The organism is Lysinibacillus sp. FSL M8-0337, from assembly GCF_038593855.1.
In the GTDB taxonomy this organism is placed as follows: Bacteria; Bacillota; Bacilli; order Bacillales_A; family Planococcaceae; genus Lysinibacillus; species Lysinibacillus sphaericus_D.
The window spans coordinates 634,384-865,069 of record NZ_CP151996.1; the positions used below are offsets into that span (position 1 = coordinate 634,384).

The window sequence follows — 230,686 nt, forward strand, 5'->3', positions numbered from 1 at the left end:
CGTAGTCTTCTTCTGCTTTAAAGCGTTTTGCTAACATAGCTGCAATGCGATGTAATTCATCGTTTGCTGGCATTTTACCAGCAATAATTAAAGGCGTTTTCGCTTCGTCAATAAGTACACTATCGACTTCATCAATGATCGCGAAATGATAAGCGCGTTGTACTTTATCGGCTAAGCTATGTGCCATATTGTCACGTAAATAGTCGAAACCAAATTCAGTACCGACACCGTACGTAATATCCGCGTTATAAGCGTCTTTTTTGTCATTTGGTTCCATCATTGGTACATTTAAGCCGACTGTTAAACCGAGGAAACGATGGATTTGTCCAACAAGCTCATAGTCACGTTTCGCAAGATAATCGTTTACTGTAATGACATGAACACCTTTGCCTTCTAATGCCCGTACATAAGAGGGAAGTGAAGCAACAAGCGTTTTCCCTTCACCTGTAGGCATTTCAGCAATATTGCCTTCAGTTAATACGAGTCCACCGATTAGCTGTACATCAAAATGACGCATACCTAATACACGTTTTGAGGCTTCGCGTACAACTGCAAATGCGTCTGGAATGATGGATGTAATTGGTTCACCTTGATCTAAGCGATCCTTGAAAATAAAAGTCATTTCTCTTAACTCAGCATCTGACTTATTGACGTATTTTTCTTCAAGATTATTAATTTGTTCTACTATTTTATAGTAGCGTTTTAATTGACGAGCACTTGTTTGCTCATTGTTGCGTTTAAAAATTGAGAACATGAATTTACGCTCCTTTAAAGTTGTCTAAATGCTAGACACATCATTATTCTATCAAATTTTACGAATGATGACTACATTTGACATTAAGTAATAAAGGTAGAATAATAGAGAAAAATGGAAAATGTGAAATAGCGGAAAATGATTAGAAAAAGTATATTTCAGAGCATGTTCGTGCTATAATCAAATTGGATTCAAATGTAGATTATTTTTTTGAGGAGGAGAGACATGCTTTACGTGTCTTTAATAGCAGCATTCGTTGCTTCCATTTTGTTAACTCCACTAGTTAAACGTTTAGCGTTTAGAATAGGTGCCGTTGACGCGCCAAACTATCGAAAAGTACATGCACGTATCATGCCAAGGCTCGGTGGTCTGGCAATTTTCCTTGCGTTTTTAATAGGTGTGGCGGTCTTACAGCCACAAAGTCAATATAGTTTAGCGATTATTATCGGAGCTTGTATTATCGTAGCAACAGGTGTTATTGATGATATGCGTGAAATATCAGCGAAGGCAAAAATGCTTGGTCAAATAATTGCCGCACTAATCGTTATTTTTGTGGGTGGTATTCAAATTGACTTCATTAACTTGCCATTTGGTGGGCAATTAGATTTTGGTTTTCTAAGTATTCCATTCACTATATTGTGGATTGTTGGTATTACGAATGCAATAAACTTAATTGATGGCTTAGACGGATTAGCTGCAGGCGTTTCTTCAATTGCACTTATTACTTTATCTGGTATGGCCTTTATAATGGGCGATATGTTCGTATTAGCCTTTGCAGCAATTTTAGCAGCAGCGACAATTGGTTTCTTATTTTATAATTTCCATCCAGCTAAAATCTTCATGGGAGATACTGGGGCATTATTTTTAGGCTTTATGATTTCTGTATTGGCTTTATTAGGATATAAAAACTTTACAATCATTTCGTTAATTATCCCAATTATTATGCTAGGTGTACCGATTTCTGATACATTCTTTGCAATTGTTCGTCGTTTACGTATGAAGAAAAAATGGTCTGACCCTGATAAATCCCATTTACACCATCGATTATTGGATATGGGCTTTACACATCGACAAACGGTACTAATTATTTATGGCATTGCAATGATGTTTGGTTTAGCTGCCATTATCTTCTCAATGGCAAAGTTATGGGGAGCCATTTTACTAATTACGGTCATCTTAATTGCTATCGAAATTTTCGTCGAAGTCATTGGACTTGCTGGTAAAAACTATAAACCGCTATTAAATTTCATGCGGATATTCAATAAATAACAAAAGAAAAACTGTAGACAAACTCGAATTTGAGTTCGTCTACAGTTTTTTTTCAGTAAAATATGGTTTTCGCGGGTAAAGTATCGTGAATCGCGGGTAAAACACTAGATTTCGCGGGTAAAACCTCATGTATCGCGGGTAAAATACCAGATTTCGCGGGTAATGAACCTCATACACAAAAAAGCCTTTCCGCTACCAAACTTTGATAGTGGAAAGGCTTTTTATTTTTTATTGTGCTGATTCGTTTGTTGAACGGTCATCGCCAGCCGCGTTGTCTGTATCAGTATTACTATTTGTTAAAGCAGAAGACGATTTTTTTCTTGCAAGGTGGTTGTTAAGAATTTCAGATACATCATCAACTGATTGTTGGTCTAATTGATAATAATAAACACCTGTAGACATATCGTCGTTACCTTCTAATGTTAATGAATCAATACGTGGCTTACCTTTTGTTAAATAAGACAGGAATGATTTCATTTCACTAAATGTCATATTTGTCTTCATGTTATCGCCGATTGCTTTAATGACATCGTCGTATTTTGTAATAGAATCAACAGATGCTACTTTATTTGTAATAGCCGTTAAAATTTCTTGTTGGCGTATACCGCGTTGGATATCGCTATCTTGCTTACGTGTACGTGCGAGGGCAAGTGCTTGACTACCGTTTAAATGCTGTAAACCTGGCTTGAGGTTGATTGTATTACGATCAAATTCATCTTTTTCATGTAGAGCATATGGTACTTCTGCTTCGATACCACCTAAAGCATCCACGACATCAATAAACGCATTGAAGTTCATGCGGACATAGTAATCAATCGGAACATCAAAAAGTTGTTCAACCGTTTCAATTGTCGAAAGTGTACCACCTAACGCATGGGCATGAGTAATTTTATCTTTATAGCCTACTGAAGGGATATAAACGTAAGAATCACGAGGGATACTTAACATTTTAATAGTTTTCGTAGTGTTGTTTAAAGTTGCAAGAATCAGTGCATCTGAGCGTGAGTTTTCAGAACCTTGCCCACGATTTTCACTATCATCGACACCGACAAATAAAATCGACACATTATCATTAACCGGTTCTACTTTTTCTTCTCGTAAAGCAGAGACATCTCGACCTTCTAATACTTCATGTGCTGAGTTGGCTGCGTGTTCAGCTTGCTTTGTAATATAAACACCATAGGCCGTAACGCAAATTAGTAAACTAGCAACTAGAAGTAATGCTACTTTTATAATCAAAGAAGCTTTAGAAGACCTCTTCTTCTTTTTTACATTCGTTCTTTTCATATATGGTATATTCTCCTCTTGATTTTGGGAATAATTATGCAATTGAGCTAAAATTTATTCAAATTAGCACATGGGCGTAATTGATTAAGTGAGCTCAATATTAAAATTATACTATGGACCTTCAGGATTAGACAATTAAAACTATTTATTTCACAATAAATTCGATAAATTGCGCGTGCTCAAAAGTGATTGTTGCTTGCCCATTCGTAAGTTCTGTTACCCAATGACGAAACTGATCTTCTTCCTCTTTTAACACCGAAACAATGATTTCGACACCTTCCAAGTAGTTAATTTCTTCTAAAGAATATCCAGAGTTGCGAATCTCATTTTCCACTTTTCCAAGCCATGTGTAGTCAATTGCAATTTTCATAAGGTGATGAAGTTTTCGTTCGACAACTTGTGCAGCGAGTAATCCCTCTGTCGTTGCTTTACCGTAAGCACGAATAAGACCGCCGCCGCCTAATTTTATGCCACCGAAGTAGCGTGTGACGACAACGACCGTATCCTTTAAGCCTTGCTTTTTTAAGACTTCTAACATAGGGACGCCAGCAGTGCCACTAGGTTCCCCATCATCATTCGCTTTTTGAATATGATCATGTTCACCGATAATATAGGCAGAGCAATTATGTGTCGCATTATGATGCATTTTTTTGATGCGCTCTATAAAAGTCATTGCATCCTCTTCGGTTTCAGCGCGTTCTATATAAGTAAGAAAGCGAGATTTAGATATTATAATTTCGCTTTCTCCGTAGCCTTTTACAGTTAAATAGTTCTCTCTCATAAGTGTCATTCTCCTTTAAAATAGGGTTGTATGCTATAAATTTCATAAAGAAAAAGCATTAATTTTTAGCATTGTGATGCTATAATAGGTTTAGACTTAGATTCTATGAAATTGGTCTTTCAAAATACTATGTGATAATAAGGACATTAGACTGGGGAGTACACAATGTTTTCAAATGATACCTTCGATTTAAAGTCGCTTGATGACGTATTCAATCGAATGTTAGAAACAATCATGAGCTCTAAAGATGATATTTTCATTATAAGTGAACAAAGCCGAAGAAGCTTTGAAGATATGCAACAAGAGCTAGAAATTGTTCGAAAACAAATTTCAACTGTCATCGATGAAGGCGATGCTTTAGAAAAAAGCACGCAGCTTGCTAAGCAAAGACTTGTGTTAGTGAGTAAAGCTTTTGATAATTATACCGAAGAACAAGTTAGAGATGCATATGAAACGGCACATGATTTTCAATTGAAGCTCTCCGTCATTAAAACACAAGAAAAGCAACTTCGCGACAAAAGAGATGATTTAGAGCGACGTTTAAGAGGCTTACTCGATACAATTGAACGTGCTGATCATATTGTCAATCAAGTAAATGTTATTTTAAATTATTTAACGTCTGATTTGAAAAATGTTGGATTAGCGCTTGAACAAGCGAAAATGAAGCAAGATTTTGGTATTCGAATCATCGCTGCACAAGAAGAAGAGCGAAAACGTTTATCAAGAGAAATTCATGATGGACCTGCTCAAATGATGGCCAATGTCTTAATGCGTACGGACTTAATAGAAAGAACGTATCGAGAGAAGGGCATAGAATACGCTTTGGCTGAAATTGCTGATTTGAAGAAAACTGTGCGTAATGCACTGTCAGAGGTGCGACGAATTATTTATGATTTACGACCTATGGCGCTGGATGATTTGGGCATTGTGCCGACATTAAAGAAATATTTGTCGACTGTGACCGAATATAATCCAGGAGTAGAAATTCATTTCCAGTCAAGAAGCACAGAACAACGTATTCCTTCAAATTACGAAGTATCCATTTTTCGCTTAGTGCAAGAATGTGTAACAAATGCCATGAAGCATGGGAAATGTAAGGATATTTGGGTAAAACTTGAATGGTTGAACAATGCAGTGAATGTTGTCGTGAAAGATGATGGCGTGGGGTTCGATCAAAAAGTTGTGAAAGATCATTCCTTTGGTATTTTAGGAATGCGGGAACGAATTGAAATATTAAATGGTACAATCTCAATTGAAAGTGAGATAAATCGAGGCACTACGGTATTATTTAAAATTCCGTTAGAAGTAGAGTAAAGAAGAGTGTTGCAGAATTTTAGGGGGTAAAGACTAATGACGAAGATTATTATTGTAGACGATCACCAACTATTCCGAGAAGGAGTGAAACGTATCTTAGATTTTGAGGATACGTTTGATGTAATTGCAGAAGGTGACGATGGCACAGATGTAGTAAATTTATATGCGGAAAATCAACCAGATGTTGTTTTAATGGATATAAATATGCCGGGGAAAAATGGTGTAGAGGCAACAGCAGATTTAATTACAGAATTTCCAGATGCTAAAGTCATCATGTTATCCATTCACGATGATGAAACATACGTAACTCATGCACTAAAATCAGGCGCTCTTGGCTATATGCTAAAAGAGATGGATGCAGACGAAATCGTGGAAGCGATTAAAGTAGTGGCAAATGGCGGCTCTTACTTACATCCTAAAGTAACTAAAAATTTAGTAGCAGAATTCCGTCGCCTGTCTGAGCATGAAAACAAAGGCAACTTCCATCAAACAGAAATTCGCCGTCCATTCCATTTATTAACAAAACGTGAATGCGAAGTTTTACAATTACTAACAGATGGACAATCTAACCGTACTATTGGTGAGACACTGTTTATTTCAGAAAAAACGGTAAAAAACCACGTTTCAAGCATTTTACAAAAAATGAACGTAAACGACCGTACACAAGCTGTTGTAACAGCTATTAAAAATGGTTGGGTTGAAGTACGATAATTGCATAGTAGTAATGAAGGCTGTTTTTAAAAGCTACTTTAAAAGATAAAGTAGTTTTTAAGACAGTTTTTTTATTATGCAACATTTTTATTGGAAAGACGTCTTTTAATGAAATAAGCACCTAAAAGTTGAAAATGCGCAACAAAATTCCTACTTAAGCATTTATATGCTACAATATTGCGCGGGAGGTTTTATGATGTTAAAGAAAAGTATTCTAGCAGTTTTAACCTTATTAGTGTTAACTGCCTGTGGCAATAAAGATGAAGATTTAACGGCAAAAGAGCGTGAAAAGGTAATTGAAGACGGTACGGTAGGCTTTGAAATGATGGGTGAAGAGGTTAAAAAAGCTTCAAATGTGCCGGCTGATGAGGAAAAAGCAATTTTAGCGGCGTTTGATGAATATATTGCCGCATTTAATGATGAAGAAATTGATCGTTATATGGACACGATATCTAAGGATCCAAAAGGGTTTAATTATGATGAAGAGAAAGTATTCGCAGATGAAGTATTTGCTCAATTTGATACGAAACGTGATGTAACAAATGTGACCATTGCAAAGTATAATGAGGATGAAGCGCAAGTATTTGCCAATATGACAACGCACTCTCTTCAAGTGCAAACAAACGTCGAACATGAAAGCGCTGGACGCCAAGTAACGGTATTTGTCAAAGAAGATGGAAAGTGGAAGGTAACGAGCGTCTTTTATATTGGAGATGATACTAAATCTAGCACGGGCAATCAATAAGGGGAAATTTTTCCCTTTACTATACATAGAAGATGAATGTGAAATGAACGCTAGATTTGAGCCTTATGGCAAAGTAAAGTTGAAATCTAGTGTATGTTACGGACTGAACTTGTAGTGAAAAAGTCAATTCCTGACGTCATTACGAGATTTCGTAATTCAATTCACATTCATTTCTTTTTGAGGTAAACTTGGAACATAGGAGAGTGGAAATGAATGAGGACGGCAATCGTAACAGACAGTACTGCATACCTTACGCCAGAAGAACGCGCGCGCTTAAACATTCGTATGATTCCGTTAAGTGTAAACATTTCAGGTGAGTTATTCGCAGAGGAAGTAGATATTACTGCATCTGAGTTTTATGATAAAGTACGGGGTGCAAAAGAATTCCCCAAAACAACTCAACCACCCATTGGTGAGTTTGCCTCACTCTTTGAAGAGTTGGCAAATGATTATGACGAAGTAATTTCCATTCATTTATCGAGTGGTATAAGTGGTACATATCAAGGTGCGGTCCAAGCAGGAGAAATGGTGAAAGGTATTGATGTGTACCCATTTGACAGCGAGATTTCTTGCGCTGTTCAAGGATTTTATGTGCTACGCGCGGCTGAAATGGCTGCGGAAGGTTGTTCAGCACAAGAAATACTAGCAGCATTAGCGGACATGCAGCAGTATATTCGTGCTTACTTCATTGTAGATGACTTAGCACACTTACAACGGGGAGGGCGTTTGTCTTCAGCAGCTGCATTAATCGGGGGCTTATTACAAGTAAAGCCTGTCTTACATTTTGTGGACAAGGTCATTGTACCGTTTGAAAAAATACGTACACGTAAGAAAGCACTAAAGCGGGCAGAAGAGTTATTGGCTGAAGATGCAAACAAGTATGACAAGATGGATGCTGTAGTTATTCACGGTAATTGCCAAAAAGAAGCCGAGGAATGGTTGGCACAACTTGCTACGACTTACCCGAACGTAAACTTTAAATTAAGCTATTTTGGACCTGTTATTGGCACACACTTAGGTGAAGGTGCAATGGGTCTTGGCTGGACAAAAAAATAATAGGTAAAAGTCTCTACAACTTGTTGTAGGGGCTTTTTTATTTGCTTGATAGGCGCAGAGCGCAGAGGGAGAATCGCCACTAAATTATGAAGGGTCGCCATTAAAATCATGCGAATCGTCACTAAAATCGGTAGAAACGCCAGTAATTAAGCAGAACCACAAGTAAAACCAACATGATAAAGAGAAAGGAGCAAGATACATGAACTATAATGGATGGCTGTTGCCTCCCGCATTACGAGACTTTCATGAGGGACGAATTTGGTTAAAGGAGCATACACCGTTTGCTAAAGATGATATGGAGCAGGCTATTAATAGAAAATACTTTTTTATAATAGAAGGTATTCAAAAAACACCACGATTAAGATGTAATCGTTGCTATAATGACAATCCACATGAATTTACTGGGTATGATTGCTCGAAATGTCTACAACGGTGCGTTTATTGCAGGCATTGCCTGAAGATGGGCAGAGTGAGCAGTTGCACACCATTGCTTATATGGAAAGGACCGAAGGCATGTCGAATCAAGCAGCATCCCCTTCAATGGACAGGGCAATTGACAGCACAACAACAACGAGCAGCCGATGAACTACTAGAAAGTGTAATAGCAGGAAAATCCCATTTGTTGAATGCAGTATGTGGAGCTGGTAAGACAGAGTTGCTCTTTCAGTCTGTACATTATGCGTTAGAAAAAGGGTTACGAGTGTGCATTGCCGCACCGCGTACAGATGTAGTATTGGAGTTATTCCCGCGCTTTCAAAAAGCTTTTCCACAAACTATTGTCCATGCGTACTATAGTGGGGCGCCAAAGCAGCATGGTTATGCACAGCTAATTCTAGCAACGACTCATCAACTGTATCGTTTCGAACGGGCGTTTGATGTCATGATTGTTGATGAAGCGGATGCATTTCCTTATGCATATGATGCAACATTAGAAAGAGCAGTGCAAAAAGCTAAAACAATTGATGCACCAATATACTTTATTACAGCTACACCTTCTCAATCATTAATTAATCAATATAAAAACAGTTATTCTTTTATCCCAAATCGATACCATCACAAGCCATTGCCCGTGCCATATTTTTGTTCGCTATGGGGCTATGAAAAAAATATAAAGCGAGGGAAACTTCCTCGAAAACTCAAAGCATGGACTGAAGAACGACTTGCGAAAAATGAGCCATTTCTTATATTTTTCCCGACAGTAGAACTGCTAAATCTAGCTACACCACTGTTTCAGAGGATACATGCAAATATATTAGCAGTACATGCTAAAGATCCAGAGAGAAAACAAAAAGTACTACAGTTACGCGATGGAAAAATTCCTGGATTACTAACGACAACCATTTTAGAACGAGGTATTACGATAAAAAATGTACAAGTTGCTGTTGTTGGAGCAGAGTCAACAATCTTTACAGCGAGCGCACTTATTCAAATTGCGGGACGTGTAGGAAGGCATGCCTCTTATACGAATGGGGAAGTTGTTTTATTTCATCATGGAGTGACTTTGGCAATGGATGAAGCTCGACAGAAGATTTTAGCTAACAATAAAGAGGGTTCAAACAATGAATAAAATAGATAAGTTTTGTTTATTATGTGCACAGCCATTACACTTTGCACCTTCTTGGCAAACACTTTTATTAAGATGCTTTCCACCATGTATTTGTGAAAAGTGTAAAGCGCAATTTGCACGTTCTACTTCAGCAACGGCACTTTATCAATATAATGATGCAATGAAAGCATTTTTACATCAATATAAATTTCTACAAGATGTTGCACTTGCTAAAGTATTTCGACAGGAGTTACATGCACACTTTAAACAGGAAAAGGCGATAATTATACCCATTCCTATGCATCCTATGAAGCAAAAAGAACGTACCTTTTCCCATACGGAGGAGCTTCTAAAAGCAGCTAATATCTCCTTTACTCAACTTCTAGAAAAAGTAACAGTAGAAACACAAAGTTCAAAAAATAGAGAGCAGCGTATACAATCAGCGCCGCTTTTTCGTCTAATACCAGAAGCCCAAGTTAAGCGTAAAGATTACCTTCTTTTTGACGATATTAAAACTACAGGGACAACACTACGGCATGCCAAACAAGTTTTACTAGAAGCAGGGGCCCGAAATGTTCGAACCTTCACTTTAATTAATGGATGAAAATGCTAAAACATCATGTATAATAGATTACGAATTTAGGATTCGTACAATTAGATAGTGATCATGGCAAGAGGAGGAAGAAAAGATGGCTGAGGTTCGAAATTGCCCAAAGTGTAATGAATTTTTTAATTATACAGGGGTCAGAGAAGTATGTCATAAATGTGCACAATCTGAAGAGGAATTATATCAAATTGTTTATCGATTTTTACGCAAGCGTGAAAATCGCGCTGCGACAGTAGAACGAATTGTTGAAGCAACTGGTGCTGAAGAAGATTTATTATATAAATGGGTGCGCAAAGGTCGTTTACAGCCTGCAATGTTTCCAAACTTAGGCTATCCATGTGATAACTGCGGCCATTTAACGACAACGGGAAAATTATGTACAAAATGCCAAGATGAATTAAAGGCAGAACTTCGCACATTTGAGGCAGCGAAGGAGTTTCGTGAAAGTGTGGAACAACGTGATAAAGTAACTTATCATGCTGACCGCAAAAAATAATGTTGACATCACGTCAATTTTCGTGAAATGCGCAATAAAGATAAATTTTACACCTTACAAGATGGTTGATAAGCGAAAGTGTGTTAATTTTAAACAAAATTAGCACACTTTTTTATATTTGAAAACTTAACATTGTTGGAGACAATCCGAAATAATAGTAAGATAAGCTTTTAAGATAGGGGGATGAACATGAAAATCACATCTTATGGTGTTAATGCAGTAAATGCCTATAAAAATCAAGTACGCAATGTGAAATCTGATACAAATAAAGCGTCATTTGCTGACAAAATTGAAATTTCAAAAGCCGCTCAGAACATGCAAGGTGTTACTACTTACAGTGCAGAACGTGCAGAGCGTGTGCAACAGTTAAAGGCAGATATTGATTCTGGAGAATATAAGGTCAATGCGCGTAAAGTTGCTGAAGATATGCTGAAATACTATCGTTTCTAGGAAATAACAGAAAGGGTGTTTAGCAAAATGTCTGTAGAGACGATTTGTTCTACATTAACAAAGCTAGAAAGAATGCATAAAAGCTTGCTCGAACTAGCTTATAAAAAAACAGAAATCATAAAAACTGGCGATATGAAAGCACTTGACCAAATGCTCAAGGATGAGCAGGCGCATGTAGCGGCTATCGATAAGCTCGAGCAACAGCGTCAGATACAGGTAACACAATACCTAGGAGCAAAGGGAGTTGCGTCCACTGACAAAATGACTGTCGCTGATGTCATCGAAGCTGCTGAACAAGATGCTGAAAAAGACACACTATCAGCTGTTCGCAATCGACTCATGTCAATTATTAATGATTTACGCAAACAAAATGAACTCAATCAAAAATTAGTATTTCAATCATTGCAATTCGTCAATCTGACATTAGATGCGCTACGTCCGCGTCCTGAGCAAATGAATTATTCGGGGCGTGAAGTGCGCGGTACGAATACAATGGCAAAAAAATCGTACTTCGATTCTCAAGCATAATTTTATTAAAACGTTATTAAAGGGAGGAACAAGAATGCGCTCAACATTTATGGGCTTAGAAACAAGTAGAAGCGGTTTATTTACACAGCAATCAGCTCTCTATACAACAGGTCATAATATTTCGAATGCCAATACACTTGGCTACTCACGTCAACGAGTAAACATGCAAGCTACACCAGGGTTTCCAACAGCAGGTTTAAATACACCAAATTACCCTGGCCATATGGGAACAGGGGTAGAAACTGGTTCCATTCAACGCATTCGCGACGAGTTTATCGATCGACAATTCCGTCAAGAAACGAATAAATTAGGTTACTGGGAATCACGTTCAAATGCTATTTCTCAAATGGAAGATATTATGGATGAACCATCTAAATTTGGTTTGAACGCAGCATTGGAACAGTTTTGGAAAGGTCTACAAGATGTAAGTACAGCTCCAGAAAACGCGGCATCACGTAAAGTGGCAATTGAGCGTGCCAATCACTTAGCTCAATCCTTTAACTATATGGATACGCAACTAAAGACGATTCAAGGCAACATAGGTAACGAAATTAGTGTGTCGACAAATCGCATCAACTCATTACTAAAGCAAATTGCTTCCATTAATAAGCAAGTGCAAGAGGTTGAACCAAATGGTCATGTACCGAATGATTTATATGATGCACGCGATGTGTTAATCGATGAATTAAATAGTTACATCCCAGTTTCAGTTGAACGTGTTCCTTCAGGAGGGCTTGCTTCTAGTGTAGCTGAAGGTAGTGTGACGGTTATTTTTAAGCCATATGGCACAAATACAGAAATTAAATTAGTTAATGGTAAAGATGCTGCGAATATTGAAGTCAACAGTGGTACTACACAAATTGATGGTACAAATTTAGCGAATCTTTTTACAAACATTAAAGTAAACGGCACAGGTACAACAGATTCAGGAACGATTACATATGACCAGTTAGAGCCTGGCAAAGGTAAATTACTATCTGTAATTGATTCATACGGTTATGAAAGTGCAACAGGTCCTAAAGGCTATTATCCTGAAACGATGGCTAACATTGACAAATTGGCTTCGGAATTTGCCAATGTCTTTAATGCAATGCATAAGCAAGGATTCGATTTCACTGGTGCTCAAAGCACACTCGATTTCTTTGAACCGATTGATAATACAAAACCATTGTCAGCAGGCAATATTAAAGTAAATGATGCGCTTATTAAAGATTCATCGAAATTGGCAGCTTCTACAGGAGCAAATGAAGAAGGGAACGGCAAATGGGCACTTGAACTGTCGAATATCCAGTCAAAGGTTCAAGCGAATTTAGATGGCGCAACATTTAAGTCATTCTATCAAGGAATTATTGGGAAGCTAGGTGTTGATGGAGAAGAAGCAGCACGTTTAAACGGAACTTCTGAAACATTGCTTGTGACAATCGGTAATAATCGTGCTGCAATTACTTCCGTATCGCTGGATGAAGAAATGACCAATATGATTACATTCCAACAAGCGTATAACGCCAATGCTCGAATGATTACTGTCGTTGATGAAACATTAGACAAAATTATTAACGGCATGGGTCGTGTAGGAATCTAAACGAATCTAGTTTGACAAAAAGAAAGGAGCTTTTACAAACATGCGCGTAACACAATCTATGTTATCGAATAACATGCTTCTGAACTTAAATAATAACTATGGAAAACTGTCGAAGCTACAAAATCAAATAAACTCAGGCTCTAAAATTACAAGACCATCGGATGACCCTGTTGTAGCAGTAAAAGGTATGGGCTATCGACGTGATTTAGGACAAGTTGAACAATATTCGCGAAATATGAATGAAGTAAATAACTGGCTAGATACATCTGATGAGTCATTAAATCAAGTAGGCGAACAGATGAAGCGAGTACGAGAGCTTGTTATTCAAGCAGCGAACGATACAAATTCAGCTGATGAAAGAGCAAAAATTAAAGCTGAAATTGATCAAATTCGCAACCAAATTCAAGATATTGGTAACACTAAAGTGGGTGATCGTTATATCTTTAGCGGTACAAAGACAGGCCAACCACTATTTTTAAATGGGGCAATTAACACAGCGAACGTCAATACGGAAGATGTGAAAATTGAAGTATATGATGGCATTCAAATGACCGTAAATACTGCTGGCAAAGATTTATTTAAAAGTGTTGATGACATGATGGGAGAAATTTCTGGACTGTTAGATCCAAATAGAGTTCCACTCGCTACAGCGGATGAAATAAGTTCAACATTAGGTGGCTTGACTGGCACAAGTACAAATGATGATATTACAATGATGCATAGTAAAATTCTCGAAGCACAAGCCGATGTGGGGGCACGCCAAAATCGCGTAGAATTAATGGAAAATCGCTTATCAATTCGTGAAGTTAGCGTGACAAAGCAATTATCGAATAACGAAGATGTCGATTATGCAAAAGCTATTACACAAATGGTAACATCAGAATCAATTCATCAGGCATCATTGTCTGTTGGCTCTAAAATTATTCAGCAAACTTTAGTCGATTTTATTAGATAATATATTAGCATTAGTTTTTCGCTATAAAATCTAAGCGTTTGAACATTTTGTTCAGACGCTTTTCTTGAAAGGAGAGACATAGATGAAACTCCCACAAATCCAAATCCGTACAACTGACGCACAAATTGATCTTAATATTGCTAAGCCACAACAATATATTAAACAGCCAAGAGCTACCCAGCATATTGAACAGCCAGCTGCAACACTTGAGATTCATACAACACGCAGTGTATTGAAAATTGATTCGTCTCAAGCAAGACGTGACCTAGGACTAATTGGACCATTAGAATCAATTGCTAATTATGCACAAAAGGGCAAACAAGAAGCATTGAAGGGAATGGCACGTAGAGCAAGAGAAGGGCGACAAATGATGGAGAGTGCAGGTAAAGATCAAGGTAGAGCAACCATCCAAAATATCGCCAAACAAAATCATGGACCCCACCGTGTGCAATTTAATATAAAATTTGTACCTTCAATTGGCTCTGTTAAAATTAACTATACACCAGGCATAACCGACATCAATATCCAACGTAGAGAACCAATAATTGACGCACAAGTGAATAAACCAATCCATGAATACACACCAGGGAAAGTAACTGGTACAATGATACAAAGACCAGATGTTGACATTGATGTCATCATTTAAAGGAGTGCGTGGAAATAATGATAATTACTACAAAATTTTTAGGCGAAGTGGAAATTGATGAGCAAGACATACTCACTTTTAAACAAGGGTTGCTCGGATTAGAAGACTATAAGAAATTTATACTAATACCTATCTCAGAAGAACATCCATTAGTATTGTTGCAATCAGTTGAACATAAAGAAATAGGCTTTGTTGTTGCATATCCATTCGCTTTTAAAAAAGACTATAGCTTTGATTTAAGTGAAGAGGATATTGAACAACTACAAATTGAAAATGAACAAGACGTTCTAACTTATGCTGTTGTCACAATGAAGGAAACATTAAAGGATTCTACTATTAATTTACTTGCTCCATTAGTGATTAATTTAAAAGGAAAATGTGGTAAGCAAATAGTTCTGCAAGATAATAAATCTTATCCATTACGTTATCCACTGCAAGCATTGGAAGGAAGTGCTAAATAATGCTAGTACTTTCACGTAAAAAAGATGAATCCATTATGATTGGCGACCAAATTGAAATAAAGATTTTAGCAGTTGAAGGTGAACAAATAAAGTTAGGTATCGTTGCACCTAAAACAGTTAAGGTACATCGTTCTGAAGTTTTTGAAGCCATTCAAGCTCAAAACAAAGAAGCTCTAACTGCTTCATCTAGTTTTTTGGAACAACTAAAGAAAAAATAAAAAACCTTCTATTCTATAAGAAACCCAATCTTATAATTTATTACATAAAAAAATAAAAAAACTTTCGTAAAAACTATTAAACATTTCCAACTAGATACGATATATAGATTGTAAGGCGCGGGAAGTACATACATACTACCTAAACCGACAATATTCCACACGGATGTGGGATAACAAAAAACAAACATTCAAGGAGGAATTCCAAATGAGAATTCAACACAACATTTCAGCATTAAACACACACCGTAACTTAGCTTTCAACAACTCTCAATCAGCTAAAAACCTTGAGAAATTATCTTCAGGTTACAAAATCAACCGTGCTGGTGATGACGCTGCTGGTTTAGCAATCTCTGAAAAAATGCGCGCTCAAATCAAAGGTCTTGACATGGCTTCAAAAAACTCTCAAGACTCTATCTCTTTAATCCAAACTGCTGAGGGTGCTCTTAACGAAACACACGCAATTCTACAACGTATGCGTGAATTAGCAGTACAATCTCGTAACGATACAAACGAAAACACTGACCGTGCGTTCTTACAAGATGAAGTTAAACAATTAAAAGACGAAATCGATCGTATTGCTAACACTACAGAGTTCAACGAAAAGAAACTATTAAGCGGTAAATTCTCTGGTGGTACTAACTCTTTAACATTCCAAATTGGTGCTAACGAAGGCCAAACTATGAAATTACAAATTGGAAACATGCAAGTTAAATCTTTATCTACAAGCTTAACAAATGCATCAGTTTCTACTGGTTCTAAAGCAAGTTATGCAATCAACACAATTGATGACGCAATCAAAAAAGTTTCTACTCAACGTTCTGCATTAGGTGCTGTTCAAAACCGTTTAGAGCACACAATCAACAACTTAGGTGCTGCTTCTGAAAATTTAACAGCTGCTGAATCTCGTATTCGTGATACAGATATGGCTGCAGAAATGATGGCGTTCACTAAGAACAATATCTTAACTCAAGCTGCACAATCTATGTTAGCTCAAGCTAACCAACAACCACAAGGCGTTCTTCAATTATTACAATAATTGATACAGTAAACCCGTGTTTCTTTGAAACACGGGTTTTTTTATTTTGGCATTTACTTGAACTTGAGGAGGGGCTAGACATCAAAGTTAGACATTAGAATAAGACTATCACTAGTAAATAGTAACCATTAACGCAAGAGTATAGGAGAGTCGAAGTTAGCTTTTGAACATAAAGTAATGAGTATTTTTAATATTTTCTTGAGAAAATATAAGTGTGCAGAAAAATTAAATTTTTGAAGGCGAGAGTGTAGATAACATTGTTTTTCTTTAAAATTGATTTCTTTTGTCGATATAGTGTATAGAGGTGAAATCCATGATTTTAGAAGATTATAAAGTTGAAACGATTTCTACAAGCTCAGGCTTAGATACTTTAAAAGTTAATGGGTATTTATTACATAGCAAGTTTAATCCTTTAAAAGAAAGCGAAAAAATTATAGAAAAAAATTATAAACCAGGATATGTTCATGTGATTTTTGGCTATGGTTTAGGCTATATTGTGCAATCTTTTTTAGAAAAGATGGAAGGCGACGATAAATTAGTAATTATTGAACCGTTATTTGATGTGGAGCTTGAGCACGATAATGTAATTGTTCTATCAAATATCCAAAATATAGAGGACTTAAAGCAACCATTATATAGTGCGATTTCAATAGTTGATAAATTCCATATTATTTGTTCACCAAATTATGACAAAGTATTCCCTCAATTTTATAAAGACTTTTTAAAATTACTGAAAGATAATTTAACAGTAGCTAAAGTGAATGAAAATACAATTATGTATTATGGAGAGCAGTGGCAAAAAAATTATATTATGAATTTAGAATATGCAGTACAAGACAGCTCCATTTTAAAATTAAAAGATAAATATAGTTGTCCTGTTGTCGTTGCTTCTGGTGGACCATCGCTTTCAAAACAATTAGCTACATTAAAAACATATAGAAAAAATATAGTTTTGATAGCAGCAGGATCTACCATTAATTCTTTAGTCAGCGAGGGAATTGAACCAGATTATGTTATTTCCATTGACGGTGCAGCGATAAACTATGAGCATTATAAAAAAATAACATTTAAAAATACAAGTTTTGTTTATACAATGTCAAGTTTCCCAAAAATAAGAGAATGTTTTGATACCGAATGCTTTTTTGCTCTATCTCCAACAGACCGAACTTTGCAAGAACACTTAAGTAAAATAACTAACCAAGAGTCTATTATTTTGGCAGGAGGAGGCTCCTGTGCCCATTATGCCTTAACGCTAGCATTATATTTAACAAGTGGCCCCATCACCTTAATTGGTCAAGATTTAGCTTATACAAATAATAAAACTCATGCCGACAATAATGTAAGGGTGCAGGAAATTAATAGAGAAGAAATGCTCAATACGGGTGGAATTCTTGTAGATGGATATAATGGTGGCAAAGTATTAACAGATTATCCTTTCCTAGGTATGAAAGAAACTTTTGAACGCATTATCTCTGTGTCTGAGGATAAAGATAGAGTTTTTAATAGTACTGAAGGTGGAGCGAAAATTAAAGGTTTTAGTCAATTTTCATTTAAAGAATTTTGTGAAAAGTATTGTAATGAAGTAGTTGCTGTTTCAACATCAATAAAAAAAGAAAATAACGAAGATAAAATACTACTGCTAAAAAAGCAAATACAAGATGAGATAGAAGCATATAAAACGTTAAAAAAATTATTAGAAGCAAATGAAAAACTAATTCTAAAAAATACTTCGAAAATTGCTTTTTCTAAATCAATTTTGAAAAAATTAGATGAAAATGATAATGAATTTGAAGATTTGGCTAAAAAAACAGCCTTAACATTAAGTTTAGATCCTATAAAAATTTCTGTCCTTAAAAACTTTAAGCCGGAAGCTAATGAAAGTGCAGAAGATTCTTATAAGAGAGTCAAACTGCAAAGCCTAACTCTTTATAGAGAAATGAATAAAGCGGTAGATAATATTATTGACTATGCTAATATATTGTTAGAAAAAATAAACCAATAGTGAGGGAAATAAATGAGCAATTTAATTGAAGATATTATTATTAGTTACAATGAATATTTAGATAGAATTCCAAATGGCATAAACCAAATTATTGAAAATTTAAGAGATGATAATATTGGAGATGCACTATCTCTAATATTGGAATTTAGTGAAGGAATACAATGGTTAAGTCAAGTAAATGCTCATTTAATGGCAAATGGCTATGATTCAAATTTAGATGAAAATGTACTAAAGCGCACATATATAGAATTAAATGAAGGCTTAGAAATAAAAGACTTTTTATTAGTGGCAGATTTATTTGAATATGAAATAGGTCCATACTTTGAAAAATTAAATATTATTGAATATCGTAAGTAAGTACGGCGCTATTATAAATTATAAGTCTTGTAAATTAGACATAAATCTTTACAAAAACGAAATGAAAAAACATAAAAAGGTGTATGGAACATGAAAAGTAAAATCTTAGTGACCGGAGCGGATGGCTTCATAGGCTCGCATTTAACAGAAACATTAGTACGACAAGGTTATGATGTTCGTGCATTTGTTTATTATAATTCTTTTAATTCATGGGGCTGGTTAGATCAGTCTTCGGCCGAAATTAAATCATCATTGGATGTATTTTCAGGAGATATTCGTGATCCTTATGGTGTAAAAGAAGCGATGAAGGGGTGCACGCATGTCCTTAATTTAGCAGCTTTAATTGCAATTCCATATTCCTATCATTCTCCAGCAACTTATGTTGATACAAATGTGACAGGGACTTTAAATGTTGTACAAGCTGCGAAAGAATTAGGTGTAGAAAAGGTAGTTCACACTTCTACAAGTGAAGTATATGGAACAGCGTTGTATGTACCAATTGATGAAGAACATCCATTACAAGGACAATCACCCTATTCTGCTTCAAAAATAGGTGCTGATCAAATGGCTTTGTCATTTTATCGCTCATTTGACACACCTGTATCAATTATTCGTCCGTTTAATACATATGGACCACGCCAATCTGCTCGCGCCGTTATACCGACCATCATCAGTCAGCTAGCAAGTGGCAAAACAAATATTAAGCTTGGAGCTATAAGCCCTACACGCGATTTTAACTATGTAAAGGATACTGTTAACGGTTTTATATCTGTTATGAATGCTACTAGTTCAATTGGTGAAGTCATTAATATCGGATCAAATTATGAGGTTTCTATTGGTGAAACTGCACAAATGATTGCAGATATTATGGGTGTAGATTTAACGATTGAAACGGATGAACAACGTTTACGTCCTGAAAAAAGTGAAGTTGAACGTCTTTGGGCTGAGAACAAAAAGGCAAAGGAACTACTTGGATGGGAACCGCAATTTGGTGGCAAGGAAGGTTTCCGACGAGGTCTTGAAGAAACGATAGAATGGTTTACAAATCCTAAAAATTTATCTCAATATAAGGCAGATGTTTATAATATATGAATAATCAATGGTTGGAATTTGCAGATAATGTAAAGAGATTTTATGGAAAAGAATTTGTGCCTTTACATGAGCCTACATTCAATGATAAAGAAGTAGAATATGTGACAGATTGTGTCAAAACAGGCTGGGTATCCTCAGTTGGAGCCTATGTAAATCGGTTTGAGGAGGATTTAGCAAAATTTGTCGGTGTTAAACGTGCAGTTGCTGTTGTAAATGGTACAGCTGCGCTACATATTGCATTAAAGGTTGCAGGTGTAAAAGCGGAAGATGAAGTGTTAATGCCTTCACTTACATTTATTGCAACAGCTAATGCTGTGTCATATTTAGGTGCAGTTCCCCATTTTATAGATGTTTCCATTAATACATTAGGTGTTGATGCAGATAAATTAAAAATCTACTTAGAACAAATTGGAAAACTACAAAACAATCAGCTTTATAATAGAGAAACAGGAAGACGTATTTCAGCACTTGTACCGATGCATACATTTGGCCATGCAGCAGACATAGAGGGCTTACTTAAAGTATGTGAAATGTATAATTTGACGCTTGTGGAAGATGCAGCAGAGTCGTTAGGTTCATATTATAACGGAAAACACACAGGTAGCTTTGGAAAAGTTAGTGCATTGAGCTTTAACGGCAATAAAATAATGACAACTGGTGGTGGCGGTGCGATTGTGACAGATGACGATGCACTAGCTGATTATGCAAAACATTTAACAACGACTGCTAAAATACCCCATCGTTGGGCATATGAGCACGATGAAATCGGATTTAATTACCGTATGCCGAATATAAACGCAGCCTTAGGCTGTGCGCAATTAGAAAAAATGACCTTGTTTATCCAACAAAAACGTGAATTAACAAAGAACTATGAGCAATGGTTAGCAGGTATAGAGGGTGTCCAATTATTTAAAGAGCCTGCAAATACTAGAAGTAATTATTGGCTACAAACTATTCTACTTGATGAGCAGTTTAATCGTGATGAAGTGTTGGACTTTTTAAATGAGCAAGGTGTAATGAGTCGTCCTATTTGGAATCCAATGCATCACTTAGCAATTTATCAAAACTGTCCAAAATCAGATTTAAGTGTGACAGACCAGTTAAATAGAAGTGTTGTCAATATTCCTAGCACACCAATAAGTGAGGGATAATGATGAAACGTAAAATTTGTATTGTAACTGGTACTAGAGCGGAATATGGGTTACTATCAAATCTTGCCAAAAAACTTCAAGAAGATAAAGAATTTGATTTACAAATGGTTGTTACAGGTATGCATTTATCTCCAGAGTTTGGAAGCACTTATAAAGAAATAGAAAATGATGGATTTTTCATCAATGAAAAGATAGAAATTCTTTTATCCGCTGATTCTCCAACCAGCATTGTGAAATCAATGGGACTTGCTACAATTAGTTTTGCAGACGCATTTAATCGTTTACAACCAGATTTACTCATCATTTTAGGTGATCGATTTGAAATGTTAGCAGTAGCTCAAACAGCTCTTATAATGCAAATACCTATTGCTCATATACATGGGGGTGAATGTACATTTGGTGCTTATGATGATGCTATTCGTCACTCCATTACAAAAATGGCAACATGGCACTTTACAAGTACAGAATCCCATCGCAACCGTGTGATTCAATTAGGTGAATCTCCAGAACGTGTTTATAATGTTGGTGCTCTTGGTATAGAAAATATTGTAAATTCAACTCTACTGACACGTCAGGAACTATTTCAAACACTGCAACTAGATGAGCAACGACCTATGTTTTTAATAACCTATCATCCTGAAACGAATGGTCATAATAATGGGGTATACGAATTGTTAAAGACACTGGAAAATTACCCTGATATTAATTTAGTGTTTACGAAATCCAATGCTGATAATGGTGGAAGGTTTATTAATGAGGCAATTCAACAATTTACTTTAAAACACAGCAATGCGAAAATATTCGATTCACTCGGTCAGTTAAAGTATTTAAGTGCAGTGAAGAATGCTGATGTTGTCATTGGGAATTCTTCAAGTGGATTAATTGAAGTACCTTATTTAGAAACACCTACTGTTAATTGTGGAAGTCGTCAGGAAGGGCGTGAGCATCCCAATTCAGTATTTAATACAAATATGGATGCTGAAAATATACTTATTTCCATTGAAAAGGCAAGAACGTTTAGCGATAAGTATGAACATATATTTGGCGATGGAATAGTATCTGAAAAAATAATATCAGTATTACGTAGTTTACCTTCATTTTCTATTCAAAAGGGGTTTTATGATCTATGAAAAATAAAACATATATCATTGCTGAAGCAGGTGTCAATCATAATGGGTCATTAGAAATGGCAAAAGAGCTTGTGATGGTTGCAAAAAAAGCAGGGGCAGACGCGGTAAAATTTCAAACCTTTAAAGCTGAAAATCTAGTTACAAAGAAAGCACAGCAAGCAGCATATCAAGTTGAAAATTTAGGTGAGGCTTCTTCTCAATTTACTATGTTGAAAAAGCTGGAATTAACTTATGAGGAATTTATTGAATTGCAATCATTTTGTGAATTAGAGCAAATAGAATTTCTATCGACACCTTTTGACTTCGAAAGTGTCGATTTTTTGCTAGATAAAATTGCAATTGCAACGGCTAAAATTCCATCAGGAGAATTAACGAATGCTCCATTTATTCATTATATTGCAACAAAACAAAGGCCAATTATTTTATCTACCGGAATGGCAACTATCGAAGAAATACATGAGGCATTAGCTTTTATTTCTTATGGTTTGGCGAAATCTAATGAACCCGTTACGATAGAGCGTGTGAATCAGTTTTATGTTACAGAAGAGGCGAAAGCAGCATTGAAAAAATATGTAACGCTGTTACATTGCACAACACAATATCCAGCGCCTATGGATTCCATTAATTTAAAAGCAATGATTGAAATGGGAAGAATCTTTCAATTACCTATCGGCTTATCAGACCATTCAGAAGGAATCAATATTCCGCTTGTAGCAGTAGGGATGGGAGCAACCGTAATAGAGAAGCATTTTACATTAGATAAAACGTTAGAAGGACCTGATCATATAGCCTCTTTAAACCCTGATGAGCTAATGGCAATGATAAAAGGAATTAGAGAAGTAGAACAGGCATTAGGAGATGGCATAAAAAAACCAACATCTATAGAATTACAAAATCGTATTCCTGCACGAAAGAGCTTAGTTGCTAAAAAAAATATCCAAGCAGGTGAAGTATTCTCTATTAGCAACTTGACTGTTAAAAGACCTGGCGATGGTCTTCAACCTTCAAATTACTGGTCTCTCATTGGTAAAATGGCTTCAAAATCATATGAAGAGGATGAACTAATAGATGAATAAAGGGATTATTATGGTTGGGAATGGGGGACATGCCTCAGTATTAACGGAAATTTTACTTGAACAGAAGCAAACGATTATTGGATTTACTGCACCTACTCTAGAAGAGAATGCTTTTGATTTACCTTATTTAGGAACTGATAAGGTAATAGAAGATTATAATCCATCTGACATTGAACTAATACTCGCTATCGGGACAATTAAACCGTCCCCATTACGAGAAAAAATCTTCAATATTTTTACGCAAAAAACGTATCATTTTAAATCTGTCATCCATCCTTCAGCCATTATTGCTCCTTCCGTTCAATTAGGTCAAGGTGTTCAAATAATGGCTGGTACTATTATTCAAACGAATACAACAGTTGCCGATAATAGTATTATAAATACTGGTGCGCTGATTGATCATGATTGTCAAATAGGTTCCCATATACATATTGCGCCAGGCACAAAAATATCAGGCAGTGTCCATATAGAAAAAGGAACACACGTCGGAACAGGTGCAACAATTATCCAAGGCATTCATATAGGATCAAATTGTTTAATTGGTGCAGGGGCAGTTGTGGTTAGTAATTTTGCAAATGGCATAAAAGCAGTGGGTGTACCTGCAAAGGAAGTGTAACTATATGAAACAATGGCAAAAAACGCTAGTTAATCAAAATCATACTTTACTAGATACAATGAAAATTATTGATGATTCTTCTCTGCAATTTGCAGTAGTTGTAGATGAAGAACAACATTTGCTTGGAACTGTCACAGATGGAGATATACGCCGTGGTATTTTGCGAGGTGAAGGTCTGGATGTAACTATAACGTCCATTATGAACCCAAATCCAATAAGTGCAAGAAGCGGTCAAAAATATCACAAATATAAGCAATTAATGAAATCAAAAATGCTTAAGCAGTTACCTATTGTAGATGAGAATAATAGAATTATCAATATACTTTTTACGGACAATATTGAAACGACCTTAAATAAAAACACGGTTGTATTAATGCTTGGTGGATTAGGTACAAGGTTGCGACCATTAACGAACGATACACCAAAACCAATGCTTAGAGTTGGGAATAAGCCAATTTTAGAAACAATAATAGAAGGTTTCAAGCAATATGGATATACAAATTTTATTTTTTCTGTCAATTACAAAAAAGAGGTAATCCAGGACTATTTTCAAAATGGGGAAGCATTTGATGTAACGATTGAGTATATTGAAGAAGACAAAAAAATGGGGACTGCTGGAGCACTATCGTTACTAAAAAGTAGACCGACGAAACCATTTTTTGTGATGAATGGAGATTTGCTTACACAAATTAATTTCGATCAATTGATGCAATTCCATATGGAGCATGACTCTGTTGCCACGATGTGTGTAAGAGAGTTTGAATATCAAATTCCATACGGTGTAATTGAAACGGATGGTACAGATTTGGTAACAATAAGAGAAAAGCCAATTCATCGTAGTTTTGTAAATGCGGGAATTTATGTATTAAATCCTGATGTACTGGACTATATTCCACAGGATGAATTTTATGATATGCCATCTTTGTTTGAAAAATTAATAGAAGAAAATAGTAAAACATCTGTTTTTCCAATTAGAGAATATTGGCTAGATATTGGACAAATGGATGATTTCAATAAAGCAAATAATGAGTTTAAGGAGCTTTTAAATGAAGCCTAAAGTTTTAGCGATTATCCCTGCACGCGGAGGTTCAAAAGGTGTACCGCGAAAAAATATTAAAGTGTTAGCAGGAAAACCATTAATTGCATGGACAATTGAAGAAGCAAAAAAATCCAAATACATTACGCGAACGATACTATCATCAGATAATGAAGAAATCATTCAGATAGCAAAAGAATATGGGTGTGATGTGCCTTTTGTAAGACCAATAGAGCTAGCACAAGATGATACACCAGGTATTACTGCTGTTCTCCATGCACTAGAGCAATGTGAAGGATATGAGTATGTAGTATTATTGCAACCAACTTCACCGTTCCGTACTGTAGAAGATATAGACAATTGTATTGAATATACCATAAACCAACAAGCTAAGTTCTGCGTTTCAGTAACGGAGGCAGAGCAATCACCTTATTGGATGTATACAATAGAAAATGGCAAGATGAAGCCCATTATTGAACAGGATAAGTTAGCTACAAGAAGGCAGGATTTACCGAATGTATACGTTTTAAATGGAGCTATTTATGTAGCGAGAGTAGAAGACATAATAGAGAAAAAAACCTTTTTAACAGAGGAGACAACATCTTTTATTATGTCAAATGAAAATTCGTTGGACATTGACACTGTATTAGATTTTGAAATCAGTGAATATTTAATAGGGAAGTCCTAATTGAGGTGAGTAATTTGAAAAAAGTCCTCCTTTTAAAAGGTAGTTCTAATTATAATGTTCTAAGATATTGGATAGATTCACTTGCAAAAGGGTTTGAAAAAATAGGTGTAGAGACAATAATACTGGATACGATTTATTCTAGTAATGAACAAATTATTACAAGTTTGCAAATGGATGTTGATGCTGTTATTTCGTTTAATGGTATATTTACAGACCAGCAAGAAGTTTTGAATCAGGTAGTCAAAGCGCCTTATATCCTTTTACTTATCGACCACCCTATTGATCATCTAGGACGTATCCAAAATTTACGTGATATCGATATCCTAACTTTAATGGACCGGCATGACGTGAATAATTTAGAAACATTCGGACTAAATGTTAAAAATACGTATTTGCTTCCACATGCAGCTATTGAATTATCTATTGAACCGTGTGACAAGACAATTGATATTTTAGTCAGTGGTTCATATTCAGATATGTCTAATTATAAAGGTTATATTAATGGACAATCACCAGCAATACGAGCTATTTGTGAAGAAGTTATAGAAAATTGCTTAGCTGATACAAGTAGATACTATATAGAAGAGTTTAAAGAGGCTTTTAAAAAGCGTGATATTATGATTGAATTACGATTAAATGAAACACCTGAGTTTGTGAAGATGGTTCATGAAATTGGTCGTTATGTTTATTCAGTGAATCGTTTGAAAGTAATTATGGCTTTAGCCGATGCCGGTTTTAATGTGGAAATTTATGGTAATAACTGGTCTTCTTCTCCCGTGATGAAATACCCAAATGTCCGTCTTCATGAGTCGGTAAATTATTGGCAGACGCAGGAATTAATGAGAAAGTCTAAAATAGTGATGAATTTTCAAGCATTACTGCGTGATGGTACACATGAAAGAATCTTTGCCGGAATGGCGGCAAGATCTGTAGTAGTAACAAATGAAACGCCATACCTAAGAGAATTATTTTTAGCAGATGAAGAAATAATTTTTTATAACTTCAATCATCTCGAGGAAATGGTTGAATCCATTCAGGCCATTTTACAAGATGATGGGCGTAGAGAAAAAATTTCTCAAGCAGGATGGCAAGCAGTTAAAGGATCGCATACTTTTGAAGAGCGAGCAAAGATGATTGTTGATATTTTTAATGATGTTAAACTTTCTAATCATATTTAAAGCTAGCTTTTACTTGTATACGATATTTCCAAAGTGTTTTTACTAAACATACAGATGAAATACATAATGAAATTTAAAAAATCGAAAATCGCTTTCTTATAATTTCAATCTCACCCATATAAATAAACTTGATAAAGCAAATACGACTTTTCGTTTGAATTTAACGTAAGGTCGTTTTTTACGAATTAATGAAAATGTTACCAATCATTTTGTTATAAAAGTGAATCTTTCTAAAAAACATCCGATATTAAGTACAAGTTATCTAAAAAGCTTAGGAGGTTGGCATTTATGCGTATTATAGCGCAAGGACAATCAATCGAGGCTATAGCTACTTCAGACAGTACAAAGGTGAAAAGCTCAGAAATGGTAACAAAGCCTACTGTATCTAATAAAGTAGCTTCACAGCCAGTTGCAGAAAAATCAATTATTGCAAGCGACGAGCAAGATATACCAAAAGAAAAGCTGGAACAAGCGATAGATACCGTGAATGAATTTTTACATATCAGTCACAGTTCATCAAAGTTTGTGTTGCATGATGGATTAGATCGTTATTTTGTACAATTAGTAGATACTCAAACGGAAGAGGTCGTTAAGGAAATACCACCGAAAAAGTTATTAGATGCATTTTATGAAATGCAAAAGCTTTTAGGAATGATTGTAGATGAAAAAATATAGGGATTTTTAGGAGGAATATATAATGGTAAACCGAATTGGTGGATTAGCTTCAGGAATGGATATTGATTCATTAGTATCAAAATTAATGGCGGCAGAAAAAATTCCACTCACTAAATTACAACAAAAAAAGCAAACAACTGAATGGACACGAGATGCATATCGTAGCATTAATGCAAAGTTAAAAACATTTCATACTTATATAGGTGATAATTTATTAATAAAAGGCTTCAACAAAAAAACTGCAACGTCATCAAATTCTAACTATGTGTCTGCTACTGCCACTTCGCAAGCATCTGGTTCATTATCTATTGAAGGTGTATCGCAATTGGCTTCGGCTGCTCGTGGTGTTAGCGATAAACAAGTGAATGCTACAGGTAATACAACATTACAAGAACTAGGCATTACAGATGGCAAAATTGAGTTAAGGGCAATTCAAGCTAATGGGAAATTAGCAGAGCAAGCGACAACAATTGAATTTGACCCAAATACAACAACGGTTGCTAAGCTTGTTGAAAAAATTAATAGTAGTAATGCGGGTGTAAATGCTTTATTTGAAAACGGTAAACTTTCGATTTCTGCAAAAAATACTGGAGATAATAAACTTGGCACAGGAGCTGAAATTACAGTAGAAGCCGGTGCGGATGTTTTCGGTAAACTTGGTTTTAGTTCTCTAGTAGGTGCAACTTCAGGAGATTTGGCTAATAATGGTCAAAATGCTGTTTTACAAGTGAACGGTATTGCAACTGAAAAAAATTCTAATACATTTTCTATTGCGGGTTACTCTGTAACATTAAAAGAAACATTTAACGCATCTACTACTATTACTGAAAATTTAAAGGCAGCTAAAGAAGAACGCGATAATGCTCAAATTAGTAAAAATCAGTTACAGAATCTATTAGATACGGCTATCGCTAATTTTGATGCAGTAAAACAACCATATCTAGATAAATTTGATGAAGTATTTAAAAATAGCTTAAATGCTACTGAACAAGAAGCATTTAATCAAATCAATAACAGCGAATTTTTTAAATCACTTACTGCTGCTGAAATGACGCAATTACAAAATCTAACGATTGATCAAAATGCTGATGAGGCAACGATTAAAGCGGCAATCAATAGCAGCCCTGATTTTTCACCAGAATTGAAAACGAAACTTGGAAATCTAAGTAAAGATGATTTATTATTGGTGGAAACATTAGATGAGACACAGCTAGGTAAATTTCAAGATGCTGCTAATAAAGATTTATCTCTGAAGACTTATAATTCTTTAAATAAGGAATTTCTAAGTGGCTTGTCAGCTTCTGATATTACTACAATTAAAGGTTTTGATTTTTCTAGTAAAGAAACTTTAAATGCTTCAATAGAAAGTCTTCCAGATGGAACATTGAAAACAAATTTATCAAAGTTAAGTGATGCCCAAAAGCAATCTTTAAAAGATATAAGTGATGTAGACCTTCAGAAATATCAAGAAGTTGCAGTAGTGCAAATTCCTTATGACGAAAAATTAGCATTGAAAGTACAAGCGCAAAATAATTTTAATGCTGGCGATGAGCGCTTAAAACAAGCTGAAGCAAATTTAATTGCTGCTCAAGCTGCTGCAGATGCAGAAGCTAGTAAGCCTTCTACTGCACCAAATATACCTCCTGTAACAATGACATCATCTACAGATGTTGATGATATGATGACTAAGATTAAAGAGTTTGTTACGACTTATAACGGACTTGTTAAAGATATTAACGATCAAACAAAAGAGAAGAGATATCGTACGTATGCACCTTTAACAGAAGAGCAACGAAAAGAAATGTCAGAAAATGAAATTAAGCTTTGGGAAGAAAAAGCAAAAAGTGGCCTTTTACGTAGTGATTCAGTGTTGCGAGGTGGATTATCAGATATTCGTGGGTTGGTCTATGAAGCGAATCCTGCAGTATCGAATCCGAATTTTAATACGTTATATAAAATTGGCATTACTTCTTCAAAATCATACAATGACGGCGGTACGTTAGAAATTGACGAATTGAAATTACGTAAAGCAATTGAAGAAGATCCGGATGCAGTAACTGCGTTATTTACAAATAAAGGTGATGTAAAAGAAAAAGTAACAGTAAATGGGCAAGAGGTAACAGCTAATACACAAGGATTTTTACTGAAATTACGTGATTCCCTAAAGACTTTTTCTAATGATATTGAGAAAAAAGCCGGACTTGCTTCAAGCGTAGATAATTCTTATACAATCGGGAAAAATCTCGTTGATATGGAAAAACGAATTGATATTTGGAAGACGAAATTAGAAAGTATTGAGAGTCGCTATTGGAAACAATTTAGTGCAATGGAGAAAGCAATTAACAAAGCAAATTCACAATCCGGTATGTTCTCACAATTTAGTGGACAGTAGTAATAGTTTTAGTATAATTTAGTTAAAAGGTAATAAAAAGGAGTTGTCTTTGAATGGCAGCACAAACATCAGCCCATAATATTTATAAACAAAATAGTGTTACTACAGCATCGCCAGGCGAGCTAACATTAATGCTTTACAATGGTTGTTTAAAGTTCTTAGCGAAGGCTAAACAGGCTATTCAAGAAAAGAAAATTCAAGAAAAAAACACGAATTTATTAAAGGCGCAAGCTATTATAAGCGAATTTATAACAACCTTGAATATGAATGTCGAAATTTCAAAAAATATGCTAGCACTATATGAATATATGAATAGACGCTTGGTTGAAGCAAACATAAAAAATGATATTGCTATTATTGAAGAAGTTGAAGGTTTAGTTACTGAATTCCGAGATACGTGGAAGGAAGTTCTACGTATCAATCGTCAACAACAGTATGGAAATGGAAACCAAGTGTGATGATGGGGCCAGTTGAAAAATTACTTGCGACATCAGCCCAGCTTTATGAACATTTAACTGTTATACCAGATGGCGATGAACGTGATCAATACATTGAAAAAATTGATGAATTTCTAGAAAAACGTGGCCAACTTCTTGAGGAAGTGATGTCTTCTAATAGTGTGTCACTAGATGGACATCAGTTAACACCACATTTAATTAAATTGGATGCAGGTATTCAGGGGCGACTAAAAAAAGTAATGGATACAATTAAAACAGATATGAGAAACTTGCAACAGTCCAAAAAGTCTGAACAAGTCTATTTAAATCCATATAGTAATGTAAGTTCCATAGATGGTAGATACTATGATGGCAAGAAATAATCTAATCGCTTATTTTTGAATGACCCCTTAAGTTTTTTCCTGTATGCCTTTTTAAAATTGAATAATATAGGAATCATTTCATTTGTAATATTTAGTATGGGTTCGGAATTGTACCGAACTCATACTTTTTAATTTTGTTACAATTTGTTCGGATAATCTTTACCATTTACTTTTCAATAATAGTATTCAAATATTTTAAATTCAGCACTTTTTCCGATTAATGTATTTAAAAAATTATGTAATATTTAAATGGTATTTTATAAACAATGAAACAGAATCATTAAAAGATTGACGGCATGAAACGATATAGTCATAAATTATGCTATCAAACGGTAAAATATGTTACTAATTCCCTCTGGATGGAAATCGTGCATTCGTGTCATAATCAAGCTATCGAAATGTTTGAAAAGTATTGGAGTGGGGAAAATGAAATTTAAACGTCAAGAAGGCTTCCGTTTTAAGTTTGAAGAGCCTGTTAATATGACTTTTGCGATATATGAGAATGGCAAAGTGGACCATGCACAAACGGCTATGGCCGATTTATTAGATATTAGTCCGAGGGGATTAAAAATGTTTACTGAGGTCGATTTAGGTTTCCGTCCGTCTCCGCTTGATTTGCGTTTTGTTTTGGATACAAGAGAAATTCGCGTATACGGAGAGGTCATTTGGAGTCGTCCTTTTGGCAATGGGAAACAATATGGTGTGTTTTTCAATAATCAGGGTGCTGTTGAGGATTTGATTGTTGATGAGCTAAAAGCCCGCCGTAAAAAAGAGGCAGCAGAAGCCAAGATGAAAAAAATCAATTCTTAAAATTTCTTGTGAAAAAAAGAATTATTTTAGAGGAATTTCACACACTTGTGTAGAAATATAAAGTATAGCAGTTATAAAGGAGGAGTTTACATGTTAAACTTTAACATTCGCGGTGAAAATATTGAGGTAACTCCAGCTATTCGAGAGTATGTTGAAAATAAAATCGAAAAAGTTGAACGTTATTTTAACGAAGATGTTAACGCCAATGCTAACGTAAATTTAAAGGTTTACAATGACAAACAAACAAAAGTGGAAGTTACAATTCCAATGAAAAACTTAACACTTCGTGCAGAAGAACGTCATAATGATATGTATGCTGCAATCGATTTAATTGTTGATAAATTAGAACGACAAATTCGCAAACATAAAACTAAAGTAAACCGTAAATTCCGTGAGCGTGAAGGTGCAGGACTTTATTTTGCTACATCACAAGCTGTAGCTGATACAGTAACAGAGGATGACGAGTATTCTATTGTGCGTACAAAACAATTTGATTTAAAACCGATGGATCAAGAAGAAGCGGTGTTACAGATGAATATGTTAGGACATGATTTCTATATTTTCACTGATGCTGAATCAAATGGTACAAACATTGTTTACAAACGTAAAGATGGCAAGTACGGCTTAATCGAAACAACTTAAACATTAAAATAGTAAAAAGAACTCTCGCATTGGCGGGAGTTTTTTTATTAAGATAAAATTAATAAAACTAAGGATGTGTGATGTATGTATAGAGAAATATTAATACCTGAATATTTAACGAAGTTTTCATGTATAGGTGCTTCATGTGAAGATACTTGTTGCGCAGGTTGGAAAGTCGCTGTTGATAAAACAACCTTTCAAAAATATCGTAATATTAGTAAACCAGGGATTAAAGAAGAATTAAAAAAATACATAACTAGAGAGCGTTCAAATCCATCTGATTTTTCTTATGGGAAAATTAAAATGACTGAAAATAATGTATGTACCATGCTGACTGAAGATGGTTGGTGCAAAATACAGGCAGAACTTGGTGAAGAGTTTTTGTGTCATACATGTTCGGTATATCCAAGAATAGTAAAGGAAGTTGATAATCGTCTTGAGAAAAGTTTGACACCTTCATGTCCCGAGGCAGCACGTTTAATGTTACTTAATGAGACAGGCATTAATTTTATCATTGATGAGGAGCAAACCAAAAAAAATATACTAGTTGATGCGAAACTAGATTCCAAAGAAAAACCACATTTTTGGGAATTAAGAATGTTTACAATCGAAATGTTACAAAATCGTAAGCAATCTTTAGATGTGCGATTAATAGTTATTGGCATGTTTTTTCAAAAAATAAGCGAAATACCAATAAAGGATTGGGCAATACAATTAGAACCTATAATGACTCGATATAAAAATATTCTAAATGATGATGAGCAAATTCAATTATTACTAAATTTACCAGATAATCTATCGTTTCAAATGAATATGGCAAAAGAACTTTTGAGTTATCGTTTAATGGGCGGCATTTCGAGCCAACGTTATTTGGACTGTGTGAATGATATGATAAATTCCTTACAGCTAAATGATGGTACAGATATTAATGATTCTATTTTATTGTATAAAAGATTTTATGCCGAATATTATGCTCCATTCATGAGAGAGCACGAATATATACTTGAAAATTATGCTGTAAATTATGTATTTAAAAATTTATTCCCATTTGATCAGCCTAATTTATTTGAGAGTTTTGTTATGTTATCGGTAAATATTTCAATCATTAAGCTTCATTTAATTGGAATGGCAGGGCATCATAAAGGATTGACTACTGAGTTGGTCATTAAACTAATTCAATCCTATGCTAAAACGATTGAACATGATTTAGCTTATTTACAAAATGTTCGCGAAATGCTTAACGAGAGCGGTTATTCAACGATGGCTCATATGATTGTTTTATTAAAGAGTTAGTTAATATAAAGAAATATTTTTTTACCTCTTGTTGTAGCCTCACTATAGCGAGAGGTTTTTTATGGAATATGCAGTACAATTATTACAAATGGTGATTAATGTAAGTTAATGAATTAAACTTACTTTATCCCATTTCAGTTAGCGCTTTAAGGACACTGTTTGCATGAAACTGTTACACAATGGTAAAATGAAATTTGAGACTCGTATAGGAAGTGAAAAATATTCATGGCAAACCTATTAAATAAATTATTTGATTTCAATAAACGTGAGTTAAAAAAATTAGAAAAAATCGCTGACCAAGTTGAGGGATTCGCTTCTCAAATGGAACAGCTTTCAGATGACCAACTACAAGCGAAGACAGAAGAATTTAAAAAGCGTTATGCAGATGGCGAAAAATTAGATTCTATTCGTGCTGAAGCGTTTGCGGTGAGTCGTGAGGCGTCGAAACGTGTATTAGGCATGTATCCTTTCCGCGTGCAAATCATGGGTGCTGCTTCACTTGATGAAGGTAATATTTCAGAGATGAAAACCGGTGAAGGTAAAACGTTAACAGCGACGATGGCGGTTTATTTAAATGCTATTACTGGTAAAGGCGTGCATGTTGTGACAGTCAATGAATACTTGGCTAGTCGTGACGCTGCTGAGATGGGCCAACTGTATAATTTCTTAGGCCTTACTGTAGGTTTAAATTTAAACAGTTTGTCAAAAGAAGAGAAGCGCGCTGCATATGAAGCGGATATTACGTATAGTACAAACAATGAGTTAGGGTTTGACTATTTACGTGACAATATGGTGCTTTATAAAGAAGAACGTGTGCAACGTCCGTTACACTATGCTGTTATCGATGAGGTTGACTCGATTTTAATTGATGAAGCACGTACGCCATTAATTATCTCGGGTCAGGCTGGGAAATCAGCACAATTGTACAAACAGTCAAATGCATTTGTCCGCATGTTAAGTGCAGAGACAGATTACACATATGAAGAGTCGACAAAAGGTGTTACGTTAACGGATGCTGGTGTAGAAAAAGCCGAAAAAGCATTTGGTATCGACAATTTATTTGATTTAACACATGTACGATTAAATCATGCAATTAACCAATCATTAAAGGCACATGTGAGTATGCATAATGATGTTGACTATGTAGTCCAAGATGGCGAAATTGTCATTGTTGACGGCTTTACGGGACGTTTAATGAAAGGGCGTCGCTATTCGGATGGCCTTCACCAAGCAATTGAAGCTAAAGAGGGCGTTGAGATTCAAAATGAATCGATGACAATGGCTACAATTACATTCCAAAACTATTTCCGTATGTATCAGAAACTTGCGGGTATGACAGGTACAGCGAAAACAGAAGAAGAAGAGTTCCGCAATATTTACAATATGAGTGTTATTGCGATTCCAACGAATAAGCCTATCGCTCGTGATGACCGTCCAGATTTAATTTTTGCTTCGATGGAAGGAAAATATAAAGCGGTGGCGGCTGACATTGCTGAACGCCATAAGGCAGGACAACCTGTACTTGTCGGTACAGTTGCGATTGAAACGTCAGAAATTATTTCGCAATTGCTTAATAAACATAAAATTCCACATAACGTATTGAATGCGAAAAACCATGAGCGTGAAGCGGAAATCATCGCAAATGCTGGTTTAAAAGGTGCTGTTACGATCGCAACGAATATGGCTGGTCGTGGTACGGATATTAAACCTGGTGAAGGTGTATTAGAAATTGGTGGTTTAGCAGTTATCGGTACAGAGCGTCACGAATCACGTCGTATTGATAATCAGTTACGTGGTCGTTCTGGACGTCAAGGGAATCCAGGGGTTACGCAATTCTACTTGTCACTGGAAGATGATTTAATGCGTCGCTTTGGCTCTGACAATATGAAGTCGATGATGATGCGATTAGGAATGGATGATTCACAACCATTACAATCGAAAGTAGTATCAAGAGCTGTAGAATCAGCGCAGAAACGTGTTGAAGGGAATAACTTTGATGCACGTAAACGTTTATTACAATATGATGATGTTTTACGTCAGCAACGTGAGATTATTTACAAAGAACGTTATGATGTTTTAGAAACAGAAAATATGCGTGTACTTGTAGAGTCCATGATTCAGGAAACAATTGATAATGTTGTTGGCCTTTATACACAAGGAGAGCAGCAGAACGATTGGAACTTAAAAGCGATTGAGGATTATGTATCCGCAAATCTATTAGAAGAGGGTACATTAAAAGTAGCTGATTTCCAAGGTAAGTCTGCTGAAGACATTATTGCACTTATTTCTGACGCTGTGCATCAACGCTATGATGAAAAAGAAGCAGAGCTAACACCAGAGCGTATGCGTGAGTTTGAAAAAGTTATCTTATTGCGTTCGATTGATACGAAGTGGATTGACCATATTGACGCAATGGATCAATTACGACAAGGGATACACTTACGTGCTTATGGTCAAAATGATCCATTACGCGAATATCAACAAGAAGGCTTTGCTATGTTTGAGGATATGGTGGCTTCCATTCGTGAAGATGTAGCGAAATATGCGATGAAAGCTGAAATTCGCAGTAACTTAGAACGTGAAGAGGTTGCGAAAGGTCAGGCTGTGAACCCGAAAGAAGATGGTTCTCCAGCACCGAAAAAACAACCTGTACGTAATGCGGAAAATATTGGTCGAAATGATTTATGCCCATGTGGTAGTGGAAAGAAATTTAAAAACTGTCATGGTGCAGGTCAATAAATAATAGTAAAAGATCAATTCAACGGATAGTTGAGTTGATCTTTTTTATCTATTTCTAGAAAATATGGGGTTAAAAGTCAGAATTAATAGACAATAGACAACTGAGAGTATACAATAATTGTAACAATAGGTATTTAGTACAATGAAAGTGAATAGTATAGCAGATTATTGAATAATTTCATTAAGTCCACATGAACTTTCTTTTTTGACTAAAAGGGAGGTGAATTGATCTTCAGTAGACAAAATTCTCGAGGGTATGCTCGAGGAAGTACATAGAGTACAACGAGATACATGTACATTCCTTTTTAATTCAGATAATAAACATGATATTTAAGGAGGAGTAATCATTGCATTATAATTGTGGAGACATTATGAGTAGTGAAACTATGTTGTATATACCTGAGTATGATGCCTTTGGAAATTTATGTACACGTGTAATTGAAAGGGACTTTCAATATATATCTAAATTATCACCTACAAGGTTAATGGATTTTAATCTTCGTTATTTTGGGTCTAGCTTACGAGGGGCTTTTGATGGTTCTAAGATGATATTAGGTAAGCTGAATAAAAATCCTATTGTTGTTCATGAGCGTTTTAATATTTTATGGTTCCCTAGTAAGTCGCCCTTACATCCTGAATGTATTTGGTTTGCTGTGCATCATATTGATGACTATATCGCAGTTGATAAAAAGCAAACAAAGGTGGTCTTTATGAACGGCCAAGAAATTATTGTGGATGTTAGCCCAAAAGCCTTTGAATACCGTATTCAAAGGGCGTTCTTATTAAAATATAAGCTTGAGAAGCGTACAAAGCATTTACTTGTACAATTTGATCGAGTCAAAGTTTTTCAACGTATGGCAAAGTTGGAGGATGATTCAAAGCAAGATGAGAGCTAGAGATTAACCACGCATAATTACCCCAAGATAAATCACGGAAGTAAGTACCAAGAATGCATTCATTGCATCTTTATTTTCTTCATGCTTTTTCAAATGTAAACTAACTATTATCAATTGCAGACATTTACTAGTGAACTAGTTCACGAGCTAAATTTGAATACAAATGAATAATATTTGCTTATACGAAAGGGTGGAAATGGATGATTTATTATGAAACGACTTGTATTTGTTGTAAGAAACTGTTTAAGCTTTTAGAAGGAACAAGGAAATATCAACTTTATAAGGTAAATCGAAATAGACGTTTGACATGCGAGCATTGTGATCAAAAGATTCATACGGAAGCGCGTAAAAGCTTACTTGGAAAATTAAATTAGTGAAATTGAACAAAGAAAATAGTAGCACAAGCTAAGCTAGTTTGTACTACTATTTTTTTGTTCAAGCTTTGCCATTTTTTAAGCGCAACCTATGGAGATATTGAAAATAGTATGTTTTCCGCCTCAAAAACGCTATAATAAAAAGATACGGATTTTATTTATAATATCCATTAAAAATGTTCGGAGGATTTAACAATGATTGAATTAGCAGATGTACGTAATGTGTTAGACACTACAGCCACTAAATTGGCGGACTTTAGGGGGTCTCTTTGACTTAGAAAACAAGGAGGCACGTATTCAGGAATTAGATGAAATGATGTTAGAGCCTGGTTTCTGGGACGATCAACAAGGAGCACAAGTAGTCATTAATGAAGGGAATGGCTTGAAGGCCATTGTTAATGAATATAAAGAATTAGTAGATACACATGAAAACTTAGATATGACACTGGAGTTATTGCGTGAAGAGCCTGATGAGGAATTGCAAGAGGAGCTAGGCAATGAGCTAGCGGAATTCCAACAAAAAATGAATGATTTTGAGCTGCAACTACTATTAAGTGGCCCATACGATCATAACAATGCGATTTTAGAGCTGCATCCTGGTGCTGGTGGTACTGAGTCTCAAGACTGGGGTTCGATGTTGCTTCGTATGTATACGCGTTGGGCTGAAAAACGTGGCTTTAAAGTAGAAACAGTCGATTATCTTCCAGGTGATGAAGCTGGTATTAAATCTGTAACATTATCTATTAAAGGACATAATGCGTACGGTTACTTACAGGCAGAAAAAGGCGTACACCGTTTAGTACGTATTTCACCGTTTGATTCATCTGGTCGTCGTCATACATCATTCGTTTCATGCGATGTTATGCCAGAATTTGATGACAATATTGAAGTAGATATTCGTACCGAGGATTTAAAAATTGATACGTATCGTGCAACAGGTGCAGGTGGTCAGCATATTAATACAACCGATTCAGCGGTCCGTATTACGCATATTCCAACAGGTACTGTTGTTCAATGTCAAGCAGAGCGTTCACAAATTAAAAACCGTGAAAAAGCCATGACGATGTTGAAAGGTAAATTATACCAGTTAGAAATTGACAAGCAACAAGCACAACTTGATGAAATTCGTGGAGAGCAAAAGGAAATTGGCTGGGGTTCTCAAATTCGTTCATACGTGTTCCATCCATACTCAATGGTAAAAGATCATCGCACAAGTGAAGAAACAGGGAATGTAGGAGCAGTTATGGACGGAGACATAGATCCATTCATCAATGCCTATTTACGTTCTAAAATCGGATAATGAATGAAAACCTCAGAAGCAACAAGCTTCTGAGGTTTTTTAAGGTGTCAGGCACTCAAACAATTCTGAATTTTCTAGGTGTCAGGCACTCAAAATGGAGGGTGATAGGGGGCATCATGGCTAAGTTGCTTGCGCTCTTCCATATAATGTTTATAGAGCATAGATGCATTGACAAATTGTTTACTAATCGAGCCATATTTAATAGGGAGCTCGATTTTCATCTCATTTTTCAACGTAATGATACAACCATCATTGCTTGGTGAAATATTCGAAATGGCATGAAGTCCAATCCAAATATTATGTATAGAGTTTGGCGAGTAGGTCGGCAAAAAAATGCAAGGAAAGCCATAATCATAAGCAACAACAATTGGCAGTTTATGTTGATTACCAAAAAAACGTTTCGCAGAAAATTTTGCTGCTTCATACGTTGTGCCCATTGAAATGCATGACTTCCGTAAAACATGCAAAGGCTTGCGTGTCACAATTAGCTCATTATGCTTGTCGATGACCCTAGTGAAAATTTTAGATTCATGTTGAATCGGTTGTAATAAGTAAGTATTGAAAGACATTAAATAACCATTTACATAATTTTTGGACATATATGTAATGCCTCCTTTTGGGAATATTTATTTGTAGTGTAAATGACCAAGACGAATACTGAAAATATGGATAAAAAACGAAAATGTCTAGAAATTGATACTATTTCTTTAGAAATTTGCTTAAAAATACGCTATAATTCTAATAAATGATAGTTGATTTTAATTTGTTTAACGTTGCAATTTGGTCTGAATTTTCTTATAATTTAGAAAAGGATCGAGGTGGAGATCGTTGGATAAATATTATTCGTACACAGATTTTCTAAAAGCCGTTGGTCAGTCAAAAAAAGTTGATGAGGCAGAGAAATTATTGAACGAGATTTATTTAGATTTATTTTTAAATCATATCCAGCGTATGCATCGTGAAGAACAGCTAATGGTTCTGATAGATAGAACACTCGATGAACGTGATGAAAAGGCTTTTCATCTATACGCAGCTGAACTAGAGGCATTACACAAAATAGCCAGTGAACAATACTAGATAAGACCGCTTTCCGTTACGGGGAGCGGATTTTTTTGTATGTAATGAAATAGAAAGCACCTTATTGCATTCATAGGACAATAAGGATAATTTTCTTTGTCATTTGTAAAATTTATAGAATTGTATGATTAAAGAAAAGGTATATACCTAATGATGGATATAAGGAGTTAAAGTGTTTAGCTTCTAGAGAAATAAAAGATAGCGTTAGTTGTAGTGATGAGTAACGATAAAAAAATGAGTTGTAATAAAATGGAAAATGCGAAATTGAGAAAAATAACAAACATTCGTTCGTTAAATGTTCGATATTTTAGTGCTGCTATGCTAAAATATATGTACAAATTGGAAGGAAAGGACGGGAACATGCGTGCAAACATTTGATTTACAGGCGCCATATCAGCCTAACGGGGATCAGCCACAGGCGATTGCGGAATTAGTGGAGGGTGTACGTGAAGGGAAACGACATCAAACTTTGCTCGGCGCAACAGGAACGGGCAAAACATTTACAATTTCTAATGTTATCCAGCAAGTAAAAAAACCAACGCTGATTATGGCCCACAATAAAACACTAGCAGGTCAATTATATAGTGAGTTCAAAGAGTTCTTCCCAAATAATGCGGTTGAATACTTTGTGAGTTATTATGATTACTTTCAGCCTGAAGCGTATGTTCCACAAACAGATACGTATATCGAAAAAGATTCAAGCATTAATGATGAAATCGACAAGCTGCGTCACTCAGCGACATCAGCTCTGTTCGAACGTGATGATGTCATCATTATTGCTTCAGTGTCTTGTATATATGGTTTAGGTTCTCCTGAAGAATATCGCGAATTGGTTGTATCCATTCGAACAGGGATGGAGATTGAACGCAATCAGTTGCTTCGAAAACTAGTAGATGTGCAATATGAACGTAATGATATTAGTTTTACACGCGGAACGTTTCGTGTGCGAGGTGACGTTGTCGAAATTTTCCCAGCCTCTCGTGATGAACATTGCGTTCGTGTGGAATTTTTCGGAGATGAGATTGATCGCATTCGAGAAGTCGATGCGTTAACAGGAGAAATATTGGCAGATCGTGACCATGTAGCAATTTTCCCAGCCTCCCACTTCGTTACACGCGAAGAAAAAATGCTGAAAGCGATTGACAATATTGAACAAGAATTAGAACAACGTCTTGCGTTATTGCGAGCAGAAGATAAGCTATTGGAAGCGCAGCGTTTAGAGCAACGCACGCGCTATGATTTAGAAATGATGCGTGAAATGGGCTTTTGTTCAGGTATTGAAAACTACTCACGTCATTTAACATTACGTGAAGCTGGTGCCACACCATACACATTACTTGATTACTTCCCAGAAGACTTTCTGCTAATTGTTGATGAGAGTCACGTGACATTACCACAGGTACGGGGTATGTATAACGGGGACCAAGCCCGAAAAGGGGTACTAGTGGAGCATGGCTTCCGTTTGCCATCTGCACTAGACAATCGTCCTTTGCGTTTTGAGGAGTTTGAGAGACATATACATCAAGCCATTTATGTATCAGCAACGCCTGGTCCATATGAACTTGAACATACACCGGAAATGGTGGAACAAATTATTCGTCCGACAGGATTACTTGATCCATTAATTGACGTGCGTCCGATTGAAGGGCAAATCGATGATTTAATTGACGAAATTCATGACCGTATTGCGTGCAATGAACGTGTCCTCGTTACAACGTTGACGAAAAAAATGTCGGAAGATTTATCTGCTTATTTGAAGGAAATGGGCTTAAAAGTGGAATACTTACATTCAGAGATTAAGACATTAGAGCGTATTGAAATTATTCGCGAGCTTCGTAAAGGTACATATGATGTACTAATCGGCATTAATTTATTGCGTGAAGGTTTAGATATTCCTGAAGTATCACTTGTAGCGATATTAGATGCTGATAAGGAAGGGTTTTTACGTTCGGAACGTTCGCTTATTCAAACAATTGGTCGTGCGGCACGTAATGCCAATGGACATGTCATTATGTACGCAGATAACATGACAGATTCAATGAGCAAAGCAATTGAGGAAACGAAACGTCGTCGTTCAATTCAAATGGCGTACAATGAGGAACATGGCATTACACCGAAAACGATTGTCAAAAAGATTCCGGATGTTATTCGTGCGACACAAGTGGCAGAGGAAGAGGAATCTTATGTAACAAAGGCAACGAAAGGCAAGAAGTTGACGAAGGCAGAGAAAGAGAAATTGCTGGCATCTCTTGAAGTAGAGATGAAGGAAGCGGCTAAAGCGCTTGATTTCGAACGAGCAGCTGAACTACGAGATACAATATTTGAATTGAAAGCAGAAGGGTGATTGGCTTGTGAAAAATACAGAAATCGTCGTGCAAGGCGCACGAGCACATAATTTAAAAAATATAAATGTCACAATTCCACGTGATCAATTAGTCGTGTTAACAGGTTTATCGGGTTCTGGGAAGTCTTCATTAGCGTTTGATACGATATATGCCGAGGGGCAACGTCGTTATGTAGAATCGCTATCTGCCTATGCGCGCCAATTTCTCGGCCAAATGGATAAACCAGATGTAGATGCAATTGAGGGGCTATCGCCTGCCATTTCAATCGATCAGAAAACGACAAGTCGTAATCCGCGCTCAACAGTTGGCACCGTTACGGAAATCTATGATTATTTACGTTTACTATTCGCTCGTATTGGGAAGCCAATATGTCCAAATCATGGTATAGAAATTACATCACAAACGATTGAGCAAATGGTGGATCGTTTATTAGTTTATCCAGAACGTACGAAAATGCAATTACTGGCACCGATGATTTCAGGTCGTAAAGGAACACATGTCAAGTTACTAGAAGACTTGAAAAAGCAAGGCTTTGTACGCGTACGGATTGACGGTGAATTACGCGATTTAGACGATGCGATTGATCTTGATAAAAATAAAAAGCATTCGATAGAAGTTGTAGTCGATCGCGTTGTTGTTAAAGAGGGGATTGCAGCTCGTCTTAGTGATTCGTTAGAAACAGCCCTTCGATTAGCAGAAGGACGCGTTCTTGTTGATGTCATGGAACATGAAGAATTATTATTTAGCGAACATCATGCCTGCCCATTATGTGGATTTTCAATAGGGGAGCTAGAGCCTCGTATGTTTTCATTTAACAGTCCGTTTGGAGCATGTACAAGCTGTGACGGGTTAGGAACAACACAGGAGGTTGATTTAGAATTAATCGTGCCAGATTGGGAACGTTCATTATTAGAGCACGCCATTGCACCATGGGAGCCTACCAGCTCACAATATTATCCACAACTATTAAAGGCAGTATGTGATCATTACGCTATTCCGATGGACGTACCTGTCAAAGATTTACCGAAAGACAAGATGGATAAGATTTTATATGGTTCTGGTAAAGATAAAATTCGCTTCTATTATGAAAATGAATTTGGCAATGTACGAGATCAGATGATTGAATTTGAAGGTGTGGTGCGCAATGTAGAGCGCCGTTTTAAAGAAACAACTTCTGATTATGTACGAGAGCAAATGGAGAAATATATGGCACAGCAAGCTTGTCCATCTTGTAAAGGTTACCGATTAAAGCCTGAAACATTAGCTGTAAAAATTGGCGATCAACATATTGGACAAGTAACAGCGTATTCGATTCAGGAGGCAGATACGTTTTTCAAAGAGCTCGATTTATCTGAAAAGGATATGCAAATTGCGAGGCTCGTATTGCGTGAAATCGATGAACGACTTGGCTTCCTAGTAAATGTAGGGTTAGATTATTTAACATTAAATCGTGCAGCTGGAACACTTTCAGGTGGAGAAGCACAACGAATTCGTTTGGCAACACAAATTGGCTCTCGCTTAACAGGTGTACTCTATATTTTAGATGAACCATCCATTGGACTACATCAGCGAGACAATGACCGTCTTATTAGTACGCTACAAAATATGCGAGATATCGGCAATACACTGATTGTTGTCGAGCATGATGAAGACACAATGCTAGCGGCAGATTATCTGATTGATGTTGGTCCAGGCGCTGGTGTACACGGTGGGCAAATTGTAGCAGCAGGTACGCCACAGGAAGTCATGGATAATCCGCAGTCGTTAACTGGTCAATATTTGAGTGGCAAGAAGTTTATACCACTACCAGTAGAGCGTCGTAAACCAACTGGACGTAAATTATCTATAGTGGGGGCAAAGGAAAACAATCTACAGAACGTCAAAGTAGATGTGCCATTAGGTTTATTTGTAGCAGTAACAGGTGTATCTGGATCAGGTAAATCAACACTAATTAATGAAATTTTATATAAAACATTAGCCCAAAAGCTCAACCGTTCAAAGGTAAAGCCAGGCGCACATAAAGAAGTATCAGGGATCGATGAATTGGAAAAGGTTATCGATATTGACCAATCGCCAATAGGGAGAACCCCTCGCTCCAATCCTGCAACGTATACGGGTGTCTTTGACGATATTCGCGATGTGTTTGCCACAACAAATGAAGCAAAAGTACGTGGCTATAAAAAAGGACGTTTTAGCTTTAACGTTAAAGGTGGCCGTTGTGAAGCATGTCGGGGTGACGGGATTATTAAAATTGAAATGCATTTCCTACCAGATGTTTATGTGCCATGTGAGGTATGCCATGGGAAACGATACAACCGTGAAACACTTGAAGTAAAATATAAAGATAAAAGTATTGCCGATATTTTAGATATGACAATTGAAAATGCCGTCGTGTTTTTCGAAAATATCCCTAAAATTCAACGAAAATTACAAACGATTGTTGATGTTGGCTTAGGGTATATGAAATTAGGTCAACCTGCGACAACACTATCTGGTGGTGAGGCGCAACGTGTCAAATTGGCATCTGAATTACATCGTCGCTCAACAGGTAAGTCATTTTACATTTTAGATGAGCCGACGACGGGCTTACATGCAGACGATATTGCACGTTTACTAATTGTTTTACAACGACTTGTAGAAAATGGGGATTCGGTGCTCGTTATTGAGCATAATTTAGATGTTATTAAAACAGCGGATTACATTATTGATCTAGGGCCAGAAGGTGGCGACAAAGGAGGTACCATTGTTGCAACTGGTACACCTGAAGAAGTAATGGAAGTGGCTGGCTCTTATACCGGTAAATATTTAAAACCAATATTAATACGTGATCGTCAACGTATGGAAACAGCTTTAACAGAAGCAATAAAATAAATTTTTACAATCAGCAAAAAGAAAAAAATTATAAAAATCTGCTCTGTTTCCGAGGGTGAGATTTAAGACCTCGCACGCTATTAAGCATTTGGCACATCTAGCATAAGTCTTATTTTCACTCTGGAAATGTAGCAGATTTTTTAAATTACAGTATCAAAAAAACATCTAGATAGCAGGCATGAAAACTTTTTAACTGTATGACAGTGCATGCTTTTTCTTTTTTCAGTGAAACTTTTCACATATGGAGACGTATAAATAAATATAACAATCTGTGGGAGGCTATACCATTATGCAAAATGAACGTCAACGAATTTTAGAACTTGTGGAAAAAGGAACAATTTCAGCGCAAGAGGCGATTACATTATTAGAAGCATTAGAGCAACCTAACAAGTCCACTGAAAGCAGTATGAACGATGCGTCGAATACGGATCAGCAATCCTCAGCAGAAAAAGAACCTATCTTTAAAGAAGAACAAAAAAAGAAGAAAGAGGAAGATTTCACAAAGTATTTCCAAGATGAAATCCATGATTTTCGTAAAGATTTAACACAAATTGGTTCACTCTTTATGGATATGATGAATACTGCAGTTAAAAAAGTAAAAGAATTCGATGTCTCTTCACCATTTGGAGATAAATTTGAATTTACACATACCGAAGAACTTGCAGCAGCGCATATAGAAAATATTATGGTTGAGCTACCAAATGGTAATTTTTCATTAGAACCGTGTGAAGGTGATACTTTCCAAATTATTTGTAAGGTCAAAGCACCTCTAGTGAATGATAATGAGGAAGAAACACGTAATCATTTCTTGGAGCAATTTGTTGTGAAAAGTGAAGAAGACTCACTCCGAATTTTAAGTCAATTAAAGCTAGTACAAGTTAATGTACAAGTACTTGCACCAAAGGAAAAATTAGATAAATTATCTGTCCGTTTAATGAATGGTGGCGTAACTTTACAAAATATCGAGCTGGAGCAATTAAAACTGAAAACATTGAATGGTGCGATTAAAGGTTCAAAGCTTGTATTTACGAAGGCGGAAGTGGATTCATCGAATGGCTCCATCGAACTAACGGATGTTCGTGGTAAAGATTTAGAAGCTGAAACTTTGAATGGGCGCGTATATTTAGATGGTGCATTAGATGAAGTAGAAGCTAAATCTATAAATGGACATGTTGTAGTGACAACATGCTCTAGTAAGTCTTCAAAAATTAAAGCACATACAGTTGCAGGTGCTGTAGAAATATATGTACCACGTACAATGTCGTTAAGCGGTAAAATTGTAACGAATTTTGGTAAAGTAGATGTCGGTATTCAAGATGCATCGAAAATTGAGACACAAGATCAATTTTTATCTAAAGTAGTCCGTTTTGATAAAGAAGTGGAAGATGCCAACCGTCTATTTATTGAAGGTGAGTCGAAAACAGGAGCAGTTTTAGTGCGTTATACAACGACTGACGAACAAGAAGTGTAAAATAAGGAGCATTCAAGCAAGGAGACGAAACTGCTTGAATGCTTTTTTATATTCAGATGAAGGAATAAACAGGAATCGACTAGAAATTTCCATCGATTCCTGTTTTATTTTGTTGGTGTTTGATAGATTGATATAAAATATTCCAAAAAACATTAATTAATTAGGAGAATATTCCAACGAATGAAATAAAACTGTAATAAAAAATCATAGATTGAGTGCTATAATAGAAAAAGGAATACATCTTACATATATAAGAGGTTTAGGTGGTTTAAAAAATTATGATAGAAATGAAAAATGTGACAAAGAAGTACCCGAATGGTGTAGTTGCGACAAATGGCATTTCGGTTAATATAAAGCAAGGTGAGTTTGTCTATGTTGTTGGTCCAAGTGGTGCAGGTAAATCGACATTTATCAAGTTAATGTACCGTGAGGAAAAAGCAACTTCAGGTGAAATTACTGTTAATGGTATTGATTTAGGGAGTTTAAAAAATAAAAAGGTACCATTCTTGCGCCGTCAACTTGGTGTAGTTTTCCAAGATTTCAAATTATTACCAAGATTGAACGTCTATGAGAACGTAGCATTTGCTCTAGAGGTAATTGAAGAGGAGCCCGTAGAAATTCGTCGACGGGTTATGGAAGTGTTAGATCTTGTCGGCTTAAAACATAAGGCAAGAATGTTCCCAAATGAACTTTCTGGTGGTGAGCAGCAACGTGTCTCCATTGCACGTTCCATTGTCAATGTACCAAAAGTTGTGATTGCAGATGAACCAACAGGAAATCTAGATCCCGAGACATCTTGGGAGATTATGAATTTATTTGAAGAGATTAATGCACGGGGTACAACAATCGTAATGGCAACCCATAACCGTGAAATAGTGAACACTATTCGTCGACGGGTTATAGCGATTGAAGGCGGTATGATTGTCCGTGATGAGCACGGAGGTGACTACGGCTATGAAATTTAATACGGTAAAACGCCATTTTCGAGAAAGTGTTAAATCACTTGGACGTAATAGCTGGATGACAATTGCTTCTGTCAGCGCAGTTACAGTGACTTTAATATTAGTAGGTGTATTCTCACTAATTATGATGAACTTAAACAAAGTTGCATCTGATTTAGAGAACGACGTTGAAATAAAAGTGTTAATCGACGAAACGGCAGATGAAGCTGCTGAAAAAGCGTTACTAGCTAAGATTAAAAAATTGCCAGATGTTGCGGAAATGACATATTCCACAAAAGAGGATGAATTGACAAAGTTAGTAAAAGATTTTGGGGATGACTTTAAGCTTTTTGAGCAAAGCAACCCGTTACGAAATGTCATTTATGTAAAGGCGGCAGATCCACAACAAACAGCAAAAGTTGCAAAGACAATTAATAAGTATGAATATACATACGATGTTAAGTACGGCGAAGGTAAAGTAGAAAAACTTTTCAACTTCCTAAATATTAGTCGTAATGTGGGTCTTGTGCTGATTTTAGGGTTATTATTCACTGCGATTTTCTTAATCTCTAATACGATTCGTATTACGATTATTGCTCGTCGTGATGAAATAGAAATTATGAAACTAGTAGGGGCAACAAATTCATTCGTGCGTATTCCATTCCTTTTAGAAGGTATGTGGCTTGGAATTTTAGGCTCTATTATTCCGATTGCGGTTGTCGCAACACTTTACCACAATGTTTATAAAATTATTGCACCTCGTTTACAAGGTGAGCTCGTGCAACTATTAGATTTCTCACCACTTGTTTACCAAGTGAGCGCTCTGATACTTCTTATTGGTGTGTTAATTGGTATATGGGGAAGTTTCATGTCTGTACGTAAGTTTTTAAAAATTTAACTACCTTTGTTTCAATAGTCATTAGTTTTGTAGGGTCAAATCGGATATTAACGGTGCCAAAGATGTCACAGATTTCAAAAGCAGATTCTGCCGACGCGTAAACTTAGCTAAATTTGTACCACAAGTTACAGGCTTTTATGACGGCAAAGTTTATGGGAATTAAATAACGAAGGGGAGTCCATTAGATGAAAAGTATAGCGAAAAACTCTATAAAAGCATTTGCAGCAACAACTGCACTACTTCTTTTTATCCAAACTCCATCAGCGTATGCAAACAGTTTAACGGATTTAAAAGAAGAGAAAAAACAAGTAGAAACAAAGAAAAATCAATTGAATTCTTCTATTAGTGGTAAAGAAAACGCCATTAATGCAAATAAAGAAAAGCAACAAAAACTATTAGATCAAATTCAAGCGTTAAACGCTGAAATCGACAAAACAAATAGTGATATTAAAAATATACTGGCTGAAATAAATGCTACCAATGATGAGATAAAAGCATTGGAAGGAACTATCGAAGAACTTCTTCGCAAAATTGAAGAGCGTGATTTATTATTACAAGATCGTGCACGGGCAATTCAAGCTGGGGGCTCAGTTAGCTATTTAGATGTACTACTCGGTTCAAATAGTTTCGTAGACTTTATCGATCGCTTCTCTGCTGTCAATTCATTACTTGAAGCAGATCGTCAAATTATTCGCGATCAAAAACAAGATAAGCAAACTCTAGAAGAGCAAAAACAAGTTCTAGAAGGCAAACGCCAAAAGCTTGAAGAACAGAAAGCGAAGCTAGAAGGTTTAAAAGCATCATTAGATGGACAGAAAAAAGAGAAAAACACATTAGTTGATCAGCTAGAAAAAGAACAAGAGAAACTAAAGTCTGAAAAAGTATTACTTGAAAAAGAGTATTCAGAGGCACTGGAAATTAGTGCAGAATTACAGCAAAAAATCATTTCCGAGCAAAACCGTTTAGCAGAAATTGCTCGTCAACAAGAGGCAAAACGCAAAGCTGCTGCAGCAGCAGCTGCGGCGGCGGGGAACTCGGGGTCAAGCTCTGGTTCTACGGTGAATGCACCAGCATCAGAAGGTACTTGGATTAAACCGACAAATGGTCGTTTAACATCACCGTATGGCTGGCGTAACCTTGGAGCCGGTCCAGAATTCCATTATGGTGTTGACCTTGCCAACAAAACAGGTACACCGATTTGGGCAGCTGCTGACGGAGTTGTATCCTATGCAGCACCACTTAGCTCTTACGGAAATGTTGTCATTTTAACGCACTCTATCGATGGACAAATTTATACAACGGTTTATGCACATCTAAGTGCTTTTAACGTTAGTGTAGGGGACGTAGTAAACCAAGGACAGCAAATTGCAGCAATGGGTAGTACAGGTCGTTCTACTGGCCCGCACTTGCATTTTGAAATTCATATTGGCTCTTGGCAAGGACAAGCTGTTGGTAGTGTGAACCCATTAAAATATATTCCATTATAATAATGAATTAAGAGAGTCGTCTTATGTTTAAGGCGGCTCTCTTTTTTATTTGCGTCAACTTTGTCCGAAAAAAGTGGACGGAATTTCATCTGTTCATTGCAATAAAATACGATATGGGGTATTTTAAAATAAAGTACTAATTAAAATTTGCATTCTATATATCCATTAGTAGTTTTTTTGAACACAGTGTGAAATAACAGTTTTCGTAAAAGCATCTATGCTATTCTAAAAGAATCTATATTGATGGAGGATTTGTTTAGGTGATCAATACTGAGTGGTTTTCAATTCGTGCATTAACATTACCAGCAACAGCTATCGCTTTATTACTAGCATTTTTCATCGTATGGCTTATTTTGCGAATACAATTCCCGAAAATATGGTCAGGGGTATACGGGGATGCCATCTTTACTTTTATACTCGTTTGGAAGTTTAGTCTTATTATTACGGACTTTCAATCTGTCATTAATCAACCGCTAGCACTTCTTTACTTTAACGGCGGAACAGTTGGTGTGCTATTAGGGGTAGCTGCTATACTGTTACAATTTTGGCGGAAGCGTCAACAGCTACAATTTGATAATGAGGGTATCATGGCGAGTGGTTGGGCAATTATGTTAACGCAATCCATTTACCAATGGTTCGTGGTATTATTGAATGACAATCCACTTCAAAGCGAACTCATCACTTTAGTAGTGCTAAGCGTGCTAACGATTTTCATATTATGGAAAGTGCCAACAACTAAGACAGCGTTATACCTGTATACAGTTGGCTATAGTATCGTAGCCGCATTACAGCCACTTGGCTTTTGGCAACCGGCTGTTGGAGTAAGCTTCCTATTACTTCTATTAGGTATAGGAATTCAACGAATGGGAGGAAAAGAATGAAAAAAAATATTGGGTTACTTATTGTCGTGTTGCTAATAGCTGCGATGATTGGTACATATGTTAAACAGCAAATTGATAAAGAGCGCGAAATTGAATCTGCATCCCTTGGTAAAGAAGTAGAAGAACGCACAGTTGGGTTAAATAAGGGTGATATACCGCCAGATTTCACATTAACAAACTTAGATGGTGAAGAAGTGACGTTAAGTGAATTACGTGGAAAAAAAGTTGTACTCAATTTTTGGGCAACATGGTGTCCACCTTGTAAAGCTGAAATGCCGCATATGCAAAATTATTATGACCAATATGCTAAGGAAGATAATGTTGAAATATTAGCTGTCAACTTAACATCAGCTGAACGAGATGTCACAGCCGATGCTAAAATTGATACAGTCATGACATTTAGAGATGGCTTTGAACTGACATTTCCTATTTTATTGGATCCAGAAAATGCGGCTGGTTCAGAATATCAAGTCATAACGATTCCTACAACGTATTTTATTGATTCAACGGGTACGATTCAGCAAGCGATAGAGGGCCCGATGAATTTAGAGATGTTAAAAAACACTGTAAATGCATTAGATTAAGTATTTGCGTGCCAGACACCCAAACAATTCTGAATTTTGTCAGAAGATTATTCAAAATAGCTAAGTAAAATCCACGAAGAATTCTGCGGCTTCCGTTGTGACCGTAGAAATCTTCGTGTTTTTTTATTGTTTGGGTGCCAGACACCCAAACAATTAGTGCCAGACACCTAAACAATTCTGAAAACCAAAACATTATTTTGTATGTTTGAAAAATATAATTCATACAGTAAAGAGACAGAGGAGGGAAGGTTTGCGCAAAATTACGGCAGGAGTCGGCGTACTTGTCAGCAGTTTATTGATAGGTAGTGGATTTTATTTTGACTGGTTTGATGGAGATGGAGCAGAGAAAAAAGTGCAAGTGACGGAGGTTGATTCGATTAATGAAGCATTACAATTAATCGAAAAAAAATCTGTGTATAGTACTAAAAAAGACGAATTAGTAGAAGGGGCTCTGCGCGGTATGGCTGATGCCATTAAGGACCCGTATAGTACGTATTACACGAAGGAAGAGGCCGAGCAACATCGACAAATGCTAGCAGAAGAACGTGTTGGTATTGGTATTGAACTGACAGAAAATAAAGGGAAGTTCATTGTCGTATCACCTGTTCGTTCGTCTCCAGCAGAAAAGGCTGGGATGCGCTCTCTTGATGAAATTGTACAAGTTGATGGGGTAAAAGTAGATGGCAAAACAATGAGTGAATTAATGCATTTGATTCAAGGAGAAAAAGGAACAAAGCTTACAATTGTTGTCTATCGTCCTAGCGAGGATAAACATATTAAAATGACGATGGAACGTGCTGCAATTTCCAATAAAACAGTAACGAGTGAGGTAGTCAAGATTGAGGATACGCCAATAGGCTATATTCAAATCTCGTTATTTGGTGAGAAGACAGCAAATGAATGGGTGACAGAAACGAGTAAATTACTACGCAAAGATATAGAAGGGCTCGTTGTTGATGTTCGTGATAATCCTGGAGGCTATTTACATAGCGTCGCAGCGCTACTAAGTACACTATTGGAAAATGGCAAAGTATTTGCCTATATGCAAAATGCAGAAGGTGCCATGGAACCATTAAAAACTGAATCGAAAAGCTTTGATGAAAAATATTTAAGTACGATGAATAAGATTCCGATTGTTATTATTCAAAATGGCGGAAGTGCATCTGCTAGTGAAGTGCTGAGTGGTGCGTTAAAAGGCTGGAATCGCGCTTCCATTGTCGGTGTTAAAAGCTTTGGTAAAGGCACAGTACAGGAATCTTGGTCTTTAGCAAATGGGGGAGAACTGAAGCTATCAACAAATAAATGGCTGACGCCAAAACGTGAATGGATTCATGGGAAGGGAATTGAAGCTGGATTAGTGATTGAACAAAATGAATTATTTGCATTCCAATTGCATCCGCTAACAGGGCAATTCAAAGTAGGCGATATGAGCGAAGAAATTGCTTATACGCAAAAAGCCTTGCAAAAGCTAGGTTATCAGATTGACCGATTAGATGGTTATCTAGATGAGACTACACAAGAGGCAGTAAAACTTTATCGTGAGCAACAAAAATTAGCACAGCCTGACAATGATATGTACGTCGATTCTACCTTTTTCAATAGTTTAAATGGTACGTTAAAAGCTTATAAAGAAGATCGTCAAAATGACTTACAATTCCAAATGGCGACGAGCTTCCTGCTGCACAATATCGAACAATAGAAATACTCAATCTAATAAAAATGATGGGAAATACCAAGCTTTCTACCAGTTACTACTACGCAAGACAGTAGTCGTTTGATACAATGAATGCATAGTATTCATGATAGAAACGGCGGGTGTTCGTATGGTTAGTAATATATTAATAGAAATTGTAACAGCGATTGGCCGCTTTTTACTGAACCCAGTAGTTTATATTGCAATAGTAGTTGCTGTCTTTTTAGGGTATAGACGTGTAAAGCAAGAGCGTAAATTTTTTAACAGACGTATTATTTGGGGTTGGACCGAGCTGATAGGGCAATGGAAACGAGGATGGCCTTATGCCGTAGTTATTTCACTAATAAGTCTAGGTGTCGGGCTGACAGTACCCAAAGTATACTTATTGATTTTAACCGCTATATCTTTCCTTGGTCTCTTGTTGTTTTTCATTAATGTATTGTCACCCATTTACACAATGGCAATCGCAACGTTAGCATTATGGGCAATGTACCAGTACAACTGGTCGTTCTCCTGGTGGAAGATTTCGTTGGAAGGCATCGATTTATTAGAAGGGGCTATTGTGACAATTACGATTTTAACAGGTCTAAGTGTAATAGTGGAAGGGATGTTAATTCGTCGTACTGCTAAACAAGTAATAACGCCTAGAATTGAAAATACGAAGCGAGGAATGCAAGCTATCGTATATCGTACAAGGAATGTTTGGGTATTACCTATATTTTTTATCATACCAGGTAATAGTATTCCATCAGCAATTCCTTATTGGCCGCAATTTACACTGGGCGATAGTCACTTTGCACTCGTATTATTCCCAGTCGTTATCGGTTTTTCAAAATTGCTAAGGAAAGAATTGCCTGTTGTTCAGTTGCCGAAAATAGGACGCTCTGTCTTATTGTTAGGACAGCTGATTTTAATAGGTGGACTTGCATCATATTTTGAACCGTTAATTGGCTTTATAACGTTAGCGTTAGGGGTATTGATTCGGATTATTATTGCAGTTTATTATGCTTGGCAAGATAAGACCGAGTCATATGCGGTTGCACCAAGTACAAAGGGTGCGGTAATCGCTGCTGTGCTGCCTGATTCGCCAGCAGAAAAAATGGGCTTACTTGCAGGGGAATGTATTCGTAAAGTAAACGGACACTCAATTACGACTGAAGTTGAGTTATACGAAGCTTTACAATTAAATGCTGCACATTGTCGTTTAGAGGTGTTAGATCGTAATAATGAAATTCGCCTAACGCAGCATGTTATTTACAGCAATGACCATTATCGAATTGGTTTATTGTTGGCGGAGCCGAGAGAATTATGATCGATTTATATGGGAAAATGATGCTTGCATTATTTTTACCAGCATTACTCGTGTTATTGTTTACTCGTATTACGTATAACCGCTATGTAGCGTTAAGTTTGGCTATTGCGCTTATTGCCGCTTCAGTATATGCAGGTTATACTTCCCCACCTATTATTTTTGTTGTGGATGCTTTTTCGTTAACACTTGGCTTTTGGCTAGCGAGCAAAATGCACAAAAAATAAGGAGGGCTGTATTGCTGCCTTCACTATTAAAAAATCCGCCTCGATTTTGCGGGCACTGTGTAAGACGTAACTTTCCTAAAGTGGGTGGTTTCGTCTTACCTCTTGTGCTATTTTCGCAAGCGTCAAAGCGGATTTTTTATAGTGAAAAGGCAAACATTTTACATGAAGAATCTTACGGATGCCATGATAATAACACCTGCAACAACTGTAATCGATAAGCTTTTTGTGACAAGTGCAATGATAAGAGTAGGCACAAACGTAATAAAGACGGGCCAATCCAATGTCACGAAATTTTTGCTTTCAGTATCTAATAAATTTTCAATGACAAGGGCACTAAGAATACAAACAGGAATGAAGCTTAGCCATTTTAAAACAACATCGGGTAGCTTCACACTACGTACAAACATAAATGGAATAATGCGTGGTAACCAAGTTACTAGTGCGCAACCAATGATTAGCCACACCATCGAAGCTGTTGTCGTCATTTATCTGTCACCACCCCAATCGTTGCTACGATAACAGTGGCAAGAAGCACGGCTAAATGCGAAGGAACGACGTATGATAAGCCATACATCATAACAACCATATAGCCAATTAACATCAGGTAATGCATAATTTTATGTTTGCCAACGCTACTAAGTTGTAGCACAAGTAAAGCAATAAACATGGCAATTAGTGCAAAGTCTAAGCCCCACTTTTCAGGATTAGCCACCCATTGTCCTAGAAAGGCACCTGCAATACAAGATAAAATCCAAAATGCATACGCAGTTATATTTAGACCATCCATCCATCGACCATATAATTTACCGTTTTGCATTTGTTTCGTTACGGCCACCCCAAACGTTTCGTCCGTTAATAATGTACCGAATCCAACATTACGAAGCATAGAATAGCGCGTAAAATGTGGAGCTAATGTTAAACTCATTAATAAGTGACGTAGATTTACGACAAAAATGGTTACAATGATAGCAGAGGTAGGGCTGCTTGTTAACAAGAGTGCACAAAAAATAAACTGTGCAGACCCTGCATAAACGAGTATTGTCAATAAAGCAATTTCTACTAAAGATAGGCCAGACGCGGAACCTACAACCCCGAACGCCAGTCCTATACTAATATAACCGAGTAAAGTAGGTACACAATCTTTAACTCCTTGTATAAAGCTATCTTCTGAAGCGGTTGTTGGTTCATTATGAAGATCTGTTGTGCTTGTCATAAAAAGGTCATCCTTTCAAAAAAATTTCCATGTATACTTAAAATGAAATAGTTAGAACATTCACACATGTTTATTAAAGTATACATATGTCTGATAAAATAAACAACAGGAAATGGTGAGTCGTAATGGAACAAATGAGTCGAAATTTAGCTTTCCAATTAAAGAAAATACGGCAGCAACGCAGTGTAAGTTTAGATGATGTAGCGAAAGCAACGGGGGTTAGTAAGGCACAGCTTGCTCAAATTGAAAAAGGCGAAGCAAATCCTACTGTTTCAACGATTTGGAAAATAGCTGCTGGTTTACGCATCTCTTTTTCATCTCTTTTACAGCCGCCGATTGCCCATTTTATGAAATTTAGCAGTAAAAATGCACCACATGTCGATGAAGACGAGGGGCGTTATCGAGTCTATTCCATAATTCCTTATGATCCTGAACGAGGGTGGGAATTTTATAAAGTGGAAATGGAGCCAGGTGCAAGGAGTAGGAGTGAAGCCCATACAGAAGGGGTAGAAGAAACGGTAACAGTGATTCATGGACAAGCTGTTATTTCGGCTGGGGTTATGCATGAAACGATAACTGAAGGGGAAACATTGGTATTTTCCGGACATCAAGCACATGAATATCAAAATGTATCAGAAGAACTTACGGTTTTACATGTAATCTTGCAATATAAATAGAGGTGGCAATAGTGAATGAATGGTTTACTGTAGAAAATATGGAACATATTGCGGCACAATATCGAACTCTTGGACCAATAATGGGTATATTACTGCCCTTTTTAGAAGCGTTTTTACCTTTTTTACCATTGGTTGTGTTCGTCGTGGCGAATGCGAGTGCATTTGGATTATGGATAGGGTTTTTGTTATCGTGGTTAGGTTCAGTAGCTGGTTCATATGCTGTGTTTTTACTTGTCCGTCACTTTGGAAAACATCCGAAGCTCCGTTTTGTAACAAGCAGTAAAAAAGTACAGAAGTTTATTAAATGGGTGGATATGAATGGTATTAGCCCATTGTTTGTCTTACTGTGCTTTCCGTTTACGCCTTCTGTAATAGTGAATATAGTAGCGGGCTTATCACATATTCATAAAAAATACTATCTAACTGTTTTATTAGCCGGAAAATTCGTTATGATTTTTGGCATGAGTGTATTGGGCTATGATTTAAAATCGCTTATCACGAGTCCGGTACGACTAATTAGTGCGGGAGTAGCTATCGTTTTGCTATGGTGGATTGGCAAGCTAATGGAGAAGCGATTGAATGCTCGTGTAGAAAGAGATTTGAAGCGTGTGCGAAAAATGACGAAAAATGAATAATCTTCTAGGCTGAATGTGCACATGCGGTCCCTTGTATCATGTAAAATGGTAGAAGGGGCTTTTTACTTCATTTCTATAGACTTTTATAATAGTGATTACTAGTGAAACGCGTGTTGCGATTTTCTGAAGATAGAATAAAATTTTTAAATGAATAGGGGGAAGCGTGAATGACATTACGAATTGTATCAGGACGTGCAGGTACCGGAAAATCGGCTTATATTCATAGAGAAATAGTCGAACAATTAAATACCGATCCATTAGGTCACCCTATTTTTATCATTGTCCCTGACCAAATGTCTTATTCAACTGAATATGAACTGACAAATAGACATGGCTTGCACGGGCTTATACGTGCACAAGTGATGACGTTTAAACGCTTAGCTTGGCTTGTCCTACAAGAAACAGGTGGTATTGCTCGCCAAGAAGTAAATGGTTATGGTTACCGAATGCTTATTCGAAAATTACTAGAAGAGCAGAAGCGTGATTTCTCGTTGTTTCGACAAGCAGCTGGTAAGCGTGGCTTTACAGAGGAAATTGAAACGTTGTTACGCGAATTTAGCCGTTATAGTGTGAACAGTTCGGTTTTAGGTGATGTAACGGCTTCTTTAAAGGCGATTGATGCACCTCATACACTACAGGCGAAAATCAATGATTTATACATTGTTTTACAAGCATTAGAAGCTCGACTCGGCACAACTTATGTCGATAGTGAAGGCTATTATCCGATTTTAACCGAGCACTTAAAATTTTCTGAGACGATGCAACAGGCAACAATTTATATAGATGGCTTTACTGCCTTTACTGTAAGAGAGCTAGAGCTTGTAAAAGAATTACTAAAGGTGACGAAGCAAGTAACGGTTGTGCTACCGTATGATGATATGGAAGAATCCAAAGATGAGCAGGCATTATTCAATGAAGCGGCAACTACAAGTCAACGCTTGCATGATATAGCATATGACAATGGCATTGAAGTCGAAGCACCGTTGCATTTTATCAAAACCCATCGATTTCAGTCAAAAGACTTACAGCATGTAGAAGCAACATTTGCGGATATGGTGCCACAAACAGAAAAATCCACAGGTGATGTGAAAGTTTTTGAAGCCTCAAATCGCCGGGCTGAAATCCATGCCATTGCCCGGGAAATAACGAAGCTGACAAGGCAGGAGGGCTATCGTTATCAAGATATAGTGCTGCTTTATAGACAAGCAGATGTATACGATCCGCTAATTTCAACAATTTTTCAACAATACGACATCCCTATTTTTGTGAATACAAAAAAAACGATGCTTCACCATCCGTTAATTGAATTTAGTCGATCGGCATTGGAGGTTATTACTTCAAATTGGAAATATGAACCGCTTTTCAGAAGTGTGAAAACAGATTTATTTTTCCCATTACATGCTGAAAACAGTGTTTGGCGTGAACGTGCCGACCGTCTAGAAAATTACTGTTTAGCGCAAGGGATTTACGGAGAGCGTTGGTTTGACGAAGGTCGTTGGTTTTATAAAAAATATCGAGGGCTTGAATTCCATTCTCGTGTGCAAACAGATGAAGAACGTGCGATGCAGACAGAAATCGAGGCTATTCGCGATGAAATTCGCACACCATTAAAAGCGTTACAGGACAAGCTTATACTAGCGAAAACGGGTAGAGATGTGGCAACAGCGTTATTTGAGCTAGTAGAAGAAGTACAAGTATATGACAAGCTTCAAATCATGAAAGATCGTGAATTGGATAGAGGAGAGGCGTTAGCAGCTAGTGAGCATGATCAAGCGTGGAAAGAATGGATCGCCGTACTCGATCAGTTTGTTTATATGTTTGGCGAGCAAGAAATGTCGGTACAGGAAGCGGCAAAGATTTTAGATGAAGGTTTTGATACATTAGAATTCGCTCGTATTCCACCCACTTTAGATGAAGTGATGGTGGCAACGGTGGATTTAGCTCGCCTGTCGCACATAAAGGTTGCCTTTGTTCTAGGAATGAACGATGGTGTCTATCCTACACGTCTAGATTATGAAGGTCTATTGTCTGATGTAGAACGTGAATGGTTTACCCATATTGGCTATGAATTAGCACCGACTTCTAAAAATCGACTATTACAGGAAAACTTTTTACTGTATCGTGCAATAACTACGCCATCTGACAAGCTTTATATGACTTATCCAACGTCAGATGAAGAGGGAAAAGCTTTAATATCCTCGTTATATATAAAGAAAATTATAGGAAATGAAAAAACGGCAGGTCTTTTAAGTGGGGTAAACGTCGAGCGAGTTGTCATTGACCCGATAGAATTACTTGATGATAATGTATTGCCTTATATACGCCATCCTCGTACAGCGTTAGCTCATTTAATGCTGCAATTAAGGCAAGCGGAGCATAGTCGTGAACTTGCACCAGAGTGGGTTGCTTTACAAAAATATTATGAACAAGATCCATACTGGGCATTAATTTTACGTCGCCTGATGTATCCAATGACACATAAAAATGAGGCAGAACCGCTAGAAGGTTATATTACACAAGAATTATATGGTCGCAAGCTTACTTCAAGTGTGTCACGTATAGAAAAATACTTCCGTTGTCCGTTTTCTCATTTCACGACGTATGGGCTTCGTTTAGAGGAACGAGCAGAATACCGTTTAGAGACATTTGCGATGGGTGATTTGTTCCATGAAGCATTGAAATGGATTACTGAAGAGACGCACCGTTTACAACTGTCGTGGATTCGTTTGTCAAAACAGCAAATTCAACAGCTTGCACGACAGGCAGTAGAGCAAATTGTGCCCGTTTTCTCTCACCAAATTTTATTATCTAGTGCGCGTTATCGTTATATTCAACGCAAGTTGATTCGCATTGTCGAGCGCACGATGATGGCACTGACACAGCATGCCAATGTGTCACACTTTAAACCAATTGCTATTGAAGCATCGTTCGGGCCAGGGCAGCATGAACAGCTACCGCCATTGGAAATTGATTTGCAAGGTGGCAAAAAAATGTACATGCGAGGTCGTATTGACCGTGTGGATAGTGCATCAATTGATGATCGCTCGTATTTACGAATAGTCGACTATAAATCGTCTGCCCGTGACTTAGATTTAAATGAAGTGTATCATGGCCTATCATTGCAGGTGCTAACGTATCTAGATGTAGCGATGGAGAATGCATCCTTTTGGTTATCTGGCGATGCAGAGCCTGCAGGCGTGCTTTATGTCCACGTCCATAATCCGATGTTAAAACTGGATAAGGATTTGAGTGATAGTGAAGTTGAAGAAGATCGGTTAAAGCAATACAAAATGAAGGGACTTTTAACTGAAAATCCTGAGGCTATTTACTCGATGGATGAACAGCTTGAGGAATCGAGCGGGCATTCACAAATTATTCCGGTTTATATGAAAAAGGATGGTACCCCTTCTGAATCACAATCACGCATCGTGCCTGTTAATGATATGAAAAATCTCCAGCATTTTGTACGCCGTAAGCATCAAGAGGCTGGCAACGGCATTTTAGCAGGAGATACGGCTATAAGCCCTTATAAGCTAAAAGCAAAAACAGCGTGTGATTACTGTCAATTTGCAGCAGTATGCCAATTTGACCCATCTGATGGCAAACAAAGTTATCGTCAGCTACCGCAAGTAAAGCCAGTAGAAGTTGTCGAAAAAATTCGCAAGGAGATGAACTAACATGATGCAGCAAATACCTGTCAAGCCAACGAATGTCACTTGGACTGATGATCAGTGGAAAGCGATTTATGCAAGTGGGCAAGATACGCTTGTTTCAGCAGCTGCAGGCTCTGGTAAAACGGCGGTCCTGATTAATCGCATGATTGAAAAGGTTGTGGCAACAGAAAATCCAATAAATGTGGATGAACTTCTTGTCGTAACGTTTACGAATGCTTCCGCAGCTGAAATGCGTCATCGTATGGCAGAGGCGCTTGAAAAAGCAATTGCAGCAAATCCGACGTCGAGCCATTTACGACGTCAGTTAAGCCTAGTCAATAAAGCGCAAATCTCGACATTGCATTCCTTTTGTTTAGCGCTTGTTAAGCAGTATGCTTATTTGCTCGATATAGACCCAGGTTTTCGAATTGCTAATGAGGCAGAAATCGCCTTGCTCCGAGATGATATATTAGCTGAAGTGCTAGAATCTGCCTATGATACAGATGACGAAGCACGAATTCATGCAATCTATCAACTTGTCGATAGTTTTACATCAGATCGTGATGATCAAGCGATTGAAACATTAATAAGTAAGCTTTATGATACGTCGCGTGTACATGCTGAACCACAAAAATGGTTAACGAGCTTACCAGAAACCTATCAGCTAGCGGACGATGTGACAATAGATGATTTAGATTTATCTAAATATGTAAAGTTAACTGTAAAACATAGCCTTGAAGAAGCATTTGTTCTCATTTCTGAAATGCGTGAGATAACGCTTCAGCCAGATGGACCAGCTCCATATGCTGAAACCGCTGAAATTGATTTTGCAATGATTCAGGAAGGGATTCGCATCAGTCAAGAAGGCACATGGCAACAGCTATTTGATTATTTTTCAACAGTGAAGTGGTCGACATTAAAACGTGTATCAAAGGATGCTTTAGTCGATGTGGAGCTTCAAGAGCTAGCAAAGAAAAAGCGTGAAGCTGCTAAAAAAATAATGAATAAGTTGAAAGATACTTATTTTGTTCGTACACCTGCACGTTTGTTGGAAGAAATTACACTGATGGCGCCAACGATTGCAACATTAGTTGACTTGACGTCTATTTTTAGCCAGCAATTCCGTCTTGCGAAGTTAGAGCGAGGTATTATCGATTTCTCCGACTTAGAGCATTATGCCCTGCAAATTTTAACCGAAGAGGTAGAGGGAGAATTACAACCATCGCCTGTTGCGTTCGATTTAAAAAAACGTTTTAAAGAAGTGCTGGTGGATGAATACCAAGATACGAATATGCTACAAGAAACCATTTTACAATTAGTCAAGCTAGGCGATGAGCACGATGGCAACCTTTTTATGGTTGGTGACGTAAAACAAAGTATCTATCGCTTCCGTTTAGCAGAACCAAAACTGTTTATGCGAAAGTATGGGGAGTTTGTAGAAAATCCTGATACGACGGGGATGCGTATTGATTTGAATGCCAATTTCCGTAGTCGTAGTGAAGTTTTAAACGCAACCAATTTTGTGTTTGCACAAATTATGGATGAACGTGTCGGTGAAATACAGTATGATGACAATGCTTCATTGAAGCCAGCAGCTCCGTATGATGCGAAAGAGGTACCTGTTGAGCTCGTGATTTTACATCCGCCAGAGGAACAGGCAGAGGATGAAGAAATGGAAGAAAATACGAGTGAAGCATCGGAGCTGGAGGAGCTGAAGAAATCACAATATGAGGCACGTTTTATAATTGATCGCATTCGACAATTGATGGAAGAGGGGACAACGGTATACGATACGAAAACGGCAACAGAACGTCCTTTAAAATACAGTGATATTGTCATTTTAATGCGCTCTATGACGTGGTCTACAGATTTGGTAGAGGAATTTAAGTTAGCTGGCATTCCTCTTTATGCAGAGTCATCTAAAGGTTATTTCGATGCCTTAGAAGTAATGATTATGCTGAACACACTAAAAGTTGTCGATAACCCATATCAAGATATACCATTAGCTTCTGTATTACGTGCACCATTTGTTGGCTTAACAGAAAATGAGCTCGCTAAAATTCGTTTAGCAGATACTAAAACACCGTTTTATGATGCATTAAGGCAATTTATACGCAGTGAAGGACATGGTGTGCAATCCGAAACATTTGAGAAGCTTCAACGTTTTATGCTGGCATTTGAAAACTGGCGAGATTTAGCACGTCGTGGCTCTTTGTCGGATTTAATTTGGAAAATTTACTTGGATACTCATTATTATGAAATGGTTGGTGCCATGCCGAATGGTAAACAACGACAGGCAAATTTACGCATTTTACATGATCGAGCATTAATGTATGAAAAGACGGCGTTTCGAGGACTGTTCCGCTTTTTACGCTTTATAGATAGAATGCGAACGCGTGGCGATGATTTAGGAACAGCAAAGTCGATTGGTGAAAAAGACGATGTAGTAAGACTTGTTACAATTCACTCATCCAAAGGTTTAGAGTATCCCGTTGTTTTTGTTGCAGGAATGGGACGACCTTTTAACAAAATGGACTTCCACAATCCATATTTATTTGACCAAGATTATGGGCTTGCAGTTAAAGCAATTGACCCTGACAATCGGATTACCTATACTTCTTTACCATTTCTAGCGATGAAGGAGAAAAAGGAGCTGGAGATGAGAGCCGAAGAAATGCGGGTGTTGTACGTAGCAATGACGCGTGCAAAGGAACGACTTATTTTAATTGGCTCCGTAAAAAATTGGAGTAAAACACTTGATTCTTGGCAGGACGCGCAAAACTTGCCTGTGGATGCTCCTTTGCAAGATTATTTACGTGCACGTGCAAATAGTTATTTTGACTGGGTTGGGCCAGCTGTTGCGAGACATGCTGATTTTGCAGCTATTACAAGTTCTTCGTATAAAGCAAGACAAGATAGCTCGCATTGGTGGGTAAGAGCCATTTCAACACATCATTTTATGTATGAAACGCAAGCGTTAGATGAAGACGTGCAACAGATGCTCGCAACGCCAGAGGACGCAGCTCTGCTTGCAGAAATTACAGCTCGCTTCCAAGCCCAATATGCATACCAAAAATCGACACAGAAACGTTCGAAAACATCTGTTAGTGAAATTAAACGTCTAGAAAGCTTACAACGTCTAGAGGAGCCAGAATACTATTTTACCGCTCCTAAAAAGGACAAGGCTACAATTGCCCCAAGACCAACCTTTTTACAGGATAAGCAGCTGACAGGTGCGGAAATGGGGACAGCCATTCATACGGTCATGCAACATGTACCGCAATGTGGCTTTAGTACAGTGCAAGAAGTGGAGCAATTTGTCACTGAGTTAGTGGTAAAACAACTGCTAACCGAGGCAGAGAGCAAGATTGTTCCGTGTGAGAAAATTTACCGTTTCTTTACAACCGATATTGGCCAACGTTTTAAAAATGCAAAGCAAATTCGAAGAGAAATGCCATTTACGATAAGCCGCGTAGATGAGGATGGCGACGCTCAAATTGTGCAAGGGATTGTCGATTGCTTGTTTGAGGATGTCTACGGTAACTGGATATTACTCGATTATAAAACCGACCGCATTGGGCGGCAATTTGCAGAGGAACCGGCGTTATCGAAGGAACTTTTAGGTCGCTATGGGGTGCAACTACGTGTTTATAGCGAGGCACTTGAGTCGATTTTACACATACAAGTATATGAGAAAGTGTTGTACTTATTTGATATTGAGCAGGCGATTTATGCGTAGGGTCACTATCCTTTGCCTGTAAAATTAAGTATTCCTTTCAGCAACGTTAACAACAATAGGCAAACTTCTGCGTGGAAAGTAAGCTTGATCGAAGTTTACTGAAAGCGCAGAAGGATGCGCATTGTAGTTTAACGACTTAGAAAGAAGAGGAGGCTATTTTGTGAATTTGAAACCGACGATGTTGCAGGAACGAATCGCAACATTAGATATTTTACGTGGAATTAGCTTGCTAGGTATACTAGTCGTCAATATGTATGCCTTTTATTTGCCAATGCCACACATTGATTTAGCGTCATGGTTTACAACACCGTCAGATATTGTTTGGCAACAAAATTTAGATATTTATGTGCAAAGTAGTTTTTATCCTTTATTTTCCTTATTATTTGGTTATGGATTAGCGCTACAATGGCAAAAAGCTCAAAGTCGTGAACAAAACTTTTATGGAACAGGACTCCGAAGGTTAACTGTTTTATTTATGTTCGGTTTGCTGCATGCGCTCCTTATTTGGTGGGGAGATATTTTAATGATGTATGCCTTCTGTGGCGTTTTTCTGCTGTTGCTTTTACGTTTACATCCCATCTGGCTATTACTAACGGGTATTCTTATCAATGGATTTATGCATGTTTTTATGTTGCTTGTAGTAGGTTATATTAACTTTAATACGGAGATTGAAACGTACTTAGATATTACTGGGGTGGAAAAGGCAATTACAGCCTATGGCACAGGTAATTGGATGGATGCCTTTTTACAGCGTTTATCTGACTTATCTATTCAAGCGGGAATCGGGATGTGGATTGCGTCATTATTTACGATATTACCGTATATGCTAATAGGTGCAGCTGCCTCCAAAAGGCATTTAGTCGAACGTGCAAAAGAGCTGAAATGGCTGTGGCTAGCAATTACGATTGCTGGGCTAGCACTTGGTATTTTCTTAAAAAGTGTACCCATCCTATTTACACGTACGTATTTACTTGATTATATAAAGGTCTATATCGGTGGGCCGATTTTATCAGTTGGCTATATTGGCCTTGTTGTTTTACTTTGTCTGATGCCAATCATACCAAAAATACTTAGTCCTTTTGCAAAAATTGGACGCATGTCGTTAACGATGTACATACTGCAATCCATGATTGGGACATTTATATTTTATCAATTTGGATTAGGTTGGTATGGGAAAGTAAGTGTTGCTACAGGTGTATTAATTGCTATCGGTATTATTGTCGTGCAAATGATTTTAGCGGAAATTTGGCTTACAAAATGGAAGCAAGGTCCATTAGAAGCGATATGGCGTAAGTTAACATATAAGGCGAAAACCGAGTCAAGCTGAAATTTGTGCGTAACATGCTTAATTAATAGAGAATTAGCAACATTAAAAATTGTTATCGTAAAAGTAAGGTAATTTATATCATATTGTTGTATCATGTAGAAAAAAGAAGGAGCTCTTAAAATCATGAAAATTTTATCATTTAAATTAGGTGGACATGTAAGCTTTGGACCAAAAGTAAAAAAAGAAGAAGCGGTATGGGATGTACTCGCTATTCAAAACGAATTACAAGTTCTCCCTTCTTTTTCAAGTTCAATTGTTGATGGCATTGCATTAGGCTTCGATTTTGTTGAACAAATTCGTAAATTAGTAGAAGCAGCGGAAAAATCAGACCGTGCGAATAGCTTCAAACGTGAGTTTACAGTGATTGAGTGGTTATCACCAATTCCACGCACACCAAAAAATATTATGTGTATCGGCAAAAACTATGATGAGCATGCAAAAGAAATGGGTGCAGAAGCAGCACCAATCGATTTAATGGTATTTACAAAATCGCCAACTGCTATTGCGGCTGATGGTCAAACACTATCAATCCATGCAGATCTTTCTTCAAAAATGGATTATGAAGGGGAACTGGCAGTAGTTATTGGTAAACGTGGGAAAAACATTCCGAAAAACTTAGCCTTTGACTATGTATTTGGCTACACAATTGCGAATGATATTACAGCACGTGACCTTCAAGATAAACATAAACAATTTTTCTTAGGTAAAAGCCTAGAAGGCACGTGCCCATTAGGACCATACCTTGTAACAAAAGATGAAATTCCAAATCCGCAAGAGTTAACAGTTGTTACAAAAGTAAATGATGAAGTACGTCAAAATGGTACAACGAAAGATATGATGTTTACTGTCGAATCGCTCGTATCGATTTTATCGCAACATGTAACGTTAGAGCCAGGTGATGTGATTTTAACGGGTACACCAGCAGGCGTCGGTAAAGGCATGAATCCACCGCAATATTTAAAAGCGGGAGATACTGTGAAAGTATCCATCCAAGGTATAGGTACGTTAGTTAATCATTTTGAATAATATAGCTAGTCCGCGTGAGTGCAAACTCCGCGGATTTTTTAATTTGTTTCAGTGGAGCTCATCTCTTTTCTAAGGTGGACGAATAGCAAATAACTAACAGTAAGCTCCCTTAAATCAGGCGTTGGTAGCTGTCATAGATTTTTTTATTAAGCAAGTTCGAAAGTCTGGAATCCAAGACGTTTAGACGTAAATTCATTCAATTTTGTGAACACAACTTGTAATATTTGAAACCATTACCACTGCGTGATAGGATAGAGTTTGATAGAAAAAAAATGAGGTGGGACAAAAATGGATTTTTTAACTAACCAAACACATTTGCACATTACAACTTGGGTAGTTGGCATCGTAATCTTTTTAATTGCAGCACTTAGTGGTAAGCAGTCCAAAGGCTTACATATGTTATTACGTTTATTCTACATTTTAATTATTATTACTGGCGGGGCATTATTTATTGAAGCGATGAAATTCGGTCAAGGAATGCTTTATGGCTTTAAATTTTTAGGCGGTATTTTCGTTATTGGCATGATGGAAATGGTATTAGTTCGTCAAAAGAAAAACAAGCCAACAACAATGTTCTGGATTTTATTTGCAGTATTTTTACTGATTACAATGTTCTTAGGATTCAAGCTACCAATGGGATTCAATTTCCTTGCATAATGTTTAATAAAAGCTGTGAAGTTGTTGCTTCACGGCTCTTTTATTTTCTTGAAGTGCCAGACACCAGAACAATTCTGAAATTTCAGTATTTCTGGGTTAACTTAATTTGACACCTTTTTGTCGTAATTCATTTTGCATTTCGGTAAAATATTTTGAAATGATAGCAACGTTACTGTTTTATTTGGTAAAATGACGTTGGATTGGTTTGAAAGAGAGGGAATAGAAGTGAAATTTAAGAAGTGGATAAGCGCGACAGCTGCATCGCTTTTACTGGCAACTTCATTAATAGGCGCAACACCGGCACACGCGGATGAAGTACAAAAAAGAACGATTGCTGAAGAAAGCATTTTTGATTTACTCGTTGACCGTTTCTTTAATGGCTCAGGCACTAACGATTATGATACAAATACGCAAGACCCAACGAAATTTGCAGGTGGCGACTTCACCGGTCTACTAGATAAACTAAAATTTATTGGCGAAATGGGCTATACCATCGTATCCATTGGGACAATTTTTGACACAGAAGTATACGATGGTTCTATGCCAACGAGCTATAGTACAATCGAAGAACATTTTGGAACAGCAGAAGAATTCCAAAGTGTGGTGAAGGCCTATAAAGAAAAAAATATGTCAATGATGGTGGACTTTCCTTTAAATAATGTAAGTCCTAATCATGAGTGGGCAAAAGACGCAGCAAAGCAAAACTGGATTGCCTCAACAAATAATGGGCACATTCAATGGGATTTAACAAATAAAGATGTTCAAGCTGCTTTAATCGAATCAGCTACAGAATTTGTTTCTACATATGATGTGGGTGGCTTACGTTTAACGAATATTGCGGATGCTGACACAGCCTTTCTGAATGACATGATTGAGGCGTTAAAAAATACCAACAAATCATTATATGTGATTTCGAATGAAGAAAGTGATGCGAATTTTGATGCATCCTTCTCACCAGCTACAGCAGAGATTTACCGTAATATTTTCAAAAATGTAGATCAGGACTCTTCAAAGCTAATGGAGCCCTTTGCTGGTGAAAAACCAACGCAAATTATGATTGATTCATTACAAACACATCGCTTTACATTTGATTCTGCTTCTGAAAATATGTTCCCCCCAACACGATTGAAAATGGCGATGGGTGCGTTATTTATGCTGCCTGGTATTCCAGTTGTTCAGTATGGTTCCGAAATTGCTATGAATGGGGAAGACAAACCTGACACGCATCAATTATACAATTTCAAAACAGATGAAGAGTTAATTGACTATATTAAAAACGTACAGTCATTACGTAACCAATCAGCGACATTACGAAAAGGTGATTTCGAAGTTATTACAAATGACAATGGTTTACTTGTGTTTACGAGAAAATCCGATGAAGAGCAATGGATTATTATGGTGAACAATACAGGAAAAACACAACGTGTCGATTTAACACCAGATCAAATTGGTGAGGGTAAAATGCTAAACGGTATTTTACAAGAAGAAAAGGTGCGAATTAATGAAAAAAATGTTTATCCAGTAATACTAGACCGTGAAATCGTAGAAATTTATCAAGTGAAGGACGATGAGGGGCTAAATGTTCCTTACATGGTTGCGCTTGGTTTGGTCTATGTTGTATTTATTGGCTTCGTTATTATTATTATTAAACGAGGAAAAAAACGTCGTCAACAGCAAGACGCTGCAAGTAAAAATAGCTAATTGAAAAAGTGTTAGATTGACTGCAATCAATCTAACACTTTTTTTGCTGTGAACGTGATGGCAATTTGTCTAGGTTTCCTGGCGATTCGTAGACTTCTACCAGCTTCTCACTAAGCTTGATAACTTTTATTCGTAAAGAAAATTGCAATTGTACCAGGCCCAACATGGGAGCCGATAACAGAGCCAATCATTGTCATTTGGACTGCTTTTGGTGCAAATCTTTCTTGTATGGATGCTTTTACTTCGTTAGCAAAGGCCAAGTCATCACTATGGCTAATTCCGACAATTTTATCAGCAAAATTGCCACCACGTTCTTGCATTAAATCCAACATACGCGCAATGGCTTTTTTACGACCACGTGATTTTTCAATTGGTACGAGTTTACCGTCCTCTACGTTCAAAATAGGCTTTATGCTAAGGAGTCCGCCAAGGAAGGCACTCGCTTTCGAAACACGACCTCCTTTTGCAAGGTAATCTAAATCTTCCACTGTAAACAGATGCTCCATCTGTGAAGCGAGTAATTGTATTTTTGTTTCGATTTCATCAAGCGAAGTACCTGCTTTTCGAAGTTGCACGGCTTCATCAACGACTAAGCCATAGCCTAATGAGGCACATTTTGAATCGACTATTGCGAGCTTTAATGTTGGATATTGTTCAAGAACTTGGTTGCGAATCATTACAGCTGTACTATACGTACCTGATAATTCAGATGAAAAGGCGATGTAGATACCTTGTTCACCGCTTTTTGCTAGGTTTTCGAACTGTTGCAGAAAGAGCTCTGGTGAAACTTGCGATGTTTTTGGATGAGCCCCTTGGCGAATAGCATCATAAACTTCCTTCGAATCAATCGACAAGACATCATCATATTCATGGTTATTTACTTGTACACGTAGCGGAAGTAGAATGACATCATTCTCTTCATAGTATGACTTTGGTAAATCACATCCACTATCAGTAAAAATCTTCATCATCTTGACCTCCTAAAAAAACTGTATTTACTAGAAATGCTAGCATTGTCTATTGCGTCCTGATTTAAAATGATCGTATTCGCTTCGCTTTTTAAAATCTAGTAGCTTGCCAAAAGCTATAACTTTATTCACTAGACGTATAAGCATTCAAGTGTACAAATAAAAATCAAATTTTACAAGCATTAGAGATGAAAAGCTTTTACAGAATAAAGTTTTAATAACTGGAAATGATGCATTAACTATGATAATTTTAAGCGTTCAATAAGTATTTTAGCAATGCCATCTTCATTATTTGATGTTGTAATTTCGTTGGCAATGTTTTTTAAGCTAGGGATTCCATTGCCCATAGCGACTCCAATACCCGCATAATCAATCATTTCTAAATCATTGTCTTCATCGCCAAAAGCGATAATACGTTCACGTGGAATACCTAAATCTTTCGCTACATGTGAAATACCCACCGCTTTATTTAAACCTCGGCGAACAATTTCAATAATGTGAAGTGGAGCACCCCAACGACGATGTTCAATCACTTCTGCATGGACAGCTTGTAAATGGTCGCGAATAATCATAGAATTTACTTCGTTTGCTTGAATTAATAGACTCGTTGGATTGACTAATAGTTTTGTCGAAATATCACCCAACGTAATTTTGGGATTGCCCATGTTAAAAATATTTAAAATCCGATCATCCTCCGTGTGCACATAGATGTCATCTTTCACTTCAGCTATAATATTTTCATATTCATAGTGATTGACTGAATCAACTACCTCTCGTACAACACTTAAATCAATCGGTGTATGCATGGTTTGCCAAGCAGCATTTTTAGGATGGTGGACATAGGCTCCATTAAAATTAACAATCGGTGTTGTTAAACCAAGCTCATGATAGTAGATATCACTTGCGCGATATGGACGACCTGTGGCAATCATAACTTGATGCCCTTGTTCCTTAGCCTGCAATAATGTTTTTTTAGTTTTTGAAGAAATTTGTTGTTGGTCCGTTAATAACGTACCGTCTAAATCTAAAACGATTAAATGCTGTTTCATAGCTTGTTGCCCCTTTCCTTATGTTTGAATAGTATCGCTTTGTTATCCGTTCGTCAAAATTTTGTCACATTGAAAAAAGTTTGCTAACATAAAAAGGTCAGACAAAAGTTGGGAGTGACAAGAATGTTTGTAAAGACTGAAATATGGGGACAGATTCCTTTGTTACATATATATACAGACAAGATGAATGAAAAAACCCCGGTAGTAATTTTCTTACACGGCTTTATGAGTGCAAAAGAACATAACTTACATTATGCTTACCAGTTGGTAAATAAAGGGGTGCGTGTCCTATTACCAGATGCAAAATTCCATGGTGCGCGTAGTGAAGGATTAACAGAGACTCAGATGAATTTACATTTTTGGGACATTGTCTTAAATTCTATTCATGAAGTAGAGCAATTATATAAAGATTTAAAGAATAAGCAACTTGTAGCTGGCGATAAAATTGGTGTAGCTGGTACTTCAATGGGAGCCATCGTTACATCTGGCTGTTTAAAGCTTTATGATTGGATACAAACTGCGGCAATATGTATGGGTGGTCCAGCTTTTATCAAATTAGGAGCCTATCAATTACAGCAATTGGCTAAAAGTGGTGTAAAGTGGCCGATGTCAGAACAAGAAGTACAAAAAACAAACGCACTTCTCGCAACGTATGATATTAGTTTAACGCCGGAACAATTCGCTGGACGACCTGTGTTCTTTTGGCATGGTGAGCAAGATAAAACTGTACCATTTCAAGATACGTATGATTTTTATTGTACATTACGTGCATACTATGAAGAAAATCCGAGCAATTTAAAATTTATTGCAGATAAACACGCTGGTCATGCCGTGACACGTGATGGTATGCTAGCAGCAACGGAATGGCTTGCACAGCATTTGGCATAATAAGAAGCATCTGCTATGATTAAGTTAACACTATGTTGGAAGGAGAAATACAAATGGATCAAGATATGAAAGACAGCATGCTAAGTGCATTAGAAAATGTAATTGACCCTGAGCTTGGTATTGATATCGTCAACTTAGGTTTAGTATATGATGTAGAGTTAGATGACGAAGGTTTAGCGACCGTTACAATGACACTGACTTCTATGGGTTGCCCAATGGGACCAGTAATTGTTGATCAAGTGAATACAGCTTTAAGTGAACTACCAGAGGTGAAAAGTACAAATGTTAATATTGTATGGAATCCACCTTGGTCAAAAGATAAGATGTCTCGCTATGCAAAAATGGCGTTAGGCGTTCGTTAGGAAATTCGCTGCTTCTAGTGAATAAAAAATCCCTGCTTGCACATAACTGTAAGCGGGGATTTTTATTTAGCTTCTTTCATTATCTAACGGGTGGAATGACGGATATACACTGGTATTCAGAAGGGATTAAAAATGCTAATGTTAGTTCAAGCTCCTGGGTGAATATTCAAGGGATAAATCAAGACGCAATTAAAAGGCTAAATGATAAATCAATCAATACGACAAATTTGCAGAGGGCAATTTTCACAAGCAATTTCATCTTTTAAATATTGCAAATCTATAATCGTAATATAGCCTTTTTCAAAGGATAGAATATGATGCTTTTTTAAATCATTCAACATACGGTTAATCATTTCTCTACTTGTTGCACACAAATTCGCAATCTCAGAGTTTGTTAATGGAAAATCAATAAAAATTGACCCATCTTCCAATGGCTTACCGTACGTATTTGTCAGGCGAATAAGCGTTGAAAATAAAGCCCCTTTTTTACCATTTAACACTAAATCGCGTAGACGACTTTGATATTTTAAATTTTCTGTTTGCAACCACTTCATATACTCTACCATTAATTGCGGTTGCTCAACTAATAGGTGCTCTAATGATTTACGACTTAAAACATATAACGTGGAAGATTCTAAAACTTTTGCCGTCATCGAAAAATACGTGAGGTTACAAAATAATGAACCCTCGCCAATTATACTATCAGGACCGCAAATTCGAACGGTTAATTCTTTTCCACTCTCGGTTTCCTGACTAATCGAAATAGCGCCTGTTTTAATATAATATATTTCTTTAGCACGTTCTCCTTCTAAGAAAATTTTACTATCCTTATTCACTTTGATGAAAACGCCGTTATTTTGAAAAAGCGCCTTTATTTTTTCTTGTGTACTATCCTTTAGTACCATATATCAAACACATCTCTTTCTTTTTGTAATAAAAATTACCTGTATTACAAAAGGATGATGATAATCATTTCGATATATTAAAACAACGAAACATACCACTATTATAACGTAATTTCCCATTATCCAGTGTAAAATTTTTGAGCTTTTTTTTTGCTTGGCTTTGTCGAATGTTGTAAAATAAAGTTAGTCAAAGAAGGTCAAACTTTAAAAACAAAGTTAGGGTAAAGATATGAAAAGTGAAGAGGAGTGCTATTATGCAATTTCAACAAACAGATGATAAAAAACCATTAGAGCAATTTGGTCGTAACTTAGTCGAAGAAGTAAAAAACGGCAAAATGGATCCCGTCATTGGGCGTGATGAAGAAATTCGTAATGTTATTCGAATTTTAACGCGTAAAACGAAAAATAACCCTGTGTTAATTGGTGACCCTGGGGTTGGTAAAACAGCCATTGTAGAAGGCTTGGCACAACGTATTGTTAAAGGAGATGTGCCAGAAGGCTTAAAAGAGTGCGTGCTTTATGAGCTGGATATGAGTGCATTAATAGCAGGTGCAAGTTATCGTGGGCAATTTGAAGAACGATTAAAAGGTGTACTAAAAGAAGTGAAAGAATCTGAAGGGCGCATTATTTTATTTATTGATGAAATTCATACAATTGTTGGTGCTGGTAAAACTGATGGCGCAATGGATGCAGGAAATATGTTAAAGCCTATGCTTGCACGAGGTGAACTTCATTGCATAGGAGCGACTACATTAGACGAATATCGTATGTATATTGAAAAAGATCCTGCTTTAGAACGTCGCTTCCAACAAGTGCTTGTACGTGAACCATCTATTGAAGATACCGTTTCGATTTTACGTGGTTTAAAGGAACGTTTTGAACTACATCATGCAGTGCGCATTCATGACCGAGCAATTGTAGCAGCTGCAGAGCTTTCAAATCGCTATATTACTGAGCGTTTTTTACCGGATAAAGCGATTGATTTAATCGATGAGGCATGTGCAATGATTCGAACAGAAATTGATTCGATGCCACAAGAGCTAGATGCGGTCACTCGTCGTATTATGCAGTTAGAAATTGAAGAGCAAGCATTGCGTAAGGAAAAGGATGAAGCGAGTAAAAAACGTCTTGAGCAATTACAAGAAGAGTTAACAAAACTAAAAAGTTCGTCAGAAGGTATGCGTCAACAATGGGAAGCAGAGAAAAAAACACTGCAAGGTATCCAGAAAAAACGTGAGTCACTAGATAAGTACCGTCGTGATTTAGACGAAGCGGAAAGTAAATATGATTTAAATAAAGCAGCTGAATTACGACATGGGAAAATCCCTGCACTTGAAAAAGAAATTCAAGAGATGGAAAAGCAATTAGAAAACGGTAGTGACACACGTATTTTACGTGAAGAAGTAACATCCGAAGAGATTGCTTCTATTGTATCTCGTTGGACAGGTATCCCTGTTACAAAGCTAGTTGAAGGGGAACGTGAGAAATTATTGCGTTTAAAAGATACGTTACATGAACGAGTGGTGGGGCAAGATAATGCTGTTCAGCTTGTTACAGAAGCAGTTTGGCGTGCAAGAGCAGGCATTAAAGATCCACATCGCCCAATTGGTAGCTTCTTATTCCTAGGGCCAACGGGTGTTGGTAAAACAGAGCTAGCTAAAGCACTTGCGGCACAGCTATTTGATTCGGAGGAGCATTTTATTCGTATTGATATGAGTGAATATATGGAGAAACATAGTGTATCACGTCTCGTAGGTGCACCTCCAGGCTATATCGGCTATGAAGAAGGTGGTCAATTAACAGAAGCTGTTCGCCGTAATCCATATTCTGTCGTTTTACTCGATGAAATTGAAAAGGCTCATCCTGATGTGGCGAACATTTTATTGCAAATTCTAGATGATGGTCGCATTACGGATAGTCAAGGGCGAATGGTTAACTTTACAAATACCGTTGTTATTTTAACATCTAATATCGGCTCTAGCTATTTAATGGAGGCACAAAAAGATGATGCAGCAGTAGAAGATTTAGTGATGGCAGCATTACGTCAACACTTTAAACCAGAGTTATTAAACCGAATGGATGATATTATTCTGTTCCATGCGTTATCAGAAGAACATTTTACAGCGATTGCTTGGAAATATGTTGAGCAGCTTGTAAAACGTGTAGCCGAACAGGAAATTACGTTAGATGTCGCACAAGACGTCATAGATTGGGTTGTCGAGCAAGGTGCAGATCCACAGTTTGGGGCACGTCCATTAAAACGATTTGTGCAACGTTATATTGAAACAGCGGTTGCCAAGGAGCTATTACGTGGTGAAGTATTGCCAGGAGAAACTTTGCATATTAACATGCGTGATGGTCAGTGTGTAGTGGAAAAATAATAAATAGAAAAAAACCTGTCTCGCACTAGGCGAGACAGGTTTTTTATAAATTTGATTAATGATGGTCTGCAGCTTCTGGAGTTGGCTCGTTTGGAATGATTGCGCCAATAACGAAAATTAGTACAGAGAATACAACTGAAAGAATCGCACCAGTTTGGAAATCAAATGGTACTCCGATTACAGCACTTACTACGTAGTTTAACATGGAAACTAGTAAGAATGACCATATGAACGTTACGATATATTGCATTAATTTCACCTCAACCGAACTATTTTATTACATATACATTATCATATCATAACATAAGTCGAAAAAAAAAGAACCTTTTATCAAAAAGTGATGTATTGCGTCTTGTGATTTATGGCAATTTTGTCACAACAAAGTAGTAGATTGGAGCAAATCAAAGTGTTTGTGGCGATTTGCATGGTTTTAGTGGCGCAACGCAAAGTGTTCGTGGCGAATTTCACGTTTTTAGTGACACCAACGAAAACGTGAATTGAACCATCGAAAGCTATTTGAAGTACATCCATTTGCTATACTAATTTTAAATCACCTTGCACCATTCCTTAATTATGAGTTATAATTATGACCAGTTACTAATAATTGATAGTAAGAAAGCAGAGGGGTTGCTATATGAACGCAGGTATTATAGGTTTAGGCAGATACGTTCCTGAAAAGGTCGTGACGAATTTTGACTTAGAAAAAATTATGGATACGTCGGATGAATGGATTCGAACTCGTACCGGAATTGAAGAACGTCATTTTGCTGCAGATAATCAAGAAACTTCAGATTTAGCAGTAGCTGCTGCTAAAGATGCTATAGCCAAAGCAGGTATTACGCCTGAAGAAATAGGATTAATACTTGTAGCAACTGTAACGCAAGATCAAACATTTCCTAGTGTAGCATGTATGGTTCAAGAGCAAATTGGTGCGGTAAATGCAGCAGCAATGGACCAAGCAGCGGCTTGTGCAGGATTTATATATAGCCTAGTGACAGCAAAACAATTTGTAGAATCAAATGCTTATAAATATGTCTTAGTAGTAGGTGTTGAAAAGCTTTCAAAAGTCATTAATTGGGAAGATCGTAATACGGCCGTTTTATTTGGTGATGGTGCTAGTGCTGCCATTGTTGGCCCAGTATCAGAAGGTAGAGGGATTTTATCATTTGAGCTTGGGGCAGACGGCACAGGCGGCAAACATCTATATTTAACGAAACAGGATACAATTGCGATGAACGGTCGCGAAGTATTTAAGTTTGCCGTACGCCAAATGGGTGAATCAGCAGTAAATGTATTAGATAAAGCAGGTTTAACAAAAGAAGAAGTTGATTTTTTAATTCCGCATCAAGCGAATATTCGAATTATGGAATCGGCACGTGAACGTTTAGCATTACCAGCGGAAAAAATGTCAAAAACGATTCACAAATATGGCAATACATCGGCTGCTTCTATTGGTATTTCTTTAGTAGAAGAGCTTGAAGCAGGTAAGATAAAAGATGATGATCTATTAGTACTTGTCGGTTTTGGCGGTGGCTTAACATGGGGTGCCGTTGCATTAAGATGGGGAAAATAAAAACGATAATTGCTTGAGAGGAGTAAGACAATGAGTAAACGACGAGTAGTAATTACAGGAATTGGCGCAGTAACACCACTAGGTAATAGCATCGAAGAAACATGGGCAAACATTAAAGCTGGTAAATCAGGCGTTGGTGAATTAACACGCTTAAATAAAGACCTATTCGCTGCAAAAATCGCGGCTGAAGTAAAAGACTTTGATATTGAAAAGTATATTGAACGTAAAGAAGCTCGTAAAATGGATCGTTTCACGCACTATGCACTAGCTGCGTCAATTATGGCGATGGAAGATGCACAGCTTACAATCGATGAAGAGTTAGCGCCGCGTGCAGGTGTATGGATTGGCTCTGGTATCGGTGGTATGGAAACATATGAACAGCAATTTCTCACATTCCAAGAGCGTGGCGCACGTCGTGTTAGTCCATTCTTTATACCAATGATGATTCCAGATATGGCTTCAGGTCAAGTGTCTATCCACTTTGGTGCGAAAGGAATCAACTCTTGTTCAGTAACAGCTTGTGCATCAGGTACGAACTCAATCGGTGATGCATTTAAAGTAATTGAGCGTGGAGATGCAGATGTGATGATTTCTGGTGGAGCTGAATCACCAATCGTGACGATGGCAGTTGCAGGCTTCTGTGCAAATACAGCGTTATCTTTAAATACGGATCCTCAAACAGCTTCTCGACCATTTGATAAAAACCGTGATGGCTTTATTATTGGTGAAGGTGCCGGAATTGTTATTTTAGAAGAATATGAACATGCAAAAGCACGTGGCGCAAAAATTTATGCAGAAGTTCTTGGCTATGGTTCAACTGGCGATGCGCATCATATTACTGCACCAGCCCCAGAAGGTGAAGGTGCTGCACGTGCCATGACGCAAGCATTACAAGATGGTGGCGTAGACCCTTCACAAGTAGGCTACATTAATGCACACGGAACAAGTACACCATACAACGATTTATTTGAAACACAAGCTGTAAAAAAGGCATTTGGTGAACATGCTTATAAATTAGCAATGAGTTCTACTAAATCGATGACAGGTCACTTATTAGGTGCTGCTGGTGGTGTTGAAGCTATTTTTACAGCACTAGCATTGAAAGAGGGCATTTTACCTCCAACAATTAACTTAACAGAGCCAGACCCTGAGTGCGATTTAGATTATGTACCAAATGAAGCGCGTAAGGCGAACATTGAATATGCAATGAGTAATTCTCTTGGTTTTGGTGGTCATAACGCAAGTCTATTATTCAAAAAAATAGAGGAATAATGAAAAAACGTCAGCCTAATTTACAAGGCTGACGTCTTTTTTTAAAAGTTAGCGAATAGAAAAGAAAGTAAGAAGAAATAGAAAGGATGCCGTTTATTTGTTTCGTCTTTTTATATTTTTAATGAGCTATGGCTTAATGATACTTTCTATCGGCAATTTAATTTTATATTTGAACTATCGGACACTTGGTTATTCTTGGTCAGTAGTCTTAAAATTCATCATGCATACAACGGAATTTTATATCGCCATTGGAGCTTGCATTGTACTTTGTAGTGTTGTGCTCGATTTTGGTTTCGATAAAACAGCGAATCTTAAAGATAAGGCTTGAACGTCACAGGAATGGCGAAGGCTTCTGCTACTTTTTTGGCCAAGTCTTCACCTTGTACATCATGGCTTTTCGCTAAAGTATCCATACCATCAATAAATGAATCTGTTTCAAGGTCAATCCATTCGCCGAAGTTACACATCCATGTTGTCAGCTCCGATAATAGTGACTCATCTAAAGGAAGTTGCTCTAATTCTAAATTGGCTTGACAATGGCCACACCATAATGGATCTGCACCAAAATCACCTTCTAATAGAAGGATTTTGATTGGTTGATGACAATGTTCACAGAGCATATGTTAATTCCTCTCTTAGCGGTTTGTGCGGCCTAAGCCCATTGCTTGTTCCATGCGCTTTAAAGTTGCGCTTGCAATAGCGTTTGCTTTTTCTGCACCTTCATCCAAAATAATGTCCAGTTCAGATGACTCTACAAGGTTATAAAATCTTTCTTGAATTGGTGTTAGGTGGTCGATTACTGCTGAAGCGACACCTTGTTTGAAGCCTCCATACCCGATGCCTTCATACTTTTTCACCAAATCTTCAATTGCTACACCTGAAATAGCGGATTCAATCGTTAGTAAGTTTGAAACACCTGGTTTATTTTCAACATCAAATGCCACAATACCATCAGAGTCAGTGACAGCAGATTTGATTTTTTTCTCGATATCTTTCGCTGTATCTAAAAGTTTAATCGTAGCTTTTGTATTTGGATCAGATTTGCTCATTTTTTTTGTAGGTTCTTGTAATGATTTAATACGAGCTCCAGCTTTTGGTAACTGGATTTCAGGAATCGTTAACACTTCACCATAACGTTTGTTAAAGCGCTCTGCAAGGTCACGTGTTAGCTCAATATGCTGTTTTTGATCATCCCCTACAGGAACAATATTCGTGTTATATAATAAAATATCAGCCGCCATTAATGGTGGATAAGTTAAAAGAGCTGCTGAAACAGTCTCTTTACCATGTGATTTATCTTTAAACTGTGTCATACGTTCTAGTTCACCAATAGAAGCGACACATTGTAGCATCCATCCTGCTTGTGCATGAGCCGGTACTTCAGATTGAATGAATAGCGTTGACTTTTGAGGGTCAATTCCAGTCGCAATATAAGTAGCAGCTAAATTACGGATGTTTTGACGTAACTCTTTTGGATCTTGCGCAACAGTAATGGCATGTTGGTCAACGATACAGTAAATAGCATTCCCTTCATGCTGTAGTGCTGGGAATTGCTTGAATGCACCAAGATAATTGCCTAATGTTACAATACCTGTTGGCTGTACGCCTGAAAAAATAGTTGTCATAATAAGTTCCTCCTCGGGGTTCGAAAAAATAAAAAACATCATGCGTCCTCATTAGAATAAACTAATGAAGGGACGAATGATGTTCGAATCCGCGGTACCACCCTGCTTGCCTTAGAAGGCCACTTTGCTTCGTAACGTGAAGGGACGAGCTTTGCTAATGGGATCAAGTGAAGACTTGAACGTTCACAAAGCTAACTCGGAAGTCCATTCCAAATGCATACATGGTCTGTTTCCAGCAACCACAGACTCTCTATACATGTATATTGCAAATGTACTACTCTTCGTCAGCGTTTTTAACTACACTATTTAATGTGTAGAGAGTGTCTTTTTGAAGACAACAATCAAAATACTGTTGACCATCAAGACTGGCGCAAATGCGCTTCTCTTGTTGCACAAAATTATAGTATAAAGACTTAGTTAAATGCAAGCCTGTAAATTCAGTCTTATGACTGAATTTTTTTGTGTTGTAAAAAAAGGAAACCAATTTTATCTAAAATACGTCCTTAATTGTACACGTCTACATGACATTATTCTCGTTTGTGTTTTTTAATTGAGAACAACTAGTTTCGAGAAATTCATGTTTAAAATGACTTGTTACTGGGAATATTATTATTAGTTCATTGGACATGCAAAGAAAGTGAATACTTTATTGAATACATTAAGGTAGTATTAATAGACAGAATATTTTGTAACAAAGTCATATATCCTTTATTCTTTTTTTCCTTGGAACTATATTCAAATACAGCAGAGTGCTGTATAATGGAACTGTAGATTTACATTACATTAATTCTAATTTAAGAAATTGGTTTATAGATAACGAATACAAATAGAAAGGATGTGTCAGTATGATAGTTACTTTATTTACATCACCAAGTTGTACGTCTTGTCGTAAAGCAAAAGCATGGTTAGAGGAGCATGAAATTCCTTATACAGAACGTAATATTTTTTCTGAACCGTTAAGCATTAGTGAAATTAAAGAGATTTTACGAATGACGGAGGATGGAACAGACGAAATTATTTCTACCCGTTCTAAGATATTCCAAAAATTGAATGTAGATGTTGAAAGCTTACCTTTACAACGCTTATATGAATTAATTCAAGAATATCCTGGATTATTACGCCGACCAATAATTTTAGATGAGAAAAGACTTCAAGTAGGCTATAACGAAGATGAAATTCGACGATTTTTACCGCGTAAGGTTAGAGCTTATCAATTACAAGAAGCACAGCGTATGGTGAACTAAAACCCACTTAGACTGCATAGAATGATGTAGTAGGTGTTACAAATGCAAATGCATGTTGTGACATCTATTTTTTATGCTTTACTTATGTAAAAACCTGCATTCAAAACTAATATTTAATAGGTAAAAGTCATATATTTCCGTAAAAGTATGTTAAACTTGATTTAATACAAATAGTTTACTACAATTTCAATTATTCAAATATCTTCTTTGAAACGGTGTATATCCTTTTCATTTTATGAAAGAACAGCATACAATAGAATTAGAGACAACTGTGACCAAAAAATACGATTGCGGTTGCTCGATGATTTTCTGTAGTGTGGTCAAAGGTTGAAAAACAAAGGAGTATGAAGGTTAAAAACAATGAATCAAAGCATACTAATGAAATAATACTGTTTTTCGACAAATGACAGTGAAGGGAGATGAGGTCTAGTGGACATCGAACGTGTAAATGAAAATACACTCAAGCTCTTTATTACGTACAATGATATAGAGGATCGCGGCTATAGTCGTGAAGAAATTTGGTACAACCGAGCAAAGGGTGAACAACTTTTTTGGGATATGATTGATGAAGTGAACACTGAAGATTATTTTGATGTAGAAGGTCCGATTTGGATTCATATCAATGCGTCAGAAGTAGGCTTAGAAATCATTGTCACACGTGCACATATTTTAAAAGACGGTGAAACATTAGATGGTCATTCAAATTTTGATGAACAAAAAAGTATGTTTGCCCCATTTGACGAAGTTGGAGAGGATCTTCTTAGTCAATTAACTCAATTTGGTGACATGGATGAATCAGAGTTATTTATGGATACAGACATTTATGTTTATAAATTTAAAGATATTGATGAGTTAATCCCCGTTGCAAAACGGATGACAGATGACTTAGTGGATTCCTCATTATTCAAATATGAAGGTAGTTACTATCTTGTAGTAGACTTTGCGAATGCAGACGATGATTTAAATCGTCATGATAAAAACGCGATTATTAAAGAGTTTTTAAGCCCTTCTAATTTCACAATTCATCGCCTTGAAGAATATGGCGAAAAAATTATGGAATACGATTGCTTTGAAACTGTACGAAAATATTTTAGTTAACATCTTCATGCTTCTGACTCTCAGGAGCTTTCAGACTGTAGATATACTCAAAATTGAGTAGACTACAGTCTTTTTTTACGTTTTGAGATAAATGAGGGAAAGAAAAATCAATTTTCAAAGAAAAGCACATCATTAGTTGGCGTATAGAAAAACCTTTACTACAATGAGGCAAAAAGGAGAAGGATAACATGCTTATTGCCTATACAGACAAACAGCAGTTAATTATTTCCTATCAACATTCGAGACAAGCTTTACGACAATTTCGTCAGCAATTACAATTTTTTTGTCCACAATGTCAACAGCCTGTACAATTAAAAATTGGTAAGCAGATTATTCCGCACTTTGCACATATTACTAATGATTGTCATCATCAATTTGCGGAAGGGGAATCCAAGCTCCATTTACAAGGGAAAATTCAATTATTTGAATGGTTGCAGTCACTTGGGCATACAGTAGAGCTGGAGCCATTTTTAAGAAAGCTATCACAAAGGCCCGATTTACTACTGCAAGGTGAACATCATCGGATTGCCATTGAATATCAATGTAGTTCGATAACAAAAGAAAACTGGCAACGGCGTACAGAAGGATATGAAAAGCATAACATTCAAGCATTATGGCTTTTTCAAACACCACAGAAAAAATATACTACAAATGCTATTCAAAAAATTAGAATTTCCCCTATCCATCAAAATGCAATTACTTATTCATCCAACAATATGCCGTATTTAGTTACATATGATGCGAGAGCAGCAAAATTTAATTATTGGACGAATCTACTTTATGTTCACGGGCAAACTTTTATAGCGAAAGTACTCTCTATTCCACTCAACAATCAGCAATTCCCATTTTATGAGCCAAAGCCGATTACACATGAATCATTTACTATATACAAGGAGATGTATATAAAATGGGGTCAACAGTATGTAATGCAAAAATTATTCCGAAGTCGAAAGGGAGTTCAAGATCGTTTTCTACGTAGTTGCTATGAGCAAAATTTTCCTCTGAATGCACTGCCACATTACATTGGTATACCTGTTAAAAATTCACAGGCTATTCCGATGTTCTCAATTGAATGGCAAGTGATTTTATTAGATTTTTGCAGGAAACGACAGTTGCTACCGTATGAGTTAAGAAAAGAAGATATTCGACTGTTTCTAAAGCTTCTCAATGTAGAGCCAACAGAATTGGGCGTGCAAGCTGTTGAAAACTATGGAAACTTGTTAGGTCATAGATTTTCTGGAAAAGATTACGCTAGTGCGATATGGAAGCGAGTATATACCAATTTGTACAATCAACCATCTGTTTAAATCCCTTTATGGAAGTAAGGAGCTCATGTATCGCTATGGATAATCAAACTGGGATTTTGATGAGTTGAGCTACAGGGTATTATTTGCAATTGTCGCAATATATTGAGAAAATATGAGAGTACAGGAAAGTCATATATAAAGGGGGCTGGCTCATGGCTAGTAACAATAATCGAGTTTTAATGAGAAATGAAATACCGGTAGAGTTAACTTGGCGATTGGAAGATATTTTTGCAACGGATACACTATGGGAAGAGGAATTTAAGAAAGTCGCAGAACTTTCGAAAGAGGCATCTAGCTATGCGGGTACTTTAAAAAATGGTGCAGATGCCTTATTAGCTGTACTAACTTATTACGATAAAATTTATCAACGTACAATGAAACTCTATACGTATGCGCATATGCGATATGATCAAGATACAACGAATAGTTTTTATCAAGATATGAATAGTCGAATTCAAACGTTAGCGACAAATATTTCAGCAGCACTTTCATTTTTAACACCTGAAATTTTATCACTAAGCGAAGAAACAATTGAATCCTATTTAGCTGATAATCAGGATTTGCAATTATATAAGCAATCATTAAAAGAAATTTCAATGACCCGTCCACATGTTTTACCAGCAGAACAAGAAGCGTTACTTGCACAAATGGCAGAAGTGACAGGTACTGCTTCGAATACATTTAGTATGTTAAATAATGCGGACCTAGTTTTCCCTACAGTTAAAAATGAGGATGGGGAAGAAGTCCAACTGACACATGGTAATTACATTAAGTTTTTAGAAAGTAAAAATCGATCCGTACGTGAAGCAGCATTTAAAGCGATGTATGAAACGTATGGTCATTTTAAAAACACATTTGCTGCTACATTGACAGGTAATGTAAAAAAACACAATGTGAGTGCACGTGTGCGTCATTATGAATCGGCGCGTCATGCGGCATTGTCCAATAACTTTATCCCAGAAAGTGTCTACGATCAGTTAGTAGAGACTATTCACAAGCATCTACCAACTATGCAACGTTACATTGCATTACGTAAAAAGTTATTAGGTGTGGATGAGTTGCATATGTGGGATTTATTTACACCTCTTGTTCAAGAAGTAGATATGAAAGTTCCATATGAGGAAGCTAAAGATATTTTAGTGAAAGCGTTAGCTCCACTTGGTAAAGAATATCAAGAAATTGTCCAAAGTGGTTTCGATAATCGTTGGGTTGATGTTAAGGAAAATAAAGGTAAACGTAGCGGCGCGTATTCATCAGGTGCTTACGGTACGAATCCTTATATTTTAATGAACTGGCAAGACAATGTGGATAATTTATTTACATTGGCGCATGAGTTTGGGCATAGTGTCCACAGTTATTATACTCGTAATAACCAACCTTTCGTTTACGGAGATTATTCCATTTTCGTGGCAGAAGTGGCATCTACATGCAATGAGGAACTATTGAATGATTATCTGTTGAAAACAATAGAAGATCCGCAGCAAAAAATATATTTATTAAACCATTGGCTGGACGGTTTCCGTAGCACCGTGTTCCGTCAAACAATGTTTGCAGAATTTGAACATTTAATTCATCAGATGGATAAAAACGGAGAATCGTTAACAGCGGAACGTTTAACGGAAGTGTATTATAATTTGAATAAGCAATATTTCGGTGAGGATATGGTAGTTGATGAGGAAATTGGTTTGGAATGGGCTCGCATTCCACATTTCTATTACAATTACTACGTCTATCAATACGCTACTGGTAAATCCGCAGCTACGGCATTAAGTAAGCAAATATTAGAGGAGGGCGCCCCTGCTGTAGAACGTTATATTAATAACTTCTTGAAAGCTGGATGCTCTGATTTCCCGATTGAAGTGCTTAAGGCTGCAGGTGTTGATATGAATGTAGCAAAACCAATTGATGATGCTTGTAAAGTATTTGAACAACGCTTAAATGAATTGGAAAAATTATTGTTGAATAATTAATAGGTATGGCTGTAGTAACATTACTACAGCCATTTTCTATTTTATGCAGAAATTGGCTTTCAAGAAAAAAGTAAATAATAATGTTTTTCTTTGATTTACAAATGATTAAAAGTTTCCATCTTGAAAAAATACTGTACTGTAATCGCTTTCTATATGACAAATTTGTGAATCTAAAGCAGGATACATTGCTAAATTTATTATTCCATGATAAAGTGAATCTTGTGAAATAAATCACAAAACAAACATACACCCCTTTGTTTGAACGTGAACATTTCTCCCATCCCCTTTGTGAAAAAGAGGCGTCTCTATCTGTCGAGGATAGTGGCGCCTCTTTTATTATAGTTCTTTCCTGCTAATTCTATATATAATCCATGTCTTTTGTAGTTTTTTTCTTAGCGTCTTTTTTAACTAAGGTGGATAGATTGATATTCACTTAATGATAAGACGAAAGATGGAATCTTGTTGCCTTCATATAATGTTTTAGACGCACTGCCTTTGACCTACAATAGGCACTTCCTATAATCAAAGATTATGACGTTATGACATAAAAAAAAGAATAGGACTCAGTTATAGAATGGTTGAGTTCCTATCCTTTTGGAATAAAAGTATAATTGCATTATTTAATACGCCACAGTGTAGCGTGATCTGTTTGAATACGTTCAATCTTTTGTTGTAGCATACGTTTTTTTAATTCACGTTCTGCTGCTTGTTCTGTTAAGGAATAAATAAAGGCTATGTCATTTGTAGAAAGTGTATGGTACTTTAAAAATAATTCTTCAATAGTTGGTAACGGTTGGCGAATTAACTGTTCATTCATCATTTCTTGTAAAATATGTTCATAAACTCCATAGTCATAGCTACCGCTCACTTTAAGCCCTTCATCCTCAATGCACTCATTGAAAAATACAATACTAGGTACTTCATCAACTTCCATTTCTCTTTTTATATAAAGGTCGCATTGGAATGCACGTGCAGCTTCTTTTGAACCGAAATCGACTGTGAATTCATTCATATCTAACTGTACTTCCTCTGCAATTTTTAACAGCGTTGCATAGGAATTAACATCCTGATAATTCAGCAAAACATATTCTTGTAATTTTGACAAATAACGAGCGCCTGAACGTTTACCCTGTAATTCTGCCGCCTTTATGGCAATAGAGGGTAACACAGGGTGATTAATATCCAGTTCAATACCTGATTCGCAGCCTTTCATGCGCTTACTCAAACAATTAAGTGAAGAGAGCTCTGTGCTTAACACAAAGCGCCATGAGAAATAATGATTATACTCTAGTTGGAGTTTACGAATGATGGATTGCATACTAAAAGCTTCAGGACAAAGTGGATCTACGAAAATATACAATTCAATTGGCTTATTGGCAGTAGAAATCGTTGGTGTTGGTTCTTGCAACATTTGAATATTATTCACGTAATAATTCCCCCTCATCGTCATTAGGTGTATTAATCATGTGATGAGCTGTTAATACTAAACGTTGGTAGTAGGTTTCACGGAACTTCCCTTCCAAACCAACCTCATCCATCGCTTCGGCCATACATTCTAGCCAAGCTTGGGCACGATCAGGTGTGATTGGAAAATTCATATGACGCGCTCGCATCATTGGATGTCCATGCTCTTCTGTAAAAAGATTTGGACCCCCTAAATATTGTGTTTGAAATTGAATTTGTTTGCGGGCTGTCTCTGTCAAATCTTTAGGGAAGATTGGCATAAGATCAGGATGCTGTGCAACTCTTTTATAGAACGCATGTATGAGTTCAGAAAGTTTTTCAGCTCCAAGCTCCTCATAAGGAACAGTGTATTTTCGACTCATAAGTAAATGCTCCTTTTATTCTTTATAAGAAGTATATCGTAAAGTACAAATTAATATGTTCATGTACCATTTTATCTAATACTTTGTTGAATTGAAAAATGTGAATATCTTGTGACTACCTTCATTCTATCAACGTCCATTCGTTTACACAAACAAAGAGCACTTTGGAAATGTTTTCGATAAAAAGCACAAATTTCACCAACGAGGGTGAAATTTGCTGAAAAGGACTGTAATTACAGGCTTTATGCGATTTAAACAGTGTAATAATTCATCACTTTTTTGACATAATTCTGCGTTTCTTTAAATGGTGGAATGCCATTATATTTTGTTACGCGAGAAGCTCCAGCATTATAAGCGGCCAAAGCCAGTGTTGGATCATTATCAAATTTATCGAGCATTTGGCGTAAATATTTGGCTCCCGCCATAATATTTTGCTCGGGATCAAATGAATTCGTTACACCTAAATATTGGGCTGTCTTAGGCATTAATTGCATTAAGCCTTGTGCGCCTGCATGACTAACAGCGAATGTGTTAAAGTTGGACTCTTGCTTGATAACGGCAGCAATAAGCTTAGCTGGTACATTATAGGTAGCCGCAGCCTTATCAATAATAGCGGCATATTGGTTGGCTCCAGCAAGTGAATTTGCATAGGCAGTCGAGCCAATCACATCGTCTGATACATAGGAATCTAGCTTAGTGCTGGCTTGCATGTTTGATAATGTTGCTTGGAGAGAGGCGGGAATATACACAGAATTCGTTCCATTATAGAGCAATGATTGGAGCGAATTATTTGTATTTCCACCAGTCATACCTGTTAAGCTACTAAGCTGGTCCATAAAGTTGGCGGAGCCTGATGAACTCATGCCAAGGAGGCTAGATAATTTTGCGTTGTTCGTTGTTGTAGCATCACCTAACATTTCTTCAATCATATCAGAAAAGATAGAATTGCTGTTTGTGACAGAATTTGGTGAAGTATTTCCAGTAGAGCCTAATGTTTGTAGTGCTTGGATTTCAAGCATTGTTTTCAAAGATTGGATATCCAATGAGCTGGTCACCCTTTCGTATTGTAATAAGTATTATTGTTGTTTAGTTGATTGTAAAGCTTTCATAAAGCGTGCAATTTTTTTTTCAGCAATTTGTTTTTCAATATCGTATTGCTGTAGAAATTCGTCGAAGATTGCTTTTCCTTTTATTTCATCTTTTGATTCATATTCTACCTCATAATCGTCACACTGCAAATAGAAAGAATGATCAAATACAAGAAGTCCGTCTTTATAAGGAATTTCGACACGGTCCGTTGTAAGGGAACCAAACACGGCTAATTGCTCTAATGCAATGTTGTGTGACGCTAGTCTTTTGGCGACTTCTGGTGCATAAAAGCCTTGACCTGCAAGCATTTTTTCAGCTTGTGCAGCGGTCAATTCATCGGTTGTTTCTAAATGTGTATGATTTGAAGTTTTCTCTTTTAATGTACATTCATAATAATTGTTAATCATGCGGATACGTAACCCACTTTGCAAATTTCGAATAGCATTAGTAGGGGTGTCGAAATAATGATTTGTTTGACGATGAATAGCATTTTTTTGGATTTGGAATTCTTCTAGCAAATGCTCATATTGTTGTTTAGTTAAAATATTTTTAAACTCAATTTCAAGTTGTTGTGCCATAGATGCTCATCCTTTTTTATTAATTTACTTGCGTCAACGGAAGTCCGCTACTTCTAATAAGTGTGTGTTGCCAAACTATAATTTGATTGGGAGGGGCTTCTACCCCTACTGTTGTCATCGATATTTAACTGGAGCTTTTTTCAAGCAGAAATGAAAAAGCTCGGGACGCAATTAAGCGAATGTTGTAATCGGTTTTTAGCCGAAGTTTGCTTGTTGTTTTGCAATTACACACTGCAACTATTTACCCCATATGCTAAAATAAGAGGAAGAGAACGACGAAAAGGGGACCCACATTTGCGTAAAATATATACTATAGAATCATTTTATTTTGAAAATCAGCAACCTCATTTTAGTTTAAACGACAATCATAAAAATTTACAGCTAAAGCCTGCTGCCCAAGTAATTGCAGATTCAGATGATTTTGCATTTATCTATTTACTGGATGCAGGAGAGGACTATCATTACTTGCGTTTTCCACAAAACAGTTGGGACAATCTTGTACATATTTTACAAGCCAAACAAAACCCAATGTTAAAAGTAGATGGGGAAGTAATTGAACTGACAAACTTTTACGAGGAATTGGAAATGCTCGTGTATAATATTGAAGGAAATTACAATTACGGAGCAGAATTTGTTCAAGCAGTGGAACAACACTTCAAGGCAGTTCTCGCTGATTAAAAAAGACAAAACGAACAGTCGGTGTTGGTTTTGTCCGATACCGAATGTCGGGAGGTTTTAGCGATGGGACAATGGGAGATTTTTTTAAGTCCTTATAAACAAGCAGTAGATGAGTTAAAAATAAAATTAAAAGGTATGCGATCTCAGTTTGGCATTGTCAATGCAAATTCACCAATTGAATTTGTGACAGGACGAGTAAAGCCACTGGCAAGCATTTACGATAAAACGCTAGAAAAAGGACTAGCCTTTGAACCGTCGAAGCAACTTGGCGACGAGCTTGGTGATATTGCAGGTGTTCGTATTATGTGTCAATTTGTAGATGATATTTCGACGGTGACAGAGCTAATTCGACAACGTAAGGATATGCGCGTAGTGGAAGAGCGAGATTATATTACCCATAATAAGCCAAGCGGTTATCGTTCATATCATATGATTGTAGAATACCCCGTTGAGACCATACAAGGAAAAAAAGTAGTGCTAGCAGAGATTCAAATTCGTACATTAGCTATGAATTTTTGGGCATCAATAGAACATTCGCTAAATTATAAATATAAGGGCATGTTTCCCGAGGAAATAAAAAATCGTCTACAAAGTGCAGCAGAGGCAGCCTTCCGGTTAGATGAAGAAATGTCTTCGATTCGTAGTGAAATTCAAGAAGCACAAGCCTATTTTAGTGAATTTAAAGAGGCATCGAATCCTAGTTTACTATCAGAGAAGGAGCGTGACTCACAATGAAATTTTCTATTCAATCACGTAGAGATGCACAATCAAATGAATTAATGGAGCTTGCAAAAACATATTTGCAAGATTTTGGATTAACATACGATGAAGAGACACCTGAAATTGTCGTATCGATAGGTGGGGACGGCACGCTATTACATGCTTTCCATCGTTACTCACATTTGCTAGATCAAGTTGCATTTGTCGGTATTCATACAGGTCATTTAGGTTTTTATGCGGATTGGAAACCTTCAGAACTAGAGAAATTAGTGCTATCGATTGCCAAAAAAGATTTTAATGTTGTGGAGTATCCCTTATTAGAAGTAAAAGTGGAACATCATAATGCAGAATCGAATACTTATTTAGCACTAAATGAAGCGACCGTGAAATCGCCAGATGTTACCCTTGTGATGGATGTTGAGTTAAACGGAAATCAGTTTGAGCGTTTCCGTGGGGATGGCCTTTGTGTTTCGACACCATCAGGTAGCACAGCTTATAACAAAGCTTTAGGGGGAGCCATTATCCATCCTACATTAGCAGCACTTCAAATTACTGAAATTGCTTCTATAAATAATCGCGTCTTCCGAACAGTGGGCTCGCCACTAATTTTACCAGCTCACCATCACTGTATTTTACGCCCAGTGAACGATCAAAACTTCAATATGACAGTGGATCATCTACAAGTCACACAAGGAGATGTGAAATCCATTGCTTTCAATGTAGCAAATGAAAGGGTTCGCTTTGCACGCTTCAGACCGTTTCCATTTTGGGAACGTGTGCATGAGTCATTCGTTGCAAATGAGTAATCGCGATACACGTTTTACACTTCAATTTCAAGCTGAAAAGGATGGGCAATTGCTACGTGAGGCTTTAGCACAATGGCAAATATCGAAACGTGCTTTAACAGCTATTAAGTTTGATGGGGGCTTACTATCGGTCAATGGTATCGAGCAAAATGTACGTTACCCCCTTCACAAGGGAGATCAGGTAGAAATAAAATTCCCACCAGAAGAGAAAAGTGATGGACTCACAATTGAATATGGTGCGCTGTCGATTATTTACGAGGATGAGGCTTTGTTAGTGCTTGATAAACCAGCGCATCAAAGTACAATTCCATCCCGTGAGCATCCATCAAAAAGTGTGGCTAATTTTGTTTGTGGCTATTTTGAACAACAACGTTTAGCCTCCACCGTCCATGTTGTGACAAGGCTTGACCGTGATACATCAGGCTTGTTATGTATTGCCAAGCATGCACATATCCATCATTTAATGGGTTTAGCGCAACGCAGTGGTAATGTGTCGCGTGAATATGAAGCAATTGTACATGGACATTTAACAGAGGATAGGCAGTCTATCATTGCGCCCATTGGTCGAAAAGAATCTAGTATTATTGAACGTGAGGTACGGGAGGATGGCCAATTTGCGCATACGGATGTGACCGTCTTACAGCGTTTTACTGTTCAAGGTGAACCGATGACGCATATTCGCTTAAAATTGCATACAGGACGAACACATCAAATCCGCGTGCATATGGCTTATGTAGGTCACCCGCTTATAGGCGACGAATTATATGGGGGGAGCCGTAATTTGATAGATCGGCAAGCATTACATTGTGTATCGTTGTCTTTGCACCATCCATTAACAAATGAGAAGCAATCTTTCACAAGTATGTTAAAGGATGATATGCAACAAATATTAAAAAATTGAGGAGGTGTTCGCAAAAACGAGCATCTCTTTATCATTTTTACTATTAAATAGTATCTTAATAGCATGTTAACAGAAAAATAAGCAATTGTAGGGTATAGTAAAGAAGAAAGTTGTTTTTATCTAAAAAAAGAGTTTGCACAAACAGTGCATGCACACTATTATATAAAAGGTAGATTTGCGTCAATGAACGTAAAATAATTTCAACGCTCGGAAGGAGGGGACAAGCATGATAGAGGAAAGAAATGAAAAGGATGATGTGCAATTCGACGAGGCACATTTACGTGGTATGCTAGAAAACAATGAAATTAACGCATTCCGTGATGAGTTTTTAGAACTTCATCCATATGATCAGGCAACGTTTTATGAAAAGGTGGAGCCTGATATAAGGAAGATCATCTATTCGTACTTGTCTCCGACGGAAATGGCTGATATTTTTGAGGCAATCGAAATAGATGATGATGAATATAAAGCGTATTTAGCTGAGATGGATCCAGCATATGGTGCAGAAATGCTGTCCCATATGTATGCTGATGATGCTGCAGACGTTTTAAATGAGTTGGATACAAAGCAACGAGAAAGCTATTTAGGCATGATGGATGTAGAAACAGCTGAAGAGATTAATGAGCTTTTAAGTTATGATGAATATACAGCTGGTTCTATTATGACAACTGAATACGTAGCTATTCCTGAAAATTCGACGGTTCGTTCTGCCATGGCGATATTGCGTAAAGAGGCACCAAATGCCGAAACGATTTATTATATTTTTGTTGTGGATGAGGCACATCGACTAACAGGGGTTATTTCACTCCGCGATTTAATCATTGCTGATGAGGATACACTTATTCGCTCGATTATGAATGAACGAGTTGTAATGGTGCATGTGGGTGATGACCAAGAGGAAGTAGCACAAATTATGAAGGATTATAATTTCCTAGCAACACCTGTTATTGGTGATCAAGGTGAGCTTTTGGGGATTATTACTGTCGATGATATTATCGATGTTATTGATGAGGAAGCATCTGAAGACTACTCGAAATTAGCGGGTATTTCCGATATGGATAAATTTGATACTAATCCTTGGCAAGCAGCAAAAAAACGTTTGCCCTGGCTTGTTATTTTATTGTTTTTAGGTATGCTAACAGCGAATTTAATGGGGCAGTTTGAAGATACATTAGATAAAGTAGCGTTGCTTGCAGTCTTTATTCCGCTTATTTCAGGTACTTCAGGGAATAGTGGCACACAAGCACTTGCAGTTGCCATTCGTGGTATTGCGACAGGTGATGTCGAAGAACATAGCAAAATGAAGCTGTTACTTCGAGAAGCGGGTACTGGCATCTTAACGGGAATTGTTTGTGGCCTGATTGTTATTGGTATTGTATATATATGGAAAAGTGAATTGATTTTAGGGATGCTTGTTGGTGCAGCAATTTGTGGTTCGATTTTAGTGGCAACACTTGCTGGCTCATTTATCCCATTATTAATGCACCGTATGAAGATTGACCCAGCTGTTGCATCGGGTCCGTTTATTACAACATTAAATGATATTACGAGTATTTTAATTTATTTAGGACTAGCGACAATGTTTTTAAGTCAGATAGGCTAAGAACCAATTTCTTTTCTTTTGCATATTGTAGGGAAAAAAGGGAAGTGATAATTGTGGAGCGAGAGCCACGCCTATATATAAAGTCACCAACTTATTTCTTAAACATTTCTAAAATGCTACATGAATTGGATTTGGATGAAAGTACGTCTGTCTATGTAAAAGATCAAGATCATTACGACAGTGAGTCGAGTCTAGATGAAGCGGTACCTAAATTAGTAACAGAACAAGTAAATGAAGAAGTAAACGAAGAAGTGGACGAATATATTATAAAACAGCTACAGTTTTTAGAAAAACCGTTTCGTCAAAAAGCTTATCAACCATTATTAATCACTTTAAAGGATGGTAGAAGACTAAGTGGAACTGCTTCAGATATGCAAATGGATTCCTTGCTGTTGACGTCTAAGGAGTTTAATACACAAGAAATTATTTACTTCGAGGATATTGAACAAATATTATGGCGGGGAAGACAATTGCCAATATTATAAAAAAAGTGTACAGCAGAGGATGCTGTACACTTTTTTTTTATGTGTAGTGTGTCAAAGGAGAAAGACTTAATTACAAATCCCTAAGTCAACATCAGCGATACATTGAACAGCGCAGAAACAAGATAAATCCACAGTGATACAGCTATCAGTAGAGTTCCAATCATCTACTTTACAAATTTTCTTCATATTTACGCAACAGCCGTCACGACTTAATAAGTCTACAGTGCTTTCAGTAGAATCATAAGTACATAATGGTTCTAAAACGCGTAAAGTAGCACAGCATTCATCAAACATATCTTCGACACGGAAAAATACTGATGTACATTTACATGGATCTGCTGATGGTGAGCTAAAGAATGCTTTAAATGGAGTACCGTCTTTTGTAATTAGCATGAATACGCGTGTATCTGCCGCTGAGCGTGCAGGACTAACGATCCCGCCTAGTGGTTCTAAGAAACAGTTTGCTGTACATGGGGAACACTCATCTCGCACCGCTTGATTTTGAATATCTAAAATTGCACGCACCACGTCACAAACGCAGCCTGCTGAATGGATAGGTCCAATAGGATTTGTTGGTTTACCACAACCCATATTGTCACCTCCTTTCCTTCTAACTACTTCTACAATATGTGCTTTTGAAAAATGGACTCGGGCTTTCGTTTACTTATTCAAATGAATAGTTTTTTTATGTGTGGAGAAACTGTTAAGAAAAGGAGGGTAAATACTTGAGGTTATTAGGAATGATGTTGCCTCTGTTAGTCTGTATGACATTGCTGATTGGATGCACGGAAAAAGAAAAATTTATTGTTTATGGTTCTCCACAAAATGAAGCAGAGCTTGAATCGGTATTAAAAGAAGAAAAAGCGGTTGAAAAATCAACGGTTATTCAACATGACGATAAAATGCTTGTGGCTGTGCAAATTAAACCTTTGAAAAAATGGAATAAGACTAAATTAGAGAAGAAACTCCAAAAGAAGTTTGATGAAAAGTATCCTAACAAAGAAGTTTTCGTTTCAGCCGATTATAAAATATTTTATGAAGCCAATAAAATAAAAAAGGACCAACTTGAAGATAATAAACTAAGCAAAAAAATTACGGAGCTGCAGAAGCTGGCAAAGGAGGAAACATAATGGAAAAAGAGCAATATCAACAGCTAGAACAAAACATAACACCAACGCCCCCCTACTTAAAAAATGCTGTTAAAGCATTTGTGGTAGGTGGTCTCATTTGTACAATCGGGCAGGCGGTTTCTCTTTTTTATATCGTTTTCTTTAATTTCACAGAAGCAACGGCCGGAAACCCAACCGTTGCAACTATGGTATTTTTTGCAATGATTTTAACAGGCTTTGGTTTATACAAAAGAATTGGTCAATTTGCAGGAGCAGGTTCAGCAGTACCTGTTACAGGGTTTGGGAATGCGGTAATCTCTGCTGCAATTGAACATAGATCTGAAGGTTTAGTCCTCGGTGTTGGCGGTAACTTATTCAAATTAGCTGGATCTGTTGTGTTATTTGGTGTAGTATCTGCATTTTTTGTGGCACTTATTAAATATATCCTTGTGACGATAGGGGTGGTTTCATGGTAATCATCTTTCCATCAAAGCCATCATTGTTAGCAGGAGGCGTAGTAGCAGGACCGTTAGAGGATCGCAGTACTTTCAAACAATATTTTGATACGGTCTACGATGATGAGCGCTGGCAAATGGATACAAATGAACAAGGTCATCGAAAAATGGTTGAAGAAGCCTGTGAATTTGTTATGAAAAAAGGTGGTATTACAACTGGAGAAGTCGATTATTTATTAGGTGGCGATTTAGTGAACCAAATGACGCCTACCAATTTTGCTGCAAGGGAATTAGCTATTCCGTTTATCGGATTATTTTCCGCTTGTGCTACCTCTGTTTCAGCTGTGATTGTAGCTAGCCTTTTAACAGAGCTTGGTGCTGCTAATTATTCAATTGCTGGGGCATCAAGTCAGCACAATGCGATTGAACGTCAATTTCGCTATCCAATCAATTATGGTGCACAGAAACCACAAACGGCACAATGGACTGTCACAGCAGCAGGTTATGCACTGGTTGGTAAACATCGTGAAGATGCTCCTTCTATTGAAGCAGCTACAATTGGTAAGGTCATCGATTATGGCATGGATGATCCATTTCATATGGGCGCTGCCATGGCTCCTGCTGCCTTCCAAACGATTAAGTCTCATTTAGAGGAACGTAAACAAGAAATATATCATTATGATTTAATTTTAACGGGTGATTTAGGACAGCTTGGCTTAAAACTACTTAAAGGAATGCTTGTCGAGAGTGGTATAAAAAATGAGGAGTTAACACTTTTACGCGATGCTGGAGCGGAATTTTACGGTCAAGATGAATCCTTTCAATCGGGGGCTAGTGGAGCAGGCTGTTCAGCGGCTGTTTTTTTTAGTTATGTAATGCAAGAGCTCCGTGCAGGGACATATAAACGAGTGCTCCTTGTGGCGACAGGTGCATTGCTATCTCCACTTTCGTTCCAACAGAAAGAGACCATTCCATGTACGGCACATGCGATAGAAATTACAATGAAATGAGGCAACAGCATGGGTATGACTTTTTTATTTGCATTTATTGTAGGAGGCATTTTCTGCGTGATCGGTCAATTATTAATGGATGTTGGTAAATTAACGCCAGCACATACATTAAGTACGTTAGTCGTTGTTGGTGCAGTTCTAGATGGAATGGGCTTGTATGAGCCACTCATCCATTTTGCAGGTGCTGGAGCTACTGTACCTATTACATCATTTGGTAATTCCTTAACACATGGGGCAATGGCTGAAGCGGAAAAACATGGATTAGTAGGCGTATTGACCGGCATGTTTGAAGTCACAAGTTCAGGAATCAGTGCTGCAATTGTTTTTGGCTTTATTGGTGCATTAATTTTTAAACCAAAAGGGAATATTGACTAGACGAATACCCCTCTCTTGTCTGCAACTTTACATATTATAGGTTGTAGAAGGGAGGGGTGCTTTTATGGGATATCAAGGCTGGTGTGCACAACCTTATGGTAATAATGTTGCAGGTGCAAATAGCTGGAACTATTGCGGAGGCAATAACAATAATGGAATGGGCTCAACATTTGTCTTAATTGTTGTCCTATTTATTCTCCTAATTATTGTTGGCGCTACTTTCGTAAGTTAATTAGTCTAGCTATTAAAAAGTTCTAGAGAGTTTTAGATATATAGGCTTTAGCTTTTTTTTGTGAGTATATAAACAACTTACTGAATAAGGTTAGAGCCTCCAACAGTTGTTATTGATGTTTTGTGTACGATAGTTACCGTTTATGAATCATTCGCGACAATAACGTTGAGGTGGAATTGATAGGAGGGGGAACATGCATCGCTCGTTTTTTAATTCGATTGAACAAAAGACAGGCGTATCAATGGATGAAATCTTTGCATTAGCTAATGCAATTCAATATGCTGATTTCACCAATGAAAAACAAGTAAGAAAGATTGTACGTCGTGTAGGTAAGGTGTCTAATAGACAAATTACACAAGAGCTTGAAGATAAAATCGTAAACTCTATTATTCAAGATGGCGCTTCACTAGATTTCGAAAAGCTAGCTAGAATGATGAAATAATGATAAACGTTTGTCTATTTTGGTGTGAGAAAGAGCTCAAAATAGAGAACAGACAAAAGTATAAAAAAGAGGCTGGGACAAAACCCTCCTCTGAAAACTAATAAGCCGTTGAAATTTTACGACGAGTAAAATTTCAACGGCTTTGATTATTTTTACATAAAAATAAGAACCACTTCTGATAAGATAAAAGTACACCACATACCAAATCTCTGAAAGAAGGGTTCTTATGTTCAAAAATTATAACATGAATCAATTAGTTTTGCCTTTAGATTTAGAAATGAAATTACAAAAGAATGACATTGCCTTCCATGTCCATCATTTAGTCGAAAGTATCCCGCCCGAAGCGTTTGAACCATTTCTTCGAAATGAGGGCTGTCCTGCCTATCATCCACGCATGATGCTTAAAATTATCTTATGTGCCTACACGCAATCCGTCTTCTCAGGGCGCCGAATGGAGGCGCTTTTAAAAGATAGTCTTCGGATGATGTGGCTAGCACAAGGGTATGAACCAACCTATCGCACAATCAACCGATTCCGTGTCCACCCAGAAGTCAAAGAGTTGATTCGCCAATGCTTCGTTCAATTCCGCTGCCAGCTGGTACAGGAAGAATTAATTAATCAGGAAGCGATTTTTATTGATGGAACAAAAATTGAAGCGAATGCAAATAAATTTACATTCGTGTGGAAAAAGTTGATTGAGAAATATCATAACGGACTCATTGAAAAGTCCAACCAGCTATACAATGAGCTACTTGAAAAAGAAATCATACCCGAAATGGAACGGGAAAATGAACAGGAATTAGCATTGGAAGACCTTGACCAAATGGTCAAAAAAGTAGATGAAGTGATTTCTGAATACGATCGAAAAATTGAGGACTCATCGGATGTGGCAGAGCGAAAGGCTTTAAGAAAGGAACGAAAATTCCCAAAGCAAACGCACAAACAATTAATCGACTATATGGAACGCAAACTAAAATATCAAAGAGACTTCGAAATCTTTGACGGACGAAATAGTTACTCGAAAACAGACCCGGATGCGACATTTATGCGTTTGAAAGATGACTATATGAAAAATGGTCAATTGAAGGCAGGTTATAACGTACAAGTAGCAACAGAAGGTCAGTATGCGCTTGCCTACAGCATTTTTTCGAATCCAACGGATACACGTACATTAATCCCATTTTTGGATGAAATCGAACAACATTATTTGAAGTTACCAAAACATATCGTAGCAGATGCTGGATATGGAAGTGAACAAAATTATGATGATATCCTTGTGAACCGTAAGCGAGAAGCCCTAATCACATACAACATGTATGTAAAAGAACAGAGGAAACCGTATAAGCAAAACGAATTCAATACAGAGAACTGGGCTTATGATGAAGAAAATGATCGATATACTTGCCCAAACCAACAACAGCTTGAATTTAAATATCGTACCACGAAAACGGATAAGTATGAGTACACGCGTGAGTTTAAGGTATACGAATGTGAAGACTGTTCCGGCTGCCCCCTCCGTTCATTCTGTACAAAAGCAAAAGAAGGAACGAATCGAAAGTTAACAGTGAATGAGAAGTGGGAACAACAAAAAGAACATGTGAGAACAAAGCTTTCAGAAGAAAAAACGAGTACCATTTATCGTCAACGCAAAATTGACGTGGAACCCGTTTTTGGATTCTTGAAGGCTAATTTGCGTTTCACTCGATTTTCTGTACGAGGAAAATCGAAGGTTGATAACGAGATGGGTCTCGCATTAATGGCTGTGAATTTAAGAAAATTCACAGCCATTAGCTAAAAGCTATATGGAGACAACATAAAAAACAGAGAAATCCGAATTTGAATTTATTCAAATTCGGATTTCTCACTAATCGAAGCTAGTTATGTCCCAGCCTCGTTCATTTATATCTCTTTTTCCATTGCTCGATGAGGTATCCCGGCATCCATAAATTCAGGAGATGTTACCGTATAACCAAGCTTTTCGTAAAAAGGAACAGCGTAGCTTTGAGCATGGAGTTTTAATTTCTTTTGTTGAATGGAAATTGCGAATTTCTCCATTTCTTGCATAATTAAAACGCCAAGTTTTTTGCCCCGCTGACTTTGTAAAATACATACGCGTTCAATTTTTGCAGTATGATCTTCAATGCCACGTAGACGAGCAGCACCAACAGGTTCATTGCCTTCATACATAATAAAATGTGTTGCCGTTGCATCTAAAGCATCACATTCTAAATGAAGCGGAACACCTTGTTCCTCTACAAATACTTTTTTACGAACAGCAAATGCATCAGCATGTTCTTTCTCTGTTTCGACAATCTTAACGTTATACAAAAGTCATTCAGCTCCAGTCAATCGGAATGTTTCATATGTTGTCCATGACCCATCTTCCAATTGGTATAAAAGATGAATACGATCGATACTATCATGTTCATCAACCCCAGTCATGCGAAGTTGCCCAAAAATATCATCATGTTCTGAGTCCGTCATTTTTTGTGCAATCGTGATGTGTGGAACAAAAACATGTTTAGAGTCCCCAAAAGGAATTTGTTCTTCCAACACACGATGGAATGCTTGTAATTGTTCAGTTGGTTCGATGCGGAAATAAATCGCATTTGTTGTTGGGAAAAACGAACTAATGCGTGATGCATGAATATTTAAAGGCGCGTGTTTAGCAGCAATATCATCTAATTGCTTAACAATAGATTGAATATCGTCTTCTGTTGCATCAAAGCTGTCTTTTAACGTCATATGCGGTGTAATCTTCGCATAATGAGGATCGTAACGTTTACGATACGTGTTTGCTAAATCTTGCAATTTTTTTGATGGAAATGCCACAATTCCGTACTTCATAGTCCATTACCTCCCGAAAATAAACGATTTTTCTATCTAAGTATAACAGAAATTTCAAAATACGTAATTTGAATCGCCTAACATTAATTGAAATTTTCAATTAACGCACGTCTTAAATCAGGTTTCCAATATTTCCATGTATGATTGCCATCAAACTCTTCATAAAATGTAGAGAAGCCTTTACTTAACATTAGATTATGCAACTGTCGATTTGGCGTTAAAAAGTCTTTAACGGTTTTATCCATTGTCACAACTTTATCTTCATTTTTTCCAACGATATGATAAATAGAAATAGCTCCTGGATCTTTAAACTGTTCAACCGCTTTCAGTACATCTTCATCAACATAAGGTGATTGTAAAATAACCTTGCCAAAAATACTTGGATACTTTAATGCAGCCATTAAGGAAGCGGTTGCAGCCATAGAATCACCGATAACTGCACGGCTCATACCCATTTGGTACGTTGCATATTCAGCATCTAAATAGGGAACAAGTTCATGTGCTAAAAAGCGTAAGTATGCTTCATGTTGCTCACCACTTGGAATATATTTAGTACGGCGATCTTTAATATCTTTGTATGGCACAAATGCAATGATTAAATTCTCGATTTCATAGTCATCGATAAGTTCATCGGCTAGTTTTGTAATACCTCCAAGTTGGAAATAATCTTTACCATCCGAAGCGATGAGAATATTATATTTGTATAGTGGAGAATAATTAGCAGGGACATAAATATATAGCTGTAATTCCTCCTGCAATGCTTCACTATAGAACTTTAAATCTTGTACAGTTCCCTTATCCAATGATGACACTCCTTCATGTGTTTGTGACAAAATTGTACCATATTACGAAAGTAAAGGTATAATAGGTTGGGCTAGCGTTATGTTAGCAAAAAAACTGAAATGAGGGTTAGTTATGCATGATAAAAGTATTCGCGTACAGTCAGAAGAAGTGGCGAAAGCAGCCCAAGCTGCACTAATTCGCCGTGGCGTAGAGTTAGAAGACATTGCTGAGATTGTTTATGAAATGCAAAAATCCTACAATGTAGGCTTAACATTAGAGCATTGTATTCATTCGGTTGAACGTGTATTACGTAAACGAGAAGTCCAACATGCAGTATTAGTTGGAATAGAGTTGGATGAATTAGCTGAAAAAGGGCTATTATCGTCACCTCTACAACAAATTATCGAATCCGATGAAGGTTTATTCGGAGTAGATGAAACAATTGCATTGGGGTCTGTGTTTACATATGGAAGTATTGCTGTAACAACATTTGGACATTTAGATAAACAAAAAATCGGTATTATAAAAAAACTCGACACAGAGCCTGGACATCATGTTAATACATTTTTAGATGATTTAGTTGCTAGTATTGCAGCTTCGGCAGCATCACGTATTGCTCACCGCATGCGTGATTTAGAAGAAGAAGGCGAAACATTTGCTGATATTGAGCCAGAAGAGCTCGGTCCCAAGCCAAAACCACATAATGAAATTTAATAGCGTATTATCATAAATGCCTTCAATTGAGGGAATTAGAAAGTCGACAAACTCGTATTTTTCAAGTTTGTCGACTCTTTATTTTGTAACGGGCAATCTGAATTTTTTTGTACAAATAGGAAATATTTTAAGCATACTTAAAAATTTCAGAAGAAAACTAATCAAATCCATTGTGATATTAGTCGACTTTATTGATAATAGAATTAAATAAAGTATTGTATGAAATAAGAAGAGAGGTACTGAAAATGAGTGATAAAGATATTAAAACGTTAATCACTAGCGGAACAATTATTTTTGCCGTTGTATTGTATTTAATATTTAGATAAATTATCAGGTCTTCAGTTTATAATATAGCTGGAGATTTTTGATTTTGGCGATATGCGTAAGGAATTAAAAAGGTGATCATTATTATGTATCATTTTTTATTTTTGTCCGGACGATCCTAAATTAGTAATGGATATTGTTCTAGATTTAACTTTAAGGAAGTAGGATATGAATTTGAAAAAAATATTTTTAGCTTTATTCTTTTCAACATTGCTTATTAGTGGATGTACAGAAGAGGCTAGCACCGGCAATGGTAAGACTGAAGATATACAAGGGATTGTAGCTTCAACAAAGGAATCTGCTGAAAAGCATGATGTGAGTAAATTTGAAGAATATGAACTACAGGAAATAATTGACGGGGACACAATCAGAATAAAATATAATGGTAGTTCCGAAAAAATACGGTTTCTTCTTGTAGATACGCCTGAAACGAATCACAAAACATTAGGGGTGCAACCATTTGGGCCAGAAGCGAAAGAATTTACAAAACAGTTACTTGCTGGACAAGATACGGTTTATTTAGAATTCGACGTTTCCTATCGGGATAAATACAAAAGATTATTAGCTTATGTTTATACGAAAGATGGTATTAGTGTACAAGAGCAATTATTGAAAAATGGGTTAGCACGCGTGGCCTATATTTATGAGCCAAATACGAAACATGTAGATTGGTTTAAGTCCATTCAAAAAACTGCGCAACAATCTGCCATTGGTATTTGGTCAGTTGAAGACTACGTAACAAATCGTGGTTACGATAAAGAGGCTTATAATAATGCTGTGAAAGAAGAAAATCCAGAAAATCCATCTAAAGCAAGTAAAGATGAGTCGAATAATATTAGCAGTAAAGAGAATTGTACTATTAAAGGAAATGTTAATTCAAAAGGTAACAAAATTTATCATATGCCTGGACAACGTGATTATGACAATACTGTAGCAGAAGAAATGTTCTGTACGAAAGAAGATGCAGAAGCAGCGGGTTTTATTCCTGCTAGGCAATAATGTCATATGGAAAAGTTAAATTGACTTAGAGGGCGCCATCAGGAAAATACGGATTTACAACAATCAGTCATTTTCCTGATGAATCCCCTAGTATTAGCAATTTTGTGCGCTTCAAGAATCGAATGAGAAACCACTTTCTCCGAAAAATGCTTAGTCAAATATTTTCCTTCTAATAAAGATTTCCGCCAAACATAAATTGAGAATCCAACAAAGCCACACAGCAATGGTGTATGACGTAACGTAGGAAAGGTTTACACCATGATGAATCATTGTGACACTAATATAAATGGTCAAGTTCGCTAAAGAAAGGAAAAAACTTCGAACCATCCAATGCTTGTGGGGAATGATTTGTTTCTTTTTAATAGATACATACCCTTTAAGTGTTGTCCAAATCCATAAAGTGTTTAAAATGAGAAACCCAATTGTACTGAGCCAACCCCCTGTTGCAAAGAAAGACACATAGAATCCAGGAATATAGTTCAAAATAATTGATAAAACATAAATACGTCCATTCCACTGGTGAAAGTGCAATGATTTCGAGTGAACGCGTTGAATCAAACCTAATGGTCCTGTTATCAATGCTACTATAGCGAGAAGAATGTGAATACGAATCATCACAAACCATAATGATTGGTTCATGAGGTATTCCTCTTTATTGGAAAGAAACCGTTGAAATAACGGGTCAATGATAAAATTTTTTGAAAGCGTATGTAGAACCCACATTATAGTGATGATTATAATAACAATTTTTGTCCCCTTTTTTACTCGGTTCATTTTTTCCATCCTTTTTGAAGGTTACAGTAGGCATATATCGTATATGTAAAACCTTTTTATTTCGAGCAAGCGCTACCCTTCCGTATTAAATGAAGATTGAAAGAGTAGCATTTTTCCTTCTTATGACAATCATGTATTCCTAATCTTATGGACAATCTAATGCTTTATTCACTAATCTTTAAAAGGAGCATTCATCACCCAGTCTACAAATCCCATACGAAGCATAGAAGAACTCAAATTATTTGGCTGTTGCTGTGCATTTTTTAAATTGGCATCATATTTAATTAGTTCAATCATAGATTTTTTAAAACCTAATCGAGGATAAGCCTCAATTATAAAATTAAATGTTTCCTCTGGAATATCTTCTATACGTAAACCAACTACATCCATCCCTGCTCCCAAATGAACTAAGGCAATCTCAGGTTGTTTTTCTTCAGCAATTTCTGAGGTGTGAAGAATAATAGCTTCACGTACCACATCAATTTTATTTTGCGGTAAGCCATGAGAATGAAGGAAACTTTCTGCATAATCAGCACCCTCATATTCAAATGAATGTTTACAACAAACGTGATCTGTAAGACCCACATCATGTAAGACAGAAGCAAGATAAAATAACTCCTGATCATATTTAAATCTATATTTTTTCCCTAATGCATCACCAAAAGCATATGTCCGTAAACAATGATTATAAAGAAATGCTGGAGAAATCTCGTAAATTAATTGGGTAGCATCCTTTGCCACCTTACTATCTGGAATAATAATGTTGTGCATAATTTCCTCCTACGTATTGCTTATTTTTCAATAAATTTATACCACCATAGCCTAATAAAAATTTTACGTGCTAACCAAAGTGCTCATTTTCACACCCTATCCTTTTAGAAATGCTATTCTTATATCAAAAAAGACTGTTCGGTCTCTTTTAATATAACTTTCTATATGTTAATGTACAACTAATAGATGTTACAATTTTTCGACAATAATAAATGGAGGATATTATGCAAAAAGGCGAACATACACGGAGACACATTATTTTAAAATCGGCAGTATTGTTTAATCAAAAAGGCTATGCTGGCTGTTCAATGAATGACATTATGGAGGCTACAGGGCTAAAAAAGGGTGGTATTTACCGCCATTTTAAAAATAAAGATGAGATTGCATTAGAAGCATTTGAATACGCCATCGATACTGTGCATCAACATTTTTCAGAGGCGATACACAATGCTAATACAACATTAGAAAAAGTGGGTGCTTTTTTTAATGTATACGACGATGTAATTAATAATCCCCCAATACAAGGGGGCTGTCCTTTGCTGAATACTGCTGTAGACAGTGATGATACGAATCCATTATTAAGAGAAAAAGCACTTGGCGTTTTCAAGATATTTCTCCATATGATTGAAGGGATTATTGAAGAAGGGATTAAACAAGGAGAGCTAAAACCAGATATTGATACAAAGGCGGTAGCTTCTTTTATTGTTGCCACGCTCGAGGGAAGTATTATGGCTAGCAAACTCGAAAAAGACAATAAGCACATTACGTATAGTCAGCAACAATTGCTGCGTTATTTGTCAATGCTACAAATTTAGCTTGTTTTTTGAGAAACAGTACCCGAAAGTGCAAGGTAATTTAGAGACGTATAATAATGCTATGAAAGAAAAAAATCTGCCTAAAGCAACAATACAATAGCAGAAGAAATGTTCTGTTCTGCATAAGAGCGGAAGCAGCCCTGTCATATATCGGTTTAAAAATATAGTTCTACAAAGTACCTATTTTGACGTGAAAATTCAAAATAGGTATTTTTAAATTAATCTATATGTTGTGGTAGTGGCTGTTGGATCAATTTTATACATAAAATAATTATACTAATATAATTATAGAGATAGCGAAATTGAAACCAAAGAATTACGAATAGTTGTATAGTATATCCAATAATATGGATGAAATGTGATAGGAAAATTAAGTTCTAGATTTAAAAATAATTTAGGTTATACTATTTTTAACAAAGTAAATTGTTACTGGAGTGATAATAAATGGAAAACGTAAAATATCAACAGATGGTTTATAAAAATATGGATGAGAAATTTAAAAGCTGGAGTGAACTAAAGTATATTTCAGAGAAAGAAATCTATCATTTTTTGCATAGTTTAAAAGGGACGGCAGGTTCAATAGGGTTAGAAGAACTATCAATTACAGCTAGTGAAAAATTAGAACCTTTAACAGAAGCTAGCGAAAAAAAATGGAGTAAAGCTGAATGGACAAGTTATCTTTCTTCTTTAATTGAAGGCATTAGTTTCTATCAAACTAATATGACTGTTCAAACTGAAAGTAAACCGCTCCTTGCCTTCCCAGAGAATGCATTGAATCAAGAGTTTATTTTAGTTATTGATGACGATATTGTATTTATTAATTATCTTAAGAATGTATTAGAGAAAAAAGGTTATTCTGTTGTTATTGCTTATAACGGTAAACGTGGAATGGAGTTAATTTATGAATTAAAGCCAGCTATTGTCTTTTTAGATATCATGCTTCCGGATACAAATGGTTTTTCTATATTACAAAATATAAAAAAAATTAAAAAAGATCGTATGTTTGTAACTGTGATGAGCGCAAATGATTGTAAGGAAAATCGGGTGCGTGCTTATGATATGGGGGCATTAGATTTTATGCCTAAACCGATTGATGAAGAAATACTAGTATCCTATGTAACCAATCGTTTAGCTTATAAGAAGGAATTAGAGCATTCTATTATTATTGATGAATTAACACAAGTGTATAATCGTAAATTTTTAGAAAATCAGTTTGAAAAATTAATTCAACAATTTAATCGAAATCAAACTCCTTTTTCGGTTGCAATTTTAGATTTAGATTATTTTAAAAAAGTAAATGATACACATGGCCATCTAGTAGGCGATGAAGTTTTAAAAGGTTTTGCAGCATTAGTAATGAATTTAAAACGAGATACTGATATTTTCTGCCGTTATGGTGGTGAGGAGTTTGTAATGTTAATGCCTCAAACTTCTATACAAGATTCTTATGTATTAATAGAAAGACTCCGTAAATCGATGGAAAAAAAATATTTCACAGCAAACGGTGTTAAATTCAATGTAACCTTTTCAGCAGGATTGGTTGATGTTTCTGCAACTAACCTACATCCTAAAAAAATGTTAGAAGAGGCAGATCAAGCACTTTATAACGCGAAACAATCTGGAAGAAACCAGACAATGATATATGATAGTGTTGCAGAAGTTGTGAAAAAGAAAGTTAAAATAAAAATTATTATCATTGATGATGTTTTTATTATTCGTAATTTAATTGTAAATTATTTTAATAATTGGGGGCCAAACGAAAACTATGACATTGACGTTTTGGAGTTTAGTGATGGTGTTAGTTTCTTAAAATCTAATTGGTATAACTCAAATAGTAAATATATTATCTTGTTAGATGGTATGATGCCTAAAATGGATGGTATTGAAGTGCTAAAAACTATTAGAAAAAAATATTCATCCAATGACGTCATTGTGTCTATGTTAACAGGTAGAAAGGGTGAAGAGTACGTAGTAGATGCTCTAGAAAATGGGGCGGATGATTACATTGTCAAACCATTTAATATTACAGATGTATCGAATCGAATTCTCCGTTTAATCAATCGCTTATTTTAATAATAGATACTGAAAAGAGTGAGAGTATGAAAAGAATTTTAGTAGTCGATGATGAAGAAATTTTAAGAATGCTTATTTGTGATACATTGGAAGATACAGGGTATGATATGGACGAAGCAGAAGATGGTATAGAAGCTTTAAAAAAAATCAGTCAACAAACTTATGATTTAATAATATTAGATTACATGATGCCTAATTTATCAGGCATAGAAGTCATTGAAGAGCTACCTATGGAAGTTACACAAAAAACACCTATTCTTATGCTTACTGCCAAGGCACAAGAGTCAGACCGTCAAATAGCATTGGAGAAAGGTGCTAATTATTTTATGTCTAAGCCTTTTAGCCCGATTGAATTATTGGGTTTAGTTGAGGATATATTGAATGCATAAAAATTTTCCCTTATTAGAAAAGAATATTCGCAACCAATTCCTTAAGATGTTGATTAGTCTAACAATCATTTTTATCGTAATTGTGATTATTTTTATTCTATACATTAAGTCAACTAACCAGAGTCTAAAAGAAGAGAGAGAATCTGTTAGTGGAAAAGCGCAAATTGTGGATGGATTATCAGAAGCATTTAATGGAATTATTTTTAGAGCAAGAGGCTATTATGCTTTTCAAGATAAACATGAACTAGAGTTACTTCATGAAAATCTTGCTGAATTTGAAAAATATTTAAATCAGTTTGCTGAACTTCAACTTACTGATGAAGAAAAGGCATTATATAATGATTTAGTCGAATTTAATAAAAACTATAAATCTGTCATTCTCCCTCAAGCATTAAGTTATGTAGATGCTAATGATTATGAGGCATTAAGAAAACTATCAAGTAGCGGGACAAATGATCTGGTAAATAATTTTGTAAACTATACAAAAATGTACGAAAAAAAAACTGAAGTGGATTTAAATGAATTATTCTCACGAACTATTGAGAAAGCACAGCAGTTTACTTTAATATCCTTGCTGCTAGGCGCGCTTATTTTACTATTTGTGGCTATCATTATGCGCAGAGTGTTATTTAATGTGATTAAACCAATTGAACAATTAACAACAGCTACAAATGAAATAGCTTCTGGACGATTTATAGAACTTGGCGGTCTTGTTCAAAAAGAAGATGAACTAGGCATATTAGCAAACTCATTCTATAAAATGACACTTTCTATACAGGAAAAAGAGGAAGTTCTAACAACACAAAATGAGGAACTATTAGCACAGCAAGATGAATTACAAGGAAATCAAATTCAATTACAACAGTCATTAGATCATTTACAAAAATATAATCAACTGAATCATGTTTTAACGTTCACGTTGGATAAAAAACAACTATTAAAAAATCTACATGACTATTTGAACGATATTTATATGTTCGACACGAGTGTTCTCTATTTGTTAGAAGGAAATATATATGTGTCCAAAGGATTGACGGAACAAACAACGGAACAGCTTGTAGGAAATTTGAATAGGGATAAGCAAGTGCGGTTAGAAGAAGAAAAATTCTTTATTATTACACGCGAAATTGCCCCAAACAATCAGGATATTGCACAAGATTACTATCATTGCTATGACCTCTATTCATCTATTTTAAATTCAGATGGACACCTAGTAGCTATCTTAATGGCAACTCGAGAAGGAAACCATTTTACAAAGCAAGAGATAGATGAGTTGAATGGCTTAATGAACCGTGTATCAATTGCTTTTGAACGTATATTTATGTATGAAGAAGTCGAACGTTCCCGACAGCTTAATCAAAATATCATTGACACTGTAAACGAAGGAATTCAACTCGTCTCAATTACAGGAGATGTATTATTAATTAACAAAGCTTTATCACGAATAATTCGTTTTGAAAATATAATAAATAAGGATAATGTTTCACTAAATATTTGGTTGGAGCATTTTCAAAACCTATGTGATCAACCAGAAGAGTTGCTTACTTTTTTTAACGAGGCAATCATAGAAGATTTTTTAGATACGAGAACTTTCCGTTACTCCATTTCACAAAATACGCCTATATTTGTTGAAGTATATGCAACAAGTGTATATGAAGGCGGAGTAAAAATGGGAACTATGTTTGTTCATCGGGATATTACAAGAGAATATGAAATAGATCAAATGAAGTCTGAATTAGTAAGCACGGTTAGTCACGAATTACGTACGCCATTGTCTAGCGTTCTAGGATTTACAGAGCTTTTATTAACAAAAGAAGTAAAACCTGAGCGACAAAAGAGATACATCGAAACTATACATAAGGAAGCGGTTCGTTTAACTAACCTTATTAACGATTTCTTAGATTTACAGAGAATGGAATCAGGTAGACAACAATATAATATGCAACAATTATCAATAGACGAATTATCAATTGAAATTGTTAATCGTTTCCGTCATGAACAAAAACACCATGTCCATTTAATTGATAAAGCAAAACAAGTAAATGTAAATGGTGATCAAGAAAGACTAATTCAGGTGTTTATTAACCTCATTGGGAATGCTATTAAGTTTTCACCTTCTGGTGGAGATGTAATTATTACGCTAGAAAATAGAAATAATATGGTACAAGTTAGTATAGAAGATCAAGGAATCGGTATTCCTAAACATGAAATCTCAAAACTGTTCCAAAAATTTAAGCGCATTGATAATACCACAAGACGGAAAATTGGTGGTACTGGATTAGGATTATCTATTAGTAGAGAAATAATTAAGAAACATGGTGGGGATATTTGGATAGAATCCGAAGAAGGAAAAGGTACAACAGTTTCCTTTAATTTACCACTTATACAAAGGCAATTTGAATCTAATTTAGAAGATAATGAGTTTAATAATCAAACAGGATTAAATGTTTTGATTATAGAGGATGACTTAAGCCTTGCTTTACTTTTATCAGAAGAACTTAAAAGTAGAGGATTTACTGTTATTTATCACGATAATCCTAAAAGAGCTTATGAAGAAGCGCTTCAGACACCACTTGTTGGAATCATTATTGATTTAATGCTTGGAGATGAAAAAAACGGTTGGGACTTAATAAGACAATTAAGAGATACCGAAGAAACTTGTAATATACCAATCCTAATTTCATCTGCGCTAGATGAATCAAAAGAAGATGTGGCAAGATATAAAATAGATAAGTATTTAACTAAACCGTATCCTCCAGAAGAACTGTCTAAAGCACTTTTATCAATCTTATCTAAACCAAGTATAGATAAGGGGAAAATGTAACAAATCGTGGTACTGATAAAGAAGCGTATAATAATACTACGAAAGAAAAAATTCGCCGAAAGCATCAATACAGTAGCAAAAGAAATGTGCTATAGCCAGCTAATAATTCAATGAATGGATTTAGTATTTAACAGTAAACTCCCCCGTCAAAGTAGACATGAGTCTAACCTTTTACGGGGTAGTTTCATTTATAAAGACTGGACTGTAATATGGATGTTAAGAGATAATTCTTCCTTTACTAAAGGGGATACATAAAGGGGTACCATAAATAGGGTCGTTTGTCATTTGACAATCTAAATCGAATACATGTTTTACTAATGAAGTTGTCATAATTTCTTCAGGTTTACCTTCTTGAAAGACGCCCCGATCTCGAACGGTAATAATATGATCCGCATACCGGCAGGCTAAGTTAATATCATGTAGAACCATAATAATCGTTCGGTTTTGCTGATGATTTAATTCAAATAATAAATCTAAAACTTCTATTTGATGTGTAAGATCTAAATAAGTAGTTGGTTCATCTAAAAGAATAATATCTGTATCCTGTGCAAGTGTCATGGCAATCCAAGCACGCTGCCGTTGACCACCTGAAAGTTCATCAACCGGTTTATCTTGTAAATGTTCAATGCCTGTTGCATTTAAGGCGTTGGATACGACTTCCTCATCTTTTTCTGTCCATTGTTTTCGCCAGCTTTGATGAGGATAACGCCCTTGTTTGACAAGCTGTAAGACTGTTAACCCTTCAGGTGCTACAGGTGACTGCGGAAGAATCGAAAGTTTTTTGGCAACTTGTTTTGTGGATAATTTAAAAAGATCTTGTCCATCTAATAATACAGAGCCTTGCTTTGGTTTTAACAATCGAGCAATGGAGCGTAAAAGTGTAGATTTTCCGCAACCATTGGCGCCAATTAGTACGGTGATTTCATTCATAGGAATAGATAAAGTTAGATTTTCAATGATAGTAGCATCACCATAATTTAGTGTAAGTGATTTCGTTTCTAAAGTTTCCGTCATGCAGTTTGACTCCTTTATTTTTTAGTGTTTCTCAATAATAAATAGATAAAATAAGGAGCACCAATGGCAGCTGTAAAGACGCCCGCTGGCACTTCTAAAGGACTAAATACAGTTCGTCCAATAATATCTGCAACCATTACTAATAAAGCACCGATGAAAGCAGATGTTGGAATCAATACACCAAATGATGGACCTACAATACGTCTGGCAATATGGGGGGCTATTAAGCCAACAAAGCCTATAGCTCCTGCAAATGCGATAGCACTAGCTACCAGACTTGCGCTCAAGAGTAATAAAAAGAGACGTGTTTTTTGAATCGTTTGACCTAAGCTTGCTGCTGTATCATCACCCAGTTCTTGCACATTTAACTGTCGAGTAATAAAAACTGTAATAAATAGAAGTAAAATAATTAAAGGTACTATTATTTGTACTTGGTTCCAATCTGCGCTTTTGACACTTCCGGTAATCCACTTATTGGCTTCACTAGCTTGATAAATAGGGCCGATAATCATCAACATCGTCGTAATGGCCTGCATAAATGCCGAGACAGCAATCCCAATTAGTACAAGTCGGTTTGGTGTTACCCCATCTTTCCAAGCAAATATGTAAACAATTAATGCCACAACCGTTGCGCCGATAAACCCTGCTAGTGGTAGCCATTCAATACTAACTGTTAATGAATGATTTGAATCACTAAATAAGGCTAAAAAACCTACGACTGCAGCTCCACCACCAGCAGAAATACCGATAATATCAGGTGAAGCAAGTGGGTTTTTAATAATCCCTTGTAAAATAGCACCTGCCACTGCTAATGCTATACCTGCAAACGCCGCAATAAAAATTCTTGGTAGTCGGAAGTCAATTATAATTAACTGATCGAATTCAGAACCTTGACCTATTATGGCTTGTATTACCTTTAACGGATTGATAAAAGAATCCCCAAATGAAGCACTAAAGAAAAAAGTAAACAATGCTATAAGGCTAATAATGGTTAGTTTTTTAGAAGCACTTACATCTAGTAAAAAGGATATTTTATTTTGTAGTAAACGTACTGTTTTTAACTGTTTCATTTTTTTCCACCTTTTCGCGCAAGGTAAATAAAGAACGGTGTGCCAATCATCGCGGTCATTACCCCAACTGGCACTTCCTGAGGCATAATAATATAGCGTGCTGACACATCGGCTAACAGTAAAAGAATTCCGCCTAGTATAGCAGCCATCGGAATAAGCCAACGGTGATCTGTACCAACAAATTTGCGCGCAAAATGGGGTACTACAATACCAACAAATCCTATTGGACCAGCTATTGCAACTGAACTACCTGCTAATAAAATAACAATAATACCGACCGTTAATTTCATCAGTCCAAGTGGCAATCCAAGACCTCTCGCTATGTCATCCCCAAGAGCAAGAATATTCATTCTCGAAGAGATAAACAATGCGGCAAGCCATCCAATCACTAAATATGGTAGAACAGATAATAAAATTTCTAATTTTCTCCCTTGTACAGACCCAGCTAACCAAAACAATACTTGCTCTAGTTCTGCTTCATTTGTTGCGAGTAAACCTTGTGTAAAAGAAGCAAAAAGAGCACTGATTGCGGCACCAGCTAAAGTTATTTTTACTGGCGTTACAGCCTCTCGACCAGATGAACTAATGCCATAAACAGCTAGAGCAGCAAGTGTTGCACCTAAGAAGGCAATCCATGCGAACGATTGTAAACTTGAAGTGTGGAAGAAAATCATGGCAAATACGACTGCAAAACCAGCACCCGTATTAATTCCTAAAATTCCGGGCGATGCTAATGGATTTTTCGTTAATGTCTGCATAAGCACGCCTGTAATAGCTAAAGAAGCCCCTACACATGTAGCAATTAAAGCTCTAGGAATGCGAACATTTTGAATAATAATATGCTCGTTCGAATGATTAAAATTGGTAAAGGATTCAATAGTTGTTTGAATGGAAGTATCTACATAGCCATATACAATACTTATCCCCATACAAATGACTAAGAGTAGCGTTCCTATTATTAACGCCACAGATTTTGAAAAATTGTTATTGAAAATCATAAATTTATACTCTTTCTTTTCTGTAGAATGTACGTGCATTTTAGTAAAAACGTATTGACAGTAATAAATTCTTACCATATGATTGATTTCGTTCTGTTAAATAAAAATGATTATCATTATCATTAACAACAAACATTCTATCACATACAATGGGGGAAAAGAAGATGCAAAAAGCATTTTATAAGTTACTAGTTTTGCTAGCTGTAATGGCTATTTTTGTTCTTGCGGCTTGTGGCAATTCGAAAGACAATGAGAAAGAAGAAAGTGCAAAAGAAAGCAATTCATACAGTGTGGACCATGCAATGGGGACGACAGAGGTAAAAGATACACCAAAACGTATTGTTGTATTAACAAATGAAGGAACAGAAGCTTTATTAGCTTTAGGAATTAAACCAGTAGGGGCAGTTCAGTCTTGGTCGGGTGATCCATGGTATGACCATATTAAGGATCAAATGGAAGGTGTAGAAGTAGTTGGTGTCGAACATGAAATTAACATTGAAAAAATTGCTTCTTTAAAACCTGATTTAATTATTGGGAATAAATTAAGACAAGAAAAAGATTATGCGAAACTAAGCAAAATTGCTCCAACCATTTTTTCAGAAACATTACGTGGTGATTGGCAAGAGAACTTTAAATTATATGCAAAAGCAGTAAACCAAGAAGCAAAAGGTGAAGAAGTACTAACTGCTTACGAAGATAAATTACAAGCACTTAAAGAAAAATTAGGTGACCAAACGAATAAAGAAATTTCATTCGTACGTTTTATGGCAGATAAATCTCGCATTTATTATACGGATTCTTTTTCCGGCGTAATTTTCGATGCTTTAGGATTTAAACGAGTGCCAGCGCAAACAGACTTATTTAAAGATAATGCAAAATTAGGGAAATTGGCGATTGATGTAGGTAAGGAAGCAATTCCTCAAATGGATGGTGATGTTATTTTCTACTTTACTTATATGCCAACTGGTGATGATGCAGCATTAGCAACAGAACAAGAATGGACACAAGACCCACTATGGAAAAACTTAACGGCTGTCCAAAGCGGCAATGCTCACAAAGTGGATGATGTTATTTGGAATACAGCTGGAGGTATATTAGCTGCCAATATGATGTTGGATCAAGTGGAAGGCTTTTTTGTGAAATAATTAAACGAATGATTAAGAAGCGCGATACAAGCAATGATTGTATCGCGCTTTTGTTTTATTATCGCGGGTATCTTCGCTCAAATCGCGGGTAAAGTTGAATAAATCGCGGGTAAGCCATGTTATATCGCGGGTAAAGCTGTACCAATCGCGGATAAAACCCCAGCACTTCATTAATTAAATTGCATTTTCCGATAAACGCCCAATTGAACATAAAATTTTCCTTCTCATATGATGAGAAAATGGAGAATCGTTTAAAGGGGGGGAAATCATGCATTGGATCACCATTATTTTTATTGGTATAGCAGCCAATCTAGATAATTTGGGGATTGGTTTGGCTTATGGTGTTAAGCGAGTGAAGATTCCCATCTTATCGAATGCAGTAATTGCTGTTATGTCAATGACTGTCACTTTTGTGGCAGTAACGGCTGGTAGTACAGTAATAGAATATATTTCGCCACATACAGCCAATCTTTTAGGGAGCCTTCTGTTGTGTATAATTGGGATATTTACACTTTTCTCTAATCGTTTTTCCAAGCATAGCATTGCAAAAAATCCTGAAGTATTTGACGAAGATAAAAATCATATTATTTCAATGAGAGAGGCAATGACACTTGGATTTGTGTTATCGGCAAACTGTTTAGCAGGCGGAATTGCTATTGGCGCTAATGGTATATCCGCAATTTGGACGGTCATCTCGATAGGCACATTTTCTTTTATCACAGTAGGTATAGGAAGTCATTTTGGTGTCCTACTAAGTAAAACATTTATAGGAAAGTACTCTACAGCGATATCAGGATGGTTGTTAATTATCATTGGGGTTTTTGAAGTTTTTGCTAAATAATGAAAATGAAAGGATATTACTGTTTATTACAGTAGTATTCTTTTTTTAAAAGGAAATTTTGACATATTAAAGACGTTTTGTGATTGTTAGTTGACATACCTTGGTAGCAAAGATTATCCTTTGGTTAGATAGTGTAATTGAGAATTATTTTCGTTTACATTTTCATAATATTGATTTCATGGAAATATTGAGAATATTATTCACATCAATTATAATGATTAATGGAAAATGGATAAAAATTTTCCATAATAATTAGAGGAGGCGTGCAACACATGAAGAAAATAATGATGTTGGTCATGCTAGTTAGTATGGTGATTTTTAATTTAGCATTACCACATGCATCTGCTCAACTTGCTGATGGTACTTATTCTGTAAAATATCAGGTCAATAAACCAGATAGTAACTCTGCATCAATAGCAAACGATTATTTCGTAAAGCCTGCAACGGTGACAGTAAAAGGTGGCACAGCTACTGTACAACTTACATTGAAAAATAGTGCTTGGATTACGAAATTTCAACCACCAGGAGGAGCTTCGGTTGTTAGCGAAGATAAGGCAGCTGATACACGTGTTGTACAATTCACAGTGAAAGATTTATCAAAGCCAGTTGTAACATCTATGAAAATTGATATCGATGATATTAATTATCACCATGAATATAGCGTTTCCCTAGTATTTGATGCACCTGCAACAGGAAGTTCAGCAGCTACAGCAGCAACAAATGATACGAAAACGCCAACAACATCTGGAAGTCAAGTGCCTAATCCACAAACAAGCGATGCGACGCCCTATTTATTACTTGTTGCATTTGCAGGATCAGCATTTTTACTTTATAGAACAAAAAACAAAACAAAAATGGAGGGTCATTAATGACTAAAAAACGTCAATCTCGCGCAACAAAAATCGTACTTGCCTCATTATTAGCAGCATCACTTTCAGTACCATCATTTGCATCAGCAAAGGTAGCTGACACAACAACAATAGTTACTACAGATGTGAAAGTGGAAGAAAAAGCAGAAACAGCTGAAGGAACAGCTGTAAAGTTCCAAACATTTAAACCAGGTACAGATGAAGCTGGATACATGGATAAATACTTTACAGGTACAGGCTTACTTATCGAAAAAGATGGTACATACACAGTGAAACTAACAGTTCCAGCTCAATTTGCTACAACAATCACTGGTTTCCAAGTAAAACAAGGCGATAAATATGTTGATGCAACATTTGAAAAGCAACAAGATGGTTCAAGCATCGTGTCATTCCCAGTAGATCCAAAAGTAAAAACTGCAGCAAAAGTACACGTAGTTGTTCCAGCTCCAGCTAACATGGATAAATGGTATGAATTCGATTTCCAACCAGTAACAGCAGAAGAAGTAAAGCCAGTTGATGAAGTAAAAGAAGAGCAACCTGTAAAAGAAGAAACAACAACAGTTACAGATGAAAATGAAGACGTAAATGTTTATGAAGGTACTGTAACAGTTTATAAAAATGGCACTAAAGAAGAATCTATTATGAAAGACTATATTAGTCCAACTGTAGCAGTTGGTGATGCAGATGGCACATATGTAGTCGGCATGCATTTCCCTAAAGGTCAGTATGTTCAATCATTTAAAGTAGATGGTAAGGACGCTGTATTAGCAGAGGAAGATAAAGAAACAAATGAACGTATTTATACTTTCGAAGTAAAAGATTTAAAAGCACTTACAAACGCTGAAATTCATATTATCGTAGATGAGCCTAAAGCAGGCGTAAAATATGATTCTGTTCATACTGTACAATTTAGCTTTGATGTAGATTTAAGTAAACCAGTTACAGATACTGAAGAAACAACAATTGAAAATCCATTTAAAGATATCGATGATAACGAAAATAAAGAAGCAATCCTTAACTTACTAGCTTATGAGATTATCATGCCACAAGATAAATTCAATCCAAATAACAATTTAACACGTGCACAATTTGCATTAATGATTGCACGTACTTTAGAATTAGAAGCTACTGAAGTTGCTGGCTTCCAAGATATTAAAGGAATTGAAGCGGAACAAGCGATTAACGCGCTAGCTGAATATGGTATTGTTGAAGCTCGCGATAAATTCAATCCAAATGGCATTTTAACTCGTCAACAAGGTGCGCTAATGATTTACCGTGCTATCCAAGCAGTAACAGAAGGCGACTTAAATGTTGAAATTTCATTACCATATGCGGATCAAGCGACAATTGCAAATGATGAAGCGAAAGAAGCATTCTCATTACTTTACAAAGAAGGCATTATGACTGGATCTGTTGCGAAAGATGGTAAAACATACATCAATGCAAACAAACCATTAACACGTGGTCAAATGGCAAAAATTTTAAATAACTCTTTAGAATTCTTCTACGAATTTGAAGAATAATAAGGTTTAACAATAGCAACTTCCTTTCTCACATAAATGAGGAAGGAAGTTACTGTTGCTTTTAGAGAAATAGGGGGAATTTTCATGAAAACATGCAAAAGAAAAGTCATCGTATTACTAGCACTTAGTGCAATGTTTTTCTTATTTGCCCCTCATTTTAATTGGCTGTATGTGCAAGCTGAAGAAGATAGTTCACTAGGAAATGGAAGCTATCAAGTTGAACTAAGTTTTTCAACTCACGATGGAATAGAACAAAACCGATTTTTTAATGAAGAAGCTACACTGGACATGAATAATGGTCAATATACATTGTCTTTGACAATCAATCATCCATATACTTTACAAGATATACATATTGAACAACCTGAAAAATCGCTTTCTACTATTTTAACGTGGACTGAAAATTTAGTTCAGTTTGATGTGAAAGACTTAAAAGAACCAATTCGAATAAAGGGTTTAGTGGCTTCTGAATTAGAAAAGGAAAGTCGTCCGTTTGCACAATCGTTTCAGATAAGAGTGAAAGCGCCAAGTGAAGGGATTGAACAGAATACTGAAATCGCAGAAAGTGCGCCTGAAAATGAATGGTCAATGGACTACATATTGTATGTCGATGGAAAAAAAGAACCATCGATTATGAATACGTATGTCAATCCAGTGGCTAAAATAATAGAAAAAAACGGCAGCTATTATGCTCAGATGACGATTTTAAAATCATCGTGGGTAACGAGCTTAACCGTTGAACAACAAGGTGAGCAAGTAGCACCAACACTTGTCTCTATAAATGACAATGAGCGAATTGTCGAATTTGCAGTAGTTGATTTCCAACGCCCACTTCGGATGTGGGTACAAGTAGATATTCCAGAGATAGCATATCATCATCAATATTTTGTTGATTTACAATTTGATGAACAACAAGTGGCTCAAATTGTCGGGAAGCCTATAGAAGCAGTACCTCCTAAGCAAAACGTGATGGTGAAGTCTCCTGCTATTGCTACTGAAAAATTAGAGAAACCTTTAAAGAAGAATGCAGTTGAACCTACAACTAAGCCCAACTTGCTATCACTTCCTCCAGTTCAGCCAACTGACACAGCAATGGCAGAAGAACAGTTAGCTTTTGATCGAACACTTGATGAAAATGCGGAGGAAGCAGTTGAAGAACCTGCTGGAATTGAACAGGAACAGCAAGCAAAAACTGAGCAAGCAAAGAACAAAATGGCAGTAAATCAGCAACTTGCGCAGCTAGATAAAGTAAAAATTGTATTGCTTGTGCTTATTTGTGTTTTATCGGGTTGGTTAGTCGTTCGTCGCATAAGAAATTCAAAAAAAGACTGAGATAAGTAGGAGATGACGATATGTGCAAAATAAAAAAGAACTGGTTGGCATTACTAGCACTGATGACCGTATTTTTAATCGCTGGCTGTAGCAGTGGAAGCGATCAAGCAAACAATGAAGCTTCCACTGAAAAGGTTGAAGTATCGACGGACACAACTGCAAAAAGCGAAAATCGTATTATTGCTGGCACAGTTGTAATAGCTGAAATTTTAGATAAGCTAGAGTTGGATGCGATTGCTGTACCGACGACTGAAAAAAAATTAGCAGAACGCTTTAAAGGTCTGCCTACTATTGGCAATGCGATGGAGCCTGATATGGAAATTGTTAAATCATTGAACCCTACGGATGTATTATCAGTGTCAACATTAGAATACGATTTACAAGATAAATTCGAGCAACTGAAAATACCTGTACATTTTTTAAATTTCCAAAGTGTAGATGCGATGATGGCGGAAATTAAAACGCTAGGAGAGCGCTATGATCGTACGGTTCAAGCTGACCAATTAGTGTCGGGGCTACAAAAAAATATTGATGCCGTCCAAACGGTCGCTGCTAATAAGGAAGGACCTCGTGTTTTAATTTTACTTGGTATTCCAGGTAGTTACTTAGTGGCTACAGAAAATTCTTATGCAGGTGACCTAGTTAAACGGGCTGGTGGAATAAATGTTATGGAAGGGCAAGAGGCAGAGTATTTATCATCCAATACAGAGTACTTGCACAATAGCAATCCTGATATTATTTTACGCCTTTCACACGGTATGCCTGATGAAGTAGTTAAAATGTTTGATGAAGAATTTAAAACAAATGATATTTGGAAGCATTTTGAAGCAGTGAAAAATGACAAAGTGTATGATTTAGAAGAAGAATTATTTGGCACTACAGCTTCCTTACAAGTACCGCAAGCGTTAGGACAGCTAATGGAAATTTTCTATCGTTAATATGTATTTGAAATTGTCGCTCGTATAGCAAGAATCTTGCCGTAGGGCGCTTTTCTTATATTTCTAGTAGCCTTATCGTTTTATGATAACAGCTTACAAATCTTTCATCGCACAATAGATACACAAATACTAGCGGAATAAAGGAAGTCCGATATGACGAAAAAAATAATAAGCTTTTCAATTGTAATAGTGTTGTTGCTAGTTTCAATGGTTTATTCAGCAACGACGGGTAGTATTAAAATGGGCTTTTTTGAATTTATAGGGGCATTGTTTGAAGAAGGGAATAGCCAGATGGAGGCAATTCGTGATTTACGCTTTCCTCGTATTCTTGTCGCTTTATTTGCTGGAGCTGCGCTTTCGGTTTCGGGGGTACTATTGCAATCTGTTATGCGTAATCCGCTAGCAGACGCGGGCGTTATTGGTATTTCTTCAGGGGCAGCTTTTGTTCAATTATTTATTATCTCATTTTTCCCAGCGTTATTTTTTATGACACCAGTATTAGCGTTTATAGGTGGGGCATTTGCTTGTGCACTAGTGTTTGCCTTGTCATGGAAATCGGGTTTAAGTCCACTAAAATTGATTTTAGTAGGGATTGCTATTAATGCGATGTTTACTGGTTTGACAGAAGCATTTTTAAGCCTTGGGGGCTCACTAAATACATCTGCTACTAGTGTGGTTGGATCAAATTTAACGATGCGCACATGGAAAGATGTGTCGACCATTGCGACATATGGAGCAATAGGTTTAGTTGCAGCATTTGCGTTATATAGCTGGTGTAATCTACTTGTTTTACAAGATAAAACGGCAAAAAGTCTAGGCTTTAATGTGGCACGTGCCCGTTTAATAATTGCCGCTGTTGCTGTATTATTATCAGCTGTGTCAGTTGTTGTAGCAGGTGTTATTTCATTTGTTGGTTTATTAGTCCCACATATTGCACGACGTTTGGTTGGTCATGACCATCGAGTACTTATACCATTTACCGCACTAGCAGGAGCCTTATTAATTTTAGTAGCTGATACAATCGGTCGAACAATAGTGGCGCCCATTGAAATTCCTGCTTCAACCATTATGGCAATTATCGGTGGGCCATTCTTAATATTCCTATTACGAAAAGAGTGAAGAAATATGGAAATACAAGATATTATCGTTTCCCATGATAATACACGCAATCATTTAGATGGTGTCTCAACGCAGATTCAAAAAGGTAAAATTACGACGATTATTGGTCCAAATGGCTGTGGGAAGTCGACTTTACTTAGTGTAATGTCTCGCAATCATATGCCGAAATCAGGGAATGTTTCTTTGGAAAATAAGGATTTAGTCCAGTATAAGCCTAAAGAGTTTGCTAAAAAGCTTGCGATTGTTTATCAACAAAATGATGTACCGAAAGATTTAACGATTGAAAAGTTAGTGAGTTTTGGGCGTCTGCCACATCATACAATATTAAAACGCAATGACGAGGATGATAAGAAAGCGATTGATTGGGCTTTGTCTTGTACGAATTTACTAGAAAAACGAGACAATGATTTAGTGGCTTTATCTGGCGGGGAAAGACAGCGCGTATGGATTGCAATGGCATTAGCTCAACAATCTGAAATATTGTGTTTGGATGAGCCGACGACGTACTTAGATATTTATTATCAAATGGAGCTATTAGAACTAGTAAAAGCTTTAAATAAGGATTATGGTCTAACAATTGTTATGGTGCTTCATGATATTAATCAGGCGATTCGCTATAGTGATCATATTATTTTGATGAAGGATGGACATATTATGGCAGAGGGAGCCCCACGTAATGTCATTACAAAGGAAGTCATAAAAGAAGTATATGGTGTTGAAGCAATCTTCAATGAGGATGAACAGCTTGGCCTTTATATGGTACCAGTAGGTATTTAAGTTGGTGGAACGATGAAAAAATGGACATCTAAACTATTAACAGTTATATATATTGCAATATTTTTATATTCTGGTTTTACTCTTGTAAAGTATCTCTACACCTATTATGAGTCTTCAAAGTCTTTAAAGGAAGTACAAATGCTATATGCCGAAACGTTGGCAACTATCCAAGAAGAAGATGATAAGGCAAACACGACTGAGGAAATAAAATCAAACTATACGATAAGACCTCAATTTCACGATTTATTAGCTGTAAATAAGCGCATTGTAGGTTGGATTGCTATAGATGATACAAAGCTCAACAATCCCATTTTACAAGCGGAAGATAATGATTTTTTTCTAACACATAATTTTAAAAATCGTGAAAGTCGTGCAGGTAGCATCTTTATGGACTATCGTAATGATGCACTCGATATTAGCCGCAATACTATTTTGTATGGTCATGCCATGAAAGATGGGACGATGTTTGGTAGTTTGAAAAATTACTTAAAACAAGACTATGCGGATGCACATCGTACAATTTATCTGGATACCTTATATGAAGGTTATGATGTGGAAGTATTTGCAGCTTATGAAACAACCATTGATTTTTATTATATTGAAACTGAATTTAAGTCAGATAAGGATTTTATTCAATTTATTGGGGAAGTTCAAAAGCGCTCTGAAATTGATTTGAATGTAGCTGTTGGACCAGATGATAAAATTGTAACGCTGTCTACATGTAAAGATTCTGTCATGAGTGATGACCATCGATTTGTTGTGCAAGGGAAATTGGTCAAACGGTAACTTGCTTCAGCAAGAAGTCCGCTACATCGACAAATTGGAAAAACAAGAACGATGTCGAAAATAATGAAAATAAATTACTTGACGTAAATTAATTATTAATATATAGTAAGTTACATAAAGTAATTGATTACTTTTCGTAACGTAAAATTATTTAAGTGGTACTCAAAGTAACTACATATGTTTAGCTCATTTATTTTTGGGTAACATAATTAGTGTAGTTACTTCATATTTTAACATATATCTCGAATTCGAGATATAAAACAAACAATTGGAGGAATTTAAAATGGCAAAATGGAATATCGATTTAGGACACTCAGCAATTAACTTTCAAGTAAAACACATGATGGTATCAAAAGTAAAAGGCGTATTCGATAGTTATTCAGCTGATATCGAAGCAGCGGATCTTGCGGATTTAACAACAGCAAACATTACTATTACAATTGATGCAGCAAGCATTAACACACGTAGTGAAGACCGTGATAATCACTTAAAAGCGGGTGATTTCTTTGATACAGACAGCTATCCAAACATTACGTTTAAATCAACAAGCATTACAAAAAAATCTGCTGATGAGTATGCGTTAACTGGTGATTTAACAATTAAGGATGTAACGAAATCAGTAACATTCGATACTGAATTTAACGGTAAAGGTACAAATCCATGGGGTCAGGAAGTTTATGGCTTCGAGGCAGAAACAACAATTAACCGTGAAGATTTCGGTTTAACTTGGAATGCTGCTTTAGAAACTGGTGGCGTTCTTGTAGGCAAAGATATTAAAATTTCAGTTGAACTTGAAGTGAACCCTGCTTAACCTAAATATATTAACTACAATCCGCTCGACTTTTACAGGCAAGTGATGAGGAACGGAGCTAAACGCTTCCGTTTGGCGCTCATGGCTTGCTTGAAAGTCAGAGCGGATTTTTTATTTCAGCAGTGTTGTTATCTTCATTGATTGCTATTCCATATAGTAGTTCGTTTCATTATTGTCATTTATTTTACTAAAAGTAGAATAAGTCTAGCAGTTTCTCTATTAGGACAACAACCTCGGTAAAAGAAATATGTAATCTCATTGATAGTCTGTTAAAATAATCCAGTGATATGTTACTTGCATATTTTTAGCAATTAATGCATATAAAACATCATATTGTTTTTGGGGGCGATGGGATGAATGTATTAGTGACAGGTGGCTATGGTTTTATTGGCAGTGCTGTGGCAAGACGATTTTTTGAGGAAGGCGCCAATATTTATATAATTGATAATTTGAGTACGGGACATCTACGAAACATTGATTTTGAGCATAAATCGTACTTATTAAATGTTGAGGATGAAGTTTGCGAGCACTTCTTTAAGGAAGTTGCATTCGATGTAGTGATTCACTGTGCAGCGCAAACGAGTGTTCAACTTTCAATACAGGAGCCAATGAAGGATATTTTAACGAACATTGTAGGGCTTAGCCAGATGCTCTTCTTTTCGTCAAAATACAAGGTGAAACATTTTGTCTTTGCCTCTTCTGCGGCGGTATATGGTAATAGTCATTATCCGCCACTAGAGGAAACGGATGTAAGTGAGCCTATTTCAATGTATGGCTTAAATAAAAGTATTGGGGAAACATATTGTGAAAAGTGGCAACGTGATTATCGTTTACCAACATTAATTTACCGTTTTGCCAATGTCTTTGGACCTAGACAGCGTATGCAAGGAGAGGCTGCAGTTATTCCTAGTATGTTAAAAAGTAGTCTGGAAAGTAAGCCCTTTACTATTTATGGTGATGGAGAACAGACACGTGATTTCATCTATGTTGATGATATAGCAGATGCTATTTATGCTGGAGTAGAAGCTAGACTGCAAGGTATCTACAATGTCTCAACCAATGAAGCATGGTCACTTCATCAAGTTATATTATTATTACAACATTTAAATCACCCATTAGAGATACAGTATGCTCCTGCAAGAGAAGGAGATATAGAACATTCATTTTTAAATAATGAAAAACTGACGAAGGCGATTGGTTGGAAGCCCAAACATTCATTTGCAGAAGGCATCGAATTGACAATACAAGCTCTACAAAATGAAAAAATTGTTGAAATTTAAAGTTGGATTACTCAAGTATTTCTATAACTATATTGAGTCTGTGTTCGAAATATCGAGCACAGGCTTTTTGTTACGTGCCAGTCACCCAAACAAAGACAAACAATTCTGAATATTTTCGGCGCTTGGCTTAAAATTGGGAACAGCCTTTTTATTCTGACTATAGTATAATTATTGTTTAAAGGAATGTGGTGGAATGGAACGGGGGCTATCGTATGCTAGTAGATTTTAAAGTAAAAAATTGCTTAAGTTATAAAGACGAGACACTATTTTCAATGGTTGCAGGGAGCCGAATTCGAAAATTAAAGGATACACACACGATGACGATGGATTCATTAAGACTTGTGAAAAGTGCCTTTATATTTGGATCGAATGGCAGTGGCAAATCCAATTTATTTGCTACGCTAAAAATATTACGCTCATTGTTGTTTAACTTTGAAAATCTGAATAATGTTAAGCAACTGCGATTACCCTACCAGCCATTTAAGCTTGGGGGACAGCATGATAAGCCAACAGAATTCGTGATTTCGTTATTTCTAGAAGGCTCACTTTATGATTATGAGGTGCAATATAACGCCGAGCAAGTTCTGTATGAGCGACTTACAAAAACTACGAAAGCGATAAATGAGGAACTCTTTGTTAGACGGTGGGAAGGAACAGAATACGTGTATGAAACTGCACAAAGTACAGCAGTTGAACTGACAAACTATACGCGGAATAATACTGCATTTTTATCGGTGTTAAATGTCTTTAATAACGCAGATGCTAAAATAATTTTTGATTGGTTTTTACATAAAATTTTATTTTTAGATGAGGTACAACATTTAGCCAGCCACCCGCTTATTCGCAAACTGGAAGAGGACGATTTTAAGAGAGAGGTCATGAAAATATTGAAAATTGCTGACTTTTCTATTCAAGATGTGACAGCACGCCGTGTTGAACGCAGAGAAAAAAATACAATAGGCTATGATAGCGATACACAAGATATTATTCATGAAGTTGATATAGATTTGCATTACCTATCGTTTAATGAAGCTGGAGCGCCGATCGGCACGGAGTCAATCAATTGGACGATGGATTCTAAAGGCACTATTAGATTGTTGCATTTAGCATGTGTCATAGTAGATGCATACAATAAAGGGAAGACGATTTTTATAGATGAATTTGACACAGCTTTTCATGTATCCATTTGTGAATTTTTAATGACCATTATGAACAGTGAGCGCAATACTAATAATCAATTTGTTGTAACAAGCCATGAAATTAATTTACTTGATGAGCCATTACGTACTGACCAAATCTGGTTTGTCAACAAAAGCTTTAAAAATGAATCTGAATTATACTCCTTATTTGATTTTGCTGATTTGCAGAAAAAACGAGCGGATATTTCATATGCGAAGCGTTATTTAAAGGGTGAGTTCGGAGCAACACCAGTTATTAATGAATACTTATCAACTCAATATCTACGTGAAGTGGAGGTATCTGAGCAGTGAGAGTACGTCAGCAGGGGAATCGAACAGTCCGTAAAACGATTTTAATTTATTGTGAGGGAGAAACGGAGCGTATTTACTTTGAGCAATTACGTATATTAAAACGCTCTAAAATGGTGAGTGTAAAGATAAAAAACGTTAAGCGTTCTGCCATTAAGTTAGCTCAACATGCTTTTCGTGATTCAAGCTACCAATATTTTGATGAAGTATGGGTTGTTTTCGATAAGGATGATTTAACAGAGAAACAGTTAGAGGAAGTCAATGTTTTCTGTGAGGAAAAAGATATCCATATTGCTTATACGAATGAAGCATTTGAATTATGGTTATTGTTGCATTTCGAAGTAGTGGATGTTTCAGAAAAATATCCTCGTGCGGTTTTAAATAACAAAATGGAAGAGCATCTTGGGGTAACGCATTATTTCCGTCATAAGGCGGACGAGTCAATTATTGCTCCGATTGCACTACGACATGAGGTAGCAATTCGAAATTGTTCGAAAATGATGTCATTTCGCAATACAGAAAGTCGTGAGAATCCTTATTGCAATATCCATGACATGATTCAATACATATTTTAAAAGAACAGGTGTCCCTTTTGTTATAGGGTCGAAGCTATCTTCTATAGGATGATGATTACAGGTATTCTACTTTAAAATAGAATACCTGTTTTTTTATTGAGCTGATCGAGGGAGGTGCGAATTGTCGGAATACAAATATTTTTCTTGAAATTAGGTTGAAATTTTAAACTGAGTATAATAAAATAACTTAAAACATATTAAACCTAGTAAAATTATAAAGATTAAAATGAGGTGACAATAGCATTATGACAGCACCGTTAATTTCTATTCAACAGGTAAGTAAAGCATATGCTGAGCAGACAGTGCTCCATCAAATTTCATTGGATATACAAAAGGGAGAAGTTATAGCCATCTTAGGAAAAAGTGGCTGTGGCAAGAGTACACTATTGAATTTAGTAGGTGGATTTGAACAGCCAACTGCTGGTCAAGTATTGCTAGAAAATCAAGTTGTAACAAAGGCGAGCAAACGCTGTATGATGCTTATGCAAAATTACGGGTTACTTCCTTGGCGCTCGGTACAAAAAAATGTGGAACTCGCATTAGAAGGAGAAGCGCTATCTAAAGTTGAACGACAGCAACGGGCACAGTATTATTTGAAGCTTGTTGGCTTAGAAAATCGACTAACGGCTTTACCGAGTGAATTATCAGGGGGGATGCAACAGCGGGTTGCGATAGCACGTGCACTAGCAATTCGCCCAGAGGTTATTTTAATGGATGAACCATTTGCTGCACTCGATACTTTTACACGCTATTACTTACAGGACGAGCTACTTGCCATCCAAAAAAATGAGCAGACAACGATCTTACTGGTCACCCACGATATAGACGAAGCCATTTACTTAGCTGATCGCATTTTTATTATGAGTCCAAATCCGGGGCGCATTCATCGAGAGCTGTATATTCGAAGTGCTAAACCACGAGATCGTTCAGATGCAGAATTTCAATATTTCCGCGAGATAATTTTCAATGAATTTCAGTTTACCCATCCGCAAAATACGATTGAATATAATATTTAAAATGGAGGATAAAAGATGAAGAAGAAATTAGGCATATTGCTATTCGTGTTCGTGCTATTGCTGACGCTTGCGGCATGCGGGACGGATGATAAAAGTACAGCATCGCAAGCAGAGAGCAATAAAAAAGTTGTGAAGATTGGCTATTTACCAATTACCCATGCAGCACCGCTATATATGCAAACAGATAAAACCTACAAAGGATATGCCATTGAGCTCGTTAAATTTGGGTCATGGCCAGAGCTAATGGATGCTTTAAATACCGGTAAAATTGATGGCGCATCAGTGCTTATTCAGTTGGCAATGAAGGCAAAGGAACAGGGGATTGACTTAAAGGCTGTCGCTTTAGGGCATCGAGATGGCAATGTGATCGTGACAGCACCAACGATCAAAAAAGTAAAGGATTTAAAAGGTCAAAGTTTTGCAATTCCTAATAAATACTCTACACATAATATTTTATTGTACCGCATGTTACAGCAAGCAGGATTAAAGTATGAGGATGTCAATGTCGTAGAACTACCCCCTGCAGAAATGCCAGCTGCGCTTGCAGAAGGTCGTATAGCAGGATATGTAGTAGCAGAGCCCTTTGGTGCGATTTCTGTGGCGCTTGAAAAAGGCAAAGTATTATTTCAATCAGAGGAACTATGGCCGGATTCAATCGATTGCGGATTAGTACTTCGCCAAGCATTTATCGAAGAAAATAAAGATATTGCCCAACAATTCGTCAAGGATTATGCTGATGCTGGAGAGCTGATGAATGAGGGAGGAGACCATGCACATGAGGTAGTGGCAAAATATATTAAAGTCGACAAGGATGTATTAGATTTATCGTTAAATTGGATTTCGTATCATAACTTGAAAATTGAAGCGGATGCGTATGCCATTTTAAGAGATTCATTAATTGAGATGGGTTTATCCGAAAACCCGCCAAGCTATGAGGAATTTGTTGATACGACATTATTGGAAGAATAGTAGGTGCATACGTATGAAAAAAATAGGACCTATTTTACTTGGATTTATATTATTGATAGCAGTTTGGCAGCTCGTCTCGATTATGGGGGGGCATGATGCCGCATTATTTCCTCCGCCATTCGCTGTTTTGAATGCACTACTAATGACCATCAAAGATGGGTCGATATTCGACCATATCCAAATTAGTTTATTACGTTTTTTTAGTGGCTATTTATTAGCGGTTGTGGTGGCTGTTATTATCGGCTTAGCTGTCGGAAGGTTAGGGAAAATTTGGGCAGTATTAGATCCGATTGTGCAAGTACTGCGCCCTGTTTCACCCATTGCTTGGTCACCTTTTATCGTGCTCTGGTTCGGCATTGGTAATATGCCCGCCATCGTTATTATTTTTATTGCCGCATTTTTCCCCGTGCTATTATCCACGGTGGCTGCAGTGAAAAAAGTCGATGCTACTTACTTACGGATTGCAGCTAATTTCGAAATGTCTCATTTTAATTTATTGCGAAAAATTGTATTTCCGGCGGCATTTCCTATGATTGCAAATGGTCTACATATGGCGTTAGGTAGTGCATGGATTTTTCTAGTTGCTGGGGAAATGGTAGGAGCGCAATCCGGGCTGGGCTTTTTAATAGTGGATGCACGAAATTCACTTAGTCTTGATTTAGTTATGGCAGCGATTATTGTAATTGGTGTACTGGGTTTGCTACTCGATAAATTGATTCGTTATTTTGAACGTTGGGTTGCGAAAATTTGGGGTGGACAAAGTGCTTAGGTCTATGTAAAGCGTAGAAAAAGAGCTAGTCCAATGAATCATTGGTTAGCTCCGTTTTGAATAGCACGTATTTGAATAGTGTCAATGCGTTCGCCAGTTGTTTTGGAATAGTACCCAATTTCCACACGGTCACCTGATTGTGCATCGACAATTTCTTTATAGCAAGGATCCAAATGCTCACTGCCCCATAAAATCATCGCGTTAAAAACGGATTCCAATGCCTTTCCTGATTCCGTTAAAGAATAGGCGTAGCGTGGTGGATGGGCTGAATAGAGTGTAGAAGCGACAAGACCTGCTTCTTCTAAAGATTTTAAACGGGCAGACAATAAATTTGCAGAAAGGCCTGGCAAATTTAACTTAATGTCATTAAAGTTTGTTTGACCGATCAATAGTTCATGTAAAATGAGCAATGTCCAACGATCACCGATAATGTTTAAAGTTTGTGCAATATTGCATGGTAAATCATAACGTGTTTTCATAGTGTTCCCTCCAAGCAGTAGTGTAGCACAAATTATAATTTTTAGTAAATTCAGTTGTTTTTATTAAGTAAGTATAATAAAATAACTCACATAAAGAAAAAACAAACTATTCGGAGGTATTTACTATGAGTTTATTTTTGGTAGAATCAACAGTAAGTGAAGTATCAAACAAAGAGCAATTTGCAGCACTAGTAGAGCGTGTAGGGCAAGCACAAGCTGTAACTGTAATTGAAGTACAAGTGGCGAAGGATTTTAGCCGCGCATACTTTATCTTGGAAGCGCATGAAGAAGCGCAAGCCACAAGCGCACTAACTGCGCAAAACATTCAAACAGATTTAGTCAAAGAAGTTCGTCTAGTTGGCAAAGAGCTTGATGAGGTTAAAACAAATCAAGAAGTCGTGAACTATTTAGTTGAATGGGAAATACCAGCAGAAATTACAATGGATCAATATTTGGCACGTAAAAAGAAAAATTCTGTGCATTATGAAGAAGTACCAGAAGTACATTTTTCTCGCACATATGTATGCGAAGATATGACGAAATGCTTGTGTTTCTATGATGCACCGGATGAAGCCGCTGTAAAACGTGCCCGTGAGGCAGTGCAAACACCGATCACATCGTTAACTGAATTAGCTGATAAGTAGAGGATAGGAGTGGAAACCATGGCAGTAGATGAAGTAGTCTTACAAGCGTTGATTGAAGAAAAATTAAAACCGTTTGTAAAAAAGATTGATGAGGAAGCTTATTATGCGGAGGATTTTTTATTGGCACTCGGCAAGGCAGGATTTTTTGCTTCAACACAAAAGAATGAGCAAACAGTGCTACTAGATGAGCTAACGATTGTACAAGAGACGGCGAAAGTTTGTATGACAACTGCATTTTGCCTATGGTGCCACCTTGCTGCTTTAACTTATCTACGTAAAACGGACAATGAACCATTACGGACAAAGATTTTACCATTACTTGAACGTGGGGAAGTGCTTGGTGCAACGGGTCTATCGAATCCGATGAAGTATTATGCTGGTCTAGAAAAGCTACATTTAACAGCAGCGCGTGTCGATGGGGGCTATGTTGTAAATGGTATTTTACCCGCTGTTTCAAACTTAGGAGAAAACCACTGGTTTGGTGCAATTGCTCATAACGGTGAGCAAGAAGTGATGGTTTTCGTAAATACGGATCATGAGCGTATTACACTAAAGGAAAAAAATCACTTCCTAGGCGTGAATGGTAGTGCGACGTATACATGTAAGTTTGATAATGTCTTTGTTGGGGATGACTATGTAGTAGCACAAGAAGCAAGCACATTCGTGGATAGTATTCGCCCAACATTTGTCCTGTATCAAATTCCACTTGGCTTTGGAGTAGTAGCGGCTGCGATTGAAGGCATAGAAAAGGTCAAGGCCAAGCAAAATGGCTGCAATGAATATTTGCAGGTGCAAGCCGATGAACTCACAGAGAAACTACAACATTTACAAGCATTACTGCAAACTTTAGTACAATCAGGCGACGTTACTTTACAAGCGATTTGTCAGATTCGATTGCAAGGCGTATATCAAACATTAGCAGCAGTTCAAGCTAATATGCTACATAATGGTTCTGCGGGCTATATTGCTGGAAGTACACCATCACGCAAGCTGCGCGAGGCATATTTCTTAGCGAATTTAACGCCAACCGTTAGACAGCTTGAAAAGATGACGCAGAAAGCAAAGGTAGCGAAATAGACAATTTATCAACCTTGACTAGCATTATAGCTAGCCAAGGTTTTTCTTTGCACTTAGTGCATTGCATCTAGCATCATTTTCGAAGCATGTTTATTTTAGAAAAACATACAGTGGATATAGAGCGTAATTAGTAATAGTAGGAAAGGGGATTGCGTGGATAAGTCCAATTCAAATCAAAACAAGGATTTAACCGAAAATGTGAAGGATCAACAACTAGATGCATTTCGTGTCAATAACGATGGAACGAAGATGACGACTAATCAGGGATTAAAAGTATCCAATGATGAAGACTCGTTAAAAGCCGGTGTGCGTGGACCGACCATTATGGAGGATTTTCATTTTCGGGAAAAAATGACGCATTTTGACCACGAGCGGATTCCCGAAAGAGTCGTGCATGCGCGAGGCTTTGCGGCACACGGAGAGTTTGAGCTATATGAGTCGATGAAAGAGTATACAAGAGCAAAATTTTTACAAGAGCCTGGAAAAAAGATACCCGTATTTGTTCGCTTTTCAACAGTAGTAGGGAGTTTAGGCTCAATGGATACTGCGCGTGATGTGCGAGGATTTGCCACGAAATTTTATACTGAGGAAGGCAATTATGATTTAGTCGGCAATAATATTCCTGTGTTTTTTATTCAGGATGCGATTAAGTTTCCTGATTTAATTCATGCTGTAAAACCTGAACCTCATAATGATATGCCCCAAGCAGCATCTGCCCATGATACGTTTTGGGATTTTGTCGCTAATAACCAAGAAATTGCCCATATGATTATGTGGGTTATGTCTGATCGAGCAATTCCTAGAAGTTTTCGGATGATGGAAGGTTTTGGTGTGCATACGTTCCGATTTGTAAATGATAAAGGTCGGTCGAGGTTTGTAAAATTTCATTGGAAACCTGTACTAGGTGTACATTCACTTGTTTGGGACGAAGCGCAAATTATTGGTGGCAAAGATTCCGATTTTCAACGACGAGATTTATGGGAATCGATTGAAATTGGAGATTATCCAGAGTATGAGCTTGGCGTCCAGATGATTGAACCGGAGGAAGAGTTTAGATTCGATTTCGATATTTTGGACGCAACGAAATTATGGCCAGAAGAGCTAGTACCTGTAAAAAGAATTGGCAAAATGACTTTAAACCGCAATGTGGACAATGTTTTTGCGGAAACAGAGCAAGTAGCGTTTCACCCAGGAAATGTAGTACCAGGAATTGATTTTACGAATGACCCACTGCTACAAGGGCGTTTGTTTTCATATATTGATACACAGCTTCTTCGTTTAGGTGGACCGAACTTTGCTGAGATTCCGATTAATAGACCCGTTTGCCCGATTCATAATAATCAACGCAATGGCTTCAGTCGCCAGACGATTAATATGGGCAAGGTTAGTTATCATAAAAATTCGCTCGCAGGCAATACACCTTCAACCTCTACAGCAAAAGAAGGTGGATTTGTGCATTATGAACAAAAGGTTGAAGGACGAATTACAAGAGCGCGTAGTAAATCCTTCGATGATCATTTTTCACAAGCTCGACTATTTTGGAATAGCATGTCGCCTCCTGAAAAACAACATATTATTGATGCCTTTAGCTTCGAGGTAGGTAAGGTTAAAAGTAAATCGGTGCGACAGCAAGTTGTGGATATGTTTGTCCATGTCGATAAAGCGATGGCTATAACGATTGCGGATAATGTTGGCGTCAATCGACCAACCGGTGAGCAATCTAAGATTACAGCATCATCGCCTGCCCTAAGTCAGGCAAATACAGTAAAACTGCCTCAAACACTTAAAGTTGGTGTATTGATTGGTGATGGCTTTGATGCCAATGAGGTTGGGGAAGTGCTGAAATATTTAACTAGGCAGGGGGTTCGTTATAGCATAATATCGGATAGACTCGGTGTCGTAACTGCAAATAATGGTGTGCAGTTAATAGCAAGTGAAACATTTATTACGACAGATGCAGTACTTTTTGACTCCCTGTATGTTGTGGGTGTTCGAGCAGATAATCAAGCAAAGTTTAACACCTATATCGTCAATTATATTAATGAGGCATACCGACATTACAAACCAATTGGGATTGCTGCAACAGGCACGACATTTTTTAATATGTCGAATGCGAACGTTGGTCCAGGCATCGTGTTAGCAACTGGAAATGCAGGATTTGCTAAAAAATTTGTCGATGCTATTGCCCAACAACGTTTTTGGCAACGTAATATTTATTGATCTGAAGTCGTTTTAGGGAACGCACTGCTCTAACGTACCACAACAGCATAGCAAAAAAGTGTTAGATTGATGAAGGTCAATCTAACACTTTTTCTCTTTTGTCCTAGTCTCTTTCAGTCTTTCATTATATCGTATATACTTGTATGGACTATATTTTGAGAGAGGGACCAATTTTATGAAGTGCATAAGGAAAATAATAATATTTTTTGTTGTGCTTGTCTGCTTCTTCATAGCTACATCAGATGAGGCTTTTGCAACACAGGCGACAAAATTTTACGAATCTAGTAATGCCAAAGGTGTTACAGTCATTAACTATCATTCGTTTGGGGATTACAAGGAAATAGCAAATATTAATATTACAGAAAAGCTCTTTCGTGAGCAACTGAAGATGCTAAAGGATAATGGCTATACAACAATTACGGAGGAGCAGCTTGTCGCTTATTTACAAGGCCACGGTCGTATCCCAGAGAAATCTGTATTTTTAACGATAGATGATGGCTATGAAAGCGTTTATAAGATAGCTTATCCTATTTTAAAAGAAATGGGCATGCAAGCAACATTATTTGTTATTGCCAATGACGTAGAAATAGGCTTCAGAAAAAATGTACCAATGGCGAATTGGCAGCAAATTAAGGAAATGTCCGACTCTGGCATTATTCATATCGGCAACCATACATATGATTTACATTGGCGTGGTAAAAATGACACAGCAAAACATGAGGCCATGATACTTAATCAAAAGAAAAATGGAGAGCCCCTTACAAATGAGGAGCGTCGACGATACATTCAAGAGGATGTTACAAAGGCGCATCAATTAATCGAAAAATATACAGGGAAAGCACCAAAATCCTTTGCTTACCCATATGGTGTGTATGATCGAATTGCAGAGAAAGCTGTAAAAGAAGCGGGTTATACAATCGATTATTCTACACAAGGTGGTTATAATCTATTTGGTCAAGGAACCGTCCATATTAAACGAATTGATTCTAGCAATCGTGTATCGGCAAATGAGTTAAAAAAGATTTTACAAAAATATTTAACACAGGCAGAACAACAATATTATCACCGAGATATTCAAGTGGAGGCAAAAGTTGCAGCAAATAAAGTTATGCTAAAAGCTTGGTTGAAAAGTGATATGAATAAAGGCAAGCTCCATGCTAAAGAAGCGCGTTTTGAGCTTTATAAAATGGTAAATGGAGAACGTCAACTTCAGCGTAACTTTGGCAGTTACAGAGTGGCAGCAAGCACGAATGCACGAGCAATGTCAACAGAAGAAAATATTTCAAATTACGAAGCGGGAGGTTATTCTGTTAAAACAATTCTTATTAAGCAAGACGGAAGTAAAGAAGTTTTCTGGATTAATTTTAATAAATAGAATCGCGGGTAAAGCGCCTTGCATCGCGGATAAAGTACAGTATTTCGCGGGTAAAGCGCCTTGCATCGCGGGTAAAGTATAGTATTTCGCGGGTAACTCACGTGGCCTTATATGTCATTGCATTCAAATTTTGTAAATGTTAAGGTGGTAAATGAGGTGAAAAAAAGTGAAACAATTTGATATTGCAATAATTGGTGCAGGTCCAGGGGGATACGTTGCAGCCATTCATGCAGCTAAAAGTGGGATGAAAGTAGCTTTAGTAGAGCGTGATAAAGTGGGAGGAGCTTGCTATAATGTTGGCTGTATTCCATCGAAAATTTTGTTAGAACATAGTAAGCTCGTGCAGGAGATACAACGAGGCAATGATTGGGGCATTGAAACGCCAGCTTTGAATGTGAATTTCCCACGCTTAATGCAGCGTAAAAATGCTGTTATCCAGGAGCTTTTAGAAAATATTGAACACTTTATCGTGAGCAATCACATTACATTTTATCGTGGTGAGGCGATGGTTGCTGCCGATTTAACGGTAACAGTAAATCAAGAGACCTTTTTAGCGAAGGACATAATTTTAGCAACTGGTAGTAAGCCATTTGTGCCACCATTTAAAGGCTTAGAAAGCGCAACTTATTATACAACGGATACTTTTTTCGATATAGAAGAACTTCCACAGCAGCTAACGATTATCGGTGGTGGTGTTATTGCAGTGGAAATGGCATTTAGCTTGGCACCACTCGGAACGAAAGTAAGAATGTTGAATCATAGTGAAGATATTTTACAGACAGAAGAACCTGATGCTCGACCAATAATTCGAGAAAAGATGAAAAAACTTGGTATTGAGCTTATTACCGATTTCCAATTTGAGCATTTTAATGGAAATGAAATTCATACATCTAAAGGAATTTATACATACGAGCACTTATTATTTGCTACAGGGCGCCGCCCAAATACGGAAACTGCCCAGCAGCTTGGACTTGATTTTGATGGTCGATTAATTGCTGTAAATAAGCATTATGAAACGAGTCAACCACATATTTATGCCATTGGTGACTTAGTTGGAGGCTACCAGCTAGCTCATGCTGCTAGTGCAGAGGGTATCTATGTTGTAGACCATATTTTAGGGGCAAAACGCACATTGATTGACCAAGAACTAATTCCTCGTTGCGTCTATACACATCCTGAAATTGCGACATTCGGCTTGCTAGAAGATCAAGTTGAACAAGCGTATACTGTGATAAAACTGCCGATTAACACTAATTCAAAAGCGTTAATGGAGGGCAATGACGAAGGCTTTGTTAAGCTTATTGCAACGAAAGAGGAAGGGTATATTTTAGGAGCGTGTGTGGTAGCTGATGGTGCGACCGAAATGCTCAACGCCATTTTAGCGACGAAAAATGCTGGAGGTACAGTAAAAGTATTGGCAGACATGATATTTCCTCATCCAACAGTATCGGAGCATATTGGTGATGCCGCAAAAGCTGTATTTGGGAAAGCGATACATCAATAACATCATAAAGAGTTGTCACATGTTAGTTGTGGCAACTCTTTATTATTTTCTAAATTCCGATAAAGTTTATTGACTTTATAAAATATTATGTTAAATTAAGTTTATATGATTACTTGGTATTTAATTGCGCTGACTAGATATCTAGAGGCTTCTATTTTACACAACAATTCTCTTGTTGACTGTAAATAGAAGCCTCTTTGTAGTTTTCAGGAAACAGGGTTTAGTGCAACGTCCATTGCGGAGCTTGGATTTAATTGATTACAAACACGATAAAGGGAGTGTCCTATATGACAAATGTAGTGATTATCAATGGTAGCAATACAAGGAATTCACGTGTAACGGCCATTCAAGAAAAGGTTGAGCGATTTTTTACCGCGCATAGTGTAACAATACACACAAATTATGTACATGAGCTGCCTGCTGATGCGTTAATAACAGCAAACTACGCAAACGATGACATTATAGCGGAAAATAAAAAGGTTGAGGAGGCAGATATTGTAGTCGTTTTAACACCGATTTATAAAGCATCATATACAGGCATCTTAAAAACCTATTTAGATTTATTGCCACAAAAAGCATTGGTTGGGAAAACGGTTTTACCAATAGCAGTTGGTGGTTCAATTGGCCATTTACTAGCGTTAGAATATGCTCTTAAGCCTATATTGGCAGTATTAGGTGCAACAAATATTGCCCATTCCGTATATATTGTCGATAAACAAATTATTCGTCTAGAAAATGGGAACTTTGCCATTGAGGATGATGCAAATAATCGACTAGAAGCTGAACTTAATAAATTACAAAACATTGTAGCGATTAATTAACAATAAAAACGTGTTAGATTGACTGCCATCAATCTAACACGTTTTGCTATGCCGTTGTTGCCTGCATCTTACATTGTGTGCGGTTCCCACAGGAATCACCACTTCTTCTGAGCAGGTTTACGTTCGGCGTCCTTTTTCATTTAGCTGTTATTAATTTATTTCCGGTTCTTCCAGTAACGAGTCTTTATCCGCCGGTGTTGTAGAAAGATATAAAAAAGCCTCATCTTGTAATAACAATAATTTCTCTTCACATATACCGTGCGATAATGCTCCTGAAAAAATGGATTCCCACCAAGTTCCTGTTGTCGTTGTCATTTATCTACGCCCCCGTTTCGATGTTTAATATGTAGTTGTATATTTCCCGAGAATCTCAAAATAAAACATGGCATCCTTAGTTACTATTTCTGTTTTTTTACAGCATCACCTATTTCAGAAAGAGGATTTTTGACCTTAAATGTTGTATCGTATAGTCAAAGATAGTTTGTTTCAAAAAAGACAGAACTATGTATCGCATTTTAAAAAAAGGGGTGTTTTTTTATGAATTTTACGCCACAAGATGTTGAAAATATGATTACAGAGCAGCGTCAATTTTATTTTTCTCGCGCTACAAAAGATGTAAAGTTTCGCAAAGAACAATTAATAAAACTAAAGAAAACTATTTTAAAGTATGAAAAAGAAATTTTAAATGCATTGTATTTAGACTTAAGAAAAAGCGAGTTTGAGGCATATGCAACAGAAATAGGTATTGTCCTTGAAAGTATTTCTTATATGGTGAAAAATCTGGAAGAGTGGATGAAGCCTGAAACAGTTAAAACTCCGATTCAACTTCAAATGGGGAAAAGTTTTATTGTTCGAGAGCCGTATGGCGTCACATTAATTATCGGGCCTTTTAATTATCCATTTCAGCTAGTTATTGAGCCTCTCATTGGCGCAATTATAGGTGGCAATACGGCTATTGTAAAACCATCAGAAACGTCTGTGCATACCGCTAATATTGTGAAAAAAATCATTGAAGAAACATTCGAGCCTTCCTATATTCGTGTTGTAGAAGGAGAAAAGGAAGAAGTGAACGCACTGATTCACGCTTCATTTGACTATATATTCTTTACTGGCAGTGTAGCGGTCGGTAAAGTAGTGGCAAAGGTGGCAGCTGAACGATTAACGCCGATTGCACTTGAACTTGGTGGTAAGAGCCCAGCCATTGTTGACCAAACGGCTAATTTGGAAGTGGCTGCTAAACGTATTGCATGGGGGAAATTCACAAATACTGGTCAAACTTGTGTAGCACCAGACTATTTACTTGTCCATAAAGACGTTTATGATCGATTTATGAAGTTGTTAAAGGATACGATTCGTTCTTTCTACGGAAAAAATGCGCTCAAAAGCCCTGATTACGGTCGCATTGTGAATTTAAGACAATTTGATCGGCTTCAACAAATTTTAGTAGAGGAACGAGACACAATTACATATGGTGGCCGAACAGATCGTGATGACTTATATATTGAGCCAACCATTATTGAATATGTCAAGTGGTCAAGTCCGTCAATGCAAGATGAGCTTTTTGGACCGATTTTACCAGTTATGGTATACGATGATTTGCGTCTTGCTATTCATCAAATTCGTCAACTTCCCAAGCCTTTAGCGGCATATTTTTTCTCAGAACATGAAAAAGCGATTCAATACTTTTTAGATGAGTTGCCATTTGGTGGTGGCTGTATAAATGATACGGTAACTCATGTAGGAAATCAGCATTTGCCATTTGGAGGGGTTGGTCCTTCAGGGGTGAATGCATATCATGGCAAGGCAAGCTTTGAAAATTTTACACATCCAAAATCAATATTAAAAAAATCTTCAAAGCTGGAAACGAATGTTCTTTTTCCGCCATATAAACAAAAGGTTAAGCTTGTTCGTACGATCATGAAGTAAAAAAAGAAGGAGGTGTCTATCGACTTTAGACACCTCCTTCTTTTTAGTTTTCTGCTTGTGGCAGTTTTATTTTAATCGTTGTTCCGCAGTTAATTTTGCTTTCAATCGCAATAGTTCCACCATGTTCCTGAATAATCTTGTTTGTAATGAGCATACCAAGCCCAGTTCCTGTGGATTTAGTTGTATAAAAGGGCTCATAAATACGTTTAATCAATGCCTCTGACATTCCTACCCCATTATCTGTAATTGTCACCATATTCAAACCTTCAGCATCTTTAGCAATGTAAATAATAATTTCTCCATTTGCTGTATGCGCCTCAATCGCTTCAATGGCATTTTTAATAATATTGATGAATACTTGTTTTAGCTGATTTTCATTAGCAAGGATTCGATTATTATCACTGACGATGTGCATTGAAAAAGTGATGTTATGTTTTTGGAATTCAAGGTGAAACAATTGGCTAATGTTATTGATGACTTCATCAATTGATACAACTTTTAATTGTTCGACATGAGGTTTTGACAGCACTAAAAATTCGCCAATAATTAAGTTAATCCGCTCGATTTCAGATTGAATGATTTCCGTATAAGCGTAACATGTGGAGTCTTTTTCCGTACTCATCATTTGTACAAAACCAGAGATAACGGCCATAGGATTGCGGATTTCATGCGCCACCCCTGCAGCGATTTCACCTGCTAATTTAAGCTTTTCTGATTGTAGTAAAAGTTGTTCATTGACCTTTTTATAAGATATATCACGTGAAATAGCAGATACCGCAATCATTTTATTTGTACGATCATAAATAGGTGAAAGTGAAATTTCTACATCAAAAACCGTACCATCCTTTCGCATATCCTGTGTTTCTATCAGCTTAAAGCTTTTTCCTTCTAATAAACTTGCATAGCGTTGTTCCGCCTCTAAAACATTTTCTGGAGGAACGAGAGGGATGGATTTACCAACACATTCTGCTCTTGTCCAACCGTATACTTCTTCAAAGGCAGGGTTTACATCAATGATACGATTATCTAAACTAAAAACCGCGATGCAATCATTTGCATGCTGAAAAAATAAATGCAAATAGGCTTCTTGTGACAACAACTCTTGTTTTTTTTGTGAGTTTATTTCATTGAGTCTATACCAAAAATGTTGTAAATGGCGAGATTGAATCCAACCAATAATCGTAAGTAACAATACAACGAAAATAAAGGTTTCGATATACTGAGAATGCCCAATGGAATCAGTAGAAATACGGTGATAAAAAGATAGCGCTATAATTTCCAGTAAAGAAATAATACTAATAAGGGTATTTAGTTTTATCGATTGATAAATCGTTATTAATAATATAAAGAAAATAAAGGAAATAAAATTAGGTAAGGAAAAGCTAATGATATTAGGATATAGGATAGCCATATTCCCGGATATAATGATTACCCACTGCATTGCTACTGGTTTAATGTTAAAAACTTTTCCGGCTAATAACGGTAGAAACAAAATGAACATCATACCAATTAGTACCTCGAGGCTACTATAAATATTGAGCATAATGAGCACGCTATAGGCAAAAATCGCTGTCACATAAAATAGCAAAACAATTTCATTACGCATACGTAATAATTCCATTTGTTGCAAATTTAGCACCTCAATTTTTAGGATATTCTCATAATACATGATTCATTGTTGTCGATAAATGCCGATTTTTGATAAGATAGGGAAAATTCAGCTTGATTTTTCGAATGATAGCGTTTTCATTTAAAAAACGTTACAGGAGGCATTTCATTTCTAGGCGAATAAGTAGTAAAATAAATTCATTAGATTAGTGGGGGTATTCATATTGTTATTTTTTGTCGAAAAAACAAGAAATGATGAATGAGTGTTGAGATTGATTGGAGGACTATGAAATGTATGCAGAGGAATTGTTAAGTGCATTACCTTTGAAAAAAATAATTGGCGTGTTACCAGACCAAGTGACGGATATTGTGATTGATTCTCGAAGTGTGCAGCCGAACAGCATGTTTGTTTGTATTAAAGGGTACACAGTAGATGGCCATAATTATGCACAAAAAGCTGTTGAGGGTGGTGCAACAATTGTTGTTACGGAACGTGAACTACCATTAGCAGACGCAATTGCACAAGTTATTGTGAAGGATACAGATCGTGCAGTTGGTTTGTTGGCTGCTAAGTTTTTTGACTATCCTTCAAAGGATATGACAATGATTGGTGTAACAGGGACAAATGGTAAAACATCTGTAACAGGTATTATTCAAAATATAATGCACGGCATGGGCGAGAAATCTGCACTATCAGGTACTATAGGCTTTAATTTAAATGGTATTTTATATGAATCTGCAAATACTACGAGCGATGCATTATCGACACAACAAATGATTTTTCGTGCGAAAATGGAAGGCTGTCGTTTAATGACAATGGAGGTATCATCACATGGATTAGCACTTGGCCGTTTGGCAGGTGTCGATTATGATGTTGCTATTTTTACGAATCTTACACATGATCATCTTGATTTCCATGGTACGATGGAGGAATATGGGAATGCAAAAGGCTTATTATTCTCTCAACTTGGACAAGATTTAGAAAAAAATAAATTTGTGGTGTTAAATGCTGATGATGCTTGGTCAGAACGCTATGCTGCAATGACGCCATTCCCAGTATGGACTTACGGATTAAACAATGAGACAGCAGATTTTCGTGCCATAAACTGTGAATACCATGATTACATGACTTCATTCGATGTCATTATGCCTGAAGGGATCTTCCCTGTTAAAATGCATTTACTAGGTGAGTTCAATATTTACAATGTTCTTGCTGCGATGGTTGCTTTTTATGGCAGAGGCTATTCAATGGATACGATTATTGAACAAATAGAGCAACTACCACCAGTTAAAGGACGTATGGAAAAAGTCTGCTCCGATTTACCGGTGCAAATTTTTGTCGATTATGCACACACACCGGATGCGATTGAAAAGGCTATTGCAGCAGCTACGCCTTATAAAAAAGGTAAGCTTATTTTCTTAGTGGGTACAGGTGGTAATCGCGATAAATCAAAGCGTCCTGCAATGGCTGAAAAGGCATCAGCAGCAGATTATGTGATCTTAACGACAGATGATCCACGTTATGAGGATTACGATAGTATAACAGGTGATCTTGCAAAAGGAATGTTGCATAAAAATTATGCATGTATCGGAGATAGAGCAGAAGCAGTGCGACATGCAATAGAAGTAGCTGAACCTGGGGATATGATTATTTTTGCTGGTAAAGGCCATGAAGATTATCAAATTATTGAAAATACGAAATATCCACATAGTGATGCTGAAATTGCGATTAAGGCTGGACAATTGAAATTTGTATAAATTTACAATGGAACTTAGCTCAGTGCGACAACATTATGCTGTTTTTTTATAGCAATTCATTTATGGAAAACCTTTTAGCTGTGACTAAAGGGTTTTCTTTTTGGGGAATTCATGTAAAAAGGTTGTACGAAAGGCAAGACTTCTTTTATTATTAGTAGGTATGAAAAAAGGAGAATGAAGAGATGACTTCAAATTTAGAAAAAGATATATTAGCACGACGTACGTTCGCCATTATCAGTCACCCAGATGCTGGGAAAACGACGATCACGGAAAAGCTTTTACTTTTTGGCGGTGCCATTCGTGACGCTGGTACGGTAAAAGGTAAGAAAACAGGGAAATTTGCTACATCCGACTGGATGGAAATCGAAAAGCAACGTGGGATTTCGGTCACATCTTCTGTTATGCAGTTTGACTATAGTGGTTCGCGCATCAATATTTTGGACACACCAGGGCACCAAGATTTCTCAGAAGATACGTATCGTACACTAATGGCAGTAGATAGTGCTGTCATGGTTGTAGATGCCGCTAAAGGGATTGAGGCACAGACATTAAAACTATTTAAAGTTTGTAAAATGCGTGGTATTCCTATCTTTACATTTATTAACAAATTAGACCGTCAAGGGAAAGAGCCATTAGAGCTAATTGAAGAGCTTGAAGAGGTGCTTGGTATTCATGCATACCCTATGAACTGGCCAATCGGTATGGGGAAAGAATTTCTTGGTATTTATGACCGTTATAACAAACGTATTGAGCAATTCCGTACAGAAGAGGCGGAGCGTTTCTTACCGATCGATGAAAATGGTGAGTTAGCAATTGACCATCCGATGAAAGTAACGTCTTATTACTCACAAGCGATGGATGACATTATGCTTCTTAATGAAGCAGGAAATGCTTATTCAGAGGAAAAAATCCGTCGTGGCGAATTAACACCTGTGTTCTTTGGTTCGGCTTTAACAAACTTTGGGGTGCAGACATTCCTTGAAACTTATTTACATTTTGCTCCAACTCCTCAACCTCGTATTACAGAAGATGAGCAGTATATTGATCCAGTGGAGCATCCAGAGTTTTCAGGCTTTATATTTAAAATTCAAGCGAATATGAATCCCGCACACCGTGACCGTATTGCCTTTGTACGTATCGTATCAGGTAAATTTGAGCGTGGTATGAATATGACATTATCTCGTACAGGTAAATCTTTTAAAGTGACACAGTCTACACAGTTTCTTGCTGATGACCGTGAAACAGTGGATGAAGCGGTAGCCGGCGATATTATTGGTTTATATGATACGGGCACATATCAAATTGGTGATACAGTCGTAGGTGGCAAGAAAACATTCCAATTTGAAAAATTGCCGCAGTTCACGCCAGAGTTGTTTGTTCGTGTGACGGCGAAAAACGTCATGAAATCTAAGCAATTCCATAAAGGGATATTGCAATTAGTGCAAGAAGGTGCCATTCAATATTACAAAACACTTCATACAGAAGAAGTGATTTTAGGTGCAGTTGGTCAATTACAATTTGAAGTATTTGAACACCGCATGAAAAATGAATACAATGTTGAAGTGAAAATGGAGCCAATTGGTTCAAAAATGGCACGTTGGATTGAAAATGAAGAAGATGTCAAAGAGTCAATGTCTTCAAGTCGTTCAATGCTTGTTAAAGACCGCTTTGACAATCTTGTTTTCCTATTTGAAAATGAGTTTGCTATGCGCTGGTTCGCAGATAAAAACGAAAACATCAAATTATATAGCCTGTTATAAAAAGAAACACGAATCGACAGAGGATCGATTCGTGTTTTTTTACAAGGAAAATAAGAGATTGGTGTAGAATATATACAATATAAAGAAACGTTAGTGAATATGTGTACTAGCAACATTGCGCTACAGGTGGCGCTTTCCGCGGGCAAGCACCGAGCCGCTTCCTTCGCTGCGCTCAGTCCAGGGTCTCGGTTCGCTTGCTTTTCCCGCAGGAGTCGCCACCTTTCGCTCCATTAGAATATTCGAACTTTCATTACGAGGCACTAATATGAAATTGTTTCAATATAATGTAAAACTTTATAAAAAAACTCCCTTTTCGGCTATCATAGGAAAGAAGAGAAAGAAAAGGAGTATAAATACATGAACATTAGCAACTTTTCAATTAAAAGACCTGTTTTTACACTTGTTACAATGCTACTCGTTATTATTTTAGGTGGCGTATCATTGTTAAAAATCCCAATTACATTAATTCCCGAATTAAATCCCCCTATTGGTGTCGTTGTGACGTCATATCCTGGGGCGAGTTCGACGGAAGTAAATGAAAAGGTAACAAAACCTTTAGAGGCGGCATTGGCCACCTTGCCAGGTATAAAAAAACTACAATCTACTTCGCAGGAAGGTTCAAATTTAATTGTGCTAGAGTTTAATTGGACGACGAATATTGAGGATGTTCAATTAGATATTTTGCAACGTATTGATATGACACCTTTACCAAACGATGCACAAAAGCCAAATTTTTTGAAATTTGACCCGTCACAGTTTCCAATTATTCAACTTTCCTTACGCGCAGAAAATGACCAAGTGGATGTGCGCGTATTGGCAGAATCACTGGAAAAAGAGCTTCGTCGTACAGAAGGGGTTGCGAGTGTCAATGTTTCTGGCAAATTGGTAGAAGAAGTACAAGTAACATTGGATGAATCAAAACTAATAGCAAAGGGCTTAACCCAAGCAGATATTATTCAAATTATTCAAACGAATAATGTCTCACTTCCTGGAGAGCCAGTATTAACTGCGGATGACAAAATGTTGACGACAAGGATTATTAGTACGTTAACTACGCCACAAGATATTGCAGATTTAATCGTATCCGTCAATCCTATAGATGGTCAAACATTAACGGTGGGAGATGTAGCAACGGTCGAGCGCACGGAGCAAAAAGCAATAACAGAAACGCGTGCTAATGATCATCCGGCTGTGCTAATGTCCGTTTTGCAAGAGTCTGGCGCTAATACTGCTGAAGTTTCTAAAGCCTTTCAACAAGCTTTAAATGATTTACTAGCGAAGGAGCAATATAAAGGTGTATCAGCAGACGTATTAGTCGATCAAGGGAATTATGTAGATTTAGCAATAAGTAATATCGGTTCTTCATTATTGCTAGGTGGCTTATTCGCTATGCTTGTGTTATTTGTCTTTTTACGTAGTGTGAAAAGCCCAATTATTATTGGGATTGCCATCCCGTACTCGGTTATTGTCACATTTGTGTTAATGTATTTTGCTGATTTTACGCTTAACATAATGACCTTAGGTGCATTAGCATTAGGTATTGGGATGCTTGTCGACAATGCCATCGTAGTAATAGAGAATATTGAACGGCATTTAGGACTTGGCAAGGAACCGATAGAAGCAGCAAAACAAGGAACAAAGGAAGTAGCACTAGCTATAACAGCATCTACATTAACAACGATTGCTGTGTTTATTCCAGTCATGTTTATTGAAGGCTTAATTGGGCAAATATTTACGGAATTTGCACTTACCATTTCCTTTAGTTTAATTGCCTCATTGTCAGTGGCATTAACAGTTGTACCTATGCTGGCAAGTCGTTTGTTAAAAATGAAAGATCATAATATCAATGAAATTCGCAAGACATCTTCATTTTATAAGCGCTACAATGCGTCTATAGTGTGGGTATTGCAGCATCGCTTGTTGGTCATATTGTCGGCAATCGTGCTCTTTGGCTTATCGCTCTTTGGGTTATCGAAAATAGGGACAGAATTTTTACCAGCAACAGATGAAGGTTTTGCTTCTATTAGTGTAAATCTTGACCAAGGGGCTGCGATAACAAAAACAGAAAAGGTAGTCGCAGCCATTGAAAATCGTTTAAAAGAAGAACAAGATGTTGATGTTTATGTTAGCCTAATCGGGGGTACTCAACAGTCTCAATCTCGTGGACAAACAAGTGCAAATCAAGCAGAAATTTACGTCAAGCTAGTACCACTTGCAGATCGCAAGCGCTCCATTTTTGAGTTTGTAGAAGAGGTGGAAAGGGAACTAAATAATGAGTTAGGGGAGCAAGCAGAAATTACATTTAATGTTTCTACATCATCTGGTTCAGCTCCAAATACATTGACATTCCGACTAACAGATTCCAATGAACAACGTTTATATGCATCAGTTGAGAAAGTACAGCACGAACTAAGTCGTATAGATGCAGTCACAAATGTTTTGACTGATTTAGACGAAACGATACAAGAGATTCAGATAGAAGTGGATCGTGAAAAAGCGAAGGATTATGGTTTTGTACCGGCTCAAATAGCCCAAACGGTCAATCAAATGACAAAAGGGCAGTTGACAACGCAGATGATTGATGATGGTGGAACGGTGTTATCGGTGTATACCGGTTTTGGACAGGCGTTTAATGAAAGTATGGACGCTTTAAAGGCAATGAAGCTACGTTCACCTGCAGGTCTATTTGTTAAGCTTGATGAAATCGCTAACGTATCCATACAAGAAGGACCAGTATCCATTAGACGTTCCGATCAAGCTGCAGCAGTTGCATTTTTCGTTGATTATAAAGCCAAGGAGTCATTAGGGGGCATTTCTAAAAAGGTCGATCACGCACTTGAAAAAGCGAATCTGCCTGCTGAAACGCAAGTTGTGTTTAGTGGGGATCGAGAGTTATATGATAGTGCAATTGATGATATGCTTTTAGCTGTTGCTCTCGCCGTAGTGCTAGTCTACATTGTGATGGCGGCGCAGTTTGAGTCGTTTAAATATCCTTTCGTTATTATGTTTACGGTACCACTTATGATTATAGGTGTTGCGATGGCAATGTTTGCGACGAAAACACTGCTAGGTGTAACAGCTGTTATTGGCGTTTTAGTACTTGTTGGCATTGTTGTGAATAATGGTATTGTGCTGGTCGATTATATTAATCAGCAAAAGCAGCAGGGTATGCAGGCGTATGATGCGATTTTACTTGCTACACAAGACCGACTTCGCCCGATTTTAATGACAGCATTAACAACGATATTAGGATTGCTACCACTAGCGCTTGGTATTGGCGAAGGCACCGAGATGAATCAGCCGATGGGTATCGCTGTAATAGGTGGTCTGATTACATCGACTTTGCTGACATTATATATTGTGCCAGCTGTGTATAGCTTAATGGATAAAGAAACTAGAAAATTGCCTTAAATACGGGGAGGAACTGGGAGATGGGTGTTCATTTTTTTACGGGGTTTCCAGGGTTTATTTCAAGTCAATTAATTCGAGAATTATTTCAAAAAAATAAAACACAAAAGGTTATCGCCATTGTTTTGGCAGGGCAATATCCAAAGGCAATGATTGAAAAAAGCAAGATTGAAGTAGACTATCCTCAATCCGAAATACAGATTGTTGAGGGAGACATCACGCTACCCAATTTAGGATTGGCCAATCAAATAATTCAGGAAATCGTACCTCAAATTGAAGTGTTTTGGCATCTGGCAGCGATTTATGACTTAGCCGTTCCACGAGATATTGCTTGGAAGGTCAATGTGCATGGAACTGCGATGGTCAATGATTTTGTACGAATATTGCCTCATCTTAAGCGTTATATGTATTTTAGTACTGCGTATGTTGCTGGAACAAGAGAAGGGGTATTACGGGAAGATGAATTGATTCGTCCGAAGGCATTTAAAAACTACTATGAGGAAACGAAATATGAAGCAGAGCATCGTGTGGAAGATTTAAAGTCGGAGGTACCTATCACGATTATCCGACCAGGCATTGTGCGAGGGCATTCTGTGACAGGGGAAACAATAAAATTTGATGGGCCGTATTTCTTTTTGAATATGGTTGATAAATTAAAATGGTTGCCGATTATACCTTATATCGGGATGTCTAGCTCAGCTATTAATGTTGTGCCTGTCGATTATATTATCAATGCCTCTACGTTTTTAGTGGATGAGAAAAGTGCTGAAGGGAAAACATTACATTTAACAGATCCTAATCCTCACCCTGTACAAGAGGTATACCGGACAATGGTGAAATTATTGACAGATCATTATCCGAAAGGACGTTTTCCTTTAGCACTAGCAAAAAAATCGTTACAAGTGCCGTTTATTCGCAAAAAATTAGGGGTTGAGCAAGAAACTTTAGATTACTTAACATGGCATGCAACTTTTGATACAACAGAAGCAATTGCTATATTGCAAAAGGGAAATATAGCATGCCCTGATTTTATACAAACGATGCCAAAGATGGTAGATTTTTATCTAGCGCATAAAGAAGATGAAAACTATCATATTCAAATTAAATAATGGATTTCTTTGTCAGTATTAAATGATAGTGATATAATAAACGAACAAAAGAAATATCCTTAGACATTTTGTTAAAGGGGAGTAGCTAGCAGATGCGAGCGATGCATCTGGTTTCACATTCGTCATGACGTGGCATAATGCCATCGGGTGTGATAGCAAATGGTGTTACTTTGCAAAAAGTGCAATAACCGATAGCTGGTTTGTAAGAAGTAACCAATTAAATTTGCTTAGCAAGACCTTTGCCTTCTTCTTAGGCAGGGGTCTTTTCTTTTTCATTTGACTAGTAAATGCTCGCAATTTTGGGTATACAGAGTTTAAAGGAGGAACAGAGAATGGAAGCAATATTATTACAATATGGCTGGGTACTGATCGTACTAGTTGTATTAGAAGGATTACTAGCAGCAGATAACGCAGTAGTTATGGCTGTTATGGTGAAACACTTACCGCATGACCAACAAAAGAAGGCACTTTTTTACGGATTATTTGGTGCATTAATATTCCGATTCTCTGCGCTCTTTGTTATTACAGTATTAGTTAATTACTGGCAAATACAGGCGATTGGGGCGGCTTATCTATTGTTTATGTCAGCCAAAAATATTTATGATTTACGAAAAGGCAAAGATGAGGAAGAAGACAATGATGATGCTACTGTAAAAAAAGGATCAGGCTTTTGGATGACTGTTCTAAAAGTAGAACTTGCAGATATAGCATTTGCAATCGATTCAATGCTTGCTGCAGTTGCAATTGCCGTAACGCTTCCACACTTAGGTAATTTTGATATTGGTGGCATTAATGGCGGACAATTTATTATTATGTTGTTAGGTGGCTTTATTGGTGTTATTATGATGCGTTTTGCGGCGCAATGGTTTGTAAAAATTTTAAACGACTATCCTTCACTTGAAACAGCAGCGTTTTTAATTGTTGGCTGGGTAGGAGTTAAACTTGTTGTATTAACGTTAGCTCATGAAAAAGTGGGTATTTTACCTGAAGAATTCCCACATTCAACAGGCTGGGAATTAACTTTCTGGGTTGTATTAATTGCGATCGCTTTTGTTGGCTATTTAGTAGGTGTTCGTAATAAAAAACAAGCATAATAATCGCCTGACAATTTTATAATGGAACGATTTAATCCGCATTCTTTCTGCGGGCAACGCACGAGCCACATCGCTCGCTACAATAGCAGGGTCAGTGCGCTTGCTTTTTTTGAAAGTCTATGCGGATTTTTGCTTTATATATTCATTACTTTGTATTTGATACGATTTATAACCCCTTTCTTTTTTCATCGTTTTTTTCTATACTAATATCTATTAAGTTTGGCATCATAAATGGAAGGAGTTGATGGGGTGCCTTGGAAAAAATCATCAAATAGACAAATCACACCGTTTCAGGCACTTGTGTCTTATTATTTCATAGCAATAGCAATTTCCTTCCTATTGTTACGACTCCCTGGTGTCCATCGAGCGGGTGTGGAAGTGTCCTTTTTAGATAGTTTATTTACCGCAGTCAGTGCTGTTAGTGTAACGGGTTTAACAACTTTCAATATTTCCGAGACCTATACAACATTTGGACTTGTTATGGTACTTGTGATTTTACAGCTCGGGGCTATCGGTATTATGTCGCTAGGTACTTTTGTTTGGTTGCTTGTCGGCAAAAAAATCGGTATGCGCGAACGGCAATTAATTATGATTGATCATAATCAATACAATCTATCGGGTGTTGTTCAGCTAATACGAGAAATATTAAAAATCTTAATCGGTATTGAATTAGCAGGGGCTATTATTTTAACGGCTCATTTTATGAATTATTTTGATACATTTGAAGAAGCTCTTATACATGGCGTTTTTGCTGCTGTTTCTGCCACTACAAATGGTGGCTTTGATATTACTGGGATGAGTTTATTGCCATTTCATAATGATTATTTTGTGCAGCTTATCACGATGGTATTAATTGTACTTGGAGCAATTGGCTTCCCAGTGCTGATTGAAGTAAAATCATTTTTGCTTAATCGCCATGCCAATTTTCGCTTTAGTCTTTTTACTAAAATAACGACGACTACCTATGCAATTTTATTTATAGTTGGGGCTCTCGTTATTTTACTGCTTGAGTCATTCCACTCCTTTAAAGGGATGGTTTGGCATGAAGCAATCTTTTCAGCTATGTTCCATTCAATATCTACGCGTTCAGCGGGACTTACAACATATGATGTAACATCCTTTAGTGAAGCAACCGATATTTTTATGAGTTTTTTAATGTTTATTGGTTCATCCCCAAGCTCTGTGGGTGGTGGGATAAGAACGACAACTTTCGCTATTGCCATATTATTTTTAATAATGTTTGCACGCGGAAAAGAGGATATTCAAATTTTTGGAAGAGAAATTCATTTAATAGATGTCTTCCGCTCATTTGTCGTTATCCTATTGGCATGTTTTATGGTGTTAATCGCCACTATTATATTATTAATTACGGAACCGCACGCAACACTTATCCAAATTATTTTTGAAATAACATCTGCGTTCGGTACATGTGGTATGTCTTTAGGAATTACATCAGACTTATCAGCAGTTGGTAAAATAATCATTATTATTTTAATGTTTATAGGGCGAGTGGGCTTAATATCATTCTTATATTCAGTTGGTGGTGGAGGTAGAGGGAAAAAATCTAAATACCACTATCCAAAAGAACGAGTAATTATTGGGTAAACATCTAGCAGTTTTCATATAGAAGCGTTTGGAAGGGGTGAATGGTTGATTCACCTCTTTTTTGTTTGGCATTAATCTTTTAAGAACAAGCCAATAGTATAAATGCGGGCAATTTGGATACTTTATAAATCGGAGGTGATATCGGTGACAAAGAGTAAAAAGGATGTAAAGGATTTAAAGCAAGAAGAGTTTGCGACAGATTTAAGTCCGGACGATTTAGATGTACGAGAAGAAAATGAGTTAACAAGTGAACAAGCTAACAATGCGAATAAAGCAAAAGACCGTCAAGAAAAAAATAATAAACAAACATAATAAAAAAAAGGCTTACAGTGGTCACGATAAAGTGTCCATTTAAGGGGTGTAACAAAGCAAAAAGTGTTAGATTGATCGCGCTTCAATCTAACACTTTTTCTCTTTTGTCCCATCCCAATTTGCTAATGCAGATTAAAAATTTTAATCTTTTTCTGGATAGTTAACATGTAATGGCGGTGGAACAAGCCATCCTTTATTTTTGTTTAAACGTAACAGTTTAGCACCTAGTTGGGCTTTACTCATATGGAATTGACCGTACATCATGGCAATGTCTTCTCTAGTTGACATGCCCATTGCTTGACTGCAAGCAACTAATCCAGCAGCTAAATCCGCTGATAACGCTGCACTAATTTCAGGGTCATTTACTCTCGCACCAGGTGGGATGTCCTCTAATCTTGCAACAGGTCGCTCAGGTGGAGCAGGGGGTAACCCAACACCATTTGTTTTCAATATTTTTTCTAACTGTTTTACTTCGTCTCGTAATACTTGGATAATATCTTCAATAATTTTGCGAAGATCTTCATCTCCAGTGTGATTGTAAAATGTTTGATAGCCTGCAATTAAGCCGTAATCAGCCGCTAAATTCGTCCAAACGCTAAAAACCTCACCATAATGTAACGGCTCATCTTTTGGATTGCCACTAAGTATTCCCATAGTTGAATATCCTCTTTTCATTGTTTTTTGAAACAGAGGTAGTATGCGTGAAATATAAAAATTAATTCATAAGAAACAAATGAAACAATTATTGCAAAACTACAGTTTGGATTGAACACGTAACGGGTAAAACACTTTAGGAGTGGTCAAAGAGAAATTGTCCACATCGTATTTGAACTGAGGGGCATTAGCATATCTTTTTGAAGTGAATAGAAGCAACAATGAACCCAGTAAAGAAAAAGGTACAAAAGGAGAACTTACACATGACACTTACAAGCACAGCAAAACAGGATTTAAAGGAACTTTTAAAAGAGACACATAAACGTGGTATAACGAAAGTAGACCATAGTGATCGAGTAAGCAGAATGACAGATAGTGAAGCTTTAGGATTGCTAATTTCAGTAGTAAAGCGTACATTATAATACTTAAAAAGCAAGGTATTCTATAAGCTAGCTTGGACATTTTAAAGTTTTATGCTAAAAGATTTCTTAAATCTGACTTTCTTCTATTATATTGTATTTAGTATTTAATATATAACTGAAAGTCGTTTGCAAAAGCTTTTATCGCTTCTTTCAAAGTCAAATTTAGTATTTTACACTTAAATGGTAATTGTGGCGAAAAAATGTCCAAAAATTTAGAAAATTTATTAAAACATTTCCTGTTTTTGAATTGTCTAAATGGGTATTATTTCTAATTTTTATAATATATCATTAAGGTATAAAGACCTGCTAATTATGAGGTTTCATTAAGAAAGCTGTACTAACACCATCAATTCGTTTTAGTAAACTATAATATATTATTTATTTAGTGAAAAAAAGCTTATGGTGAGGTAAAAAAGCAATTTTATAAGTTACTAATATAAAAAAAACGCTATTCTTTAAAGTGAATAGCGTTTTTTTATTAAACAGTAGGGATTGTTGCAAAATAAGGTGCTTGTCCGTGACGGAAGTACGTTAAAAGATAACCATTTTTTTGTACAATTTTGCCATTTGAGAAATTTTGATAGTCCAAGTAATGCGGGATAATAAGTGTATGCTTAAATAATTCTTTCTCTGTTAAATTAAACTTAGCAAATTCTTCACCAGCAATCATCGGGTTTTCCCGTAGAGCAGAGTAAAGTGCTTTTTGTTGTACTTCTGTTGGTCGCTCATTCCACCATAATTTACGTGGCTGGAATTGTTGTGCTTTTAAATAATCTAGTTGCATTAAACTTTGAATAATTTGTAAATTAGCACCTTCCACTGTTTCTAAAAATTCCAGTAAACGACGGAATAAATCTTCTAACTGATGTCCGATACGAGACCAACCTTTTGTTTCCCAATAAGTGCCGAAGCTTTGGAAGAAATCGAATGGTGTGTCAAATACTTCTGTAACGAGGTATTCAATGGTGTAATCCATACGATGATCATTCCAATATTTTTCGAGAACATCTTCTGCATGTTTAATACGAACGATATCATCAAATGTTAGAGCATTATTTGAAAAGATTTCGTATGGAGCTAAATCCACATAGGTGTAACCAAATTTCTCAGCTTCCAAACGAAGGCCAGTGCCGCGCAATAGCTTTAAGAAACCAAGTTGTAATTCCTCAGGGCGCATTGCGAAAACATCATTAAAGGTTTGACGGAAGCTTGCATAGTCTTCTTCTGGCAAACCGGCAATTAAATCTAAGTGCTGATCAATCTTACCGCCATCTTTAACCATTGTTACTGTTCGTTTTAGTTTTTCAAAGTTTTGACGGCGTTGTACAAGCGTGTTTGTTAAATCATTTGTAGATTGGACACCTATTTCAAAGCGGAAAAGCCCTTTTGGTGCATTGTCATTTAAAAATTGAATGACTTCTGGACGCATTATATCAGCAGTAATTTCAAACTGGAAAACAACACCTGGCTTATGTTCATCAATTAAAAACTGGAACATTTCCATTGCGTAGCTACGGCTAATATTGAATGTACGATCGACAAATTTAATAGTGCGGGCACCATTATTCATTAGATATCGAATATCTTCCTTTATACTTTCTCTATTGAAATAGCGCACGCCTACTTCAATGGAAGATAAGCAAAATTGACAGCTAAAAGGACAGCCTCTGCTCGTCTCAATATATTGAATTCGCTTTCCTAGATGTGGAAGATCCTCTTCAAAACGGAATGGACTTGGTAGTTCACGTAAGTCAATCTTAGGTGCTTGCGCATGAATTCGAACTTTTCCGTCTTCTAAGTAACAAATTCCTGGAACATCTTCTAAAGGAATTTCTCCATGCAAATGGCGTAGTAACTGTTTAAAGGATGTTTCTCCTTCGCCCATGACAATAAAATCAATCTCTTCAACTCTTCTTAACCAATGGTGGACATCATAAGATACTTCAGGACCACCGAGCAAAATTTTAACATTAGGACAAACCGTTTTTAACATTTTAATAACGTGTATAGTTTCTTCAATATTCCAAATATAGCAACTAAATCCTACAATATCAGGGTTTTTTTGAAATAAATCTGATACAATATTAAAAGCAGGGTCTTTAATTGTGTATTCTGCAATGGTTGGATTGTATTCAGGTAAAGCAGCACATTTTAAATAACGCAATGCCAAATTAGTGTGGATATACTTTGCGTTTAATGTAGTTAAAATAGTATTCATGCATTAATCTTCCTTTCACTTTCTAATTGTAACAGTCAAGTAGCTGACAAACAATATAATCCTTTTTACCTATTTATTTTGTGAACGGTTCGTGAAATAATTTTAAATACTTAAATTTACTAAATTTTGTAATAATAGAATCGTACAGTCATAAAGTATAGTAAAGGCTCAAAATTCGAATGAGAGGTTTTTTACTCTTTTGAAAGGTTCGGTGAGAAAGTTGAAGCAAAATGATATAAATCAATGTTTTGGAAATCTTATGAAAAGTACTTCGTCACCAACACTTATTCTCAATAAAGCAGGAAAAATTTTGAATTGTAATGAGGCAGCTATTAAACTTTTTAATCTTAATTTAACGTATATTGGCTATATTACAATGGACGAGTCCTCAAATATAAAATGGGCTAAGTTCGTCAAAGAACTACAATGTGAGTTAAGATCTGAAGAAATATTTAATATTCAAACAAACAACAATGAATTTGAAATGATGCTTTTTAAATGTTTCTATGATCCGAACTCGGAAGAAATTGTCGCACAACTATCAACGATCAATAATGACAGAGCGCTTAAATTGTATGTTAGCAAGGAGCAGGAACAATCTCAATCCTTCAGCGCATACGATCATTTACCTTATGCTGTTATTGTGAGTGATGCAAGTGGGATTATTCTTGGTTTAAATAAATATGCCGAAATGTATTTAAAAATAGAAAAATCACAACTACTCCATAAAGCGCATCAACATATATTTGATTCATTTACCATGAAAAATGGACAAATTACAAACTATCTTTCGAAATTGATGGGTGAAAAACATGCCAATATTCATGTCGTGGACGAGACGCAAGTAAGTAGAACTTGCTACTACGAAATCTCAAGTGTTTTCGATGAGTATAATAATATTATTGTCACTGTCATTAATGATGAAACAGAGAAGAAGCAACTGCAACATAAAGTAGAGCATCAGGAAGCACTAAATGTAGTAGGGCAAATGGCAGCTAGTATCGCACATGAGATTCGCAATCCGCTCACTTCTTTAAAAGGGTTTACAGAACTTTTAAAGCTGAATGCAGATGAAGAATCACGTATGTATTTATCTGTTATTGATAGTGAGTTACAGCGTATGGAGCAAATTTTATCGGAACTATTAGTATTGTCCAAGCCAACAAGTATGAAGGTAGAGTTAATCAACTTAGATCATATTGTAAGACAGGTAATTGAATTTATGTTGCCGGATGCATTAATGAAAAAAATTATGATTCAATATATACCATCAGTGACAGAAGTATATATTGGCGGCAATGAAAATCGTTTAAAGCAAGTATTTATGAATCTTATTAAAAATGCAATGGAAGCAATGAATAAAGGTGGCACAATTACAGTAGAAATGAATGTAATAGACTGTACGATTGTCGAATTAATGATAAAAGACGAAGGCAGTGGAATGGATAATAATACAATTCAAAATCTATTCCAACCTTTTTACACGACGAAATCAACAGGGACAGGACTGGGCCTTGCTTTCGTGAAAAAGGTAATCGAAGAGCATGAAGGTGTAATTGGTGTTCAAAGTGAAGTACAGAAAGGGACATGCTTCCATATGCAGTTTCCAGTGTACACATTTAATCAGTTGGATACTTTAGATGTTTCTGCGAAGGATTCTGCTTATTTAGTTACCTAAAACAGAGAGAAACACTTGCTAATTAAATTTAGCATAGTGTGCTGTTATTGAATGCTTTTGACAATGCTTTTCAAAAGTCGCTATAATGAAATTGATAAAGAGCGAATTGTGAGGACTAAGCTATGACGTCAGAAGATTTAAAGCAAACTTTAAAATTATATATTGTATTATCCCGTGCCCATAAAGCAATTAATGAGATGACCAACCATTTTTTTCAAGAAAATGGCTTGAATCCTACTGAATTTGCAGTTTTAGAGCTCCTGTATCATAAAGGGAGACAACCATTGCAGCAAATCGGTAATAAAATATTACTTGCCAGTGGGTCTATTACGTATGTAATTGATAAGCTTGAGAAAAGAGGCTATCTTTTACGGGTTTCCTGTCCATCAGATCGTCGCGTTACCTATGCGGAAATTACAGCTGAAGGTGAGGCGTTTATGGGCGAGTTATTTCCAAAGCACGAACAACATTTACATGAATTGATGAGTGCATTATCCGTCGAGGAAAAGGATATAGCGATTGGCTTATTAAAAAAATTAGGGCTATCCATTAAAGATTTGTCTTATTAAAAAGAGTTGTCTCAAATAGATTTTTGAGGCGACTTTTTTATGTTCGTTAAAGGAATGGAAACATTGTGTAGGGGAATGGTTTGCATATATAGCTGTTTTTCTACGTTGAGAAGCTTTTAAAACGTCTTTGCAAACAAACCTTAGTTTTTATTGGTAAATAAAAGAGAGGTCTTAGAAAGACTTCTAAGACCTCTTAAGATGTGTGTTCAATTAATTTTTAGAAATAGTTGCTGCCATTGCCAGCATAGCTGCTGTTAAATCTTGTTCATCATTATCATGAATTGTTAACTTTATAATAAGACCATCTTTTTCAAATACTACTCCGATTACTTTTTCAGTATCAAAGTCTACCATATAGCCTTCAATATTTTGTACATCTTTAAATACGGAAAGTTCTTCAGAAGATAATGCTACTGTTCCTCCAACTGCATTCATGTAGTCTTGCATAGATGTTTTTGCCGCATCATAGCTTGTTTCAGCAGTAGTAGTTGTTTCAATACGCATAAATACTTCGTCATCTTCATTTGATACTAGCATGTCTTTGCCAGGTTCTTCTTGAGAAAGAGTAAATCCAGGTAGTTGTTGAATTTTATAGCCCTGAGTTACACTTTTAGATTCAGTTGCATTTTCCTTTTTGTCGACACCTTTTTGTACGTAATTTACTTCTTGTTGAGGTTTCGATTGAACATCTGTTTGTGCATCATCTGATGTAGGCGTTTCTTGCGCGTCATCGCCTGCAGATTCACTATCAGTTGGTTTTTCCTCAGTCGCTGTGTTTGCTGGTTCATTTTGTGCAGCATCTGATTGTTCTGTCTTATCAGAGGTATTGCACCCCACTACTAAAACAGCTGTTAGTAATAATGCAAGCATTGTAATTAATTTTTTTTGCATGAAAAGCCCTCCCTTTCTATATTAAACGCTAATAAAAGATAAAATGTTTCCAATTTTTTTTGTTATGATGTTAAAGGTAACACTAAAAACAATAATAAAACAAAAACAACATGGGCTACAATAACTAAAGGCATACTCTTGCGCCATTCATAGATAAAGCCCCAAATAAGGCTTGTTGCAAGAGCTGCAATTATACCAAGCTTAAAACCGCTAAATGCAATCGAAATGGCACATAAAATGGCTGTTACAATAACTGCTAAAACAGGGCGCATAAAACGTTTTAATTGTTGTTGTACGTAGCCGCGCCAAAATAGTTCTTCACCAATGGCTACAATGAAAACAAGTAAAATATAGTGCCATATATTTTGTGGACCGTAAACTGTTAAAAACTTTTGCACGGATCCTACTAGCCGATCATTTATAAATGGTGCGAGCCAATAACCAAAACGTATAATGCCATATGTGATTGTACCGTATCCAATGCCGAAAATCAGAAACTTCCATGTAGGCAATTGATCTTCGATTGTACCTGAAAGAATAGCAATCGCTATACATACAAGCAGGGTAAATGCATACAAGTACCAAAATACAGCAGGATTAGCAAATGTAAAAGCAAGCATGCCATAAACGAATAATAAAGAAAGGAGAAGTATTATTGTTTGTTTCGAATTTGTAAGCATAATTCGACCTCCATACTTTAATTTTACCAAAAAAATAGTCCCTTATCATCTATAAAGACAAAAAGGGACTATTCAGAATATTAAGCTTCACTTGCGTATAAGATTTTGTACCGTTTATGGTTGACGACCGTTTTTTCTTCAATTTCAAGGGAATCAAAATTCTCCATATATGTTAGATCAACGATCACCGAATTTTCATTTACTTTTTCAACAATGCCTTGCAAACCATTTTTAAACTCGATAATATTTCCAACTTCAGCTATTTTCACAGACAGTCAGCTCCTTCATCGACTAATAATATACAGTTTGCATGAAAAAAAGGGAAACGTAAAGCCTTTTTTGAATAATTCATAATTTATTACACAAAATAAAGTAAGAGAAAGGATTGGAAAAAATGGAACAATATGAAACGATGCTTAAACAATTACAAAAAGGAGAAATTCAAAGTATCGAAATCCATAAAGAACAATTTTATGATTTTCGAGAAGTTTTAGTAAAACACCCATTATTTAAACATTTTAGAGGTGAAGCAAAGCAAAATGGGATTATCATCTACACTTATTTGGAAATTCCTAGAAGCTAATTTTGTCGAACATTGTCGGAACATAATGCTGTAAGAAATGAAATATAAATGTATAATAATGGTATGATTATTTGTATGTTGGAGGGTTGTATGAATGGTCAATCTACTCTTGAAACAAATGGAACAAACTCGTGAGATGATGATTCGCTCTGGTGTGGAAAACGGGTTACAGAATGCAAAAACCATTCAACTGAGTCGCAGATTAGATCAGTTAATGAATACTTATTATAGACAGACAACATTAGAAGAAGAAGATCAGGATGATTTGTTTCAGTATTCAGAGTAAAAAATTTTAGATTAGATGATTAAAAGTGAATGTACTGGGGAATAATAATATTGAACACAGCAACATTCTCATTTCCCCCTTTAGAGCAGTGATTCCCATCACCTGCTCTCTTTTTTTTTACTTATTCGGTATATATGCAAGACATACAAACTTTAGTACAAGTATTAAGAAGAGTTTGAATTATTGAACTGATTCAACTACACTAAGTACACATAATAAAACGTACTACTATTCCTAAAACCTTAGCCAATATGTAATGGGTAAAGGAATAATCGTATTGTCTTATTTTGTGAGTAAATTTATTGTGAGCGGATGGCGCGACTCGGTGCTTGTCTGAGAAAAGCGTCAGCCTTTAGCGTAATATTGATTCAAGTAAAGGAGTAATTACATATGGGAAAAGAGCGTATTGCATTTATCGGTACAGGTGTTATGGGTGCTAGTATTGTTAAACACTTATTGCAAAATGGCCATGAGGTGACGGTTTATACCCGCACAAAAGAAAAAGCAGAGCCCTTAATCGCTTTAGGAGCAAGTTGGGCTAGCTCCCCAGCAGAGGCTTTTAAAGATAAGGATATAGCGCTAACGATGGTTGGTTATCCAGCAGATGTGGAGGAAGTTTACTTCGGTGAAAATGGTTTGTTCCAAACTGCTGAGGCAGGCAATATTGTTATTGATATGACAACATCTGAACCAACTTTAGCGAAGAAAATATATGCCCATGCACAGACATTAGGGGTAGAAGCATTAGATGCACCCGTATCTGGTGGAGATGTTGGGGCGCAAAATGGTACCCTGTCCATTATGGTAGGTGGTGACCAAATGACCTTTAATCGAGCTGTTCCAGTGTTGCAGCAATTTGGTGCAAATATCGTGTATCAGGGAGAAGCAGGTGCAGGACAGCATGCAAAAATGTGCAATCAAATTGTCATTGCATCTGGCATGATTGGTGTATGTGAGTCACTTGCGTATGGCTTAAAAGCTGGACTCGATTTATCTACTGTATTACAATCCATCTCTTCTGGTGCGGCAGGTTCTTGGTCTTTAAGTAATTTAGCACCACGTATGATTAAAGAAGACTATGCGCCAGGTTTTTATATTAAGCATTTCGTGAAGGATATGAAAATCGCTTTAGATGAATCAAAGAAAATGGGTATTTCTTTACCAGGGCTAGCATTAGCATATGAAATGTATGAAAAGCTAATTGAAGCAGGCTATGGTGAGAATGGTACGCAGGCTCTGCTAACGTATTATAAATAGTCCGCAATAGGGGAAAGTGTTAGATTGAGTAATCATCAATCTAACACTTTTTTTGCTATGTTGTTTGTTTGAGTGCTTGACTCCACTTTTTTCCGAGTGAAACCGCCACAAAAGATCTTTGAATCGCTCCAAAAATAGGAGAAACCGCCACAAAATATCCGTGAATCGCTCGTAAACCTTTGAAAAGCATCCTCCATAGCATAGACAATTCTCTACTCTTTATTAAAAAGTTGAGAATCTAATGAGAAGCTAGAAGCTCCTGCAAGAGCAAAGTAAAGTGCTATCGCACCTAAAGCTAAATCCAACTCATAACCAGCTAAACCATTAGCGCCGATAAAACCAATGCTAAGTTTTGCTGTAAAGATAGCAACAATCATTGTAATGGTCAGTAAAGCACCAAAGATTCTTGTTGCGAAACCTAAAATAATAGCAGCTCCACCAACTAATTCAATAATCGCAACGACATACGCCATAAAGCCTGGAATACCGATACTATCAAAGAAATCAGCCGTATAGCTGATGCCGCCTTGGAATTTTTGGAAACCATGCACGGCAAAAATAAAGCCGAGAACGACACGTAAAATAGTTGAACCAATATTTTGCATAATATAATAACTCCTTTTCTTTAACTTACATTTCGTAACTTAGTTTATTTTTAAAAATTAATTTTGTCAAGTAACTAAGTGCATTTTTCGAACAGATTTTTAAAAAATGTTATACTCTTTAGTAGAACCTAGTAAAAAAGGAGGATAGTAAATTGAATCAAAAAAACATGTGTCCGCGATTTGAAAAAGCGCTTATGCTATTGAACCATCGTTGGAATACGTTACTTATTTATCAGTTACTTGATGGTCCACAGCGATATTCCACCATTAAAAATCAGTTGAGTATTAGCAGTCGTGTGTTAACAGAGCGATTAAAGGAGTTAGAAAGCGAGGAAATCGTGTTGCGTACCGTAATTCCATCTACTCCAGTCGTTATTGAATATGAACTTACAGAAAAAGGATATGCAATTACTCCTGTGCTAAAAGCTATTGAAGAATGGTCTAGTAAATGGATAACGATTGCTGAGGAATGATAAGAAAGATATTCAAGCGAGGGGTCTTGAATATCTTTTTTATTTTTGACCAATGGAGGTAAGGGGAGAACCAATCTAAGGCCAATTGGCAGTTATGTTTCACTAGAATTACTGATATATTGTAAATAATATTAATTTTCTTTTAAAAAAGGTATTTTTTATTATAGAGAGAAATTAATTGATTATTATAGAGATTGGAGGGAGGGTTTTATGAAGAAGGGGACAACGATAGACGTACAACATCGAAATCAGTTAGCCATATATTTATCTTTGCCAATACTATCATGGGCATTTTACGATTTTGCTAATACGATATTTTCGTCAAATATTAATACAATATTTTTTCCATTTTATATGGATGAAGCTTTAGGTACGAATGAGGTAATGCAACAGGTAGCAAGTACATTTATTTCGTATGCCAATGCTATAGCCAGTTTTTTCTTAGTAGTCTTTTCACCACTTTTTGGTGTTTGGATTGACCAAACTGGCTATAAAAAGAGATTTATAGTTTGGTTTGCATCAATATCTATTCTATTTACCTTTATGATGGGGATTTTTGCAAATTTACAGACGACAATCAATTACTCAGGTGTACCTCTTAGCTTATTTTTAGTTGTTGCAAGTTTTGTGATAGCGAAGTTTTTCTTTAATTCGAGTCTCGTATTCTATGATTCGATGATGAGTGATTTAGGAACAAAAGAAGAAATGCCTCTTATTTCCGGTTATGGTGTAGCAATTGGTTATTTAGGCACACTTTTTGGATTGCTTGTTTATTTATATGTAGGAAGCAGTGATTTCCATCGCGCTTTTATACCAACAGCGATTTTGTATTTATTATTTTCATTGCCTTTATTTTTCATTAATAAAGATACACCAATACCGAAAGAGCAGCGGAAGACGACTCATTTTTTGGAAGGCTATAAGGAAATTATTAGTACATTTAAGGATATGAAGCAGTATAAGGCAATCTTTACTTTTATGATTGCATACTTTTTTTTAAATGACGCGATTGCCACGACAATTGCGATGATGGCCGTTTATGCCACAACCATTGTCGGGTTTACTTCAGGTCAATTTATCATCCTATATTTAGTATCCACCGTATCGACAATTATTGGCTCACTCGCATTTGGCTATATTACAAAAGCAATTGGAGCGAAGAAAGCGATTACCATTGTTGCTGTAATTATGATAATCGCTTTAACATTTGCTGTCTTTGCAACCGAGCAATGGATGTTTTGGATTGCAGGTAGTATGTTTGGTATTTCACTAGGTTCGATGTGGGTGACATCCAGAACATATATTATTGCGCTATCCCCAGATAACAAGAGAGGCCAGTTCTTTGGCTTATTTGCTTTTTCTGGAAAAGTCTCGTCAATAATAGGTCCAGCAGTTTATGGAACGGTCACATTATGGATGAAGGATTATGGTACTTTAGCAAGTCGAGTAGCATTATCAACATTAATATTAATGACGGTACTTGGTCTATTGGTGCATCTAAAAGTTAATGATAAAAATGGAAATACCAAGTAGGAGAATTGTATCGCCTATGATACAATTGAATTATAAATTGATGTTGAAATAGAAAGGAGCGGGGTTGCTTTGGAACATAAGGGCATATTATTAGAAAGTGGCACAAATGAGCTAGAAATCGTTGAATTTGAAGTAGCTAACAATAAATTTGGTATTAATGTTATTAAAGTAAAAGAGATTATTCAACCTATTCCAGTAACATTTATTCCACACGCGCACCCGCATGTAGAGGGAATTATTCAATTAAGAGGCGAGGTATTACCGGTAGTAGATATGCTACGAGTACTAGGAATACAAAGCGCAGAACGTAATCCGCAACAAAAATATATTGTTGCTGAGTTTAATAAACAACGAGTTGTTTTCCATGTCGATAATGTGACACAAATTCACCGTATTTCATGGGATCAAATCGAAAAGCCTTCTGATATGTATCAGGGTGGGACTTCACAAGTAATCGGTGTTATTAAGCAAAATGAGCAAATGATTTTATTGCTAGATTTTGAGAAAATCATGGTTGATATTAACCCTGAATCGGGTATTAATGTAGAGTCCGTGAAAAAGCTTGGTAAACGTGAACGTTCTGAAAAACGCATTTTAATTGCTGAAGATTCACCATTATTACGTAAATTATTATTTGATACGATGAAGGAAGCCGGTTATGAGAATGTAGAGTTCTTTGAAAATGGTCGTGATGCTTATGAATATTTAGAATCATTAGCGAAAAGTGGCAATAATGTTACAGAGCACATTCAATTAGTTGTAACTGATATTGAAATGCCACAAATGGATGGTCATCATCTTACACGAAAAATTAAAGAGCATCCTGATTTACAAAAGTTGCCGGTCATTATTTTCTCTAGTTTAATTACTGATGATCTTCGCCATAAAGGTGATCAAGTAGGTGCTGAGGACCAAATTAGTAAGCCTGAAATTGCCGAACTAATTTTACGTGTCGATCAACTTATTTTATAAAGCTAGCGAAAAAGGAACTTCACAATACTAATAATTGGTATCCTGAAATATAATACAAACGAAAGTCGGATACCTTTTTGGTTCCGACTTTTTTTGTATAATGAGGGTGCTTTTAACACAAAATAATAAGACCACCTATTGTCCTGTGAAGGAAGTGAATTATTTGGATGAATTAAAAACGGCCATTATTGATATCGGCTCGAATACAATACGATTGGTACTCTATCAGTATGATAATGAAGAAGGTCTTCGAGAGCTCGGGAATATTAAAACGGTTGCGCGTTTACGTACATATTTGCAACCGTCAGGAGCCATGTCTGAAGAAGGTATTCGAGTACTAACAGAAACGTTGTTAACATTTAAAGCAATGCTAGATGATTTTGAAATTTTTGATGTGAAAGCAGCTGCAACAGCGGCCATTCGTCAAGCGACGAATAGAGATCAGATTATTGCTTTAATGAAGGAGAAAACGGGCGTACAGATTGAGCTTTTATCTGAAGAGGAAGAGGCGTATTTCGGTTATGTTGCTGTAGCCCATTCGATTGGTACTCTATCTGCTGTAACGATTGACATGGGTGGAGGTAGTACAGAAATAACATTATTTAAAAATAAGGAACTAGTGGAATCATTTAGTTTTCCTTTTGGGACGGTGTCATTAAAGCAACGTTTCGTAAAGGGTGACATTATGAATAGTGGTGAAAAGAAAGAACTGGTTGCATTTGTTAAGGAGCAGTTCAAATCACTACCTTGGATTCAACAAGTTGGATTACCGATTATTGCAATTGGGGGCAGTGCGAGAAATATCGCGCAAGTTCATCAGCAACGACAACAATATCCTATTGCGAGTGTGCATGGCTATGAAATATCTAAAGAAGATTTAGATCAGCTTAGTGCGTTTTTAGGAAATTTAAGTTTCCAAGAACTAAAACATTTGGATGGGTTATCAACGGATCGTGCTGATATTATTGTACCCGCATTAGAAGTGTTCCGCGTACTTATGGAAATTGTAGGTAGTGAGGTCTTCCAGTTAACGAAAAAAGGTTTACGGGAAGGGCTTATCATCCATCGTATTTTACAAGAAGATGAAGATGCTTTTGACAAATACAATGTCTTTGAGGGAAACGCTAGAAAATTAGCTCGACAATATGGACGTTCAGAGGTAGAAGTTGATTATTTAATGCATTTAGCAGATCAACTTTATCGTGGGTGTTGCCATTTGAATTATTTACAATTTGATGAAAATGATTTGCAGTTGCTAAGAAAGGCCGCAAAGATTTTTAATATTGGGGAATATATTGAGTTAAGCTCCGCAAGTCAACATACGTTTTACTTAATCGCCAATCAATCAATTGACGGTTTGAATCATAAAGAGCGTCTAAAATTAGCACTTTTAGCTTCATATAAAAATAAGGATTATTTTGAACGATTTGCAGCTCCCTTTATCGAATGGATGAGTCGTGAAGAATATCGTAAAATGCGCGAATTTGGCACGTTGTTAAAATTTGTCTATGCATTAAATGTTTCAAAAAGAAATATTGTACATGCGATTGAAATGCAACCTTTTGACAATTATGTTCAGCTTAACGTATACGTCAAAAAAAATGCTGCTGCTGAAAAATATCAAGCAAATCGGCATAAGAAACATCTAGAACGTGCTCTAAAGATACCAATAAAAGTAAACTTCATTGAAGAAGGGTGGAACCAAGATGACAACCGAAGTAACAAATAATCGATTACATGAAGAAGAATTTTCAGAACCACATAGCCGACTGCTCGAGGAAATAGCAAAGCCCCAATATTATAATAACCGCGAACTAAGCTGGTTAGCGTTTAATGAGCGTGTCTTAGAAGAAGCAGAGGATATCAATAATCCTCTGCTAGAACGTCTGAAGTTTTTGGCGATTTTTAGCTCCAATTTAGATGAATTTTTCATGGTGCGTGTGGCAGGACTTCAGGACCAAGTGCGTGCAGGGTTCCATAAGGCTGAGAATAAGTCAGGCTTAACACCGAAAGAGCAATTAGCGAAAATTGCTGAACGTACGCAAGCTTTAGTGCGCAGACAAACAGAAGTATATCGTCACTTAATCTACGATTTACTACCACAGCACAATGTACATATTGCAGACATGAAAGATTTAAATAGTACGCAAAAGGCGTTTATCAATGAAATGTTTGCTGAAACTATTTTCCCAGTTTTAACACCTGTAGCAGTAGATGCTTATCGACCATTTCCAACCTTGCTTGGTAAAACTTTAAATATACTTGTTCTATTGGAACAAGATGAGACAGATTTAGAAAGCCGTGAAAAGGTTGCCATAGTGCAAGTACCATCTGTTTTGGATCGCTATATTAAAGTGCCTTCTGCTGAGGGCGAGACAGTGATTGTTCTACTTGAAGATGTTATTGTCGCTCATATCGAAAAGCTTTTCTATGGCTACAGTGTGAAATCGGCACAGGCTTTCCGTCTAACACGTAATGCAGATTTAACGATTCATGAGGAAGGTGCCCGTGATTTACTGGTAGAAATTGAGAAAGAGCTTAAAAAACGTAAATGGGGTGTCGGCAGCCGTCTAGAAGTACGTGTAGGGGAAATGAATGATGAGGTACTTGCATACTTACTAGAAGAATTTGAAATCGAAGAGACAGATGTTTTTCATATCGACGGTCCGCTCGATTTAACCTTTATGTTCTCATTTGTAAAAGGTATAGCTGTTGGACGGGAGCATTTAGAGTACGAAAGCTTTATTCCACAGCCACCATTAGATTTACAGTCAGATGAAAATATTTTTGAGAAAGCATTGCAACAAGACATTTTTTTCCATCATCCATATGAGTCATTTGCACCGATAGTGGACTTTATTTCAGAGGCTGCGGTGAATCCAAATGTACTTGCTATCAAGCAAACCTTATATCGAGTTAGTGGGAATTCTCCAATAATACAAGCATTAAAACTCGCAGCTGAAAACGGTAAACAAGTGACTGTTTTAGTAGAGTTAAAAGCGCGTTTTGATGAAGAAAATAATGTGCATTGGGCAAAACAACTAGAACAAGCAGGTTGTCTTGTTATTTATGGTATGAATAATTTAAAAACGCATTCCAAAATAACATTAGTTGTAAGTCGTCGTAATGGCAAGATTGAACGTTTTGTTCATCTTGGAACAGGAAATTATAACGATGCAACTGCAAAAATTTATACAGATATGGGCATCATAACATCAGACAAGGAATTTGGAATTGATGCCACGAACTTTTTTAATTATTTAAGCGGCTATACGGAAAAACCTACATTTAATCATTTAGTCGTCGCACCATTTGATATTCGCGATGAATTTATCCGTTTAATGGATGAGGAAATAAGCTGTCATAAGAAATACGGAAATGGATTTATTCGTGCCAAAATGAATTCATTGACGGATAAGGATTTAATGATGAAGCTTTACGAAGCATCTATTGCTGGTGTAAAAGTCGAGCTTATTATACGGGGAATTTGCTGCATACGCCCAGGTATTCCAGGCATTAGCGAAAATATAACCGTTACAAGTATTGTTGGCAGATTCCTTGAACATTCACGCATCTATTGGTTCCATCATAATGGTGAGAATAAGGTGTACTTATCCTCAGCAGATATGATGACCCGTAATATGATTAAAAGAGTTGAAATTCTTTTCCCTGTCTATTCAATTGAAGCAAAAGCTCGTATTATGGATATTATGAACAAACAACTTGAGGATACAGCAAAGGCTCGTATCCAAGATTCCAATGGGAAATATCATTACAAAGAATTTGATCGCAGCGAAGACCCTATTAATAGTCAGGAAATTTTCTTAAAGGATGCTCTAAAGCCTACGCTAGATGAGGAATAAATAATAAGCGTCTTAGACGACTAGAGTAAACACGCTACCTAGAGAGGGATATAATGAAAAAATATAGAAAGAATGTAGCGCAATTCACAAACTATCGACAGTTGGCACTGCTTAATCCGTTCGATGCAGTAGTATGCTTAAAACAAGCTGATGATGGGGATTTTGAAATCGTTTATTATAACGACAAACTACCATTAGCTATAGCGTTGCAGGATGAGAAAGCAACGACAGCAAAGCAATTTTTTAACAAGCAATGTTGGCAACAATTATGGAAGATCATACAACAGGAATTTAACATTGCTCGTAAGGTTGCGCTTTATTCAGAGACTGAGCAAATGCAAAAATCGTTTGCCGTAAGTGTACAGCAAATAGAGTCATCTATAATAGCTGTTATTTTACGTGAGGAACAGCGTGATACGAAGCCTTATTTGCAATTTGTTGAACAACATGTATGTCCAATAGTAACGACTGATTTACAAGGTCGTATTGTTCATCAAAATGTTACCGCTACGTCTTTATTGTCGAGAGAACATCACAGCCTTATAGGACTTGATATTTTTTCATTATTAGAGTGTAACTATGTAAACGAAGTCCAATTATTATTTGCTAAAACGATTGAAGGCGCTACATTGGATATGCCAAAATGTTTATTCAAGGGTAACCTACTAAGTAATGAACCATTTTATTTGCGTACACATCCAACATATTTTAATGGTGAAATAATTGGGGTACATTTTTTCGTTAGAGACGCGAACTTATTTAAGAGTTATCATGATTCCTTTTACTATTTAGCCTTAACGGATGAATTGACGGGTATTTGGAATCGAAAAGCGATAAAAGAGCATTGGCTACAACATTTGAATGATAAGAAAAGTGAACATCAGCAAGCAACCATTATTTTAGTCGATATTGATCGCTTTAAAAAATTTAATGAGTCCCTTGGTGAAAGTAAGGGTGACGAACTTATGCGAATGTTTTGTCATAGGCTTCGTGAACTTTGTTACGCGCAATGTGCGCTCTATCGCTATAATAGTGATGAATTTATTTTTATTTTGAAAGATGCAACTATAGACAAAATCGAGCATTTAGCGAATGCCATTTTAGATTCGCTAAAACAGCCATTTATGATTGATGAACAGGAATATTTTATTAGTGTTTCTATTGGTATTGCTTTAAGCCCAGCAGATGGTAAGGATTTGGAGACCCTCGTAAGAAAGGCTGATCAAGCTTTATTCTCTGCTAAAGAGCACGGACGTTCACATTACCGCTATTATCGTGAAGATATGACAAATGTTTTTCCAAATGAGGCATTGATGGAGGCACATTTAAGACGTGCTATTGAATTTAATGAACTAAGTATTCATCTACAACCACAGATGAATTTAGACGATAATAGCATTAATAGCTTTGAGGCGTTATTACGATGGAATAATCGTAAATTTGGCTTTGTATCCCCGGCACAGTTTATACCGATTGCTGAAGCAACAGGCTTAATTGTAGAAATTGGTGATTGGATTATTAATGAAGTTTGTCGCTATCAAAAAGAATGGCGTGCCAAGGGCTATCGTCCAGTAAGAATCGCCATCAATATATCGCCCAAACAATTTAGAAAAGAAAACTTTGCTCGTAAAATTAAAGCAACCTTGAAAAAATATAATGTAGCGCCACATTTAATTGAAGTGGAAATTACCGAAAGCTCTATGACGAATGTGCATGAAACATTTTCAATCTTAACGGAGTTAAAGCAGCTAGGTGTTTATGTGTCGGTAGATGATTTTGGTACGGGTTATTCTTCACTTAGCTATTTGAAACGCTATCCCATCGATATCATTAAAATTGACCAATCGTTTATTGCCGATATCGAAAAGGATGATAAAAATGAGGCAATAATTAAAGCCATCATTTCGATGTCTCATAATTTAGGTCTTGAAGTGATTGCAGAAGGAATAGAGGAGCCATCACAAGTAGCGTTTTTAAAGCGTCATCGCTGTCAAAAAGGACAAGGATACTTATATAATAAACCATTACCTGTTGAAACGATTGTGGCCCAATATTTTGTAGGATAATAAAGCAAGTTATCGCGAAGCAGAGTGTTTATCGCATGGTAGAAATACTTGAGCAGAGCGGAGCGAATACCCGCGAAACGGAGTGAAATACCCGCGGAGCCGAGCGAGATACCCGCGAAACGGAGTGGAATACCCGCGGAGCATAGTGAAATAGACAAAAGGGCATCAAGAAATTATTTTCTTGATGCCTTTACTATTGCTCTGGGAAGCAAATTAACTTATCTCTTTAATCCGTTTAAAACAACTGTTGTAAAATGTGCCATCTGCGCAACTAAATCAAATTCCTCGTTATGAATTAACCAATCATAAACATTGGCTCTCATGCAACGCTGTATAATTTGTTGCATCTGTACCGCTTGTAAATCGTTAACAAACTCTCCTTGTTGAATACCCTCATCAATATAAGTGTTAATAATTTGAAAGATTTTACGCTGAGGACTAATTAAATAATGATTTTGTTCTACTTGATTCGTCATGGCAGCCGTATATACGGTTCTCAATAAATCTTTGCCAACAACATTTGTTAAATACAACATTTGCTCCTTGTAAAGCAAAAGAATTTTCTCACTTGCTGACAATGATTGATCAATTTTTTTTTCGACAGTACTGTAAAAGCTATCAAGCTCCTCAAATTTTTCCAAAATAACATCGTATTTGGATGGGAAATGGGTATAGAAAGTGCCCTTGGACACTTTACATGCTTTCGTAATTTGTTCCACAGATACATGTTCAAATCCATGTTTATTAAATAAATCTAAAGAAGTTTTCAGTAATTTTTCTCGAGTTTCTAATGCCTTTTTTTGGCGAGTAGTTAACGAATTCATGCCCATCTGCCTCCGTAATTAAAATATCCTATAATAATAATTGCAACATTTATTCAGAAAATAGAAAATTTTTTGATTGACGAGTGATATTATGTTTGTTTATGATTTAAATGACCACAGTCAATGACCGCGGTCATTAAGAGTATCTCGTTATTAATGTTACGATAAAAACGTAAAGTTGGCTAGTGTATCCATTAGCTTATTTACGCAATTCATGGGGAATGGGGGAGCTCAAATGAAAGAGAAGTTAGGTTTTATCGGCTTAGGCAATATGGGGTTACCAATGTCCATTAACTTACTTCGTGCAGGTTATGAAGTGTATGGCTTTGACACGAACAAGAAAGCAATGGAGCAATTCATTGCAGAAGGTGGTATTGGTTTAGCAACATTACAAGCAGTTGTAAAGCAAAGCGAAGTAATTATGACCAGCTTGCCAACACCACAAGTTGTTGAACATGTTTACACATCAGAAGAAGGGATTTTGCAACATGCTAATCAAGGAAGTCTACTAATAGACTTTAGCACTGTAAACCCTGAATTAAATGATTCGTTACATAAAAAGGCGCAATCATTAGGGTTACGTTATTTAGGAGCTCCGGTAAGTGGAGGTGTTATTGGTGCTATCAATGCCACGTTAACAATTATGATTGGTGGAGAAGAAAAGGATTACCAAAGTGGCGTTGGAATTTTCGAAATAGTAGGAAAAAATATTTTCCATCTTGGCACATCCCCGAGTGTAGGGACACGTATTAAATTACTCAACAATTTAATGATTGGCTTTTATACGCAGGCAGTTGCAGAAACGATTGTACTTGGAGAAAGCATGGGTGTGTCAGCAGATACGCTTTATGAAGTATTAAGTAATAGTTATGGTCAAAGTCGTATTTACGAGCGTAATTATTTAGAATACATGAAAAATGAAAATTATGAACCTGGCTTTTCTACAAATCTATTACTAAAAGATTTGCGATTAGCAAAAAATATGGCTGATGAAGCAGGTGTGCCCCTTCTTATTGGTGAACAACTGGTCAGTCTTTACAATGATATATCAGCAAAAGGCTTTGGTGAAAACGACATGTCTGCTGCTTATTTAAGTCTCAAGGAAAAGTGCATGATTAAACAAAATTAAAGGAGGAAAACAGTTATGACAACAGCACAAGGAGTAAAAACATTAACACATTTTATTGGTGGGGAAATGATTGAGGGAAAAAGTGGTCGTTACGGTTCAGTTTATAACCCTACAACAGGTGATGTCATTGCAAAAGTACCGCTAGCAACAGTAGAAGAGACACGTGAGGCAATTGTCAAAGCACAGGCTGCCTTTCCAAAATGGCGTGATACTTCAGTAGCTAAGCGTGCGGAGATAGTTTTAAAATTTCGCAATCTAGTGACAGATAATATGGAACAATTATTACAAATTATTTGTACGGAAAGTGGTAAAACGATTGATGATGCGAGAGGTGAAATTACACGAGGCTTAGAATCCGTTGATTTAGCAATTGGGGCTCCTCATTTGGTAAAAGGCGAATACTCTGTAAACGTTGGTGGTCAAATTAATGCCTACTCTGCTAAATATCCGCTCGGTGTGGTAGCGGCAATTTCGCCATTTAACTTCCCTATTATGGTGCCATTAGCGCAAACGAGTATGGCGATTGCTGTAGGGAACGCAGTTGTTTTAAAGGCTTCAGAGAGAGTACCAATGACCGCATTATATGTAAGTGAATTATGGAAAAAAGCTGGTTTACCAGATGGCATTTGGACAGTCGTAAATGGCGATAAGGATGCGGTTAATGAGCTTTTAGAAAACCCAATTGTGCAAGCGATTTCATTTGTAGGTTCTACGCCTGTCGCTAAGTACATTTATGAAACTGGTTCAAAATATGGGAAACGTGTCACTGCTTTAGGTGGTGGAAAAAATAATATGGTCGTAATGCCTGATGCAGACCTAGAGCAAGTGGCAAATGCATTTATTGGGGCGGCCTATGGAGCAGCTTCTCAGCGTTGTATGGCCATTTCAACAATCATGCCAGTGGGCGAAGAAACGGCAGATCGTTTAGTAGCCATCTTAAAAGAAAAAATTGCAGCATTAAAAGTAGGGTCTTATACGGAGAAAGATACAGATTTTGGACCGGTTATTTCACAGCAATCAAAAGAAGCGATTCTTGCTGCAATTAATAAAGGAGAAGCAGAAGGGGCGACTGTTGTTTGTGATGGACGTGAGCTAGCGATTGTCAACGAATCAAAAGGCTTCTTTGTCGGCCCTACATTATTAGATCATGTAACACCGGGAATGGAAATTTATGAGCAAGAAGTATTTGGTCCTGCTCGAAATGTAGTGCGTGTTGGTTCGTTAGAGGAGGCAATACAACTAATTAACGAGCATGAGCTTGGCAATGGTGTCACAATCTTTACCAATGATGGACTTGCAGCACGTAAATTTACTACAGAAATTGATGTGGGAATGGTAGGGGTGAATGTACCAATTCCTATTCCAGTTGGTTACCATAACTTTGCTGGATTCAAAGGCTCTCGATTTGGAGAAGGGCATATGTTTGGCCCAGATCAGGCACGTTTCTTTACAAAAACAAAAACAATATCAGAGCGTTGGGTGACGAATAATACTGCAACAGCATCTACATTTGCATTTCCAAGTAACAACGATTAATGACATAGCAAGCCTTAATGTATGTTAAAGACCACAGGCGGACGCTACAAAAGCAATCGGTGCTAGTTAGCAGATAGTGTCCGTCTGTAGCCTAAACATATCGAGTACTTAAATGATGTTACAGAACGTTTTAAGAAGTAATGGAAGTCAAAAAGACTAAGCACAGAAACGATAGATAATGAAGGTATACAGGCACGCCATATAGCAATATAAGATGTAACTCTATAGCACTTTCTAAAAGATAGGTGGGATGTGGATGTTAGCGTATATTGGGCTTTTTGGAAGTTTAGCACTACTAGTTTATTTAACAATGAGGGGTGTCAATTTACTAATTTCAGCACCATTAACTGCTTTAATTGCAGCTTTAACAAATGGTCTTGCTTTCTTCCCGCAAACTGCAAATGACAATCAAGCTAATTTCTTAACGAGTTATATGGATGGATTTACGGGCTTTGTTGGTTCTTGGTATTTAATGTTCATGGCAGGAGCCATTTTTGGCAAGGTAATGGAAGATACAGGTGCTGCTGATAGTGTTTCGAAATGGATTGTTGAAAAAATTGGGGTGAAGTATGCTACATATGCCGTAGTATTGGCAGCAGCTGTACTAACATATGGTGGTGTTTCCGTATTTATCGTAGCCTTCTCTGTTTATCCGATGGCGATTAGTTTATTTAAACAGGCGAATTTTCCAAGGCGCTTTATTCCTGCGGCACTTGGTTTAGGTTCTGTAACGTTTACAATGACGTCAGCAGGCTCACCAGAAATTCAAAACTGGATTCCAATTCCCTATTTGGGAACAACGCCATATGCAGGTTGGCAGGTGAGTATTGTCGTTGCATTATTTATGGCGATTGGTGGAGCACTATGGTTGAATTGGATGATTAAACGTGCAATGAAAAAAGGAGAGGTATTTATCGAACGTTCAACAGATCCTGTCGTTGACGAAACGCGTAAATTACCTAGTCCAATATTAAGTTTAGTCCCATTAGTAGTCGTTTTATTGATTTCGTTTATCTTCCATGATTCTCTTGGCACATCAGCTCTAATTGTTGCGTTAACGAGCGGTTGTATTATGGCGTATTTAGTAAGCTATAAATATTCAAAATCAGTTAGTGCAACGTTAGCTGCAGGTGCAATGGGCGCTGTTGTAGCTATTGCAAATACTGCAGCAGTTGTAGGCTTTGGGGGCGTTGTAAAAGCTACACCATCATTTGTAGCAACTGTCGATGTGATGACAAATATCCCTGGCAATCCACTGATAGGGGGAGCTGTTGCAATCGCAGTTATAGCCGGTTTAACAGGTTCAGCTTCAGGTGGTCAAACAATTGCTATGCCACTATTAGCTCCTCACTATATTGATATGGGCGTTAATACGGAAGCATTGCACCGCACAATAGCGATTGCATCTGGCTCGCTCGATTCTTTACCACATGGTGGTTATGTAGTGACGACAATCAATTCTGTATGTAATGAAAAACATAAGGATGCCTATTTGCCTTTCGGTGCTTTAACCGTTGTTATACCGATTATTGGGACTGTTGTGGCGATAGTATTATTCTCACTCGGAATGTAGGAGGGATGGAAATTTATGAAAGGCAGAACAGTATTTATAACGGGTGCTGCTCGTGGAATTGGCCTATCTATTGCTCAAGCATTTGCCGAGCAAGGAGCGAATGTTGTCATTTCAGATATAAATGAGCAACAATTAGCTGAAGTGGTAGCACAAAATCCACAATTAACAGCCTATACATGTGATGTCACGGATGAACAAGCCATTAGTGAGGCAATTGCTTTCACAGTTAGTAAATTTAATAGCATTGATATTTTGATTAATAACGCAGGATTTCAACATGTATCTTATATCGAGGATTTCCCGACTGAAATCTTTGAACAAATGCAAAAAGTAATGCTTGTCGCGCCATTTATTACGATGAAATATGCCTTGCCCCATATGAAGAAAAATAAATTTGGTCGCATTCTAAATATGGCGTCTATAAACGGTGTTATTGGATTTGCTGGTAAAGCCGGCTACAACGCAGCGAAGCATGGCTTAATAGGGTTAACAAAAGTCGCTGCACTTGAAGTAGCCAATGACGGTATTACGGTTAATGCCATCTGTCCAGGATATGTGGATACAGCATTAGTTCGTAATCAATTTACAGATTTAGCAAAGACACGAGGGATTCAAGTAGAAGAAGTGTTGGAGCAGGTGCTATATCCACTTGTCCCACAAAAGCGCTTGCTTGATGTTTCAGAAATTACAGGGCTTGCACTTTATTTAGCAAGTGATGTGGCCAAAGGTTTAACAGGTCAGGCGATTGTATTAGATGGCGGTTATACTGCCCAATAATAAAGGAGCGATGCGTTATGATTCAAACAAAAACTACTTTCACAGTAAATTCTCCTGCGACGATTGTTTATGGAAAAGATGCATTCGAAGAAGTAGGCGTATATGCCAAAAAACTAGGTTCGAAGGCACTTATCGTTAGCGATCCAATCATGGATGGATTAGGGTTTGTTAATCAGTGTAAGGCATTATTAACAGCGAATGGTTTGGAAGCGGTTTCATATTTAGGTGTAACAACTGAGCCAGTGGATACGTATGTAGCACAAGGTCTTAGTATTTTGCAAACAGAACAGTGTGATCTTATCATTTCTGTTGGGGGTGGAAGTTGTATCGATACAGCCAAAGCCATTGCTGTTGTAGCAACAAATGGTGGTTATATCGGCGATTATATGAAACTAGTGAAAATCGCCGAGCAATCACCAATCCCACATATAGCTGTTCCAACAACAGCAGGCACAGGCTCTGAAGCAACAGATGCTACAGTGATTACCAACACGACGAATGATGTGAAAATGATGATAAAACAACCAGCTTTTATGCCACCAATTGCCATTGTCGATCCGATGCTAACAGTAACCTCTCCACCAGCCATTACAGCGGCGACGGGTATTGATGCATTAAGCCACGCAATTGAAAGCTATTTGTCTCGTTTAGCACATCCTTATTCGAATGTGCTTGCGTTGTCAGCGATGGACTTAATTATTAATAATATTTTGAAGGTCTACGAGCAAGGGGACGATATTGATGCGCGCGAGGCGATGTCTTTAGGCTCCATGCAGGCAGGACTGTCTTTTTCCAATGCATCAGTTGCTTTAGTACATGGTATGTCACGTCCTATCGGTGCACTTTTTCATGTGCCTCATGGTATTTCCAATGCGATGTTACTACCAGCGGTATTAGAATTTACCAAGGATGCATGCGTGGAACGCCTAGCAGATATCGGAAAATTTTTTAACACAAATGGACAGTATAGTACCCATGAGGAACTAGCGACTTTGGCTATCGACTCAATAAAAGAATTATGCAAAAAGATGAATATTGGCAATTTACAGCAATGGGGTATTGAGGAGGATGCATTTTATGCGGCGATTCCGAAAATGGCAATCGATGCAATGGCAAGTGGTAGTCCTGCAAATAACCCTAAAGTGCCAACACAGGATGAGTTAATGGAGCTGTACAAGATTGCTTATCATTATGAGTTTTAAATAGTATGAGACAGAGTGCCTTCCTTTAAGCAAAAGAGGAAGGCGCTTTTCATTTGAGATAATGTTGTTGAAAAATAAACATCATCTTAATGCTTGTGAAATTATTAGGCACTATTCCAAACTTTAATATAAACTAATTCTAATATGTATTAATAGAGTATATATATGATTGACACATATACTTGTGTAAAATATAATTACCTTATGGATAACAAAAATAATAATACGCAATATCTTAAAGGTTTATTTGAAATTGCCATTTTAATGATGCTACAGAAAAAAACGATGTATGGCTATGAATTGACGAAAGAATTGAAAGAGAGCAAGTGTTTTTCTATTTCAGATGGTTCAATTTATCCAATATTAAAACGATTGACGGCGAATGATTATGTGGATGTATTTTCAGAAGAATACGAAGGAAGAATTAGAAAGTATTACCGTATTACAGATTTAGGAAAAGCATTAGTAGAAAATAAACTGAAGGAGTTAGAAACAATATTAAACTATTTTGAAGAAATTAAGGGGATGGATTAGACGTGGATAATCACAAGATAAATGACTATATACGTCAACTGGAAATAGAGTTAGAGCCATTACCAAAAAAGGATAGAGACAATCATATCATGGAAGTAAAAGATCATTTATTGCAGTCCGTAACGAATGGCAAATCCGTGGATCAGGTATTAAAAAGTTTTCTCCCAGCTAATGAATTAGCTAAGGAAATTAAAGCAGAGTATCAATACTTGTATAGTGCACCTTCTGCTGAAAATATACCTTCCATTAAACAAAAGAACAGCAAGATATTAAGGAATACAGTAATTGTTTTATTAGGTATAATCATTTTTGCTATATTTGTAGCAATTGCTGTATTTATGGGGAATTCATCAGATAAACCTACTGACACAAATGGAATTGTTGAGTATGAAGAAATCAGAAATTAATAAATAAAAACGAATTATTTAACATTGGGGAATGCTAAATAATTCGTTTTTATTTGTCTTGTGTTAGTTGTTTGAACGATTGCTGAAATTATGACGATTACATGGAAAAATCATAATAACACTAAAATGACCAAGGGCGTCAAGCTAGTGTTTTCCCTTAGGCTATTATTCTAAAAAGTATACATATCCACAAATAATAGAATTAATATGACATTTACGAGAAAATATAGTAAAATAAAATGAATGGTTATTCATTTTACACAAAGGGGGAAGTACGATGTTACAGGGGAAAACGATTATTATTACAGGTGGGTCAAGTGGTATGGGGCTTTATATGGCGAAGCAATTCGTGACAGAAGGGGCAAACGTTGTAATTGTAGGTCGTAACGAAGAGCGATTAGCGGAGGCAAAAGAGTTTATATTAGCAGCAGGCAATACAATCGAAACATTCCAGATGGATGTTCGTATACCAGAACAGGCGCAGGCAATGGTGGAGTTTGCGGTTGAAAAATTTGGTCGAGTGGATGGGCTTGTCAATAATGCTGCTGGTAATTTTATTGTGCGTGCAGAGGATTTGTCGCCAAATGGTTGGAAAGCAGTTGTGGATATCGTCTTAAATGGTACGTTCTATTGCTCGTCTGCTATCGGTAAATATTGGATTGACCAAAAAATTAACGGATCGATTATCAATATGGTGGCGACCTATGCTTGGAATGCAGGTGCAGGTGTAATACATTCGGCAGCTGCAAAAGCTGGTGTACTATCAATGACAAGAACGTTAGCTGTTGAATGGGGCAAACGTTATGGTATACGTGTCAATGCCATTGCGCCAGGGCCAATTGAACGAACGGGGGGAGCAGCAAAACTTTGGGAATCAGAAGCAGCTGCTGCTCGTACAATTGATGCTGTACCACTTGGACGCATCGGTACACCAGAAGAAATAGCGGATCTAGCAACTTTTATGATGTCGGATAAAGCTAGCTATATGAATGGCGAATGTGTCACTTTAGATGGTGGACAGTGGTTAAATCAGTATCCTTTTTAGGATTATTTAGGCAGTCAATGTTGTGAAGTGACCGTTTGCCTTGTTGAAATTCATTGCATAATGAGGAGCGGTGTTGATACATACTAAGGCAAAGAAAGGAGTTTTGCCTATGACTATGTGGTTGATACCGGCTCTTATTGCAATTACAATCATTTCGGTTATTTCATTTGTTTCGACTATGAGAATTGCCAAAATGACATCTGAGCGGGAATCGGAAAAGGATACACCGATTTCAGAAACAGTTGAAGAATATGCAACGATGCTAAACCCAATTGTTTGGGTGTACATCATATTTTTACTTTTTTTAGGAATAATGATTTTTTACTACTGGACTAAAACAGGGTATTAATCAGATTTCAACGAAGTATCACATTTGCTTTGGTTTATGTGATACTTCGTTTTGACATTTGTATAGATTATGTTCCCACAAACTTTAAATTTTATAAGAAGATTTTTTATCATTCTGTTGTCGTTTTAACAAAGCTATTAAATACTCCTTCTTCCTCGATGAAAGGGATTATGACCACTTTCTTCAAAGATTGTTAAGTAAGCATTTGGTATAAGAGAGGCAATTTCTTCAGAAAAAACTAAAGGGCATTTCATTGTGCAAAGCTAATGCACTTCTAATAGCTTCTAAATCTTGGACACTATTTTTAAAACTGACCTCATCGTGTACTGTTGAACCCCTTAAGTTTATTAAATAGACTGTATAGTGTGTAGTAAAAGGTGCAGCAAAAATATTGCCATTACTATTAAACACTGTATATTGATGTGTTATACAGAGTGGCTCACCTTTCCCATTTTAAAATACTCGAAGTTTCCGCGAGGAGTTTCAACCATATTTTGCATCCACATAAAATACCTCCAATGTTATTATTTCATTATAGCGATACAAAAATGTAAAAAATTAGTTTTTTACAACTGTGCAAAGATTTTATAGTCGGTCTTATGCATTAATTTTAGAAAAACGGGGAGAATAAATTAATATTTCATATTGTCTAAAACAAAAATATCCATAATATACATTGTTTATGAAAAACTCTTCTTGACCTTGTCGTGGTCATAGTCGGAAACATTGTGATATGATAAAAGAGAAGGATCCTGTTCTGCAAAGCAAGGACAGAAAAGGAGAAGAAGTTCATGATTTCAACTAACAGCAAAGACTTATTAGCAATGCCAATTAGTGATTTTATTATTTCATCCGAAAAGGTTGCACATGTACAAAGTGGTAATAGTGCTGAGCATGCACTCCTTGTACTGACACGTACAGGGTACTCGTCCATACCTGTATTAGATATGAAATATCGCCTTCAAGGTTTATTGAGCATGAAAATGATTACAGAATCCATTTTAGGTCTCGAACATATTGAATATGAAAAATTACCAAATATTAAAGTAGATACAATAATGGAAAAAGATATAGCCGTTCTCAAGATGACGGATACTTTCCAACGAGCTTTAGATTTGGTTATTAACCATGCGTTTTTATGTGTAATAGATGAAGATGGTACATTTGCAGGGATTTTAACAAGACGCGTTATTTTAAAACAGTTGAAAAAATATATCTATCAAAAAGAGAAGTAGTGTAAGAGGGGACTCAGGTGCAAAATTATGAGGTCCCCCTTTACTTGTATTGGAGGTTTAGGTGATTGATGGCAACAGAGGCGGAAATTTTGAAAGTTTTAGCTGAGGAACGCAATATGCGTAAAGCAGCGGAGCGGTTGTTTTTATCGCAGCCTGCACTTTCACAACGGTTGCAATCGATTGAAAAAGATTGGGGTGCACAGCTGTTTATTCGTTCACAAAAGGGCCTTACAGCAACCCCCGCAGGAGAGCACGTTATAGCGTACGCAACAGATATGCTTGCTAAAAAAGAAGAAATCTTTGAAATGATTCAATCGCTAACAACCAAAGTAAACGGGACATTGAAAATTGCTTGTGCTTCCATTGTCGGGCAAAACTGGCTTCCCAAAATATTAAAAGATTTCGTCACAAAATATCCAGAAGCTAAAATTTCACTTATGACTGGCTGGAGCTCGGAAATTGTCAAAGCTTTATATGAGGGAGAGGCCCATATTGGCATTGTGCGTGGACAGGTGGATTGGAAAGGTGAAAAGATTCATCTTTTCCGCGATACGTTGTACTTAGTAGATCGGGAGTTAAAAACAATTGAAGATGTGCTGACAACTGATCGTCCATTTATTCAATTTAAAAGTGATTCCAATTACTATCAAGAAATACAGCAATGGTGGCAACAGCATTTTGCTTCAAATCCAAGAAGACAAATTTTAGTAGACCAAATTGAAATATGTAAGCAAATGGCGTTAAATGGCATAGGTTATGCTATATTACCATCCATCACACTAAATGAGCATGATGGGGTTAATAAAATTGCGCTGACTAACAATGAAAAAGAATTTGGTTTAACGCGAGATACATGGTTAATAGGCTATGAGTCTTCCTTTGAATTACGGCAAGTGGAAGCATTTGTAGAGGTTGTGCAAGATCATGCCCGATGCCTGTTTGACTATACGAATTAAATATTCCCGTGCTAAAGGGGCTTCGAAGAGTAAAGTGTTAGATTGACTGCATCAATCTAACACTTTTTCGTACATATTTCTTTGGCGTTAGAGAAAATTGTTTGAGTGCCTGGCATCTCCCTAAATCTTAAGAGTTTATGAATATTCATGAAGATATCATAAGAAATGGAACAAAATGCACGAAAAAACGTATAATTATGTAATCATCTAAAAGCAAAGGAAAAGGGGTTGAGTTTTTGAAGAAATTAAATATTACAGTACTAATAGTATTATTAATGCTTGTTATGAGCTACGCTCTGCCTATTTCTGTGGCGAGCGCCGCACCTACTTTAGAGGTACAAGCTAAGACAGGTATTGCAGGAAAGGCGAAATATCAATCAGTTACGCCTTTGCAAGTAACTGTAAAAAATAATGGACCTGATTTTTCAGGAGATATGGCGATTAATGCCTTTAATTCTTTTCAAGCAGGATCAGCACTAGTTGTGCCTATAGATATAGCAGCTGGTGAGGAAAAAACAGTTACACTTTATTTGGACGGCTTAGCTGATTATGGTTATTCCGATGGTGATGTGTTTGCCTTTTATGAGGGCAACATTGAAAAAGGAAAAAAAGTTGCTTATAAAGGAACAAAGCGGTTGCAGGCTAATTTTTCAGAGCCAAATTCAACATTTATATATACGTTAACAGAGAAAAGCGACCGTTTATCTGCCTATTTAAAGTTACCGCAACTTTTTCCATCCAATAGTGTAGAAGTATTTAACTTAAATCAATTAAAAGACTACACATTACCTGAGGTTGCACAAGGCTATGCAATGGCAAATATTATTGCAGTCGATGAGGTTGCGATAGCTGATTTAACGCAAAAACAGCAGGAAGCATTATTAAAATGGGTGCAAGATGGCGGTACATTATTGCTTGGCAGCTCTGAACAAATCAATGCAACTGCAGGCATTTTTAAAGAATACTTGCCACTTACATTATCCCAACAAATGACGACTGTATCAGCAGATAGTTTAACGAAATTATCGGGAGGCGGTATTTTCACACAAGCAATTTCTGTCTATACAGCAACTGAAAATGAAGGCAGTATCCCTGTTTTAAAAGACAATACTAATATTCTAGCTGCTAAGAAAAAGGTTGGTAGTGGAGAAATTGTCCAAACAACTTTTTCATTAGGAGACCAGCCATTAGCATCTATGGACGGCTATGCGGCATTAACAGCGAAAATGTTCGACCTTCAAACAATGTCTCAGCAAACAGGGATGCAAGGTCAATCTACAATGGATCAGCTTTCTAGCGAGTTAGGTAGTATTAACGAGTTATTCCCATCATTCGAAGTGTCCGTTAGCTATATGCTTATCGTAATTATTCTTTATATTTTAGTAATTGGTCCAATCCTTTACTTTGTTTTAAAGAGAGTGGATAAACGAGAGCATGCATGGTGGGTTATTCCTACGATTTCAGTGGTACTGTCAATTGTACTATTTGTTTTCGGCGCAAAAGATCGTATTGTGCAGCCACAAGTTCAACAATCAGCATTCTTTAAAGTAAATGAAGACAGTAGCGTGAATGGTTATTATGTAGAATCAATTTTAACAAATCGCAGTGGTGATTTTGTTGTCAATGCTGATAAAGATACGACTGCAGTAGCGTTCCGCAATAATTATAATCTTACTGGTTCAATGGGCGCGTTACATGAATCGTCATATATTAAGGAACATGCCAATGGATCCGCATTAACTTTACGCGATTTAAGTTATTGGTCTGTCCAATCTTTTGGGGGGAAAACAGCCGCTCAAAAGATTGGCAAAATGGATATTGATATTACATTGAAAAATGAAAAATTGTCTGGGACAGTAAAAAATAATTTCCCGTTTGCTTTGAAGGATGTCACGATTATATCGGGTACAAAAGAAGTGAAACTTGGTGATATTGAACCGAATGCTACACTGAAGGTGGACAAAGAGCTGAAAACAACAGTTCTTCAAAAGCCAACACACTTTAATAATTATAATTATAACTATCCAAAGACGAAGGAAGAAGTTGACCCATTACGTATTGAGCGTATGAAGTCGCAAGCCCTGCTATTAGTAGAAAGTGAGAAACAACCTGTCATTACAGCTTGGGCAGAGCAAGCAATTGTAGGAGTAGAACTTGAAACAAGTGTCAACATGTCACCTATTTCTTACTTCGTACAGCCATTCGATGGAAAAGTTGAAATGTCAGGTCCATTTACGTTAAAACGTAATAACTTTTCATATAATTTGAACGCACAATCGCCAAATGCCACTTTCGATAAAATGGATGAGCAATTAAATACTTGGTACATGTCAGAAGGTTTATATGAATTGTCGATAGAGATGCCAGACCATTTTATGGACTTTGTTCAAACCTTAGATGAACTTACAATTTCGAATAAAGATGTTCAACGAATGCAGTTATCTATTTGGAATAACAAAACGGGCAACTATGAACCATTGGTTGATACGAAGCAGGTATTTTCAAATGATATTACGCAATATTTCAATGATAAGGGTAAGCTGCTGTTGGAGATTAAATTTGGACCAGATCAAACAGGCGAGCAGACAAAATTACCTGAAATAGAGCTGAAAGGAGTGGCGAAGCAATGATTGAGATTCGCGATTTAACGAAAAAATACGGCTCTTTCACAGCACTAGATCATTTAAATCTGTCACTGGAGGAAGGTGTAGTATTTGGCTTTGTAGGGGCTAATGGTGCCGGGAAATCGACAACGTTTTCGATTTTAGCTACATTGCTATCCCCAACTTCAGGCGATGCATTGATCAATGGAAAAAGTGTGATTAAGGAACCGAAGGAAGTTCGGAAACAAATCGGCTATATGCCAGATTTCTTTGGTGTGTACGATCAACTTAAAGTAGATGAGTATTTAGATTTTTATGGGGCGAGCTATGGCATTGTCGCGCAGGAGCGCAAAGTGCTTATACCGCAGTTACTAGAGCTAGTTAATTTAACGAATAAACGTTTTGAATATGTAGATTTACTATCGCGTGGGATGAAGCAACGCCTTTGTTTAGCACGAGCTCTTATCCATGATCCAAAGGTCTTAATTTTGGATGAACCTGCTTCAGGCCTAGATCCACGCGCACGAGTAGAAATGCGAGATATTTTAAGGAATTTAAAATCCATGGGGAAAACCATTTTAATCTCCTCGCATATTTTGCCAGAGCTAGCGGAAATGTGTGATGAAATCGGCGTTATTGATAATGGGAAATTGATTGCACATGGCAATGTTGCTTCCATTCAAGCTCAGCTACAAGGTGAAAAGCGAATAGTTATCAAAGTATCGGATCGTTTACAAGAGGTACGCACATTTTTAGAGGAAGATCCATTAATTTCTTCAATAGATGTCATGGACAATCGTTTAGAAATTGCTTTTAACTATCGCGGTTCAGATCAGGAACAAATAGTACTACTGAAAAAAGCGATGCTTGCAGATTTACCAATTTATGCATTGAGCGAGGAAGAAAAAGATTTAGAGGATGTCTTTATGGCGATTACGAAGGGAGCGGACAGTCAATGATGGAAAGATTTTATAATCCCGTCCTTGTAAAAGAATTGAAGTTACGCTTCCGTTCTTTTAAAAGTTTTTCTGGTTTAATGTTTTATTTAGCGGTAATTTGTATTTTTATTGCAGGTTTCTTACTGCTGACAACAGAATTTACGGGCAAAGGGTTTTTTAGACCTGATACAAGTTTTATGATGTTTGCCGTACTAACAATATTGCAAATGGCACTCGTTCTTTTCATTACACCGAGTTTAACTGCTGGGGCAATTAGTAGTGAACGAGAAAAGCAAACGTTAAATATTTTATTAACAACAACACAAAGCTCGACACAAATTATTATTGGGAAATTATTATCTTCGGTAGCATTTTTAGTATTGATGTTAGTCGCAGGGCTACCATTGTATAGTTTAGTCTTTCTATTTGGTGGGGTATCACCTTTCCAACTAATTTCAATCTTTTTATTTTACCTATTAACAGTTGTTGCAATCGGTAGCGTTGGGGTTATGTTTTCAACAATTACGAAGAAAACGATTGTTGCTATGATTGCTACTTATGGTTCCATCATTTTCTTAGGAGGAATTACAGCATTTTTCTTCTTCCTATCAATGGCATTCCATCAAATGGGCAATACGATTGCCACAAGCTCGTCCTTTATGACGTACTTCTGGGCTTCGATTAATCCAGGTGCATTAATGCTTACGCTTATTTCACCCTCTATGGGAGATGCTTTAGCAGAGCTAAGTGGCATTGATATACCGGTATGGATAACTTACTTACTAATTTATGTTTTGATTATTGTGTTAAGTTTAACCATTGCGATTAAGAAATTGCGTGCCAATATGAAAAGTAATCGATGAGGAGGAAACAGCATGGAGCGTCGGAAGCAATTACGAAAATATATTCAGCGTGCACAACACAGTTTAACTTTTGAGAGAAGCCTACCTATTGCACAATACGGGTTGTTTTTAGCATTGCTTTCGAGTGCTTCCCTTGTCCTAGTATCAAGATTATTTATTTGGCCTTATTATCGTCAGATTGCTCTAGTTGTCTTTATAGTTGGCCTACTTGCTACAGTCATAATGATGTGGTGGCGACGTGTCAATGAAAAGGAAGCATTGTATGCACTCGACTATTATTTTTCACATAATGAACTTGTAACGGCACTGTCTTTTAAAAACGACGAAGATCCACTGATCCAATCTTTACTTGCGAAAGCGATTCAAAAGTCAGAGCAAGCATTTGCTCAGTTTAAAGCAAGAAAGAAAAATTTGTTTCGACCTAAAGCATTTATCGGCCTTTTTGCCACAGCTATTGTTTTAGCAATTCTTTATATGTTCCCAGCGGCAACGCAAATTGAAGCGATTGAAGTGGAAAAAGAAAAGGCTGTGATTGAGGACATAAAAAAAGAAGTGGCGAAGTTAGAAAAAAAAGCTGAGACAAAAGAAGTGAAAGAGCAGCTAAAAGAATTACAAAATACGTTAAAAGAAACGCAAACAGCGGAAGAAGCATTACGTGAAGTCGTGAAAAAGCAGAAGGAATTAGCTTTAAAAGAACAGCAATTAAAAGATAAGCAGACAGCGAGTAAAGATGGTGCTGGCGATAAAAACGCTTTATCACAAGAGGAACTCGAACAGTTGAAAGAGCTTGCACAAATGCAGCAACAGCTTACACAAAGTGCAAATACAACACAAACAGCGATGAGCAACTTAGGAAAACCAGCAAGTAATACATTACAAAATGCCATTGCAAGTGCAAATAGCACAAATAATAATCAGCAAAACAGTACAAATTCGAATCAACAATCTTCTGGAAACGCACAACCTAGTAACCAACAAGGTCAAAACAATTCCCAGCAAGCTACTGGTAATGGCCAGTCACAAGGAAAGCAATCAGGACAGGGACAAGGTCAAGGACAAGGACAAGGCCAAGGCCAAGGTCAAGGTCAAGGTCAAGGCCAAGGTCAAGGTCAAGGCCAAGGTCAAGGTCAAGGCCAAGGTCAAGGCCAAGGTCAAGGAAGTGGTTCTGGTCAAGGAAAGGGTGCGGGGCGTGGCCAAGGAAGCCGAGATTTATTGACTACACCAAGGCTTGGCGGTTCTAGCGAAACGACTGTCGATAGTGGGCAATTAGGAGACGGTTCGCATGTTTCCGAGCAACAAGGCAATGGACCGATTACAAAAGGTACCATTAGACCGTATGATGAAGTGATTGGCTCCTATAAAGATAGCTATTTAGAAAGCTCACAGCGTTTACAATTGCCGAAGGATTTACAAAACGTCGTGCAATCTTATTTCACGACAATTGAGTCGCAGTAGGAGGAGAAAAAATGGCATTTACAGAACAACAATATGTCGAAACGGGTACGAAATTACAACAAGTAAAAGATGAAATTCATCGCTTTATTGTTGGACAAGAGGAAGCAATTGATTACACATTATATGCAGTCCTTGCAGATGGCCATGCACTGTTAGAGGGGCTTCCTGGTTTAGGGAAAACAATGCTTATTCGGACTATCTCTGAAGTGCTAGATTTATCGTTCTCACGTATTCAATTTACCCCAGATTTAATGCCCGCTGATATTACAGGAACAAGTATGATTGAGCGAACAGCAGATGGAAGGCAGCAGTTTACATTCCAGCCAGGACCAATTTTTAGTCAAATGGTTTTAGCAGATGAAATTAACCGTGCTACACCTAAAACGCAAAGTGCGTTGCTTGAAGCGATGGGGGAAAAAACGGTAACGATTTTAGGAGATACGAAGAAAATGGCAAAACCATTTTTCGTCTTGGCAACACAAAACCCAATTGAAATGGAGGGTACATATCCTTTACCAGAAGCGCAAATGGACCGTTTCCTGTGCAAAATTCTCGTCCCATATCCAGAGAAAAATGAACTAATGGAAATTATGAAACGTACAACAGGTGCGCTCGAAGTCAGCTTGCAAAAAGTGTTGGATACTGATGAACTAATTTTGGCACAACAAATGGTGAAGGAAGTACTAATTGCTGATGAGATGCTTGAGTTTGCAGCAGACCTTGTAGTGGCAACACATCCTGAAAAAGAAGAGGCTATAGATGAAGTAAAGCGCTATGTGATGTATGGTAGCGGTCCGCGTGGCTTACAAAGCTTGATTAAATTGGCAAAAGCTAGAGCACTGATGAGTGGACGTTTTCATGTATCTGTTGGGGATATTAAGTCAGTGGCGAAGCCCGTCTTACGTCACCGAATGCTGCTGAATTATGAAGGGGAGGCTTCAGGTAAGACAGCAGATGATGTGATAGATGTTATTTTAGAGAAAGTCCAACAAGGCGTAAGTCGATGACAAAAAATATTTTGCCCGAGGATTGGTTAGCGAAAATAAGTCGTTTCCAAGTGGCGACTGCCTCCAAATTGCGTGGCCAGCATAAAGGCTCGCATCGTTCGCAGCGCTTCGGGGCATCCCTCGATTTCTCTGATTTTCGGGAATATCATTTAGGTGATGATGTGCGACAAGTAGATTGGAACGTCTATGCGAGAACCGATAAATATTTTATTAAACGTTTTTTAGATGAACAAGAAATGCGGGTGCATATTTTATTGGATGCAACAAAATCAATGGGTGAGCAAGTCAAATGGACATTTGCTCGGCAAATTGTTGCATCACTTGGTTTAATGGTACTTGGTCGTGATGATCGCTTATCATTTTCTTATGTGCAAGATGACGTGAAACCTCCATTTCGTCGTAAAGGGGCTATGTATCGTCGCGCATTTTTGCAAGTTGTTACCGATATAGAAGAAGCCAACTATACAGCAAGCTTTTCTCAAGGGGCATTAAAGGCTATACCAAAAGATAGCACAGTGTTATTTATCGTAACAGATGGGCTTGAACCGATCGAAGAATGGGAACAGTTATTGAAAAGATTGCCTCGTTTTGCAGGAGATGTCCGCATTATACAAGTTGTCACAGAAGAAGAACTTCATCCGCAATATGCGGGAGATGTTCGTTTAGTGGATAGTGAAACAGGGCGTGATGTCAATGTCACGATGTCATCAAAAGTACTAGATACGTATGACACAAGGCGTCGCCTGCATGAAGAAGAGTTTGAAGCCATTTGCCGTCGTTTTGCTGTGCGTAAACTGCAGCTTAAGGTGGAAGACGGTTTGCAACATGCAATCTTTCAACAATTACTAAAAGCACATTGGATTAGGTGAGGTGAGCCGTTTTGGGCTTTAGTCAAATTATTTTTAGCTGGACGGCCATCTTCCCGGTCATTGTCCTGCTCTATTATTTCTTTCGAAAAAAATATACGGATCAACCTGTGTCCTCAACACTTTTTTGGTCAGAAATTATGCAAGAAACAAGAGTTTCTCCATATTTAAAGCATTTACAAAAAAATGCTTTACTGTATTTGCAATTGCTGGCATTACTTTTATTAGTGTTAGCACTTATCAACCCATATATGAAAAAAAGTACGATTGTGGGTGCTCAGACGATTTTTATCGTGGATACATCAGCTACAATGTTAGCAGGGAAAGAGCAATCTACATTTGATGCCCATAAAAAAGAAATGCAATCATTGGTAGAACAACTTAACGGTCGACCTGTTACATTAATTACAACTGGCAATTCTCCACAAGCAGTGTTACAGCAAGAAACAAATGTAAAAACGATTGAAAAAACTATACAAGATTTACATGTAACATATGAAACTGCCCAAATGAATAAAGCGCTTGATGTGGCACAAGCTTTTGTTGGTGATAGTCAAACGTCAATTTATGTTTTCACAGATGCACTTGATAAAAAGCAATTACCGATGGAAAAGGAATCTGTGAAATGGCTTGTACACGGTTCTGCAAAAGATTTAACTAATGTTGCTATTACGCGCTTTGCTGCGACGACAGATGGTAAATCTACGATGGCGTTAGTGCAGCTTCAAAATGATACCGATAAAGAGCAAAAGCTAACACTTACACTACAAAATAGTAAAGGCGATGTACTAATAGACGAGCCTATTTCTTTGGCAGCAAACGAAGCAATGTCTAAATCATTTAAAGATTTACCATTAATGGATACGGTGACAGCTAAAATTGATGTCAAAGATGATTATGCGATTGATAATATCCAATCAGTCGTGTTACAAACGGCTACATCGAATATTGTAGTCGATCAAAACATGCATCAGCTTATTCAAAAAGGGTTTCAAGCTATTAATGGCAACGTAAAAATTGTACCGCCCTTGCAGCTGGCGGATAATCAAGGAGCTACCATTGTAACGAACCAAACATCATTACTTCAAAAGATGGAGAGACCCATTGTATTATTTGGACGGGATGATATTGAAAAAGTAGACGTTAATGGTGAAGTAAAAACAACAAGCGATGCTTTATTTGCATTTAGTGAGTTAAATGATATTTATGTCAGTGCTTTATATCCTCCATTTGATGATTATAAAACAATCGCCACAGTTGGAGAAAAACCATTTATCCAACGAACACCTGAAGGGGATATTATCGTCCTTGCTGATATTGCAGATACAGATTGGCCACTCTATCCATCGTTTCCGTTATTTTTATGGAGTGTGGAACAGCAATTATCTGAATCGGTAGGTTCCCTTGGGATTTTTGCACCAAATGAGCAACGTTCAGTCGCGTTATCACAGGGTGATTGGAGTGTTTATTCTCAAGATGATGAATTTTTATCGACTATTACAAATGGCTTACTAACTGCTCCAATGAAGCCAGGTATGTATACAGCTCGCTCAAACAGTGAGGAAAAGCGTCTTATAGTGCAACTACAAGCACAGGAACGTGTAATAGAAGAAGGAACAAGCTATACGCTTGGAGAGCTTCAGCAAAATGGCAAGGAAGAAGTTTCGAAAGCTTCGTTTGTACCTTGGCTAATACTCATTATTTTAAGTTTGCTTGTCGCAGAGTGGGAGGTGCAACGACGTCGTGGATTTACGAATTGATACGCCATTAGCGTTATTGTTATTACTGCCATTGTTTATGTATTTTGGATGGACTTATTGGCGAGAGCGCATGCACCTGAAAAAAAGTCATCTAGTCGTACTGGGCATTCGAGTAATAGCCATCGTCTGTTTAGTCTTTGCATTGGCAGCACCTTATCTGTTATTACCAGTAAAGGACGAGCAAGTTTTATATTTAGTTGACCGCTCTGCTTCGATGAATCGTACAGAGGCAGAAATCGTTAGTTTTATAGAGGAAAGTTTGAAATCGAAAAAGGAAGATCAACTTGCAGGGATTTACTCATTTTCATCAACTCTCCAAACGGAAGCGATTTTATCAAAATCCTTAAAAGATGTTCCGAAATTTACTGAGGTTAAGGGAACAGACCAAACAAATATAGAGCAAAGTCTTCAGCTTGCAACAGGTATTGTTGATCCGAAAAAGGCAACTAGACTTGTATTACTAACAGATGCCAATGAAACACAAGGCAATGCGTTAGAATTTGCCACGAAGCTAAAAGGCTCCAATATTAGTGTAGATGTCGTGCCGTTCCATCAAAGTGTGACGAATGATGTATCATTGAAAAGCTTTGTTACCCCACAAATAGCTTACGTAGGTGAACAGCAACAGCTTGTGACGGAAGTCAATGCCACAGCGGCAGGGCAAGGTGAATTATTACTGTATGAAAATGACGAACTTATTCATCGTGAGTCTGTGGAACTTGCTCAAGGTGCCAATGTTTTTACTTATAAACATACAGCAACTGCAGAGGGGCTTGTGAAATATGAGGCGCTCGTGCAAGTTGGACAGGATGCCATTTTTGAAAATAATAAATTAACAAGTGTGACGATGGTACAAAGCGAGCCGCATTTACTTATTGTCAATGGTTACGATACGACATCACCAATTGCTGCAGCTCTAGGACCGAATTCTATTTCCTATGATGTTGTGGATGCAGCAAGCTTACCAAACGAACTGTCTAGCTATTTGCAATATAACGCGATTATTTTTGATAATGTACCTGGACACTTAGTTGGAGAGGCGAAGATGAGCGTTATTGAACAGGCAGTCAAAAACTTTGGTGTTGGCTTTACGATGGTCGGCGGTGAAAATAGCTTCGGCTTGGGTGGTTATTTTAAAACACCGATTGAAACATTATTACCTGTTGAGATGGAGATAAAAGGCAAAGAACAATTGCCATCTTTAGGGCTTGTCATTGTACTCGACCGTTCAGGAAGTATGTATGGCTCTAAGCTAGAGCTTGCCAAAGAAGCGGCGGCTCGATCCGTTGAAATGCTACGAGATGAAGATACGCTAGGATTTATCGCCTTTGATGATCGCCCTTGGGAAATCATCGAAACTGGACCATTAGGCAATAAAGAAGAAGCCGTCGATACGATTTTATCGGTTACTCCTGGTGGAGGTACGGAAATTTATAGTTCATTGGCTGCAGCCTATGATAGTTTAGCTGATTTAAAGTTGCAAAGGAAACATATTATTTTACTTACAGATGGTCAATCACAAGCTGGCAATTATGAGGATTTAATTGAAACGGGGAAAGAACAAGGAATTACACTGTCAACCGTGGCGATTGGACAAGATGCTGATGGCAATCTACTACAATCGTTAAGTGAAATGGGCAGTGGTCGTTTCTATGATGTCATCGATGAACAGACAATTCCTTCGATTTTATCACGTGAGACAGCAATGATTTCACGTACGTATATAGAAGACAATCCTTTTTATCCGACAATCTACAATGCATCTGGCTGGAATGCATTATTTGCGAATGGTGTACCACAAATGAATGCCTACATTGGTACAACAGCGAAGCAGGGAGCCGCTGTTATAGCAGAAAGTGAGAAAGAAGACCCGGTATTAGCACAATGGCAATACGGACTTGGTAAAACATTTGCTTTCACATCCGATTCAACAGGGAAATGGGCTGGTGACTGGGCAAGATGGCAGGAATGGGGAACATTTTGGCAAACCATTATATCGCAAATGCTACCAAGTTATAATGATGTGGCCTATGATGTACGTCTTGATACAGATGGTTCATTTATTATTACCGATCCGACAAATGAAGCAGCATTTTTAGACATTGTTGCTGTCGATGAAGCTGGTGAGGAGCTTGATATACAGCTTGAAACGCTATCTGCCTCGCAAGTACGTGCGGTTGTCCAAGCGAAGCCAGGTTTGATTTTTTTCCGCATCGCTGATGAAGAGCAGGCCATTTACCAAGCAGGTCTTAGTGTACCTTACAGCGCGGAATATGCATTACGTCCTGTGAATGAAACCATTGTAGAGCAACTAACAAAGCTAACAGGTGGTTCAATATTGAAAGAACCACAAGAAGTGTTCCGTGAATTCACAAACAAAGGAGCAGAGCGCCAAAATATTGCCACATGGCTACTATTAGCAGGGATGTTGCTATTCTTCTTGGATATTACGATTCGACGTTTTGGTTGGCGCTTTATAACAAGCCGCAAACAAAAAGGAAAGCCTATAGAAGAAACAGCCGTGCAGGTGGAAAACACCAATGTTGCGCAGTTATTAAAAGGCATGAAAAAACGCTCTTAATAGAACGATGGCACATTGCGAAAAAAGCATGTGCCATCGTTTTTGTATGAACATAGCTACTTAGTAATAAGAATAGACGGTGCAGTTTTCCGAAGACTGCTCGCGATGATAATGCCGAGACATGCCCCAATCAAACTAGATGTGAAAAAGGCGGGCATAAAAAATAATGCAGCTACTGATGTTCCCATAAATAATTGCGCATAAGGTACAGCGAATAGTGAAGCAAGGATACCTGTGCCGAATACTTCACCAACTCCTGCTAGCCATTTTTTGCCGCTATATTTATAAGCAAAAGCAGCACACGCTGCACCGATGACACTTCCGGGGATCGCTAAAAGAGAGCCCGTGCCTGTTAGTATGCGAATAATGGCTGTTAACAAAGCAACGATAATGGTAGGCACAGGCCCTAGTAAAATGGCACCGATGACGTTAATGGCATGTTGTACAGGATAGGCACGAGCAATCCCAGTTGGAATCGAGACAAAAATGGAGCCTGCTACAGCAATAGCGACCAATAAAGCCATGATAGTTAGTTTATAAATAGACATAAGTAGTTCCTCCTTTATTAATAAAACATGAAATTACATATGAATGACAAAAAGACCGCTTCCTCTAAACAAAAGGAAGCGGTCTTGTATGTGATAATGACAATAAGCAAGAGTCGCCACTTCCCTCCGCTAGTGTGAACTAGATCAGGTTCAAAGGGTCCGTATATGACCATATACGTCTCAGCCTTGTAAAGACTCCCCTAGTGGTAAAAATGATATTCAATTATTACTAATAAATGGTATAACTAACACCTATATTAGTCAATGTTATTTCACTCTATTTTGATTCAGGTTGCATTAGATGTGGCGCCTTTTTTAATGTCCAAATAAGTGCTAGGAAGAAGCAGGCCATTAAAATAATTGCCCCAAAAATATAAGGGCTATTCATATTCCAATCAAAAAGAATGCCTGCTAGTGCCGGTCCAATCATATTGCCAAGGCTCATATACGCATTATTAAGACCAGCGGCAAAGCCTTGTTCATTTTCGGCCAGTTTAGAAATTAACGTGTTAACGGCAGGGCGAATCAGTGTAGTAGCTGTTGAGAAAATCGTTGCGACAATTAATATAAGTGCAAAGCCAGATACAAATAATATGGCATAAATCGATACAGCTGCAATAAATAAATTGACTAACACAACTTTCATTTCGCCAAAACGTTTAAAGAGTGGTGTAATGACAAACATTTGAACAATAACACCAAATGCACCACCTACAGTCAGCAAGATAGCAATATCGGCAGGCGTGTAATTAAACTTGTCTGTTACAAATAATGATAATGTTGTTTGGAAATTTGCGATTCCAAACGAGAATACTAGCATAATAATAAGCATGACAAAGTATGGCATTTTGACTGAACGTACCATCTGTTTTGCAAGATTTTCTTGTTTTTGAGCTTTCTGTGCTGCAGTGGGCTTTGTAGAAGGCAGTAAATACAATGATAAAATAGAAGCAATAATAGCCGCTCCACCAGCCGTAAAGAATGGAAAATGCAAGCTAACTTTCGATAGAAACCCGCCAATACCTGGTCCAATCATAAAACCAAGAGACATGGCAGCACCTAACATGCCCATTCCTTTTCCTCGTTCTTCATATGTTGTGACATCTGCCACAAACGCCATAATAGGCGGTGCAACAAAGGCTGAACCTAAACCACCTAAGAAACGGGCAACAAAAAGCATCCATACATCTGTAGATAATCCAAATGAAATTTGCCCAAGGCCGGTTACAATCAGACCAAAGATAATCAAATTTTTTCGACCATATCGATCCGAAAGATTCCCAGCAATTGGAGAAAATACGAATTGTGCTAAGGCGAACGTTGCAATTAGCATACCAAGAACTTGTCCTGCTGCTCCAAATATTTTTAAATACTCTGGCATAACAGGAATAATAATCCCAATACTCCCCATTGCGATAAACATATTAAACATTAAAATATACAACGCGGCCTTATTAGACTTCTGCTGGGTCATCGAATACCCCCCTTTATTTACTATTAAAACATTACTAAAGTCTATCATAAAGAAATAATGCTTGGCTATCAGATTATAGTCGTAGGTGGCTGGTGTGATTATCGATACAAGGCGACAGAATTAAGAAAATCGCCACTAAACAGCCATGAATCGCCACAAAGAAAATAAGTATCGCTACTAACCCCCCATAAATCGCCACTAACTGCCGTAGCAGACATCAACAGTCCATCAAAAAAGTGTTAGATTGATGGCACTCAATCTAACACTTCTTCTATTTCGTATTTATCGAATACTCATTTTAAATTCTAAAAATAATTCATTGTATTTCCCTAAATAATCGGGTCCTAGGTTTTTATAGACTTCTAACGTTTTGCGTTGTTCTTCTGAAGGGTAGAAGCGCTCATCAGCAATAACTTCTTTATCCATTAAGCTCATTGCCGCAGTATTTGGCGTAGAGTAGCCTACATAATCAGCATTTTGAGCTCCAGATTCGGCATTTAACATAAAGTTAATGAAAGCATGTGCGCCATCAATATTTTTCGAAGTTTTCGGGATCACCATATTATCAAACCACAAGTTCGAACCTTCTTCTGGCACAGCAAAGTCTAAATCTTCATTTTCTGATAGCATATCTGCGGCTTGACCAGACCAAGTGAGTGCGATGGCTGCTTCGTTATTAATCATGAGCGGTGTAATTTCATCACCAATAATCGCTTTGACGTTTGGTGCGAGTGTAATCAGTTTGTCTGTAGCCTGACGTAGCTCTTGGTCGTCTAACGAGTTCAGGGAGTGTCCAAGACTGTTCAAACCCATACCAATGACTTCACGTGCACCGTCTACTAAAAAGACTTTACGTTTTAAAGAAGGATCCCATAAGTCTTGCCATGAAGAGAAATCTAAGTCACCGACTAAATCCGGATTATAGACAATGCCAACTGTGCCCCAAAAATAAGGAACAGAGTATTTATTGTTATCATCAAATGGCAAATCTAAAAAGTAAGGGTCGATATTTTTAAAGTTCGGGATCTTTGTTTTATCTAAAGGAAGTAATAAATGTTCTTCCTTCATCTTTTCAATCATGTATTCAGATGGTACTGCAATATCGTACGCTGTCCCACCTTGTTTAATTTTCGTCATCATAGCCTCATTGGAGTCAAATGTTTCGTAAATGACATGGATGCCCGTTTCTTTTTCAAATTGCTTTAGCAAATCGGGATCTATATATTCGCCCCAGTTAAAAATAGTTAATGTATCTTTTCCGCTTTTACCACCGGTAGCACTCATTGCATCAGCCGCGTACATTAACAGGGCGGAGACGACAAGTATGGCGATGGTAGCTTGAATTAAAGACTTCATTGTTGTCCCTCCGTTCTTTTACTTGTACGACTAGTGAAGAAATAATAGCCGACTACTACTAAAATTGTAACGAAGAATACTAAACCAGAAATGGCGTTCACTGTAAGAGAAATACCAGCACGTGCCATCGAGTAAATTTCAACAGATAAAGTACTAAAGCCATTTCCTGTCACGAAAAATGTTACAGCAAAGTCATCTAGTGAATACGTTAAAGCGAGAAAGAAACCAGCAAAAATCCCTGGTTGGATATACGGTAAAATAACGCGCATCATAACATCTTTTTTCGTGGCGCCAAGATCTAAAGCCGCATCAATTAATGATTTATTCATCTCTAATAATTTCGGTAAAACCATCAGTACGACAATAGGCACACTAAACGCGACATGGGCTAATAATACTGAAGCGAAGCCTAGTTTAATGCCCACCATTGTAAATAAAATTAAAAAGCTTGCACCGATAATAACATCTGGACTAACGATTAATACATTATTTAAGGAAAGCAGGGTATTGCGCATTTTCGAATCTTTTACTGTAACGATACCGATTGCGCCAAGTGTGCCAATAATTGTGGAAATTAGTGCAGAAAGCAAAGCCACAATCACCGTATTGATTAAAATAACGAGTAATCGAGAATCCTCGAATACCGCTTTATAATGATCCAATGTGAAGGATTGGAAGTTTGTCATGGAATCCCCACTATTGAATGAGTAAAAGACTAAGTAAAAAATAGGAGCATACAGGACGATAAAAACAATCGCTAAATACACTTTTGCAGATGTTGACAGTTTGCTCATCGCACGCGACCTCCTTTATCCTTTTGACCTGTAATGAACATGATGATTACCATAAATAAAATTAAAAATACGGCAATTGTTGAACCCATGCCCCAATTTTGCGTTACAAGGAATTGTTGCTCTATTGCTGTACCGAGCGTAATAACGCGGTTTCCTGCAATTAAGCGCGTAATCATGAAAAGTGATAAAGCAGGGATGAAAACAACTTGAATTCCTGATTTAACGCCATCCATTGTTAGTGGCAGTACAACGCGACGGAATGTTGTAAAGGCAGAAGCGCCTAAGTCACGCGCTGCATAGACAAGAGTTGGGTTAAGACGATCCAACGAGTTGAAAATTGGTAAAATCATAAAGGGTATAAAAATATAAACGGATACGAAGACAAAGCTCATATCAGTAAATAGCATTTGCTTCGGATCGAAGCCAAATACTTCAATGGCTGCATTGATAGGACCATATAAACCGAATATCCCTATAAACGCATATGTTTTTAACAAGAGATTAATCCACGAAGGAATAATAATTAGCAATAGCCATAGCTGTTTGTGTTTGGTCTTCGTTAAAAAATAAGCTGTTGGGTATGAAATCAGCAATGTAAAGAATGTGATTAAAAACGCATACCAAAACGAACTAAGGGTCATTTTTAAATAGACAGATGTAAAAAATGCTTTGTAGTTATTGAGCGTAAAATTGCCATGTAAATCTAGTAGGGAGTAGTAAACAACGAGGGCAATCGGCGCAATAACAAATAGTGCAATCCATAAAACGTATGGAAATAACGTTGATTTCGAAGTTTTAGTTTGCATCTTCGTCATCTCCATAGGATTCTAGACGTTTATCGAACTCTTCCTCAGTTTCATTTAGGCGCATTACATGAATGGCTTCTGGATCAAAGTCTAAACCTATTTCTGTCCCTACTTCAGCTTTCTTCAATGAATGGACAAGCCACTCATTACCAGCTTTATCGTAAGTGGAGAGCTCATAATGGACTCCACGGAATAATTGTGTATCAACTTTAACAATTAGTTTTCCTTTGTCGACTGTTGTAATTTCCAAATCTTCTGGACGAATAACAATATCGATTTTTTCATTTGGTTTCATTCCTTGGTCAACACATTCAAACACTTTCCCAGCAAACTCCACTTTAAAATCTTCTATCATCACGCCGTTAACAATATTGGATTCTCCGATAAAGTCGGCAACAAAACGGTTAATGGGTTCATCATAAATATCTACTGGTGTACCTGATTGTTGAATTTGCCCTTCGCTTAATACAAATATTTCATCACTCATGGCAAGTGCCTCTTCTTGGTCGTGTGTCACAAATACAAATGTTTTACCAAGTCGTTGTTGTAATTCACGTAGTTCATACTGCATTTCTGTACGAAGTTTTAAATCAAGCGCGGAAAGGGGCTCGTCGAGTAAAATAACTTCTGGATCATTAACAATAGCTCGTGCAATCGCAACACGTTGACGCTGACCACCTGACATTTCAGAAATTTCTCGATTGCCATAGCCGGCTAAGTTGACAAATTTTAGCGCTTCTCCGACACGTTCTTTAATGTTGTTTTCAGGAAGTTTTTTGATACGTAATCCAAATGCTACATTTTCAAAAACATTTAGATGTGGAAATAACGCATAATCCTGAAATACTGTGTTAACTTGGCGCTCATTGGCTGGAACAGTGTTGATTTTTTTATCGTGGAAAAACACATCGCCTGTAGTGGGCTCTGTGAAACCAGCAATAATGCGTAATATCGTTGTTTTACCGCAACCTGACGGACCAAGCAACGTATAGAACTTTCCTTTTTCAAGCTCTAAGTTAATATTTTTTAGGACGACTGTGCCGTCACTATATGATTTTGATACATTTTCAAAGCGGATAATAGAATTTGTTGTCATTGAAGCGCCTCCTTAAGCTATAAATAAGAATCCGTTGCGACGAGTAAAATTTTTGTTTCATCGTCATGTGCATTAAAAATTTGATGATGAGCTGCCGCGTCAAAATAGAGCGCATTGCCTTCACTAGCTATATACTGTTCATTCCCTAAAACGAGACGAATACGCCCTTTGACAATATAAATAAATGTTTCTGATAGCGATGGTTCAAACTGTTTGAATTCGCCGTCAGCAGCAAGTGTCAAAAAGATGGGCTCCATTTCTTTCTCATTAGATGTAGGAATAAGCCATTGAATTTCGTATTTTTTTTCTTCGTCTGTATACGTCGATTGATCTTCCTCGGTGTAGACAACCTTTTGTTCAGGTGCATCATCATCAAAGAATTCCTTGGGCGTCGATCCTAAAACTTCTAATAATGAAAAAAGCGTTTCAATAGAAGGCGAATTCAAATCTCGCTCCAGTTGTGAAATATAGCCTTTACTTAAATCTGTACGTTCTCCAAGCTCTTCTTGGGTAAGACCTTTTTTCAAACGAAGTGCTTTAATTTTTCCTCCAATTTGCATCCTTTCCCTCCTATAAGAAGTTTAGCAATCATAAACTTTCAGAAAATGAAGTTTACTTTAACGAAACTTTTAGTTTACTAAAAACATTACTATTATACATAATAATGAAAAATTTGCAATCGTTTTGGAGGAAAAAATGCAGATGTATTTGAAAGAAAAGAAGCATCTATATTTTCGAGCAGTTTTTTGTGCTATTCTAGAATAAATTTGCGAAAAGAAGCTAATAACTAAAGTGTAGTGATGATTATTTATTGGGTATTTGACAAAAATTTGTCAGTATACTTGAAACGATTAGCGTGGCGAAGTGCACTTCGTTGAAAATCTGTGCTTTCTTTGCTATCGTAGAAGACGGTTCGCATGTGCGAATGGAATATAAAACTACATATTATTCGGAGGGATTTATAATGGCAGAACGCATGGTAGGTAAACAAGCCCCAGACTTCACAATGGAAGCAGTACTTCCAGACAAATCTTTTGGTAAAGTATCTTTAGAAGAAATTAAAGCACAAGACAAATGGACTGTACTGTTCTTCTACCCAATGGACTTCACTTTTGTATGTCCAACAGAAATTACTGCAATGAGCGATCGTTATGATGAGTTCGAAGACTTAGATGCAGAAGTAATCGGCGTTTCAACTGATACAATCCACACGCACTTAGCTTGGATTAACACAGATCGCACGCAAAATGGGCTTGGCGAATTAAAATACCCATTAGCAGCAGATACGAACCATGCGATTTCGAAAGAATATGGCGTTTTAATTGAAGAAGAAGGTATCGCACTACGCGGCCTATTCATCATTAATCCAGAAGGCGAATTAAAATATCAAACAGTATTTGATAATAATATTGGCCGTGACGTAGATGAAACATTACGTGTATTACAAGCTTTACAAACTGGCGGTCTTTGCCCAGCAAACTGGCGCCCAGGTCAAGCAACGCTTTAATTGAATTGAGCAAAAGTCCTTCACTCTTAAAAAGAGCGGGATGAATGCCAATTATGCAATGAAATCAACGGAGTACTCTGGCACGTTTGGATTTTTTTCGAGCCTGTTTGAAAAAAATCCAGACGCAATTACGCCAAGCCTCAATTCATGCATAAAATGAATAATGGGTCCCCACGACACGCTTGTGGGGATATTTTTTTCAAGGGAGGATTTTTTATGAAACTTCGTGAACAAATGCCTGAACTTACAGGTGCAACAACATGGTTAAATGGGGAAGTAACGAAAGCACAATTAGTTGGCGAAAAACCAACACTTATCCATTTTTGGTCTGTAAGCTGTCATTTATGTAAAGAAGCAATGCCGGAAGTGAATAATTTCCGTGACCAATATAAAGATGAATTAAACGTTATTGCTGTGCATATGCCACGTTCTGAAGCAGATACTGATTTGGATACAATCAAAGCTGTTGCAGCAGAGCATGATATTACACAACCTATTTTTGTAGATAGTGAAATGAAGCTAACGGATGCTTTTGAAAACCAATACGTACCCGCTTACTTCGTATTCGATAAAGACGGACAGCTTCGCCATATGCAAGCTGGTGGCAGCGGTATGAAGATGTTAGAAAAGCGTGTCAATCGAGTTCTCGACGAAATGCGTAATGCATAATTTTAATATTTGCTAGGCGGGGATGTTTAAATCCTCGCTTTTTTTTAATAGTAATAGAATAGAATGTCGAAAAGAATAGATAGAAAAGGTAAAATGGCGATTAGTCTCCTGTTTTGACAATACATATAAGCAAGAATAAGTTAAAATAAAGTAATTGTAGTTTTCGGAGGGATTTTGAATGATGAAAAAAGAGTTTGCCGTCATTGGACTTGGACGTTTCGGGGGGAGTATTGTTCGTGAGCTAATGAGTCAAGGTGCGCAAGTAATGGCGATTGACAATTCATCTGAACGGGTAGATGAGTTTGCTGCAATCGCAACGCAAGCTGTTATTGCCGATTCAACAGATGAATCGGTATTAAATTCATTAGGTATTCGTAACTTTGAACATGTCATTGTCGCTATCGGCGAAGATATTCAGGCAAGTATTTTAACGACCATTATTTTAAAAGAAATTGGTGTTCAGCAAATTACAGTAAAAGCTCAAAATGACTACCACGAAAAAGTGCTACGCAAAATTGGAGCAGATTTTGTAGTTCATCCTGAACGTGATATGGGTATTCGTATAGCGAATAATATGTTATCTAATACGGTGCTCGATTATTTAGAGCTGTCAGATGAGCATTCGATTATGGAATTAAAAGCGAATGATGCCATTGCCGGTTATTCGATTATGGATTTAGATATCCGTGCAAAATACGGCATTAACATTGTCGGTATAAAACGAGGATCCGATATTATCGTATCTCCACAAGCAAGCGACAAAATTTTACTTGGAGATATTATGCTGCTTATCGGTGCTGATGTCGATATTAACCGTTTTGTGAAGAAAGCAATGAAAGAATAAGCAAGAAGTGGAATATTGTAGTTGGTTTGCAATACTCCATTTTTTCATATACAATCCAACTTTTTTTATGAAGTATGTTAAGAAAGCTGATGGGGAGTAGGTTTAGCACATGTTTAAATTTAGGAAAGAACCATTACTACGGTTTCTAAAAATTATATTTCCAATCATACTTTTAGCGATAGCGATTTACGAAATACAACAATCGCTAAGGGGGGTAAATGTAAATTTACTGCGAAATGAAGTTAGTCAATTGCAAGTATGGGAACTGTTGTTGATTTTTTTCATTACGTTTTGTGCGATTACTCCGATGATTTTTTACGATGTTATTTTAGCAAAACTACTAGGAATTAAAATAAACAAGCGTACTTTGGTAAACAATTCATTTATCGTCAACACATTTTCGAACCTTATAGGCTTTGGTGGTTTAGTTGGTGTATTTCTACGAAATTATTTTTATTCAAAATATAAAGTGGATCGAGAAGGCTTATTAAAAAGCATTGCCACCGTTACTCTTTTTTATTTAACAGGGATTTCATTGTTAACTTGGTTGATGTATTTATTCTTTTGGGATTTCCCAATGTTAAAAGAAATTCGCTGGTTATCAATTGCTGTCATAGTGGTCAGCTTATATGTTCCTGTATTTTTAGTGACGCATCTTATTCGCTATAACAAAAGAAGTGCCTTAACGTATAAATTATTCCTACAGTTATTGATTACTTCAGTTGCTGAATGGCTTGCGGTCTTTTTGGTTATTTGGATGTTAACAATCATCATCCAAATTCCTATGGAGCTATCTACGCTAATACCAATATTTTTAATTGCCTCATGTGCTGGTATAGTAAGCATGATTCCAGGAGGGGTTGGCTCATTTGACCTTGTTTTTTTATGGGGGACGCAAAGTGTTGGAATTGCAGAAGAAAAAGTGCTCTTTTTATTAATTTTGTATCGAGTTGGCTACTTTGTCCTACCATTTTTAGTGTCCGTTCTATTATTTATGAAAGATTATTGGGAGCGTTGGAATCGGTCATGGGATGATGTGCCAAATGTTATTTTTCAAAAGATTAGTCATATGTTGTTAACCATTTTAGTATTTATCTCTGGCATTGTACTATTGTTATCAGCATCGGTACCGGGCATTCTAAGCAGATTAAAAATCGCTCAGGAGTTTTTATCATCGCCAATTATGAATATTTCCCATCAATTGACTGTTGCGGCAGGCTTTATTCTTTTAGGATTGTGTAGGGGAATTAAATACAAAGTGAAAACGGCTTATCAACTTGCCATTATCGTGCTTAGCAGTTCGGCATTATTTTCAATTAGTAAAGGGTTTGATTATGAAGAAGCAATCTTCTTACTGATAGTCGCCGTATTGTTAATGGCATCCAAAAAACAATTTTATCGGGAAAGTTATGTCTTAACATGGGGTACTATATTATTTGACCTTGCTGCGGTTATTTTCATTACGGCAATGTACTTATTAATAGGTTATATCAATTTACCTACCGCAAAAATTCATATACCGACTCCATTACAATATTATATCCTTACAGATTATCGGGATTTGTTTTTCAGTGCCATGATTGGTATCCTCATCGCTTGCGCTATCTTTTACTTAGGTTATCTTACACGCGGACCTAAAAAAATGCAGAAGCTGCTATCAAAAGAACATGAAGATAAAATCCAAAGTCATCTTACGGAGTATACGGGAACGGAGTTTTCTCATCTCATTTTTTTACATGACAAATACGTATATTGGAATAAACAAAATACCGTGTTATTCTCCTATCAAATCTATGCAGATAAAATCGTGGTGCTAGGCGATCCGGTAGGTCCAGAAAGAGATTTATTATCGGCTATTCAGGAGTTTTTGGAAGTAGCAGATAGGCATGGCTATACACCTGTTTTTTATGAGATTAACAATAAGATTTTCCCTGTGTTACATGAGCATGGTTATAGCTTTTTTAAGCTTGGTGAGGAAGCGTTTGTTGATTTAGAGAGGTTCACATTTGCTGGTAAAGAAATGAAGGGCAGCAGGGCGGTAAAAAATAGATTTGAACGTGAGAAATATACGGTCTCAATATTAAGTCCGCCATACTCACAGGAGGTTATGACTGAACTTGGGGAAGTATCAAAAAAATGGCTGCAAGGAAGGGCTGAAAAGGGATTTTCGCTTGGCTTTTTCGATGAAAATTATTTGAACACCTCAAAAATTGCTGTGTTAAGAGGAGCTGAAGGCATCATGGGCTTTGCCAGCATCATGCCCATGTATGATAATGGCGAAAGAATTTCAGTCGACCTAATGCGTTTTAAACCCGGGGCACCGTCTGGTACGATGGATTTTATTTTCTTATCGCTCTTTCAGTGGGCGAAAGAACAAGGATATGGCGTGTTTAATATGGGCATGTCTCCGTTATCGAATGTCGGTCAATCTAGATATTCTTTTTTAAGCGAGAAAATAGCAGCACAATTATTTTTACATGGCCAGTATTTCTATCATTTTAAAGGATTAAAAAACTTTAAATTAAAATATGCAGATTTTTGGGAACCAAAATATGTAGCGTATCGCAAGAAATCATCGTTGCCCTTTACGATGGCACAAATTACATTATTGATTGGACGAAAGAGAAAATAAGTGAGTTGAAAATTGCACGGTTAAGTTTGGTCAGCAAACAAGCGCATGATTCGCGTTGGAGAGAAATTTAGGAATGCAATTGGAAGCGAATATTCGCAAAGTGCGTTATTATGAGGGAGTTTATTATGATTCCATTCGCATGGGGATGTTAAGAGAAGAATGGGACGCACAAAAAGAATGTTTTATAACTGAATAATATGTTAGGAATTAAAAGAGTGGCTAAGATAATGGACTGCATTCAAGATTAAATTGGATGTAGTCTTTTTTATGGTAAAGTTGTAAAAATATATTTGATTTTACCGCATGCCTTTGTCATAATAAAGAAAATTCTAATAATGAGGAATAATATGTTAATAACTAAAAATTGTATAATAGAGTCTTTAAAGCCACACCATCAAGAGGATATTTTTTCTTTATATTGTAATCAGGATGTTAGAGCATTCCTTGGAGGGATTCCAGATAAAAACTATATTCTTTCTTCTTTTAACAGCATGCTACAATCATCATTTCCTAATTCATACTTTTACATATCATTAAAGAATACGAATGATTTCATTGGTCTAGTATCGATTGATGAATACCATGAACACACAACATATGAGCTTAGCTATCAATTTTTGCCGCCATATTGGGGCAAAGGTTACGCCCAAGAAGTTTTAACTGCGGTCATCTATTATGGATTTACTAGTTTACAATTGTCAAAGTTAGTAGCAGAAACACAGACTGCCAATATTGCCTCTTGTCGGGTACTTGAAAAAATAGGTATGGAAAAAGTACAAGTATTAGAAAGATTTGGTCAGGAACAAGCTGTTTATCAGTTATTAAACACAAAGTAAATAATGGTCGTTGAAAGTAAAGAAAAAGATAGGGATAGCAGATGGACAATTATATTCAATACAATGCTAATCAACATAACGAGGTCATTATTGCCATTCCAGCTCTTGGAGAACGTAAAGAAATGTATGCCCCACTAGCTAAGTCATTATCCGTATATGGGCATTTCATCATATAGTCCGCATATTTGATGTGCCAGGCACCCAAACAATTCTTTAAAAAAAGAGAGTGCTCCATTGTAGGAGCACTCTCTTTCATATTGTTGCTTGTATGCATTAGTTTTCTTCAACATCTTTACGGTTTTTCTTTAACATTTTGGATAGCATTTCATAGACAATTGGAACGACTACTAATGTTAATAATGTTGAAGATAATAAACCGCCAATTACTGTAATCGCTAGGTCTTTCGAAATTAGCCCACTACCGCCATTACCAATTGCCATTGGAATCATTGCACCAATTGTTGCAATGGCAGTCATTAAAATTGGACGTAAACGTGTTGCGCCTGCTTCTAAAATGGCCTCACGCATCCCAAGCCCGTCGCGTTCCATATGGATAATACGGTCCACAAGTACGATGGCATTGGTTACAACGATACCGATTAACATTAAGAGACCCATCATAACGGAGACAGAAATCGTTTGATTTGTGACATATAAGCCAACAAATGCGCCAATAACTGCAAATGGTAATGAGAAGAGGATAGCAAACGGTGCTAAACCTTCACCGAACGTTACGACAAGAATAAAGTAAACGATAGCGATGGCTGCTAACATCGCAATACCTAGTTGTGTAAATGTTTCTTGCATATCTGCCGCTACACCGGATACACCTGTTGTCACACCTTTAGGTAAGTCTAATTTATCGATCTTTTTATCTGCTGCAGACGTTGCTTTTGAAATATCATCGCCAATAATTGTAGCAGATACAGTTGCGAAATATTCACCTTTTGAACGCGATAGTGAATTTAGTGTAGTACCTTCTTCAACGTTAACTAACTCACCGATTGTCATCATTGTACCTAAAGTCGTTTTAATTTCAGTTTTTAAAACATCATCGATTGATAAGGCTGCTGCCTTGGCATCGCGTTTAACAATGACGTTAATGTCTTTGCCATCACGTTCAACTGTTGTTAACACTTCTTGCGAAGCAGTAGAATTTAAAGCCATGACAATTTGTGCAGTCGTTAAACCATATTGTAAGACATTTTTTTGCTCTACTTTTAAGACATGTTCTACATACGGATCTTCATAATCAGACTTCACATCTTCTAGACCTTTTACATCTTTAAGCGATCCTTCAACATCTTTAACTGCGCTACGTAACTTATTTAAGTCTTCACTGTATAATGTGTAACTTACTTCGTTTGAAGCCATAGATGTTGATGAGAAGTTTTGGCTTTTCCATTCGCCTGATTGGTCAAGATTAAATATATAGTCTTCTACTTCTTCACGAGCAGCAGGGAAGTCTTCCATCTCTGGGTCAAAGATGAGGTACATTAATGCACCACCAGCTCCGCCACCCATCATCATTGCTGTTGGATCTGCGTTTGTAGCATCAGTGATTGAAACTTGTAAAATATCAATATCTTTACGTTTCATTAATTCTTTTTCAACTTGTGCTACATTTGCTTCTGTTTCATCAGCTAGCTCGCCAGTACCAGGTGTATATGTTAAATACATGACCTTTTCCTCTTGAGAGCCCATGAAACTAAAGCCGATTAATGGTGTTAAAGCAAGTGAACCAACAAGCATTAAAATTGCAATCGTAGACGTAATGATTTTATGATTTAATGCTTTTTCTAATACACCTCTGTACCAATTAGCTAGTTTACCAACTTCTTGATGCTGGCTTTCCTTTTTCTCTCCGTAGATTTTTTTACGGAATAAGAAGTGGGATAAAGCTGGTACTATGGTAATTGCTACTATTAATGACGCACCTAAAGCAAATGTCATCGTTAATGCGAAAGGCATAAATAATTCGCCAACCATACCGCCTACAAAAATAAGTGGGGCAAATACCGCTACCGTCACTAATGTAGAAGACAAGATTGGTTTAAACATTTCAATAGTTGCTTCACGAATCAGTGCGCGACCTGTTAATTTTTCTTGTTTTAAATGGATACGTCGATAAATATTTTCTACTACGACAATGGAGTCATCAATTACACGTCCAATGGCGACAGTGATTGCACCGAGCGTCATAATATTTAACGTAATATCCATCCAGTTTAATAATAGTAATGCCATGAAGACGGAAACTGGAATTGAAATAATCGAAATAATAGTAGATTTGAAATCGCGTAAGAATAATAAGATAATTAAAACAGCGATTGCGCCACCGAATACCGCTTTTTCAATCATTGTGAAGACTGAATCTTCAATCGGAGCACCTTGGTCAAGTGAAATATCTATTTTTAAGCCGTCAATTCTTTTTTCTTCATCCTTTATCAGATCTTTTACGGCATTGACAACCGTTACTGTATTTGCATCTTGACTTTTTACGATTTGAATCGCAATGGCATCTTTACCATTTGTACGTGATACAGATTGTACTTTACCTTCAACTTCAATCGTTGCAATATCACCTAAGCGAACGAAAGGAGAAGGTTGTATAGCTGAAGGTGTGACAGGTATTAATAAATCTTTTAATTCATCGATAGATTTAACTTTACCATCTACGGAAACCGCTTGTTCACCAACCGTAAACTGATATAAACCGAGTGATAATGACATATCACTTGCTTGAATCATTTGCTTGACTGCATCTTCAGTTAAGCCAAGAGCAGCCATTTTTTCTTCGTCATATTTAAACGAAACTTCTTCAATGTGTTGACCAGTAATCGTTGCTGACGCAACACCGTCGATTTTTTCGATTTTAGGAAGTAATAAATCTTCTACTGTTGATGTTAGGTCAACAATGTCTTCCTTCGAACTACTCACAGATAATGCGACAACCGGCATCATGTTCATACTAATGGCCATGATTGTTGGTTCTTGCGCGCCTTCAGGCAGTTTGACATTATCGAGAGCAGATTCTAACTGACGTTTCTTTTCATCCATATCAATGCCATAGTCATACTCGACTTGCACTTGGGCAACATTTGAAGAGGAAGTGGAATAAACTGCTTTAACATCCTCTAAACTTTCAACGGATTTTTCAAATGGAATAGAAAGTTCATTCATGACTTGTTCAGGCGTGGCACCTGGATACACGCCCATTACAATTAAGTATGGAATCGATATATCAGGGATTGATTCCATTTTCATTCTTGTACCTGAATAAATACCTGAGACAGTGATGATAATTGTTAATAACCACACTGCCAATTTGTTTTTCAATACAAAATTAACTAAACCTTTCACCTTCACACCTACCCTTTATTGACTTACTAGATTCAATTATTTATACTAATGACTAATCAGTCATTTGTCAACGAAATGCATTAGGAGAGATTTAAAAATATGTTAAAAAAGCAATTAATTATGGAGAAAGCATTAGAGCTATTCTCTGAACAAGGCTTTGAAGCAACATCTGTACAGCAAATTACGGAACGCTGTGGGATTTCTAAAGGGGCATTTTATTTGTCTTTTAAAACAAAAGATGAGCTTCTTTTCTCAATGGTTGACTACTACTTGCAGCAATTTATCGCAGACATTGACCACGTAGTCAGAAATTCAAATAAAAAAGATGTCATGCTGGTTGATTTCTACAAAAATATTTTTCAAGCATTCAAAAAACATGCAGCATCGTCACGTGTTTTTTTTAATGAAAAGGTATTTCTTACAAATAAAGAGTTGTTTCAAAAAGTGAGTGCCTATGAAGCAGATATGTCGAAGTCTATTGTCCAAATGCTTGAACAGTTGTATCGTGAAGAGCTGCAAGAGACAAAGTACGATGTTATGTATTGTGTAAAAGGGTTTATGAAAAGTTATGCCGAGCTATTTATATTTTCTGATTTACCGCTCGACTTAGATCAGTTGGCGCAATCTTTAGCGGAAAAGACCGATATAATTGCTCGACATACGACAATCCCTTTTATTACCGAAGAACTGGCTCAATTAGTAGCAAGACCATGTGATCAAGAAATAACGCAGGAATCGCTTTTACAGTTAATTGATCAAAGTATTCATAATTTAGAGCCGTCTATTGAACGAGAATCTTTGGAGCTTTTAAAAAATCAAGTTGAGCATACGACATATAGTCAAGCGATTATAAAAGGTTTAATTGAAAATATTCGTCTGCAGCCGGGGTGTCAATGGGTCGTATATGTATTGGATAAATACTTTCAGTTGTAATTGTTGAAATAGAATTGTTCACAGTTTTGTTATTGTGGATAATTCTATTTTTTTGTACTTGTTTTTGAAAAGAGATGTTGCAATTTTTCAAGTGGATATTACTATATACGTAAAACATTGTAGGAGGTTTCAAAATTTTAGAAATTTATTAAAACACATAAAATTTTTTGGACGTGGGACAAAGTGAGTGTTATCGGTCTGCAAAACGGTGGATTTTGCGACAAAGAGTCCATGGGAAAGGTCCTGTTTAAAACGATTCAAATCCATAGAGGCGATTTGAAAAAATGATATTACTTTATCAAAGTAAGATAGAGTTTCTATGCAAAAAAAGAAGCTACGCATTAATCGCGTAGCTTCTTAATATAGAAGTTTATACTTCCATAATAATCGGTAAAATCATTGGACGACGTTTTGTTTTCTCAAATAAATAAGGTCCTAAAACATCAGTGATTTCATTTTTAAGTTCAGTCCATTGAGGTGTTTTACCTTGGATGGTTTCATTTAAATGACGATTTAGCATTTTTTGTGCTTCATTAATCATTGTGCCAGACTCACGCATATAGACAAATCCTCGTGAAATAATATCAGGCCCTGAAACGATTTTTTGGTTTTCCATGTCAACGCTGACAACAACAATGACTAACCCTTCTTCGGAAAGGATACGACGATCACGTAAGACAATATTACCGATGTCTCCAATACCATTGCCGTCAATATAGACATCACCAGAAGGGATGCGACCTGCCACATGTGCTTCATTTGCACTTAATGCCAAAACATCGCCATTTTCCATGACGAAAGTATTTTCCAGTGGAACATCACAATCTTCTGCTAAATGCGTATGCATTTTTAGCATACGGAATTCACCGTGAATAGGCATAAAGAATTTTGGTTTCATCAGTCGTAGCATAAGCTTTTGTTCTTCTTGTGAACCGTGACCAGAAGTATGGATATTATTTAATGCACCGTGAATAACTTCTGCGCCAGCGCGGAACAGTAAATTGATAATTTTATTGACGCTAACCGTATTCCCTGGTACTGGTGAAGAAGAGAAGACAACTGTATCGCCAGGCTGGATTTGAATTTGACGGTGTGTACCATTGGCAATACGAGATAGTGCTGCCATTGGTTCACCTTGTGAGCCTGTACATAAAATCATTACTTCATTAGCAGGTAAACGGTTAATGCTTTGCGCATCAATAAAAGTATCTTTTGGTGCGTTGATGTAGCCTAGCTCACGGCCGATTGTAATGGCATTATCCATAGATCGACCGAATACAGCGATTTTTCGTCCGTATTTAATGGCAGCATCTGTTGCTTGTTGTAAGCGGTGAATATTGGATGCAAATGTTGCGAAAATAATACGACTGTCAACCTTGCGGAAGATTTCATCGATACTTTTTCCAACTGTACGTTCAGACATTGTGAAATTTGGTTTTTCAGCATTCGTACTATCAGATAATAGGCAAAGAACGCCGTCACGTCCGATTTCAGCCATTTTTGTTAAGTTTGCAGGCTCTCCTACAGGTGTAAAGTCGAATTTAAAGTCACCTGTATGCACGATATTGCCTGGAGGTGTTTTAACGACGATACCGTAAGCATCTGGAATACTATGCGTTGTTCTAAAGAAGCTGACAGATGTCTTTCTAAATTTAATAATATCTTCTTCTTTAATTTCGATTAGTTTTGTTGTACGTAGTAAACCATGCTCTTCTAGTTTATTGCGCAATAAGCCAAGTGCAAGCTTACCTCCATAAACAGGAACATTTACTTGACGTAGTAAATAAGGGATACCACCAATATGGTCTTCGTGTCCGTGCGTAATAAATAGCCCTTTAATTTTATCTACGTTTCGTACTAAATACGTGTAATCTGGAATAACATAGTCAATTCCAAGTAAATCGTCTTCAGGAAATTTTATACCGGCATCAATTAAGATGATTTCATCTTGAAATTGAACGCCGTAAGTATTTTTGCCGATTTCGCCCAGTCCGCCGAGCGCGAAAACAGCTGCTTGGTCATTTTTAACAAACTTCATGTTTGTTAAATTTCCTCCAAGATGAAGTTCGGACTTGCTTGTTCGTACTCTAAATAGTTACCTTCAAGCAGTTGAATGAACTCAATGTTGTAATGACGGTCTTGTAACTTTTGACGTACTTCACGTTCTGAAGCAGCTTCAAGGTATAGACTTTTAGTGTTTTCGCGAACTGGAATCTCATTTGCTTTTTCTTGATAATAAACTTTGTAAATCATAGTTTGCTCTCCTTTGATTGCGTACATTATTATTGCACATTTGGCTATTACCACACACGTACTACAAGAAAAAATCGCGAATTTCTAGTATACTTTAGACGAATAAAGAAATGAACGTTTGAATTTCTTGTATCTCAATACTTTAATCTTGCACTTTTCATGAAAAGCAATGAGACAGTGGTTGCGCATAGTCAAATAAATGCATTTCCTTTATATTATCACGCAGCTACTCTAAAATAAAGAAAAGCCCTTCAAATAATGAAGGGCAAATGTTAGGCAATTGATTTTTTTCCGAGTACGCCACGAAGTCGCTTCAACAATTTTCGCTTTAGTTTCTTCAGCATGGCACATCACTCCTTAGGATCATTATAATTAAAAACAATGCCTGTGTAAAGGATTTAGCCTTTGCAATATCATACATAAAGAGAGGGATAATAGGATGAAAAAAATTTTATTTTTTGATGTAGATGGAACGCTTTATAACAGTGAAAAAGTAATGCCTGCTTCTGCCAAAGAAGCGCTATTGGAAGCACGTCGCAAAGGGTATGAGCTTGCAATCGCTACTGGACGTGCACCATTTATGATTGAACCATTGCTAGAAGAGCTTGATATTAATACGTATGTGACCTTTAATGGACAGTACGTCGTTTATCAAGGCGAGGTTGTCTACGCAAATGGGGTAGAAAAAGAAGAATTAGCTAAAATTATTGCCTTTGGAGAAGCGCGCAATGAACCCGTTGTTTTTTTAGATGACAAGCGAATGATTGCGTCAGTTGGAGGGCATAACAAGGTATCCGAAAGTTTAAACACGTTAAAATACCCGTACCCAGAATTAGACTCATCTTATTATATGCAGCACGATGTTTATCAAACACTAATCTTTATGGAAGAGAAAGATGAACATTTGTATTATGAGGCATTTCCAAATGTCCAGTTCGTGCGTTGGCATGAATATTCTTGTGATATTTTACCTAAAGGTGGTTCCAAGGCTGCTGGAATCGAAAAAGTGCTCGCGAAAATGGGCTTAACGTTAGAGGATGCCATTGCTTTTGGTGATGGTATGAATGATATTGAAATGTTAGAGGCTGTTGGTACGAGTGTGGCAATGGGGAATGGCCATGAAAAAGTAAAGGCGGTCGCGACACATATTACCGATCATGTAGATGCGGATGGACTTGCAAAAGCAATGAGCTATTTAAAAATTATTTAAGTGCCAGTCACTCAAACAATTTTGAATATTAAAAGGAAAACCCACGAGAAGTGGGTTTTTTACGTATTATCGGTGCCAGTCACTCAAACAATTCACTCGAACAATGCTTTAGATATCAACAACCTCCAGCTTAATTCCTGCTTCTGTAAATTGTTGTAATGTTTCTTTGGGCAGTCCGTTATCAGTAAGTATCATATCGACCTCATCTAGCGGGCATACTTGAATAGCCACATCTTTATTGAATTTGGTAGAATCAGTCGCAACATAAACGGTTTGCGAAATATTAATAAGTTGTTTCCTCGTCATCGCTTCTTCTAAACTAAAATCGGATATTCCTTTTTCTAATGTCACGCCACTTGCACATATAAATGCCTTATTAATATTGAGATGGTCGAAGCGGAAAAGAAAGTCATTTGAAGTGACCGATTTTTCCGAATGTCGCACTCTTCCGCCGATAATCATTACTTCAATAGTAGAACCAATTAAATCAAATGCTACAGGAAGAGAGTTCGTCACGACTGTTAGTTTCTCCTTTCCTAGTAGAAATGGTGTCATTTGATAAGTTGTTGAGCCACTATCGATAAAAATGCAGTCACCATGATCAACTAAAGAAGCACAAGCTTTGGCAATGGCGATTTTTTCTGTTAACTGCTGTGTTAATCGATTGTCCATTAATCCTTCAACGGGTTCAATATATTTTACACCCCCATAAAACTTCTCGATTTTCTTCTCTTGCACAAGTTGTTGAATATCTCTTCGGATAGTTTCTATTGATACATTAAATTCTTTTGTCAGGGTTACTAATTTTACTACCTTGTTATTCCGAATGAATTGCAAAATATGTTGTTGTCTTTCAACTGTATACATTTCATCACCTCTTATTGTTATTTACTCAAAGTAGTAATAAGTTTGTCAACAGTTAGTCAGAATTTACTCAACATTTACACAAACATGTGATTTCTCTTTACAAATTGTCTCTATACTGTGGTTAACAACTCAAAAGGAGTGAGCAATTTGTTAGAACTAAAAAATATTTCAAAAAGTTATAAAACTAAAAATGTTTTAAGAGATATAAGTTTAACGATAGATTCTGGTGAAATTGTTTCGTTATTGGGGCCGAGTGGTTGTGGGAAAACGACATTACTCAACATTGTTTTAGGTCTCACAGAACAAACAGATGGACAACTTTTTTACAATGGACAAGATATTTCGAAACAATCAATGCAGGATAGAGGATTTAATATCGTTTTCCAAGATTTCGCGTTGTTCCCACATTTGAATGCTTACGACAATATCGTTTATGGCTTGAAAAATAAAAAACAGCAAATGTCAAAAGCTGAAATTCAGGAGTATGTGGATTTCTTAGAACTCGCTCCACATTTACATAAAAAGATTCACGAATTATCTGGTGGACAGAAACAGCGTGTCTCTATTGCTAGAACGCTTGTTATGCAGCCGAAAATTTTATTGCTAGATGAACCGTTAAGCGCGCTAGATGGTGTGATTAAAGAATCAATTAAGGAGCGCATTAAATCAATTGCTCGCCAATTTAATTTAACAACAATTATTGTGACACATGATCCTGAGGAGGCGCTCACGTTATCAGATAAAGTACTCATCATTAATGAGGGAACTGTCTCACAATATGGCACACCTCACGAAATATTGAAAACACCAAAAAATCAATTTGTAGAAGACTTTATATTAAAGCAACTTCATATTAAACGTCATAACATCTATCAACTGTTTGGAGAATCATATGCTTAAAACGAATAAAATGGTGAAAATTCTCTTTCTGCCAATTGTCTTCTTTTTTCTGTTCTTTTTAATTGTGCCATTACTTTATATGTTTTGGCAGTCTTTGAAAAAAGGCAATAGCGTAACGATTCAAAACTATGTAGAAGCATTACAGAGCGTTGAAATTCGAGAAGCGTTTCTTAATAGTTTCCAAGTGTCATTTGTCGCTGCTGTTATTACTACTTGTTTAGCGTTTGCTCTTGCCTATGCCATGCATTTTACGACAATGAATCAACATATAAAAAAGCTTGTACATATCGGGGTGACATTGCCGATGCTCTTGCCGACAATTACCTATGGTTTTGTATTGCTTTACACATTTGGCAATCAAGGAATTATAACAAAACTTCTGGGGCAGCCCTTAGTGACGATTTATGGATTTAATGGCTTGTTGATTGGGTATGTGCTTTACACATTGCCAGTTGCTTTTATCTTAATGCAAAATTCCATGCAATATATTGATAAACGCTTTTTGCTTGTCTCGATGTTAATGCATGATAGACCATCACGTCGATTTTACCATACCGTATTTCGACCAATGATAGGAACAATAGGTGGAGCCTTTATTTTAACGTTTATTTTAAGTTTTACCGATTTTGGCATTCCTGCTTCGGTAGGTGGGGGTTATAAAGTGATTGCAACAGAGCTATATCAAGCGATGCTTGGCTCTATTGTGCGATTTGAGCAAGGGGCGGTAATTTCTGTGCTCATGCTTGTCCCTGCTGTACTTGGCATCGTGATGCTGAGCGTGCTAGATCGATTTAATTTTCAATATAAGCATGTCAGTCAAAGTGCTCTAGTCGTTCATCGTCTTCGAGACAGTACATTTACAGTACTATCGTTAGTATGCGTAAGTACGATTTTTATCATCTTCTCAACAATGTTTATCGTGCCATTTACTAAGGGCTATCCATATGACTTTAGTTTCACATTGGAACATGTACAAAATGTTTTAGCAGAAAAGAATTTAATTAGGGTTTATATGAATTCCCTTATTGTTGCCTTTTTTACAGCCATTTTAGGTGTGGGCATCGCGTTTGTTTCAGCACTTCTAAATGTCAGAACACCGCTCAAAGGGAGAAGTACATTAGATTTTGCTTCAATGATTACCAATACAGTGCCAGGGATGGTACTCGGTCTTTCTTATTTATTTTTCTTCAATGGGAGTTCGCTTAAAGGGACCTTCTTCATCATTATTGCCTATACGGTTGTCCATTTCTTTACAACACCGTATTTAATGGCGAAAAACTCTTTGCAAAAAATGGACCCAACATGGGAAGTGACCGGAGAATTATTAAAGGACTCTTGGCTTCAAACGGTCATTCGCGTTATTTTGCCGAATATAAGACCTACTATTTTTCAAATGTTTAGCTATTATTTTTTAAATGCCATGGTGACAGTCAGTGGCGTAATTTTCCTTGTCAGTACGAAAACGATGCTTGTCTCCACGCGTATTAAAGAATTGCAGCATTTTGCGAAGTATACGGATATTTTTGTTCTCTCAATTTTTATTTTATGTACAAACCTCATTGTGAAATTAGGTTGTGACTATATAACAACAAAAAAAGAAAAGTTTAAGGAGATGGAATGATGAAAAAGTCGACAGTCATGATGTTTGGAACGGTGAGTTCTGCAATTGTATTAGCAGCGTGTGGAGGTGCGGAGGCTGATACGAAGGATCAAGTTATTATCTATTCTAATGCTGATGATGAAGCAATTGAAGTAATGGAAACCACACTCGATAAAAAGGGGTATGAAGGAAAGTATATTATCCAATCATTCGGTACATCTGAATTAGGTGGGAAAATGATGGCAGAGGGTAAGGATATTGAAGCGGATGTGGTAACAATGGCTTCTTACTTTATCGAAAGTGCTCAAACATCTAAATCAATGTTTGTCGAACTATCTTCAGAGTTAAAGCCGTTAGATGGTGGTTCAACTTATGCATTACCGATTTTAGGGAATGTCGGGTCTATTTTTATCAATACAGATTTATTGGCGCAAAAAGGGCTACCTGTGCCACAAACAATTAAAGATTTAACGAAGCCAGAATACAAAGATTTAGTTTCCTTTCCAAATATTTTAGATTCTTCTACTGGCTGGCTATTAGTTCAGGCGATTATGAGTGAATATGGCGAAAAAGAAGGAAAGCAAGTATTAGCAGATTTAATTAAAAATGCTGGACCGCATATTGAAAGTTCTGGTTCTGGTCCTATTAAAAAGGTGAAAACAGGAGAAGTCGCAGCAGGGTTTGGTTTGCGTATTCAAGCGATTGATGCAAAAAATGAGGGCTTACCAATCGACTATATTGACCCAACGGAAGGTAACTTCACGTTAACGGAATCTGTTGCCGTTGTAGATAAAGAAGGGGACGAGGCATTGGCGAGTGAGATAGCGAAGGTCATTGCGACTGAGGCGCGAGCAGATTTGTTAAAACAATATCCAGTAGCACTTTATGAAGGTGAGCAAGTAGAGGAAAAATATATTCCAAAATACTTAAAAAAATGGGATACGACTTTAACTGTCGATTTATTAGAAAAACATCAAACATTCTTTAAAGAAGCACAACAATAAAGGAGCCTAACAATATGAATACCTACAAATTATTAACTCCCGGTCCATTAACAACTACAGAAGCAGTTAAAAAAGAGATGCTAGTGGATCGCTGTACATGGGATGACGACTACAAGCAAGTTACACAAACAATACGCAAACAGTTAGTAGCGTTAGCGCAGGTTGATGAAACAGACTATACAGCTATCTTAATGCAAGGAAGTGGGAGCTTTGTCGTTGAATCGGTTCTGACAACTGCTATTGGAGATGCAGATAAAGTACTCATTATCACAAATGGGGCATACGGGGAACGAATCGTAGAAATGGCAACTGTCCTTCAATTACAGCATGTCGTTTACAGTGTACCTTATCACGAGCAACCATCACCTTTAGAAGTACAAGCTATACTTGAAAAAGATGCTGCTATTACGCATGTAGCGATTGTACATTGTGAGACGACAACGGGGATATTAAATCCTATTGATGAAATAGGCAAAGTTGTAAAATCGTTTAATAAAACATTTATTGTAGATGCAATGAGTAGCTTTGGTGGCGTGCCAATGAATTTATCGAATATGCAAATTGATTTTTTAATCAGTAGTGCTAACAAATGTATTCAAGGCGTGCCAGGTTTTGGATTTGTTGTTGCGAAAATAGAAGCGTTAGAAAAATGTAAAGGACAGGCCAAAAGTGTAGCATTAGATTTATACAAACAATGGGAAGTGATGAGCGTAGATGGGAAATGGCGTTTTACATCACCAACTCATGTTGTAGCAGCCTTTGCAAAGGCGTTGGAGGAACTTGCTGTAGAAGGTGGCGTTGCGGCACGCTACAAACGATATGCTAAAAATAATCAACTTTTGCGTGATAGATTATCGCGCTGTGGTTTTAAAGCTTATATTTCAGCGGAAATGCAATCGCCGATTATCACGACGTTTTTATATCCATATGAAGGATTTTCTTTCGAGCATTTCTATCATGAAATGAAACAAGCAGGCTTTGTTATTTATCCTGGAAAGCTAACTGAATTTGATACATTCCGAATCGGTAATATAGGGGATGTTCATGAGGAAGATATGACTACATTATGTCATGTTATTGAAAACTATATGGCGGTGAAAAATAATGAAAATTGAAGCGGTAATTTTTGATTGGGCAGGTACAGCGGTTGACTTTGGTTGTTTTGCACCTGTCAATGTATTTCTTACTATTTTTGAAGATGCAGGTGTTGCGGTGACACTAGAAGAAGCACGCAAACCGATGGGCATGTTAAAAATTGACCATATTCGGACGATGCTTGAGATGCCAAGAGTGAGTGAGGAATGGGCACGTGTGTATGGCCATTCATTTACAGAACAAGATGTACAGGCACTGTATTCGCAGTTTGAAACGAAATTAATGGCATCACTTGCTAAGTACACTGATCCGATTCCATATGTGAAAGAAACAGTGCATCAATTAAGACAAGCCGGAATACGCATTGGCTCCACAACAGGCTATACTGCCACGATGATGGAAGTCGTGACACATCATGCTGCTGAGAAAGGATACAAGCCTGATTTTTTAGTTACACCGACTGATATAGGAGATAAGGGACGTCCCTATCCATATATGATTTTCAGAAATTTAGAAGAACTTGGCGTGAAAGCGACAAAGCAAGTTGTTAAAGTCGGGGATACTACGTCAGATATACAAGAGGCATTAAATGCTGGAGTTTGGGCTGTTGGTGTAATAGTTGGCAGTTCTGAAATGGGCTTAACAGAACAGGAATTTATGAGTCTATCTGATGAGGAGCAACAAGTCGTTATTGAAAAAACAAAAGCTATTTTTGAACAAACAGGTGCACACTATACGATTCAAACAATGCGTGAGCTGCCGGCATTAATTGAGACAATTAATGCGCGATTAGCTTAAAATATAGCAGATAGAATAAAAGCAAAAAAGTGTTAGATTGACTGCAATCAATCTAACACTTTTTGCTATGCATATTATAGAGAAGAACTTAGCTGATCTTCTTTGGTAATAGATTAAATTTAGCAGAGAGCGGGTGTCAGGCACTAATTCAATTTCCGTGCTAGCCATGTATTTATGACTTGCCAAGTAAAAATCTACGTAGACTCCTGGGGGAACGCACGCAATGTAAGACGCAACAGACAGCGCGACAGCGAGGATTGCGGCTTACGTCGTGCCCGCGGAAAAGCGTAGTGGATTTTTACGATTTAGGAGCCAATATTATGCTAGGTATCTATGCTAATTGCCAGGCAACTAAAACAATTACATTAGTGGATGGTAGCGGCTTATGTGTACGTCCGTGAAAAGCATCCGCCTTAGCTACTAGTGTGGCTTAGTCGCGTTCGTATGGAACAGCGTCTGGAATTTCAGCAAATGGATTTTTTTCATTGATGCGATCATAAAACATAATGCCGTTTAAATGATCTAATTCATGCTGGAAGGCGATAGCTGGCAAGCCAGATAGACGCATTTTTTTCTCTTCGCCGTCGATTGTTTTAAATTTCACTGTTATACGTGCGTGACGTGGCACATAACCAGGAACATTGCGATCAACAGATAAGCAACCTTCGCCAGTTGGCAAATAGGTATTTTCGACAGAGTGGCTAACAATTTTCGGATTGATTGCGATAAAGCTCAATTGTTCTCCTTTGTCATCTTTTAAGTGAAGGGCAAACATGCGATGTAGACTATTTACTTGGTTAGCAGCTAATCCAATCCCGCTGCGTAAATCATATTTATCGGCAATTTCAGGATCTTGGCTGTTAATTAAAAACTGTAGCATATCTGTAGCAAGCTGTTTTATTTCATCAGTTAAAGGGAATTGAACTTCCTCTGTTTTAGTGCGGAGTGTCGGATGGCCTTCGCGAATTATATCATCCATTAAAATCATGTGAGAATCTTCCTTTCAATCTTTGTATTACCTTATTTATAAGTATACATCACGCATCAAAACATGCACATGAAAAAAGACTTTATTTGAATAAACTTAAAAAATTATTGTGTAGCTATTAGATTGCAGAAAACTGGGGTATTCTACTATTGGTCATTATTTAGAGAAACGTAATGTTTGAGCGCTTAAAGAAAGTTGTTGTAATACAGTTTTATGTTATTAGTGATACAGTATAGGACAGTCGACTCTTAACGTTTTTGTAGAAAAATTCTTTGGTATAAGGCGTAATATATGATTGACCGACTGTATTTTATTCAGTATACTGAGTCCTAAGAATAAGTTGTACTAGTTTGAAAGTGATTTATTTTAATACAGTTGAAAGGGAGATGTGACAAATGAGCAAAAAAAACAATAATATTTTTGATCCACAACAAACGCTAACTGAAATCGAAGAAAAGTTTGAAATGTTTCAAATTTTGAACGAAGAAGGCGAAATTATAAATGAAGAGGCAGATCCGAAATTAGCAGATGAAGAGTTAGTTGAGTTAATGACGCGTATGGTATATACACGTATTTTAGATCAACGTTCCATTTCTCTTAACCGTCAAGGTCGATTAGGCTTCTACGCACCAACAGCTGGTCAGGAAGCTTCACAACTTGCTTCTCACTTTGCATTAGAAAAAGAAGATTGGATTTTACCAGGTTACCGTGATGTACCACAAATTGTATGGCATGGTTTACCGTTAGATAAAGCATTTTTATTCTCACGTGGTCACTTCGAGGGCAATCAAATCCCTGAAGGTGTTAATGTTTTACCTCCACAAATCATTATTGGTGCACAATTTATCCAAGCTGCTGGGGTGGCACTTGGTATTCAAAAACGTGGTAAAAAAGCTGTAGCAGTTACTTATACAGGTGATGGTGGGTCATCACAAGGTGATTTCTACGAAGGAATGAACTTTGCCGGTGCATTTAAATCACCTGCTATTTTCATCGTACAAAATAACCAATTTGCAATTTCTACACCGCGTGAATTACAAACAGCGGCAAAAACAATTGCACAAAAAGGTGTTGCAGCAGGTATCCCAAGTATTTTAGTAGATGGTATGGATGCACTTGCAGTGTACGTTGCTACTCGTGATGCACGTGAGCGCGCAATCAATGGTGAGGGTCCAACATTTATCGAAACAATGTGTTACCGTTATGGTCCGCATACAATGGCTGGGGATGACCCAACACGTTACCGTACGTCAGACACGGATAACGAGTGGGCTCAAAAAGACCCATTAGTTCGTTTCCGTAAATACCTAGAGGGTAAAGGACTATGGGATGAGCAAAAAGAAGAGGCTGTTATTGAACGTGCGAAAGAAGAAATAAAAGACGCAATTAAAAAAGCCGATGCTGCACCAAAGCAAAAAGTAACACAATTAATGGAAAATATGTACAAAGGCGAAATGCCATCGAATTTAAAAGAACAGTATGAAATCTACAAAGAGAAGGAGTCGAAATAAGCTATGGCACAAATGACGATGATTCAAGCAATTACAGATGCGCTTCGCACAGAATTAAAGAATGATGAAAACGTTCTGTTATTCGGGGAAGATATAGGCGTCAACGGTGGGGTTTTCCGTGCAACTGAAGGCCTACAAAAAGAATTTGGTGTAGATCGTGTATTCGATACACCATTAGCAGAGTCAGGTATTGGTGGCTTAGCAATCGGTCTTTCGCTTCAAGGTTTCCGCCCAGTTCCAGAAATTCAGTTTTTCGGCTTCGTCTATGAAGTGATGGATTCAATCAGTGGACAATTAGCACGTTTAAGCTACCGTAGCGGTGGTGTATATAATGCACCTGTTACAATTCGTTCTCCATTCGGTGGCGGTGTGCATACACCAGAAATGCACTCAGATAGCTTAGAGAGTTTAATGACGGCACAGCCGGGCTTAACAGTCGTTGTACCATCAACACCTTACGATGCTAAAGGATTACTTATTTCTTCTATTCGCAATGACAATCCAGTCATTTTCTTAGAGCATTTAAAATTATATCGCTCATTCCGTGAAGAAGTACCTGAGGAAGCATATGAAATTCCATTAGGTAAGGCAGATGTAAAACGTGAAGGTAAAGATTTAACAATTATTGCATATGGCTTAATGGTACATGAAAGCTTAAAAGCAGCAGAAGAACTTGAAAAAGAAGGACATTCTGTAGAAGTTATTGATTTACGCACAATCCAACCAATTGATATTGAAACAATCATTGCGTCAGTTGAGAAAACAGGCCGAGCAATCGTTGTTCAAGAAGCACAAAAACAAGCAGGTATTGCTGCGAATGTTGTCGCTGAAATTACAGAACGAGCTATCTTGAGTTTAGAAGCACCAGTACTTCGAGTAGCAGCACCAGATACAGTGTACCCATTCCCACAAGCTGAAGGTGTTTGGTTACCGAACTATAAAGATGTAATGGAAACAGCGAAAAAAGTTTTAACATTCTAATGTAGTTTGCATATTTGAAGAAAAGCAAAGAGAAAGGATGGGTACACATGGCATTTGAATTCAGATTACCGGATATTGGCGAGGGTATTCACGAAGGCGAAATTGTAAAATGGTTCGTTAAAGCTGGGGATACTGTAAAAGAAGACGATATTCTTTGTGAAGTACAAAACGATAAAGCAGTTGTAGAAATTCCTTCACCAGTTGAAGGGAAAGTAGAGGAAATCTTAGTAGGGGAAGGTACAGTTGCTGTTGTTGGTGATGTATTAATCCGTTTAGATGCTCCTGGCTACGAAGATTTAAAACTTAAAGGTGACGATCATGCAGAGGCGAAAACGGAGGCACAAGTTCAGTCCACGGCTGAAGCTGGTCAGGATGTCGCGAAAGCGCCTGCTAAGGAAGAAGCACCAAAAGCTCCAGCAACAGCGGAAGTAGCTGTAAAGCAAGAAACAGTAGATAGTACAAAACGTATTATTGCAATGCCTTCTGTTCGCAAATTTGCAAGAGACAATGATGTAAATATTCATGAAGTGTCAGGTACTGGTAAAAACGGTCGCATTCTAAAGGAAGATATTGAGAATTTCTTAAACGGCGGTGGAGCAGTGCAAGCTGCAGAAGCACCAGTGGCAAATGAAGAAGCAGTTGCTCAGCAAGAAACTGCACAAGTTGCGCCAGTTGTTCTTGAAGGCGACTTCCCAGAAACACGTGAAAAAATGTCTGGTATTCGTAAGGCGATTGCCAAGGCAATGGTTCACTCGAAACAAACTGCGCCTCATGTTACACTAATGGACGAAGTTGATGTAACAGCTCTTGTAGCACATCGCAAAAAATTCAAAGATATTGCTGCTGAAAAAGGTGTAAAATTAACGTATTTACCGTACGTAGTAAAAGCGCTTATTTCAACATTGCGAGAATTCCCAGAATTTAACCGTTCTTTAGATGATGCAACACAAGAAATTATTCAAAAGCACTACTACAATATCGGTATTGCAGCAGATACAGAAAAAGGTTTATTAGTTCCAGTTATTAAACATGCAGATCGCAAATCAGTATTTGCAGTTTCGAATGAAATTAATGACTTAGCGACAAAAGCGCGAGATGGTAAACTTGCTCCGCATGAAATGAAGGGCGCTTCCATGTCTATCACGAATATCGGTTCTGCAGGTGGTCAATGGTTTACGCCAGTAATTAACCACCCTGAAGTAGCGATTTTAGGTATTGGTCGAATTTCTGAAAAACCTGTAATAAAAAATGGTGAAATTGTAGCTGCACCTGTGTTAGCATTATCATTGAGCTTTGATCATCGCATGATCGATGGAGCCACTGCACAAAATGCTTTAAATCACTTAAAGCGTTTGTTAAGTGAGCCAGAATTATTATTAATGGAGGCGTAACAAAAATGGTAGTAGGAGATTTCCCAATCGAAACAGATACTCTTGTCATTGGTTCAGGTCCTGGAGGATATGTAGCAGCAATTCGTGCAGCTCAAACTGGCCAAAAAGTAACAATCGTTGAAAAAAATGTACTTGGTGGTGTGTGCTTAAACGTAGGTTGTATTCCATCAAAAGCATTAATTTCAGTGGGTCACCGCTTTGAGCATGCTAAACATTCAGATGACATGGGTATCATCGCTTCTGATGTGAAATTAGACTTTTCAAAAGCGCAAGCTTTTAAAGACAGCGTTGTTAAAAAATTAACTGGCGGTGTTGAAGGCTTACTTAAAGGTAATAAAGTTGAAATTGTACAAGGTGAAGCGTATTTCGTTGACGCTCATTCAGTGCGTATCATCAATGGTGAATCTGCTCAAACATATACATTTAACAATGTTATTATCGCAACAGGTTCTCGTCCAGTTGAAATTCCAACGTTTAAATTCTCTGAGCGTGTACTAAACTCTACTGGCGCACTTTCTTTACAAGAAGTACCTAGTAAATTAGTTGTAATCGGTGGAGGTTACATCGGAACAGAGCTAGGCTCAGCTTATGCAAACCTAGGCGCACAAGTTACAATTATCGAAGGTGGCAAAGATATTCTTGCTGGTTTCGAAAAACAAATGACACAAATCGTGAAAAAAGGCCTTAAAAAGAAAGGCGTTGAAATTGAAGTAAACGCATCTGCTAAAGGCGTTGAAGAAACAGAAAACGGCGTAGTTGTTACGTATGAAGTTGGCGGAGAAGAGAAAAAAGTCGAAGCTGATTATGTATTAGTAACTGTAGGTCGTCGTCCAAATACAGATGAAATGGGTCTTGAAGGTGTTGGCATTGAATTCGGTGAACGTGGCCTTATTAAAGTTGACAAACAATGCCGTACAAACATTCCAAACATCTATGCAATTGGTGATATCGTAGCGGGTCCACAGCTTGCACACAAAGCTTCTTATGAAGGTAAAGTGGCTGCTGAAGCAATCGCTGGCGAGAAATCAATCGTAGATTATTTAGCTGTTCCTGCTGTATGCTTCACTGATCCAGAAATGGCAACAGTTGGTTACAACGAAGATCAAGCAAAAGCTGAAGGTATTGAATATACTGCAGCGAAATTCCCATTCGCAGCAAATGGCCGTGCGCTTGCATTAAACCAAACAGAAGGTTTCGTGAAACTAGTTGCGCGTAAAGAAGATGGCTTATTAATTGGTGCTCAAATCGTAGGTGCTGGTGCATCTGATATGATCGCTGAAATGGGCTTAGCTATCGAAGGCGGTATGACTGCTGAAGATATCGCGTTAACAATTCATGCTCACCCAACATTAGGTGAAATTACAATGGAAGCTGCTGAAGTATTACTAGGCAACCCAATCCATATTGTAGCGAAAAAATAATTGAACATATAAAACGACTATAAAGCATATTCGCTTTATAGTCGTTTTTTTGTATAATTTTACTAACTTTGATACAGTAAAACTAGTAAATAACTATTTGAAAACATAGAGGTGGGGCGAAATGGAATTAGGCTTAAAGGGAAAAGTAGCAATTATTACTGGTTCAAGTAAAGGGATTGGTTATTATACGGCGATGCAGCTAGTAAAAGAAGGTGCAAAGGTAGTAATTAGTGCACGTGGTGAAAAACAGCTACAGGTGGCCGCTGGATGCATTAAAAATGAAACGGGCGAGGAAGTCTTAATTGTACCGACGGATATTACGAAGGAAAAAGACTGTAAGAGGCTTATAGAACGTACTGTGGAGCATTATGGACGCGTAGATATTGTTATTAATAACGCAGGCACAGCGTCAGCTAATCCGTTTGAAACGGTCAGCAGTGAAGTGTGGCAAGCTGATATCGATTTAAAAGTGTTTGGTGCTATCAATTGCTCAAAATATGCTGTGCCTTATATGCGAAAGGTAGGCGGCGGTGCGATTGTGAATGTGACGGCAGTAATGGCTAAAACGCCTCCTGCAAGTTCTCTTCCTACTACTGTTAGTCGAGCAGCTGGACTCGCTTTAACGAAGGCCATGAGCAAAGATTTAGGAAAAGATAATATTCGTGTGAATTCAGTGTGTATTGGTTTAATTCGAAGTGATCAAATTGAGAAGTTATGGAAAAAAGAAGCACAAGATCTTTCGTGGGATGACTACTCTCGTAAAGTTGGTCAATCTATTCCACTAGGTCGTGTAGGAGAAACGCAAGAAGCAGCTAATGTCATTACTTTCTTAGTGTCAGATGCAGCAAGTTATGTAACAGGGACAGCTGTTAATATTGACGGTGGTTCAGGGCACGCTTTATAGGGAGCGACAAGTTTTTAGCTCTGTTAAGTCCATTTTACTCAACTACTTTCAATGGCGTAAATATAGAAAAAATGCGCATTTGAGCGGATTTTGTACACAAAGGAGCAACTCATTTTGTTTTTGGGTTGACTCTTTTTTCTATTGTTTTTCTAAAATTATAATAGACAGAAAATTCCTTCAGTTGTAGAATAAGCGTAACAGGGGGGAACGGTGGCGAAATGATGAACGAAAATTTTACTATGATATTAATGCGAGTTGTTCGTATTATTGTCCAAATTGGCATACTTAATATTTTTTATTATATCGGTGTGGGCATTGTGTCTTACTTACACATTCCGCTTCCAGGAAGTGTAATTGGCTTACTGTTATTAGCACTTGCACTTAATTTTAAACTAATGAAAGTAGAATACATCCAAGATGGTGCTGGCTTTTTAATTGGCGTTTTAACATTGTTCTTTATTCCAGCAACAGTTGGTATTATTGATTATCCAGAATTGATGTCAACAACTGGTCTGTTGATTATTTTAGCAGTTATTGCGAGTACATTAATTGCTATTTATGTAACGGGAATACTAACCCAACTAATTGAAAAAAGAGAAGTAACAAAGAAAGAACAAGCAGTAACTATTGAAGAAGGGAAGGGAGAATTATCTGTTGATTGAACTTATTGTTGTACTTGGTACGATTGGACTGTTTATATTATTTACAAAGCTGTATCAACGGTTTCCCCATCCATTAATAATTCCATTAGTGACGACAACTATTGTCAGTGCAGCTATCTTACTTGTTTTTAATATTCCATATTCAACCTATATGGTAGGAGGAGAATGGCTACAAAAAATGTTGGGGCCGGCTGTTGTTGCCCTTGCTTACCCGCTTTATAATCAGAGAGCCATTATTATGAAATATAAAGTCTCTATTTTATCCGGTATCATATTAGCGATGATAACTGGATTAGTAACCATTTTTGTTATGCTAAAATGGATCGGTGTTAAAGAAAGTTGGATGCTGACGGCGTTACCTAAATCTTTAACAACGCCTGTTGGTATGCAGGTAAGTGAAACAATTGGCGGAATTCCTCCTTTAACGGCAGTTTTTGTTATGATTGCAG

General features: G+C 37.0%; 213 protein-coding genes, 1 pseudogene, 1 riboswitch and 1 other annotated feature (2 of these 216 running past the window's edge). Of the genes and pseudogenes, 167 read left to right on the plus strand and 47 right to left on the minus strand.

Annotated elements, in window-relative coordinates:
* Nucleotides 1-754 carry the 5' end (the start) of an accessory Sec system translocase SecA2 gene (secA2, locus tag MKY08_RS02820; RefSeq protein ID WP_069510688.1) on the minus strand. 1,607 nt of this gene lie to the left of the window's left edge, so only the first 754 of its 2,361 coding nucleotides appear in the window; its start codon is at nt 752-754; its stop codon lies beyond the left edge, outside the window.
* Between the two features lie 225 nt (nt 755-979).
* Here secA2 and MKY08_RS02825 point away from each other — a divergent pair, with 225 nt between their 5' ends.
* On the plus strand, nt 980-2,023 hold the full coding sequence (locus MKY08_RS02825; protein WP_069510686.1) for an MraY family glycosyltransferase: 1,044 nt from the start codon (nt 980-982) through the stop codon (nt 2,021-2,023).
* A gap of 228 nt (nt 2,024-2,251) precedes the next feature.
* Here MKY08_RS02825 and MKY08_RS02830 read toward each other — a convergent pair whose 3' ends face one another.
* Both MKY08_RS02830 and MKY08_RS02835 read right to left on the minus strand, forming a co-directional pair.
* Entirely contained in the window at nt 2,252-3,310 is a 1,059-nt protein-coding gene (locus MKY08_RS02830; protein ID WP_069510685.1) for an LCP family protein, read from the minus strand.
* A gap of 145 nt (nt 3,311-3,455) precedes the next feature.
* A complete protein-coding gene (locus tag MKY08_RS02835) occupies nt 3,456-4,091 on the minus strand; it encodes a YigZ family protein (RefSeq protein ID WP_069510683.1) in 636 nt (211 codons plus the stop codon).
* 165 nt (nt 4,092-4,256) lie between these two features.
* Between MKY08_RS02835 and MKY08_RS02840 the strand changes: the two genes are divergently transcribed.
* From MKY08_RS02840 to prfB, 35 genes are all read left to right on the plus strand, one after another.
* Nucleotides 4,257-5,405 carry a sensor histidine kinase gene (locus MKY08_RS02840; RefSeq protein ID WP_069510682.1) on the plus strand — a complete coding sequence of 383 codons (1,149 nt, stop codon included), beginning with the start codon at nt 4,257-4,259 and terminating at the stop codon, nt 5,403-5,405.
* A 36-nt stretch (nt 5,406-5,441) separates the two neighbouring features.
* Nucleotides 5,442-6,116, plus strand: coding sequence for a response regulator transcription factor (locus MKY08_RS02845; RefSeq protein ID WP_024362464.1), 675 nt, complete (start codon nt 5,442-5,444; stop codon nt 6,114-6,116).
* A gap of 196 nt (nt 6,117-6,312) precedes the next feature.
* The gene (locus tag MKY08_RS02850) at nt 6,313-6,861 is read left to right on the plus strand and encodes a nuclear transport factor 2 family protein (protein ID WP_024362465.1); all 549 of its coding nucleotides are present in this window, start codon (nt 6,313-6,315) and stop codon (nt 6,859-6,861) included.
* A gap of 213 nt (nt 6,862-7,074) precedes the next feature.
* Nucleotides 7,075-7,917 carry a DegV family protein gene (locus tag MKY08_RS02855; RefSeq protein WP_069510680.1) on the plus strand — a complete coding sequence of 281 codons (843 nt, stop codon included), beginning with the start codon at nt 7,075-7,077 and terminating at the stop codon, nt 7,915-7,917.
* A 199-nt stretch (nt 7,918-8,116) separates the two neighbouring features.
* Entirely contained in the window at nt 8,117-9,484 is a 1,368-nt protein-coding gene (locus MKY08_RS02860; RefSeq protein WP_069510678.1) for a helicase-related protein, read from the plus strand.
* Nucleotides 9,477-10,067 (plus strand): phosphoribosyltransferase family protein, encoded by a 591-nt coding sequence (locus tag MKY08_RS02865; protein ID WP_069510676.1) that lies wholly within the window; start codon nt 9,477-9,479, stop codon nt 10,065-10,067. Before MKY08_RS02860 ends, MKY08_RS02865 begins: the two co-directional genes overlap by 8 nt.
* 85 nt (nt 10,068-10,152) lie before the next feature.
* On the plus strand, nt 10,153-10,566 hold the full coding sequence (locus MKY08_RS02870) for a TIGR03826 family flagellar region protein (protein ID WP_069510674.1): 414 nt from the start codon (nt 10,153-10,155) through the stop codon (nt 10,564-10,566).
* A 189-nt stretch (nt 10,567-10,755) separates the two neighbouring features.
* Nucleotides 10,756-11,016: a flagellar biosynthesis anti-sigma factor FlgM gene (flgM, locus tag MKY08_RS02875; RefSeq protein ID WP_024362470.1), complete on the plus strand. Its 261-nt coding sequence runs from the start codon at nt 10,756-10,758 to the stop codon at nt 11,014-11,016.
* 27 nt (nt 11,017-11,043) lie between these two features.
* On the plus strand, nt 11,044-11,544 hold the full coding sequence (locus MKY08_RS02880; protein WP_069510671.1) for a flagellar protein FlgN: 501 nt from the start codon (nt 11,044-11,046) through the stop codon (nt 11,542-11,544).
* Between the two features lie 34 nt (nt 11,545-11,578).
* Nucleotides 11,579-13,126, plus strand: coding sequence for a flagellar hook-associated protein FlgK (gene flgK / locus MKY08_RS02885; protein WP_069510669.1), 1,548 nt, complete (start codon nt 11,579-11,581; stop codon nt 13,124-13,126).
* A 40-nt stretch (nt 13,127-13,166) separates the two neighbouring features.
* Nucleotides 13,167-14,081, plus strand: coding sequence for a flagellar hook-associated protein FlgL (gene flgL, locus MKY08_RS02890; protein ID WP_069510667.1), 915 nt, complete (start codon nt 13,167-13,169; stop codon nt 14,079-14,081).
* 82 nt (nt 14,082-14,163) lie between these two features.
* The gene (locus MKY08_RS02895; protein WP_069510666.1) at nt 14,164-14,727 is read left to right on the plus strand and encodes a DUF6470 family protein; all 564 of its coding nucleotides are present in this window, start codon (nt 14,164-14,166) and stop codon (nt 14,725-14,727) included.
* Nucleotides 14,728-14,744: 17 nt separating this feature from the next.
* Nucleotides 14,745-15,188: a flagellar assembly protein FliW gene (gene fliW, locus MKY08_RS02900; RefSeq protein WP_069510664.1), complete on the plus strand. Its 444-nt coding sequence runs from the start codon at nt 14,745-14,747 to the stop codon at nt 15,186-15,188.
* A complete protein-coding gene (csrA, locus tag MKY08_RS02905) occupies nt 15,188-15,406 on the plus strand; it encodes a carbon storage regulator CsrA (RefSeq protein ID WP_069510662.1) in 219 nt (72 codons plus the stop codon). The genes fliW and csrA overlap by 1 nt, the downstream gene beginning before the upstream one ends.
* Nucleotides 15,407-15,611: 205 nt before the next feature.
* Nucleotides 15,612-16,442, plus strand: a complete 831-nt coding sequence (locus tag MKY08_RS02910) for a flagellin (RefSeq protein ID WP_069510660.1) — start codon at nt 15,612-15,614, stop codon at nt 16,440-16,442.
* Between the two features lie 313 nt (nt 16,443-16,755).
* Nucleotides 16,756-18,444 carry a 6-hydroxymethylpterin diphosphokinase MptE-like protein gene (locus MKY08_RS02915; protein ID WP_069510658.1) on the plus strand — a complete coding sequence of 563 codons (1,689 nt, stop codon included), beginning with the start codon at nt 16,756-16,758 and terminating at the stop codon, nt 18,442-18,444.
* Nucleotides 18,445-18,456: 12 nt separating this feature from the next.
* Nucleotides 18,457-18,801 (plus strand): hypothetical protein, encoded by a 345-nt coding sequence (locus tag MKY08_RS02920; RefSeq protein ID WP_069510656.1) that lies wholly within the window; start codon nt 18,457-18,459, stop codon nt 18,799-18,801.
* Nucleotides 18,802-18,891: 90 nt separating this feature from the next.
* On the plus strand, nt 18,892-19,893 hold the full coding sequence (locus MKY08_RS02925) for an NAD-dependent 4,6-dehydratase LegB (RefSeq protein ID WP_069510654.1): 1,002 nt from the start codon (nt 18,892-18,894) through the stop codon (nt 19,891-19,893).
* Nucleotides 19,890-21,044, plus strand: coding sequence for a LegC family aminotransferase (locus MKY08_RS02930; RefSeq protein ID WP_069510652.1), 1,155 nt, complete (start codon nt 19,890-19,892; stop codon nt 21,042-21,044). Before MKY08_RS02925 ends, MKY08_RS02930 begins: the two co-directional genes overlap by 4 nt.
* Nucleotides 21,045-21,046: 2 nt before the next feature.
* The gene (gene neuC / locus MKY08_RS02935) at nt 21,047-22,174 is read left to right on the plus strand and encodes a UDP-N-acetylglucosamine 2-epimerase (RefSeq protein WP_069510651.1); all 1,128 of its coding nucleotides are present in this window, start codon (nt 21,047-21,049) and stop codon (nt 22,172-22,174) included.
* A complete protein-coding gene (gene neuB, locus MKY08_RS02940) occupies nt 22,171-23,250 on the plus strand; it encodes an N-acetylneuraminate synthase (protein ID WP_069510649.1) in 1,080 nt (359 codons plus the stop codon). The genes neuC and neuB overlap by 4 nt, the downstream gene beginning before the upstream one ends.
* On the plus strand, nt 23,243-23,866 hold the full coding sequence (locus tag MKY08_RS02945) for an acetyltransferase (protein WP_069510647.1): 624 nt from the start codon (nt 23,243-23,245) through the stop codon (nt 23,864-23,866). Before neuB ends, MKY08_RS02945 begins: the two co-directional genes overlap by 8 nt.
* 4 nt (nt 23,867-23,870) lie before the next feature.
* Complete coding sequence (locus tag MKY08_RS02950; RefSeq protein ID WP_069510645.1) at nt 23,871-24,923, plus strand: nucleotidyltransferase family protein; 1,053 nt, start codon at nt 23,871-23,873, stop codon at nt 24,921-24,923.
* Nucleotides 24,913-25,590, plus strand: coding sequence for an acylneuraminate cytidylyltransferase family protein (locus tag MKY08_RS02955; protein ID WP_069510643.1), 678 nt, complete (start codon nt 24,913-24,915; stop codon nt 25,588-25,590). The genes MKY08_RS02950 and MKY08_RS02955 overlap by 11 nt, the downstream gene beginning before the upstream one ends.
* Before the next feature lie 5 nt (nt 25,591-25,595).
* Nucleotides 25,596-26,768, plus strand: a complete 1,173-nt coding sequence (locus MKY08_RS02960) for a glycosyltransferase (protein ID WP_141705569.1) — start codon at nt 25,596-25,598, stop codon at nt 26,766-26,768.
* Nucleotides 26,769-27,056: 288 nt separating this feature from the next.
* Nucleotides 27,057-27,443, plus strand: coding sequence for a flagellar protein FlaG (locus MKY08_RS02965; protein ID WP_069510639.1), 387 nt, complete (start codon nt 27,057-27,059; stop codon nt 27,441-27,443).
* 22 nt (nt 27,444-27,465) lie between these two features.
* Nucleotides 27,466-29,835: a flagellar filament capping protein FliD gene (gene fliD / locus MKY08_RS02970; protein WP_069510637.1), complete on the plus strand. Its 2,370-nt coding sequence runs from the start codon at nt 27,466-27,468 to the stop codon at nt 29,833-29,835.
* Between the two features lie 53 nt (nt 29,836-29,888).
* The gene (fliS, locus tag MKY08_RS02975; protein WP_069510635.1) at nt 29,889-30,293 is read left to right on the plus strand and encodes a flagellar export chaperone FliS; all 405 of its coding nucleotides are present in this window, start codon (nt 29,889-29,891) and stop codon (nt 30,291-30,293) included.
* The gene (locus MKY08_RS02980; RefSeq protein ID WP_081327905.1) at nt 30,293-30,655 is read left to right on the plus strand and encodes a hypothetical protein; all 363 of its coding nucleotides are present in this window, start codon (nt 30,293-30,295) and stop codon (nt 30,653-30,655) included. The genes fliS and MKY08_RS02980 overlap by 1 nt, the downstream gene beginning before the upstream one ends.
* 426 nt (nt 30,656-31,081) lie before the next feature.
* Complete coding sequence (locus MKY08_RS02985) at nt 31,082-31,465, plus strand: PilZ domain-containing protein (RefSeq protein ID WP_069510633.1); 384 nt, start codon at nt 31,082-31,084, stop codon at nt 31,463-31,465.
* A gap of 90 nt (nt 31,466-31,555) precedes the next feature.
* Nucleotides 31,556-32,107 (plus strand): ribosome-associated translation inhibitor RaiA, encoded by a 552-nt coding sequence (gene raiA, locus MKY08_RS02990; protein WP_069510631.1) that lies wholly within the window; start codon nt 31,556-31,558, stop codon nt 32,105-32,107.
* An 84-nt stretch (nt 32,108-32,191) separates the two neighbouring features.
* The gene (fliB, locus tag MKY08_RS02995) at nt 32,192-33,400 is read left to right on the plus strand and encodes a flagellin lysine-N-methylase (protein WP_069510629.1); all 1,209 of its coding nucleotides are present in this window, start codon (nt 32,192-32,194) and stop codon (nt 33,398-33,400) included.
* 225 nt (nt 33,401-33,625) lie between these two features.
* Nucleotides 33,626-36,139: a preprotein translocase subunit SecA gene (secA, locus tag MKY08_RS03000; protein WP_069510627.1), complete on the plus strand. Its 2,514-nt coding sequence runs from the start codon at nt 33,626-33,628 to the stop codon at nt 36,137-36,139.
* A gap of 347 nt (nt 36,140-36,486) precedes the next feature.
* On the plus strand, nt 36,487-37,035 hold the full coding sequence (locus MKY08_RS03005; RefSeq protein WP_256093144.1) for a competence protein ComK: 549 nt from the start codon (nt 36,487-36,489) through the stop codon (nt 37,033-37,035).
* 572 nt (nt 37,036-37,607) lie between these two features.
* A protein-coding gene (gene prfB, locus MKY08_RS03010) for a peptide chain release factor 2 (RefSeq protein WP_103977644.1) occupies nt 37,608-38,709 on the plus strand; the annotation gives its coding sequence in 2 pieces (ribosomal slippage) (nt 37,608-37,679 and nt 37,681-38,709; 1,101 coding nt in all).
* An 89-nt stretch (nt 38,710-38,798) separates the two neighbouring features.
* On the opposite strand, the gene MKY08_RS03015 is transcribed toward prfB, so the two are convergent.
* On the minus strand, nt 38,799-39,308 hold the full coding sequence (locus tag MKY08_RS03015) for a competence protein ComK (protein WP_069510625.1): 510 nt from the start codon (nt 39,306-39,308) through the stop codon (nt 38,799-38,801).
* 229 nt (nt 39,309-39,537) lie between these two features.
* Between MKY08_RS03015 and MKY08_RS03020 the strand changes: the two genes are divergently transcribed.
* The 12 genes from MKY08_RS03020 to MKY08_RS03075 all read left to right on the plus strand — a co-directional run bounded on the left by MKY08_RS03020 (nt 39,538) and on the right by MKY08_RS03075 (nt 54,493).
* Nucleotides 39,538-39,786 (plus strand): IDEAL domain-containing protein, encoded by a 249-nt coding sequence (locus MKY08_RS03020; protein WP_069510623.1) that lies wholly within the window; start codon nt 39,538-39,540, stop codon nt 39,784-39,786.
* Nucleotides 39,787-40,150: 364 nt separating this feature from the next.
* A complete protein-coding gene (uvrB, locus tag MKY08_RS03025) occupies nt 40,151-42,130 on the plus strand; it encodes an excinuclease ABC subunit UvrB (protein ID WP_069510621.1) in 1,980 nt (659 codons plus the stop codon).
* A 7-nt stretch (nt 42,131-42,137) separates the two neighbouring features.
* Nucleotides 42,138-45,002 carry an excinuclease ABC subunit UvrA gene (gene uvrA, locus MKY08_RS03030; protein WP_069510619.1) on the plus strand — a complete coding sequence of 955 codons (2,865 nt, stop codon included), beginning with the start codon at nt 42,138-42,140 and terminating at the stop codon, nt 45,000-45,002.
* A 289-nt stretch (nt 45,003-45,291) separates the two neighbouring features.
* Nucleotides 45,292-46,473, plus strand: coding sequence for a DUF4097 family beta strand repeat-containing protein (locus MKY08_RS03035; RefSeq protein ID WP_069510617.1), 1,182 nt, complete (start codon nt 45,292-45,294; stop codon nt 46,471-46,473).
* A 278-nt stretch (nt 46,474-46,751) separates the two neighbouring features.
* Nucleotides 46,752-47,438: a cell division ATP-binding protein FtsE gene (gene ftsE, locus MKY08_RS03040; protein ID WP_069510615.1), complete on the plus strand. Its 687-nt coding sequence runs from the start codon at nt 46,752-46,754 to the stop codon at nt 47,436-47,438.
* A complete protein-coding gene (gene ftsX, locus MKY08_RS03045) occupies nt 47,428-48,312 on the plus strand; it encodes a permease-like cell division protein FtsX (protein WP_025218659.1) in 885 nt (294 codons plus the stop codon). The genes ftsE and ftsX overlap by 11 nt, the downstream gene beginning before the upstream one ends.
* 185 nt (nt 48,313-48,497) lie before the next feature.
* Nucleotides 48,498-49,799: a peptidoglycan DD-metalloendopeptidase family protein gene (locus MKY08_RS03050; RefSeq protein WP_069510613.1), complete on the plus strand. Its 1,302-nt coding sequence runs from the start codon at nt 48,498-48,500 to the stop codon at nt 49,797-49,799.
* Between the two features lie 260 nt (nt 49,800-50,059).
* Nucleotides 50,060-50,680 carry a hypothetical protein gene (locus MKY08_RS03055; RefSeq protein WP_069510612.1) on the plus strand — a complete coding sequence of 207 codons (621 nt, stop codon included), beginning with the start codon at nt 50,060-50,062 and terminating at the stop codon, nt 50,678-50,680.
* Entirely contained in the window at nt 50,677-51,264 is a 588-nt protein-coding gene (locus MKY08_RS03060) for a redoxin domain-containing protein (RefSeq protein ID WP_069510611.1), read from the plus strand. Before MKY08_RS03055 ends, MKY08_RS03060 begins: the two co-directional genes overlap by 4 nt.
* 250 nt (nt 51,265-51,514) lie before the next feature.
* The gene (locus MKY08_RS03065) at nt 51,515-52,963 is read left to right on the plus strand and encodes a S41 family peptidase (RefSeq protein WP_069510609.1); all 1,449 of its coding nucleotides are present in this window, start codon (nt 51,515-51,517) and stop codon (nt 52,961-52,963) included.
* Between the two features lie 124 nt (nt 52,964-53,087).
* Complete coding sequence (locus MKY08_RS03070) at nt 53,088-54,269, plus strand: PDZ domain-containing protein (protein ID WP_069510607.1); 1,182 nt, start codon at nt 53,088-53,090, stop codon at nt 54,267-54,269.
* Nucleotides 54,269-54,493, plus strand: a complete 225-nt coding sequence (locus tag MKY08_RS03075; RefSeq protein ID WP_024362506.1) for a DUF2198 family protein — start codon at nt 54,269-54,271, stop codon at nt 54,491-54,493. The genes MKY08_RS03070 and MKY08_RS03075 overlap by 1 nt, the downstream gene beginning before the upstream one ends.
* A 158-nt stretch (nt 54,494-54,651) precedes the next feature.
* On the opposite strand, the gene MKY08_RS03080 is transcribed toward MKY08_RS03075, so the two are convergent.
* Both MKY08_RS03080 and MKY08_RS03085 read right to left on the minus strand, forming a co-directional pair.
* Complete coding sequence (locus MKY08_RS03080; protein WP_024362507.1) at nt 54,652-54,978, minus strand: AzlD domain-containing protein; 327 nt, start codon at nt 54,976-54,978, stop codon at nt 54,652-54,654.
* On the minus strand, nt 54,975-55,706 hold the full coding sequence (locus tag MKY08_RS03085; RefSeq protein WP_069510605.1) for an AzlC family ABC transporter permease: 732 nt from the start codon (nt 55,704-55,706) through the stop codon (nt 54,975-54,977). Before MKY08_RS03085 ends, MKY08_RS03080 begins: the two co-directional genes overlap by 4 nt.
* Before the next feature lie 125 nt (nt 55,707-55,831).
* Here MKY08_RS03085 and MKY08_RS03090 point away from each other — a divergent pair, with 125 nt between their 5' ends.
* The 8 genes from MKY08_RS03090 (at nt 55,832) to MKY08_RS03125 (ending at nt 69,121) form a co-directional block, all read left to right on the plus strand.
* Nucleotides 55,832-56,383 (plus strand): XRE family transcriptional regulator, encoded by a 552-nt coding sequence (locus MKY08_RS03090; RefSeq protein ID WP_069510603.1) that lies wholly within the window; start codon nt 55,832-55,834, stop codon nt 56,381-56,383.
* Between the two features lie 11 nt (nt 56,384-56,394).
* Nucleotides 56,395-57,018 (plus strand): TVP38/TMEM64 family protein, encoded by a 624-nt coding sequence (locus MKY08_RS03095; protein WP_081327904.1) that lies wholly within the window; start codon nt 56,395-56,397, stop codon nt 57,016-57,018.
* A 167-nt stretch (nt 57,019-57,185) separates the two neighbouring features.
* Nucleotides 57,186-60,695 (plus strand): helicase-exonuclease AddAB subunit AddB, encoded by a 3,510-nt coding sequence (gene addB, locus MKY08_RS03100; RefSeq protein WP_069510599.1) that lies wholly within the window; start codon nt 57,186-57,188, stop codon nt 60,693-60,695.
* 1 nt (nt 60,696) lies between these two features.
* Nucleotides 60,697-64,410, plus strand: a complete 3,714-nt coding sequence (addA, locus tag MKY08_RS03105) for a helicase-exonuclease AddAB subunit AddA (protein ID WP_069510596.1) — start codon at nt 60,697-60,699, stop codon at nt 64,408-64,410.
* Between the two features lie 160 nt (nt 64,411-64,570).
* Nucleotides 64,571-65,737: a DUF418 domain-containing protein gene (locus MKY08_RS03110; protein WP_069510595.1), complete on the plus strand. Its 1,167-nt coding sequence runs from the start codon at nt 64,571-64,573 to the stop codon at nt 65,735-65,737.
* 123 nt (nt 65,738-65,860) lie between these two features.
* Nucleotides 65,861-66,763 carry a fumarylacetoacetate hydrolase family protein gene (locus MKY08_RS03115; protein WP_024362513.1) on the plus strand — a complete coding sequence of 301 codons (903 nt, stop codon included), beginning with the start codon at nt 65,861-65,863 and terminating at the stop codon, nt 66,761-66,763.
* Nucleotides 66,764-67,051: 288 nt separating this feature from the next.
* The gene (locus tag MKY08_RS03120; RefSeq protein WP_024362514.1) at nt 67,052-67,420 is read left to right on the plus strand and encodes a YisL family protein; all 369 of its coding nucleotides are present in this window, start codon (nt 67,052-67,054) and stop codon (nt 67,418-67,420) included.
* Nucleotides 67,421-67,645: 225 nt separating this feature from the next.
* Nucleotides 67,646-69,121, plus strand: coding sequence for an alpha-amylase family glycosyl hydrolase (locus MKY08_RS03125; RefSeq protein ID WP_069510592.1), 1,476 nt, complete (start codon nt 67,646-67,648; stop codon nt 69,119-69,121).
* 110 nt (nt 69,122-69,231) lie between these two features.
* On the opposite strand, the gene MKY08_RS03130 is transcribed toward MKY08_RS03125, so the two are convergent.
* Nucleotides 69,232-70,089 (minus strand): DegV family protein, encoded by an 858-nt coding sequence (locus MKY08_RS03130; protein ID WP_069510590.1) that lies wholly within the window; start codon nt 70,087-70,089, stop codon nt 69,232-69,234.
* Nucleotides 70,090-70,328: 239 nt separating this feature from the next.
* Nucleotides 70,329-71,138: a Cof-type HAD-IIB family hydrolase gene (locus MKY08_RS03135; protein WP_069510588.1), complete on the minus strand. Its 810-nt coding sequence runs from the start codon at nt 71,136-71,138 to the stop codon at nt 70,329-70,331.
* Between the two features lie 123 nt (nt 71,139-71,261).
* On the opposite strand from MKY08_RS03135, the gene MKY08_RS03140 reads away from it, so the two are divergent.
* Together MKY08_RS03140 and MKY08_RS03145 are read left to right on the plus strand one after the other, a co-directional pair.
* The gene (locus MKY08_RS03140; RefSeq protein WP_069510586.1) at nt 71,262-72,026 is read left to right on the plus strand and encodes an alpha/beta hydrolase; all 765 of its coding nucleotides are present in this window, start codon (nt 71,262-71,264) and stop codon (nt 72,024-72,026) included.
* Nucleotides 72,027-72,079: 53 nt separating this feature from the next.
* Nucleotides 72,080-72,388 carry a metal-sulfur cluster assembly factor gene (locus tag MKY08_RS03145; protein WP_024362519.1) on the plus strand — a complete coding sequence of 103 codons (309 nt, stop codon included), beginning with the start codon at nt 72,080-72,082 and terminating at the stop codon, nt 72,386-72,388.
* 209 nt (nt 72,389-72,597) lie between these two features.
* On the opposite strand, the gene MKY08_RS03150 is transcribed toward MKY08_RS03145, so the two are convergent.
* Nucleotides 72,598-73,293 carry a Crp/Fnr family transcriptional regulator gene (locus MKY08_RS03150; RefSeq protein WP_069510583.1) on the minus strand — a complete coding sequence of 232 codons (696 nt, stop codon included), beginning with the start codon at nt 73,291-73,293 and terminating at the stop codon, nt 72,598-72,600.
* A 254-nt stretch (nt 73,294-73,547) separates the two neighbouring features.
* Here MKY08_RS03150 and MKY08_RS03155 point away from each other — a divergent pair, with 254 nt between their 5' ends.
* A complete protein-coding gene (locus tag MKY08_RS03155; protein ID WP_081327903.1) occupies nt 73,548-75,674 on the plus strand; it encodes an AAA family ATPase in 2,127 nt (708 codons plus the stop codon).
* A gap of 55 nt (nt 75,675-75,729) precedes the next feature.
* Here the strand turns inward: MKY08_RS03155 and MKY08_RS03160 are convergent, their stop codons facing one another.
* On the minus strand, nt 75,730-75,924 hold the full coding sequence (locus tag MKY08_RS03160; RefSeq protein ID WP_024362521.1) for a YjzD family protein: 195 nt from the start codon (nt 75,922-75,924) through the stop codon (nt 75,730-75,732).
* A gap of 384 nt (nt 75,925-76,308) precedes the next feature.
* Here MKY08_RS03160 and MKY08_RS03165 point away from each other — a divergent pair, with 384 nt between their 5' ends.
* From MKY08_RS03165 to MKY08_RS03175, 3 genes are all read left to right on the plus strand, one after another.
* Nucleotides 76,309-77,247 carry a beta-ketoacyl-ACP synthase III gene (locus tag MKY08_RS03165; RefSeq protein ID WP_069510581.1) on the plus strand — a complete coding sequence of 313 codons (939 nt, stop codon included), beginning with the start codon at nt 76,309-76,311 and terminating at the stop codon, nt 77,245-77,247.
* Nucleotides 77,248-77,277: 30 nt separating this feature from the next.
* Complete coding sequence (fabF, locus tag MKY08_RS03170; RefSeq protein WP_069510579.1) at nt 77,278-78,519, plus strand: beta-ketoacyl-ACP synthase II; 1,242 nt, start codon at nt 77,278-77,280, stop codon at nt 78,517-78,519.
* Nucleotides 78,520-78,616: 97 nt separating this feature from the next.
* Complete coding sequence (locus MKY08_RS03175) at nt 78,617-78,847, plus strand: hypothetical protein (protein WP_024362524.1); 231 nt, start codon at nt 78,617-78,619, stop codon at nt 78,845-78,847.
* On the opposite strand, the gene MKY08_RS03180 is transcribed toward MKY08_RS03175, so the two are convergent.
* Nucleotides 78,831-79,139, minus strand: coding sequence for a hypothetical protein (locus MKY08_RS03180; RefSeq protein ID WP_069510577.1), 309 nt, complete (start codon nt 79,137-79,139; stop codon nt 78,831-78,833). The two genes, MKY08_RS03175 and MKY08_RS03180, sit on opposite strands and share 17 nt — an antisense overlap.
* Nucleotides 79,140-79,154: 15 nt before the next feature.
* Nucleotides 79,155-80,144, minus strand: coding sequence for a tryptophan--tRNA ligase (trpS, locus tag MKY08_RS03185; protein ID WP_024362526.1), 990 nt, complete (start codon nt 80,142-80,144; stop codon nt 79,155-79,157).
* 65 nt (nt 80,145-80,209) lie between these two features.
* Nucleotides 80,210-80,441: a binding site (T-box leader), on the minus strand.
* Between the two features lie 551 nt (nt 80,442-80,992).
* On the opposite strand from trpS, the gene spxA reads away from it, so the two are divergent.
* The 4 genes from spxA to pepF all read left to right on the plus strand — a co-directional run bounded on the left by spxA (nt 80,993) and on the right by pepF (nt 85,763).
* Complete coding sequence (spxA, locus tag MKY08_RS03190) at nt 80,993-81,388, plus strand: transcriptional regulator SpxA (RefSeq protein WP_024362527.1); 396 nt, start codon at nt 80,993-80,995, stop codon at nt 81,386-81,388.
* Nucleotides 81,389-81,817: 429 nt separating this feature from the next.
* Nucleotides 81,818-82,486 (plus strand): adaptor protein MecA, encoded by a 669-nt coding sequence (gene mecA / locus MKY08_RS03195; RefSeq protein ID WP_069510575.1) that lies wholly within the window; start codon nt 81,818-81,820, stop codon nt 82,484-82,486.
* Between the two features lie 188 nt (nt 82,487-82,674).
* Nucleotides 82,675-83,793 (plus strand): competence protein CoiA family protein, encoded by a 1,119-nt coding sequence (locus MKY08_RS03200; RefSeq protein WP_069510573.1) that lies wholly within the window; start codon nt 82,675-82,677, stop codon nt 83,791-83,793.
* Nucleotides 83,794-83,945: 152 nt separating this feature from the next.
* The gene (gene pepF / locus MKY08_RS03205) at nt 83,946-85,763 is read left to right on the plus strand and encodes an oligoendopeptidase F (protein WP_069510571.1); all 1,818 of its coding nucleotides are present in this window, start codon (nt 83,946-83,948) and stop codon (nt 85,761-85,763) included.
* Between the two features lie 616 nt (nt 85,764-86,379).
* Here pepF and MKY08_RS03210 read toward each other — a convergent pair.
* The 4 genes from MKY08_RS03210 to MKY08_RS03225 all read right to left on the minus strand — a co-directional run bounded on the left by MKY08_RS03210 (nt 86,380) and on the right by MKY08_RS03225 (nt 89,256).
* Complete coding sequence (locus MKY08_RS03210) at nt 86,380-87,189, minus strand: DsbA family protein (protein WP_069510569.1); 810 nt, start codon at nt 87,187-87,189, stop codon at nt 86,380-86,382.
* The gene (locus tag MKY08_RS03215) at nt 87,182-87,589 is read right to left on the minus strand and encodes a globin (protein ID WP_024362532.1); all 408 of its coding nucleotides are present in this window, start codon (nt 87,587-87,589) and stop codon (nt 87,182-87,184) included. The genes MKY08_RS03210 and MKY08_RS03215 overlap by 8 nt, the downstream gene beginning before the upstream one ends.
* A gap of 251 nt (nt 87,590-87,840) precedes the next feature.
* Nucleotides 87,841-88,632 carry a lytic transglycosylase domain-containing protein gene (locus MKY08_RS03220; RefSeq protein WP_069510567.1) on the minus strand — a complete coding sequence of 264 codons (792 nt, stop codon included), beginning with the start codon at nt 88,630-88,632 and terminating at the stop codon, nt 87,841-87,843.
* A gap of 33 nt (nt 88,633-88,665) precedes the next feature.
* Nucleotides 88,666-89,256 carry a CYTH domain-containing protein gene (locus MKY08_RS03225; protein ID WP_069510565.1) on the minus strand — a complete coding sequence of 197 codons (591 nt, stop codon included), beginning with the start codon at nt 89,254-89,256 and terminating at the stop codon, nt 88,666-88,668.
* 294 nt (nt 89,257-89,550) lie between these two features.
* Between MKY08_RS03225 and MKY08_RS03230 the strand changes: the two genes are divergently transcribed.
* The 6 genes from MKY08_RS03230 (at nt 89,551) to MKY08_RS03255 (ending at nt 94,449) form a co-directional block, all read left to right on the plus strand.
* Nucleotides 89,551-89,934 carry a hypothetical protein gene (locus MKY08_RS03230; RefSeq protein ID WP_024362535.1) on the plus strand — a complete coding sequence of 128 codons (384 nt, stop codon included), beginning with the start codon at nt 89,551-89,553 and terminating at the stop codon, nt 89,932-89,934.
* Nucleotides 89,935-89,997: 63 nt separating this feature from the next.
* Nucleotides 89,998-90,669, plus strand: coding sequence for a GTP pyrophosphokinase family protein (locus MKY08_RS03235; RefSeq protein WP_024362536.1), 672 nt, complete (start codon nt 89,998-90,000; stop codon nt 90,667-90,669).
* A complete protein-coding gene (locus tag MKY08_RS03240) occupies nt 90,666-91,460 on the plus strand; it encodes an NAD kinase (RefSeq protein WP_024362537.1) in 795 nt (264 codons plus the stop codon). The genes MKY08_RS03235 and MKY08_RS03240 overlap by 4 nt, the downstream gene beginning before the upstream one ends.
* The gene (locus MKY08_RS03245) at nt 91,435-92,361 is read left to right on the plus strand and encodes an RluA family pseudouridine synthase (protein ID WP_069510564.1); all 927 of its coding nucleotides are present in this window, start codon (nt 91,435-91,437) and stop codon (nt 92,359-92,361) included. Before MKY08_RS03240 ends, MKY08_RS03245 begins: the two co-directional genes overlap by 26 nt.
* A gap of 226 nt (nt 92,362-92,587) precedes the next feature.
* Nucleotides 92,588-93,964 (plus strand): magnesium transporter, encoded by a 1,377-nt coding sequence (gene mgtE, locus MKY08_RS03250; protein WP_069510561.1) that lies wholly within the window; start codon nt 92,588-92,590, stop codon nt 93,962-93,964.
* 53 nt (nt 93,965-94,017) lie between these two features.
* On the plus strand, nt 94,018-94,449 hold the full coding sequence (locus tag MKY08_RS03255; RefSeq protein ID WP_069510559.1) for a hypothetical protein: 432 nt from the start codon (nt 94,018-94,020) through the stop codon (nt 94,447-94,449).
* 66 nt (nt 94,450-94,515) lie between these two features.
* Here MKY08_RS03255 and MKY08_RS03260 read toward each other — a convergent pair whose 3' ends face one another.
* On the minus strand, nt 94,516-95,040 hold the full coding sequence (locus tag MKY08_RS03260) for a CotY/CotZ family spore coat protein (protein ID WP_069510557.1): 525 nt from the start codon (nt 95,038-95,040) through the stop codon (nt 94,516-94,518).
* A gap of 134 nt (nt 95,041-95,174) precedes the next feature.
* Here MKY08_RS03260 and MKY08_RS03265 point away from each other — a divergent pair, with 134 nt between their 5' ends.
* From MKY08_RS03265 to MKY08_RS03295, 7 genes are all read left to right on the plus strand, one after another.
* A complete protein-coding gene (locus MKY08_RS03265; protein ID WP_069510555.1) occupies nt 95,175-95,579 on the plus strand; it encodes a YhcN/YlaJ family sporulation lipoprotein in 405 nt (134 codons plus the stop codon).
* Nucleotides 95,579-96,034, plus strand: a complete 456-nt coding sequence (spoVAC, locus tag MKY08_RS03270; protein WP_069510553.1) for a stage V sporulation protein AC — start codon at nt 95,579-95,581, stop codon at nt 96,032-96,034. The genes MKY08_RS03265 and spoVAC overlap by 1 nt, the downstream gene beginning before the upstream one ends.
* Nucleotides 96,028-97,023 carry a stage V sporulation protein AD gene (locus tag MKY08_RS03275; RefSeq protein ID WP_069510552.1) on the plus strand — a complete coding sequence of 332 codons (996 nt, stop codon included), beginning with the start codon at nt 96,028-96,030 and terminating at the stop codon, nt 97,021-97,023. Before spoVAC ends, MKY08_RS03275 begins: the two co-directional genes overlap by 7 nt.
* Nucleotides 97,024-97,038: 15 nt before the next feature.
* Complete coding sequence (gene spoVAE, locus MKY08_RS03280) at nt 97,039-97,398, plus strand: stage V sporulation protein AE (RefSeq protein ID WP_103977643.1); 360 nt, start codon at nt 97,039-97,041, stop codon at nt 97,396-97,398.
* 64 nt (nt 97,399-97,462) lie between these two features.
* On the plus strand, nt 97,463-97,630 hold the full coding sequence (locus MKY08_RS03285) for a YjcZ family sporulation protein (protein WP_080653321.1): 168 nt from the start codon (nt 97,463-97,465) through the stop codon (nt 97,628-97,630).
* Nucleotides 97,631-97,823: 193 nt separating this feature from the next.
* Entirely contained in the window at nt 97,824-98,072 is a 249-nt protein-coding gene (locus MKY08_RS03290; RefSeq protein WP_069510548.1) for a stage VI sporulation protein F, read from the plus strand.
* Nucleotides 98,073-98,298: 226 nt separating this feature from the next.
* Nucleotides 98,299-99,867 carry an IS1182 family transposase gene (locus MKY08_RS03295; RefSeq protein ID WP_069510546.1) on the plus strand — a complete coding sequence of 523 codons (1,569 nt, stop codon included), beginning with the start codon at nt 98,299-98,301 and terminating at the stop codon, nt 99,865-99,867.
* Between the two features lie 104 nt (nt 99,868-99,971).
* Here the strand turns inward: MKY08_RS03295 and MKY08_RS03300 are convergent, their stop codons facing one another.
* The 3 genes from MKY08_RS03300 to MKY08_RS03310 form a co-directional block, all read right to left on the minus strand.
* Nucleotides 99,972-100,400: a GNAT family N-acetyltransferase gene (locus MKY08_RS03300; protein ID WP_069510544.1), complete on the minus strand. Its 429-nt coding sequence runs from the start codon at nt 100,398-100,400 to the stop codon at nt 99,972-99,974.
* A gap of 3 nt (nt 100,401-100,403) precedes the next feature.
* Nucleotides 100,404-100,919 carry a YjcG family protein gene (locus MKY08_RS03305; RefSeq protein WP_024362548.1) on the minus strand — a complete coding sequence of 172 codons (516 nt, stop codon included), beginning with the start codon at nt 100,917-100,919 and terminating at the stop codon, nt 100,404-100,406.
* A gap of 83 nt (nt 100,920-101,002) precedes the next feature.
* Entirely contained in the window at nt 101,003-101,722 is a 720-nt protein-coding gene (locus MKY08_RS03310) for an alpha/beta hydrolase-fold protein (protein WP_069510542.1), read from the minus strand.
* Between the two features lie 112 nt (nt 101,723-101,834).
* Between MKY08_RS03310 and MKY08_RS03315 the strand changes: the two genes are divergently transcribed.
* A complete protein-coding gene (locus tag MKY08_RS03315) occupies nt 101,835-102,416 on the plus strand; it encodes a phosphatidylglycerophosphatase A (RefSeq protein ID WP_024362550.1) in 582 nt (193 codons plus the stop codon).
* A gap of 492 nt (nt 102,417-102,908) precedes the next feature.
* A complete protein-coding gene (locus MKY08_RS03320; protein WP_256093143.1) occupies nt 102,909-103,739 on the plus strand; it encodes a thermonuclease family protein in 831 nt (276 codons plus the stop codon).
* A gap of 150 nt (nt 103,740-103,889) precedes the next feature.
* On the opposite strand, the gene MKY08_RS03325 is transcribed toward MKY08_RS03320, so the two are convergent.
* The gene (locus tag MKY08_RS03325) at nt 103,890-104,378 is read right to left on the minus strand and encodes a DUF2306 domain-containing protein (RefSeq protein WP_342534663.1); all 489 of its coding nucleotides are present in this window, start codon (nt 104,376-104,378) and stop codon (nt 103,890-103,892) included.
* Nucleotides 104,379-104,684: 306 nt separating this feature from the next.
* The gene (locus MKY08_RS03330) at nt 104,685-105,284 is read right to left on the minus strand and encodes an HD domain-containing protein (RefSeq protein WP_081327902.1); all 600 of its coding nucleotides are present in this window, start codon (nt 105,282-105,284) and stop codon (nt 104,685-104,687) included.
* Nucleotides 105,285-105,508: 224 nt separating this feature from the next.
* Here MKY08_RS03330 and MKY08_RS03335 point away from each other — a divergent pair, with 224 nt between their 5' ends.
* The 4 genes from MKY08_RS03335 to MKY08_RS03350 all read left to right on the plus strand — a co-directional run bounded on the left by MKY08_RS03335 (nt 105,509) and on the right by MKY08_RS03350 (nt 111,385).
* A complete protein-coding gene (locus tag MKY08_RS03335; protein ID WP_069510536.1) occupies nt 105,509-106,099 on the plus strand; it encodes a TetR/AcrR family transcriptional regulator in 591 nt (196 codons plus the stop codon).
* Nucleotides 106,100-106,543: 444 nt separating this feature from the next.
* Nucleotides 106,544-108,172, plus strand: coding sequence for a diguanylate cyclase (locus tag MKY08_RS03340; protein WP_069510535.1), 1,629 nt, complete (start codon nt 106,544-106,546; stop codon nt 108,170-108,172).
* Nucleotides 108,173-108,198: 26 nt separating this feature from the next.
* Nucleotides 108,199-108,561: a response regulator gene (locus MKY08_RS03345; RefSeq protein ID WP_069510527.1), complete on the plus strand. Its 363-nt coding sequence runs from the start codon at nt 108,199-108,201 to the stop codon at nt 108,559-108,561.
* Complete coding sequence (locus MKY08_RS03350; RefSeq protein WP_069510525.1) at nt 108,554-111,385, plus strand: ATP-binding protein; 2,832 nt, start codon at nt 108,554-108,556, stop codon at nt 111,383-111,385. The genes MKY08_RS03345 and MKY08_RS03350 overlap by 8 nt, the downstream gene beginning before the upstream one ends.
* 216 nt (nt 111,386-111,601) lie before the next feature.
* On the opposite strand, the gene MKY08_RS03355 is transcribed toward MKY08_RS03350, so the two are convergent.
* Genes MKY08_RS03355 through MKY08_RS03365 form a run of 3 tightly spaced genes read right to left on the minus strand, consistent with a single transcriptional unit; the run spans nt 111,602 to nt 114,467 of the window.
* Nucleotides 111,602-112,399: an ABC transporter ATP-binding protein gene (locus MKY08_RS03355; protein ID WP_069510523.1), complete on the minus strand. Its 798-nt coding sequence runs from the start codon at nt 112,397-112,399 to the stop codon at nt 111,602-111,604.
* A 14-nt stretch (nt 112,400-112,413) separates the two neighbouring features.
* Nucleotides 112,414-113,469 carry an iron ABC transporter permease gene (locus tag MKY08_RS03360; protein ID WP_069510521.1) on the minus strand — a complete coding sequence of 352 codons (1,056 nt, stop codon included), beginning with the start codon at nt 113,467-113,469 and terminating at the stop codon, nt 112,414-112,416.
* Nucleotides 113,466-114,467, minus strand: coding sequence for an iron ABC transporter permease (locus MKY08_RS03365; RefSeq protein ID WP_069510519.1), 1,002 nt, complete (start codon nt 114,465-114,467; stop codon nt 113,466-113,468). The genes MKY08_RS03360 and MKY08_RS03365 overlap by 4 nt, the downstream gene beginning before the upstream one ends.
* Before the next feature lie 164 nt (nt 114,468-114,631).
* On the opposite strand from MKY08_RS03365, the gene MKY08_RS03370 reads away from it, so the two are divergent.
* From MKY08_RS03370 to MKY08_RS03445, 16 genes are all read left to right on the plus strand, one after another.
* The gene (locus MKY08_RS03370; RefSeq protein ID WP_081327901.1) at nt 114,632-115,612 is read left to right on the plus strand and encodes an iron-siderophore ABC transporter substrate-binding protein; all 981 of its coding nucleotides are present in this window, start codon (nt 114,632-114,634) and stop codon (nt 115,610-115,612) included.
* A gap of 268 nt (nt 115,613-115,880) precedes the next feature.
* Nucleotides 115,881-116,453, plus strand: a complete 573-nt coding sequence (locus MKY08_RS03375) for a manganese efflux pump (RefSeq protein ID WP_069510515.1) — start codon at nt 115,881-115,883, stop codon at nt 116,451-116,453.
* A 272-nt stretch (nt 116,454-116,725) separates the two neighbouring features.
* Complete coding sequence (gene isdC / locus MKY08_RS03380; protein WP_069510513.1) at nt 116,726-117,322, plus strand: heme uptake protein IsdC; 597 nt, start codon at nt 116,726-116,728, stop codon at nt 117,320-117,322.
* A complete protein-coding gene (locus MKY08_RS03385; protein ID WP_069510511.1) occupies nt 117,322-118,845 on the plus strand; it encodes an NEAT domain-containing protein in 1,524 nt (507 codons plus the stop codon). Before isdC ends, MKY08_RS03385 begins: the two co-directional genes overlap by 1 nt.
* Before the next feature lie 84 nt (nt 118,846-118,929).
* The gene (locus MKY08_RS03390) at nt 118,930-120,177 is read left to right on the plus strand and encodes an NEAT domain-containing protein (protein ID WP_176723152.1); all 1,248 of its coding nucleotides are present in this window, start codon (nt 118,930-118,932) and stop codon (nt 120,175-120,177) included.
* A gap of 20 nt (nt 120,178-120,197) precedes the next feature.
* A complete protein-coding gene (gene isdE / locus MKY08_RS03395) occupies nt 120,198-121,115 on the plus strand; it encodes a heme ABC transporter substrate-binding protein IsdE (RefSeq protein WP_069510509.1) in 918 nt (305 codons plus the stop codon).
* A gap of 153 nt (nt 121,116-121,268) precedes the next feature.
* The gene (locus tag MKY08_RS03400) at nt 121,269-122,234 is read left to right on the plus strand and encodes an iron ABC transporter permease (protein WP_069510507.1); all 966 of its coding nucleotides are present in this window, start codon (nt 121,269-121,271) and stop codon (nt 122,232-122,234) included.
* 6 nt (nt 122,235-122,240) lie between these two features.
* Nucleotides 122,241-123,011: an ABC transporter ATP-binding protein gene (locus tag MKY08_RS03405; RefSeq protein WP_069510505.1), complete on the plus strand. Its 771-nt coding sequence runs from the start codon at nt 122,241-122,243 to the stop codon at nt 123,009-123,011.
* 12 nt (nt 123,012-123,023) lie between these two features.
* Nucleotides 123,024-123,797 (plus strand): class B sortase, encoded by a 774-nt coding sequence (srtB, locus tag MKY08_RS03410; protein ID WP_069510497.1) that lies wholly within the window; start codon nt 123,024-123,026, stop codon nt 123,795-123,797.
* 283 nt (nt 123,798-124,080) lie between these two features.
* Nucleotides 124,081-124,608, plus strand: a complete 528-nt coding sequence (locus tag MKY08_RS03415) for a YceI family protein (RefSeq protein WP_024362561.1) — start codon at nt 124,081-124,083, stop codon at nt 124,606-124,608.
* Nucleotides 124,609-124,961: 353 nt separating this feature from the next.
* Nucleotides 124,962-125,888 carry an NAD-dependent epimerase/dehydratase family protein gene (locus MKY08_RS03420; protein WP_069510495.1) on the plus strand — a complete coding sequence of 309 codons (927 nt, stop codon included), beginning with the start codon at nt 124,962-124,964 and terminating at the stop codon, nt 125,886-125,888.
* Nucleotides 125,889-126,100: 212 nt separating this feature from the next.
* Nucleotides 126,101-127,378, plus strand: coding sequence for an ATP-binding protein (locus MKY08_RS03425; protein WP_069510494.1), 1,278 nt, complete (start codon nt 126,101-126,103; stop codon nt 127,376-127,378).
* On the plus strand, nt 127,375-127,950 hold the full coding sequence (locus MKY08_RS03430) for an RloB family protein (RefSeq protein ID WP_069510492.1): 576 nt from the start codon (nt 127,375-127,377) through the stop codon (nt 127,948-127,950). The genes MKY08_RS03425 and MKY08_RS03430 overlap by 4 nt, the downstream gene beginning before the upstream one ends.
* Before the next feature lie 245 nt (nt 127,951-128,195).
* The gene (locus tag MKY08_RS03435; protein ID WP_069510491.1) at nt 128,196-128,966 is read left to right on the plus strand and encodes an ABC transporter ATP-binding protein; all 771 of its coding nucleotides are present in this window, start codon (nt 128,196-128,198) and stop codon (nt 128,964-128,966) included.
* A 15-nt stretch (nt 128,967-128,981) separates the two neighbouring features.
* Nucleotides 128,982-129,935 (plus strand): ABC transporter substrate-binding protein, encoded by a 954-nt coding sequence (locus tag MKY08_RS03440; protein WP_069510489.1) that lies wholly within the window; start codon nt 128,982-128,984, stop codon nt 129,933-129,935.
* Nucleotides 129,936-129,948: 13 nt separating this feature from the next.
* Nucleotides 129,949-130,704, plus strand: a complete 756-nt coding sequence (locus MKY08_RS03445; protein WP_069510487.1) for an ABC transporter permease — start codon at nt 129,949-129,951, stop codon at nt 130,702-130,704.
* A gap of 38 nt (nt 130,705-130,742) precedes the next feature.
* Here MKY08_RS03445 and MKY08_RS03450 read toward each other — a convergent pair whose 3' ends face one another.
* Entirely contained in the window at nt 130,743-131,183 is a 441-nt protein-coding gene (locus MKY08_RS03450; protein ID WP_069510485.1) for a helix-turn-helix domain-containing protein, read from the minus strand.
* A 125-nt stretch (nt 131,184-131,308) separates the two neighbouring features.
* Between MKY08_RS03450 and MKY08_RS03455 the strand changes: the two genes are divergently transcribed.
* From MKY08_RS03455 to ssuE, 6 genes are all read left to right on the plus strand, one after another.
* Nucleotides 131,309-131,827: a DUF4242 domain-containing protein gene (locus MKY08_RS03455; RefSeq protein WP_069510483.1), complete on the plus strand. Its 519-nt coding sequence runs from the start codon at nt 131,309-131,311 to the stop codon at nt 131,825-131,827.
* Nucleotides 131,828-131,845: 18 nt separating this feature from the next.
* Nucleotides 131,846-132,904: an acyl-CoA dehydrogenase family protein gene (locus tag MKY08_RS03460; RefSeq protein ID WP_069510481.1), complete on the plus strand. Its 1,059-nt coding sequence runs from the start codon at nt 131,846-131,848 to the stop codon at nt 132,902-132,904.
* 153 nt (nt 132,905-133,057) lie between these two features.
* Nucleotides 133,058-135,124: a catalase gene (locus tag MKY08_RS03465; protein WP_069510479.1), complete on the plus strand. Its 2,067-nt coding sequence runs from the start codon at nt 133,058-133,060 to the stop codon at nt 135,122-135,124.
* 175 nt (nt 135,125-135,299) lie between these two features.
* Nucleotides 135,300-136,499, plus strand: a complete 1,200-nt coding sequence (locus MKY08_RS03470) for a polysaccharide deacetylase family protein (protein ID WP_069510477.1) — start codon at nt 135,300-135,302, stop codon at nt 136,497-136,499.
* A 166-nt stretch (nt 136,500-136,665) separates the two neighbouring features.
* Nucleotides 136,666-138,003, plus strand: a complete 1,338-nt coding sequence (lpdA, locus tag MKY08_RS03475) for a dihydrolipoyl dehydrogenase (RefSeq protein WP_069510475.1) — start codon at nt 136,666-136,668, stop codon at nt 138,001-138,003.
* A gap of 287 nt (nt 138,004-138,290) precedes the next feature.
* Nucleotides 138,291-138,824 carry an NADPH-dependent FMN reductase gene (gene ssuE, locus MKY08_RS03480; protein WP_069510473.1) on the plus strand — a complete coding sequence of 178 codons (534 nt, stop codon included), beginning with the start codon at nt 138,291-138,293 and terminating at the stop codon, nt 138,822-138,824.
* Nucleotides 138,825-138,974: 150 nt separating this feature from the next.
* Here ssuE and MKY08_RS03485 read toward each other — a convergent pair whose 3' ends face one another.
* Nucleotides 138,975-139,139, minus strand: a complete 165-nt coding sequence (locus MKY08_RS03485; RefSeq protein WP_162832713.1) for a hypothetical protein — start codon at nt 139,137-139,139, stop codon at nt 138,975-138,977.
* Nucleotides 139,140-139,361: 222 nt separating this feature from the next.
* Here MKY08_RS03485 and MKY08_RS03490 point away from each other — a divergent pair, with 222 nt between their 5' ends.
* Complete coding sequence (locus MKY08_RS03490) at nt 139,362-140,750, plus strand: aldehyde dehydrogenase (protein WP_069510471.1); 1,389 nt, start codon at nt 139,362-139,364, stop codon at nt 140,748-140,750.
* Nucleotides 140,751-140,793: 43 nt separating this feature from the next.
* Here MKY08_RS03490 and MKY08_RS03495 read toward each other — a convergent pair whose 3' ends face one another.
* Nucleotides 140,794-142,371, minus strand: coding sequence for an ATP-binding protein (locus MKY08_RS03495; RefSeq protein ID WP_256093146.1), 1,578 nt, complete (start codon nt 142,369-142,371; stop codon nt 140,794-140,796).
* A 278-nt stretch (nt 142,372-142,649) separates the two neighbouring features.
* Between MKY08_RS03495 and MKY08_RS03500 the strand changes: the two genes are divergently transcribed.
* From MKY08_RS03500 to MKY08_RS03530, 7 genes are all read left to right on the plus strand, one after another.
* Nucleotides 142,650-144,116 (plus strand): UDP-N-acetylmuramoyl-L-alanyl-D-glutamate--2,6-diaminopimelate ligase, encoded by a 1,467-nt coding sequence (locus tag MKY08_RS03500; protein WP_069510466.1) that lies wholly within the window; start codon nt 142,650-142,652, stop codon nt 144,114-144,116.
* A gap of 182 nt (nt 144,117-144,298) precedes the next feature.
* Nucleotides 144,299-145,876 carry a peptide chain release factor 3 gene (locus tag MKY08_RS03505; protein WP_069510464.1) on the plus strand — a complete coding sequence of 526 codons (1,578 nt, stop codon included), beginning with the start codon at nt 144,299-144,301 and terminating at the stop codon, nt 145,874-145,876.
* A 357-nt stretch (nt 145,877-146,233) separates the two neighbouring features.
* The gene (locus tag MKY08_RS03510; protein ID WP_069510462.1) at nt 146,234-149,287 is read left to right on the plus strand and encodes an efflux RND transporter permease subunit; all 3,054 of its coding nucleotides are present in this window, start codon (nt 146,234-146,236) and stop codon (nt 149,285-149,287) included.
* A 20-nt stretch (nt 149,288-149,307) separates the two neighbouring features.
* Entirely contained in the window at nt 149,308-150,393 is a 1,086-nt protein-coding gene (locus MKY08_RS03515; RefSeq protein ID WP_069510460.1) for an SDR family oxidoreductase, read from the plus strand.
* Nucleotides 150,394-150,725: 332 nt separating this feature from the next.
* Entirely contained in the window at nt 150,726-151,487 is a 762-nt protein-coding gene (locus MKY08_RS03520) for a TerC family protein (RefSeq protein WP_069510458.1), read from the plus strand.
* 249 nt (nt 151,488-151,736) lie between these two features.
* Nucleotides 151,737-153,092, plus strand: coding sequence for a potassium transporter TrkG (locus MKY08_RS03525; RefSeq protein WP_069510456.1), 1,356 nt, complete (start codon nt 151,737-151,739; stop codon nt 153,090-153,092).
* A 144-nt stretch (nt 153,093-153,236) separates the two neighbouring features.
* A complete protein-coding gene (locus MKY08_RS03530) occupies nt 153,237-153,404 on the plus strand; it encodes a hypothetical protein (protein ID WP_176723150.1) in 168 nt (55 codons plus the stop codon).
* A gap of 141 nt (nt 153,405-153,545) precedes the next feature.
* On the opposite strand, the gene MKY08_RS03535 is transcribed toward MKY08_RS03530, so the two are convergent.
* Nucleotides 153,546-154,058 (minus strand): DUF3231 family protein, encoded by a 513-nt coding sequence (locus MKY08_RS03535; protein ID WP_024362268.1) that lies wholly within the window; start codon nt 154,056-154,058, stop codon nt 153,546-153,548.
* A gap of 263 nt (nt 154,059-154,321) precedes the next feature.
* On the opposite strand from MKY08_RS03535, the gene MKY08_RS03540 reads away from it, so the two are divergent.
* The gene (locus tag MKY08_RS03540) at nt 154,322-154,480 is read left to right on the plus strand and encodes a hypothetical protein (RefSeq protein WP_158497863.1); all 159 of its coding nucleotides are present in this window, start codon (nt 154,322-154,324) and stop codon (nt 154,478-154,480) included.
* 478 nt (nt 154,481-154,958) lie between these two features.
* Here MKY08_RS03540 and MKY08_RS03545 read toward each other — a convergent pair whose 3' ends face one another.
* Nucleotides 154,959-156,698, minus strand: coding sequence for a B12-binding domain-containing radical SAM protein (locus MKY08_RS03545; RefSeq protein WP_069510454.1), 1,740 nt, complete (start codon nt 156,696-156,698; stop codon nt 154,959-154,961).
* Between the two features lie 310 nt (nt 156,699-157,008).
* Here MKY08_RS03545 and MKY08_RS03550 point away from each other — a divergent pair, with 310 nt between their 5' ends.
* Both MKY08_RS03550 and MKY08_RS03555 read left to right on the plus strand, forming a co-directional pair.
* On the plus strand, nt 157,009-158,376 hold the full coding sequence (locus MKY08_RS03550) for an ATP-binding protein (protein WP_256093141.1): 1,368 nt from the start codon (nt 157,009-157,011) through the stop codon (nt 158,374-158,376).
* 122 nt (nt 158,377-158,498) lie between these two features.
* Nucleotides 158,499-158,945, plus strand: a complete 447-nt coding sequence (locus MKY08_RS03555) for a MarR family transcriptional regulator (protein WP_069510450.1) — start codon at nt 158,499-158,501, stop codon at nt 158,943-158,945.
* A gap of 210 nt (nt 158,946-159,155) precedes the next feature.
* On the opposite strand, the gene MKY08_RS03560 is transcribed toward MKY08_RS03555, so the two are convergent.
* From MKY08_RS03560 to MKY08_RS03570, 3 genes are all read right to left on the minus strand, one after another.
* Nucleotides 159,156-159,836 carry a hypothetical protein gene (locus MKY08_RS03560; RefSeq protein WP_069510448.1) on the minus strand — a complete coding sequence of 227 codons (681 nt, stop codon included), beginning with the start codon at nt 159,834-159,836 and terminating at the stop codon, nt 159,156-159,158.
* A gap of 62 nt (nt 159,837-159,898) precedes the next feature.
* On the minus strand, nt 159,899-160,516 hold the full coding sequence (locus MKY08_RS03565) for a type II CAAX endopeptidase family protein (protein ID WP_069510446.1): 618 nt from the start codon (nt 160,514-160,516) through the stop codon (nt 159,899-159,901).
* 80 nt (nt 160,517-160,596) lie between these two features.
* Nucleotides 160,597-160,785, minus strand: a complete 189-nt coding sequence (locus MKY08_RS03570) for a DUF2187 family protein (protein ID WP_024362262.1) — start codon at nt 160,783-160,785, stop codon at nt 160,597-160,599.
* A 125-nt stretch (nt 160,786-160,910) separates the two neighbouring features.
* On the opposite strand from MKY08_RS03570, the gene MKY08_RS03575 reads away from it, so the two are divergent.
* The 3 genes from MKY08_RS03575 (at nt 160,911) to MKY08_RS03585 (ending at nt 162,642) form a co-directional block, all read left to right on the plus strand.
* On the plus strand, nt 160,911-161,099 hold the full coding sequence (locus tag MKY08_RS03575) for a hypothetical protein (RefSeq protein WP_069510789.1): 189 nt from the start codon (nt 160,911-160,913) through the stop codon (nt 161,097-161,099).
* A gap of 94 nt (nt 161,100-161,193) precedes the next feature.
* Nucleotides 161,194-161,385 carry an aspartyl-phosphate phosphatase Spo0E family protein gene (locus MKY08_RS03580; protein WP_024362260.1) on the plus strand — a complete coding sequence of 64 codons (192 nt, stop codon included), beginning with the start codon at nt 161,194-161,196 and terminating at the stop codon, nt 161,383-161,385.
* Nucleotides 161,386-161,775: 390 nt separating this feature from the next.
* Complete coding sequence (locus MKY08_RS03585) at nt 161,776-162,642, plus strand: NAD(P)-dependent oxidoreductase (RefSeq protein ID WP_069510445.1); 867 nt, start codon at nt 161,776-161,778, stop codon at nt 162,640-162,642.
* Between the two features lie 212 nt (nt 162,643-162,854).
* Here the strand turns inward: MKY08_RS03585 and MKY08_RS03590 are convergent, their stop codons facing one another.
* On the minus strand, nt 162,855-163,247 hold the full coding sequence (locus tag MKY08_RS03590; protein ID WP_069510443.1) for a DoxX family protein: 393 nt from the start codon (nt 163,245-163,247) through the stop codon (nt 162,855-162,857).
* Between the two features lie 152 nt (nt 163,248-163,399).
* Between MKY08_RS03590 and MKY08_RS03595 the strand changes: the two genes are divergently transcribed.
* The 6 genes from MKY08_RS03595 to MKY08_RS03620 all read left to right on the plus strand — a co-directional run bounded on the left by MKY08_RS03595 (nt 163,400) and on the right by MKY08_RS03620 (nt 172,154).
* Nucleotides 163,400-163,720, plus strand: a complete 321-nt coding sequence (locus MKY08_RS03595; protein ID WP_069510441.1) for a helix-turn-helix domain-containing protein — start codon at nt 163,400-163,402, stop codon at nt 163,718-163,720.
* Between the two features lie 210 nt (nt 163,721-163,930).
* Complete coding sequence (locus MKY08_RS03600) at nt 163,931-165,253, plus strand: MFS transporter (RefSeq protein WP_069510439.1); 1,323 nt, start codon at nt 163,931-163,933, stop codon at nt 165,251-165,253.
* Nucleotides 165,254-165,322: 69 nt separating this feature from the next.
* A complete protein-coding gene (locus tag MKY08_RS03605) occupies nt 165,323-166,225 on the plus strand; it encodes a chemotaxis protein (protein ID WP_069510437.1) in 903 nt (300 codons plus the stop codon).
* Nucleotides 166,226-166,388: 163 nt separating this feature from the next.
* The gene (locus MKY08_RS03610; protein ID WP_069510435.1) at nt 166,389-167,954 is read left to right on the plus strand and encodes a Ppx/GppA family phosphatase; all 1,566 of its coding nucleotides are present in this window, start codon (nt 166,389-166,391) and stop codon (nt 167,952-167,954) included.
* Nucleotides 167,932-170,088, plus strand: a complete 2,157-nt coding sequence (locus MKY08_RS03615) for an RNA degradosome polyphosphate kinase (RefSeq protein ID WP_069510433.1) — start codon at nt 167,932-167,934, stop codon at nt 170,086-170,088. The genes MKY08_RS03610 and MKY08_RS03615 overlap by 23 nt, the downstream gene beginning before the upstream one ends.
* A gap of 53 nt (nt 170,089-170,141) precedes the next feature.
* Nucleotides 170,142-172,154, plus strand: coding sequence for an EAL domain-containing protein (locus tag MKY08_RS03620; RefSeq protein WP_069510431.1), 2,013 nt, complete (start codon nt 170,142-170,144; stop codon nt 172,152-172,154).
* Between the two features lie 218 nt (nt 172,155-172,372).
* On the opposite strand, the gene MKY08_RS03625 is transcribed toward MKY08_RS03620, so the two are convergent.
* Complete coding sequence (locus MKY08_RS03625; protein WP_069510429.1) at nt 172,373-172,978, minus strand: TetR/AcrR family transcriptional regulator; 606 nt, start codon at nt 172,976-172,978, stop codon at nt 172,373-172,375.
* A 235-nt stretch (nt 172,979-173,213) separates the two neighbouring features.
* On the opposite strand from MKY08_RS03625, the gene MKY08_RS03630 reads away from it, so the two are divergent.
* The 19 genes from MKY08_RS03630 (at nt 173,214) to MKY08_RS03720 (ending at nt 195,794) form a co-directional block, all read left to right on the plus strand.
* Nucleotides 173,214-174,107, plus strand: a complete 894-nt coding sequence (locus MKY08_RS03630; RefSeq protein WP_069510427.1) for an NAD(P)-dependent oxidoreductase — start codon at nt 173,214-173,216, stop codon at nt 174,105-174,107.
* Between the two features lie 15 nt (nt 174,108-174,122).
* A complete protein-coding gene (locus tag MKY08_RS03635; protein ID WP_069510425.1) occupies nt 174,123-175,643 on the plus strand; it encodes a CoA-acylating methylmalonate-semialdehyde dehydrogenase in 1,521 nt (506 codons plus the stop codon).
* 256 nt (nt 175,644-175,899) lie between these two features.
* Nucleotides 175,900-177,216 (plus strand): SLC13 family permease, encoded by a 1,317-nt coding sequence (locus MKY08_RS03640; protein WP_069510423.1) that lies wholly within the window; start codon nt 175,900-175,902, stop codon nt 177,214-177,216.
* Between the two features lie 15 nt (nt 177,217-177,231).
* Nucleotides 177,232-177,993, plus strand: coding sequence for a 3-hydroxybutyrate dehydrogenase (locus MKY08_RS03645; protein WP_069510421.1), 762 nt, complete (start codon nt 177,232-177,234; stop codon nt 177,991-177,993).
* A 17-nt stretch (nt 177,994-178,010) separates the two neighbouring features.
* Complete coding sequence (locus tag MKY08_RS03650; RefSeq protein ID WP_069510419.1) at nt 178,011-179,195, plus strand: iron-containing alcohol dehydrogenase; 1,185 nt, start codon at nt 178,011-178,013, stop codon at nt 179,193-179,195.
* A gap of 165 nt (nt 179,196-179,360) precedes the next feature.
* Entirely contained in the window at nt 179,361-179,729 is a 369-nt protein-coding gene (locus MKY08_RS03655) for a PadR family transcriptional regulator (RefSeq protein ID WP_081327896.1), read from the plus strand.
* Between the two features lie 2 nt (nt 179,730-179,731).
* A complete protein-coding gene (locus MKY08_RS03660; protein WP_069510417.1) occupies nt 179,732-180,136 on the plus strand; it encodes a DUF1700 domain-containing protein in 405 nt (134 codons plus the stop codon).
* 277 nt (nt 180,137-180,413) lie between these two features.
* Nucleotides 180,414-181,181 (plus strand): 2,4-dienoyl-CoA reductase, encoded by a 768-nt coding sequence (gene fadH / locus MKY08_RS03665; RefSeq protein WP_069510415.1) that lies wholly within the window; start codon nt 180,414-180,416, stop codon nt 181,179-181,181.
* Nucleotides 181,182-181,290: 109 nt separating this feature from the next.
* Nucleotides 181,291-181,530, plus strand: coding sequence for a short-chain dehydrogenase (locus MKY08_RS03670; RefSeq protein ID WP_069510413.1), 240 nt, complete (start codon nt 181,291-181,293; stop codon nt 181,528-181,530).
* Between the two features lie 791 nt (nt 181,531-182,321).
* The gene (gene cbpB, locus MKY08_RS03675) at nt 182,322-182,765 is read left to right on the plus strand and encodes a cyclic-di-AMP-binding protein CbpB (RefSeq protein ID WP_025218716.1); all 444 of its coding nucleotides are present in this window, start codon (nt 182,322-182,324) and stop codon (nt 182,763-182,765) included.
* A 68-nt stretch (nt 182,766-182,833) separates the two neighbouring features.
* On the plus strand, nt 182,834-183,721 hold the full coding sequence (locus MKY08_RS03680) for a LysR family transcriptional regulator (RefSeq protein ID WP_069510411.1): 888 nt from the start codon (nt 182,834-182,836) through the stop codon (nt 183,719-183,721).
* A gap of 236 nt (nt 183,722-183,957) precedes the next feature.
* Nucleotides 183,958-186,351: a hypothetical protein gene (locus MKY08_RS03685; RefSeq protein ID WP_069510409.1), complete on the plus strand. Its 2,394-nt coding sequence runs from the start codon at nt 183,958-183,960 to the stop codon at nt 186,349-186,351.
* Entirely contained in the window at nt 186,348-187,283 is a 936-nt protein-coding gene (locus tag MKY08_RS03690; protein ID WP_069510407.1) for an ABC transporter ATP-binding protein, read from the plus strand. Before MKY08_RS03685 ends, MKY08_RS03690 begins: the two co-directional genes overlap by 4 nt.
* Nucleotides 187,280-188,125: an ABC transporter permease gene (locus MKY08_RS03695; RefSeq protein ID WP_069510405.1), complete on the plus strand. Its 846-nt coding sequence runs from the start codon at nt 187,280-187,282 to the stop codon at nt 188,123-188,125. Before MKY08_RS03690 ends, MKY08_RS03695 begins: the two co-directional genes overlap by 4 nt.
* 12 nt (nt 188,126-188,137) lie before the next feature.
* A complete protein-coding gene (locus tag MKY08_RS03700) occupies nt 188,138-189,580 on the plus strand; it encodes a hypothetical protein (RefSeq protein ID WP_069510403.1) in 1,443 nt (480 codons plus the stop codon).
* A gap of 11 nt (nt 189,581-189,591) precedes the next feature.
* Nucleotides 189,592-190,587, plus strand: a complete 996-nt coding sequence (locus MKY08_RS03705; RefSeq protein WP_069510401.1) for a MoxR family ATPase — start codon at nt 189,592-189,594, stop codon at nt 190,585-190,587.
* Nucleotides 190,584-191,456, plus strand: coding sequence for a DUF58 domain-containing protein (locus tag MKY08_RS03710; protein WP_069510399.1), 873 nt, complete (start codon nt 190,584-190,586; stop codon nt 191,454-191,456). Before MKY08_RS03705 ends, MKY08_RS03710 begins: the two co-directional genes overlap by 4 nt.
* Before the next feature lie 11 nt (nt 191,457-191,467).
* Entirely contained in the window at nt 191,468-193,213 is a 1,746-nt protein-coding gene (locus MKY08_RS03715; RefSeq protein WP_069510397.1) for a VWA domain-containing protein, read from the plus strand.
* Nucleotides 193,197-195,794, plus strand: a complete 2,598-nt coding sequence (locus tag MKY08_RS03720) for a VWA domain-containing protein (RefSeq protein ID WP_069510395.1) — start codon at nt 193,197-193,199, stop codon at nt 195,792-195,794. Before MKY08_RS03715 ends, MKY08_RS03720 begins: the two co-directional genes overlap by 17 nt.
* A gap of 56 nt (nt 195,795-195,850) precedes the next feature.
* Here the strand turns inward: MKY08_RS03720 and thiW are convergent, their stop codons facing one another.
* From thiW to MKY08_RS03755, 7 genes are all read right to left on the minus strand, one after another.
* Nucleotides 195,851-196,342 (minus strand): energy coupling factor transporter S component ThiW, encoded by a 492-nt coding sequence (thiW, locus tag MKY08_RS03725; protein ID WP_069510393.1) that lies wholly within the window; start codon nt 196,340-196,342, stop codon nt 195,851-195,853.
* Between the two features lie 104 nt (nt 196,343-196,446).
* A riboswitch (TPP riboswitch) is annotated at nt 196,447-196,554 on the minus strand.
* 65 nt (nt 196,555-196,619) lie between these two features.
* Nucleotides 196,620-197,816, minus strand: a complete 1,197-nt coding sequence (locus MKY08_RS03730) for an MFS transporter (RefSeq protein WP_069510391.1) — start codon at nt 197,814-197,816, stop codon at nt 196,620-196,622.
* A 282-nt stretch (nt 197,817-198,098) separates the two neighbouring features.
* On the minus strand, nt 198,099-199,172 hold the full coding sequence (locus MKY08_RS03735) for an ABC transporter substrate-binding protein (protein WP_069510389.1): 1,074 nt from the start codon (nt 199,170-199,172) through the stop codon (nt 198,099-198,101).
* Nucleotides 199,169-199,966, minus strand: coding sequence for an ABC transporter permease (locus tag MKY08_RS03740; RefSeq protein WP_069510386.1), 798 nt, complete (start codon nt 199,964-199,966; stop codon nt 199,169-199,171). The genes MKY08_RS03735 and MKY08_RS03740 overlap by 4 nt, the downstream gene beginning before the upstream one ends.
* Nucleotides 199,963-200,772 carry an ABC transporter permease gene (locus tag MKY08_RS03745; RefSeq protein ID WP_069510384.1) on the minus strand — a complete coding sequence of 270 codons (810 nt, stop codon included), beginning with the start codon at nt 200,770-200,772 and terminating at the stop codon, nt 199,963-199,965. The genes MKY08_RS03740 and MKY08_RS03745 overlap by 4 nt, the downstream gene beginning before the upstream one ends.
* On the minus strand, nt 200,762-201,868 hold the full coding sequence (locus MKY08_RS03750; RefSeq protein WP_024362224.1) for an ABC transporter ATP-binding protein: 1,107 nt from the start codon (nt 201,866-201,868) through the stop codon (nt 200,762-200,764). Before MKY08_RS03750 ends, MKY08_RS03745 begins: the two co-directional genes overlap by 11 nt.
* Before the next feature lie 17 nt (nt 201,869-201,885).
* A complete protein-coding gene (locus tag MKY08_RS03755) occupies nt 201,886-202,428 on the minus strand; it encodes an XRE family transcriptional regulator (protein ID WP_069510382.1) in 543 nt (180 codons plus the stop codon).
* A 404-nt stretch (nt 202,429-202,832) separates the two neighbouring features.
* On the opposite strand from MKY08_RS03755, the gene MKY08_RS03760 reads away from it, so the two are divergent.
* The 7 genes and pseudogenes from MKY08_RS03760 to MKY08_RS03790 all read left to right on the plus strand — a co-directional run bounded on the left by MKY08_RS03760 (nt 202,833) and on the right by MKY08_RS03790 (nt 208,532).
* Nucleotides 202,833-203,375 carry a peroxiredoxin gene (locus tag MKY08_RS03760; RefSeq protein WP_025218725.1) on the plus strand — a complete coding sequence of 181 codons (543 nt, stop codon included), beginning with the start codon at nt 202,833-202,835 and terminating at the stop codon, nt 203,373-203,375.
* A 216-nt stretch (nt 203,376-203,591) separates the two neighbouring features.
* Nucleotides 203,592-204,044 carry a redoxin domain-containing protein gene (locus MKY08_RS03765; RefSeq protein ID WP_069510380.1) on the plus strand — a complete coding sequence of 151 codons (453 nt, stop codon included), beginning with the start codon at nt 203,592-203,594 and terminating at the stop codon, nt 204,042-204,044.
* Between the two features lie 181 nt (nt 204,045-204,225).
* Complete coding sequence (locus tag MKY08_RS03770; RefSeq protein WP_069510785.1) at nt 204,226-204,888, plus strand: TrkA family potassium uptake protein; 663 nt, start codon at nt 204,226-204,228, stop codon at nt 204,886-204,888.
* A 109-nt stretch (nt 204,889-204,997) separates the two neighbouring features.
* The gene (gene mprF / locus MKY08_RS03775) at nt 204,998-207,520 is read left to right on the plus strand and encodes a bifunctional lysylphosphatidylglycerol flippase/synthetase MprF (RefSeq protein WP_069510378.1); all 2,523 of its coding nucleotides are present in this window, start codon (nt 204,998-205,000) and stop codon (nt 207,518-207,520) included.
* A gap of 27 nt (nt 207,521-207,547) precedes the next feature.
* Nucleotides 207,548-207,716 (plus strand): annotated as a pseudogene (locus tag MKY08_RS03780) (GNAT family protein); the annotation flags it as partial.
* 151 nt (nt 207,717-207,867) lie between these two features.
* Entirely contained in the window at nt 207,868-208,356 is a 489-nt protein-coding gene (locus tag MKY08_RS03785) for a GNAT family N-acetyltransferase (protein WP_069510376.1), read from the plus strand.
* 41 nt (nt 208,357-208,397) lie between these two features.
* Nucleotides 208,398-208,532: a hypothetical protein gene (locus MKY08_RS03790; RefSeq protein ID WP_256093140.1), complete on the plus strand. Its 135-nt coding sequence runs from the start codon at nt 208,398-208,400 to the stop codon at nt 208,530-208,532.
* Between the two features lie 97 nt (nt 208,533-208,629).
* On the opposite strand, the gene MKY08_RS03795 is transcribed toward MKY08_RS03790, so the two are convergent.
* The gene (locus MKY08_RS03795) at nt 208,630-211,719 is read right to left on the minus strand and encodes an efflux RND transporter permease subunit (RefSeq protein WP_069510374.1); all 3,090 of its coding nucleotides are present in this window, start codon (nt 211,717-211,719) and stop codon (nt 208,630-208,632) included.
* Between the two features lie 99 nt (nt 211,720-211,818).
* Here MKY08_RS03795 and MKY08_RS03800 point away from each other — a divergent pair, with 99 nt between their 5' ends.
* The gene (locus MKY08_RS03800; protein ID WP_069510372.1) at nt 211,819-212,652 is read left to right on the plus strand and encodes a TetR/AcrR family transcriptional regulator; all 834 of its coding nucleotides are present in this window, start codon (nt 211,819-211,821) and stop codon (nt 212,650-212,652) included.
* 370 nt (nt 212,653-213,022) lie between these two features.
* On the opposite strand, the gene rnjA is transcribed toward MKY08_RS03800, so the two are convergent.
* Nucleotides 213,023-214,690: a ribonuclease J1 gene (gene rnjA / locus MKY08_RS03805; RefSeq protein WP_024362215.1), complete on the minus strand. Its 1,668-nt coding sequence runs from the start codon at nt 214,688-214,690 to the stop codon at nt 213,023-213,025.
* Nucleotides 214,691-214,695: 5 nt separating this feature from the next.
* A complete protein-coding gene (locus MKY08_RS03810; protein WP_069510370.1) occupies nt 214,696-214,905 on the minus strand; it encodes a DNA-dependent RNA polymerase subunit epsilon in 210 nt (69 codons plus the stop codon).
* A 439-nt stretch (nt 214,906-215,344) separates the two neighbouring features.
* Between MKY08_RS03810 and MKY08_RS03815 the strand changes: the two genes are divergently transcribed.
* Nucleotides 215,345-216,115: a Cof-type HAD-IIB family hydrolase gene (locus MKY08_RS03815; RefSeq protein ID WP_069510368.1), complete on the plus strand. Its 771-nt coding sequence runs from the start codon at nt 215,345-215,347 to the stop codon at nt 216,113-216,115.
* A gap of 108 nt (nt 216,116-216,223) precedes the next feature.
* Here the strand turns inward: MKY08_RS03815 and MKY08_RS03820 are convergent, their stop codons facing one another.
* Nucleotides 216,224-216,982, minus strand: coding sequence for a DeoR/GlpR family DNA-binding transcription regulator (locus tag MKY08_RS03820; protein WP_069510366.1), 759 nt, complete (start codon nt 216,980-216,982; stop codon nt 216,224-216,226).
* Between the two features lie 147 nt (nt 216,983-217,129).
* Here MKY08_RS03820 and MKY08_RS03825 point away from each other — a divergent pair, with 147 nt between their 5' ends.
* The 5 genes from MKY08_RS03825 to phnX are packed head-to-tail and all read left to right on the plus strand — an operon-like array spanning nt 217,130 to nt 222,379.
* Complete coding sequence (locus tag MKY08_RS03825; protein ID WP_069510364.1) at nt 217,130-217,882, plus strand: ABC transporter ATP-binding protein; 753 nt, start codon at nt 217,130-217,132, stop codon at nt 217,880-217,882.
* Nucleotides 217,875-219,503, plus strand: a complete 1,629-nt coding sequence (locus tag MKY08_RS03830; protein WP_069510362.1) for an ABC transporter permease subunit — start codon at nt 217,875-217,877, stop codon at nt 219,501-219,503. Before MKY08_RS03825 ends, MKY08_RS03830 begins: the two co-directional genes overlap by 8 nt.
* Nucleotides 219,503-220,486: an extracellular solute-binding protein gene (locus MKY08_RS03835; protein ID WP_069510361.1), complete on the plus strand. Its 984-nt coding sequence runs from the start codon at nt 219,503-219,505 to the stop codon at nt 220,484-220,486. The genes MKY08_RS03830 and MKY08_RS03835 overlap by 1 nt, the downstream gene beginning before the upstream one ends.
* Nucleotides 220,487-220,500: 14 nt before the next feature.
* Nucleotides 220,501-221,601 (plus strand): 2-aminoethylphosphonate--pyruvate transaminase, encoded by a 1,101-nt coding sequence (gene phnW, locus MKY08_RS03840; RefSeq protein ID WP_069510359.1) that lies wholly within the window; start codon nt 220,501-220,503, stop codon nt 221,599-221,601.
* Nucleotides 221,591-222,379: a phosphonoacetaldehyde hydrolase gene (gene phnX, locus MKY08_RS03845; RefSeq protein WP_069510357.1), complete on the plus strand. Its 789-nt coding sequence runs from the start codon at nt 221,591-221,593 to the stop codon at nt 222,377-222,379. The genes phnW and phnX overlap by 11 nt, the downstream gene beginning before the upstream one ends.
* 430 nt (nt 222,380-222,809) lie before the next feature.
* On the opposite strand, the gene def is transcribed toward phnX, so the two are convergent.
* The gene (gene def / locus MKY08_RS03850; protein ID WP_069510355.1) at nt 222,810-223,367 is read right to left on the minus strand and encodes a peptide deformylase; all 558 of its coding nucleotides are present in this window, start codon (nt 223,365-223,367) and stop codon (nt 222,810-222,812) included.
* 395 nt (nt 223,368-223,762) lie between these two features.
* Here def and pdhA point away from each other — a divergent pair, with 395 nt between their 5' ends.
* From pdhA to MKY08_RS03885, 7 genes are all read left to right on the plus strand, one after another.
* Complete coding sequence (pdhA, locus tag MKY08_RS03855; protein WP_069510353.1) at nt 223,763-224,878, plus strand: pyruvate dehydrogenase (acetyl-transferring) E1 component subunit alpha; 1,116 nt, start codon at nt 223,763-223,765, stop codon at nt 224,876-224,878.
* Nucleotides 224,879-224,881: 3 nt separating this feature from the next.
* The gene (locus tag MKY08_RS03860) at nt 224,882-225,859 is read left to right on the plus strand and encodes an alpha-ketoacid dehydrogenase subunit beta (RefSeq protein WP_024362205.1); all 978 of its coding nucleotides are present in this window, start codon (nt 224,882-224,884) and stop codon (nt 225,857-225,859) included.
* A 47-nt stretch (nt 225,860-225,906) separates the two neighbouring features.
* Nucleotides 225,907-227,250, plus strand: coding sequence for a dihydrolipoamide acetyltransferase family protein (locus MKY08_RS03865; RefSeq protein ID WP_069510351.1), 1,344 nt, complete (start codon nt 225,907-225,909; stop codon nt 227,248-227,250).
* 5 nt (nt 227,251-227,255) lie between these two features.
* Nucleotides 227,256-228,671 carry a dihydrolipoyl dehydrogenase gene (lpdA, locus tag MKY08_RS03870; protein WP_069510349.1) on the plus strand — a complete coding sequence of 472 codons (1,416 nt, stop codon included), beginning with the start codon at nt 227,256-227,258 and terminating at the stop codon, nt 228,669-228,671.
* 121 nt (nt 228,672-228,792) lie between these two features.
* On the plus strand, nt 228,793-229,575 hold the full coding sequence (locus MKY08_RS03875) for an SDR family oxidoreductase (protein ID WP_069510347.1): 783 nt from the start codon (nt 228,793-228,795) through the stop codon (nt 229,573-229,575).
* Between the two features lie 218 nt (nt 229,576-229,793).
* Nucleotides 229,794-230,237: a CidA/LrgA family holin-like protein gene (locus tag MKY08_RS03880; RefSeq protein WP_081327895.1), complete on the plus strand. Its 444-nt coding sequence runs from the start codon at nt 229,794-229,796 to the stop codon at nt 230,235-230,237.
* On the plus strand, nt 230,230-230,686 hold the 5' portion of the coding sequence (locus MKY08_RS03885) for an LrgB family protein (protein WP_069510345.1). The gene runs 221 nt beyond the window's last position; 457 of the gene's 678 nt are visible here — the first part of the coding sequence; it begins with the start codon at nt 230,230-230,232; its stop codon lies beyond the right edge, outside the window. The genes MKY08_RS03880 and MKY08_RS03885 overlap by 8 nt, the downstream gene beginning before the upstream one ends.

Excerpts from the sequence above, each read along its gene's own strand:
- MKY08_RS02825 (WP_069510686.1), top strand. The coding sequence starts at position 980 with ATGCTTTACGTGTCTTTAATAGCAGCATTCGTTGCTTCCATTTTGTTA.
- MKY08_RS02830 (WP_069510685.1), bottom strand. The coding sequence starts at position 3,310 with ATGAAAAGAACGAATGTAAAAAAGAAGAAGAGGTCTTCTAAAGCTTCT.
- MKY08_RS02835 (WP_069510683.1), bottom strand. The coding sequence starts at position 4,091 with ATGAGAGAGAACTATTTAACTGTAAAAGGCTACGGAGAAAGCGAAATT.
- MKY08_RS02840 (WP_069510682.1), top strand. The coding sequence starts at position 4,257 with ATGTTTTCAAATGATACCTTCGATTTAAAGTCGCTTGATGACGTATTC.
- MKY08_RS02845 (WP_024362464.1), top strand. The coding sequence starts at position 5,442 with ATGACGAAGATTATTATTGTAGACGATCACCAACTATTCCGAGAAGGA.
- MKY08_RS02850 (WP_024362465.1), top strand. The coding sequence starts at position 6,313 with ATGTTAAAGAAAAGTATTCTAGCAGTTTTAACCTTATTAGTGTTAACT.
- MKY08_RS02855 (WP_069510680.1), top strand. The coding sequence starts at position 7,075 with ATGAGGACGGCAATCGTAACAGACAGTACTGCATACCTTACGCCAGAA.
- MKY08_RS02860 (WP_069510678.1), top strand. The coding sequence starts at position 8,117 with ATGAACTATAATGGATGGCTGTTGCCTCCCGCATTACGAGACTTTCAT.
- MKY08_RS02865 (WP_069510676.1), top strand. The coding sequence starts at position 9,477 with ATGAATAAAATAGATAAGTTTTGTTTATTATGTGCACAGCCATTACAC.
- MKY08_RS02870 (WP_069510674.1), top strand. The coding sequence starts at position 10,153 with ATGGCTGAGGTTCGAAATTGCCCAAAGTGTAATGAATTTTTTAATTAT.
- flgM (WP_024362470.1), top strand. The coding sequence starts at position 10,756 with ATGAAAATCACATCTTATGGTGTTAATGCAGTAAATGCCTATAAAAAT.
- MKY08_RS02880 (WP_069510671.1), top strand. The coding sequence starts at position 11,044 with ATGTCTGTAGAGACGATTTGTTCTACATTAACAAAGCTAGAAAGAATG.
- flgK (WP_069510669.1), top strand. The coding sequence starts at position 11,579 with ATGCGCTCAACATTTATGGGCTTAGAAACAAGTAGAAGCGGTTTATTT.
- flgL (WP_069510667.1), top strand. The coding sequence starts at position 13,167 with ATGCGCGTAACACAATCTATGTTATCGAATAACATGCTTCTGAACTTA.
- MKY08_RS02895 (WP_069510666.1), top strand. The coding sequence starts at position 14,164 with ATGAAACTCCCACAAATCCAAATCCGTACAACTGACGCACAAATTGAT.
- fliW (WP_069510664.1), top strand. The coding sequence starts at position 14,745 with ATGATAATTACTACAAAATTTTTAGGCGAAGTGGAAATTGATGAGCAA.
- csrA (WP_069510662.1), top strand. The coding sequence starts at position 15,188 with ATGCTAGTACTTTCACGTAAAAAAGATGAATCCATTATGATTGGCGAC.
- MKY08_RS02910 (WP_069510660.1), top strand. The coding sequence starts at position 15,612 with ATGAGAATTCAACACAACATTTCAGCATTAAACACACACCGTAACTTA.
- MKY08_RS02915 (WP_069510658.1), top strand. The coding sequence starts at position 16,756 with ATGATTTTAGAAGATTATAAAGTTGAAACGATTTCTACAAGCTCAGGC.
- MKY08_RS02920 (WP_069510656.1), top strand. The coding sequence starts at position 18,457 with ATGAGCAATTTAATTGAAGATATTATTATTAGTTACAATGAATATTTA.
- MKY08_RS02925 (WP_069510654.1), top strand. The coding sequence starts at position 18,892 with ATGAAAAGTAAAATCTTAGTGACCGGAGCGGATGGCTTCATAGGCTCG.
- MKY08_RS02930 (WP_069510652.1), top strand. The coding sequence starts at position 19,890 with ATGAATAATCAATGGTTGGAATTTGCAGATAATGTAAAGAGATTTTAT.
- neuC (WP_069510651.1), top strand. The coding sequence starts at position 21,047 with ATGAAACGTAAAATTTGTATTGTAACTGGTACTAGAGCGGAATATGGG.
- neuB (WP_069510649.1), top strand. The coding sequence starts at position 22,171 with ATGAAAAATAAAACATATATCATTGCTGAAGCAGGTGTCAATCATAAT.
- MKY08_RS02945 (WP_069510647.1), top strand. The coding sequence starts at position 23,243 with ATGAATAAAGGGATTATTATGGTTGGGAATGGGGGACATGCCTCAGTA.
- MKY08_RS02950 (WP_069510645.1), top strand. The coding sequence starts at position 23,871 with ATGAAACAATGGCAAAAAACGCTAGTTAATCAAAATCATACTTTACTA.
- MKY08_RS02955 (WP_069510643.1), top strand. The coding sequence starts at position 24,913 with ATGAAGCCTAAAGTTTTAGCGATTATCCCTGCACGCGGAGGTTCAAAA.
- MKY08_RS02965 (WP_069510639.1), top strand. The coding sequence starts at position 27,057 with ATGCGTATTATAGCGCAAGGACAATCAATCGAGGCTATAGCTACTTCA.
- fliD (WP_069510637.1), top strand. The coding sequence starts at position 27,466 with ATGGTAAACCGAATTGGTGGATTAGCTTCAGGAATGGATATTGATTCA.
- fliS (WP_069510635.1), top strand. The coding sequence starts at position 29,889 with ATGGCAGCACAAACATCAGCCCATAATATTTATAAACAAAATAGTGTT.
- MKY08_RS02980 (WP_081327905.1), top strand. The coding sequence starts at position 30,293 with ATGATGGGGCCAGTTGAAAAATTACTTGCGACATCAGCCCAGCTTTAT.
- MKY08_RS02985 (WP_069510633.1), top strand. The coding sequence starts at position 31,082 with ATGAAATTTAAACGTCAAGAAGGCTTCCGTTTTAAGTTTGAAGAGCCT.
- raiA (WP_069510631.1), top strand. The coding sequence starts at position 31,556 with ATGTTAAACTTTAACATTCGCGGTGAAAATATTGAGGTAACTCCAGCT.
- fliB (WP_069510629.1), top strand. The coding sequence starts at position 32,192 with ATGTATAGAGAAATATTAATACCTGAATATTTAACGAAGTTTTCATGT.
- secA (WP_069510627.1), top strand. The coding sequence starts at position 33,626 with ATGGCAAACCTATTAAATAAATTATTTGATTTCAATAAACGTGAGTTA.
- MKY08_RS03015 (WP_069510625.1), bottom strand. The coding sequence starts at position 39,308 with ATGTCCAAAAATTATGTAAATGGTTATTTAATGTCTTTCAATACTTAC.
- MKY08_RS03035 (WP_069510617.1), top strand. The coding sequence starts at position 45,292 with ATGCAAAATGAACGTCAACGAATTTTAGAACTTGTGGAAAAAGGAACA.
- ftsE (WP_069510615.1), top strand. The coding sequence starts at position 46,752 with ATGATAGAAATGAAAAATGTGACAAAGAAGTACCCGAATGGTGTAGTT.
- ftsX (WP_025218659.1), top strand. The coding sequence starts at position 47,428 with ATGAAATTTAATACGGTAAAACGCCATTTTCGAGAAAGTGTTAAATCA.
- MKY08_RS03050 (WP_069510613.1), top strand. The coding sequence starts at position 48,498 with ATGAAAAGTATAGCGAAAAACTCTATAAAAGCATTTGCAGCAACAACT.
- MKY08_RS03060 (WP_069510611.1), top strand. The coding sequence starts at position 50,677 with ATGAAAAAAAATATTGGGTTACTTATTGTCGTGTTGCTAATAGCTGCG.
- MKY08_RS03070 (WP_069510607.1), top strand. The coding sequence starts at position 53,088 with ATGGTTAGTAATATATTAATAGAAATTGTAACAGCGATTGGCCGCTTT.
- MKY08_RS03080 (WP_024362507.1), bottom strand. The coding sequence starts at position 54,978 with ATGACGACAACAGCTTCGATGGTGTGGCTAATCATTGGTTGCGCACTA.
- MKY08_RS03085 (WP_069510605.1), bottom strand. The coding sequence starts at position 55,706 with ATGACAAGCACAACAGATCTTCATAATGAACCAACAACCGCTTCAGAA.
- MKY08_RS03090 (WP_069510603.1), top strand. The coding sequence starts at position 55,832 with ATGGAACAAATGAGTCGAAATTTAGCTTTCCAATTAAAGAAAATACGG.
- addB (WP_069510599.1), top strand. The coding sequence starts at position 57,186 with ATGACATTACGAATTGTATCAGGACGTGCAGGTACCGGAAAATCGGCT.
- addA (WP_069510596.1), top strand. The coding sequence starts at position 60,697 with ATGATGCAGCAAATACCTGTCAAGCCAACGAATGTCACTTGGACTGAT.
- MKY08_RS03115 (WP_024362513.1), top strand. The coding sequence starts at position 65,861 with ATGAAAATTTTATCATTTAAATTAGGTGGACATGTAAGCTTTGGACCA.
- MKY08_RS03120 (WP_024362514.1), top strand. The coding sequence starts at position 67,052 with ATGGATTTTTTAACTAACCAAACACATTTGCACATTACAACTTGGGTA.
- MKY08_RS03130 (WP_069510590.1), bottom strand. The coding sequence starts at position 70,089 with ATGAAGATTTTTACTGATAGTGGATGTGATTTACCAAAGTCATACTAT.
- MKY08_RS03135 (WP_069510588.1), bottom strand. The coding sequence starts at position 71,138 with ATGAAACAGCATTTAATCGTTTTAGATTTAGACGGTACGTTATTAACG.
- MKY08_RS03140 (WP_069510586.1), top strand. The coding sequence starts at position 71,262 with ATGTTTGTAAAGACTGAAATATGGGGACAGATTCCTTTGTTACATATA.
- MKY08_RS03145 (WP_024362519.1), top strand. The coding sequence starts at position 72,080 with ATGGATCAAGATATGAAAGACAGCATGCTAAGTGCATTAGAAAATGTA.
- MKY08_RS03150 (WP_069510583.1), bottom strand. The coding sequence starts at position 73,293 with ATGGTACTAAAGGATAGTACACAAGAAAAAATAAAGGCGCTTTTTCAA.
- MKY08_RS03155 (WP_081327903.1), top strand. The coding sequence starts at position 73,548 with ATGCAATTTCAACAAACAGATGATAAAAAACCATTAGAGCAATTTGGT.
- MKY08_RS03160 (WP_024362521.1), bottom strand. The coding sequence starts at position 75,924 with ATGCAATATATCGTAACGTTCATATGGTCATTCTTACTAGTTTCCATG.
- MKY08_RS03165 (WP_069510581.1), top strand. The coding sequence starts at position 76,309 with ATGAACGCAGGTATTATAGGTTTAGGCAGATACGTTCCTGAAAAGGTC.
- fabF (WP_069510579.1), top strand. The coding sequence starts at position 77,278 with ATGAGTAAACGACGAGTAGTAATTACAGGAATTGGCGCAGTAACACCA.
- MKY08_RS03180 (WP_069510577.1), bottom strand. The coding sequence starts at position 79,139 with ATGCTCTGTGAACATTGTCATCAACCAATCAAAATCCTTCTATTAGAA.
- trpS (WP_024362526.1), bottom strand. The coding sequence starts at position 80,144 with ATGACAACTATTTTTTCAGGCGTACAGCCAACAGGTATTGTAACATTA.
- MKY08_RS03200 (WP_069510573.1), top strand. The coding sequence starts at position 82,675 with ATGCTTATTGCCTATACAGACAAACAGCAGTTAATTATTTCCTATCAA.
- pepF (WP_069510571.1), top strand. The coding sequence starts at position 83,946 with ATGGCTAGTAACAATAATCGAGTTTTAATGAGAAATGAAATACCGGTA.
- MKY08_RS03215 (WP_024362532.1), bottom strand. The coding sequence starts at position 87,589 with ATGAGTCGAAAATACACTGTTCCTTATGAGGAGCTTGGAGCTGAAAAA.
- MKY08_RS03225 (WP_069510565.1), bottom strand. The coding sequence starts at position 89,256 with ATGGCACAACAACTTGAAATTGAGTTTAAAAATATTTTAACTAAACAA.
- MKY08_RS03235 (WP_024362536.1), top strand. The coding sequence starts at position 89,998 with ATGGGACAATGGGAGATTTTTTTAAGTCCTTATAAACAAGCAGTAGAT.
- MKY08_RS03240 (WP_024362537.1), top strand. The coding sequence starts at position 90,666 with ATGAAATTTTCTATTCAATCACGTAGAGATGCACAATCAAATGAATTA.
- MKY08_RS03245 (WP_069510564.1), top strand. The coding sequence starts at position 91,435 with ATGAGTCATTCGTTGCAAATGAGTAATCGCGATACACGTTTTACACTT.
- mgtE (WP_069510561.1), top strand. The coding sequence starts at position 92,588 with ATGATAGAGGAAAGAAATGAAAAGGATGATGTGCAATTCGACGAGGCA.
- MKY08_RS03260 (WP_069510557.1), bottom strand. The coding sequence starts at position 95,040 with ATGGGTTGTGGTAAACCAACAAATCCTATTGGACCTATCCATTCAGCA.
- spoVAC (WP_069510553.1), top strand. The coding sequence starts at position 95,579 with ATGGAAAAAGAGCAATATCAACAGCTAGAACAAAACATAACACCAACG.
- MKY08_RS03275 (WP_069510552.1), top strand. The coding sequence starts at position 96,028 with ATGGTAATCATCTTTCCATCAAAGCCATCATTGTTAGCAGGAGGCGTA.
- spoVAE (WP_103977643.1), top strand. The coding sequence starts at position 97,039 with ATGACTTTTTTATTTGCATTTATTGTAGGAGGCATTTTCTGCGTGATC.
- MKY08_RS03285 (WP_080653321.1), top strand. The coding sequence starts at position 97,463 with ATGGGATATCAAGGCTGGTGTGCACAACCTTATGGTAATAATGTTGCA.
- MKY08_RS03290 (WP_069510548.1), top strand. The coding sequence starts at position 97,824 with ATGCATCGCTCGTTTTTTAATTCGATTGAACAAAAGACAGGCGTATCA.
- MKY08_RS03295 (WP_069510546.1), top strand. The coding sequence starts at position 98,299 with ATGTTCAAAAATTATAACATGAATCAATTAGTTTTGCCTTTAGATTTA.
- MKY08_RS03305 (WP_024362548.1), bottom strand. The coding sequence starts at position 100,919 with ATGAAGTACGGAATTGTGGCATTTCCATCAAAAAAATTGCAAGATTTA.
- MKY08_RS03315 (WP_024362550.1), top strand. The coding sequence starts at position 101,835 with ATGCATGATAAAAGTATTCGCGTACAGTCAGAAGAAGTGGCGAAAGCA.
- MKY08_RS03320 (WP_256093143.1), top strand. The coding sequence starts at position 102,909 with ATGAATTTGAAAAAAATATTTTTAGCTTTATTCTTTTCAACATTGCTT.
- MKY08_RS03325 (WP_342534663.1), bottom strand. The coding sequence starts at position 104,378 with ATGAACCAATCATTATGGTTTGTGATGATTCGTATTCACATTCTTCTC.
- MKY08_RS03330 (WP_081327902.1), bottom strand. The coding sequence starts at position 105,284 with ATGCACAACATTATTATTCCAGATAGTAAGGTGGCAAAGGATGCTACC.
- MKY08_RS03335 (WP_069510536.1), top strand. The coding sequence starts at position 105,509 with ATGCAAAAAGGCGAACATACACGGAGACACATTATTTTAAAATCGGCA.
- MKY08_RS03340 (WP_069510535.1), top strand. The coding sequence starts at position 106,544 with ATGGAAAACGTAAAATATCAACAGATGGTTTATAAAAATATGGATGAG.
- MKY08_RS03345 (WP_069510527.1), top strand. The coding sequence starts at position 108,199 with ATGAAAAGAATTTTAGTAGTCGATGATGAAGAAATTTTAAGAATGCTT.
- MKY08_RS03350 (WP_069510525.1), top strand. The coding sequence starts at position 108,554 with ATGCATAAAAATTTTCCCTTATTAGAAAAGAATATTCGCAACCAATTC.
- MKY08_RS03355 (WP_069510523.1), bottom strand. The coding sequence starts at position 112,399 with ATGACGGAAACTTTAGAAACGAAATCACTTACACTAAATTATGGTGAT.
- MKY08_RS03360 (WP_069510521.1), bottom strand. The coding sequence starts at position 113,469 with ATGAAACAGTTAAAAACAGTACGTTTACTACAAAATAAAATATCCTTT.
- MKY08_RS03365 (WP_069510519.1), bottom strand. The coding sequence starts at position 114,467 with ATGATTTTCAATAACAATTTTTCAAAATCTGTGGCGTTAATAATAGGA.
- MKY08_RS03370 (WP_081327901.1), top strand. The coding sequence starts at position 114,632 with ATGCAAAAAGCATTTTATAAGTTACTAGTTTTGCTAGCTGTAATGGCT.
- MKY08_RS03375 (WP_069510515.1), top strand. The coding sequence starts at position 115,881 with ATGCATTGGATCACCATTATTTTTATTGGTATAGCAGCCAATCTAGAT.
- isdC (WP_069510513.1), top strand. The coding sequence starts at position 116,726 with ATGAAGAAAATAATGATGTTGGTCATGCTAGTTAGTATGGTGATTTTT.
- MKY08_RS03385 (WP_069510511.1), top strand. The coding sequence starts at position 117,322 with ATGACTAAAAAACGTCAATCTCGCGCAACAAAAATCGTACTTGCCTCA.
- MKY08_RS03390 (WP_176723152.1), top strand. The coding sequence starts at position 118,930 with ATGAAAACATGCAAAAGAAAAGTCATCGTATTACTAGCACTTAGTGCA.
- isdE (WP_069510509.1), top strand. The coding sequence starts at position 120,198 with ATGTGCAAAATAAAAAAGAACTGGTTGGCATTACTAGCACTGATGACC.
- MKY08_RS03400 (WP_069510507.1), top strand. The coding sequence starts at position 121,269 with ATGACGAAAAAAATAATAAGCTTTTCAATTGTAATAGTGTTGTTGCTA.
- MKY08_RS03405 (WP_069510505.1), top strand. The coding sequence starts at position 122,241 with ATGGAAATACAAGATATTATCGTTTCCCATGATAATACACGCAATCAT.
- srtB (WP_069510497.1), top strand. The coding sequence starts at position 123,024 with ATGAAAAAATGGACATCTAAACTATTAACAGTTATATATATTGCAATA.
- MKY08_RS03415 (WP_024362561.1), top strand. The coding sequence starts at position 124,081 with ATGGCAAAATGGAATATCGATTTAGGACACTCAGCAATTAACTTTCAA.
- MKY08_RS03420 (WP_069510495.1), top strand. The coding sequence starts at position 124,962 with ATGAATGTATTAGTGACAGGTGGCTATGGTTTTATTGGCAGTGCTGTG.
- MKY08_RS03425 (WP_069510494.1), top strand. The coding sequence starts at position 126,101 with ATGCTAGTAGATTTTAAAGTAAAAAATTGCTTAAGTTATAAAGACGAG.
- MKY08_RS03435 (WP_069510491.1), top strand. The coding sequence starts at position 128,196 with ATGACAGCACCGTTAATTTCTATTCAACAGGTAAGTAAAGCATATGCT.
- MKY08_RS03440 (WP_069510489.1), top strand. The coding sequence starts at position 128,982 with ATGAAGAAGAAATTAGGCATATTGCTATTCGTGTTCGTGCTATTGCTG.
- MKY08_RS03445 (WP_069510487.1), top strand. The coding sequence starts at position 129,949 with ATGAAAAAAATAGGACCTATTTTACTTGGATTTATATTATTGATAGCA.
- MKY08_RS03450 (WP_069510485.1), bottom strand. The coding sequence starts at position 131,183 with ATGAAAACACGTTATGATTTACCATGCAATATTGCACAAACTTTAAAC.
- MKY08_RS03455 (WP_069510483.1), top strand. The coding sequence starts at position 131,309 with ATGAGTTTATTTTTGGTAGAATCAACAGTAAGTGAAGTATCAAACAAA.
- MKY08_RS03460 (WP_069510481.1), top strand. The coding sequence starts at position 131,846 with ATGGCAGTAGATGAAGTAGTCTTACAAGCGTTGATTGAAGAAAAATTA.
- MKY08_RS03470 (WP_069510477.1), top strand. The coding sequence starts at position 135,300 with ATGAAGTGCATAAGGAAAATAATAATATTTTTTGTTGTGCTTGTCTGC.
- ssuE (WP_069510473.1), top strand. The coding sequence starts at position 138,291 with ATGACAAATGTAGTGATTATCAATGGTAGCAATACAAGGAATTCACGT.
- MKY08_RS03485 (WP_162832713.1), bottom strand. The coding sequence starts at position 139,139 with ATGACAACGACAACAGGAACTTGGTGGGAATCCATTTTTTCAGGAGCA.
- MKY08_RS03490 (WP_069510471.1), top strand. The coding sequence starts at position 139,362 with ATGAATTTTACGCCACAAGATGTTGAAAATATGATTACAGAGCAGCGT.
- MKY08_RS03495 (WP_256093146.1), bottom strand. The coding sequence starts at position 142,371 with ATGGAATTATTACGTATGCGTAATGAAATTGTTTTGCTATTTTATGTG.
- MKY08_RS03500 (WP_069510466.1), top strand. The coding sequence starts at position 142,650 with ATGTATGCAGAGGAATTGTTAAGTGCATTACCTTTGAAAAAAATAATT.
- MKY08_RS03505 (WP_069510464.1), top strand. The coding sequence starts at position 144,299 with ATGACTTCAAATTTAGAAAAAGATATATTAGCACGACGTACGTTCGCC.
- MKY08_RS03510 (WP_069510462.1), top strand. The coding sequence starts at position 146,234 with ATGAACATTAGCAACTTTTCAATTAAAAGACCTGTTTTTACACTTGTT.
- MKY08_RS03515 (WP_069510460.1), top strand. The coding sequence starts at position 149,308 with ATGGGTGTTCATTTTTTTACGGGGTTTCCAGGGTTTATTTCAAGTCAA.
- MKY08_RS03520 (WP_069510458.1), top strand. The coding sequence starts at position 150,726 with ATGGAAGCAATATTATTACAATATGGCTGGGTACTGATCGTACTAGTT.
- MKY08_RS03535 (WP_024362268.1), bottom strand. The coding sequence starts at position 154,058 with ATGGGAATACTTAGTGGCAATCCAAAAGATGAGCCGTTACATTATGGT.
- MKY08_RS03540 (WP_158497863.1), top strand. The coding sequence starts at position 154,322 with ATGACACTTACAAGCACAGCAAAACAGGATTTAAAGGAACTTTTAAAA.
- MKY08_RS03545 (WP_069510454.1), bottom strand. The coding sequence starts at position 156,698 with ATGAATACTATTTTAACTACATTAAACGCAAAGTATATCCACACTAAT.
- MKY08_RS03555 (WP_069510450.1), top strand. The coding sequence starts at position 158,499 with ATGACGTCAGAAGATTTAAAGCAAACTTTAAAATTATATATTGTATTA.
- MKY08_RS03560 (WP_069510448.1), bottom strand. The coding sequence starts at position 159,836 with ATGCAAAAAAAATTAATTACAATGCTTGCATTATTACTAACAGCTGTT.
- MKY08_RS03565 (WP_069510446.1), bottom strand. The coding sequence starts at position 160,516 with ATGCTTACAAATTCGAAACAAACAATAATACTTCTCCTTTCTTTATTA.
- MKY08_RS03575 (WP_069510789.1), top strand. The coding sequence starts at position 160,911 with ATGGAACAATATGAAACGATGCTTAAACAATTACAAAAAGGAGAAATT.
- MKY08_RS03580 (WP_024362260.1), top strand. The coding sequence starts at position 161,194 with ATGGTCAATCTACTCTTGAAACAAATGGAACAAACTCGTGAGATGATG.
- MKY08_RS03585 (WP_069510445.1), top strand. The coding sequence starts at position 161,776 with ATGGGAAAAGAGCGTATTGCATTTATCGGTACAGGTGTTATGGGTGCT.
- MKY08_RS03590 (WP_069510443.1), bottom strand. The coding sequence starts at position 163,247 with ATGCAAAATATTGGTTCAACTATTTTACGTGTCGTTCTCGGCTTTATT.
- MKY08_RS03600 (WP_069510439.1), top strand. The coding sequence starts at position 163,931 with ATGAAGAAGGGGACAACGATAGACGTACAACATCGAAATCAGTTAGCC.
- MKY08_RS03615 (WP_069510433.1), top strand. The coding sequence starts at position 167,932 with ATGACAACCGAAGTAACAAATAATCGATTACATGAAGAAGAATTTTCA.
- MKY08_RS03620 (WP_069510431.1), top strand. The coding sequence starts at position 170,142 with ATGAAAAAATATAGAAAGAATGTAGCGCAATTCACAAACTATCGACAG.
- MKY08_RS03625 (WP_069510429.1), bottom strand. The coding sequence starts at position 172,978 with ATGAATTCGTTAACTACTCGCCAAAAAAAGGCATTAGAAACTCGAGAA.
- MKY08_RS03630 (WP_069510427.1), top strand. The coding sequence starts at position 173,214 with ATGAAAGAGAAGTTAGGTTTTATCGGCTTAGGCAATATGGGGTTACCA.
- MKY08_RS03635 (WP_069510425.1), top strand. The coding sequence starts at position 174,123 with ATGACAACAGCACAAGGAGTAAAAACATTAACACATTTTATTGGTGGG.
- MKY08_RS03640 (WP_069510423.1), top strand. The coding sequence starts at position 175,900 with ATGTTAGCGTATATTGGGCTTTTTGGAAGTTTAGCACTACTAGTTTAT.
- MKY08_RS03645 (WP_069510421.1), top strand. The coding sequence starts at position 177,232 with ATGAAAGGCAGAACAGTATTTATAACGGGTGCTGCTCGTGGAATTGGC.
- MKY08_RS03650 (WP_069510419.1), top strand. The coding sequence starts at position 178,011 with ATGATTCAAACAAAAACTACTTTCACAGTAAATTCTCCTGCGACGATT.
- MKY08_RS03655 (WP_081327896.1), top strand. The coding sequence starts at position 179,361 with ATGATTGACACATATACTTGTGTAAAATATAATTACCTTATGGATAAC.
- fadH (WP_069510415.1), top strand. The coding sequence starts at position 180,414 with ATGTTACAGGGGAAAACGATTATTATTACAGGTGGGTCAAGTGGTATG.
- MKY08_RS03670 (WP_069510413.1), top strand. The coding sequence starts at position 181,291 with ATGACTATGTGGTTGATACCGGCTCTTATTGCAATTACAATCATTTCG.
- cbpB (WP_025218716.1), top strand. The coding sequence starts at position 182,322 with ATGATTTCAACTAACAGCAAAGACTTATTAGCAATGCCAATTAGTGAT.
- MKY08_RS03680 (WP_069510411.1), top strand. The coding sequence starts at position 182,834 with ATGGCAACAGAGGCGGAAATTTTGAAAGTTTTAGCTGAGGAACGCAAT.
- MKY08_RS03690 (WP_069510407.1), top strand. The coding sequence starts at position 186,348 with ATGATTGAGATTCGCGATTTAACGAAAAAATACGGCTCTTTCACAGCA.
- MKY08_RS03695 (WP_069510405.1), top strand. The coding sequence starts at position 187,280 with ATGATGGAAAGATTTTATAATCCCGTCCTTGTAAAAGAATTGAAGTTA.
- MKY08_RS03700 (WP_069510403.1), top strand. The coding sequence starts at position 188,138 with ATGGAGCGTCGGAAGCAATTACGAAAATATATTCAGCGTGCACAACAC.
- MKY08_RS03705 (WP_069510401.1), top strand. The coding sequence starts at position 189,592 with ATGGCATTTACAGAACAACAATATGTCGAAACGGGTACGAAATTACAA.
- MKY08_RS03710 (WP_069510399.1), top strand. The coding sequence starts at position 190,584 with ATGACAAAAAATATTTTGCCCGAGGATTGGTTAGCGAAAATAAGTCGT.
- thiW (WP_069510393.1), bottom strand. The coding sequence starts at position 196,342 with ATGTCTATTTATAAACTAACTATCATGGCTTTATTGGTCGCTATTGCT.
- MKY08_RS03730 (WP_069510391.1), bottom strand. The coding sequence starts at position 197,816 with ATGACCCAGCAGAAGTCTAATAAGGCCGCGTTGTATATTTTAATGTTT.
- MKY08_RS03735 (WP_069510389.1), bottom strand. The coding sequence starts at position 199,172 with ATGAAGTCTTTAATTCAAGCTACCATCGCCATACTTGTCGTCTCCGCC.
- MKY08_RS03740 (WP_069510386.1), bottom strand. The coding sequence starts at position 199,966 with ATGAGCAAACTGTCAACATCTGCAAAAGTGTATTTAGCGATTGTTTTT.
- MKY08_RS03745 (WP_069510384.1), bottom strand. The coding sequence starts at position 200,772 with ATGCAAACTAAAACTTCGAAATCAACGTTATTTCCATACGTTTTATGG.
- MKY08_RS03750 (WP_024362224.1), bottom strand. The coding sequence starts at position 201,868 with ATGACAACAAATTCTATTATCCGCTTTGAAAATGTATCAAAATCATAT.
- MKY08_RS03755 (WP_069510382.1), bottom strand. The coding sequence starts at position 202,428 with ATGCAAATTGGAGGAAAAATTAAAGCACTTCGTTTGAAAAAAGGTCTT.
- MKY08_RS03760 (WP_025218725.1), top strand. The coding sequence starts at position 202,833 with ATGGCAGAACGCATGGTAGGTAAACAAGCCCCAGACTTCACAATGGAA.
- MKY08_RS03765 (WP_069510380.1), top strand. The coding sequence starts at position 203,592 with ATGAAACTTCGTGAACAAATGCCTGAACTTACAGGTGCAACAACATGG.
- MKY08_RS03770 (WP_069510785.1), top strand. The coding sequence starts at position 204,226 with ATGAAAAAAGAGTTTGCCGTCATTGGACTTGGACGTTTCGGGGGGAGT.
- mprF (WP_069510378.1), top strand. The coding sequence starts at position 204,998 with ATGTTTAAATTTAGGAAAGAACCATTACTACGGTTTCTAAAAATTATA.
- MKY08_RS03785 (WP_069510376.1), top strand. The coding sequence starts at position 207,868 with ATGTTAATAACTAAAAATTGTATAATAGAGTCTTTAAAGCCACACCAT.
- MKY08_RS03790 (WP_256093140.1), top strand. The coding sequence starts at position 208,398 with ATGGACAATTATATTCAATACAATGCTAATCAACATAACGAGGTCATT.
- MKY08_RS03800 (WP_069510372.1), top strand. The coding sequence starts at position 211,819 with ATGTTAAAAAAGCAATTAATTATGGAGAAAGCATTAGAGCTATTCTCT.
- rnjA (WP_024362215.1), bottom strand. The coding sequence starts at position 214,690 with ATGAAGTTTGTTAAAAATGACCAAGCAGCTGTTTTCGCGCTCGGCGGA.
- MKY08_RS03810 (WP_069510370.1), bottom strand. The coding sequence starts at position 214,905 with ATGATTTACAAAGTTTATTATCAAGAAAAAGCAAATGAGATTCCAGTT.
- MKY08_RS03815 (WP_069510368.1), top strand. The coding sequence starts at position 215,345 with ATGAAAAAAATTTTATTTTTTGATGTAGATGGAACGCTTTATAACAGT.
- MKY08_RS03820 (WP_069510366.1), bottom strand. The coding sequence starts at position 216,982 with ATGTATACAGTTGAAAGACAACAACATATTTTGCAATTCATTCGGAAT.
- MKY08_RS03830 (WP_069510362.1), top strand. The coding sequence starts at position 217,875 with ATGCTTAAAACGAATAAAATGGTGAAAATTCTCTTTCTGCCAATTGTC.
- MKY08_RS03835 (WP_069510361.1), top strand. The coding sequence starts at position 219,503 with ATGAAAAAGTCGACAGTCATGATGTTTGGAACGGTGAGTTCTGCAATT.
- phnW (WP_069510359.1), top strand. The coding sequence starts at position 220,501 with ATGAATACCTACAAATTATTAACTCCCGGTCCATTAACAACTACAGAA.
- phnX (WP_069510357.1), top strand. The coding sequence starts at position 221,591 with ATGAAAATTGAAGCGGTAATTTTTGATTGGGCAGGTACAGCGGTTGAC.
- def (WP_069510355.1), bottom strand. The coding sequence starts at position 223,367 with ATGATTTTAATGGATGATATAATTCGCGAAGGCCATCCGACACTCCGC.
- pdhA (WP_069510353.1), top strand. The coding sequence starts at position 223,763 with ATGAGCAAAAAAAACAATAATATTTTTGATCCACAACAAACGCTAACT.
- MKY08_RS03860 (WP_024362205.1), top strand. The coding sequence starts at position 224,882 with ATGGCACAAATGACGATGATTCAAGCAATTACAGATGCGCTTCGCACA.
- MKY08_RS03865 (WP_069510351.1), top strand. The coding sequence starts at position 225,907 with ATGGCATTTGAATTCAGATTACCGGATATTGGCGAGGGTATTCACGAA.
- lpdA (WP_069510349.1), top strand. The coding sequence starts at position 227,256 with ATGGTAGTAGGAGATTTCCCAATCGAAACAGATACTCTTGTCATTGGT.
- MKY08_RS03875 (WP_069510347.1), top strand. The coding sequence starts at position 228,793 with ATGGAATTAGGCTTAAAGGGAAAAGTAGCAATTATTACTGGTTCAAGT.
- MKY08_RS03880 (WP_081327895.1), top strand. The coding sequence starts at position 229,794 with ATGATGAACGAAAATTTTACTATGATATTAATGCGAGTTGTTCGTATT.